We start from the raw sequence: 230,686 nt of genomic DNA on the forward strand, positions 1-230,686 counted from the left end.
GTCTGCCCTTAATCGTTTTATGATTATGTTTGATGACCGTATCAGTAAGCATTTAATCTAAATGGCAGTTACACAGAATTCGGGATGGTCTCGACACTACTTATATTTCTCAAAAAAAATTTATTAGTAATTGTTTTCGCGGCGCCAGTCATCTACTTCGCGCTCAGCGTGATCTTGAGCATGGCCATAACGCTCTTGTATACGGCCAACCAGCTTATCACGGCTACCTTCAACTTGATCTAAATCATCATCAGTCAGCTCGCCCCATTTTTGTTTTACTGAGCCTTTTAGCTGCTTCCATTCACCTTTTAGAGTATTCTCGTTCATAGTTGTATTCCTTTTTCTTTAATTAATATGTGTAATATAATTTTTAATTGCTTTTCATGGTAGTTCTGTTTACCAATTAACAAACCTATCTATTTATTGATTTTCTTATTTTAGTAGTTCACAAGTATCATTGGTTGCTACCAAATATCTTGTGATAATTAATATAGGGCTTTTCAATTCAGCTGTCTGTATACGCTATGTTTATAGTGTTACTTAATTATAGTGAGCGTGAATCGTGTGTTATCTGCTCACCGACTGTATTAATGATGCGTAAATTGCGTCTATTGTACGTAATGTACATCGAATTGAGACCGATATCTAGAGGTAAGTGTCACATGGGGAACTATGAATATACGGGCTAGGTAACTGCGCAATCTCGTAGCGTATGTCAACTGGGAAAGGGGGTGGGGTATTTATAGTAGACAAACATTCTGATCTTATGAAGCATTAATCTGTTTTGTGAAGCACGAGTCCTACTATATGTTTGGCTATAGACTTATGGTTTAAATAACTATAACCTTATAGTCGAAACATAATTAGTAAAAGTTATTGTGGGTTTAAAAATGACGAGTCTAAAAATAGTAATCAATATGTGACTATCATCACACTTTTTTAGCACAATAGCACTTCAGGTAAATTACTGGCGTGTTGACATAATCATTTATCGAGTAGGGATACCTCTATATTGAATGCATTAGCGCAAAATGAAGCAGCACCTATAGAGTCAAAACGTGAGCTGGCAAAAGCCAAGACGCGGCGTGCCTTATTAAAAAGCGCGTTACGGCTCTATAGTCTAGAAGGCGCTCAGGGCATGAGTATGAATAAAATTGCCAAAGGCGCTGGCATTGCGCAGCCCAGTTTTTATAATCATTTTGAGAGCTTGGATGCGCTACAGAACGAGCTCAGCGCTCAGTTAAAAGACCACTATCTATCGCCAATGCGGCTGGCATGGGTTAATATGCTCAAGGACTATGATGTACTGACTAAGGATGAGTTTAATCAGCAGTGTCAGCAATGTCTGATAATGATTTTTGATTCTGCCTTCCAGAATATTGCGCTATTTCAGCACTTACTCGAAGATCGTCCGAGATTTACTGCCGATATAGAGAACCAATCCTCACTCAATAATGGACTGGGTAATCTGGTCGCAGACATACAAGAGGAGTGGACGGAGATATTTATTCAAGGATTGCAGCTATCCAATCGTTCTTGTGAACGCAGTGCGGTGAGTCTCTGTGTGGATATGGCAGCCGCGCAAGTACATGAGCTGATACTAGGCTGTCATCAGCAGCGCTACTCGATGGAGCAAGCGATTGCGACATTGAATATCAGCTTTGACGCCTTATTTGCCAATTTTTTGCAAGGAAGCAACCATAGCGGCTCATGATATATCTCATGAAAGCTAGGATTTATAAAACATAAAAGGGAGTATGACTATGGGCACTACAGCGGCTAGCGCGGCGGACAACGAACAAATCCACTTTAGAACCTGTACTTTATGCGAGGCGATGTGCGGCGTCGAGATCAAGCACGATGGCGAAAAAGTCTTATCGATCAAAGGGGATAAAAACGATCCTTTTTCTCAAGGCTACATTTGCCCAAAAGCCACTGCTTTGCAGGATTTGTACGAAGATCCTGATCGTTTACGAGGGCCTGTTGAAAGAACGGCGGACGGTTGGAAATCGATCAGCTGGATTGAGGCGTTAGATAAAGTCGCTGCAGGTATTCAGTCTGTTCAGCAAAAATATGGTCAAAATGCATTTGGGGTGTATTTGGGTAACCCGAATGTCCATAACATGGGCGGGATGTTGACCATTAAGCAGCTATTGACCAGCCTAAAGACGCGTAGTCGCTTTTCTGCGACCTCAATTGACCAACTGCCACACCATATCGTCAGCATGCATCTGTTCGGCCATATGCTCCGCATCCCTGTTCCGGATGTGAATCGCACGCAGTATATGCTCATCATCGGCGGTAACCCGCTGGCCTCTAATGGCAGTATCATGACTGCGCCCAACATGCGTCAAAAGCTCAAAGACATCAAAGCACGTGATGGCAAAGTGGTGGTGATCGATCCAAGGCGTACCGAAACCGCAGACATCGCCAGTGAACATCACTTTATTCGTCCAGCGACAGACGTATTGTTGCTACTTGCCATGCTCAATGAGATCTACGCTCAGGGCTATGCCAAGGTAGATAGCCGAGTGGCAGCGCTGGCACCAGAGATTGATCGTATTGCATCATTTGCACAAGGGTTCACCCCTGAGTCAGTGGCAAATATTACAGGCATTACCGCCACTGAAATCAAACGTATCGTCAAAGGGTTTTGTGAAGCCGAAAGCTCAGTCTGTTATGGCCGTATGGGTATCTCGGTGCAAGAGTTTGGCTTGCTCAGCCAATATCTGTCCATGGTCATCAATATCGTCACAGGACGCTTAGATGAAGTGGGCGGACTCATGTTCCCGAACCCTGCGGTCGATGTGGTCAATAGCTCGGGTCCTGGCTATTTGGGCAAACGTCACAGCCGCGTGAGTAATCTACCTGATTTTAATGGCGAATATCCAGTGGTTGCGATGGCGGATGAGATGTTGGTCGCAGGAGAAGGGCAGTTAAAAGGCTTTATGAGTGTCGCGGGAAACCCTGTCCTTAGCACGCCAAATGGTGAAAAGCTAGATGAGGCCTTGTCAGGGCTAGAATTCATGGTGTCGCTTGATTACTTTGTGACGGAGACCAGCCGTCATGCCAACATTATCCTGCCGCCTGTCTCGCCACTCGAGCGTGACCATTACGACATTACGTTTAATGGTTTTGCTGTACACAATGTTGCCAAATACTCGCCTGCCTTATTTAGCAAAACAGAGAATGAGAAGCATGACTGGGAGATTTATCTAGAGCTTGCCGATCGCTTGGATAAAGACGCGCCAGAAGCGGTACAAAAAGAGCGTGCCGCGACAAAAGCGTTTGGACCGAAATTCTTGCTTGAGCAAGCTCTCAAGTACGGACCTTATAAAGACGTCACATTGGATGCGCTGATAGACAACCCACACGGTATTGATTTAGGACCATTGCATCGTATGTTGCCGGAGGCGATCAAGCATGCCGATAAGCAAATCAATCTCAATGTTGATTTTTATCAGGCAGATTTGGCACGGGTCAAAGAAATGATGCAGCAGTATGATAATCAGGAGATTTTGCTCATCGGACGTCGCCATGTACGTAGCAATAACTCATGGCTGCACAATAGTTATCGATTGGTGAAAGGTAAATCTCGTTGTACACTAATGCTGCATCCAGAAACGGCAGAGCAGCACGGTATTGAAGACGGACAAGACGTGAGAGTGACCTCTCGCGTAGGTAGTGTGGTCATCGCAGCAGAGGTGACTGATGAGCTTATGCCAGGCGTGGTCAGTATTCCGCATGGCTTTGGTCATGGTCGTAAAGGGGTGAAGCAGAAGATTGCGCAAGCGCATGCCGGTGTCAGTGTCAATGACTTAACAGACGATACTTTGATTGATCAGTTGAGTGGTAATGCCGCCGTCAATGGCGTGCCAGTGCAATTAGAGGCGTTGGGTGCTAACGCAGACAGTGTGGCTAATGCGGTATTAGAAAACTCAATAGATAGTGCAATCGCATAAGTTCAATTTTTTTAAAGTAAAAAGCAGGCGCTTACACGATGTAAGTGCCTGCTTTTTTATGGAGATAGTTTTTTTATAGTGTCTAGAGATTAAGTCAGCTGTTTGTACCCACAAAATCAAAATCAACGTTGGGCGTTTCACCTTGTATCAATAAGCTGATGGCTTTTGCAGAGCCGCAAGCATGCGTCCAGCCTAACGTGCCGTGCCCTGTATTTAGCCATAGATTGTCAAAAGTGGCTGATGCGTTATGGCTACCATGTTTGACTTGACCGCAATGCGCGCGCCCAATCAAAGGTACGTTTGACGGGGTCATGGGGCGCAGTCCTGTCCAATATTGAACCGAATTTGCGATGATACCTTTTGGAAATAATTGCTGCACGCGGCGCGTAATGGCCTCACAGCGCGTGGCATTTAGGTCCAAATTATAACCATTAAATTCTGCGGTGCCTGCCACTCGCAACTTATCACCCAAACGTGAAGTCACCAGCTTAAACTCATCATCAATCAAGCTGACAAAGGGCGCTAAATGCGGCGCTCGTGGATTGACCGTATAGGTGGCTGAATAGCCCTTTGCTGGAAAAATAGGCACGCGAATATCCAATGGTTTTAACAGAGGAACGCTATAGCTGCCTAGCGCGATCACATGACTATCAGCCGTGAAAGTCTGTACGTTTTCGCCTTTTGGGCGAATGGTAATACTATGCACATGCGGACGCGCAGAGTGAGCGTCAGTATTAAGCGCTAAGATCTCAGTATCATATAAAAACTGTACACCCGCATCAATGCAGCGCTGTGCGAGTCTTTGCGTAAATAGGTGCGCATTACCAGATTCGTCACGGCTGGTGTAGGTTGCACCAGTGAGTTTATGCGCAATCGGATAGAGGGCAGGTTCCAAGTTGACGGCATTATTGATATCAATCACATGGCGCTCACAACCAAGCGCTTGCATGCGCTCAGTGGGTTCGATAGCAGCATCAAACTCAGCTTGGCTGGTATAAAAATGCATAATACCGCGTGTTTGCTGCTCATAATTGATACCGATATCGGCGCGTAGCTGTTGTAAGGCGTCGCGAGAATATAACCCTAAGCGTACCATTTGCACCAGATTGGCATCGGCACGATCAGCGCGGCACTCTTGCAAAAACTGCATCGCCCATTTGAGCTGATCCTTATCCGCACGCAGACGGAATAACAGCGGTGCATCCTCTTTAAACAACCATTTGAGCGCTTTCATCGGGGTGGCAGGATTGGCCCACGGCGTCGCATGAGAGACCGATATTTGACCACCATTGGCAAAAGACGTCTGCATTCCTGCCGCCGATTCGCGCTCGATCACGGTCACATCATAGCCTGCTTGACGTAGATACCATGCGGTGGTCACGCCCACCACGCCTGCTCCGAGTACCGCAATATGTGTCATGGGATTCTCTATGCTCATGTTAATCATGACGGCAGCCGTATATTAGCTTGCCATCACTGTTGCTGCGCCGCCTATTTGTTTCAGCTTGCTTTTACTTTGGGCGCGCAACATCCACCTGCAGTGCGGCTGGCAAGTCCAATATATTCAAATCGCTTTCTGCCAAGTGTTCAGGACGAGCAACGATAAGGGCAATAAAGCCATTGTCATTTTCTATCGCATTCACCACTTGGATTTTATCGAGTTTGTCGCCTGCTGCGGGGAGCGCGCCTGTGCCTTTGACATAATGCAAAAACGCTTTGGGCGCTGATTTAAAATAAATACGGGCGATGACTTCTTGGCCCAAGTAGCAGCCTTTATCATAGTCCATACCGCCACGCTGATGCAGGCGCAGTTCTTGCGGCTGAAACTCACCTTGAGTCGCCGCGACAATCCAATAGTTACCAGTGGCGATACTGCACGCCATCCAATCCTGCGTGTCTTTAGCGGTATTGTGATCGTCCTTATGGCTAAAGGTTGGTTCGTCTGCTAACACACACGGATAAATCGCGATCGACTCACTGGTATCAAATTTAGAAAACGCGCCAAACTTTTTTAAATGAGCTTGTAAGCTATCTGCACAATCGCTGCTGATGACCACATCGTAGTGCTTCTCGGCTTGTTTTTTGATCCAAATGCCAAATTCAATACGGCCTTTTAGATTACAAATAGCGGCTGCCTGATAGCTAAGCCCAAGTTTGGTGACATCACAAGTCAATTGCCCTTGCAAGAATTTTTCGGCATCCTCGCCTTGAATGGTCAACTGCGAAAACTGCGGCAATGCTGAGGGGTTTGGAGACTGAGTCATTGTTATTATCCTTCTGCTTAATAATTAAAATATATAGATGAAATCGAAGCGATAAAAGTTATAGGTGCGCTTTCATATAGACGCTGTTGTTACTGACAGAACCTGTCAGAATAAATGTCAATAAGGTTAAGAAGAGTACCACAAAAAGGGTATCACAAAAACGTCACTACTAAGTGGGGCGCTTCAGTGTGGGTTAAGCATTAAATTGGGTGTAGTGCGCCATTTTCAACGGTACAAATTGGTTAAAAATGGCGAGTTACGGTACAATGTCCGCTCTACAATAAACCCAACGTCTGATGACTGCCGAGGATATGATGAGCTTACCAAATTGCCCAAAATGTGATGCTGAATATACGTATGAAGATGGTGCGTTACTGGTATGTCCGATGTGCGCTCACGAGTGGACGGCGGCTGAGACGGATGCGGCACAAGCGGAAGAGCAAGATGCCGTCATTCGTGATGCGGTTGGCAATGAGTTACAGGATGGCGATGCGGTGACCGTCATTAAAGACCTTAAGGTTAAAGGCTTTTCACTTGTCATTAAAGTTGGAACTAAAGCGAAAAGTATTCGCCTATTACCAGACGCAACCGATGGTCACGATATTGATTGTAAACTCGATGGCTATGGCCCAATGAAGCTCAAATCTTCTGTCGTCAAAAAAGCGTAAATTGTAAAAATGTCTTGAAAGATTCGATAATAAACAAATATAAGACTGACGACATTTAGAAAATACAGAACTGACAGAATATAAAACCTATAAATAGAGAATAGCTATGAGTACTAAAAACGAACAGCTTTTTGCGCAAGCCCGCAAACATATTCCAGGCGGCGTTAATTCACCCGTCCGTGCCTTTGCAGGGGTCGGCGGTACGCCAATTTTTATGCACCGCGCTGATGGCAGCAAGATTTATGACACCGAAGACAATGCCTATATTGATTATGTGGGTTCTTGGGGCCCAATGATTTTGGGTCACGCGCATCCAAAAGTCATCGACGCTGTCAAACAAGCCGCCGATGATGGTTTGAGCTTTGGGACACCAACGCCGTTTGAAACCACGGTCGCTGATAAAATCTGTGAGCTCGTGCCGAGCGTTGAGATGATTCGTATGACCAGCTCGGGGACTGAGGCGACCATGAGTGCGATTCGTTTGGCACGCGGTTATACTCAGCGTGACAAAATCGTCAAGTTCGAAGGCTGCTATCATGGCCATTCAGACAGTCTGCTTGTCAAAGCAGGCTCAGGCATGCTTGATATCGGTGAACCAACGTCTAAAGGCGTACCAGCCGATTTTGCGAAGCACACGATCACGATTCCTTATAATGATCCGCAAGCGATCAAAGACTGCTTTGAAAAATGGGGCGACGAGATTGCTTGCGTGATCTTGGAGCCGATCGCTGGCAACATGAATATGGTAATCCCAACACAAGAGTTTCATGATACGTTGCGTGCCCAGTGTACGGACAATGGCGCAGTATTGATTTTTGATGAAGTGATGACAGGATTCCGCGTGGGTCTGGGCGGTGCGCAGGCACACTTCGGTATCACGCCTGATTTGACCTGTTTTGGTAAAATCATCGGTGCAGGCCTGCCAGTTGGTGCGTTTGGCGGTAAAGAAGAAATCATGTCGTGCATCGCACCGCTTGGTGGCGTGTATCAAGCTGGTACGTTATCAGGCAACCCACTTGCGATGCGTGCCGGTATCGCGATGTTTGAAGACCTAACGGCAGAAGGTTTTTACGAAGACTTAGCTGCCAAAGTCGATCATCTGGTCGATGGTTTCCAAGCGGCGGCGGATAAGCATGGCATCAATCTGCGCACCAATAAATTGGGCGGTATGTTTGGTATGTTCTTTGTCAAAGACGCTGATACCAAAACCCCAAGTAACTTTGATGATGTGACAGAGTGCGATATGGAGATGTTCAATACCTTCTTCCACGGTATGTTAGATCGCGGTATTTACCTAGCGCCGTCTGCGTATGAAGCAGGCTTTATGTCAATCAAGCACAGCAATGAAGATATCGAGGCATCGATTACTGCTGCTGATGAGATATTTGCAGAGATAACAAAGGGTTAACCCACTCTAAATCTCTCAAATTTTAGACATTTGAAAGATAAACCAGCATTCATAATAAATTATGATGCTGGTTTTTTTGTACGTTTGTCATATTTGTGATCTTTTAGGCTTAAATTGCCACGCAGGACATCGCCATACATACGAAAATCACTAGCAAAACTTTTTAGCGGAAATTTAAGCGAGGCGGGTTTGTTTTTTTCAAAGAAAAAATGCCCGACCCAAGCGCAGGCATATCCTGCTGCGACACCTCTTGCGAGAGGCTTTACCGAGCCAGTTTTGATTGACTTTGCCAATCCTAACAAACCAAAACTGCTACCTGCAAAATGGAGACGGCGACAAGCCATGTTTTGATGCTCGTCTAAATAAAAATCATAAAACGCCTGTTTGGGTGACGCTTCAGTTTTTATCATATCCGTTCTGGTACTGTTATGGGTATTAGCGGTTTCGGTCGCATTTTTTTCGGTTGTTTGATTCATGCGGTTAGCGTCCTTGCTGGCGGGTTTATCGACTATCCATTGTCGGCAGTTTTTAGGTAAATAATTGATGGATTTCGATGTGATTTATACCGATGTAAAAGCAGTAAATAACGGTTTTTTATCACAATATTATGAGCTTTCAATGTAGCAAACCGTTATTGCTAACACAAGCGTTAGATGTAGGCTTGGTCATTAGCCTTTGATAGAGTGGTTTTACACTTTTGCTATGATTTTGCGGCGCTTGCGCGTATTTAGGATAAATGCTTTAATGGCAAAATGGCCCAGATTTGTGTGGCGGCTGCTTTTTCTATACCTATGATTTTATATCTATGTCGTACCTGATTTTGTTAAACTACACACTCTCTCTAATACGGTGACAACTTGCCTTATGCCTACTGACTATCTTACAAACCCGCCACTCGGCGATGATGAAATGATGGCAGCCATTGATATTGGTTCCAACAGTTTCCACTTAGCCATTGCCCGTCTTGATCATGGGGAAGTGCGCAAAGTAGTCTCTATGTCTGAAAAGGTACAGCTCGCTGCTGGACTGGATGAGCATAAAATCTTGAGCGAGACAGCTGCACAGCGTGGTCTGGATTGTTTGAGTCGGTTTGTGGCGCGTCTGGATTCTGTACCGCCAGAGCGTATTCGTGTGGTTGCGACCAACGCCTTGCGCCAAGCCAAAAATGCCAATGATTTTATTGCAAAAGCCAATAAGATTTTGCCCAAGCCCATTGAGATTATCGCTGGTCGCGAAGAGGCACGCTTGATTTATTTGGGCGTCTCGCATACCAATGAGAGTAGCGACAAGCGCTTGGTTATTGATATTGGTGGTGGCTCGACGGAATTTATTATCGGTCAAGAGTTTGATCCTTTATTGACTGAAAGCTTACAAATGGGCTGCGTCGCATTCACACAGAAGTACTTTGCTGATGGCCTCATTACCAAAGAGGCTTTTAACAATGCGATTTCAGGCGCGCGCAAGGAAGTACTGGCAATCAATGGTCGTTACCAAAAGACTGGTTGGAGCAGCGTGGTCGGCTCAAGTGGGACGATCAAAGCGGTGCGTAATGTCCTTGTGTCCAAAGGCTGGGCCGATGAGCAAGAACGCATTACTTATAAAGGCGTTAAAAAACTAGAGCGATTGCTGCTTAAGATTGGCAATATTGATGATATCGAGCTAGAAGGCGTCAAAGACCACCGTAAAGCGGTATTTCCGGCAGGTGTGGCAGTGTTGCGTGCGGTGATGAAGGTACTAGGCGTTGAGACCATTACCTACTCAGATGGGGCATTACGTGAAGGCGTGATGTATGACATGCTGGGGCGTTTTGCGAGCGAAGATGTGCGTGACCGCAGTGTGCTCGCGCTTATCAAGCGTTATTCAGGCGACAAAAAGCAAGCCAAGCAAGTGGTAAAAACCAGTCGTAACCTGTTCGAGCAAGTAAAAGATAAGCTTGCCCTAACAAGCGATGACTGTGACTTACTCAGACGTGCCGCGTTTTTGCATGAGATTGGCCTTGCAATCAGTCATAGCAGTTATCATAAGCACAGCGCCTATTTGCTTGAGTATTCTGATATTCCAGGGTTCTCACAAGTGGATCAAAAGCGTATGGCGCAGTTGATGCTCAACCATCGCCGTAAGCTCAAAGCCGATATGTTCGAGCAGACCTGTCAGATCGGGGGAAACCAGCTCGTTTATCTGTGCTTGCTATTGCGTCTTGCGGTACTCGCGCATCATAGCCGTAGTGATTATAAACTGCCAGAATTAGAATTAAAGGTCATCAGTGATAGCGACTGGCAAATCACGGTGGCTGATAGCAGCGAGCATTATGCGTTTTTGGTTGCTGATTTGCGCACAGAGATTGAGCAGTTTGCCAAATGGGGCGTACAGCTTAGTGTGGTAGAGGCGCAAGCAACTGAACCGTTACCATTGTCCGTATCGAGTTAAAGACTAACGTAACAAAAGCAGTGCTGTCGATAATGTCATGCTATATAAGATGTGCTACTATAGCTTCTACTCAGTTTACAACTGTACTTTCATTATCTGAACACCGATAACGATATTATTCTTAAACATAAATACATTAAGTATAATGATTAAAGGGAAGCGTCTATGAGCACTGTCTGGGATAGTGTGCAGCTTGCACGACATGCCAAGCGTCCATTATTTATGGACTATGTTAATCAGCTTTTTACTGAATTTGATGAGTTGCACGGCGATCGTGCTTTTGCCGATGACAAAGCCATTTTGGGCGGTCTGGCACGGTTCAATGATCAACCTGTAATGGTCATCGGTCAGCATCGTGGTCGCAGTACTCGTGAGCGTATCGAGCATAATTTTGGTATGGCCAACCCTGAAGGCTATCGCAAAGTGATTCGCTTGGTCAAAATGGCAGAGCGCTTCAATATTCCTGTGATGACCTTTGTCGATACTCAAGGTGCCTATCCTGGTGTTGGCGCAGAAGAGCGCGGTCAAGCGCAAGCGATTGCAGAGAGTATCGCGGTATTCTCTAGCCTAAAAGTGCCTATCATCGTGACCATTATCGGTGAAGGTGGTTCAGGTGGTGCATTGGCAATTGGCGTTGGCGACAAAGTCAACATGCTGCAAAACAGCATCTATTCGGTCATTTCTCCTGAAGGCTGTGCATCTATCTTATGGAAAACCGCTGAAAAAGCACCAGACGCTAGTGAAGCACTGAAATTAAATGCCATCAACCTTTACCAGCTAGGTTTGGTTGATGCCGTCATCGATGAAGGTGAGGGCGCACATGTGCAGCCACAACCCGTTATGGAAGCTCTAAAATCACTGATCACTGAGCAGCTTGATGAAATCAAAGATTTGGATCCTCAAGAGCGTTGTGAGCTCCGCTACGAAAAATTAAAGACGTTTAACTCAGAAGTGATGCTGCCTGCTTAATGCAAAGCATGTGCTAAGCTTTTCATATTCGAGACTGAGTCTTAATGCTAAAATAAAACGTGTCATTCAATGGCGCGTTTTTTTATGTCTATTAATTTGCTCATGAATTTATCTATCTAAAACTAAGGCTGATTATGACCAGCAGTGCCATCCTCACGCATCCTATTAGACCAATCAGTGATTTGCCGATTGATGAGACATTGGCAGATGCATTATTGGGCAGTATAAATGACTATAGGGAGCAGCTGCATGGTCGTCGGCTATGGCTGGCTTGTAGCGGTGGGCGTGATTCATTAGCGCTTGCAGCGTTATGTGTGCAGCTCTATCGGCAAGGCAGATTGCCATGTTTGCCGCAGCTGTTACATGTTGATCATGGTTTGCAAGCGCATAGTCGGCACTGGGCTAAGCACGTCGCTGATTGGGCGCAAGCACAGCAGATACCTTGTCATATCCTAAGAGCACAAGTGACAGGTCATGATGAGCAAGCCGCGCGGCAAGCCCGCTATAACGCCATGCGTGCGCATATCAACCAAGATGATGTACTGCTACTAGGACATCACGCCGACGACCAAGCCGAAACGGTACTGATGCGCTTGATCCAAGGCGCTGGGGTCAATGGTCTATCAGGTATGCAACCATGGCGAGTACAAACGCAGCATGGACGACGCCATGCATTGTGGCGACCTTGGCTCACGGTAAGGCGCGCCACGATTAGTAATTATGCCAAGCGCTTAGCGTTGCCTTATATCGATGACCCGACCAACGAGACGGGTGATAATGTCCGTAGCGGACTGCGCCGCGATATCATGCCTATACTGGCAACTTATAACCCCAATGTCATTGATAATATTGCTCGCAGTGCGCAGCTATTAGGCGATGCGCAAGCCACTGTCAATGTTCAGGCTGAGCAAGATATGCAGCAGACAGCTGATGAAAGCCTACAGCTACCAGCAGCACAGCGCATGCTCAATATCGATACATTGCAAGTATTGCCCATTTATCGCCAGCGGCAACTACTGCATCATTGGCTGGGTCAAGATGAGCCATTACCGCCTGCTAAGCAGCTGGTCGATGACGTATGGAATTTGACTCAGCGCAGCGACCATGATCACCAAACTGAGCTGTTTTGGCAAGCTCGTACGCGCTCCTATGTTGTTCGCCGCTATCGTCAGCAGCTCTATCGTCAAAGCAGTGAATGGTTGTCTTGGTTAAACGTGCCACTAATAGAGCAAGCGCAGCTTTTATCGCGTTTGGATTTGACAACAAATGACTCAGCAGACAGTGATTTTGCACTACTGACTGTTCGTCGCACTGAAGACTATATCTGGCAGTTGCAAGTGTATCCAGATGCGCTGGCAAGATTGATAGAAAGTCATATAGGCGCACTCAATGCAGTATTAAAGATAAAGCCATTAGATCGCAAACAGCGTGTGCAGACGGCATTGGCGACACGTTCACAATCAGGCAAAAAACTGTATCAAACGCTTGGTATTCCATTATGGCTGCGAGAAAGCTTGGTTGTGGTCAGTGTCGTACTCTTAGATAAAGAACACGCTAAAAATGAGATTCCTATCTTATTATTATCGCCTTTTGATAGGTGGATATTGAAAAATGACTTTTCGAGCAATACCAAAAGTCTAGGTAGTGATATCGACGATGTTTTTAAGAATGTTATAAGCGTAGTTGAGTAGATGAAACAAAACTATAGCGGCTATTATATCTTGCAATGAGGCTTTCATAAGTGTGCTGCCCATACCTTGAAGTCTTTTTGAACCGCCTTACGAATAAAAAACATATTTGACACCTCAAAATATTTTATAAAAATTATTTCTCAATCTAACAGCTAAACCATGTCATAGTCGACGTCAGTTGCGTGTTTTAACTAGGTTTAATGCGATTGTAGCTGACAGGAATTTATCAAACGGTTGTAGTGGCAGTATGCTAAACTGAGTGTCGTTTTATATATCAGTATGTTACGTTGAATACTTTTGAATTTTGTGACTAGGAGACAAGTATGTCGGTATTAGATAATAAGAAAATCAGTTTTATTGGTGGCGGAAATATGGCACAAGCGCTTATCAGCGGGCTTGTGGGCTGCGGCATCAAACCAAGTCTAATCACGGTCGCCGATCCTAGCAGCGATATCCGTGAGCAACTAGCCGCTAAAGGTCTAAACACCGTCGATCCAATGGCGGATGCCAAAGCAGCTGTGGTCGGTGCTGATATCGTGGTACTGGCAGTAAAACCACAAATGATGAAAGTGGTGGTTGGTGCTTTTGCTGAGGCATTGGACAATCAGTTGGTCATCTCGGTTGCTGCAGGTCTGTCAACTGACCTATTGTCTAGCATGCTGGGCGGCTATAGTAATATCGTGCGCGCCATGCCAAACACGCCTTCCATGATTCAGATGGGTGCAACCGGTCTCTATGGCACAGATAATATCTCAGCTGAACAAAAAGAGCTGGCAACCGCGGTGATGGAAGCCTCAGGACTGGTCATGTGGGTCGATGATGAAGAACATATGCATGCTGTGACTGCCGTGTCAGGCTCAGCGCCAGCGTATATGTTTTATTTCATCGAATCGATGGTCGATGGCGCAGTGGCATTAGGGCTTGATAAAGAACAAGCCTCAGTACTTGCCCTGCAAACCATGCTTGGTGCGGCAAAAATGGCGATGAATAGTGAAGATACGCCTGCTGAGCTGCGCCGTAAAGTGACGTCTCCAAACGGTACCACTCAAGCCGCTGTTGAATCCATGCAAGCCAATGAGATTGGCCGCCAAATCGGTGAAGCCATGCAAGCGTGCTATGATCGTAGCCAAGCGCTTAGTGAAGAGATGAGTAAATAGTTATTGATTAGCAATTAAGTAAGTAACGACCCAAAAAGTAGGTCAGGCTCAACAGCTGACCTGCATTGTATGATGATTCGCATCTGATAATGACAGTTGTCATCCTAAAATCTGTCAACAATGTCCCATTGAGTAGCCCTTCATGAACAACATGTTATTTCAAGTTTTTGATCTGGTCACCACATTCGCTATGATGCTGGTGTTTATTCGTTTTATGCTGCAATTTGCAGGGATGGATGCGCGCAACCCGATGATTGCACCTGCCTATAAAGCGACCCATATCGTCGATGTGTTTGGGCGTATCTTCCCAACGGTCGGACAGGGACGTATTAGCATTGCTGCTATTGTCCTGATGTTTTTGATTCGTCTGATTGATATCTCTGGAAAAGCGGCCTTGACGCATCAAGGGATTGCGCCTGTGCCGCTATTCTTCACGGGTACGATCAGCTTGGTATTAGACTTTTTACGCATGTGTCGTTACCTAGTGATTGGGTCTATTATCGTCAGCTGGATCGTGGTGTTTACCCAATCCCAGCATCCTATTATTGGTATCATCATTCAGCTAGCAGAACCGATTTTGGCACCGTTCCGTCGTATTACGCCAAACTTAGGCATGCTTGATTTATCACCGATGATTGCTTTTTTTGTATTCTATCTGCTTGAGATCTTCATCGGCGGCTTGTCGGCAAACTTTATGCCAATGCTAGGATAATTGGTGTCTCTAAATCACAGAGAATAAATAACGCATCGCATGCCAAAAGGCGCACTATAAAATATAGAGCGCCTTTTTTATGTCTGCTATTGATGAACGTTATTACTTTATGTTGTTACTTTATAAAGACATTAAGAGTGGATAAAGCGATTGGGTATTAATTGCGCCTGAGCATCATCAGGGTGAGGGTCGTCAGCCGCGCGCAATGTCTGGTTAATCCAATTATCTGCGGATTTTACCGCATCAATCAAATCATCTTCCATGGCCAAACGCCCAGCAATAAAGCTGGCAAGCGAACATCCTGAGCCATGAAATTCACCCTCTAAGCGCGGTAAGATGCTCTTATGTACCATCTCGCCCTCTATATATAAATACTGCTCGATATCACCGCTATCAAAATCATGAGAGGTTTTTACCAACACCGCATGAACGCCTTGCGCGCACAGTTTTTTCGCACCACTGTGCAAATCCTGCTCGCCGCTCAGCGCGCGCAGTTCATGCGTATTGGGTGTAATCAAGGTGGCATAGGGTAGCAGCTGCCTAAACGCGCGCACCAGCGTTTTCTCATCGCCCAAACTGCCACCGCTATTGGCGACTAATACAGGGTCTAATACAAACGGGGTATCAGGGCTTATTATTTGCTCAGCAAACAACTGGGTTAGCATGGCGATATTGTCAGTGGTACCAATCATACCAGATTTGATGGCTTTGACAGGTAAATCGTCAAGCACCGCAGTGGCCTGTGCTTGCACTAAGGAGGCAGCGCACGCCTCAAAGCCAAATACCTGCTGTGAGCTTTGAATCGTGACTGCCGTACAAGCAATAGCCGCATGCGCACCAGATTGACCGATGGCTTCAATGTCCGCTTGTAATCCAGCACCGCCTGAGGGATCCAGTCCAGAAAAACACAGTACGACAGGTCGCATAACCGCTCCTTTTAGGTATTTTATAATCAGTGATAAATACTATAGCCACCTACTGCCAAAAAATCTATCTCAGTCTAGTACCTATAGATTAAGTATAAAGTATCAAAACAAATGAGACTGTTCTGAATCATCAATTTAGCAGTGGTATTTTTTTGCAATATGGCGTAATTTTAAGTATTAAAAGGCGAGAAAAGCATTTATATCGATAATTATGAGAAAAGCCTCATTAAATCGGTAGACAAGGCTTGCAATTCGTTTTGGCTTTGTTATAATACTCGCCCACGACATAAGACGTATTGTTAGCATTAATACTATGTTTATTTTTATAAATGTCTTAAATCGTTAGGTGAAGTGGGTGAGTGGCTGAAACCAGTTCCCTGCTAAGGAACCATACGTGTAAGCGTATCGAGGGTTCGAATCCCTCCTTCACCGCCATTTATTCAGTTATTATTAGAGTAGTAACGCAGCATATTGCGTTAAACATTCTTAATAATTAAATCAAAAAATATTTTGTTTTTAATTAAAAAAGATGTTGACACAAGCGATATTATCTATATAATAGCCAACCTAATTTACTGAAATTGTTTTTAACAACTCGGTAAATGATTTGCAAAGTACGCGCTTGTAGCTCAGTTGGATAGAGCACTTGGCTACGAACTAAGGGGTCGGGAGTTCGAATCTCTCCAAGCGCACCATTTGCATAATCAACTAAATCAATCGCCTGTCTTATGACAATTGGCGATTTTTTTATGTCTATCATTTTTGTAATCTATCACGGGGCTTGATGGCTTCGTACTGGTGACTTGCTGTCAATCGCTTTGCAACTATAGTCAATATGATCAGACGGTCATCTAGGATAATGTACGATAGACCAGTCATTTACGGTACAATAGCGTTATTATTCACTGCTTGCTATGAGCTCGTACCATGCCAAAAAGTTCCTCTAAACGCCCGTCAAAATCTGTCAATAAATCAAAGCCGCAACCGAGCGCTTTTGCGCAGCAAGATCCTAATGAAGCGCCCGCCATTGCCAAACCCATGGTTCGTGTCGTAGCCATTCTGTATGATGGTATGTTGATTCTGGCATTGTTATTTTTGGTGGGTACGATATTGACCGTAGTTGGCACGCTGCTAACGATGGAGACGGGTACCGAGTCTTCACAGGCCCAGTCACTACCGCTTTGGTATCAAAACGCCATTATGACGCCATCATTTGTACTGACATTGGTGGCCTTCTACGGCATATTTTGGCGCCGTGGTGGTCAGACATTGGGGATGCAGACATGGCGGCTCAAAACCATTAATGACGCGGGTCAGTGGCTCACGTGGGGGCAGTCGTTTAAGCGTATCTTGGCTGCTTGTCTGATGCCGTTACTCTTTGGCATCATCGGTAGTCTTATTGATGGGTCACGCGCCGCCTTATTGGCCAGCGCGTTTCTTGGACTGGTATTCAACTATGTTTTTTGTCTGTTTAACCCTCGTGGTCTCGCAGTACAGGATATGCTATCCAACACCATTACCCTAAAAATGCCAAAAGTAGCACATGAAGGGTTATGGCGCGGTTTTAAAAATCGTAAGAAAAAATCTTAGGATTATAAAATAGCCAGCAAGGCTCAAAACATACAAAAGTGAAAGTTATATATTAACGCTTTGAATCAGCCATGCAGTATAACCGACAAAGAAAAGCACCAACGTAGCGCCCGACGTACGACCGAACTGGCGCTTTTTTGTAAAGGCAAACACACACAGAGCAACGAGTAATACCGTCAGTAGCCCCATTGCCATCACATCACGTGATAAAATCACTGGATCAGCAGAGATAGGGGCAATCACCGTAGCTAGGCCTACGACCGCCAATGTATTGAAGACATTTGAGCCAATGATATTGCCAAGTGCCATGTCGTGCTCGCCTTTACGCGCTGCTGACAAGCTTGATACCAGCTCAGGCAGTGATGTACCAACCGCAACAATCGTCAAGCCAATGATAAGCTCACTCAGCCCCCAGAGCGTTGCCAATTCGACCGCTCCCCAAACGATCGCCCGCGAGCTAAGTACCAGCATCAGCATACCGAGCAGTAAGCTACCAAGTCCACGCGCTACGCTTGGCTCTGTCGCATCTGAATCTGCATTATCAATGTCCTCTTCATGCTCATGATAGCCCTCACGAATGCTCAATACGATCTGTGACCCCAATACCGCAATCAACAATACAAGCAATATCAGACCATCCACTTGGCTCAATATGCCGTCACGTAGCTGCCATGCAGCGATGGCGGTGATTAGCAGTAGCAGCGGCAGGTCACGCTTTACGATACCTTTACGGATGATAATAGGGCTAATCAGTACGGTTGCACCCAGTACTAAGGCAATATTGATAATATTTGAGCCGTAAGCATTGCCTAAAGCCAGCTCAGGACTGCCTTCTAATGCAGCCAGTACTGACACGACCATCTCAGGTGCTGATGTGCCGATACCTAATATCAAAACACCGATTAGGAAACTCGGTACACTAAACTTTTTTGCCAGCGCTGTTGCTCCGTCAATAAAGACATCGGCACTCCAAACCAAAATTGCTAACCCAATCAGTATTGCAATCACCGCCAACCACATCGGTATGTTTCCTTATATATGATGAAAAATATGAGTTTAATAAATAAAAATCGCACAAAAAAAGCCGAATCTTGATTTAGATTCAGCTTTCCTCATAGCATCGAGATTTTTAGTAATAATAGCAGTTAACTCAAAGATGTAACTTTGTGTTTATCTTAAATTTACCAAAACCTCACCATCCTGTCATATTAAGCAACTTGTACAGGAATGATATTTGCTGTGTCTTTCACCGTGTTGTCTTCGTTGCAATAGACCAGTTTTGGCTGATACGTCGATGCTTCAACTTCATCGAAATGCGCGTAAGCACAAATAATGACGATGTCGCCTAGGTCTGCCATATGAGCCGCAGCACCATTTAATGAGATAATACCAGAGCCCGCCTCAGCACGGATAGCATAGGTGCGAAAGCGCTTGCCATTGGTCACATTATAGATATCGATAGATTCGTTTTCACGTAGACCAGCTAGGTCTAGTAGATCACCATCGATACCGCATGAGCCTTCATAGTGAAGCTCAGCATGGGTAACGCGAGCACGGTGTAATTTGCATTTAAGCATATTAAGTAGCATAGGTTGCTTCCTTAGCGTAACTGATATTAAATAACTAAATCAAAAGGTTAATGGGGACAAACGTACCAAAATAAAAGGCTATTACTATAGAAATAATATTTTATTCAGGCAATTTAAAGCCATTAATTTGTGAACGTGCTTTTTCGATATCACCATCTAGCAATAGTGGTAGCGCGTCAAAAGCCGCCGTCAATGCGCTGTCAATGGCGATTTGCTCATCGGGAGACGCTTTTGAGAGCACATGTCCACTGACTTTAGATTTGTGACCAGGATGACCGATACCCACACGCAGACGATGAAAGTCATTACCGATATGCGGCGTAATATCACGCAGGCCATTGTGACCACCGTGACCACCGTCGGTTTTGAGTTTGATGCTGCCAGCTGGAATATCGAGCTCATCATGAGCAATCAATAACTCGTCGTTTTTGATGCCATAAAAATTTACCATAGGCACGACTGACTGACCAGATTTATTCATAAACGTCAGAGGCATAAGTAAGCGCACATCAGATCCATGAATGTGCCCACGTCCTGTCACCCCGTGGAATTTTTTGTCAGGGGAGAGCGTGATGTTGAATTGTTGCGCCAAGTGATGGACAAACCAAAATCCGGCATTATGACGCGTAAACATATACTGCTGACCAGGATTACCAAGACCGACAATAAGCTTTATGGCCATAAAAACACCCTGCTTAAATTTGATAAATAAGGATAAGGTTTGAAATATTGATAGACAATATATTCTCAAACCTTAGGGCGTGTTGAACATTCGCAAATAGGCACTGCTGATCGCTAAAATTGTTCCAGACAAGGCACAAAGCGACGATAATGCAGATGCCTTAGCGAGATTTGTAACGCAGTATGGGGCAATTTTAGCATCAGCCCCAACGATAAAAGCAGGGGACAGGACTCTTTTTTGCCGCTTCATCGTTAAAAATAAGCGCTTAGAGTGACTAAGCTTATTATTTTTAACATCGAATCGCCTAAAAAATAGTCGCTGTCAGTGCCATGGTCGAATGTTCAACACGCCCTACTTACAAAAACAGCAGGAGATTTCAAATCGCCTGCTGTCTTCTTAACTAAACGAATCTGTTACTAAGTAGCACAAAATAAAATGCTACCTAGACATAGTATATTACTCGTCGTCGTTGCTTTCTTCAGCATCAGCGCCGTCGTTTTGCTCAGTTGCTGGTACTTCATCAGCATCAACGTCGTCAGCATCTTCGTCAACTTCTTCAACCGTTGGTGGCTGCATGTTAACGATAGTACGGTCATGGCCGTCTTCTAGCTCAAGCTCATGAATCACAACGCCTTCAGGAAGTTTGATGTCTGATAGACGGAACAAATCACCGATTTCCATACCAGATACATCTACTTCTAGATATTCAGGAAGTTGTGATGGTAGGCAGATCACTTCGATATCAGATACTAAAGTAGACAATACGCCACCAGCAGCAGTACCTGGCGCTTCTTCACGACCAACAAAATGCACAGGAACGTTCATGTGGATTTTTTGACCTTTTACAACGCGCTGGAAGTCAGCATGCATTGGGAAGCCTTTAGCAGGATGACGCTGCAAGTCTTTGATAACAGCTTGATGCTCGGTACCGTCAACATTGATGGTCAAGATGTGTGAAAAGAATGCTTCAAACTCAAGTGCTTTTACTAGCTCGTTGATTTTGATAGAGATCGCTGTTGGCTGCTCACCACCACCATAGATGATAGCAGGAACTAGGTTCTGCTTACGTAGGCGGCGGCTCGCACCTTTACCTTGTAGGTCAGCAGAACGATCAGTAGCGTTTAGTTCAAAATGATTATTGCTCATGGATATAATCCTATAAAAAGAATGATGAAGTGTCTGGTCATAAAAAAGTGGATTTGCGACCAATCCACTAATACGTGATGAGAGCTAATATCTATCGTTGCGTATAAATGACACAACTATCGATGTTAGCCATTTGCTTATAACAATGATTTTTATAGTAAAAATTACCAAAATAGCCATTATTATTCAGCATGATCAGCACTTTTGATAATGCTGGCCTGATTGAATAAAACAAACGGTCAGCACAGGCGCGCATTATACGGGATTTTGTAGTAATAATAAAGACCTACGCAAAGTACGTACATAAAAATAGCGTCAAGTACTGATACTTGACGCTATTATTTTTATGACTAAATTTTTATTGTCACTACAATGTTATTAAAATTTATAGCAATGACTGTCTCATATTAAGCATCAAACATCGCACTAATAGATTCTTCATTATTAATGCGGCGTAAGCTCTCAGCAAGCATTGGCGCGATACTGACCTGACGGATTTTGCTACAGGCTTTTGCTTCGGCAGATAATGGAATCGTATCAGTCACGACGACTTCGTCTAGCGCAGATTCGCTGATGTTTTTGAGTGCATTACCTGATAGGACAGGGTGAGTGATATAAGCTAAGACGCGGCGTGCACCATTCTCTTTTAGTGCTTCAGCGGCTTTACATAATGTACCAGCCGTATCGACCATATCATCAACGATGACGCAATCACGGTCACGAACATCACCGATGATGTGCATCACTTGTGACTCATTGGCACGAGCACGGCGCTTGTCGATAATCGCCATGTCGGTATCGCCTAACTGCTTGGCCATTGCACGGGCACGAACCACACCGCCAACATCAGGTGAAACCACCATGATGTTGTCATAATCTTGTTTTTGTAGGTCGTTTAGGAGTACTGGCGTACCATAGATATTGTCTACAGGAATGTCAAAGAAACCCTGAATCTGATCTGAGTGCAAATCAACTGTCATCACGCGATCGATACTAACGATGTTCAGCATGTCAGCGACGACTTTTGCTGAGATAGGTACACGCGCTGAGCGCGGGCGACGATCCTGACGCGCATAACCAAAATATGGCATGACAGCTGTGATACGACCAGCACTAGAGCGACGCAAAGCGTCAGCCATCATCATGATTTCCATCAAGTTGTCGTTGGTCGGTGCACAAGTCGGCTGCATGATAAACACATCTTTACCGCGTACGTGTTCTTTGATTTCCACGGCAATTTCGCCATCAGAAAAACGCGTGATGTCAGCTTTACCAAGAGGTATGTGAAGATGATCGGCTACGGTTTTTGCTAATTCTGGGTGGGCATTGCCCGTAAAAATCGCCAAATAAGGCATGACAGAAGTCCTATTGATTGACTCAAGCAGCGACCGCTAAGCAGTGACAAACTGCTCAAATTAAGAAAAGAGTGGTGAAAAAGATTGAAGACTACTATTACAGTAAAAAATGGCAGGGGTAGCTGGACTCGAACCAACGGATGTCAGGATCAAAACCTGATGCCTTACCAACTTGGCTATACCCCTGTAATGTCTAGGCTACGAACAACCGAAAGCTAATAGCGACTAATTCGTCATTCTTAGAATGGTGTCATGACCTGTCAGTTATGTTATAAACGATTGAGCCGCCTAAAACATAACCTTTCCCTAGCGGTGTTCATTGCGAACTATACCGAAACTGGGATAACGTTGTCAATGACAATAGCATAAGAGGTTATGTATAAACCGCTTATACTCAATGTATGTCTAACGCTTCGTACTAAAAAATGGCAGGGGTAGCTGGACTCGAACCAACGGATGTCAGGATCAAAACCTGATGCCTTACCAACTTGGCTATACCCCTATTGTGGCGACCTATTATAAGTAAATTTTCAGATTTTGCAAGTCATTTGCGCCTTTTTCTGGGATTTATTCGAAACTAAGTGAATTAGCCTGAGTTGCATCGCTACTATTGTAGTGAATAGGGGTCTTTTTATTAAGCCTGTCAATCGTAAGCTAATGCTGTGCGAGTTACTTTTGTACGAGAGGATTGACCACTCTACCACTCATAAATATTGCAGGTTCCGTCAAACAAGCTGTATTCTCTGGGTCTTCAATGACAATATCACCTTTTCGTAAATAGTAACTACCTATACGCTCTTTAATTATACCGCTAGTGACAACCTCCTCACCGAGCTTAACTTTGGTTCCATTTACAGAAATGGCTTGTTCATTCTCAAAAAGAATGGCTCTATCGGGATAAAAAATAGGACTAAGATACTTATCATCGTTCTGAACAAAGTATAAGCAGTTATCTTTTATAACGTATTTGCCTTTCAAAACAAAATTGATTTCGCGCATTGAAAGAGCCGGTGCGTAAGTAAATAGTTCAGCAGGTGAACTGGTTTTACGGTGCTGCTCAGAAGTAGATATATTCTGAGAGTTAGCTTGTAATTCAATTCCTAGCTGCGGTGGTAAAATTACATTATCAGACAAACGCTTGGAATTAGGTTCATCATAAGACTTAGGTAGCGATGTACACCCAGTTAGACTTAATGATAAGCAAACAAAAACCATACTTGTTATTGAGCATTTTTTTAGATATAAAGCATTCACGTTACAAACTCCCCACCACATACCCCGAACAAGGCGCACTTTCAATCCATGTTACCAACAGCGCTTTATCAGAGGCAATACTCGCATCTAACGGCAAGAATACCGCGCTACCAGAGCCAGTCATGCGTGCTGTACCCAGTGCTTGCGATTCTAACCCTTTTAAGTAATCTAAAGCCTCTGCAACAGCAGGAGCGAAGCTTGTCACTACTGGTGTAAAGACATTATGATAGGGCGTATTCAAATTTTGAACATAATCATTGGACTGGTTTTTGATGGTTTTAATCGATAGAGGGGTGATATCTCGATGTAGCTTAGGATGAGCAAATAGGGTAGCGGTATTGATATGCGCCTCAGGCGTTAAGACTAAATACTGCTGGTCAGGTAAATTGATGGCAGTTAATTGCTCGCCAATACCCATGGCAATGGCATCTTGACCAAAGATAAAGATTGGCACGTCTGCACCTACCTTTGCACCGATTTTTATCAGCGCATCACAAGTAACGTTAAGCTGCCAAAGCTCATTAAGTGCCAGCATAGTCGTTGCGGCATTGGATGAGCCACCACCCAATCCTGCGCCCATAGGCAAATGCTTGTCTAACCTGATAGTAATTGGTGCTAACTGCTCGGGCAGCGTGTTTGACTGTATGGCAAACGCGAGCAATGCGCGCGCCGCTTTGAAGATTAAGTTGTCTTCTATATTGGCAGTTATCGCCTCTGCACCAGCTAATACTAATAGCTGATGACAGAGCGTGTTGGCATCTGCTTTATTATCAGCCGTTTGTATCACAACATCATCCATGAGTGAAAAATGCAAATAATCGCCCCAATCGAGCAGGCGAAACACCGTTTGCAAATTATGATAACCATCAGCACGCTTGCCTGTAATATGCAAAAATAGATTGATTTTTGCAGGGGATAAACGCGTAACAGTAGAGTCAGATGCTTCGGCTATGTTTTCAATCATGTTTTTTCATCATAAAGTACGGACATAAACGACTATGGTAATGAGCAATAGGGGCTGATTTTTCAGTGGTGATACACTAGTAATGACGGACTAGTGATTAATCGTCATCACCACTTTATTGCCCTGTGGTTGTACAGCGCTGATTTTACTAGGGAGCTTGTCATTCCCTTTATAAGTAAAGCTGGCACTCCAGTCGCCATTGACTGAGCTGATCAATCGGTTTTGAGCATCTAGCTGCGGAGCGCTATCTGAGGGCGCGGGGCGACCAAAAATCCAGTAAGGCATTTGCGAGATAGGCGCTTGCCAGCCAGTGGCTTTTTGTAATAGTTCCTCAGGGTCATCAGCGGTCAATGTACCTGTCTTTTCACTGACTAGCGTCGCGGTTTGACCATTGTACTCGATGTTGGTTTTACCAATACCAAGCGCGCCGATGAGTTCAATAGCAAAACGATCGTTTTCTTGTCCCCATGCATAAAACGCACTACCACCTTGGGTACCTGAGGTGTCATTAGCAGGTATGGTCACCCCAATTTTACCCGTGATATTAAAGCTCTCTAGCTTTTTGGGCTGATCTGCGTTTTGAGCTTGCATCGTGGTTGGTTGATTGGTCGCGTTGGCTGTTTTTAGTGACTGACAGCCAGAGGTAATAACCATTGTAGTCGCTATCGCAGTAAGCAAAGCCAGTTTATTTGGTTTATAAGACATCGTTGATGCTGACATAATGTGCTCTCAAAATGGGAAAATGGACAGGTTAACAAAGATATTAGCTTAAGGGCTATTTGTTGCTCAGTTATGCACGGCTGTTAGCTTCTTATACGTCCCTTGTAATTGATAAGTGCTTTGTGACGTGTCAAGCCTAATGGCATCATGCCGCAACAGTTATTTTGAAAAACCACTATCAATATAGCTGTATGCTGTCATTGATATTGTGTTGTCCAAAGGAGAAGCGCTGTTGCAAATCTGCGAGTAGTGCTTCGACTTTTTCGTTATTGCCAAGACCTTGATAAGCACGCAGTAATAGAGTGCCTGAGCGCAGGGTTGGGAGCACATCGTAAGGCGTTTGCAGATAATCGATGACTTGCTTATAGTTTTCTTTGGCCAGTGCATTACCCGCCAGTACGTTTAGGGCCTGTAGATGAAGGTCATTATCGTAGCGCGGATCATCATAGCGAATCTGGATAATTGCTGTGGCGAGTGCCAGACCTTGCTCAGAGCTACGCTCGTTGGCCAATAGCAACTGTGCATAACTGAGCTGATAGGATAAATTGGTAGGATCGAGCGCCTGCAAATGATTAAGGAGTGTACGTTTGACGACATAGTCGCTTTTGTCATCTAACAGTTGGACACGGGCAAAGAGTAACATCTCATTATCAGGATATTTACGAGCGGCCCGCGTCAATAGACGTAAGGCTTCTTCTGATTCATTTTGCTGCCACAAAATATCGGCTTGCATCACAAAGGTGTCAGGGGCGAACACCGTAAAGTCTTTGCGTAGCTTTTCTAAAGTAGCAATGGCGGCGTCGACGTCGTCATTGAGCAATTCATATGCGACCACTTTTCGACGTGCTTCTAATACTAAGTCTTCTTGCATCACGGCATTGAGATAGTATTTGGCTTTATCAAACTGCTGCTGGCGCTCAGCACTGATACCGAGATAGTAATAAGCTTGGTCAAGGTAAGCGGGGTTTTTGGCAAGCATATTGAGTAGATCATCCGCACTCGCATATTCTTCGATATCCAAGCTCACTAGTGCTGCTAACAAGGTAATCTCAGCATCGTCGTTAAAGCGGCTGTGGGCTTCGAGCAATAGTTTCCAAGCTTGCTCGCTTTGTTTTAAGTCTAATAAGTAGCGAATCTCGTACAGGTACAAACTTTTGCTATCAGGATTGCGCAAGCGTGCTTGGCTTATATAGTTGACCACAGTTTCAGAGGTGACGATTTTGCGCAAGATGTCAGCCTTTAGGGTGATAAAAGGCACATAATCAGGCTGGCGCTCTAGCGCACGGTTGATATGCACGATAGCGATTTCGGGCTCATTAAATTGGTAAAGTAAACCAGCTTTTAATACGGACAGTGAAGCATTTTGCTCACTATCTAGTGGCTGCAAAGCGGCAAGCAGCTCGCGTTTGTCATCGTCATTATTGGGATAAATACCGATAAGGATTTCGCTCAAATCTGCACGCGGATCGTAACGCAAGATGCGGTTTAAGGTCTCGCCAGCTAAGATATAGTCGTGTGCCCGTAGTGCCAAATGCGCCACATAAAACCAAGCAGGTACATGATCAGGATTCTGGTCTTGCCATGATTTCGCAAAGGCTAATGAATCCTCAACCCTTTCATTACGCAATGATAGAGTTAGCGCCCTCTCAAATACCGCTGTGGCATCTTCTTTAAAAGATTGTTGCTTATAGATCGTCATCGCACGTTGTTTGTCATCACGATCCGCAGCAAACTCTGCATCTAATAGAGCATATAAACTGGGTTCGTTGAGTTCAGGCTGCCATAGGCTGGCTGGCGCTAGACCATCAATGTTGGTTACGCTATCTGTCATTTGGCTGTTTTTATGAACAGTCGTGCTGATAGAGGTGCTAGAAGTAGCATTATTATTTGCCCTGTTATCGCTAGTAATGACTGCTACTGGTGGCGTTTTTGCGGCCAATTCTGTATCAGCATGGCTGGCATGTGCAGGTACGGCAAGGCATAAACAGACGGCCAATGACAACGCTAGCTTATAACGCTGGCACAAACGATCAATAACGACTTGCAATAAAGCGCGGAGGCTAGATTGCTCGTTATAAAGAGGTTGTGATCTAGATAATGATCCAAAAAACATCATAGATAGTCGTGTTCGCCCATGGTTTACCTACATAGCTGAGGCAATTTTATTTTAATCATTTCAAATCAAATAGTGGTAATGAGTACCCATGACAAATATTATAAGAGCGGATGAACAGTATAAACAATAGCATCCGTGTTACTCATATCTGAGCAATCATCATTCTATTGATAGGCTATGACTGATACTTGTTTTAAGCATGAGTTATCTTGCTAAGACTTTTATACAAATAGGTATATTGATCAGAATACTGTGGAAATATAACAAGTTAGGCGACACTAAGCGAATGATTTATGATGATCTTAGCGACTATTTGCCAAAATACATCCATTGATTTTATCAATCATATCGGTAGTTGATTTGTTACATTTGCGACCAGATACAGAGATATCGCTATCATAGATGGGTGAGTGTTAATTAACGCCAGCAATAATGATATAATAAGCGGTTTTTAGGGTCTTCCTTTCAGCGCTGTCGTCAAAAACTGTCTTTTAAAAATAATAAGATAGCGTGAGTGGGCAGCTAGGCGTCATGTTTATGGTCTATCGATAATGAGATTAGTGGTCATTGGGGTCAATCACAAAACTGCACCAGTCGCTCTGCGAGAGCGCTTGGCGCTGGTGGGTGACGATGTGAATGTCGCGCTTGAGCAAATAGAATCCTTCACGGATGGCAGTGTGATTGTCTCTACTTGCAACCGTACTGAGATTTATGCGCTTGTGCCCCATACGTTGACCCCGCACCACTCACATTCATCAAGCTCGGCAGTCAATGAGCAGACAGATCACGCCATCTCCCACAATGATTTTAGTAGCAGTGCTCATGTCACATCAAGCATGATCAGCGCTCATATCCTCAAGATTAAGACGTGGCTTGCTGAATTCAAACAGCTGCCACTCGTAGATATCGATCCTTATCTCTATGTGCACCGCGACACGCACGCATTGACCCACTGGCTAAGAGTCGCAGCGGGGCTGGATTCTATGATACTGGGTGAGCCGCAAATACTTGGTCAAATCAAGCGCTCTGTGCATTTGGCACAAGAGCAAAAAGTATTGAGCAATCAGCTCGGTTGGATCGTTGATCAAGTATTTGCCGCTGCCAAACGAGTACGTAATGAGACGCAAGTGGGTGCACAAGCGGTATCGCTGAGTTTTGCGGCGGCCAAATTGGTCACGCAGATATTTGATGACTTGCCGAGTCGTACGCTATTGGTCGTCGCGGCAGGTGAGATGAATCGCTTGGTTGCCACCCATATCGCAGGACTTGGCGTTGGGCGAGTGATTATTTGTAATCGTAATCCTGAGCGTGCTGAGGCATTGGCGGCTGAACTGCGTAGTCCCAATCGCCGCATAGACGTCAGACCCTTGCAAGATTTGCCGCAAGTGCTGGCAGACGCCGATATTGTCAGCAGCTGTAGTGGTAGTATGGATTTATTGATTGATAAAACCATGACCATGCAAGCGCTTAAGCGTCGCCGTTATCAGCCAATGTTGATGATAGATTTGGCCGTACCACGTGATATTGACTCAACCATCAGTCGCATGGATGATGTCTATCTGTATTCTGTCGATGATTTGCAGCATGTGATTGCTGGCAATATTGAGCAGCGTCGGCAAGCGGCGGTCGATGCGGAACTTTTAGTCAGTCAATTGGTCGTTGAAATAGATCGTCGCTTCCAAGTTCGTCAAGTGGGTAAAGACATCCAGCAGTATCGTACCTGTACTCAAAATCAAGTAGATAAGCTACTGCATGAGTCCATTGCTAAGCTGCAACAAGAAGATAACAGTCCAGAAGACATTCTCATTGAGCTGTCACGGCGCCTGACTCAAACACTGACGCACGCACCATCCAAGCTCATGCGTAAAGCGGCCCGCGAAGGTGATAGCGATTTGCTAGATTTTGTGGTGTCTGGGCTACAGGATGCCCATCGCGGGCGCTAATGTTCTCACAGCGTCGATCAACGAACACTTACCAATAAAACTCTAATCACGCAAGCCATATCAGTGCCTGAGCGTATCGTTGTCAACCTCTAGTATCAGTGCTACTATCAAATCTTATGGATGATTTGGGTCAAGACAGTTTGGCTTGACATAGGGTGATGAGACTCGCTCATGTTGTGACTATAACGTGACTAGAAATAGTTTCGCCCCATGTTTATAGCCCTCATTAATGTGTATTAGAATCAGTGCGTTTGCATATCATGAATCTGAAGCATTGATATCAAAACAACACATGACCTCATCATCAAAGACAGTAGCGCTGGGTTAAAGGGTTATCTTGTCTATCCTATATCTTCTTCATTTTTGTTCGATATGAGTATTCGGTTGATACCAATCATCTATGGTACTTAACGATATTAGTATCTATATTATTTCCTATCCCCATATTATGGTATAAAAATAAGGTCCAAAAAATTAAGAAACAGTCATCATCTAATCATATACTAGGAGTGTTCCATGCCTGCATTACGTCAAGATATCGATCCAAACGGCTTATTAGAGTATTCGGTGGTCTACACTGATCGTGCGCTAAACCATATGTCAAAAGCCTTTCAGCAAGTGATGAATGACTTATCTAGTGATCTAAAATCTGTCTACAACGCGGATGCCGTGGTGATCGTACCGGGTTCTGGTACTTATGGTATGGAAGCGGTCGCGCGTCAACTGGCAAATGACGAAGATTGCCTCATCATTCGTAATGGTTGGTTTAGCTATCGTTGGACGCAGATTTTAGAAAAAGGCAAAATTGCCAAATCCTCTACCGTGCTCACAGCCAATCGTGCAGATGATAGCGAGTTACCAAAGCCGTTTGCACCAGTCGATATCGACACGGCGGTAGCTAAAATCAAAGAAGAGCAGCCAGCAGTGGTATTTGCGCCGCACGTCGAGACTTCGTCTGGCATGATTTTGTCAGATGATTATATCAAAGCGTTGAGCGCGGCTGTGCATAGTGTCGGTGGATTGTTGGTTATCGACTGTATCGCGTCAGGCTGTGTCTGGTTAGACATGAAAAACTTGGGTATCGATGTGCTGATTAGCGCGCCGCAAAAAGGTTGGAGCAGTACACCAGGCGCTGGTCTTGTCATGCTAAGCGAGGCGGCGGTCAAAAAAGTAGACAGCACAGAGTCTGATAGCTTTAGTATTGATCTAAAGCAATGGCTAAATATCATGCGCGCTTACGAAAACGGCGGTCATGCCTACCACGCGACGATGCCGACAGACAGCTTACGCCAGTTCCGTGATGCGGTGAATGAAGCCAAAGCGGTTGGTTTTGATAAGCTATGTGAGGCGCAGTGGTCGCTTGGCAAACGTATTCGTGAAGTACTAGAAGCCAAAGGCATCGAGAGCGTTGCGGCTGAAGGCTTTCAAGCGCCTGGCGTTGTCGTATCTTATACCGATCGTGATGATATGCATAAAGGCAGCGCTTTTGCGGCAGCGGGTGTGCAAATCGCCGCTGGCGTACCCTTAAAAGTAGGTGAGCCTGACAGCTTCAAGACGTTCCGTTTGGGTCTGTTTGGCTTGGATAAATTAACCGATATCGATGGTACGGTCACGCGTTTTGAGTCCGCACTGGATGAAGTACTAAGCCAGTAGTTATGATTGAGAAACCTTTTAAAATGATACCGCTAACTTTATAAGTACTTCTGAAGACGCTTTTATCATCATAAAATACTGAGCCGTTATTATCATCATACGTGCTCAGTATTTTTTTACCCTTTTATTATATTTTATAATATAATGTATTTATATAAATCGAACGTTAAGCAAATACTTAATAAACCTAAATGGGTAGTCCGTTATGAGTATACAAATAGACTGGCAAGCATTTACACCGATATCTCTAGTAGGTGGTCTGATGCTAGGGGTAGCGACAGTTATTTTGCTGCTCGGTATCGGCCGTATAGCGGGTATCAGTGGCATTTTTTCAAGCTTGCTAAAACCCAAGCGTGTAGAGATGTGGCAGATACTGTTTATACTGGGTTTGGTCATATCGCCCGTGCTGTACAGGCTGGCAAGACCGCTACCTAACGTAGAGATTAGCACTTCTTTGCCACTGTTAATTGCCGCAGGGCTATTGGTGGGCTTTGGCACGCGTCTTGGCTCAGGCTGTACCAGTGGGCATGGTATTTGTGGTAATGCACGTCTATCTCCACGCTCACTGGCCGCGACCGTCACCTTTATGCTGTTGGGTATTGTGACCGTGTATATCGGTCGTCATGTCCTAGGGCTACTATAAATGCTCAATGGCAGATTGCCATGAGATTGCTAGTAGGACTAAAGCACGCACGACATATGATAGTTAATAGAAGATAATAATAGCGAGATACGACGATGCTAAAAAATATAATCGGATTGCTGGCAGGGTTATTGTTTGGGTTTGGGCTGCTGGTGTCAGGTATGACGGATCCTGTAAAAGTACAAGGGTTCTTAGATGTGTTTGGCGCATGGGATATCTCCCTTGTACTGGTGATGGGTGGTGGTTTGTTCGTTGCATTTTTTGGTGTGCTGTTGGCCAAGCGTCAAGAGAGTAGCTGGATTGGCACGCCCATTGATATGCCAAGCAAAACCGTCATCACCAAACAATTGATTATCGGAGCCATGTTGTTTGGTATCGGCTGGGGGCTGGTCGGTATTTGTCCGGGGCCAGGCATCGTCTTGCTCGGGACGGGTCAGTGGCAAGCGTATGTGTTTATCCCTGCGATGATCATAGGGATGCTGGTCTATCAGTGGTTTGAGCCAAAAATTGGCTGATATAGTTAGTTCTCTATAAATTGGATACGGTGTCAGCCTCGCTTAGTCTACTATTTGTAGTACCTTTACTTGGCTTCCTTGTCTCCAAATTATATTGAACCAACTATAGTATAAATAGGCTAGCACTCGAAAAAAGGTCAGCCACGTATATGTGATTGACCTTTTTTATGAATGTTAGTTGATGACAGGATTTAATGTATTGTCAGATCACTTAGCACTCGCAGTGACTTTTGACGTTTCATGCGCCAACGATTTGGCTGCTTGGCGTAGCTCAAACTTTTGTACTTTACCCGTACTGGTCTTTGGAATTTCAGCAAAGACGATATATTTTGGTACTTTAAAACCTGCTAAGTGCTGACTACAATGCGCTATTACCGCATCGCGTTGCAAGGTGCTGCCCTCATGAATCTCGATAAAGGCGACGGGCACTTCGCCCCATTTATCATGTGGCGCGGCGACGACCGCACAGCTCTCAATCGCAGGGAGCTTGTATAGGACGTTTTCGACCTCGATACTAGAGATGTTCTCACCGCCTGAGATGATAATATCCTTGAGTCTGTCCATGATTTTGATATAGCCATCAGGGTATTTGACACCCAAATCCCCCGTGCGGAACCAACCATCAGTGAATGCTTCTTCAGTGGCTTTGCGGCTTTTTAGATAGCCTTTCATCACCATATTGCCACGTAGTGCCAGCTCACCCATCTCTTCGCCATCGGCGGCGACTGGCTCAGTCGTGCCTTGTTTAAATACCTCAAACCCTGTCATTAAGTGTGAGGTCACGCCTTGACGTGATTTTTTTTGGGCGCGGGTGGCGACATCAAGATCACTCCATTCTTCTTGCTCAGCGCAAACGGTCACTGGCCCATAGACCTCAGTGAGACCGTAGACGTGAGAGATATCAAAGCCCATCTCTTCCATTGCTGCCAGCATGGTTTCAGATGGCGGTGCCCCAGCGACCCAGCCTTTGACGGTATGCGTAATGGCTTCCTTATACTCAGGTTTGCCGCCAGCAATCATGTTATGGACGACGGGCGCAGAGCAGTAATGGGTCACTTGATGCTTGGCAATCAGCTGCAATATCAAATCCGCATCAATCTTACGCAAGCAGACATTGACCCCAGCGCGCTCAGCGATGCTCCACGGGAAGCACCAACCGTTACAATGGAACAGCGGCAACGTCCACAAGTAGGTCGGATGCTTTGGCATATCCCAATCCAAAATATTCGACACCGCATTGAGCGTAGCACCGCGATGATGATAAACGACGCCTTTTGGTTTGCCTGTTGTGCCAGAGGTGTAGTTCAGGGCAATGGCATCCCATTCATCCGCTGGCATCTCCCAATTATCCAAGCTGTCTGAACTGGCAATCAATGCTTCATAGTTCATCTGTCCAAACGGCTCGACATCGATAGCATGATCGGTCGCGTGAATGACAATGAGGTTTGGGAAGGTCTCATCGATGATCTCGGCGTGCTCCGCAAACTCGCTATCCAAGATAAGAACCTTGGCCTCTGAATGCTGCAAACAAAAAGTCAGGGCGTTGATATCAAGGCGCGTGTTCAATGTACAGAGTACGCCGCCTGACATGGGTACGCCAAAGGCGCATTCGACCATCGCTGGCGTGTTTGGCAGCATGACGGCGACCGTATCGTTTTTATCGATACCCAATTTGCGTAAGCCATCTGCCAGTTGGCGGCAGCGCGTATAAGTCTGTTGCCATGTCTGAGTGAGGTGATTGTGTGCAAGGTCATCATAAATGATCGCAGTCTTATCGGGATAAACCTGAGCGCTACGGATAATAAAATCAATAGGGGTGAGCGGTTGATAATTGGCAGCGTTTTTGCCGAGGCCGGTATGAAAATCTGTCATGATGATAATCCTTTATCGTATTTTTATAACGCGTCAATAGGGTAACGCAGCACCTTAATTTAACACAGAAAGAGGTTAGAATAGTCGATGTTTATCGATTAGTCTAATGGGCGGTGAGGAGGAAGTGATAAAATAGTTCTCTGATTATAAAAAAACATTGTCAACACTGGAGCGGGTTTTATCGTAACAACCTAACGATACGCCACCAGCCCGTGTGATAATTGGCACACTTCACGATCGTATTCTGATCGTCACCAAATAGTGCTCACTCATCAGTCGTTTGTCTGCATAGCTAGTGATAATAGCGGTGTGTTACGATACTGATAACGCTAAATCCCGTAGCACCACGATTTCTACAAAGCCATTTTTAAGAAGCCGTCTCAAAAAACATTCATAAGGAAAATGATATGACCGCCAGCCGTTCTGCTAATACGATCGATACCGCCAGCACCAATGAATACTATCCCCATTTATTTGAGCCATTAGATTTGGGTTTTACCACGCTAAAAAACCGCATGGTCATGGGCTCTATGCATACGGGGCTTGAAGACCGTTTTTATAACTACGGTAAGCTGGCGGCGTATTTTGCAGAACGTGCCAAAGGCGGCGTGGCAATGATGATCACTGGCGGCATCTCACCCAATCGCGAAGGTTGGTTGTTGCCTGCTGGCGGCACGATGAATACCAAAGCTGACGTCATCAATCACCAACGCCTCACTCGTGCTGTGCATAAGCATGACAGCAAAATCATCATGCAGATATTGCACAGTGGTCGCTATGGCTATCATCCTTTTGCGGTATCCTCCAGCCCAATCAAATCCCCAATCTCGCCGTTTAAACCGCGCAAGATGAGCATAAAAAATATCGAGCAGACAGTCAAAGACTATGCCCGCTCAGCGCGTCTTGCCAAGCAAGCGGGCTATGATGGTGTCGAAATCATGGGCTCTGAGGGCTACTTACTCAATCAGTTTTTATCGCGCCACGTCAATCAGCGTAGCGATCAATACGGCGGCGATATCAATGGCCGGATGAAGTTTGCCGTCGATGTGGTCAAAGCTGTTCGCGAAGCCGTGGGTGAAGATTTTATTATCCTATTCCGCTTGTCAGTGATTGATTTGGTCAAAGATGGTAACGTTATGGATGAAGTCATCACTGTCGCCAAAGCGCTAGAAGAAGCGGGCGTGACGATCATGAATACGGGCATCGGCTGGCATGAAGCGCGTGTCCCAACGATCGTCACCAGCGTACCACGCGCCGCTTTCGTTGATTTCACTGCTGAGATCAAAAAACACATCAATATCCCAATGATGGCGGCCAACCGCATCAACATGCCAGATACCGCAGAAAAAATCATCGCTGATGGTCAGGCAGATGTGATTCAAATGGCGCGTCCATTCTTGGCGGATGCAAACTGGGTCAACAAAGCCAAAAACGGTCAGACAGACCGCATCAATACCTGTATCGCCTGTAACCAAGCGTGTCTCGACCATACCTTTGAAAACAAACGCTCGACCTGTCTCGTCAATCCGCAAGCGTGCTATGAGACTGAGCTGGTCTACAAAAAAACCAAGAAACCGAAAAAAGTCGCCGTTATCGGTGGCGGGGTCGCTGGTATGTCAGCCGCTCATGTCGCCGCCTTACGTGGTCATGAAGTGACCTTGTTTGAAGCCAAAGATGTGTTGGGTGGACAGTTCAACTACGCCAAAGTCATCCCGGGTAAAGAAGAGTTCTTTGAGACTGTTCGCTACTATATCAACGAGCTTGAGCACTTAGGCGTCGAGATTAAACTCAATACTTTTGTAGATAAAGACATGCTGGAAAAAGCCAAGTTCCATCATGTTATCGTCGCCACTGGCGTTGTACCTAGAAGTCTCGCAGGTAAGCTTGAAGGGGCTGATCTGCCACAAGTCATCAGCTACGCTGAATTGCTCTCTGGTGAAAAAGCCGTGGGCAACACCGTGGCGGTCATCGGTGCTGGCGGTATTGGCTTTGATGTTAGTGAATATCTGACTGCCAATCACGGACAATCGCTGGATGAGATCGGCCCTGAAGGTCTAAAAGATCCAGATTATCGCCCTGAACCTCAGTCCATCAGCGAGTGGCGCGAGGAATGGGGCGTGACCAACGATACCGATTATCAAAGTGATGGCGGACTGGTCAGACCCAAAGCGATTAAGCCCATTCGTCAGGTCTATCTGATGCAGCGTAGCAAAGGCCGTCTGGGTAAAGGCCTCAACAAAACCTCTGGCTGGGTGCATCGTGCGCATATCAAATCGCATGGCGTCATCCAAGTCGCTGGCGTGCAGTACGACAAAATCACTAACGAGGGCATTTGGGTCACCAACGCCCAAGGTCAAAGCCAGCTACTCCGTGTCGATAGCGTCGTCGTCTGTGCTGGTCAAGAGTCAGTCGCCAGTCTGATGCCAAATGTCGGCGATGCGCCAGACGCGCAATACCATCTTATTGGCGGTGCCAAACTGGCAGCTGAGCTGGACGCCAAACGCGCCATTCGTGATGGCGCTGAGGTTGCGGCAGGGATTTAAGGATTATTTAGACTTTTCAAATAATCTATATTTGAAAAAATGAATGTTTTGACAAAGGCTGTTTTTCTTGAGAACAGCCTTTGCTTAAGTACATTAATTTGCTAAAGAAACTAATTCTTGAAATTATTAATGATTCTTTATCTAGCTTGATTAAGGGATATTAAGTATTTTTTTTACTATTTTGTCATATATTAATTCTTTATGTATGATATTGATATCACTTCGAAGTATGTCAGCATGTTTTTTCAATACTATTACTGCTTCCAGAGAGACTTCCTTTTTTATACTGAAAAACGATCCCAAAAGAAAATAAAGCCCTAAAAACAGTAATACATACTGATTGTCTACAGAGACATAGATTTTTGATAAGTACTCATATTCTAAGAAATAAGATAGAAAACCTACAATGAAAAAAACCGAGAGCATATAGTAAAAATAAGAATATATTTTATTTAGTGTTTTTAATATAGGGTATGAATATCTATAAATTAAGCAGATATTTTCATTTTCGTAAGTAATATAGTTATTTGCTTTTCTAAAAGTCGATAACTCAATATCGCAAGAATTGTTGGAGATATCAATAATTTTTCTACGATAATATTTACTTATATTTAATTTATAAATCTTGTGGAACACCTCTCTTTCATAGGTAGTAACTAACTGTTCTCTGAGTTTGTTATCAACTTTTTCTGTTTCAAAAGCTTCTTTGAGCTTATCCAAGCTATAGTATCTATTCTCTTGGTAAGATTTACATACCTTTCCTATCTCAAAAAGTATTTTCAATGTTGCCATGATAATTGCGATTGGCCATAAACTGTCTAAAGATTCAAGATTTAAACCTAACATTTCTGACTTCTATGTGATAAAAAATTAAACTATACACTTTTAATCATAAATTAGTAACCTTCCATCTCACTAGTCAGCCACTCAGATACATCGTCTATCTGTGCTGCCAATTCAGGATGTGCTTTGCCCAGCTCAGCAAGCTTGGCATTAATCTCATGCTTATTATATTTCACACCAGTCAATGTCTCTTTGAGCAAATCAATCAGCTCAATATTTAACGCATCAGAGAAGATAACAACCTCCGTAATCACAGCTTGCTTGATATCCAAATGCACATCCATCATGCCCCAATCAAAGCGCGTCTCGATATGATGGCTAAACTCAGGCGTCTTGCCAAAGCGCCAATCCCAGTCCGCCATCTGCTGATAGTAAGCGTTTAGCGCCGGCTGCTTGGCAAGGCTGGCTTCATCCAACTGCTCAACTGGCGCAGTTTCTCCATAATACTCACAAAACGCCTCGATAATCGCCTCAGACAAGGTCTCATGATTGATGGCATCATTGAACGCTACCAAGTTTGCCACGCGCGCACGTACCGATTTGATGCCTTTTGCTTTGAGCTTTAAGGGATGCGGATTGAGATAATCGCCAAGCTTTTGCATATTGGCATTGACTAGCAGTGTCCCGTGATGAAAACTGCGATCGGCGGCGTGTTTGAAGGCGCTGCCTGATATTTTTCGATCGCCCACTTGCATATCATTACGACCAGACTGCTCAGCATCGATACCCAGCTTTTTTAGCGCATTGATGATAATGGTAAAGTTGGCCGTTTGGTCGTACGCGTGTTTTGGGGATAAAAAAGTAAAATTGGTATTGCCCAAGTCATGAAATACCGCACCGCCGCCACTTTGACGCCGCGCCAAAAAGACATCGTCTGCTGCCATCTTATCCGTCTTGCATTCTACCCATGGGTTTTGTGAGCGACCAATGACCACGGTCTCAGAGTTGCGCCATAAGAAAAGCGTGTGCGAGTCGGGATTGAGCGTATTAAATATCCAATCCTCGGTGGCAAGATTGAACCAAGGATTGGTCACCGCAGACTTTAAGATGCGCAGTTTCATGATGGATCCTTTTTTAATCGTTTTTATAGGGAAGTGCTACAAATAGATACTGATATTCTTACTGATAAAAGATTGGGGTTCAATGATAGAGTGGTAGGGAGAGTAATTCGATGGAATATGTAAGCAATACTATAACGTAAAAAGTATTAAGTCTTGCTGCTAGTAGTGGAAAAGCTGAGCAATAAGCTCAGCTTTATGATGTATTAAATCTCAATAATATCTCACTCTATTCAGCACAAATCTCCCACTGCGACTTGGTACTAAGATAACACTGCATCACCGCTTTGCCAGACTGCGCATAGGCATCACTGACGATACGCTGATTGCTTGGCAAACGATATCTGATAATGGCTGGCTCATCATTGACGGTGGTCGTCCATCCAGTGATCTCATTACGGTCATTGTAGTTTGCTTGATTAGATGTGGCCATTTTGCCAAGTCCTGGCAGGTTATAAGAGACCTGCCTAAAGCTATAACTCATCGCTGCACCTTCAGCGCCCTCATACTGACAGTTTAGCTTTTTGTGTAATTTGTCATCTATTTTTGTATCGCCAGATACGAGCCAATACCTCTTAGATAGTAAATAGATAGTAAAAAATTAGCAAACAAATATCAATTATTATATTTTTAAGGAAACCTCCTACTGATTAGATGGCATTGCTTATACTTTGATATTATTAAGATTGTCTATCGATGAGTCTTATTGTTAGAAAGCTTCGATATCAAGATAGGTTCTATTCTTATACATACTGATGAGGGTAATGACTCAAGAGTGACTTTGGAGTTTGCCAGTATATAAATAATAAAGCGCTGAAATAGGCTAAAGTAGAAAAATTGTAGGGTAGCAGCGTCTACTGGCTTTTCGCTCGATAAAGTATTTTACCCAGTTATCTAAGATATAGAAAAGCTAGACATCGTGAAATGGCTTTAAATAAGACAGGTTAATCCATAAGAATGTGCGATGACACCTATAAAAAGCAATATACAAGGTGGTTATAGATTTACCATCATAGTGCCTTATTAGCACATTAACCTCCACCACATATCAGACGGTTATGACCGACACGAGTTGGCAAATGCAGTCTACGTGCTTAATAGGATTATCCGATGACCAACCGTGATCTCATCATCTTTGTGACCCTCTCTTTTATGTGGTCACTCTCTTTTGTGTTTTATCGGGTTGGCGTGCCTGAATTTGGTTCGTTGGCATTTGCCAGTTTGCGGGTGATTTTTGCAGGATTGGTCATGCTCGTATTTGTACTGCTAAAAAAGAAAAACAGAGTTGGTATCAAACAGCACTGGAAAATGCTGTCGCTGGTTGGCTTATTCTCTGCCGCATTGCCATTTGTGTTGTTTTCTTTTTCTGCGCAGTCAGTGAATGCAGGCGTACTCGCCGTACTAAACGCTTCCGTACCGATGATGAGCGGCTTTATCGCTCGCGTCTTCTTTAAAGACAGACTGTCCAAAAAACAAGCGCTTGGATTGGTGATTGGGGTAGTTGGGGTGATTATATTGATGAGCGAAAGCTTATTTGGTGGTGGCGATCAGGGTAAAGGCTTGGTCGAGGGATTATTACCGATGGGCTACGCGCTATTCGCTTGTGTGGGTTATGCGCTTGGCGCAAACATCACCAAAAACTACTTATACGATGTCTCGCCAGTTGCGATCACGGCAGGTTCACTCATCATCGGTAGCCTTATCATGCTGCCGGTGACTTTTACAGAGTTCCCTTATGGCAAAGCGATCAGCATAAAGGCATGGGTATCTGTAATATGTATCGGTGTGTTTTCAACCGCCATTGCCCTTATTTTTATGAATCAGTTGATCAAAAATATTGGGCCAACGCGTGCCACGAGTATCACGTTAGTCATTCCAATTTTTGCGATTATTTTGGGCTATCTATTGCTTGGCGAGGCGCTAAATATACAAGCCATCATTGGTTCGATTGTGATATTAATCGGCACATATCTGTCATTAGAGCTATCAATTAAGAAAATGCTAAAGCCAAAAGACAAGGCCCAGATGAACAGTATTTAAGGCTTAGTAAACAGTCTTCGTAGTAAACAAATACGAAGATTTGTATAGGTGAATATTGTTGTATCTGTTTGTAAATATTGCTTGGAATAATGAAATCTATCCCCTATAAATGTAGGCGCTAAACGTAGATTTACTAATGATATTATAAGTTTTTCTAAACAGCATTCGATAATAATCAGTATGAATGATGGTTGCTATAACTAAAGATCATAAATAGCGACAATAACCAATAGGACAGATTATGGCACACGATATTTTATTTGAGCCTGTAAAAATGGGCACACAAACGCTAAAAAACCGCATTATGATGGCTCCACTGACACGTCTGCGTGCCGTTGAGCCAGGCGATGTCCCTATCACATGGGCAGCAGAGTACTACTCGCAGCGTGCAGGGGCGGGCCTTGTCATCACTGAAGCGACGCAAGTATCGTTTCAAGCAAAAGGCTATGCAGGCGCACCAGGGCTACATACTCAAGATCAAGTCACTGCATGGAAAGCCATCGTTGACAATGTCCATGCCAAAGGTGGCAAGATTGTCGTCCAGCTATGGCACACAGGACTTGTCTCACATGAAAGCGTACAACCTGAGCGCCGTGCGCCAATTTCAGCCTCAGATGTCGATGTAGGTATCCGTACCTCATTGCGTGATAGTGACAACCAAGCCATTCGCGCGGATGCCACGCCGCCGCGCCCAGCCAGTCTTGATGAGATTCAGCAAGTGGTTACTGACTTTGCACATGCAACCAAGTGCGCGCAGGAAGCGGGGTTTGATGGTATTGAGATTCATGGCGCGCATGGTTATTTGCTGCATCAGTTTTGGGCCAAGCATACCAATCAGCGTGACGATGAGTACGGTGGCAGCCGCGAAAACCGCGCGCGTCTGACCTTGGACGTGATTGATGCTTGCGCAGAGGCATGGGATGCTGATCACGTGGGTATTCGTATTTCACCACTTGGCACGTTCAACAATGTTGAGGGAGGCTACGAAGAAGACGATAACATTTGGCTGATTGAGCAAATCAACAAGCGTGGTCTAATGTATTTGCATCTGTCAGAGCCAGACTGGGCAGGGGGTACGCCGTATAGCGATGAGTTCCGTCAGCGTGTCCGTGATGCGTTCGATCAGACCATCATCGCGGCGGGAGGCTATGATGCGGACAAAGCAGAAAAAAATATCAAGGCAGGTTATATCGACGCAGTAGCATTCGGTCGTGATTATCTTGCCAATCCTGATCTCGCTGAACGTATTCAAGAGGGTGCACCGCTCAACGAGCAGCATCCAGAGAGCTTCTATGGTGGCAGCACGGTTGGCTACACTGATTATCCGTTTATGGATCAGGCGCAATAGTTTATTTGTCGGTTCTGCTGACTAAATAGCTAAATTATGCTTCATAAAAGCCCTCTGACTATCGGTAGTCAGAGGGCTTTTTTGTGCTTCTATTTTCATTATGTACCAAAATTGCCTGTTTGATAATCACGGAACGTTTGTCGTAGCTCATCTTGGGTATTCATTACAAAGGGGCCGTGACCTGCGATAGGCTCACCGATAGGTTCACCACTTAACAACAGTAGTTTGGCAGGAGTGTGTTCATCGTTATCGGTAGAATAGGTGAGCTCAATAGTATCGGTAGCAGCATCAGATAAAGGTACAGGTTGAGAATCTACAGATGGTTCAATCGGCGCTGCAAACTGAATCAGATTGCCTGCACTGATAGATGTGCCATTGACCAGTACTCGGCCTTCTTGTACGAGAAGCAGGGTATTGTGCGTGCTAGGTACTTCGAGTATCGTTGTGCCTGCGGTATGCAGCGCGATATCCCATAGGTTAATGGGCGTAAAGGTTACCGCATTACCTGTGACGCCATGCCAGTCACCTGCAATGATGGCAACTTGACCGATGACCGTTTGTTTGTCAGCGCTTTGAGCAACAGCATCTTTAGTAAGATTATCTTGAGAGTCGGCATCGCGACTGTCCACCAATTCTATGATAGGCATCTCAGCACGTTTGATAAATTGATATTTAGGATCAGTCAGCTTGTGCGCGCTTGGCAGATTGACCCACATTTGCACCATACTAAACACACCACCGCGCTGCCCAAACGCCTCAGAATGGAACTCTTCGTGTAGAATGCCGCGACCAGCGGTCATCCATTGCACATCGCCTTCCAAAATATCCCCGCGTCCACCGATAGAGTCAGCATGACTGATTTCACCTGAGTACGCGAGGGTGACGGTCTCAAAACCTTTATGAGGGTGTTTGCCAATGCCATGTGGCTGCGTCTGATAATCAGGATTTGGTGCAAATGTCGTCGGCTCGCCATAATCAAATAGTAAAAATGGATCGGTATGACTGTAATTGAAGTCTGGTTGGTCATCGACATAATTGATCAATGTTTTCACAAAGAATCCGTCACCGACCCAATGTGGTGCTTTATCACCATGAATCTGTTTGATTGGACGCATGGATTACCTCATGATTTTATCTAGCATAAGTCATATTAGTTAATATTATACCGCAATTTCATAATAAAATGAACTTATGTCGTGTTTATTTTAAGCTATCAAATGCGACTGCTTCTTAAACGACCTCGCCACTCACAAAGCCACTGGCCCAAGCCCATTGGAAGTTATAACCACCAAGCCAGCCTGTTACATCGAGCACTTCGCCGATGAAATACAAGCCCTCTTGTAGATTGCTTTGCATGGTCTTTGAGGATACCTCATCGGTTTTTACGCCGCCGCGGGTGACCTCGGCCGTGCGATAGCCTTCAGTACCAGACGGCTTGAGCTGCCAGCCGTTGAGGGTAGCGCCAAGCTCACTCAGTCGCTCATCTTTGATATTGGCAAGCTCAGTATCTTTGATATCGTCCCAAAGCTGGGTCTGTAGTGCTGCCAATAGTTTTTTGGGTAGTGCGTTGTCTGTGTTTTCTGCCAATACAGTACGGATCAGTTGGCGTGGGTGTGACTTTTTGCGGGTGAGTAAAATATCGGTGACATCTACATCGGGCAGTAGGTTAATGCTGATCGTCTCACCACTGTGCCAATAGTTCGATAGCTGGAGCATGGCAGGGCCAGAGAGCCCGCGATGGGTAAACAGTACAGGCAGTTTAAAAGAGATACGCTCGTTACTGGCAATGACTGGTAGGCTGATGCCTGCTAAGCTACGAATCAGCTCGCCTGTTTTGTCCGTGAAGGTAAATGGTACGAGACTGGCATCGGTTGCTATCAAGGTATGCCCAAACTGCTGCGCTAGCTCGTAGCCAATGCCGCTTGCGCCCATCGTTGGAATAGACAAACCACCAGTGGCTACCACTAACGACTCACAACGATAGCGCGTCTGTGACGATTGACTCTCGCTTGCGACGTCTTTTTTGCCAAGCTTTTTGCTGGTTATTAGCTCAAACCGTTTTGCTTTATCATGGTCAGTCGTCTGTACATGATTGATTTGGGTATTGAGCTTGATTTGCACACCGACAGCCGTACATTCATCAAGGAGCATAGTGAGGATATCTTGGGCAGAATCATCACAAAATAGCTGCCCGTGTTCACGCTCATGGTAGGGAATCTGATGCGCCTCTACCATGCCGATAAACTCCCAGCTTGGATAGCGACTCAGTGCCGACTTACAAAAGTGAGGATTGGCACCGATAAAATGCTCAGGTTCGACGAAGTAATTGGTAAAGTTGCAGCGGCCACCACCTGACATCAAAATCTTTTTGCCTGCTTTATTGGCGTGATCTATGACCAAAACGCGACGACCACGGCGACCGGCGGTGAGCGCACAATACAATCCTGAAGCGCCAGCGCCGACGATGATGACGTCATAGTGAGTAGAGGGTTGTGCATTGCGGTGATTAGTCATTGTGGTCTCGTAAAACAATCATTTAAAAAAAGGTGATAACAAAACCAATTGTATGTGTTAATAATACAGATCGGCGGTGTTGTCTAAAGCAGTATCGGTAGGGTAGCTATTGTCCATATTTCATTTGAGGTTACAAGGATTAAATGTGATATCCGATGAGCTGTGACATGGCATCTGCATATCAAGCGCACTCTTGATTGCGATGTTGCAATAATCCTTACTAATAACTCTTCAATAACCGCTGCTATCAATCACCAAGTATACAGATGTACAGCGAAATTGTTATGATTGGCTGATGATGTCTTGCAACCGACACGCTTATTTGTCAAACTATCGCTGAGTGTCACGCATTATGGAAGATGACTCTTATTGCCTGCATGGTTAGTCGTTATATACGATTTTCTGTGTAAGTCATGATAATTAAAAAGGAACCATACTATGACCCAGAAATCATTTCCAATCTCAGCCGAGTTTATGGCTGCTGCCAATACCACCCCTGAAAAGTATCTCGAAGACTACAATCAATCTATCGAATCAACCGAAGCAAATGATGCGTTTTGGGCGAAGCGTGCTGAGCTGATCGACTGGATAAAAAAACCGACCAAAGTCAGCAATGTCAATTATGACTTAGACGATTTCAGTATTAAATGGTTTGAAGATGGTGAGCTGAATATCTCCGTCAACTGTCTTGATCGTCACCTCGAAAAAGATCCATACAAGCCAGCTATTATTTGGGAAGGGGATCACCCTTCACTACACAAGATTATTTCTTTTAAAGAATTACATGAAGCAGTCTGTCGTCTGGGCAACTCGCTACGCAAGCTTGGCGTTGGCAAAGGCGATCGGGTCACGTTGTATATGCCAATGATACCAGAAGCCATGGTCTCGATGCTGGCATGTGCGCGTATTGGTGCGGTGCATTCAGTGGTATTTGGTGGGTTTTCTGCTGAGAGTCTGGGCAATCGTTTGATAGACAGTCGCTCAAAAGTCGTTATTACGGCTGATGAAGGTTTACGTGGCGGCAAACATACACCGCTCAAAGCCAATGTCGATCATGCTCTTGAGATGGATGGCACAGACAGTGTCGAAAAAGTCATCGTCGTCCACCGCACAGGCAACTCTATACCGATGAGCGGTCGCCGCGATGTCTGGTATCACAATCTCGTTGATGGGCAATCAGAAATCTGTGAGCCTGAAGTGATGAATGCCGAAGATCCATTATTCCTATTGTATACCTCTGGCTCAACGGGTAAACCCAAAGGCGTTGTGCATACCACAGGGGGTTATATCACTTATGCCTTGTCTACCTTCCGTGATGTCTTTGATGTCAAAGAAGATGACGTTTATTGGTGTACCGCAGATGTGGGCTGGATCACAGGTCATACCTACTCAACATATGCACCGCTCGCCAATGGCACCACGACAGTCATTTTTGAAGGGGTGCCAGAGTATCCAACATGGGCACGTATCGGACACATCATCGACAAGCACGACGTGACCATTTTATACACCGCCCCAACGGCGATTCGAGCAATGATGAAAGAGGGTGATGCCTTTGTACGTGAGTCAGATCGCTCAAGCCTGCGTTTGCTAGGTTCAGTCGGTGAGCCAATCAACCCAGAAGCGTGGGATTGGTACTATCATGTCGTTGGTGACAGCAAGTGTCCCATTGTCGATACGTGGTGGCAAACGGAGACAGGCGGTATTTTGATGGCACCGATTCCGGGAGCGGTCGATCTTAAGCCGGGTGCCGCGATGACGCCACTATATGGTATTAAACCTGAAGTCGTCAATGCTGAAGGCGCAATCATGGAAGGCGCTGCTGAAGGTAATTTGGTCATCAGTACTGGTTGGCCTGGGCAAATGCGTACGATCTACAATGACCATCCGCGCTTTTTGAAAACCTATTTTAGCGATTATCCCGGCTATTACTTCACAGGTGATGGTGCGCAGCGTGATGAAGACGGACATTATTGGATCACAGGCCGCGTGGATGACGTGCTAAACGTCTCAGGGCATCGCTTGGGTACGGCAGAGATTGAGAGTGCATTGGTTGCTCATCCGGCTACTGCCGAGGCCGCGATTGTTGGTATGCCGCATGAGATTCGCGGGACAGGTATCTGTGCCTTTATCATTCTAAAGTCTGGCGAAGAAAAAACAGACGATCTAAAAGCGGAGCTAAAACGTCATGTGCGTGCCGAGATTGGGCCGATTGCGACCTTAGATGCTATTTATATGGTGGATGCGCTACCAAAGACTCGCTCAGGAAAGATTATGCGTCGTATCTTGCGTAAGCTGGCAGAAGGTCAGTATGTCGGATTGGGCGACTTATCTACGCTGGCGGACAGCTCAGTGATCAATGATTTGGTAGAAGAAGTCAAAGCGAGCCGCGGAGAGTAGTTGCGTTAGCCCGTCTATCGGGCACGCGAACGGTGCTATTTCAACTTTGATATCCGTTCAGCAACGTCAAATAAAAGCCATGTTATTGTGAATAGCATGGCTTTTTTACGCAGACGATATTGATATTGCGGCGTTTTGACGATTCAATATCAATGGTCAATGAACATTGCTACCCACTAGTTGCCCGCCATATAAGAGATCGTTTTGCCATTTATAGATGGTAGCGACTCATAAATACTCGATAAGGTTTCCTGTCATTATGACTGATCATACTTTGCTCTCAACGGATAAATCTTCACCAAAAATCGCGATCATTGGTGGTGGTCTGACAGGACTGCTAACCGCGACACTACTAGAACGCGCCTCAAATCAGACACACGATCTATCCAATACACCGAAAATCACGATATTTGAAAAGTCGCGTAGTGTTGGCCGGTTAGCGACGCGCTATCGTACCGACAGTGAGACGGGCCGCAACTGGCAATGGGCGTTTGGGGCACAGTTCTTTACGGCAAAGACTGATAGTTTTCAGCAGTTTATCGCCCCTTGGCTAGAGACAGGGCTGCTACAGCCATGGTGTGCCAACGTGGTCGAGCTGACACCCGCCGATGATAATGGCCAATCGCCCGATATCCAAAGTAAAGAGCAGTGGGATACCGTGCACGCGCGCTATATCAGCACGCCAAAAATGACCAGTTGGGGACGTGAATTGGCCGCTGGGCTCAAGCACACAAACATCCTGTTTAAGACGCGTGTGGCTCCGCTTGGTGGGCATACCACTCACTCAGATGATAAAAAAACTGAGCTATTTGATGAGACAGGGGAGAGCCTCGGTTGGTTTGACTGGGTCATTTGTACTGCACCAAACGGTCAGGCAGTAGAGCTGATGGCAGACAGTGGGTTTAGTCAGCAAGTTAACATCACCCAGCCGCAGATGCAGGCCTGCTATACGTTGATGCTCGGTTGGGACAATGCCCAAGAATTACCTGAAACATTGAACTCTCAAACAGCACCGCAGTGGGATGTTGCTTATTCAAATAGTGAGGTACTCGATAGAATATTTATTGAACATCATAAACCCGCTCGTGATGAGCTATTACCAAGCATCACCATTCATGCGCGTAATGACTGGTCACAAGTCCACGTCGATGATGATTTGGAGACAGTCAAAGCCACGTTATTAATGGCAGCGCAGCAAGCCTTAAACTGGGGCAAAGATAGTGCTCCAAGCCAAACAGATTGTCATCGCTGGCGCTATGCGGCTACTATAATAGATATAGATACTAAAGAGCTAGGTATCTTAGTCGATGAAACCAGACAGTGGATTGTCAGTGGTGACTGGTGCGCACGCGGCAATATCGAAAGCTGCTATCAGGTAGCTCGGCAGACAGTAGAGGCAGTCTGTAGGGCACGATCTATATGAGTTGATTGCTGGCTGGCTGAATCTATCGGCTGCCAGTCCCTAGAGAGGTTTTTACGTGTTTATAGCAATATGCATCGAGATTTGAGCCTGTTATAAATAGCGAGGCAAAAAAAAGCCCACAGAGGAGGTGCTGTGGGCTGAGGAAAACGGGCTGTGGAGATTGACGACAGACTCCGTGGTCATGATTTGTTGTCATTATTATCTTTCTATACCGTTATTTATTAGGGCAATAATGCTCAATACAATGGGTACATATATTTGCTTACATATTTAAGTGTACAAGTGTTTTGTGACAGTTGATATCATAACTCAGTTGCTTGCTATTTGGTTATTTTGGTTACAGTATATTACTTTGTAAAAATGCTCGGCTGCACGATCACAGCATAGACTCTGTCATTGGGAAGTAAGAAGAAAGACGCAGATAAGTAGATAGCCTGTGACCAACTATCGAGCCCTGTACATAATAGGACGTTACATTAGTTAGCAGATTGTTTTTAAGAATTTTATGATGCTTTTAATAAAAGATACAAATGATTTCAATGGGTTATATCGTTATGAAACGAATGACTCGATGTTGATGGTTTGAATCATTCAATCATTAAAGAGATGGCATGACGGCATGACGGAAAAATGCTAAGCTATCTGCCATTATTATGTCGATATTACACTGGGTTTGCCATGACTGAGAGCACGCATTTGCATACGCAGGAGCCGTCAAGTTCGCAAAATACTAAAAGTATTTTTAACTTGCCCAACAATCTTACGATTGCTCGTATCTTGATGATTCCGTTATTTGTTGCGATTGCGTACTGGCCACCTGCTATGGGCATCGGTATGCCTGCAATCTCAGACAACGTCATTGCGCGAGTGGGGATGAGTGAGTTTAGCGATAGCCTATTGCGCCATTTATTATTAACCAGCGTCTTTATTATTGCAGCAATTACCGATTGGCTAGATGGTTACTTTGCTCGTAAGCTGAATGTCATGTCAGCGTTTGGGCGCTTTTTGGACCCAGTTGCTGACAAGCTGATGGTGGCGGCGGCCTTGATCGTTTTGGTGCAATGGCATCCCAATATTATTATGGCAATCGCTGCGATCGTCATCATCTCACGTGAGATCGCTGTATCCGCATTGCGCGAGTGGATGGCAGAGCTTGGCAACCGAACCAGTGTCGCTGTGTCCTATGTGGGCAAATTAAAAACGACCTTTCAGATGATAGCGATTACAGTACTGTTATTAAACTGGGAGTCGCTTGAGACGGTCGGTTATGCGCTGATGGTCGCCGCTGTTATATTGACGCTTTGGTCAATGATGATTTATCTCAAAGCTGCGTGGCCTTATTTGAGGCAAAGCGGCTAATAGTAAGACAAACAATCGTAACCTGCATAAAAAACGCCAGTGGCTCATGCGACTGGCGTTTTTTATTTGTCTATTAGATCTCTTGCAAAAGTACCAGTTCATTGACTTCCACTGACGGAGTTACAAGGGCTGGCGATGACTTATGCAAGAAGTCTATTCTTACTGTTTTAAAGATTGAAACATTACAGCTCTATCGAAAAATTCTCACCCAAGCTTTTTTCAATGGCAGTGTCAGTGACTGCCGCCGCCGCCATTTTGACAGCACTAGTGATGGCATTACCATTTGCCCAGTACTCAGCGCCATGTGGGGTGACTTTGATTAGCTGAACGCGTGGGTCCTCTTTGCCTTTTTCAAAATACGCATTGTACATAGGCGACCACAGCTCATCTAACTTGTCTTTATCATCTACCAGCTCCGCTTTACCAGTGATAGACAGATATTGTTTGTTGTCTTGGCTGACATAGGCCAAATTGACTTGTGGATCGTTTTTGATGTTATCGATGGTCTCACAAGGGCTGTGACCGATAAACCAAATTTCTTTGGCACCAATACTGGTCTCGGTGGTATTCATGGGGCATGAGTGAAGATGGTTCTCACTGGTGCGCGTGGTCATCATCGTATATTTGATATCTTTTACCATTTCTTGGATGGTGTCCATTTGTTGTTGCTTGCTCATCGTAGTTATCCTTTACTATTTAAAATTTGGAGTAAAAATTATTATTCGGTAAGAGTGATCTAGAGTACTGATAAGGTGGTCAATGACGCCTATTAACAGTTATCAATATAGCGATATCACCTAATAGAACGATACAGCTGGTCTGTAATACCCTGTGAAAGTTTGTAATTATCTGCGTGATTTTATTCAGCAGATGATTAGATCTCTTGCAAAAGTACCAGTTCATTGACTTCCACTGACGGAGTTACAAGGGCTGGCGATGACTTATGCAAGAAGTCTATTTATCAATCAAAAAATACTGTCTAAAAATAACCTTACCAAAAATAAGGCAATAAAAAACGCCAATAAACCGAGGTATATTGACGTTTTGGGCGACTCAGTAACCGTAGGCTTATCTGAGCCAAATGAAGTTATATATGGCTTCTAAACTATAGCGATACTTCAAATTGCTCGCCGATATCTTCTGCCGTTTTGCCATCTTGTAGGGCTGCTGCTGCCATTTTGAACATATTGATAGTAGAGCTGCCACCTAACCAGCACTCAACGCCATGTGGAACGACCTTGATTAACTGTACGTTTGGATCTTCTTTACCATGTTCAAAAAACGCATTGTAGACTGGTGACCACAGTTCTTCTAATTTGTTTTTGTCCGTTGGTAACTCAGCATTGGCGCTGACAGAGACATAGTCTTTTTCATCTTTAGAAGCATAAGACAAACCAATTTTTTGATTGTTCTGAATGTCTTTGACCACATCTGAGGTTTTATCACCGATGAACCAAATCTCTTTACCACCGATACTCGCTTCGCTGGTCGTCATTGGCCAAGCATGTACATCACCTTTACTGTTGACGGTGCTTAACATCGCAAATTTTACATCTTTAATAACGTCTTGAATTTTGTCGATTTGTTCTTGCTTATTCATAGGAATTTCCTTTTTTTTATAGTGATTAGAAAGTTAATTGTTTGTAGTAATCATTTTTATTCAAGGTAGATGTAATTCATCTTTTAAAAACATCGCCTTAACAACTGGAACTAGAATACCGAGTTATGCCTTTGCATTTATATAGGTGCCCAGTAATGCGATGTGAGTGTTTGTAAGGAGTATGAGGGTTAGGTAAAAATTGCGACGCCGAGTGTCGTCACTGTATTTGAATGCTATCTAAACATTCATGGGCTAAACATTCATGGGCTAAACACTCATGATCGGATTATTGAATTGATTGATTGTGTTATTGAGCATGTAGTTAGCAGCGACACCGTATCAGTTATCAGCAATTTATCTTGGTTTAAACCTGCTTATTATAGGTCTTCTTGTTATAATACCCAGACCATTTACTTAGCATGGCAGAGATGCCTTGATCTTACGGATTATGCCTTTATGATGACCATCGCCGGACAACCGTTTCTTACCGATTTTCAGACGCAGCAACTCATCAGTCAGTTCCAGCAAAAAACCAAGCTAAATGTTAGTCAAATAAGTACTCAGCAAGTGTATGTACTCTCACGCGAATTGAGCGGTGAGGAGCACAAAAAATCCTTAGACTTGTTTGGGATCAAAGAAGCGATCGCGCTTACCACGCCACAAGACAACCAACTGCAAGTGATCGTTGCGCCGCGCTTTGGCACCATCTCACCATGGGCGAGTAAAGCCACCGATATATTCAATAACTGTGAAATCAAAATCAACCGTGTTGAGCGTGTCGTGGTTTATACGTTAACCCTCGATGAAAAAACAGACGGTGACGCAGGCGAAAAACTACCAGCAGACGCTGAGCAGTTATTGTTTGACCGTATGACCCAGAGCTTGGTCTATGACTTGAGCGATGTCAGCAAGTTGTTTGATGATCAAGCACCAGCATCACTGAATCATATCGATGTCATCGGACAAGGTCAGTCAGCACTAGAGTCGGCCAATACCGAGTTCGGCTTTGCGTTATCCAGTGAAGATATCGACTATCTGATGAATGCGTATGTCAATGAATTAGGTCGCAATCCAACCGACGTTGAGCTGATGATGTTTGCACAGGCGAACTCAGAGCATTGCCGTCATAAGATATTTAATGCCCAGTGGACCGTTGATGGTGAGGTGCAGCCAAAATCACTATTCCAAATGATCAAAAACACCTATCAGTCGAACCCACAAGGCATCTTATCAGCCTATAAAGATAACGCCGCTGTGATGGCTGGGTCTGATGGCATGCGTTTTTATCCTATCCCAACGGACGCGATGGATGCCAATTCAATCCATCCTTATGGATTTCATCAAGAAGACATCGATATCTTGATGAAAGTTGAGACGCACAATCACCCAACGGCAATTGCTCCGTATTCAGGTGCAGCAACGGGTTCTGGCGGTGAGATTCGTGACGAAGGTGCGACAGGTCGTGGCGGTAAGCCAAAAGCGGGTCTAGCCGGTTTCCACGTGTCGCATCTACATATCCCAGAGCTGTCCGAGAAATGGGAGCAGTCAGGCCAACTGAGCACGCAAGCCTATGGTACGCCAGATCGTATGGCAACCAGCCTTGAGATTATGCTTGATGCCCCATTAGGTAGCGCCAACTTCTCAAACGAGTTTGGTCGTCCAAACCTATGCGGTTACTTCCGCAGCTTTCAGTTAGATACCTCTGCGGCAAAAGACGGTAGCGAGATGCGCGGCTATCATAAGCCCATCATGCTGGCAGGTGGTTACGGCAATATCAAACGCAATCTGATTGAAAAAAATGCGATTAAAAAAGGTGATTTGCTTATCGTCTTGGGTGGCCCTGCGATGCAAATCGGTCTTGGCGGCGGGGCAGCATCGTCAGTCGATAGTGGCGAGCTTGATGAAGGCTTGGACTTTGCTTCAGTCCAGCGCGATAACGCTGAGATGGAGCGTCGCTGTCAGGAAGTCATCGATCGCTGCTGGGCGCTTGCCGGTAACGATGCTGATGTTAGTATTGCCAGTCAAGACGGCAACCCCATCGTCTCTATTCATGATGTCGGCGCAGGCGGTCTGTCTAACGCCATGCCGGAGCTGGTCAATGACCATGAAATGGGCGCGCATCTGAACTTGCGTAAGATCCCATCGTTAGAAGCGGGCATGTCGCCAATGGCCATCTGGTCTAATGAGGCGCAAGAGCGTTATGTGCTGGCGATTCGCCCAGAGAGCAAAGATCAGTTCGATGCGATCTGTGCTCGTGAGCGCTGTCCATATGCCATCTTGGGCGAGGCGACGGATATCCGTCAGCTAATCGTTGATGATGAGCTATTGGACGAGCAACCAGTCGATATGCCGATGCAAGTACTGCTCGGCGGTACACCAAAAATGCAGCGCAGCTTTGAGCGTACTGATAGCACGTTACCAGCATTAGAGCTTGGTGAAGTTAATCTAGCCGAGTCAATTACCTATGTATTGCGTCACCCAACCGTGGCGAGCAAATCATTCTTGATTAGCATTGGTGACCGCTCTATCACCGGTATGGTCGTGCGTGATCAGTATGTGGGTCGCTATCAAGTGCCTGTATCAGATTGTGCGGTGACGGCGTCAGGCTTAGTGGCGCTAGATGGTCAGCCGATGACTGGTGAAGCCATGAGTGTCGGCGAGCGTACGCCTGTTGCCCTTATCAATCCAAAAGCCTCTGCGCGTCTAGCGGTCGGCGAAGCGATTACTAACATCGCGGGCGCGCGTATCGCTCAGTTGTCTGATATCACCATGTCAGCGAACTGGATGGCAGCATGCGGTGATGATGCAGAAGATGCGGCACTATTCGATGCAGTACATGCAATCGGCGAAGAGCTGTGCCCAGCACTCGGTATCGCCATCCCTGTTGGTAAAGACTCGCTATCTATGCGTGCTAACTGGACTGATGAAGAGGGCGCTGACAAATCAGTCGTCTCGCCAATGAGTTTGGTTGTGACTGCGTTTGCCCCTGTCGTTGACGTCGCAAAAACGCTAACCCCTGAGCTAATCAATGGTGACAGCGCGTTCTACCGTATTGACCTATCTAAAGGTAAATTGCGTCTAGGCGGTTCGATCCTTGCGCAAACGCTTAGCCAACTCGGTAACGACTGCCCAGATCTAGCGCAGCCAAGTGATTTGATCGACTTCTTTAACTTTGTGCAAGCGGGCAACGCGCAAGGCGTCATCAGCGCTTATCACGATATCGGTGATGGCGGTCTGCTTGCGACCATCGCAGAGATGCAGTTCACCAGCCGTCAAGGTATCAAGCTGTCATTAGATGATGACAACTTACTCGGTCAACTGTTCAGTGAGGAGCTGGGCGCAGTCATCCAAGTATTGCCAGAAAACGTCGCAGCGCTCATGCAGTTGGCAGAAGAATTTAACGTCAGCGATATGCTTAGTCTCGTCGGACAAAGCACTGAGGAAGATAGCCTCATTATCCAAACGCCGTTACATCAAGGCGATAAAACGCTTAGATTTAGCCGCAGCGAGCTGCAACAGCAGTGGAGTCAAGTCAGCTATCAAATCGCCCGCCGCCGTGATAATCCAGCATGCGTACAGCAAGAGTATGACTTGATTAGCGACGCGAGCCATAAAGGCCTGATCGCGGCGCCAAACTTTGATCTGAATCAAAAAGTGGAAGCGCCTTATGTAAACAGCCGTGCTGATGCTAATAACAGCCAACCAAGAGTCGCAATCCTCCGCGAGCAAGGTGTCAACGGTCAGACGGAGATGGCAGCTGGCTTTACCCAAGCTGGCTTTGAAGCGGTCGATGTACATATGAGCGATCTACTGAGTGGTCGCATCAATCTACGTGATTTCGACGGTCTGGTCGCTTGTGGTGGCTTTAGTTATGGTGACGTACTGGGCGCTGGCTCTGGCTGGGCAAACTCTATCTTGTTCCATGATGAGCTACGCATGCAGTTCGTCCGCTTCTTCGCCCGTCCGAATACGTTCTCACTTGGCGTCTGTAATGGCTGTCAGATGATGGCGCAGCTTAAAGACCTCATTCCAGGTGCAGAAAACTTTCCACGCTTTATCGCAAATGAGTCGGCACGATTCGAAGCGCGTACGGTCAACGTCAAAGTTGAGCGCACCAAGTCCATCTTATTCAAAGGCATGCAAGACAGCATCTTGCCAATCGCTGTGGCGCATGGTGAGGGTCTTGCCACCCTAAACGCTACTGAGATCGATGGTATGGCGAAACATGGTCAGCTCGCCATGCGTTATGTCGATAGTCAAGGTCATCCGACCGAGACTTATCCATTAAATCCTAATGGCTCAGTCGGCGGCGTCACGGGTCTGTGTAGCACTGACGGCCGCGTCACTATCATGATGCCGCATCCTGAGCGTAACCTAAAAGCCTACAATCATAGCTGGAAACCTGAGCAGTGGGATGAAGATGGTGCATGGATGCGGATGTTCCGTAATGCACGGGCTTGGTTGCGTTAGGATAGTTTGAGTTAGTTTAGAATATTGTTTGAGGTAATAAAAAAAGGTGGGCGTAAAGCTCACCTTTTTTGTGTTTATGATATTTAGCTTAATTAGATCCAGAAAAAAACATATAGATAAGTACTTCAATGACGTATATAATAAGAGATAAAGATAAAGGATATTGAATGTTACATTTCATCGAAACGCCAATATTTACTAAGCAAGTACTGAAACTATTAGATGATGAAGCTTATAAAGAGCTACAGGAAAATCTAATCAATAATCCAGAACAAGGTGATTTGATTCAAGGTACAGGGGGCGTTCGAAAAACCAGATGGGCACTTAACCAAGGTAAGAGTGGCGGTATTCGGATTATCTATTATTTTGTGAATAGTCAAGGCATATTTTTTATGCTGCTCGCTTATCCTAAGAATAAACAAGCCTCTCTATCAAGCGAAGAGAAGTCTGGTTTATACAAACTGACTCAACAAATTAAAGAGGTGTATAGCCATGAGCAATGAATTTTACGATGATTTATCTACATCACTAAATCAAGCATTGGCGATTGCTAAAGGACAGGCTCAGCCTAGCCGCCAGTTTACCCATGACGTGCCTAGTATTAAGGAAATAAGAACTAAGACAGGGCTATCGCAACAGCAGTTTGCCGATAAACTTAATATCAGTTCGCGTACCTTACAAAATTGGGAGCAAGGTACTAGAAACCCAACAGGGGCTGCCGTCACATTAATGCGCTTATTGAATAAAAAGCCTGAGTTAATTACCGAAGCTTAATTGATCAAAAACAGTCAATCTTATCTTGGTCACGCACTCGGTGGGATTATGGATGTGTGTGAAAGCGATGACGCATGGATGCGTATGTTCCGTAACGCTTGTGCTTGGTTTAGATAGGCTAAGTTGGTTTAGAATATTATTGTAGATAACTGTTTTTTAGAATGAAAAGGTGGGCGTAATGCTCACCTTTTTTGTGTTTGGGTTTTGGTTCTATTGGGAGCTATTTCCCGCCTTCCGCTTGTATCTGCCAGTCTGGGCGTGGCGTTGGCTACGGTTTGGGTCGTCGCTTGCTTCGCGTCGACACCCCAAAACCTAGCCATCACAACTCGCCCAAACCAGCAGGTTACCGCTACAGTCGGGGCTAAAACGCGCTCCTGAATGACCGTTTTATGATAAATTAGTCTAAACTTTAATTTTAGTATTATTGGTGCGCTGGACGCACCCCACGAACTCATTGTTTTCTTTGGAGATTAGAATGGACAACCAATCTGAACCGAATAAAGTCGAAAACAAGCCACACGAAAAATCAGATGATAATTTACCGAAAAAATGTGGCATTGTAATGCCTATTGCAAGTATGGAAGGCTATCCTGAATCTCATTGGAAAGATGTCAAAAGGATAATAGAATCTGCTATTAAAGAAGCTAATTTTGAAGCTAGATTGGTGAGTGATGCGGATGATATAGGCGTTATTCACAAACGTATTGTTCAGAACTTATATGATAATCCGATGATAGTTTGCGATATAAGCGGTAGAAATCCAAATGTCATGTTTGAGCTAGGATTACGTCTAGCTTTCGACAAACCAGCAATCATTATAAAAGACGAAATAACACCTTATTCTTTTGATACATCAGCAGGATTAGGCTAATCTATAGAAGAGTTTGACCAGAGCTATTATAGATTACATGAAGATTTTTGAGAAATAAGTGATACTAAAGTAGCTCGAACAGATAGTTAGTCGTATAATTTATTAACTACAATGGGTTATTATGGGTATGAAGAAAAGTTGATTTATGTTGAATAAATATGCTTCAATCAGAGTTTTGATTCAAAGCATTATGTTATATGATTATCTATCTTCTGACAGCTCTCTACCCTTTCTCTGAGCCTCAGCAATCAACTCCTTTACCCGAGCACTCTCCCTAAGCACACAAGCCTCATATTCAGACAGCGATTCACTTTCTTGTTGTTGCTGATTTTCCTGCTCTTCTTTAGCCTTGGCTTCTAGATACGCTTCAAGTTTTTGTTGTTCATCTTGCTGTGAATGACTCATGACTGACTCCTTATACTATTTATTTGCTGACGATGCTATTTGATTAAACATAGTGGCAAGTCTGGCGTTATTTTCTTCGATATATTTATCGCCTAGCGCTAATATCTCATCCGGTGCTTGTACCGTTTCGGGATAGTCTTTCAGTCCACTTTGAATAGCCGCATTACCATTGGATACCATCTTCGGTAAGCTCTCTTTGGTGACTTCAAAGTGACATTGCCAAGCGAGTACCCAAGTGCCACGCGCTTTATGTTCTGGCGTTTGATAGATAAAGCCTTGATTTGCCCAAGCCTGTGTCTCAGCAATAATGCTTGCGCCTTTGGGACAGTCAAAACCTTCGCCGTGCCAGTGAAACACCGTAAAGTCTTTGGGTAGATCTTGTAATAATGGATGCGCTTGACCTGCTTCGGTCAATTGCATCGGTAACCAGCCAATCTCTTTGACTGCAGACGGTTTCACCTCAGCGCCCAAACAATGCGCGATGATTTGCGCGCCTAAGCAAATGCCAATGACTGTTTTACCGGCATCAACAGCTTGTTTTATCAGCCGCTTTTCTTTAATAAGCCAAGAATATTTATCCTCATCATGAACGCTCATTGGCCCACCCATCACGATGAGCCAATCAAAGCTATCCAGCGTTGGCAGGTTGTCGTTATCGTAGGAGCGACTAACGGTGATCGGATGGTTATGCGCGCGCGCCCACTGTTTGATAAAGCTTAGATCCGCATAATCGGTATGAAACAGCGCGTGAATACGTAAGCTCATAACGTACCTCTTTTATCAAAACGTTCTATCTACAAATCTGCAAATACTGACGCACGACGTTATCCATGCCTTGCTCTAGCGATTCAATAGTAAAGGCATGACCAATCGACACCTCCGCGATATCACCAAGGCTTAGCAAATCGGCTAAATTGTCTAAATTCAAATCATGACCAGCATTGACGCGAATGCCGTTATCACTGGCGAGGGTAATACAATCGCTAAAGCGTTGCTTGACCTCATCGAAATCAATATTGTCATCGTTCTTACCATTATTGTAGGCGCGCGCCCATTCTTCGGTATACATCTCTATCGTTTGCACATCGCTGTCGATGACGGCTTTTATTTGCTCGATATCAGGGTCGATAAATACGGCGCAGCGTGTGCCAAAGCCTTCAAGCTCATGGCTGAGTTTGGACAGCATGTCGCTATATTTGATAATATCAAAGCCATGATCGGAGGTCAGTTGGTCTTCGCTGTCGGGCACGAGGGTACATTGATGCGGTTTGACCTCGCGAATGAGTTTTAAAAATTGTTCATTCGGATTGCCTTCGATATTAAATTCGATATCTTGATAATCTTTGAGATACTCACTGATATCATAAACATCTTGATAGCGGATATGACGCTCATCGGGCCGTGGGTGCACGGTAAAGCCTTTAACTCCTAGATCAATCAGCTTTTTTACAAAGTACAATAGATTAGGGTAGTCGGTGCCACGCGAGTTGCGGATTAAGGCGAGTTTGTTTAAATTGACGCTAAATAGGGTGCTCATAAGATGTCCTTTTTCGTTATTGTTATGGTTTGAGTGTCCGTGATTAATAGTTGATCACTCAGGCTAGTAAAAATCGTCACGTCCCGCATACTTTTTATTGAGTGCTTTTAGGATAGCATAGGTCTCGATATCCATAATGCCTGTTGGCTTTAGCGGCCGGAAATGCAACTGAAAGGCATAGATGACATCGCGGCTCTCTTTATCCCACACATCTGTAGTATTCATCTGATAGCCATAATCACGAAAGGCCTGCTTGACCTCCCGTATCGTTGGGGTAGCTAGCTGAACTTGCTGCATAAAATATTGCTTATCGACTTCATCATACCAAGCGCCAATACCGTACTCGCTGTACAGTCGCTCCCACGGGAATTTTGCACCGGGGTCGATCTTGCGCGAGGGTGCCATATCTGCATGACCGATGATGTTTTTGGGTGAGATGTCATAACGTCTAGCGATATCTTGCACCAGTTGTGCGACCTTTTTAATCTGCAATTCATCAAACGCCACATAATGCTCATAAGGATGATAATCCATATCGCCATTCTTTAGCGCGTCTCGATATTCAGGCTTGATTCCTGCATTGACGATTTCGATGCCAATAGACGTATCATTGAGGATGGTTCGACCTGTAAAGCCACCTTCGCCTGCATGCCACGCGCGCTCAGACTCTGGCACGAGGTTATAGATTTTATCATCGTTCTTGTCCAAGATTAAGTAATGCGCGCTCACATTACCCGTGGTCAATGTTTTGATTGAGCGCTCATTATCTGAGACTGTGTAGTGTAGGACAATGGTTTTGATACGCTGGCTTTTGCCAGTCGATTGATAGGTATCGCTGTCGACGCTATAATTTTTGGTCGTTGCTACTTGCGGCGCTGTGGTCACGCAGCCAATTAAAGGCAGAGTTAAGCCAAGTGCTAAGAAGATGTTTTTTACCATGAAATGCTCTGTGTAGATAAAGGGTATATGTCGCTGTCCACTTATATTTTAAGCACCTATTATTATCAGATGATGTCTAGAGATTTTGCTGATTGTATTCAGCCTCTTTTAATTTTTTTTGCCAACACCTTTTTCCAACTCGCCTCCAAACACTCAATCGCGAGCCACGGCTCAATCACCTCAGCGTCAAACTTTTCTTTTGAATTAGCCAGTTGCCATAGCGCCTCTAACGTAGCAAACGGATAGGGACGCTCTACCAAATAGACAGGTAAGTCCGCGTCAATTGTGCCATCACGCACCACTTGAAAATACCAGCCTGAGATACCTTGCTTGCTGACCCATGCTGCAATATTGGGCACTTTGGTAAATTGGCCGATTTGGTCGTTGATTTTGTAGCACGGGCGGCGCGGCTGCACGATGCACAGTTGTACGCTATCTTCACCGTTTATTTTGTCGTCGCCATACTGCCCACCATACTGATAAACGTCGCCAATACAGACGTTAGACTCATCCATCTCAGGCAAGCCATCAACGGCTTCAGTGGTGAGGTTTTCTCCGAGCGTACCGACACGTACTTTTAGATCAAACTCAGTATTGATTTTTTCATAAGTGGCCGTTGGCAGTTGATGCACCGCTTTGAGTGGGCCGCCATGATGTTTGCGGTCGGCTTGCTCGTCAGTGGTCAATCCCATAAAATTGACGGCGACGGGTGCTGTAATGGGCGCTTTATCAATGGCGCTCATTTCTTCACGAGTGAACGGCATGGCTTTGCCCGCGCGGACACATACTAAGTTTGCCACATGCAAGGGTAGGTTAATCTCAGGGTTTGAGCGGTGAGTAGCAGACATGGGCAATCCTTAATAGTAGGCGAGCGCAGGACAAAATTTGCGCAGCAATAGTGGTAAGGATGATAGCAATCTATCCGACAATTATCCATTCTAATGGCTGTTTATCATGACAGATATGTCTAAATATCGGCACAAAAAAAGACCAGAATAACGATTCTGGTCTTTTGGTCTTATGCTTTTAGTATGACGCGATTATTGTACCCAATAATCTTATTTGTTCTTGTTGCGACGACCAGCGGTTTTCTTTTCACGCGGTGTGGCGACCAGCTCAGCCAACTGATCCGGTGATGACCATAGGCCTTCTAAGTCATAGAACTCACGCGCTTGCGGGGTCATGATATGAACGACAACCGCGCCCAAGTCAATCAGTGTCCAGTCAGAGTCGATACCGCCTTCGCGGCCAAGCGGCATAAAGCCCGCTTGTTTGGCTTCAGCGCCGACGCTATCCGCCATAGCGCGTACATGACGTTTTGAGGTACCATCAGCGATGACGATACGCTCGGTGACGTCAGTTAAGTCTTCTACATTCATTACAGTGATGTTCTTTGCTTTCATATCATCTAGCGCGCTTTGTATAAGGTTCAAGCACACGGTTAAGCGTTCTTCGGTCATGGTGTTGATCATAAATTTTAATCTCTTCAATCGTAACTATTAAAAATAAAGGGGTAAAACGTCAATTTGTCTGATTCGACTGATCATATGTCGTCAGTCACGTATAGAGACAGGATAGGCAAAATGACATAGATAAGGCGATTTTAACGGAATTGAGCAGCAGAATATAGCTGATGGGCGATAATATAGTGATAAACGGCAGGATTGAGCCATTTAGCTAATGAATTGGGGTGAGTATTGCTCATAATATCATTTATTGGTGCGATAGATGCGATTTGCCTGTCAGTGACGGGCATTTTATTTGTTTTAGTCGCCAATATGTGTAGTTGTTCGCGTATTTGCGTGCTTGATACGGCAGTGATCGGTCGCGTATCTATATAAATGTGTCCTTTCATAGCGCTTTTCAAGTCAGTGCTATCTGTTTCTAAGCTATCTACCAAGCATCGAGCAATTGGAGTGAATAGCTCAATCGGTGAGTCGGTTACATGTGATTGTAAAGGTAGCGGCAGTTGCGATTGCAAGGTTGCTAGATATTGCGAGGTCGATATAGGGTTTTCAAATGATGTCGCCCTGTCAGAAACTCTACCATTAATATGATCGCTATCCTCACGATTAAAGATCCACAGATTGACATAATCAGTGAGTCCTAACCCGTCTTTCCATTTATCCAAACTGCGCGCGCTGTCCATACCCATGATAAATATTAAACAGTCATAAGGGTACTGTTGTCTGAGTGCGCGTACAGTGTCGATTGTATAGACAGGCGGCGCTTGCCATAGCTCAAGCTCATTGACTTGTATCGGTGTGTCTTGTACTGCCAGCTTTAGCATGGCTAAGCGGTGTTTAGGGTCAGTGCTCTGCGTTTTAAATGGCGAGCGCGCATTGGGTAATAATGAAACGTGCAAGGGGCGGTTTTGCTGCTTTGCGATTGGCAACAAGTCCTGATAGGCGTGTAGAGCCACTTCTAGGTGACCATTATGTACCGGATCAAACGAGCCGCCAAGATAGGCACGGATGGCAGGGGCAGAGATCTTTTCGTGAGAGTTATTGCTCGTATTTGGCATAAATAAATGCAAATAAAAGAATGAGGTGCACGCTGTTTTTGGTACCTCTCATTCTTTTATTAGCTAACCTTTTTATATTAACTGAATCATAGCGCTATTGTAGAGGGCGGGCGAGTATCTGTCATCACTATCTATCACCACCTATAGTCAGTGAAAATTAATACCGCTACATTATGCACTGTTAAATCAATTTTTTTGCTTACTGTGCTTGCGCAGACAGAGGCTGCAAAAATTGATATTGGCAGTACCGTATCGTTTTTGAGATACTTTGACTATACCACCACAGCACCAATAAAAAACCGACCATCATGATGATAGTCGGTGGTATAACGGACTTTGATTGGCAAATCGTATAGCGATTAAATCAAATCGCTATACGCTTGGATAGCAGTTAGCGCGATGGTATAGACGATATCATCAACGAGTGCGCCACGCGATAAGTCATTGACTGGCTTATTCAAACCTTGCAGCATCGGTCCAACGCTGATGACATTGGCGCTACGCTGCACCGCTTTATACGTGGTGTTACCAGTATTGAGATCAGGGAAAATAAAGACGTTGGCTTGACCTGCGACAGGAGAGTCAGGCGCTTTTTGTTTGCCCACACTCATGACCGAGGCGGCATCATATTGTAGTGGGCCGTCGACTTTGAGGTTCGGCGCACGCTCACGGACGATTTGGGTGGCACGAGCGACTTTTTCGACATCCGCGCCTGCGCCTGATGAGCCCGTAGAATAGCTGATCATCGCGACTTTTGGATCGATACCAAAGGCAGCAGCAGACTGTGCCGATTGAATGGCAATTTCTGCCAACTCTTCAGCATTCGGATCAGGATTGATCGCACAGTCACCATAGACAACCACTTGCTCAGGCAACAGCATAAAGAACACGGACGATACGAGCGAGTACTGCGGCGCGGTTTTGATTAATTGAAATGCTGGGCGTACGGTATTGGCAGTGGTATGAATCGCACCTGAAACCAGACCGTCGACCTCATCTAGCTGTAGCATGATGGTGCCAAGATACACCGTATCTTTTAGATATTCAGCGGCGACGTCTGCGCCAGTCTTGCCTTTACGGCGCTCAACGACAGCAGCGATATATTTGCTCATATCAAGGGTATCAGGGTCGATGATTTCTAGACCTTCTGGCAACGTCAAATCGCGATTTTTGGCGACTTGTTCGACATCGCTGCGTTTTGCGAGCAGTACGCAATCAGCGATACCGCGGCTCTGACAGATACAGGCCGCTTCGACGGTACGTGGTTCAGAACCTTCTGGCAATACGATACGTTTTTTAGCGTGCTGTGATTTTTTGACCAACTGATGGCGAAACGCCGATGGGGACAAGCGCGGTTCATGATTACGGCTAAAGTATTCTTTAATCCAGCTCAAATCCAAATGCGCTGCTACGTAACGCGCCACTTCTTCAGCGCGATCGGTGTCATCACTTGGAATCTCTGAGCTCATATGGACAAGGCTCTGTACCGTTTGATAGCTGTCACTCTCGACGCTCATGATAGGGATGCCCGTTTTGAGCGCCGACTGCCACAGCTCCGTTACGGTCTCGCTTGGTAGGATACCACCTGTCAAGACCAATCCTGCCAGCGGAATGCCATTGATACAGGCCAATCCTGCGGCCAGTAGCAAGTCATCGCGGTCACCAGGGACCACCATCAACGTACCACGTTTGAACACTTGATTGACACGAGCGACTGAGCGCGCCGTTAGACTGATGCGATTGATACGACGTGTTTTTGCTTCACCAACGTTAAGCCAAGTGGCATCAAGCTCGGTGGCAATGTCCCAAGTGCGCGGTACAGACAACGAATCGCTAAAGGGAACGACACCGATGAGGCGAAACGCGTCGGTATTGAACGAAGGCGATAGACGCTGCACTTCTTGCAAAAAGGTTGGATCTAAGCTGACGACCGCCTCACCCGGAGCGACTGGTTGATTTTCAAAGGTATTAGGCACGTCTTGTACCCGCATCAATATCACGCCAAGCGTACGCGCATCCATGACACCGCCGAACTCGCGCGCATGCACATCAAGCTTGTCCGCCAACGCCGCTGGTTGACTGATATCAGCGGCACCAACAAATATGATCTTGGCATCTAAAGCATGGGCGAGGGCGCGGTTGATTTGTGAAGCGTAAGAGGTCTCAGTGGTCGGCACCAGACCTTCACAGATGATGACGTCAGGGCCATCATCTATTGTGTGATAATTGGCAATCACTTCTTCCATCAAATCATCAAGGTTGCCATCGCCCAACATCCGCTCGACGTGCTGACGACTGATCGATTTGGGCGGCTTTAGACCAAAGGCATGCATGGTCAATGCGCTTGAGCTGTCTAAGCTGTGCTGCTTATCTAGGGTATCGTCTTGCAAAAACGGCTTCATAAAGCCCGCTTTGATACCGTTATAATCAAAGGCGCGAATCAGTCCAAGCGCGGCTGATGTCACACCGATACCGCGGCTAATGGGAACAAGTAAAATGGTCTGCATAGTGTATCCTACGGTTTATTTTATTATTAAGTTCAATTCATCCTTGCCAGAATGAGCAATGTGCTGAGTATGTACGCCATAGCCTTATAGCAAATGTTAATTATATAGATATGGCGTATCAAACACGCTCACGCTTATATTAAATTCAATGCCTGACGAGTCTCTTGAGCAATACGGCACTCTTCATCAGTTGGGACGACCCATAACTCGATACTGCTGTCATCTGCGTGGAAGCTGCCTTCTTTACCACGAACCAAACTGGCATTTTTGTCAGCATCTATTTTGATACCGAAATGACGCATCACTGCCAGGATTTTGGTACGTGTAATGTCGGAGTTCTCACCGATACCGCCAGTAAAGACAATACCGGTAAACTCTGGTAGCGCACAGCTAAGGCTGGCCAGATATTTACCAGCACGATAGCAAAACATCTCGATAGCGAGCTTGGCATCTTCGTGACCTTCACTGGCTGCTTGCTCGATGGTACGCAAGTCGTTAGAAAGTCCTGAGATACCAAGTAGACCGCTGTCATTATTAAGCATTTTGTCGGTCTCTTCTAAGCTCATACCGAGCTGACGCTTCAGGTGCATGTGCAAGCTAGGATCCACATCGCCACTACGCGTACCCATCATAAGGCCCTCAAGTGGGGTCAGACCCATGCTGGTATCGAGACTTTTGCCATCGTATACTGCGGCGGCTGAGCAACCATTGCCTAGATGTGCTGTTAGCCAGCCATGTGGCCCTTTTATCTCAGTGATTTGGCTGGTGCGTTCTGAGACGTAAGCATGTGATGTGCCATGGAAGCCATAGCGACGGATTTTATGTTCTTCGTATAGATATTTTGGTAGCGCATAGCGAAAAGCAACGGGCGGCATGGTTTGGTGAAAAGCGGTGTCAAACACCACCACTTGCGGCATATCAGGATAGATCGCCTGAACCGCTTCGATACCCAGTGCATTTGCAGGGTTGTGTAGCGGAGCTAATATTTTGAGACGCTTCACTTCTTCTAACGCATGCTCATCAACGCGAACGGCTTTGGAGTATTCGCGGCCACCATGTACCACGCGGTGTCCAACGGCGATGAAGTGGTACTGCTCTAGTAGCTCAAGGATTTTTTGTAGCGCCAGCTTATGGCGACCACCAGGAATAGAGATTTCAAGTTTTTCACCGTTTAAGGTCGTGTGCTTAATACGGGCGGTATCGAGACCTAGGTTTTCGGCAAGACCGGTGATACGAGTAGAGTTGTCATCACTAATCAACGCGTATTTGATGGAAGACGAGCCGCAGTTTAAAACCAAGGTTGGGCTGGTCAGGGTTGATGTTTCAGAGTTCTTATCATCAAAAGTGGTGGTTAGGCTGGCGCTCATACTCTATCCTTAGATTGGTTTTTATAGGTGGGTTTTTGTAGGTCGAAAATCATCATATCGTCAGATTACTATGATAAAAACGACACTGACATCGCATCGTTCTCATATTAAGGTGATGATAGATTGATCGTATTTAACACAAAATTAGCCATATCCATGCTGATCTATCAAACAAGTATATGATCGATCTTAGTCATACTGAGGCTGATGGTTGTATCTTATTACTATATAGCAGTACCGCTGAATCGTAGGCCTGAGCCTCAGCATAGCCGTAAGGCCGCGGTATAATGTAACATATTTTCGTAGCGATAACGGTAAGGTTTAAAATTGGTGTCTATCAAGCGTTTAAAATATTGGTACATCTGTTATAGCCAGTGGCTCCTAGGTACTTTAGCCATTGATTATTGGCTGTTGTAGAGCTGCCTTATGAATATCAAAAATTGTAAGAAATATTGTCCAAATTCCTATCAGACATGTTTCTATGCGCAAATTATCAAGCGATACCGTCAGTAAATTATGATGAAAGCATCAAACCAATCCCCACTATGAGCCAAATTTATTGGCCAATGCTGTTCAGTATGCGTATAGCTTTGTGTCATAATGCTATGATTAAAACTTTGATATTGGCCATTTTTGGGCTGCCTTTTTCGCTCTTTATTTATTACGATTTTTAATCGCACTTACACCGCTACACGCTCACAGGTGATCCACTCTATGTCTACTATACTTCGCTCATCAGAAACTGGGCATATCGCCTTATGGAGACTTGCCAGTCGCCGCGCCATTATTACTTTAGTTATTGGCAATGCGATGATGGTAGGGTTGTCAGGCTGCGGGCAAAAAGGCGCTTTGTACTTGCCAGAGTCTACTAGCCAAACGGTAGAGGGTAGCCCATCTGTACTAAATAGTACGAGCCATCCACAAGATGCCGCTTTTGCTGGTATTAATGATGATACCTATCAAAAAAATGACTATCTAGATGAACAGCAAATACTGCCCGAGCCGAGTACAGATCCTAACGATTATTAATGTTTATTCTTACCCTTGATACCCTGATTATATTAGAGATGTTTATATGAGTCATTCTGAACTACCTGCTGACGTAACCGATGTTGCTACTGGCGAATCTGTCACTATTCAAACTGAGCACGGTCTATATGTTGATCCTAAAGCGTTGAGCGCTCATCTGCCCGCGCTAAGCTATCGCGACGACGCGCTACATATGGAGCAGGTTAGTGTTGATGAGTTGGCAAAACAATATGGTACGCCATGCTATGTCTACTCAAAGCAGGCGATACTGGATGTTTATCAAGCCTATACCGATAGCTTTACCAGTCTCGATCATCAGGTATGCTACGCGGTAAAAGCAAACTCGAATCTTGCGGTGCTTGGAATGCTTGCGCAGGCAGGTGCGGGGTTTGACATCGTCTCTCGTGGTGAGCTGGTGCGCGTACTGGCTGCAGGTGGCGCAGCGTCGCGCGTTGTCTTCTCAGGTGTTGGCAAAACTTACGGCGATATCGAATACGCACTGACCCAAGGTATTGGCTGCTTTAACGTCGAGTCGATCAGTGAGCTGACCTTGATCAACGAGGTAGCGGCAGCACTGAATAAACGTGCGCCAATCTCATTACGCGTCAATCCAAATGTCGATGCCAAGACGCATCCGTATATCTCAACAGGTCTTAAAGACAACAAGTTTGGTATTACCCACGAAGACGCCTTAGCGGTCTATCAGCAAGCGGCGGATTTATCGCATATTGATATCGTTGGTATTGATTGTCACATTGGCTCGCAGTTGACGGAAGTCGCGCCGTTTGTCGCCGCACTAGATAAAGTCATTGAGCTGATACATAGCCTGCGCGATCATGGTATTGAGCTGCGTCATATTGATTTGGGTGGCGGTCTAGGCGTGCGTTATATTGATGAGACGCCCGTGTCTATCGATGAGTTTGCCGAGGCTTTATTACCAAAGCTGAGCGAGCTTGGTTTGACCGTATTCTTTGAGCCGGGTCGTAGTATTGTTGCCAATGCTGGTGTGCTATTGACGCAAGTCGATGTACTTAAGCCGACTGAGCATAAGAACTTTGCGATTGTCGATGCTGCGATGAATGACTTGATTCGTCCTGCTTTATATCAAGCTGAAATGGCCGTGATTCCAAGTACCTTGCCGAGCGATGGTATTGATACAAATGGTACAAAGCCGTGGGACATCGTTGGCGCGATTTGTGAGACAGGGGATTTTTTAGCAAAAGATCGCTTACTGTCATTAGAGGCAGGAGCTGTCCTGGCAGTGACGGGCGCAGGGGCTTATGGCTTTACTATGAGTAGTAATTACAACTCGCGTCCGCGAGCCAGCGAAGTGATGGTATCAGGCAATAACCATCAGCTCATCCGCAAACGTGAAACGGTTGAAGCATTGTATGCTGACGAAATACTGTGGCAGGATAAATAAAGCCGCCAACCCGCCAACACTGACACTGTTTTTGCATCATAAATAAAACCCACTGTGATAATAACGGTGGGTTTTTTATGGCAAACTCGAATGGGGTATATCGAGTTTGAGGTATAACGATAAGTTAGTATTTGATAGCGGTGATAATTATGATTGTATCTGACAGCGTGCTAATATAAGCCATACATAAAAATAGGATAGGACATCAAAGATATGCTAATAGAATTTACTAAAATGCATGGGCTGGGCAATGATTTTATGGTTATCGATTTGGTGACCCAGCGCTTAGATTTGAGCAAGGAGTTGGTAGCGTTATTGGGAGATCGTCACCTAGGTATTGGCTTTGATCAACTGCTTGTGGTCGAGCCACCGATGCGCCCCGATGTTGATTTTAGTTACCGTATTTTTAACACCGATGGCACCGAGGTGGAGCAATGCGGCAATGGTGCGCGCTGTTTCGCCCGTTTTGTCCAAGCACGTAAACTGTCATTTAAGCAGCGGCTACGGGTTGAGACGGCGAGCGGCATTATCTCTTTGACCACTGATCGGTTTGGTTGGGTAGAGGTTGATATGGGTAAGCCCAAGTTTGAGCCAAATGAGATTCCCTTTAGCCCAAGAGCCACGACCAAAATCCAAAACACTTATCACCTCGATGTCAATGGCACACCTGTACAGCTATATGTCGCCAATATGGGCAACCCACATGCCGTTATCAAAGTTGATGACGTGCTTGACGCTGAGGTTGAGACGTTAGGCAAGGCCATTGAGTCCCATCCAGCGTTCCCAGATCGCGTCAACGTGGGCTTTATGCAAGTGATGAACCAGCGTCATATTCGTCTGCGTGTGTATGAGCGCGGCGTGGGCGAGACGCAAGCTTGCGGCACGGGCGCCTGTGCAGCAGTTGCAGTCGGTATAAGAGAGGGCTGGCTCGATGAAGGCGAAGAAGTGCGCGCGCAGCTCTATGGTGGCAGCTTGATCATCAAGTGGCAGCCTGGCTATTCAGTTATGATGACAGGTCCGACTGCTTTTGTTTATGAAGGAGTCTTTAGTCCAGATGGTTTGATGGCGCAAGCAGGTATTAAGCCAAGTTCTGAAGGCTGATATCTGTCGTTAGAAAAATGATATCAATAACATGGGTGCTTCTGATATGGTTATGTCCACTCATCAAGACGGTCAGACAACGCAAACGGCACCTTGGCTATCAGCTGAGCTGGCGGCGAATATAGAGTCAGATGCCGCGCTACGAGCGTTATTAGCACCTGTCCATCGTTGGCTCAATACGCTGTCTGTGCGTAATCACTCGCCGCATACGCTGACCGCTTATTTTGCTGGCTTAAACCAACTGGCACTGTTCTTACGCGGTAAGCGTCTGACGTGGACGCGTTGTGATAAGCGCCAACTGGCTCAGCATATTAGTCAGCGTCTCGATGAAGACAAGCTTGCGCTTGCTAGCGTTCAGCAAGAGCTGTCAGCGATTCGGCATTTTTATGGTTGGCTCATAGAGGAGGATTTGGCGCGTATCAATCCAACGACCGGCTATCAGCTCAAGCGTAGCCCTAGACCATTACCCTCTATCGCTGATGTGGATTTATTGACGCAGTTACTCGATCAACAAATCCCTGATACGCCAGAGCAGGCGCGCTTGTGGTTGCGTGATAAAGCCATGTTTGAGCTGCTCTATAGTAGTGGTCTACGTGTTGGCGAGTTGGTCGCACTCGATATGGCTGATGTGGACTTGTCTGATTTACGAGTGCGAGTCACTGGTAAGGGTAATAAAACCCGCTTAGTACCATTAGGTGCAAAGGCAGCAGAGGCGATAACACGCTATCTACCGCATCGCAATCTATGGGTCGAACAGATGGACAGCGCCTTGTTCATTAGCGAAAAACTCGGCACCAGACTATCGACGCGAGCAGTACAGCAGCGTCTAAAAGTTGCGGCGACTCGCGCAGGTATTGCGCAAAACATGTATCCACATCTACTGCGTCATTGCTTTGCCTCACACATGTTGTCAGGTAGTGGTGACTTGCGTGCCGTGCAGGAGATGTTAGGACATAGCGATATCAGTACCACGCAAATTTACACCCACGTTGATTTTGCCAAATTAACACAAGTCTATGATCGCGCCCATCCACGAGCCACCCACACTCAAAATGATGAAAATCCTACCTAATTGAGTAATCTACGGTTTAAGCAATCTACGGGACTTCTTAAGTTATGCCAAACGATGACAATCAAAGATAGGTAATTTCTGTCGACCTTGCACTTGAGCTTGCTTGTCTAATGATGCCATGACGATGGCGTATCCTTTATCTATGTCAGATGTCGTAGACAGATTTAGCTCACTGCTATCATGGCTCGCAATAACGCTGCCATCAAAAGCAGTAATGGTAGTATGTCCCCACGTCTGGCGAGTATTGCCATCTTTATATGCATGATCGCCGCCCTGTGCTGCACCGATCACCATGCACTGACTGTCCAAAGCACGTGCCTGTAACAATAGCGACCAATGCGCCTGTCCCGTTAGATAAGTAAAAGCAGACGGTGCACTTAATATATCAGCACCTGATTGACGTAAGCGCTGCGCTAGAGCAGGAAAGCGCAAATCAAAACAGACCATCATACCCAACTGATAGACAGCGCCTTCTGACTCAAGAGGCGCAACCACGGTCTGCGTGCCCGGCTCAAATGTCGCCGCTTCATTGTAGCTGCCTTGCTTGTCGGCCACGGTCGCGGTAAACAGATGAATCTTATCGTAGCGCGCCACTCGCGTACCATCAGGTGCAAACAATTGACTGACTTGGCGCAGCCGACCATCAGGAACGACCATGCCATCAGGCCGATAAGGGCAAGGCAGTGAGCCTGCCAGTAGATATATATTATGAGTGCGGGCATACTCTGCCATCGTCGCTGATAGCGCGTCAAAACGCTCTGCAGTCGCAAACTGCTGACCCATGCTACAGCAGTTTTCAGGTACGACAACGAGTTCAGCACCTTGCGATTTGGCATCAATGATCGCCGCTTTTATATTCGCTAAATTGCTATCGATGTCTTGCTGGCTGTTCATTTGAATGGCAGCTGTGCTAAATTGAGAGGGCATTGTTGTGTCAGTCATGACAATATTCTCCGTGACGGGTAAGTCTTGATGGCTGCTCATGACAATTTTTTATGACGTTTTTTATTATAAAATGTTGATGACGCTGAACAAACCATTCATAGTTATCGGTTGGTTATTAAGGCAAACATGCTAAATTTGTATCACAAACATACCAATCGTATCTGGATAGGATATAAATTAACGTAGCAAAATTGTGATAAAAAATGCTATCGTCATGTCCTGTTAAGGTGACATCATCGCCTTAATTGGCAAAATAAATACAATATGACCAAGACTGGAGTGTAATAAGCCGCCCATGAGTATGTCATTCGGATTGGCGAGCACGCTAAGCACCTCACAAAAACTGACACCGCAAATGCAGCAAGCCATTAAATTGCTGCAGCTCTCTAGTCTTGAGCTCGCACAAGAGGTTCAAGCCAAACTGGATAGTAATCCGCTGCTTGAACGTATCGAAGAGGATGATGACGAGTACGAGAATAACCGTGACGATAGAGCAGATGAGCTAAGCGAGTCATTAACACTTGATAGCTGGAACCAAAGCAGCAGTGACGCATCTAGCGCAGGATCTGATAACCATACAGACTATGGTGACGATAGCACTGACAGCTGGGAGAAACTGCAGCAATCTCGTATTGATGATGGAGCGATGGATAGTGATAGCAGTTTTGAGACGGATAGCTTCGATGCCAGCAGCTTTGATACAGGTAACTATGCTTCTGCCTCCACAGGTTCTGGTAGCAGTAGAGCGGATGAGGATTTTGATAGTTATCAGGGCGGTACTTCGTCGACTATCCAAGATCACGTACGTTGGCAGCTCAACTTTAAGCGCCTATCAGAAGCGGACACCCTGATTGCAGAGTATTTGATGGACTCTATGGATGACATGGGATTCATACGAATTGATATCGATGAGCTGCTACAGAGCTTTGATACCATGGCCAACTTTTATCAGTGGGATGAACGCGTTGAGTACGACGAGGTCATGGCCGTATTGCGTATGATCCAATCTTGCGATCCGATTGGCGTTGGCGCACGTCATTTGAGTGAGTGCCTAGCGATTCAGTTATCCAAGCTAGACGCCAATACTGCATATCTCAAAGAAGCAAAAGCGTTGCTAACAGCCGGCGAGCTTTTGGTGAGTAACAATATCAAAGCGCTTACTGAACGGACAGGCCTTGCCCCTGAGAACATCACCCCTGCGCTTAACTTACTGCGCACCTTAAACCCTTCACCCGGATTACTCTTTCAGATCAACCAGCCTGATTATACCCAGCAGCCCGACAGTTACGACATTCCAGATGTATTAGTCACACCCATTAGGAGTCGTAAAGCCACTGCCAATGCTGAGGCATTAGAAGACGGTTGGCATGTACGCCTCAATCCTGACACCTTGCCGAAGCTGCGAGTAAACCAAGAATATGCCAATTTAGTCAAACGCGGTGATGACAGTCCGGACAACCAATATCTGCGTGAAAACCTCACCGATGCGCGCCTCTTTATCCGCAGTATTGAGGAGCGCAATCAAAACCTATTAAAAGTAGCAACCAGTATTGTGCGTTATCAGCAGGAGTTTTTGCAGCACGGTGCAACGGCCATGCAACCACTTATTCTAAAGGCAATCGCAGAAGAAGTAAATCTACACGAGTCCACCGTTTCACGTCTCACGACCAGTAAGACGATTTTGACACCGCAAGGACTATTTTCACTAAAGCACTTTTTTTCTTCTCACGTCAGCAGTTCGGATGGCGATATCTCATCAACGGCCATCAGTGCCATGATTAAAAAGCTCATCGCTGATGAAGATCCCAAAAAACCGCTATCGGATAGCCGTATTCAAAAAGAATTATTGGCAGACGGTATCGATATTGCCAGAAGAACTGTTGCCAAATATCGTGAAGCCATGAATATTGGCTCATCTACTCAGCGCAAACAGAAGTATTAATCGTTTAAATACAGCCATCTGCAACAATTTTGAGTAATCATTGATATTTCTGTGGCAAGATATAAAAAATAAAATTTTTTGATTATATAGAAACATGATGGAAACAACAGCTATTGTTACACTTAATTACAATTTAACGTCTTGCTACTATCCCTCTTTCATGACAAATTAGAGTCATACCAACAACGAAATCTAAGTGCCAATCTATAGTATTTACTTGTAATGAATAGATCTCTTGCAAAAGTACCAGTTCATTGACTTCAACTGACGGAGTTACAAGGGCTGACGATGACTTATGCAAGAAGTCTAATAAAGGAGACGATAAAAGGATACGTCGAAATCTTACTAGAGGCATTAGATAGATTATTGGTAAGGCAGGATGATAAGAGCAGGAATGCGACTTCATCTGTTGAATGTAAGTTACAAATACAAGGACAATAATATGAATGTTTCTATCAGTGGTCACCATATCAGTGTTACCGAAGCTATGGACACAGCAGTTCGTGAAAAGCTTGAAAAAGTAGAGCGACACTTTGATCAGATACAGAGTATTAAAGTGATATTATCGTTAGACAATAGTGGCGCAAGTGATGGCGGTAAAAAAAGTCATAAAGCTGAAGCAATTATGCGCGTCTCAGGTCAAGAAATGTTTGTCCAAGCCTTAGAAGATGATATGTATAAAGCCATTAATGAGATGGCAGACAAACTTGATAGACAAGTACGTAAGTACAAGACCCGTCAAGAGCGCAAAAAGACTCAGGGTGCTGGGCGTGATGAGCGCTATCAAGACACCACGCCTGCTGAAGCAGTGCCAGCAGCTTAATCATAGGTTTGAATAACGTTGATTAAGTGGGCAATCAGATCATCAAGAGCGTCTGAACGAGCTAAAAAATAAGAAATTTGACAAACAGCTATTTCATTCATTGGTGATCTATAAAAGAAAAAAGACCTCGAACGTTTGACACGTTGAGGTCTTTTTTAGTACGTCTCTAATGATGCGGTTAAGAGTTCATAATTAATAAAAACTAATGACAGACTGAAATATAAAAATTAGCCTCCGCCCACAGCCTGTACGACTTCTATATTCATACCTTCTACAATACGCAATTGAGCCAGCTCACTCTTTGGTGTTAGCTCACCATCTACTTCAACGGCATAGCGTCCTTGACTGAGTCCAAGTTCATTGATGACTAATTGCACTGTCTGATGAGTGGTTTGTAAGTTTTTACCATTAACACTAATGGTGCTCATATAAAATCCTCCTTAATAATTTGAGATTCCTTGTAGTAACGGTCCTATAAGTATTAGTCGCAATATAGGTGCTTTGAATCTTATAGGCGACTATTTGTATCTATACTCATAATATCAATCAATCTTCGGCAGGTATGAGTAGAATGGATTAATCCATTGAGTTCTCAAGTCGAAATGCAGAGATAGCAAGCCATAACCAACCTGCAATCATAAGAACCCCGCCAATGGGCGTAATCGCGCCAAACCAGCGCGGTGCTCCAAGCGTCATGGCATATAGACTACCGGCAAATATAATAATACCGGTTTGCAATAACCAAGCCGTAGCTTGAGTGGTATATTTTAAGCGTATCAGTAAGCCCACAACTAATAGACCCAGCGCATGTATGAACAAATACAGCGTCGCAGTATGCCACCATTCAAGTTGTTGCACATTTACGACGCCCTTCAAACCATGCGCACCAAATGCACCCAAAGCGACAGCGATGGCCATATTAATCGCGGCAATACCGATCCAATTTAACATGACAACACTCGTCTTTTTTTGATGCTATTGAATATCATCAGGTAAAATCACGCTATCAATGGTCATGGCATCGCGGATTTTGTCCATCGCGTTTTTTTCGATCTGACGGACACGTTCAGCGGATATAGAGTAAACCGCGGCCAGCTCGTGCAAAGTGGATTTTTGCTCAGAGAGCCAGCGCTGCTCGACGATATCACGTGAGCGATCGTCTAATGTCCCCATAGCCGCGATGAGGGCAGACGAGTTATTTTCTTCCCAGTCTTCTTCTTCTAGCTGTTCAGCTGGGTCAATGCCATCTTCCAAAAACAGCTGCGGTGCATAGCGACCGTCATCATCGTCGCTGGATTGCGCTTCAAATGAGGCGTCATAAGAGGTCAGACGCGACTCCATCTCGAGCACTTGCTTGCGCGTGACATTCAAATCTTTGGCAATCGCGTCTGCTTCTTCTAGCGTGAGCTGATTATTGGTTTTCTTTAAACTACGTAAATTAAAGAATAACTTGCGATGTGCTTTGGTGGTCGCGACTTTTACGATACGCCAGTTACGGATGACAAATTCGTGAATTTCAGCTTTGATCCAATGTACGGCAAAAGACACCAAGCGCACGCCTTTATTCGGATCAAACCGTTTGACCGCCTTCATCAATCCAAGATTACCTTCTTGGATTAAATCAGCTTGTGGCAGTCCATAACCTGAGTAGCTACGTGCAATATGAATGACAAAACGCAGATGCGACATCACCAGCAGACGTGCTGCTTCGACATCACCTTCATCATAATAGCGATGGGCAAGTTCTTGCTCTTGTACAGGCGTTAAGATCGGAATTTGATGCACAGTATTGATGTAGGCGCCCAGATTAACCCCCGGCGCTGCCAAATGGGTTGGCATTGCTGGCACCAAATCGCGCGTACTGGTATTGCCTAATGTACTGGCATCATAAGGTGGGCGCTGTGCAGCTGCCTTTAGTGCCGCATCGCGCGCATCGTTTTTTATAGGAGCTGTGCTGTCTTTTTTATTCGCATTCGCAGCATCAGAAGTAGTAGTAGCCATATTCTTGACCTTGGTTAAATAGTTAAGCAAACAGTCAGATAAAAATCTCTATAGTTGTAATTGTAAAGGACAGCAGCGTTTAGTTGCTATCAGTTTTGGTAATGATGAAGTGATATATTGTAGCGAAACGCTGCAATGATGTGCTATTGCCTGACAAATCAGTAACTTCGTTGACGATTAACGCTAAGTAGTCGCTCGTTTGTGTTTGCTGACTCTGACGACAAAACGCTGTGATATCAGCTTGTGAGTTGGGATCCGTCGCGACCACATATAATGAGTCACCAGAGGCTACATCGCGTAACGCAACCTTGGTTTTCAGCAGTGGCATTGGGCATGCAAGCCCGCGACCGTCGACGAAACGCTTGACATTTAGTAAAGGTTGCTCTTCATCTATTTTCGTCTCAGTGCCAACATCTAGGCCATCATTCTCTACTGGCAACAAGTCTAACAGATGATTGATCTCTTGCTGTTCTGGATCGGATAAGCTCGCTGATAAGTAAATAGAGTGTGATGCACGTTTGATGGGTAATTGGCTATCAGCGGACATAATACAAACCTTACAAGTATCAGTATTTCGGTTTCTTTATCAAAAAAGGCTCAAACAATTCTTTTGATTATCGTCAATCTATTTACGGCAACCATGAGCTTACTATTATTGTGTTTAACCATTATACCAAATAGCCGATGTATAATTGCATTTGAATATAATCAACGCCATGTTCGGTTCATTAGAATCACACAGTCATGTTGCACAATCGTGACGGGTGGCTGTGTGATTGGTAGCTAAGCACATAGTAGAATTGACCTTATACAAACAAGCTCGTATAGTCGAAAAGACGTCGTCAACAATCTGATAGGATACGAATTTGTACCACGCTAATAGACCGCCACGACTTATTAAAGCCGCCAGCCATTCGTTAAATAAGCTGTCGGGAAGCTCGCTATCTAAACTATTTGGGCAAACAGATAGCCGCAACTCTGTGGTTTTATCTTTTTCAAATAATATCAAAATCGGACTGTCAGTGACACTGCTGGTAATTGCTACAAGTGCTCATAGCAAGGATGGTGATGATAGCCAAGCTATGGCATTTGCCAATCATTCATGGCAAACAGTAGAGTCACAATCGTTAGAGCTACCCAATTTGCGCGGGCAAGGACTGAGCTTTGCTGAGCAGTATCAAAACAAAATGCTGGGTGAGTGGTCATTACAGAACATCAATGGTCGGGTCAAAATGGAGCACGACCCTTGGGTGCAAGAAACGGTAAAAGACATGACGTGGCGATTGAACGCCCAAGCCCGTCAGCAAGCACCACTTGGCTTAGTTATTCTTGATAATCCCAGCATCAATGCTTTTGCGGCACCTGGTGGAGTCATCGGGATCAATACAGGGACGATATTGGCCGCCAAAAGTATGGATGAGCTGGCAAGTGTCATCGCCCATGAAGTCGCGCACATCAGTCAACGTCACTATGAGCACAGCGCAGACGAGCGCAAAAAAGCCTTACTGATGCAAGTAGGCGGTATGTTGGCTGCGATTGCCGCATCAGCAGTCGATGGTGATGCGGCGGCGGCTGTAATGGCGGGTAGCCAGACAGCCTCTATGAATAGCAGCATGGCTTTTAGCCGTAACAACGAGCGCGAGGCCGACCGAGTAGGGATGCAAATCATGACTCAGGCAAGCTATGACCCTCGGGCAATGCCACGGTTTTTTGCCACGATGAATCAACAAAGCCAGCTCAATCAGGTTGAAAATCGCTTTTTACCAAGCTTTGTGCGCTCGCACCCGCTCAGTGATGAGCGACTGAGTGAGTCGCAGAGCCGTGCTGGGCAGTATCCCACACTGTCATTGAGCCAGCAGCAGCGTCATCAAGCCTTGTTTGATTTGCTCTATTGGCGTGTACAAGTTACTGGCAAACATGCTTCTGAAGTGACGCTCACAACCGCTGCTAAAAATAGTCTGGGTGCCAAACTTGCCTTAGTGAGCTGGTACGGAGAACAGCAGCGCATCGAAGAGGCTAATGAGGTATTGGCACAGATTAATAAACTCCCAAATACGCAGCGTCAAAGCCTAGAACCTTTACTATCGATTACTCATAGCCAGCTTTTAAGCGAACAAGGCAAATGGCAACAAGCTGCAGATATTTTAGAGCGTCAGCAGCGTCTTTATCCTGAGCGCCGTGACTTGCGTCTGTATTTGGCGGAAGCACTGACCAATAGCAATCAGCCATTAAGGGCACAAGTACTGCTAAAACCACTCACAGAGCAACAACCAAGCGATCGCTATGCATGGCAAAGTTTGCAGCTTGCTAATGAAAAGCTCGCTAAAACCGCAACGTCACCACAACTGGCTAATATTGCAACGATCAACGCATTGCGTTATCGCAGTTATGATCAACTTTGGAATGGGCGCTATGAGAGTGCGTTGACATCACTGACGCAGGCCAAGCAATTGACTGAAAACCTGCAAGCCACAGCACAAAGCAATAGTGCGCGCCCATTGCTAGCCAATATCAATGCAGAAATCAAAGCAATAAAAACCGCCAAAGACTTTGAGCCTTAGGCGGTTTGTAAATAGTCAGTTTTTCGTACAACAACAGGTGCGCTTGACAACATCATTTTCAGTAGTAGCATCTCATATGCCGGCTTGCTACCCAAAATGAGAAATTAGCCTTGTAGCGCATCTTTAACCATTTTAGAGATCAACGCAGGATCAGCACGACCAGCGGTCTTGTTTTTCAATACACCCATCACGCTGCCCATATCACGCATAGAAGTGGCACCTTGCTCTGCGATTTCCGCGTTGACCAATGCCATGATTTCATCTTGATTCATTTGCTGCGGCATAAACTCATTGATAATATCAATCTCAAACTGCTCTTTGGCCGCCAAATCATCACGACCATTTTCAGTAAAAATAGAGAGCGACTCTTGACGTTGTTTGAGCTGCTTTTGTAGCACTTCTAATACTTGCGCGTCATCAAGCTCTGTCTGACGATCGATCTCAATTTGTTTGACCACTGATTGTACGTTGCGCAGTATTTTGACACGCTCAAGCTCACGAGCTTTCATAGAAGTTTTGATGTTGTCTGATAACGTCTGTTTAAGTTGGCTCACTGCTATTATCCTTATGTATTTGTTAAAGGCTGCTTGTTAGATATTATTCATTAGATCGTGAGATCTTTATGGTAAAACCTGCTGAGAGCGGGCTTTGATAAAAAATTGCGTCAGCAGTAACAACGAAAATTGTAGCATAAAAAACGCCACTGATATCGATGGATAACAGTGGCGTTAGTGTAGCACTTGTACTTAACTAATCAGATTATTGATTAGTACATACGAGTAGTACGAATAGTTTCGCGTTGTAACTTCTTCTTATAACGCTTTACGGCAGCAGCTTTTTTGCGCTTACGTACTTGCGTTGGTTTTTCATAAAACTCACGCTTACGTACGTCTGATAATACACCAGCTTTTTCACAAGCGCGCTTGAAACGACGGATAGCGATGTCAACTGGTTCGTTTTCTTTAACCTTAACTGCAGGCATGAAGACTCCTCGATTAGGATGAGATATAAGGGCATTAGTTTGGCTGTATAGTAGTATTTAGCCGTAATATCTCAAGATTACAGGCATCAGCTCAAACTAGGACAATTCTCACGCATTAGCGCAAGGGCAGGTATTTTAATAAAAAATATCAACAAAGTCAATGATTTTAACGGTTTATTGTCTATTTATACTTTGTTTAAAATGTATCGAGGCTGAGCTGTCAGGTTTTAGGTGAGTTAGAGCACAAAGTTTAGTGTCAATAAAAAATCCCTACGGTCTATAACGGTTTAGTGGGAGTTTATGCTATGATATTTCCCATATTGTAGGGTCTATCAACCGTTTTGTGCGTATTTTATTGAGGATGTTGGAATGAAAAAAACAGTATTGAACACGGTGTTAAGCACAGCTTTTATCGTAGCTTTGGGTGCGGGCGTGAGTGCTTGTAGCGGCGGCGAAGAGCACGAAGAAGTATTGGCGATCGATATGGTAGATGAAGCGGCTGAGCTAGCACGCGCAAACGCCCCTGAAGCAGAAGACATGGAGTTTCCAGAGACGGCACCGATGCCAGCGGAGGATGCAACAGCTGCAGATGGGACAGAAGCTGATGCCACTGTTGAAGCAGGTACAGCGGATACAAGCATGGCAGACGCGACAACCCCAGCCACAGAGAGTGCTGATACCGCGGCTGCGCCTGCTGCCACTGACAGCGCCGATATGGCAACACCTGCTGAATAAGCTTTTAATTAGACTCGTAATATAATATTGTGAGTCTATGAACTGCTACAAAAAATTTGGCCACAGACGCATCAAATAAAGGTAAGGTCATGATCGATATACAGCAGCATATAAAAAGACTGAGCTTATCTGTTATCAGTCTGAGTGTGTTATTAGTATTGAGCGCTTGTAGTGGTGATAACGCGACTACGGAAGCGTCTAGCGCAGCCAACGAACCTGCTGCTACGAGTGTTGAAGAAACAGTTGTAACAGAATCTGAAACTACGGTGCCTGAGCCTATGGCTGAATCTGAGACTACCGACATGGTGGTTGAAGAAAAGACTGCTGTTGTCGCTGAGCCTGAAGTGCTCGCTGCAAATGCTGGTGCTAAACTTTACGAGTCAAACTGTAAAGTCTGCCATACAGCGGGTTTATTGAATGCACCGAAATATGGTGACACAGCCGCTTGGGCGACTCGTCTGACCAAAGATAAAGAGACACTATACATGCACTCCGCTAAGGGCTTTAATAAAATGCCAGCACAAGCGGTAAATGGTGTCAGTGAGGCACAAGTCAAAGCCGCTGTTGATTATATGCTCGCGTCAGTAAGCTGATGTAGTATATATATAGAGTATACCAGTCATTGAAATTTGTTAAACTGACCGTCATTGTGACCGACAATGGCGGTTTTTTTATGCGCGTTTTCTATTACTATCGATTTTAAAAATATGACTGGCTGTGCGAAGCGGATTTGATTCGCTATTCAAAATTTTAAAGCGATATACAATAAAAACGCGGCAAAAAATAGTCCGAAAACAAAAGCATAAAGGCAAAAGTATGAAGGTATTGGGTTTAGAGACGTCTTGTGATGAAACTGGGCTGGCGATCTTTGATAGCGAGCAGATCAATAATGACAATCAAGGGTTGGTCGGGCAAGTACTGTACTCACAGATTGAGCTACATGCGCTCTATGGCGGCGTTGTACCTGAGCTTGCCAGTCGTGATCATATTCGTAAGCTCGTGCCCTTACTCAACGAGCTGCTTGAGCAGTGTGACATTAGTAAAAACGACATCGATGCGATTGCCTATACTAAAGGGCCAGGGCTGATCGGTGCGTTGATGACCGGCGCATTATTTGGCCGCAGTCTGGCGTATGGTTTGGATATTCCTGCCATTGGTATTCATCATATGGAAGGGCATTTGCTCGCGCCGCTTATGGGTGCCAATCCGCCCGCTTTTCCTTTTGTTTCGCTGTTGGTCTCTGGTGGTCACACTTTACTTATAGCCGCTCATGGTGTGGGACAGTATGAAATCTTGGGTGAGTCGATCGATGACGCGGCGGGTGAGTGCTTTGATAAAGTGGCTAAGATGCTAGGCTTACCTTATCCCGGTGGGCCTAATGTTGCCAAACTGGCAGAAGCTGGCAACCCTGATGCTTACGCACTGCCAAGACCGATGCTACATCGAGGTTTGGACTTTTCGTTTAGTGGTATGAAAACAGCGGTACATAACCTGATTAAAGACACTGCTGGCTCTGATAGTGATCCGCACATTCGCGCGGATATCGCCGCGAGCTTCCAATATGCAGTGGTCGATACGCTAGTAAAAAAATGCGTCAAAGCACTCAAGCAAGCAGGTATGAGCCGTCTGGTCATTGCAGGCGGCGTCAGTGCCAACATACATCTGCGCGAGATGCTAGAGGCAGAGCTGGCTAAGATCAATGCAACGGTCCACTATGCACCGCCCGCGCTGTGTACGGACAATGGTGCGATGATTGCTTATGCCGGATTTGAGCGCCTGCAAGCTGGGCAATCTGATGATCTGGCGGTTAGCTGTATTCCGCGCTGGCCAATGACAGAGTTGCCAGCCGTATAATTGAGCCTTTTGTCCACCAAACCTATTTGAACTAAGGACAGTCTATGCAGTGGCTTGCTATTGGTCTGGGAGCAGCATTCGGTGCTTGCCTGCGCGCGTGGCTATCGCGTTTCAATGCCTTGCACGGTTGGGTACCACTTGGGACTCTGAGCGCCAATATACTAGGAGGACTTCTGATAGGACTCGCGCTAGTATGGTTCGAGCGTATGGGAAGTAATCTATCTGATCATGTGCGTGTCTTTGTGATTACCGGATTTTTGGGCGGGTTAACTACCTTTAGTACGTTTAGTGCAGAAGTATTTGGTTTTATTCATGATGGGCGGCTGCTAGCAGGCTTAGCACTTATAGGCTTGCATGTTGGACTGACATTATTAGCAACCGCGCTTGGCTTTTATTTCTTTAAGGTCGTGCTTTGAGCTTGTATCGATATCACCTGCTTAATGAGTGGTCTGATTTAAGTGGTTATCGAAATACAGTCTGTTTTAAATGGTCTGTTAATGAGTCTAGAGGGCATAATGACTGGTTCCGCTGGGGTATACCGCAACATTACAAGATGACTAGGTAACTAGGTTATATCTCTAGTTTTGACGGCATAGTTTGTGTCAATATGACAGTGTCAGGTTTTTAACAGATAGCTATACGTCTCTAGATAGCTCTGCCAGTGATTATATATTAGGTTGCTCCTTCCTTTATCGCCACTTTCTTTAGTAGGCATATAACTGATAAACCCTACCATATCAGAAGGATAGCCAAAATCATCATAAACGCTGTTTACCTTATTAAAGTCAGCATCACTGTTAAGTCTGTTCTTAAATAACCAAAGTAAGATAATATATCGCAATCTATCATTTACACGTTCATCATCTATAGTTATGGTGCTATTCTCTCTACTTACACCACTGTCATCTATCTCTAAATATTGAACATGAGGGTTCAGATAGCTGCCGTTCAATAAAATATCAAGAGCAATTTCAAGTAAGTATTTACTGTCAGGGTAGTTAATTAGGGAAACGTCAACTATCTTTCCTAAGTCTTGTAAATCTATTATCTTGCGACTGATAGCAAAATCGACTTCCTTCTCAGATAAGACAATATCGTTTTCTTTTAAAAAAGAAAATGGAATACTAATATTTTTCACGTTTAGTTTCTCTATATCTTGAATGATACTGGTTACGGCTGCCAGTGCGATGCCTGTATAGCGCACCGAACTATAGGCTAATTCTTTATTAATTCTTTATTAATCCATCATTACCATCATTCTTTAATGCAGGAACACGTTCTTGTATTGCATGATAAAACCCATCTTTGTCTTTTGGTGATATCACTATGCTACCCCCTTTATATATTATCTCAATCCTATCTAAGGACAGTGCTGGAGCAGATAACGTACTGTTGGTAGGAGTGATTTGGGTAATATCTTTCAATGAAATGCTTCGAGTAGAAAAACCATAATTCACTAACAGTTCGTCATCTGACAAACTGTACTTTACGCTGAAAAATATTAATAAGAGTAATATTGCACCTGGCATGGTAAAAAGACTAATAAATATTGTTCTTTTAATTGAACTATTGTTGTATATCCATTCTCCTACAGGCACCAAAATGAGTAATAAGCTAAAACCTAATATTAAAAAAGCTAACCAGAGATCGATCTTTGATGCAAATACAGTATTTATCATAATTTATTAGCAGAAAGCCCTTAGTTGATTTTATATTCGAAAAGCTCAGTTCATGTACACCATGAAGTACATTGTGACTGTTTCAGCGAGATAAAACATTGATACCAGTAGCCTACAGCCTAGTGTTCAAGTCCTCACTAGGGAACCATTATTTACCATAACATTCATTACGATATGAAAAGGTGAATAATATTTCATCACTATAAAAAAGTAATTAGTAATGAAACTACAATGGCTTCACAATTCCATCAAGTAAACTCGCAAAACCCTGCATATACGCCGTATCTTGACTCGACGTGCGCGTTGCGGCATAAAGCTGACAATACACGCCATCACCTAATGGTCGCGAGACTACCCAGCCTTTTTTCTCATACTCCGCCACCACCCAATCAGGCAATGCCGCTACGCCACGTTCACTGGCGACCAACTGAATCAGCATTGCGGTCAGCTCCGTGGTGCGAATATCGGCAAAGCTTACATCGCTTGGCGTCATAAAATTGGCAATGATATCGAGGCGTTTGGCTTCTACCGGATAGGCAATCAATGTCTCGTTGGTCAAATCATCTGGTTCAATAAATTCTTGCGTCGCTAAATCATGCGTTGGTGACAGCACCAAGCGACTCTCATATTCAAACAATGGTTGATAGCTAATACCGTCGAGCGGTAAATCACTGGTGGTGATAAGCAAATCGATATCACCTTCCATCAAGAGATGATGCGGCTCAGGCTCAAAGCCCGTGGCAAAATCAAGCTCGACATCTGACCATTCACGGCGATAGTGATTGAGTATCGGCATGAGCCAATCAAAGCAGCTGTGACACTCTGATGCCAGTCGTAACCTGCCCGCTTGACCATGTGCCAAGCGCTTTAGATCGTTTTTGGTACGCGTGACTTGCGGCATGATATTATCCGCTAAGGCTAGCACGGCCTTGCCCGCTGGTGTAAAGCTAAGCGGGCGCGTGCGGCGATTGACGAGGCTGACGTCGTAGTAGTTTTCTAGCTCTTTGAGCTGATGCGAGACTGCAGACGCCGTGACATGTAGCTCATCGGCCGCTGCCGCAAGTGAACCATGCGCCCGTAGCGCAGTTAAGGTATTAAGATGACGAAGCTCAAGCATGATAAGACCTAACCGCTAAAGTGAGAAAAACTCATTATAGTGGATACTGTGTTGATTTTCACTCATAGATGTTGTCAATGAGTGATTGCTGCTAGCGCTTGCGTAACAACAACTGTGAGATGACCACCAATACTAGCGAGGCGACCAGCAATAACGTACCTATCGCATTGACTTCTGGTTTGAGGCCTACCCGCACCATCGAATAAATACGCAGCGGTAAAATCTCATAACTAGGCCCTGTGACAAAGGTCGATACCACCACGTCATCAAGCGACAAGGTAAAGGCGAGTAACCAACCTGCCATGACCGCAGGCAAAATAACAGGAATCAGCACCGTGCGTACCATCGTCGACTCAGATGCGCCCAAATCGCGCGCTGCCTCCATTAGCCGCTCATCTAAGCTGCTCAGACGCGCAAAAACAGTAATGACCACGAACGGTAGGCAAAAAGTGATATGCGCTATCAGTAAAGACACAAAGCCTAGCTGTAAACCTATCAATAAAAACAGTGCCAGTAGTGAGATAGCCAGTACAATCTCAGGCGACATCATCAGCACAAATAGCAGCCCGTTTAGCAAGCCTTTACCACGAAAGTTATAACGATGTAGTGCGAGCGCAGTGAGCGTACCAATCAAAGTCGAAACCGTAGCGGCGACCAAACCCAAGACAATAGAGTGCCAAAATGCATCGAGCATCGCTTGGTTATTAAATAATGACTCGTACCACTTTAGGCTAAAGCCGCCCCAGTTATAGCCAATTTTTGATTTGTTAAATGACATCACCACCAAAACAATGATGGGTAGATATAACAAAGTATAAATAAGACCGAGATAGCCTTTGGCAGCGATACTGCCAATCTTGAGCTTACGTGAATAAGACATTAGGCCACCTCGTTAAAGTCAGTCTTGCCAATGCGGCGACTACTGGCGCGATAAGCCAGTAATAATACCGCCATTGCCACTGTCAATAACACGCTAGCAGCAGCACCAAACGGCCAGTCACGGGCGTCTAAGAATTGGTTTTTGATGATATTACCGACGAGTAGGTTGCGAGAGCCGCCCAAAATATCCGCCACATAAAACATACCCATCGCAGGCAACAGCACGAGCAGTACGCCAGAGATAATCCCTGGCGTCGTCAGTGGTAGTACCACATGCCAAAAGGTCTGTGTTTTTGATGCACCCAAATCCTGAGAAGCCAATAGCATGTCATTGCGTAAATCGGTAAACACGGCATATAGCGGTAATACCATAAATGGGAATAATAAGTAAGTTAGACCAGCAATGACCGCGCCTTGCGTATATAAAATATCGATAGGAGCATCAATGGTACCGATTGCCAGCAGTGACTTATTAATCAAGCCATTATTCGCGAAGAGCAGCTTTAACGCATAGGTGCGTACCAGAGAGTTGGTCCAAAAGGGCAGGATCAACAGCAGCATGAGTAACGGCTGCCATCGCACTTTTACCTTGGACACGAGCCATGCAAAAGGATAGCCCAGCAGTAGACAGATAACCGTTGTGATACCTGCCATCCACAATGAATGAACGAACACCTCAAAATATAACGGATCAACCATGCGCACATAGCTGTCAATATTGATAGGTAAGCTAATAAAGGCGCTGCTATCTCGGGTTAAAAAACTGACCGCGATGACCAATATATTTGGTAATAGCGCAAATATCAGTAGCCAACCCCAGATCAGCCAGAGCGTTGCCGTACGAAACGGACTTTTGCTGCCTAAGTGGTTGCGGGCCATCAGCTACCATCCTTTTGTACAGTCGCCTTGTTTGTATGGTCAGCGTCTTCTGGCAATACCCACTCCCAGCCATCAACCCATGAGACCTTGACGCCTTCGTTGAGTTTGTAATCAAAGCTTGGGTCATCTTCATCAAAAAACTCAGAGGCCTTAATGATATGGCCATTTGCCAATTCAATAATCGAGTCTAACGTACTGCCTTTATAATTACTTTCGATGACGCGCCCCAGTAGTCCGCTATGCTCATTATCTTTTGGATCATATATGCGTAAGTCTTCGGGACGAAGTAGTAAATTGACGATATCGCCCACTTGTACATCATTGGCAAAATTGGGTCGACGCAAGTTACGTAGCGTTGTTGGCCCTTCTTGCGCTTGAGCCTCACAGACTTCAACTTCGATGCGTCCATTGGTCACGTTGCCATCACGATCTGGAAGGTCTGGATAGACACCCTTGACCTCAGCTCTAAACAGATTGGTCTCGCCGATAAACTTGGCAGTAAACAAGTTGGCAGGAGTCTCATAAATCTCAATAGGCGTGCCAATTTGCTGGAACATGCCGTCTTTCATCACGGCAATGCGGTCTGACATCGACAGCGCTTCTTCTTGATCATGCGTGACAAATACAAAGGTAATGCCCAGCTCACGTTGTAGACGCTTGAGCTCTGATTGCATTTGCAAACGTAGTTTGTGATCAAGCGCGGATAGTGGCTCATCGAGTAGTAATAGCTTGGGGCGATTGATCACCGCACGGGCGATCGCCACGCGCTGCTGCTGCCCACCAGATAAATCCTGCGGTTTGCGATTGGCCAAATGCTCCAACTGCACCATAGCCAGCATCTCGCTGACGCGAGCTTGAATCTCAGCTTTTGGCACTTTTTTTAGCTTTAATCCATACGCGACATTTTGGGCGACGCTCATATGTGGAAACAATGCGTACTGCTGAAATACCGTATTGACCGGACGTTTATCAGCGGATAAGCCTGCCATCTGTACGCCATCTAGATAGATTGTCCCCGCATTGGGCTGCTCAAAACCTGCAATCAAGCGCAGCAAGGTTGTCTTACCACAGCCTGAGGGCCCAAGCAGTGTCAAAAACTCGCCGTGCTTGATATCAAGGTTGATGTCTTTTAACACTTCAGTTTGATCGTAGGTTTTTTTGATACCATTTAATTGCAGCAACGTCTTGTCATTTTGAGGTGACGCAGAGGTTTTGTGCGTGCTTGGCGATGGGTCGGTCATAATATCTGTTCCTAAGCGTCAAATAGATCAGAGCAGTAAATCAATGCAGCCATCAAGGTATCTCGATGTCATCAAAAAACTGGCAAGAGCGTAAGCACGATTTGATTGCTGCCTGATAGCTGTCTGATTGCTGCGTATTATAACAAACCCGTGATATAAATCAGTGCAAGTTCGTTATAAGTTACGCGAGTCGTACCGTCATAGCAGCGATGGTTACGGCTATATTTTTACAGTTATAAGTTGGCGTATAACGACATTTAAACAAAATTTTTTACCGTTTTTTGGCCTCTATTCCTATACAATCACGGTATGGCTGACAAACGTAAGGCATCTGATGGGTGAGTGTGAATAGTCATCTGCCCATTTATGTTTGCATACAAGTATATAAAGCCGTTTATAACTCTCATATTATTGATAATAAAGGATCTCTCATGCCTACTGATATACGTCCAACAACAGGTCAAGAAGCCCTTGAGCTTTTAAAAGAAGGTAATGCCCGTTACGTGGATAGTCTCACCAGTACCGATGAATATATGCAGCGTCGCCCAGAATTGGTCAAGGATCAAAATCCATTGGCGATTATTTTGGGCTGCTCGGATGCACGAGTACCTGTTGAGATTGTTTTTGATCAAGGCTTGGGGGATTTGTTTGTCATACGTGTGGCCGGCAATGTGGTGGCGCCATCACAGATTGGCTCAATCGAATTTGCCGCCGAAGCCTTTGGCACAAAGTTGGTGGTAGTCCTTGGACATTCAAAATGCGGCGCGGTCACGGCCTGCGTTGAGACCTTGATCAATCCTGATCAGAACTATTCTCCTAATTTGCAATCGATCGTTGATCGCATTCGCCCAAGTGTCTATAACTTGCATGAGCTGGCGACCGCCAATGGTCAAGACGTCGATGCCGATGAGTTGGTTGATCGTTCTATCCGTGCCAATGTGCGTATGTCAGTGAGTCAGCTCAGACATGGTTCGCGGGCACTAGAGGACTTGACCAATAGTGGTCAGCTACTTGTTGTCGGTGCTGAGTATGACCTAGAGACAGGTAAGGTGAGGTTCTTAGACAGCTAATATATCTAAACATGAACATACTTTGTTCATATTCTTACAAAACCCTATCAATTATTTTGCCAATTTTTATTATGATGAGAGACAGCAGTGAATCATGACAGTCGTGATTCGCTTATTTATAACACTCTTTTTTGAATAACCTTAGGATAACTATGTCTACTAACAATAATAATAATGCGACCATCGCACAGCCTGCAAGCAGTATCAGTGCAGATGGTGTTCAGTCAATCTCTACGCAAACGACAGGATTTACTTTCAATCACACTATGCTACGCGTCAAAGATCCTGCCAAGTCATTGGCGTTTTATACTGGCGTGTTGGGAATGACGTTGCTGGCGGTCAAAAAATTCCCTGATATGGAATTTGATCTGTATTTCTTGGCAAAGCTAACTGAGAGCGAGCGTGAGAACCTGCCTACTGGTGATGATTTAGAAATTTTTGCGTTCCGTCAGCGCGGTATCTTAGAGCTGACCCATAATTATGGCACTGAGACAAAAGCTGACTTTAGCTATCATGATGGCAACCAAGACCCTCAAGGCTTTGGACACATTTGTTTTAGCGTACCGAACCTAGATGAAGCCATCGCTTGGTTTGATAAGAACGATGTTGAGTTCAAAAAACGTCCAGAAGACGGCAGCATGAAAAACATTGCCTTTATCAAGGATGTTGATGGCTACTGGATTGAAATCGTACAAGCTGATTTGATGTCATAACTGGCAAAACAGCAGTGAGATGTTCATTTATTTATCCCCTTAAACGCGCGCTAAAACAGCAATAGGAGCAACCCTTTATGCCCACCCCCGACGTGAGTCGCCTATCGAACACGCTAACCGATGGTGTGACCGTCTATCAACAAGTGGTCTATACCACGCAAGACTTGGCAAGTGGCTTTATCGAGCGCATTCCATATTTTATAGCGGCGCTCATTGTGTTGGGGATTTTTTGGCTGTTGTCGATTATTTTCAAAAAAGTCGTGCATAAAACCTTAGGCGCGCGCGTGCGTCATCAAAACTTGGTGAAGGTGTTTCAGCGCATAGGCGGGGCGCTTATTCTGTTTATTGGCTTTATGATCGCCATGGTTGTCGCTATTCCAGGATTTACACCAGCCAAATTAATCGGCGCGCTGGGTATTGGTTCGGTTGCGATTGGTTTTGCTTTTAAAGATATTTTTCAAAACTTGCTCTCTGGTATTTTGTTGCTGATTTCAGAACCGTTTCGTATCGGCGATCAAATCGTCTCAGGGGACTACGAAGGAACGGTAGAAGATATCAAAATCCGTGCAACGACCATCAAGACTTATGATGGCCGGCAAGTAGTGATTCCAAACTCGGAGCTGTATACCTCGGCATTAACCGTCAATACCGCCTACAAACAGCGCCGCTTGCAAGTGGCGGTCGGTATTGGTTATGAGGATGATATCGAAACAGCAAAAGCTGAGATTCTACAAGCTTTGGATAAAGTTGATAGCGTATCGAGAAAAGCGACGCCAAGCGTAATTGCGACAGGGTTTGGCGGCTCTTCTATGGATTTGACAGTACGTTGGTTTATTGATAACGGCACTCAGGCTAATAAAGTCGCTTCTATTCATCAAGTCATTGTAGAAGTCAAAAAAGCGCTGGATGCAGCCGGTATCAATATTCCTTTCCCTATACGTACAATAGATTTGAGCGATCCTTCAGTGAAATCTATTGTTAAGCAGATAAATAAGCAGCAAGATGACAATGTTAATGTTAATGTTAATGATGATGATAATGCCAAAAAAGCAGAGACAGAGTAATTTGCTTAGAGCGTTATTTCAAAGAGCTGTCTTCACGTGATGTTTTTTGAGCAATAAAAAACCGTCATATTCAATGATATGGCGGTTTTTTTGTCTTTCTACAAACTATAGTGAATTCAGTATAAAAACGATACAGTGGGACTGGGATAAATTTTTCGCAGCATCGAGCAGCGTAGGCACAGCACGTAAGGAAAATTTAGACCAGTTCCACCTTGATATATAATGTATCTGTTTTATTTAGGATTGATTATACTAGGCCAGTACAAAAAGTTAGTCATTCTTTGCTCTAAATTCGGTATGGCACGATTTACAACTTGCACCCACTTCACCAAAGGCAGCCTGGACGTCTTCGACACTAGTAGCCGACTGTGCAGCAGCATTTAGCTCAGCCGTCACTTTTTGAAAGTTGTCCGCTTCAGCACCGAAACCATCAGCATTTGACCATACGGCTTCAGTCGCGTTGCCCATGGCTTCTTGGTTTTCAAAGTGACTCCAAGGGTTTGCCGCATCTTCTGCCAAGAATGATGCCTGCTCTTTGAAAACCGCCGCATCAAAGGTATCAGGGGCTTTGACCATATCACCCATGACCCCCATCGCATCGCCCCAGCTTTTCATGCTGTCTTGGCGCGCTTTGATATCAGGATCGTCGCCTGCACCGCTACACGCTGTCAAACCCAGCGCCGCTGCCATTAAGGTGATGCTAAAAAAAGATTTCAAAGATTTTTTGGTATAAACCTGTGCCATATGACTTACTCCTTTAAACGTGGCTAATAGTAGGCATCGCTATCACGCTTGCCTTACCTCAAATATTATTATAAAAATATTTCTTAAGATTCTTTTGCGCACAGTGGCTGCGAAAGAGTCTCTACTATTGTAGCGTTTGTCGGCAGAATGGGAGCAATATAATGTTATATCCTCGTAATCATCGGATGATATAAGACCCCTTTAGCAAAACGTTTGTTAGATATAAAAAAGGCCAACGATAATCGCTGACCTACACTCTCAAACCTAACATTCTTGAGCTTTAAAAAAGCTTAGAGAGCCAACCAATCACGCGGCTTGAGATAATAATCAGTCAACTCAAACTCAGGTGTGCCCTCAGCCGGCTCAAACCGATAATGCCAGCTGGCAAGAGGTGGCATACTGACTAAGATCGACTCAATACGGCCGTTACTTTGTAAGCCAAATAAAGTGCCACGATCGTAGACCAGATTGTACTCTACATAACGGCCACGGCGATAGAGCTGAAACTCACGCTGTGCTTCGGTATAAGGCATATCTTTACGCTGCTCAAAAATCGGCATGATACCGTCAAGGTAACCATTGCCAACGGCCTTCATAAAGTTAAAGCAAGTCTCAAAATCCCAGCCGCGACTCTCTGTACTGACGTCGTCATAAAACAAACCACCGATACCACGCTGCTCATCGCGGTGACGCAGATGAAAATACTCATCGCACCACTGTTTGAAATCAGCATAAATATGGTCACCGAAAGGCGCGCATAGATCATGACAGACCTGATGCCAGTGTACACAATCGGCGAGTACGGGGTAGAAAGGCGTCAAATCAAAGCCGCCGCCAAACCACCAAATCGGCGCTTCGCCTTCTGCTTCTGCCACGAACAAACGTACGTTAGCGTGGCTGGTTGGGACATTTGGGTTTTTGGGATGTACCACTAAGGACACGCCCATGGCTTGCGCTTTGCGACCAGCGATATTAGGGTGGCGTGCAGTGGCAGAAGCAGGCAAATTGTGGACATGGATATGACTGAACATCACGCCTGCTTTTTCGATGACCGTGCCATCTGTCAATACGCACGAACGACCGCCGCCACCCTCTTTGCGCTCCCAATCGTCAGGGACGAAAGTTGCATTGCCGCCGCCATCGCGTTCTTGTGCCTCTAAGGCGTCGCAGATACGAGCCTGCAGGTCCACCAAAAACGCCCGTACGCGCAGGATGTCTTGATTGGTTGGCGTGGTCTCTGACGCTACGGTTGAGAGGTCTGCTTGGTTATCTATATTTGAAATACTCATAAGACATCTATTTATTTAGGTGTATGGCTGTATTAAAATCTTTATCGAGCATGTGCCCCATACGATCGCGTTTGGTTGCTAGATATTCAGCGTTCATATCGTTGACACCGACCAACAATGGCACCCGTTCGACAACGTCAATACCGTGCTCCGTCAAATAAGCAACTTTGTTTGGATTGTTGGTGATGAGTCTGACAGCGTTGACACCGATATGGGCAAGCATCGGACCACACATATCATAGATACGCGCATCAGCAGGCAAGCCTAACATGAGATTGGCATCCAGCGTGTCGTGTCCCTGATCTTGGAGGGCATAAGCGCGAATCTTGTTAGTCAGACCGATACCGCGACCTTCTTGACGCAAATACAAAATCGCACCGCAACCTGACTCTTGGATGGCTTGCATGGCAGTATTGAGCTGTGGTCCGCAGTCACACTTTAATGAGCTAAACGCATCGCCTGTTAGGCACTCAGAATGAATCCGAACCAGCGGAATTGGTCTTTGCGACGACGTGTCATCTGAGCTAGGTGCTGTCATTGTGCCTGTCGTTTGATCGACCACAGACAGACCGACGGTCAGCATGACATGCTCTTGGCCTTCGTCGTTTTCAAAGATATGAATATCAAACTCGCCATGACGAGTGGGTAGTTTGGCACTAGTGATAAATTGATATGACATTACTGTCCTGCATAAGCCTATAATCGTGGCGGTAAAGGGTTTGTGATAATGCTATTAAACCCGCGATAACATTCTAGCCTGAACGATAAGGCCAAGATGATAGCAGTATAACCCTTTCATAAAGAACGCGTGCTTATTGTATTTATTATAAAAACACACAAAGTTCACAGACGACGCACGATGATTAAAGCGACAATTAAAAAAAAATGCTATTATGCCATACTATTTTGGTGGATACAGTGACAAGTCTTTATCCTTACATTACTATGTCGTCACTAACATCCGATATTGATGCAAAATAATAGGGCATAATAATAGTCCTTGGTATTAAAGCACGTAGTTTTGAGGCACGATCTACTGTGGTAGCGTGTTCATATGATACGTAGCGCAGCTATATACACGTAAAGTTGCATGAATAATTATATGGTCGATTACATCAATAATGATGTAGATATTATTGACGTCTCTCAATTGTAGCTATTGCTATATTGGAGACACGTCTTGTCAGCAGATTGGTAGGTATCGTACGGTTTATGCAGCAGTCACTTCATTCCCCAAAGTCTCAGTCCTCATCTGCATCAGTATCTGATTCTGCCGCCCAGCTATCGAGCTTACAGCAGACTTATACTGTGATTCCTCGCGTGCGTCCGCATACGCCATTGCTTGATGCCATTAACACACCTTCTGATATGAATACGCTTTCAACCACTCAGCTGATTACGCTGGCTGATGAACTGCGTCTTTTTTTGTTGTATTCAGCAGGACAAAGCGGTGGGCATTTTGGCGCCAATTTGGGTGTGATTGAGCTGACGATTGTATTGCATTATCTACTTGATGCTCCGCAGGATCAGATAGTGTGGGATGTGGGTCATCAGGCCTATGCACACAAAGTCCTGACCGGTCGCCGTGAGCAGCTGGCAACGATCAGATCAAAAGATGGTCTGACTGCATTCCCAGAGCGTGCAGAGTCTATCTACGATACATTTGGCGTTGGGCATTCATCAACCTCTATCTCAGCCGGTTTGGGCATGAGCTTGGCGCTGCGCTATCAAGGCCTCGCGCAAACGGTTGCTTGTATCATTGGTGATGGTGCGATGACTGGTGGTATGGCTTTTGAGGCCATGAACGATGCAGTCCAACAAGATGCCGATCTACTAGTCATTTTGAACGACAACGATATGTCGATTTCTTGTTCTATCGGTGGTTTTTCGCGGCATTTAGCGATGCTTTGGGAGTCGGGCTACCAAGTCGATATCTCTGAGTCAGGTGAGCCTGTGCTTTGCCAGCGTCCTGATATGCAAGCATTTGATCGCCGCAAACGTCACAAAGAGATGCGTGATGTACCGCAATTAGAAGATAACTTATTTAAAGCGATTGGCTTTACCTATTTTGGTCCGTTTGATGGACACAATATCCCTGAGCTACTACGTGTGTTGTCAATTGCCAAGCAAGTCAAAGGGCCTGTTTTGGTACATATCTATACCACCAAAGGCAAAGGCTTTGCACCAGCAGAACTAGATCCGGTCGGCTATCACGCGATTAGTAAGCTACCAGCAGAGATTCATAATGAGTCTCAGAGCATATCTGCAGAAGCATTAAAGCAAAACACAAAACCTGCGCTAAAATACTCGCAAGTATTTGGTAATTTTTTATGCGATAAAGCGGCTGAAGACGATAAGTTGCTCGCGATTACCCCTGCTATGGAAGAAGGCTCGGGCATGATTGACTTTGCTCGTCATTTTCCAACACGCTTTTTTGATGTGGCTATTGCCGAACAACATGCGGTTACGCTAGCGGCCGGTATGGCAACGCAAGGTGTCAAACCTATTGTGGCGATTTACTCGACGTTCTTACAGCGCGGATACGATCAGCTGATTCATGACGTGGCGCTACAGAATCTCGATGTCATGTTTGCAATTGACCGTGCAGGCCTCGTTGGTGAAGATGGTGCCACGCATGCAGGCGTGTTTGATTTTAGCTTTTTACGTTGTATCCCGAATATAGTGATTGCTGCGCCAAAAGATGAAAACGAATGCTATCATCTGCTCAATACTTGCTATGAGTATCAAGGTTGTACGGCGGTGCGTTATCCACGTGGTACCGGTACAGGCGCCGTTATCGAGCAGCCAGCACAGACTTATAAAATCGGTGAAGCCGTTATTGAGTCAGTATTGGGCAGCAATGATGCGCCTTATAAGCTAGCACTATTGGCTTTTGGTACGATGGTTGCGACTGCTCAGCAAGCGGCCGAGAGCTTAACCAGTGATGATACAGCGTTAGAGTGTCAGGTACATGTGGTCAATATGCGCTGGGTAAAACCGTTAGATACAGCTATGCTTGAGAGTTTACTGGCGCAAGGGGTGACGCATATCGCAACCATAGAAGAGCATATGATTATGGGTGGCGCTGGTAGTGCAGTGAATGAATACTTGCTCAATGAATCGGCTGCTTTTAAACGTCAGCGTCCAGCTGTTAACAACATCGGTATTCCTGATCGCTTTATCGCGCATGGCTCACAGGCAGAGCAGTGGGCTGATTGTGGTTTAGATGTGATAGGTGTTATTAAGCAGCTTAAGCAACTGTTGTCGTAAATTTTACTTTTTAGATTTGCAGTATTATTTACAAATTATTGTTTTAAAAGCTATTACTGTAAACAGATACTCGCTCTTTAAACAGAGCAAACGCCTGCTAGCCGTAGGTGCCAACTTTTTTACAACTTGCGCAGTTTGTATGACCACCAAAATATTGGCTTGGTCAGCGTGACGGTTTTTTCGTTTTTATCGAACAATTTTAGTATAATGCGGGTGTCGTTTATAAGTTTTTATTTATAAAAGATACGTTTTTAATCGCATAGATGTGGTGTGATGCGGCGGCTGTTTGGCATGTTGTGGGCACAGAGTTGGTTTTATTTTTTATATTCATTCATCAAGCAAATAGGTTATTTATGGAACCCATGGTCGTCATCGCAGCGCGTACTGCTGAAAAAGTTGGTAAAGAGATTTTATATGCGCATCAAAACCGTCACAAAATCGAGTTAGATATCGAGTCTAAAGGACTTGATGGTCTGGTGACGCGCATCGATCGCTTTAGCGAAGAGCTCACGATTGAAACGCTAAAAGCCAGCTATCCGAATCATTCATTTTTGGGTGAAGAGTTTGGTATGCAAGAAGGTCGCGGCGAAGACGCCGACTGGTGCTGGATTATCGATCCGCTAGACGGTACTAAGAACTTCGTTCATGGTGTACCGCAGTTCTGCGTATCTATCGCTGTACAGCACAAAGGCGTGACGCAGCACGGTGTCATTTATGACCCAGTCCGTGATGAGATGTTCTCTGCTAGCCGTGGTAAAGGCGCACGTTTGAACCAACGCCGCATTAACGTCAGCGAACGCAAAACCATCGATGGTGGGTTTTTTACCACAGGTCATCCGCTTGAGCGTAAGCGTAATGGCGAAGTGATCTCTTATGCCAAGCAGCACTTTGAGAGCTTGCAAAAGATATCGGAAGCCGGTGGTCAAGTACGCCGTCTAGGATCAGCGGCGCTTGATTTGTGTTATGTTGCTGCTGGACGCTTTGATGGCTATTTTGAAATGTCGATTAAGCCTTGGGATATTGCAGCAGGTGAGCTTATCGTCACTGAAGCACGCGGCGTGGTGGTCGATCATACTGGCGCGCACAACTCTATGACCTCAGGCTCTATCTTTGCTTGTAACGTCAAACTGCTCAAGCCATTGATGCAAACCGTCGTGCCAATTTGGGGCGATGTGCTCTAATTATAAAATAAGCAGGCTTAAACGCTGAGCGAGTCAAACATAAAAAAGCTGGTTCCGTTAAGAAGCCAGCTTTTTTGCTTTTTTAGCGCGTTTGTCTTCGACCGTAATACCTTGAAACGCCAACTCTTGACTGACAGTTTCTAACAACTGTAGCTCTTCTTCTATCAGCATGAGCATGTCTTGGACACGCGGTAATGCTTTACTGCAAGCAGTGATGCCAAACTCAATTCTATCTAAATAACTGGTCAAAGTAATATTCATGGCTTGACCGTTGAATACGATAGAAGCGGGATACAGTGATTGTAAGCGCGCGCCATTCCAATATAGCGGCTTCTCAGAACCAGGAACGTGAGAGATGATAAGGTTGAAGGCTTGTTTTTTGGGAAAGATACCAGTCGCCAAGTTGATACCTTGCCATGCATAGGCGATGACGCTGTAATTAATGACTTGCGCTTGATTCATACGGCGAAAGCGACGTTTGCCATTATTCATACTACGATGGATCAGCTCCAATCTGCGTAATGGGTTGTCCAAATGTGTGCCCAAATTCGCTAGTACAAATGACAGCTGATTGCCCGATATACTATCATCAGTACGCAGTGACATCGGTACAAACGCAATCAGCGGCTTGCTGGGTAGAGCATCCATTGAGATCAAATAACGACGAATAGCGCCAGCACAGACGGCTAATACCACATCGTTTCTACTGATTTTTAATCTTTCGGCAATTTTATTAAAGCGCTGTATGTCATAAGACTGCGCCGAGATACGACGTGATGCGGAAATGCGCCTGTTCAAAATGCTCATCGGCGCGTCAAACGTACCGACATAGCCTTCATCACCATAGTTTTTCAGATTGTCTATCAGTTCTGTAAATACCGGTTTGATGGTAGATATCTGCTCTTTCATGATGCGCCTGATAGATCTTTCGGCAGGCAAAATAGCATTCATTTGATTACGGTGACGCGCCATCAGTGACCATACTGGTAGCGAGACGGGTTCGGTAGGGGATTGTGATAAGGATTTTTTTACCAAACGCATGGCAGCGATACCATCAACGAGCGAGTGATGAATCTTAAAATACCAAGCAAAACGTTCAGGCCCACCTTCTACTTCTGGCTCAATTCCTTCTATGACATGGCATTCCCAGAGAGGCATCGCACGATCCAGCAGTCGCCCATGCTCTCTTGAGACATACATCAACAGCTCACGAATACGCCCAGGACTCGGTAGCGCCACATGATGTAAATGATGCTCTACATCAAAATCTTTGTCTTTTTTCCAAAACACCAAATGCTCTAGCACCTGATTGAACGGAAAGCTCGGCGGTACATCAGATTCTTGCATTTGTTTTACCAGCTGATAAACAAAGTCGCTATCAGCGCCCTCGGGTAATTCAAATAAAAACAATCCGCCAACGTGCATTGGTTGTTTACGCGACTCAAGAAGTAAGAACAACTGGTCGACTGCTGTGAGAAGTCGCATAATAAATCCTTTTATGACGATAATGAATAAAAATGATAACTGACGGCGTGCTGACCCAATCAGATTTCCGTCTTATTATTTTATAATCGGTTTTTTGTTAGGGGTGACCCGAGCAAGCGCTTACTGGAAAAAATAGCCCGTCTGCGGTGAGCTGGCAGTTGCCATCTTACGCATTGGCATACGACCTGCCAAAAATGCGGCGCGGCCTGCCCATACGGCATGTTTCATGGCATGTGCCATCATCACAGGGTTTTGTGCATGGGCAATTGCTGAATTCATCAGAACGCCATCACAGCCAAGCTCCATGGCAATTGCAGCATCAGAGGCAGTACCGACACCTGCATCGACCAACACAGGTACTTTGGCGTTTTCGATGATGAGGCTGAGGGTATGGCGATTAAGCAAACCAAGCCCCGAGCCAATCAAGCTACCAAGTGGCATAATAGCGACGCAGCCCATGCTCTCTAACTCTTGGGCGACGATAGGATCATCTGAGCTATAGACCATGACTTCAAAGCCATCATCGACCAGTACTTGCGCCGCTTTTAAGGTCTCAGTGATATTAGGATAAAGGGTTTTTTCATCGCCCAATACCTCAAGCTTGACCAGATTGTGCCCGTCCAATAACTCGCGCGCAAGTTTGCACGTACGAATGGCAGTTTCGGCATCGAAGCAGCCAGCCGTGTTCGGCAAAATCGTGTATTTGTCAGGGGAGATGACATCGAGCAAGTTTGGCTCGTCGCTGTTTTGTCCGATATTGGTACGGCGAATAGCGACGGTCACGATTTCTGCTGCCGAAGCGGCAATGGCTTCTCCAGTCTCGCTCAGGTCTTTATATTTGCCTGTACCGACCAGCAGGCGAGAGGAAAAGGTACGACTACCAACAGTAAAGGTATCTTGCAAAAGTGGTGTCGGGTGAGTAGCAGTGCTAACGGTCTCTGACATAACTAAAAATCCTAATGGCGAGCGGGCAAGGTGGACAGAAAAAATATAACGAGATTTCTAAGTAATATTAAAAAAGTGCAGTAGACAATAATAGCGCACTGTTAGCAAAATAAAAAATCGCATGATAAGTTGGCTATATATACCGTAAAAATAGGCGAGTGGCGATACATAAAAAACGCCGACCACATAAAATAATACGCGTCTAAAACAAAATGTTATTATAACAAACTCATGCAATCTTACTTGCAATCTTTTTGGGCTTGGTCAGTCAAGCTCAGTGTATTTACAGTGCTTTGGTGTGATTGTCTATTTGACACTATCTCTATTTATTAGGTTGTCTTTATGATGCAGTTGCCGTACAGCTTTGCGAAACGCCATCAGATTTTGGCCATACTCGCCATTGACCCTGAGTTGCCACCAACTTTGGTATTGACGAAAGCCACCCCATTATCCGCAATCAATGAAGCGGTGCGGTTTTTGCAGCAGCAAGGCAGTCGCGGCGTACCAACTTACGAAAGTGTCAGCTCGGATGATTTTGAAAAACGTATGAACGCGGCTTACGCTGGGAATACCGGAGAGTCGCAGCATATCGCTGCTGGGCTTGAGGATCATCCGGATCTTGATAGTTTAGCAGATAGCGTCCCTGAGACTGAAGACTTGATGGATCAGCAAGATGATGCGCCGATTATTCGTCTGATTAATGCGCTGTTGTCAGAAGCCATTCGCCTAAATGCCTCGGACATTCATATCGAAACTTTTGAAAAACGCTTGGTGGTTCGCTTTCGAGTCGATGGCGAGCTTAAAGAAATTATCACGCCAAAACGCCAACTGGCTCCGTTATTAGTCTCGCGTATCAAAGTCATGGCCAAGCTGGATATCGCTGAAAAGCGTGTACCGCAAGATGGGCGTATTAGCTTACGACTGGCAGGGCGAGAAGTTGATGTGCGTGTATCGACACTGCCGTCGAGCTTTGGCGAGCGCGTGGTGATGCGTCTACTAGACAAGCAAGCGGGACGTCTTAACATGACGTATTTGGGACTATCTGATAATGACTATACCGAGCTGAAGCGCTTGATTCATCGTCCGCATGGCATTATTTTGGTCACAGGGCCGACGGGGTCAGGTAAGACCACCACGCTATATTCGGCATTGACTGATTTGAATGACCAAACGCGCAATATCTTGACCGCCGAAGATCCCATTGAGTTCCAGCTCGACGGTATCGGACAGACACAGGTTAATAATAAGGTGGATATGACCTTTGCCAAAAGTCTGCGTGCGATGTTGCGTCAAGATCCAGATGTGGTGATGGTGGGTGAGATTCGCGATTTAGAGACGGCAGAGATCGCTGTACAGGCGTCTTTGACAGGGCATTTGGTTTTATCAACGCTGCATACCAATACCGCGATTGGCGCGGTCACTCGCTTGCAAGATATGGGTGTTGAGCCATTTTTATTATCGTCGTCACTGATCGGCGTGGTGGCACAGCGCTTGGTGCGTACTTTATGCTCACATTGTCATGGCTGGCAGGCAGCGGACACCGAACAAGCCAAACTTTTTACCGAAATTGGTATTGAGAAAGTATTGGACAGCGATATTGAAAATGCAACAAGTAAGGCGATTCGTCTACCCAAGCCAGTAGGCTGCGATAAATGCAATCAGTCAGGGTTTAAAGGACGTACGGCGATATATGAAGTCGTACCAGTTGATGATACGCTGCGCCGTATGATTCATAGTAATACCGCTGAGTATGAGTTAGAAGCGTATGCTCGCCAGCAGACACCATCGATTCGCGCGGATGGTCTACGTAAAGTGATAGAAGGGCGCACGACATTAGAAGAGGTGCTGAGAGTGACGAAAGAAAGCGCCCTAACGGATGACACGATACTGGTATAAATGCTTAGCTATAAATAATGAGAAACAGTATTTGGAGAACAGTGTCTAGAGAGTAATGTCTGAAAAGCAGAAAAAGATAACTGAGCGAAATAGCCAGTTATCTGATCTTTTTTTTCGAAATTAACAGGGTAACGTTTTCAACTGCTATTACTTGGCAGCGATGCACTCAATCTCAACGCTCGCTCCTGCGGCCAACTCCGATACGCCGAACGCTGAGCGTGCAGGATAAGGTTTGGACAGTTCCATCTTGTAGGCTTTATTAAAGTCATCGAAGTCATCCATATCTGCCAGCATGGCTGTGCATTTGATCAGGTCGGATTTTTGATAACCGTATTTGGATAGCGTGTTCTGGATATTATCTAGTGTTTGTTTGGTTTCAGCGTCGATACCGCCTTTGACCAACTTGCCGTCTTTAATACCAATTTGTCCCGACATATATAATGTATTGCCAACACGTACGGCTTCTGAGAAAGGGTAGGGACCGCCATCACCCAAAAAAGTTGGGCTAGATTTAATATTAGCGGCAGGAGCTGTCGCTGGATTGGCGTTAGCACCAACAGCCAAGCCTAATGAGCACATAGCAACCAGGGGTACGATAGGTAAATAGGTGCTAAGTTTGGACATCCTTGTCTCCTTATTAAGTTGATTGATCATAAACATGCTAGATGCGCCACAAAATGCAGATAGCAAATGTTATGTCGGTTTAATCGATTATTTGTTATTAATAGTCTCGTCATCTGCAGAGAGTGTGTCGTCTTGCTCGTTATCTACTGTAGTATCCGTATTATTTTCTGAGGCATTTTCATGTGCTTTGCCTTGGCGGCGTGCCTCTAGTTCAGATTTTGGAATCCAAGCCCAAGTCATCTCCACTACAATCGGGTCGCGGTCACTATCAGATTCACGGTCATCAATGACGCAAGGGATAACCATTTCACCTTTTGGCGTATTTAAAATCTGCAAGCGCTGCTCATCAGATAGGCTGGCTACGGCTGCAATTTGACCTTTTTTGATCGGGCGATAAAAATTAACGGAATAAGATTTAATCAGTAGTACGCGATCAGAGGGTAAGTTTAACCCCAAGATAAATCCCGTTGCCGTTTCAGCCAGTAACGTGATGGCTACTGCATGGATTGAGCCAATGTGGTTCTGTACTGCTTTGACATTGTTTAGACTGACGATGACTTGATTGGGCTCAACCATTTCATAGTACACGCCTGTTGTCCCTACGTAGGGTACAACTTTGCCAAAGGCTTTTGAGAGAATACTTGAGCGTGCACTGGCAGGTAGATATTTGGTCACAGACAACAGTTTGGTAAATTGATTACTAATTGGTTTTAGCGTGCTGCTAGGTTTTTCGATGGATGATCTTGTGCTATCAGAGACTTTGGCTGGTTTTTTATTGGTCAGCTTGACGGGCAGTTTTTTTAATAATCCTGACATACAAATTTCCTTAACGTAGATAAATCGAATGTTGTTTTTGATAGTGGCAAACAGTCACTGTTAGCAAAGCCATTACAAACACTATGGTACATTAACCGCTGCTTTCCTACTATTATTAGCATGAACTGCTGCGCTTATAAAACAGCAGTCATCTATATTGTGTTGCTAGGATATAGTTTTAAATAATTAAAATGGCTCAATGGTGATGCACGGATCTGCTTAGTAGACAATCTCTTACGAGACCACCGCGCTATAATAGCGTGATGTTGGTACGTCTTATTTCATAAATTTTCAATACTGGATGATGCTATGTCTGATATGTCTACTCACGAGCCGACCAATATTATTTATACTGGCGTCGCGGGTACTGGCAAAACCTATCGATTGCTCCAAATCGCGAAGCAATATACCGATTACCTGCCTGAGACAAATAATGAAGCGCTACTTGGGCAGCTGTTGCAAAGCCTAAGCTGGCGTGATGTTGTATGCTTGATATTCTTAGATCTTCAGTCAAAAAAGCAAGATTTGGTAAAAGTACCTGAATTGGTTAATCATATTTTCTTTGCTACAAAAGCACTGCAAAACGATCGAGAGAAAAACCTAAGCAATACCGCTTGGTCTGTATTGCAAATGCACAGTCCTACGACGTCAGACACAGTGAGTTATAAAAACCGTGCCAGCCAAGCATATTTTGATAAAGATAACAGCGGCGCATGGTATTTACTGCCTGAGAGTATGGTGTTGCTAACAGAGTTGTCACAGCAATTGGCGGAGTTTCAGCAGGCACAGCATGATAACCAGTCCAATCAAAACCAAAACTCTGGTCAGCAGCGTTTTAGTATGGTGAGCTTTCATCAGGCTTACGGTTATGAAGAGTTTGTCGAAGGTATTCGTCCTATTGTAAGTAACTCTTCTCAGGCAAATGACAGTCACTCGAGTAATACCCAGATGAGCTACGCCGTTCAAGATGGAGCGTTTTTAAAGCTATGCCAGCGTGCCGCGCGTGACCCTCAGCATCGTTACGCGATGTTGATTGATGAGATCAATCGCGCCAATGTGTCACGAGTCTTTGGCGAGCTGCTCAGTTTGATTGAGCCAGACAAGCGCGCTGGCAAACCAAATGCGATGACGATTCATTTGGCGTATTCTGGGCGTGCGTTTAGTGTGCCTGCCAATATTGATATCTACGCCACCATGAACACACAAGATCACTCCCTTGCGCCCCTTGATATGGCACTGCGTCGACGTTTCCGCTTCATTGATTGTCCACCGCAGCCTGAATTATTACCGATAATTGGTGATATCGCTAGCGCGACTGATCGTGCACAAGCAGACACGGTAGATTTAAGCAAATTGCTAACAGGCTTAAACATGCGTATCACACAGACGCTAGGAGCCGAGGCGCAGTTGGGCCATGCTTTTTTATTTTCAGTCGATGATTTAGCTCAATTACAAATGGTGTTGGTCGAACAGATCATTCCGCAGTTGGCGCAAGCTGCGGGCGGTCAAGTGGCTATATTGCAGTATATTTTTAGAGATGAGCAGCAGCCGTTAAGCACCCAGTTTATCCACGATAGCCAAACAATGATAAATAATGATTTGCATGATCCGATGAGTAAGAACCATGCAACGACGCAACATCAAATGTTTGCAGAACAAGGCGCCTTTCTTGGTCAATCGATGAACGTAGGTGGTTATATGATGAATCCTGACCTTATTGCTAAGACTGGTGAGTTTGGCAAGCCCGCTATCTATCAGCGTTTGTACGAGTAAGGTGGCTGTTTAGTGAGAACTCATAATCAATACTATGCGCAAAGAAACTATATTAATGCAGACAGTTTTTATGCTCGTATACCTAACAGTCAGGCTCTCGTAGCAAATGTTATCACGGTATTTGAACATCAACGCCTCACAGCCCACGATTTCGCGCATGTCTCTGACTTTCATTGGCTAATGGCGCAAGAATTTGCCGTGTTTACCATCAAGCGTAAACAAGGACAGTGGCAACTCAAGGTTGGGCATCATATAGGAATTATCCTTTTGCCTAGTGGTATGACACTTGAGCTATTGCCAAAACTGAATCAATCCACTGGATATAATAATATTGCTCAGACTCGTCACTGGGTACAAGGCATGTTATCTGACTTAACTCGTCTTGATGCGCGTCAAAGTCGTAAGCTGCCTAGCATGAAAAACCTAGGTCAATTTAGTGATCAGTCAATGCCATTATCTGTAGAGGCTCAGCCATTGTCAGACTGGTTATTAGAGCAGTTTTTGCAGCGCTTGGCTCACTATCAGCCAACCCAGCACTATCAGGCGCAGATCAATAACCAATCATCGCTACAAGGGCGCCTGCTCATCAAAGAGCAGCTTCGCTACAATAGTATGCAGCCGCATAAGTTTGTCTGTGAGCGTAGTGTGCTCAGTCAAGACATGTTGGCCAATCGCTTGATTAAGAGCGCATTGATATTGCTGATGCCGTTACTGCCTAGATCTATATGTACACCGCTCTTACGGCCATGGCAGCCGTTATTTGGGCTAAACCAGCGTGAACGACAGCGGCTAGCGTCAATATATACTCAAGCAAAACAGCAGTTAAGCGTCCTGCCATTACAAAAACAGCAGTTGCAAGCCGCACAGCAGTTGGTAGACCTAGCTTATTGGCTGTTACAGCAGTCAAATGCATCGACAGGTTATGGTATTGACCCCACTCGACCAAACCTACCTCAGCCAAGATTGTGTCTATTGATCGATATGAATCAGGCGTTTGAACAGTGGGCGAGTCAGCGTATCGCGTCGATGTTTCAGCAAGTGAGTAGCCATTATCGTGCTTTTTATCAAACCCAAAGTGTCTGGCTCAATGATAGCGAGGGTCAAGCATGCGTATCGATACGACCAGATTTGCTGATATATAAAACGGCTGATAATGATAATAACCAAAATCAGAGTGACACCGCGGTTAGTAAAGAGACAGTAAACGATTGCTATAGCCACGTCATCGATATCAAATGGAAATATCTGCCTCATGCTGGTGCTATTACTGCCAGTGATGCCTATCAGTTGACCAGTTATGCACAGGCCTATCAAGCAGGGCAAGGTTGGATGGTATATCCTGTATTAGGAGACAAGAGACGACCAGTGGCGCTTAAGCAGCAGATTTATCGTGACAATGGCGATAATAAAAGTAACATTAGCAGTGACATTAGCGATGGTACTAACAGTAACCACTCAAACCATGCGGATTTATGGCTAATACCGTTTGATGTGCTGACAGGTATGGTCAACGGTGATTTACCTGCGAATTTGAATGAAAAATAATGATTCCATCAATCATAAGAATCATAATTAACGAAGGTTTTTAAAGAGACTATTTTTATAAGAATGCCTTTTTTGAAAGAATTTAGAGATTATTTAAAATTAATCGAAAATAGGTGTTGACACAATCGCCTTTACCCCTTAATATGTGCACCTCGATAGCGAGGAACATTAACAAGTTAGCGGCATTGCCAACAACGAGTTAATTAACAAACTATCGTGATAATAGAGAATTTCGGAGTGTGGCGCAGTTTGGTAGCGCATCTGGTTTGGGACCAGAGGGTCGTAGGTTCGAATCCTATCACTCCGACCATCTATTTTAAGAGCCTTACAGGCTTTTTTTTTATGTATAATGATTTAGTTTCTGATATAGTAAAAGTTATATTATAGACTGAATGATATATATAAAAGTCCTCTAAGAGCGCCTGTAGCTCAGCTGGATAGAGCATCTCCCTTCTAAGGAGGTGGTCGCAGGTTCGAATCCTGCCAGGCGCGCCATTTAGCCTGCAAATCTTGCCTATTCTTTTGGCAATAGTTATGGCGGTTGTAGCTCAGTTGGTAGAGCCCCGGGTTGTGATCTCGGTTGTCGTGGGTTCGAGTCCCATCAGTCGCCCCATTTTATTTTGCATTGTCTGCATATAAATCCTATCTTTATACTAAACCTTATCGAATAAATAGCACTCGCCACTGTTGGCGTTTTTTTGTGCCTGCTTGATTTCTATTTCTCTGTATTATCCTATAATATTAAACGGTTAAAGCTTTCTGAACTTTTGATTGTTTAACAATTCACTGACTTCTTATTCATATCAATTTTGCGATAGGTTTTTCTTCAAAAACCTAAACCGACTGTGTCTACTCTACAATTTATTAGTACTGCTTATGAGTAAATAGACATCATGTTTTAAATCGGGCATTATGCTTAGGTCTTGATGCATCCTGCTGATTGAGACATCGTATTGGCTAGATCGAAAAAATTTAAAGCATTTTGGATACACACCCGCCTTTTTAAGATTTGTTGTTATTGACCCTGTATTATTGAGGAACTGATTGATGGACGCATTGAGCGTATTGCTACAGAATGTGCACCTATTTGAGACCAAGTATTATCGTTTGAATGGTGCTGGCAATTGGTCTTATTCTATGAGTAGAAAAGACACCATTTTATTTTACTTGGTGATGTCTGGTGGTTTTTGTATAGACGTTGGCAATGTCTTACGCGAAGCTCGTGCTGGTGATATGATTATGATCCCGAACGCGCATAAGCACGTAAGCTATGCACTCAATCATCATGGTGACGTGGCTGAACCCCTCGATGAATTACTGACCAATTGTCAAGATCGCACGCTTGAGATTGATGGCAATGGCGATCCTAATTCCTCATTGATTTTGATTGAATGTAAATACGATAAAGAGATGATTAGCCCTCTACTATCTGTGTTACCACCGATATTGCCTGAGCTCAATGATGCGGCTGATGGTCGGTTTGAGGTAATTGATGTGGAGATCAAGCTTTTGACCTTGGAGTCTGAGCGCGAACGCATGGGCAAAACAGCTGTGATCAATCATTGGGCAAGCATCATGATGATTGAATGTTTGCGCGTTTATATTGAAAGCTTACCTGAGGCGACTGAGAATTGGCTAAAGGCCATGAAAGATCCGTTTTTGACCAAGGCGCTTGCAGCGATGCATGAGGCGCCAAGTCAAAGCTGGACCATTCATAAGCTTGCAGAGGTGGCAGGTATGTCGCGCTCGAGCTTTGCTCAGCGCTTCAAAGACACGGTAGGGATGCCGCCGCTCACTTATTTGATTGATTACCGCTTGCGTTTGGCAGCACGCTATTTGCGCTTACAGCAAAATAGTATCAGCCGTATCAGCGATATGGTGGGCTATGCGTCAGATTCAACTTTTAGTCAGGCGTTCAAACGCGTTTATGGTGTCTCACCAAAAGCGTACCGTAAACAGTATCAACAACAAAAGATTGCATAAGTTATTATTTTAACGTCCTCAGTGTTCATTTATTAAAAGCGTTAAGGCGACCAAGGTATCCTTAACGCTTTTTTTGATTGATATATATCTAGCATTTGCCTAGGTAAAATACTTGGCAGTCAACTGGCGCTATTTTGGCTAGGCAAGGCTGACAATACGCTTGTGTTCAGGTACTATGGAATAATGAGTCGTCGAGGTGTGAGCGTTCATATTTGACGCATAATATGTGACTGTATATCCGTTGCATAAAAGGATCGAGACGATGTTTATTTTTGCTGCTGATGGTATGTTATGACTGAACCGACCGCAAAGCCAAGTACAGAAGCCAATAGCCACCAAGGTACTACTGCAACTGCTAAAAAAGAACAGAAATCTGATAAAGCTAATGCGCAAGATAACGTGCATGCTAGCAAAACGATGTTAGCTAATACGGCTGAGATGCCTGATAAAGCGGCATTATTAACGCTATTTACTTTGTCAGATACCCAGGAGAGCATTGATGAAGTAGGCGCTAGCGAACAGCCTGACACCGATACATCAACCATACAGCCTACTGCCAATGAGTCAAACGTGGCTGCGCAGCGTGTGGCTCTTTATCATACCCAGCACGAGCGCACTCGACTGCTATATATGGCATCCGCCAATACGCGCCCCACGTATTTAGTACAAACCCTCAAATCACAATTTGCAGAATATCAGCAGTATTTGCTTGCTCAGCAGCTTGATAAGCGTGGTTTGATGGATACAGAAATGCTTGAACGACTTTGGCAGCAGCTGCACGTGGTCGATGATATTATTGCAGATATCGTGCATCATATGCCCGCTCAGCAGCCAGCAGGTTGGCAGCTTACCACGCAGGATGGGCGCAACCCGCTGTGTTTTGCCACTGTCGGTAAGCTAAAACATGGCAAGCCAATCCGCGATCAAGGCAGTCTCAATAGCTACGTGCTTGGTCACTTTGGCGTGAGCAGCTTTACCTATGATCGGGGGTATTATATCGGTCACGTGGTTGGGTATTTATTCAGCTGTTATTTCTGCGCGCACTTATCTATCAGTTATGGTGTGGCAGCGCTCGGTCAGCAAGTCGTTGCTGATTATGACTATGCTAGTCTTGAGACGCCGCACATGGTCAGGCTGTTACAAGGTCTGGATGGGTATTGTAAAAAACGTGTCTATCAATTGGCAGTGATTTGTGCACGCTTGAGTGTGTTTGCAAGTGATAAACGCATTGAGAGAATGCTGATCGCTGAGGTCAATGACTTTGATAAAAAGTTACAGCAGCAGCATTTGGATGTTTTATTATTACAAGGCTTGATGCCTGACAGTAATGACTCAACGCCGCTTTGATATAGTCAATCCTAAATAAAACAGATACATTATATATCAAGGTGGAACTGGTCTAAATTTTCCTTGCGCGCTTTGCCTATGCATACAGAGGCTGCGAAAAATTTATCCCAGTCCCACTGTATCGTTTTTATACTGAATTCACTATAGATAGTTTTTATAGACATTACCCTTTTTGTTAAGCCATACATCCAAACCCCTACCTGTGACTTTTTTAGGATATCTGCCGCTATGCCCGCTTATCATTTTAAAGCGCTTGACGACCAAGGTAGTGTCCAAAAAGGCTTACTAGAAGGGGATTCTGCTCGGCAAGTTCGGCAGCAGCTGCGTGATAAGCAGTGGACACCAGTCGAAGTCAGTGCGGTCAATGACAGACAAAGCCAAAACAAAAGCCGCTATAAAAAACCATCTGCTTATGAGCTTGCATTACTCACACGCCAGTTAGCTGTGTTACTAGCGGCCGGTATTCCACTTGAAGAAACTTTGGCTGCTGTCGCTAAACAATCGCCAAAGACGCATATCAAATCTCTGATGCTGGCGGTACGCTCACATGTCCTCGAAGGCTTAAGCTTAGCACGAGCATTACAACAAGCCGCAAGTTTCCCGCCTCTATACATTGCCACGATTGCCGCAGGCGAAAAATCTGGTCACTTGGATTTAATCCTTAATCAGCTAGCCGACTACACCGAAAACCGCTTTGCCCTTCAAAAGAAAATCCAAGGGGCGATGGTCTATCCGATTGTACTGATGGTTATGGCAATTGGCGTGATCATGGGGCTGATGAGTTTTGTGGTGCCCAAAATTGTCAAAGTCTTTGAGCAGTCCGAACAGGCCTTGCCATTGATTACTCAAGTCGTTCTGACGTTATCAAATATCATTACGCAGTGGTGGTGGTTAATGCTGCTGGTATTGGCAGGTACTGCGTTTTTGTTTTATCGTTTTGCCCAAACGCAGGCTGGGAAATTGGCAATAGATAGTATGGTACTCAGGCTACCGATATTAGCCAGATTGTCTAAGGGATTGAATGCGGCACGTTTTGCTAGTACGCTTGCGATTTTGGTGCGTTCAGGGGTGCCGTTGATTGAGGCGCTACATATTGGTGCGGCAGTGACGACCAATCTGCACATCAAGCAAACGATCATGAGCGCTGCTGATAGGGTCACAGAAGGCTCAAGTTTATCCAGCCAACTCGAAAAATCCACTTACTTTCCGCCCATGATGGTACAAATGATCAAAAGTGGGGAGAACTCAGGCGAGCTTGAAAGTATGCTCAGTCGTGCCGCCACAATGCAGGAGGCGGAGGCCACCAATTTTATCAGTACCTTGCTATCATTACTTGAGCCTTTGATGCTGGTCTTGATGGGTGTGGTGGTGATGATTATCGTGATGGCAGTGATGCTACCAATCGTTAATATGAATGACTTGGCAGGCTAGTCAATAGTTAACTGACTAGCTGAAAAACAGCCGATATGCTCTTCTCAAATTATCAACTATCTGCATTTTTATCCTCTATTAATTACCTATCTTACTAAACCCTACGTTAGCTTTCTTAAGATTTGCTTACTGTTGTATATTGTTGACCAAGCAAGATTTTTGCTATGGTAAACCTAAGCACCACGTTATAGTGAAAGCGGGTCAAAACGATAGTGATAAATGTCGATGATTATTTGGTGACGGCTACTTGCTGCTGATTACTTGTTGCTGATGGTTACTTGGTATTGACTGTAATGACAATCTGAGCACAGCGCTGGATAAAAATAAAACCATGGTTTATAGTGACAATGATTTAGGGTTTTATTGATAAGCCCATAGACGCATGAGTGCTACTAGAACGCCACTTTTACTATTTACATAACTGTGATGACCAAAGCAATGACTATGACTGACACCCTTCAAGTAAATATTAGCCCAAAAAGTGCCAATACCAAAGATGACAATAATAATACTCAAGCCCATGGTGGCATTGTAAATGACCATCAGAGAGTCCATTCAATGACACATCGCAGCTTGATAGGTAAGTCTAGACAATCGGGATTTACGCTTATTGAGATTATGGTGGTTATCGTTATCTTGGCTATTCTTGCAGGCTTGGTCGTCCCAAAAGTAGTCGGGCAAAGTGACAAAGCGCGTGTCAAAACCACTGAAACCGCGCTCGCTACCGTCTCCAACGCGTTAGATATGTATAAAGTCGACAATTCACGCTATCCAACGACAGCGCAAGGGTTAGAGGCGCTTACCACACCGCCAAGTGACGCCAAAAACTATCCTGAAGGCGGCTATATAAAAGGTGGCTATCCAACAGATGGTTGGGAGAATGAATTGCAATATGTGTCGCCAGGTAGTGAAGGGCGAGCTTATGACTTGTTTTCTTTAGGTGCAGATGGACAGCAAGGTGGTGAAGGTCAGGATGCGGATCTTTATGCTCAGCTATAGAATTTAGCTTTGTCTGCATCTAAAAAATCTATACCAATAAAATATCGTTAAACGCACTTGCTATCGTGTAATTAACGACCTATCAATATCAACCAATATCTTTTTATTGGTTGATATTTTTTATCGATACGTAAAATAAATACCATCTGATATGACCCTTGTATTGAGGGTCAGTAGTTTTATCAGTAGGTGTATGTCCGTACTGCCAGTCACTGGAAGCTAACATCAAAGGTAATAACTTATGTCAATAAAAATACCAACACTACAATCAGTCGCTATCAATAAACGCGCTACTAAGCTCCATGTGCTTGCGTTTACTGTTGCAACCACCTCGTTGATGACAGCTTTATCAATGACATCAATCAGCGCACAGGCGGCAGGCTTGAACGACTTATTTAATAGTAGTAGCGCATCCCAATCAAAATTTTTACCAGTGGATAAAGCTTTCCAAGTGACTAGCAGCACCAAAGCGACCTCTAAGGGCACGCGTTTATCCATCACGTTTGATATCACGCCAGGACATTATGTCTATAAAGAGCAGCTCGCGTTAAGCTTTCCCAAAGGAATAAATGCGACACCATTTACCTTTAATCAGGCACCAGTGTCCATTGATGATCCAACCTTTGGTAAAGTTCCTGTATTTACGCAAAGGAGTGTTGTTGCCACCACGATGCTGACGACCAATAATGGTAAAGGTGCAAAAAATGCCCCGATTATCATTGGTTGGCAAGGCTGTGCAAAAGCTGGGCTATGCTACCCACCCGAAAAGATCAAAACTAAGGTAAATATTGCTGCGACACGTAGATAAGTATTGAGAAGTTTGATTCAAATATTGGTAATAACAGGTAGCTATTCATGCTCATGAAGATATCACAACAATCGGCATCATTGACTGCAAATACACATGCAAAAAAAGCGTATATCTTAGCATGTGTGATTGCTAGCGGCTCGCTATTGACAGGGTTGTTAGCGACGTCAACGACAGCGCAAGCGGCAGGATTGGGTGATCTATTCGGCAGCAGTCAAAATACAGCGCAATCGAAATTTTTGCCAGTAGATGAAGCCTTTCAGGTCAGTAGCAGTAGTGCCTCTACCAAATCAGGTACGCGTCTATCTATTAATTTTGATATCACGCCTGAGCATTATGTCTATAAAAATCAAATCAAACTGACGCTACCTGCGGGCGTGACGGCGGCACCTTTTACCTTTAACCAAAAGCCATATTCAATCGACGATCCGACATTTGGTAAAGTATTGGTGTTTGATCAAGCCAATATGGTCGCAACTACCACATTGACCAGTAACAATGGCAAAAACATCGATGAAGCAGCAGTTGTCATTGGTTGGCAAGGTTGCGCCAAAGCGGGATTGTGCTATCCCCCTGAAAAAATCAAAACCACTGTCAATATCGCAGCAGCATCGTCACAGAGCGCGACAAGTAATGCCAACACTGAAGCAGAACGTGCGTCTGTTGGCGAGACGGCCGCGAGCGACAATCTGACTGATGCGACGATATCTGCTGGGAATGCTGAAACGACATTTGCAACGACTGGTACTAGTAGCACCACGGCGCAAGCAGAACAAGCGCTGATGGATGAGGATGTTATTGATTATGATCTAATCGATGACAGTACTTTGGAGTACGACTCTTTAGATGGTAGCACTGCAACGACCACGATTTCTGGAGCAAACGCCAATGTATCAAGTGACGCGACCAATAGCGAGAATGTAAATGCTAGCAACCTTGTTGATGGTGATCCCTTTGGTTTGGCGTCTCATCCTTGGCTCGCATTGGTATTGCTATTTTTAGCAGGTCTAGGTTTGGCCTTGACGCCGTGTGTCCTACCGATGCTGCCCATCGTTGCCAATATTGTCGCCCGCGAGCAAAACCCAACGGTCAAACGCGGCGTCATCCTAACCACCAGTTACGCGATTGGTGTGGCGACTGCCTATGGTATTTTGGGCGCTGTAATTGCGGTATTTGGTGAGTCATTAGGTATTATTGGCTGGTTGCAAAATCCTATTATTTTGATTGGCTTTGCGATTGTTTTTGTCTTGTTAGCGCTATACATGCTGGATGCTTTTACTGTACGTTTACCGCAAGCACTCAGCCGAAAAATGCAAGGGCTTAGCCAAGCAGGCGACAGCAAGCTTGGTAGCACAGGCGGTAGTTTGATTGCTGGATTTTTATCTGCATTAGTCGTATCTCCTTGCGTCTCTGCGCCATTATTCGGTGCGCTACTGGCAGTCTCTACCATTGGTAGTCCGCTCTTGGGTTTCGCCGCCTTATTTATGCTGGGTTTTGGTTTGTCAGCACCGCTTATTTTAATTGGTGCTACTCAGGGCAAAATCATGCCGAAGGCAGGAGAGTGGATGAACTGGGTCAAGCAAGGTTTTGCCTTATTGCTCTTTGCCGTTGCTTTATTATTAATTGAGCGTGTCTTTATCTCACCCGTGATGCTAATGGTATGGGCATTATGGTTTATGGTTGTAGCGATGTGGGCGTGGAGCTGGATTGGCAGGAGACGCATGTTGACCCAAGCCATGAGTCTGATTGCTGGTATCTGGGCCGCTTGTCTGATCGTGGGTGCGGCATTAGGGAATGATGATAGCCTGCATCCATTAGCCTCGCTAAGCGCTGCGCCGACGATGATACCATTCGCGGCTGGTCAGCCGATGGGCAACGATAGTACGGCGACAGATGAGACTATTACCACACTTGCAGAGCTAGATACGATTGTTGCGGCAAATCCTAATGTCCTTGTCGATTTGACAGCAGATTGGTGTGTTGAGTGCCGTATCATGGATAAAAATTTATTTTATAATCGCCCAGCACAGATGCAAGACTGGCAGCTGGTGAGACTTGATATCACGGATACTACAGAAGACTCCAAAGCCGTTTTGTCACGCTACAAGCTGTTTGGCCCGCCAGCATTACTCTATTATCAAGATGGTCAATTGGTTAATCAGCAAGTGGGCGAAATCGGTCGCGTGGAGTTCGAACAAACCTTAACGACGCTAAATAACTGATGGCTCACAACCCGTACTTAATAACCTGAGTAATTCTTTTGCTAAAGCTTAATAATGAAAAAAAGCCAGCGTACGCCAATAATGGTACGCTGACTTTTTTCATCCCATAAAATTATTTTAATAATATCTTCTAAACGTTTGGTTTTACACACAATATGTCTTTTTAAGCAGATTTAATATATCGATAACGCTAGTATAGTGATTATATTTTCATTACAATAAAGTAACAATACTGAAGGGGTATATCAGTTTGTCATAACTGCTTCTGATGTTCTCATTTTTTCTAGTTTTTTAGCGGCGACGCTAACAGTTATATTAATTAACTCACATACTCTGCTGGCGATAATGCTGGTTAGATAAAGGACATTTATGTTTGCCCACATCACCACTCAGCGTCAATTACAACGTACTCATGTAATCAGTCGTAACGCCAGTAGTCGCACGATACATACTCATTTGAGTATTGCGGTTGCTATCGCGTTGAGTTGTACGGCGGTACAAGTACAAGCAGCTGACAATAGTCAAACTTATAACGAACTGCCAGTACCAGAAGCGGCGCTTGAATATGAAACCGTTGAGATGCCGCAGAGCGTAACCACACAGAGCGGTAAAGTAATCAGCAAAGAATTTATTGCGCAACAAGCGAAGCTGTTTTCTGAATGTACGCAAGTGCAGAGCAGTGCCGCTCGTTTGGCTTGTTTTGATAAGGTAGCTGAACAAGGTAAAACACCAAGCTACACCACGTCCAAACAACCAGTTGATTTGGCAAAAACATTCAAGACGACTATTTCGGGTAATCCACAAGTTGTTTTTGTGGAAGAGAACTCGACCAATACTTTCAGTGATGAGAGCGCGACTGCTAATCAACAGTCTGCTACTAATAGTTTGGATACGGTCACAGACAATCAGCAAGAGGCTCAAGTTCTAGAAAGTGTGGGTGTCACTCAAGCAGATATTGAAAAATACACACCACTCAGTTTGGCATATGATCTCGATCAAAACAGTGAGCGCGGTACTTGGACGGTAAGACCATACCGTCCGACTTATCTGCTGCCATTGTTTTACACTTTTGATCCTAATTTAAGCCCAAGCACCCCTTCTCAAGAAATTGAACCTTTTGACTCTAATGACATACGTGAGACGGAGCTAAAATTTCAGTTGTCTCTAAAGAGTAAAGTCGCAGAGGATTTATTCGATACCAGCGCTGATCTGTGGTTTGGTTATACCCAAGAGTCACATTGGCAGGTGTATAACGAAGACAATTCACGACCATTTCGTGCTACCGACTATCAACCTGAAATATTTTTGACTCAGCCTGTGACGGCAGATCTACCTTTCGGTGGACGTTTACGCATGTTAGGTGCGGGCGCTGTGCACCATTCTAATGGACAGGATGATCCATTATCACGTTCGTGGAACCGTGCTTATTTAATGGCAGGGGCCGAGTGGGGTAAGCTGTCAGTCATACCGCGTCTATGGGCTCGAGTAAATGGTAATAGCAGTAGCGACGATGACAACCCAGATATCGAAGATTACATGGGTTATGGCGATATCAAGTTCTTATATGATTTGCCTGCTGAGCAGAGCATTAGCGGTACCTTGCGCTACAATCCAAGCACCAATAAAGGCGCTGCCCAAATCGACTATATCTATCCATTGTCAGAAAACGTCAATGGTATGGTGCAGCTATTCCAAGGTTATGGCGAGTCCATTGTTGATTATAATCATGAGAATACCTCTATTGGTTTCGGTATCGTGCTGAATGACTGGAAAGGCCTCTAATATAAGCGAGTCTTACCATATTTATGATAATCAATAGTCTATGCACCGCTTAGTGCCTTATCAAACCGGACTGTGGCTGGCAGAGTATTTAAATGTACGCTGCCAGCTGTGTCGTATGTATAGAAGTACATCACAATCTCAGCTATTGATGCAGCATTCACAGGCTAATAGTAATGACGCATCGAGCGAACATTCTGAATTTTCCCTTTCAAGCAATCGATCCTCGTTCGCTCATATTTATCATCAAATCAATCACCGCTTAAATAGAGGTCTACTCTGCACTTATTGTCACAATAGTATCGCATGGCTGCCACAGCCTTTTGATGTTGACATTGCTGCTGGCAGGTCCTTATCTATCCAAGTATCTACCTATTATGAATATCCAATCCGTCAAGCGATTCGGGCGTTTAAGCATCATGAAGACATGACAAAATTGCCATTGTTGTTACATGCATTACGCCAGCTACCACGGCCACATGGCTGTCATCGTAATAATAGCGTGATTGTTGCCATGCCAACGACCAATCAGCGGCTAGTAAAACGAGGGTTTGATCCTGTCAGTATTTTATCAGCACAACTGTCAAAGCATTGGCAAATTCCTCTATGGCACGGTGTGGAGCGCATTGATGATACGGTCAGTCAGCAAGGGCTCACACGCGCTGAACGTCTAAGCAACCTAGATAACGCTTTTGCACTGACCGAAAAGCCTCCGGTAAAACGCTTACTATTGTTCGATGATGTCTCTACGACAGGCGCAAGCTTGCAAGCATTGGCACGTGCATTCATCTCATCTGAGCAAACAGTGACCATAAATGCTCAAAGCCATAACAATTATCATATTTCTGCCTATGCGTTAGCTCATGGCAGTCAGTCCTAAAAATCATCTATCTAATTGAAATTGTTAATATATTGCTAATATATCATCGTAACGCTATATTATTAAATACATATATATTTACTGGTCTATCAAGTATGTATTATTGTTCATCCGTATATAACATGAACAGAATGTTGTGGAACAAAAATTGCATATTATTAGTTAAGCTAACTATAAAACTATTAGCAAAACTGACACCAGATTTTAGTTATTTTAAAACAAAAACTGATCAGAGACAGACATTAGCAGTGCTAAATAGGGATTTGATGTGAACGCATCTATGAATAGTCTACCGACCTCGCTAAGAACAGCCAGTTTAGGGTTTACCTTGATTGAGCTCATGGTAACGATTGCTGTGCTAGCTATTATTGTGAGTATTGCTGCACCCAGTATCAGCACACAGCTTGCTAATCAGCGTGTTAAGTCGACGGCTGCGACGCTTGAGAATGCGTTAAAAGAGGCAAAAGTCGAAAGTGTTATTCGCCGTCAAGATATTCGAGTCGTATATAATAATAGTGCCAAAACCATTGTCTTGCAGAACACTAGTGGCACTGTGTTGGCGACTTATAATGTTAATTCTACAAGCACAGTATCTATCAATCCTAATACAGTAACTGCGGTGACTTTTCAACCAAATAAAGTGACATCTAACGTTGGCAAAGTTACTTATACTATTTGTGATAGCAGTGCAGTAGTAACACCACGACAAATTGAAGTTAACACAGTAGCAAGCATTAGTAACAAGAAGTTAGGAGGTACTTGCTAATGAAAAACATCAATAACCAGTATGGAGTGGGCTTAGTAGAGGTGCTAGTGGCACTGTTACTATTAGCAGTTGCAGTGCTTGGGTTTTCAGCTATGCAAATGACTGCTGTAAAAGCTACTGATGAAAGCCTCATGCGTACGCGAGCATTAACTATTATGAGAGGAGGCGCGGAAACAATACGTGCGAACTCAGGTGGAATAAGCGCTTTCAAAACTGCTGTAAATGGCAGTACTGATTCTATAACGATAGATGGTGTCACAATCACAAAAGATAGTTGTGTAAAAAATACAGCTGGAGCACCTGCTGCCACAGATAGCTGTACTATTGAGCAGCTAGGGGCACGTGATGGCTTGTTGATGAAATCATATGCGGTGCAAAATGATATTAAGTTGGGCTTAGTACCTAACGGCTGTCCTGGTACATCAGGTAATCAAGAGCGCCAATGCTTTGTAGCTAGCTGGGGTGATACTACTGTAACTCTAAGCGATAGTGATGCGAATGCCTGTGCCAATGCAAATGGCACTTATAAAAATGGTGCAGAGTGCTTTATTATGGAGGCCTACTGATGCCAAACCTTAACAGTTATGAGCGTAGTAATTGCGATCAGTCTGGTTTTACCTTAATAGAGTTGATGATTTCATTAGTCATAGGTTTGATTGTCTCAGCCGCTGTTATACAGATATACGTAATTAGTGTTAAGACGAGTAGCGTGCAATCTAGTGGTAGCGAGTTGCAAGACGCTAGTGTGTTTGGGCTACAGCAATTAGAAAAAAAAGTTCGCTTGGCTAATTTAGGAAACCCTATTAATAGAATAGATGGAACGACTGCAAAAGGTGGTATCGTCTTAACAGGTGCCAACCTTGGGGTTGCTACCACACCTTATACCGATACTGGTTATTTGACAAGGCGCGCAGGTGATCCTACTAGCGGTACAAATGGATGGACAGGCATCTCAAATACTACTGTTCCTAGTGATCAACTGACAATCCAATATACTAACATAACAGGTAGCCCGTTCAGTGATTGTGAGGGCTCGGCAGTTGAGGTAAATGATATCGCTATCGAGCGTTACTTTTTGCGACCTGCTACGAATGATAGCAGTAGTGGCGCTATTAAAAACCTAGTACTAGCGTGCGATGCTGGAAGGGTAGATTTTGCAGCAGGCAAGATTAGAACGATAAGTGGTACAGATCCGCGTAATTTTGGTCAAGCTGGTCAAGAATTTATTACTAATGTGGATCAGTTCAAGATCTTGTTAGGTGCCCAGTATGATTCGGGTAGTAATGCAGGTCAAATCATGTATTTACCAAGTAGTGCCTATTTGATAGATGCTAATAAACCAGCAATAACAGCAGTAAAAATAGGTTTAATCGTTCATGGTAGTACTCCTATATTAGGTAGTGATGATCAAACATCTTTCATGCTGTTAGGTCAAAATAATGTACTGAAGACAGACACTGCGCGCCAGAAGCAAGTACGTACGACTTATGAGACAACAACCTTCTTACGCAATGCTCGTGTAGTCAACGTAAAAACCAGCCTTTAAACTCTGGTAAGGAGAGTAAGAATGACGATCCATCGCTATTCACCAAATTCAACCATAAAAGACGTCAAAATGACTATTGGATATCGGAGTGCTGAGCGAGGCGCAACGTTGATAGTAGTGCTACTATTCTTAGTGTTGATTATGCTAGCTGGTGCTATAGCGGTGAGACAGAGTAATACTGATCTTAAGATTGCTACGAGCGATCAGATCAACACAGTATTATTGCAGTCTTCAGATAGCGCCAATCAAAAGCTCGAAATGATGCTGAATGGTAGCTCAACATCCACTGAATACCTTGATGTAACGAGTGCGGCAGGCGTGTTTGGTCATTTCTTACTAAATCCTGAAAATTCGACTAATGAATTTATTTACTGCTTTAATCCGCGCACCAAAAAGTATTTGGCATCTAATGCTACCATCATGGTGAAGGGCACGACCGCCAATCCAACAGCTTATTGGAGTGGTTTGAATAATGGTATATGTGATTACAATAGCGCTGATGGCTATACCAGTGCTAGACAAACGGTGGTTACTCAAATGAGCGTGACTGTTGCACCTGTCGACCCAAATGCGGAAAGATTTGGACATATGGTCATCGGTAAAGAGATTGAGGATAGGACCAGTAAAAAATTTACGTTCGATATCAGATCTGCTTCAGCGTTACCGTCCTACAGCGAACCTAAAGCTAATGGTGACAATTGTTTTGCACAGACCAGTATTAAAGCCAATGTGATTGGTAGCAAGAAATCGTTAAGCGACTGTATGCTCGCCGCCAACACTCCAAGTAAAATGCTATATGAGCAAGCGGATGTCGAAAACATCTCTTCTTCTACGAAATGTATTCCTTTCGGTAGAGGTACATTGAATGCAGAGTGCGTTCTCAAAACTACGCCGTAACCAGTTTACTCATTATATAAAGGATATAAGCCATGAAACGACTAAATACTGTATCGCCAATGAGTGGCAAAGTTGCGTTACCTTTGAAGTATCTTGTTGTTGCCATGGCTGCTATGGTTGCTTTGCCAGTTGCACAAGCTGATGTAGCTGGTAAAAAAATAGGTGATTTAGAGATATATAAGGCAGCCGAAGGTGGCAAGACGACCATCACAATGATGTTAGATACATCCGGTAGTATGACTCTAAATCAGGTAAATAGTGCTGTTACGTGTGATATTCCTGTGGGTACAAACTATACCAAAGGTTTTGAGAATTCGAATACAGTACCTATATACAGAAAAGACTATTGTGAGACTACGAAGTTTTATTATCGTAAAAGAGGTAATACATGGTATAGCTGCGGTGCAAGCGATGGCTCAGGTAGTTTTACTTATGGCGTTGCGGAATGTGATACTGAAATAGTTAATCCAACAACCAATGGTTTTATTTCTGGAACTGCTAATGGTAACACCTATTACTATAAAAATAATGTACGCATTTATGATCGACTTACTCGTTTAAAAGACGCAATTTTTACATTAATGGATAATACCCAGCTAGACCCCAATAAAGTCGCTATTGGCATTGGTCAGTTTTCTTCCCAAAGTAATAGTGATAATGTGGTGGAGTTTAATACTAATGGTACAGCTAAGAATGCTGATGGTAGTAGTGGCAAGATACTGGTACCCGCAGAATTACTAAATGATGTTCAACGTTTAAAGATTAAAGTTGCTGTTGCCGCTGCTGGAGGGGGTAACGGAACACCAACAGCTAATGCTTATGCAGAAGCAGGTGCTTATATGCTGGGCAAAAATACTTCCGCTTCATATTCTTCCGCTAGGGAAGAATACATTAGAATAGACAATAATAATAGATACTATGAATGCTCAAGATGGGGCAGTAGTGGTTTAGACTGTACACAATATTTCACTAATTCATTTATTACTAGTACTGCTGGCTTTACGACTGCGCAGTGCCAAAATGCTAGCTCGTTAACTTGTCTATTAAAAACGACTGTAAAAACTGCAGCAGAGCTAGGATACAGTGGTTTTGCTAAATCTGTTACAGCATCGAAATCTGGATCTAACTATATCAGTCCACTTTCTTCACCTTCTAGCTGTGATGGACGCGGTATCTACTTCTTAACTGATGGTGAACCAAACAGCTCCCCTAATCCTCTGCCTCTCATGAGATCGGCTTTGGGATCCTCATCATTTAACCTATCCTCAGTCACGCTGCCGAATGGGAGTCAGAATGGAAATGGTATGGCTGAAGTTGGCGCATTTGCCAAAGCGTTGCGCGACCCTACGATTAATCCGTTAGGTACAGATAGAGAAATATTTACAGCAGTGGTTGGGTTTGGTTCAGTATTCGATGTTGATAGAGAGGCGGATAAGAAAAAAGATCCAGAAGATCGCATTATTCGTAAACTCCCTTATACCAATCCAAAAACAGGTAAAACTGGCAGTCGAGATTTCTATAATTGTGAAAAGATTGCCAATACCGATGCAAAAAACGCCTGTAACTGGGGAGAGAAGTCAACTGCTGCATTGCCAGGCGTTGGCGGCTTCGGTGAGGGCGGCTTCTACTCAGCACAGTCTACCGAGGATATTGTCAATAGCATCATAACCTTCGTCAGTGATTTGAATCAAACTCTACCTTCTACGCCATCAGGGACTATTATTATCCCAGACGATCCGTATCGTGCCGATAGTCAGCTCGCTGTCGCCTACTATCCCACTATACAACCCAAAGTTGCTGAAAACTCAGTGATTTGGGAAGGTAACCTAAAGAAATATAGTTTAAACGAAGGCACGCTATATGGTAAGAGTAATACTAAGCTCTTCAAAAATATAGCAGGGGAGTTGAACCCAGCAGCACAGGATTTATGGTCAGATCAAAACTATGCTGGCGCCAATGATAAAGTAGAGTCTGGTGGATTTTACTCACAACTGAGCACACCAGCGACGGGTATTGCCTCTGTTAGAACTTTATATGTAGAAGATTGGGAAAACAATTCTAGTAAAAAGCCAGTATTAAAAAAAGTGAGTGTCAATGCTGCAGGTAAAGTGTTGGTAAATAATGCTGCTTTAACAAATACATCTTTTGTGGATACAGCAACCTATAATGAAGCGACGTTGAGAAAATTACTAAATTTTTTAGGTTTTGCCAATCTTCCAGCGACAACAGTCAATGTGAAGGATATGACGTTGACGAGCGCCAATGCAACTCAGCCTATCAAGGTACTAGGAGCGACGATACACTCGACTCCTGCTTCAGTATCATACTCAGCAAACTTAGATGAAGATGGTAGAGTTAACACTACTCGTGATGATTATGTACTATTTGGTTCATCGGAAGGTGGTCTGCATTTGGTTAATGCTGACAATGCCAGTACGAGTGGGAATGGTGGTAAAGAAAAATTTGTCATTATTCCAAGAGAGATGCTGATAGATCCCGAAAAATCAGCAGCATTAGTGAAAGATGCTACTAAGACTAGTACGGGTTCACCTAATTTTGGTATTGATGCACCTTGGCTGGTCAGTGCGGACTATAAGTATGATTTTGAAGCTCGCCGCGTCAACATTGACACGACAGATAATAAAGGCATCTATGCTTATGGTGGCCTACGTATGGGTGGTGAGGCCTTATATGGCCTGAACCTTATTAATAACGAAAGTCCAAGTATGATGTTTGCGATTACGCCAGCGACTTCAGGTTTTAGTCGTATGGGCCAAATTTGGGAAAAGCCTACTAAAGCTAAGATAAAAATGAGCACAGCTGCTAGTGATAAAGGAACAGATGTTCTGGTATTCGGTGGTGGTTATGATATGTGTTATGAATATGAAGGCTTTCAGCTAGGAGTGACTAACTCAGAACTAAAAGAATGCTCAGGTAAAACTTCTGTCAAAGGTAACGCAGTATATATCATTAATGCCAAAACAGGCGCACTCATCTGGTCAGCTTCTAGTGACTCAGGGGCAACAACGTCAGTACCTACTATGAAAAATAGTATCGTTGCTGGCGTGACCACGCTAGATCGTGACAATGATGGCTTTATGGATCATATCTATTTTGCAGATTTAGGTGGTCAAGTCTTCCGTGCTGACTTTACCAATGCAGGATTTGTAAAGCCTTCTACGACAGCCACAGCATCATCGCCTGAGACCTCTTTTACTAACACTCGAGTTACTCGAGTTCTTCAAAGTGCTTATACTGGCTCTGATACCAAGTACAATCATCGTTTCTATGAGCGCCCAGTCGTCAGTTTTTACCGAAACCCCGTTAGCAGCAGTTTATTTGCACTCGTAAATGTCATATCGGGTGATCGTAGCTCACCTTTATCTAAGATACGTGATCTTAGTAAGTCTGATAGACTCTATGGCATAATGGATACCGATGTCACAAAGGCGGACAATATTTTTTATGCGAGCAACTTTACGACAGCAAGCAATGCTAACGGTCAAAAAATAGCTGATTTGACAGCCAATAATTCAGCAAGTAGTAATTTAGTCGAGTTGCCTAGTGCTATCGGCACTTTGAGCGCTACGGGCTATACAGTAGCGCAAAAAAATACTGCTATCTCAGTGTTACAAGGTACAACAAAGAATGGCTGGTATATTCCGTTAACGAACTTTGACGGTTATGGCAATGTTAGATATACCAAAGGTGTCGGTAAGTCTGAAGTGATCGATAGCTTCTTATATACGACTGCCTATAATCCAGATATGAATTATGGAACGGTAGATTCTTGTTCTGCTAAGATTACTGGTGGTTCAGAGAGACAACTATATTGTTTGCCTTATGGTATTTGCACTGATGATGCCTCCAAAAATGGCTTAGGCGGATTTGTCAGAGCAGGTAAGGGTATTCAAGAGCTTACTTTAGGGCCGCGAAGCTCGACGCTTTCTAACCAACGCTTGCTTATCGGAACCAGAACTCTGGCAGAACGTGCAAATGATCGAGTAAATTTCGGCTCTGATACAGGTAAGGGTATTTTTGACGTAATATCAAAGCCGTATGGTTTAAATCAAAACCTGTCAGCTACTGATCTTGTTGCAGGAAGTGGTACTGCTCCTGACTTGATATTCAATGATCGATTTACTCTTCAGCCAAAAACATGGTATGAAGTAGACTGATGAGACAGCAATATGAAGAAAGAAGTGTTTAGGCAACAGACAGGCTTTACGCTCATTGAGCTAATGGTTGTGGTCTTTATCATCGCTATTCTGGCTGCGATAGCTATTCCGTCGTACAGACAGTATGTTGTTCGCAATTCAGAGCACCAAGCACAAGCACGTCTGCAGCAGCTTGAGATAGAACTTAATCGTTGGCGTGCCACTGCTCTTACTTACAAAGGATTTCAGCCTAGAAAGACAGCCAGTGATGGTACAGTCAGTAACGGTTATGATGACGCACCTACTAATCAAACTATATATGTGCCAGCGGGTAGCAATAATGGTAATTACAGTTATAGGATTAGTCTAGTTGATGCTAGTACGAACGGTACTCTAGCGCCTGCCACTACTAGCTTTTCTACCGCGGGAAACTCATGGCGTATGCTTGCTGAGCCTAGTCCTAGCCTCACAAGCTTTGACGCGCACCTCTTTATGCTAAGTAGTAAGGGGTTACGGTGCCAGAGCAAAGATAGAACGGTGCAAATAGCTTCTACTGACTGCGGTGCGGGAAAGGAGAGTTGGTAATGTCTACAATTAATAAAGCGTTTAAACAGCAACACGGTTTCACTCTAATTGAAATGATGATCGTCGTCGCCATTATTGGCGTACTCGCTGCGATTGCCTACCCGAGCTACCAACAATATGTCATCAAAACCAAGCGTACTGATATGATGAGTGAGATGCACAATATTGCGTCAGAGATTGAGAGTCGAAAGTTAGCACAAGGTAGTTATAGCAATATCAGTGCAAAAGTAAAAACAGATTTTGCTATCGCTTATCCAAGGCAGGGCACTCAGCTATATGATGTAACTATTAACCCAGAACCTTTAACACCGCCTGATAATACATTGACTGCTAAATGGAAAATCACTGCTAGCCCAAAAATAGGCACACAGATGGCAGGAGACGGCAACCTCACACTAAATTATCAAGGTGTCAAATGTCGTGACAGCGTTTGCGGCAGTAGCGATGAGTGGAGTGATTGATAAAAAACTCATGCATATCGCTGACAAAAATTGTCATAGTCAGTTACTTTTTGTTGTTAAAGACAAACATGATTGACAATTTTCAGTAGACTAGAGGTAACATTGACTGTTATCAACGATGAAAAAAAGACATTAAATGGTTTCAAAAACGAATTACAGCGTTTGTAGGGTATTTTTCAAATAAAACAATGCTGATTTTATTGTTGGCACAGTATCTGCAACAACTATAACAAGAGAAACATTATATTTATAGCTGGCAGTTAGATAATAATTCTATTGCCATATTATCCAAAAAGGACAAGTCTATGAACGCTCAAAAAGGTTTTACCCTAATCGAACTAATGATCGTTGTTGCGATCATTGGTATCCTAGCAGCGATCGCTGTTCCTCAATATCGTGAATATGTTTCAACTACTTATGGCGCAGCTGCTCAAACTGGCGTCAATAATTTTATGCCAAAACTACAAGCATGTATACAAACAGGTATTGGATGTGACACACTAAAAACAGAGCTAAATGCTGCGAATACTGCTGGTGATACAAAAGTTGGTGCTGCAGCCACTGGTGCTAGTTTGGCAGAACAAACTGCATTCACAATTAAAGCATCTAATAAAGGTTGTATTATAGCCGGAACTGTGACAAACAATGGTGCTTTGTCGTGGAGCTTTAAAGAGAATACGGCTGCTACAAAGAGTCAATGTGCTAAAGGTGCTAAGTTAGATGAGGCAGCAACTAGTGCTGGTGGTAACTATGATTCAACTCTAACTGCAGGAGTTGTTGCAGTAAGTTAAGATGTAATTGAAATAATACATATATTAAAAAAGCCAAACACTTTGTTTGGCTTTTTTAATACTAACTATAGGTTAAAATATCGAATATTATAGTTATAAATATAACAAGCCCATCCAATTGAACTAATTTCCATAATTCATTTTTTACTTATAAAAGTTATTTCAATCAGTATCTTTTTTATTCAGCTAGCGAAAAACTTACTTCTCTAAATACTGAATCTTACCCTCAACGCCGTCCCATTTGGTGGCTTCTGGCATCTGCTCTTTCATCTCTGTGATGTTTGGCCATTTTTGTGCCAGCTCCTCATTGAGCTGAGTGAACATCTCTTGCCCCTTTGGCACTTCATCTTCTGAGAAGATCGCATTGGCAGGGCATTCAGGCTCACATAGCGCGCAGTCGATGCACTCATCAGGGTCGATGACCAAAAAGTTTGGTCCTTCATAAAAGCAGTCCACAGGACAGACTTCTACACAGTCGGTGTATTTGCAAAGAATGCAGTTATCTGTAACGACAAAGGTCATAGTAATGTCTACCTGTTATTGATTTGGCTTTTGGCTAAATAGAATAGTCGAAAATAAAGCGTATTTTAGCGCCTTTACTACGATTTGACAATTCCCTTTAGTGACCAATGATTTTTTTCAAATGATAGATCAAATCGTGCGCTTGTTTGGGTGTCAGACTATCAGGATCAATGGCGCTTAGTTCGTCTTCTATGCTAAATAACTGATTTTGCTTTAGATTATCCTCTATATTTGGTGATTTTACCGTGTAACTACTTTGTGGTTCTAGAACAGCGTTATTGTCAGATTCCGGCTGTTTATCCGTTACTGAATTAGCTAAGTCATTTTTATCATCAATAGTTTTTTCATTTTCTGCTTTTAGATTATCTATCAAGTAACGTTTGGCATCATTTAATACTTGAGTGGGGATACCCGCCATTTTGGCAACATGCAATCCAAAGCTAGAGCTTGCAGCGCCTTCACAGATCTGATGAAGGAGAAGTAACTGACCATCGACTTCACTGGCGGCGACGTGGACGTTACGAATATCGTCACTTGTCTGTCCCAATTGCGTCAGCTCAAAATAATGAGTGGCAAATAACGTCAGGCAGCCAATATCGACTAGACGGTTGACACAGGCATGTGCGATGGCTAGACCATCAGTAGTGGCGGTACCGCGTCCAACTTCATCCATCAATACCAGTGATTTATGGGTCGCTTGATTTAATATATTGGCCGTCTCTATCATCTCCACCATAAAGGTAGATTTACCACCAGCCAGATCGTCCGCTGAGCCGATACGGGTAAATATTCGGTCAATATCACCAATATGTGCATGCTCGGCGGGCACAAAGCTGCCGCAATGAGCAAGCAAAACAATCAGCGCCGTTTGACGCATATAGGTAGACTTACCACCCATGTTAGGGCCAGTGATGAGAAGTAATCTTTCAGGATGTCCTTCACCAGCATTGGCGCTACCCAGCACGCAGTCGTTCGCGACAAAATAATTTGTACTTGATGCAGCACCGTTCCGATTGTTCGCGTTCGCTTGATTTAACGCCGCTTCGACCACGACATGACGACCTTGGCGGATATCAATATGGGTCTGATTTTTGGCTATAGATTTATTTTGATTTTCTGAAACTCCTCCCATAACTGGGCGTTGCCAATGGTAAGTCGTCGCAAGCTGCGCCCAATTGCTCAGGACATCTATTTGGGCAATAGCTGCACTCAGCTGTTGTAACTCAGCCAAGTTCTCGTTTAGTTGGTTTAGCAGCGCTTGGTACAGCGTTTTCTCACGAGCCAATGCCAGAGACTGGGCGCTTAAATACTCCGTCTCAACCTCTTTTAATTCATCAGTAATAAAACGCTCACTGCTTTTGAGCGTTTGCCGACGAATAAAGTGGGCAGGGGCATTTTTCGCTTGCATCTTGGGCAATTCAAAGTAAAAGCCACTGACTTTATTAAAGCCAACTTTTAGACTGGGCAGTTGATTTTCCTGACGCGCTCGCTCTACCATCTCATCCAATGTCACTTGAATATTGTCATGCAAATGGGTCAAACGATCAAACTCTTCATCATAACCGGCTGCCAACATACCACCATCACGGATATGTGCAGGTGGTTCAATGACAATAGCGCGCTCGATTAACTCAGCCACCGCTTGAACGGCTGGCAGCCTGGCAGGCAATTGCTGCATCAACATCGGCAATAGACCAGCGTCTTCATGGTTGATACCTGACGCTGTCAGTAGAGTGGTAATCTGGGCGCTGCTAGCGATACCATCGGCAAGCTTGCGTAAATCACGAGGTTTGGCACTCATCAGCCCGATGCGACTGCTGATTCGCTCTATATCGCCAATGGTATTCAGTGTTTCTCGTAAACGTGTCACCAGTGAGCTATTGTCTGAATGCTGATGTGAATGACCGTCTACATTCAATAGAGACGTTATCGCGTCTAGACGCATATTGATACGCGCATGCTGACGCAGTGGACGCTTCATTTGCTGTACGAGCAGTCGCTTGCCCATTGGCGTTTGACAATGGTTAAGGACGGATATTAGGGAAGTACCGCTACTACTGACAGGACTAAATAACTCAAGGTTTTGCTGACTGTTGGCATCAATAATCAAATAATCGTCACTGTATTCAACGATCAGCTGATTGACTTGTGGCACATGGCGCTGCTGAGTTTGCCGCGCATAATGAATAAGCGCAGCACAGCTAGTTTGCGCCAGTACGTTATCTGCGATACCCAAACCATCGAGACGCTGTACTTCAAACTGCTGACAAAGCGTGTCGCTCGCGTGCGTACGGTGAAAGTCATTGGCCGCGACTTCTATAATAGGGCAGTCCAGATGTTGCCGTAACCACAGCATCCACTCTGCATCAGTGCCATCAGTGCCCCCAATGCTATCGCTGAGTGCTTCACTAATGATACATTCACTAGGCGCAAAACGAGCAAGTACCGTCAGCATTTGAGTTTGCAATCCATCTATATCGTTTTTATCTGCTATTAGCGTCTGGGTAGTCAATGTACCTGCAGCTAGATCCATTTGGCTGACAGCTGCTTGTAACGTCTGGCTATTATCTTGCGTTTTTAAATGAGCAATATCGATGGCGACGACAGTCGGTGTATGGTTTGGTGCAATGAGTGCATCATCAGTAATAGTACCTGCTGTCAGCGTTTTGACTACTTCACGGCGCATGATGCTACCAGCCGCCGATTTACTTTTGTCTTTTTTTTGCTTGTCGCCCATCGCAGGGACATTGGCTTTATTGTTACCACTGCCAGCATTGGTCGTTGTCGACTCGTCAATTTGTTCACACACGACGACCGTTTGCCCAGCCGCGATGAGGCGTGCCATATAGCTATCGGCTGCATGAAAAGGAACGCCCGCCATCGCTATCGGGTTGCCCGCTTTATCCGTACCACGACGCGTTAGAGTGATGTCTAATATTTGCGCCGCCCGCTTAGCATCATCAAAGAACAGCTCATAAAAATCCCCCATCCGGTATAGCAGCAATGCTTGTGGATAGTTGGCTTTCATGGTTAGATATTGCACCATCATTGGCGTATGATCTGCTAAGTTATAGACGGTATCGCCGATGCTTAAACAGTCAGATGTATTTGGTTTTGATAAGGCATTACCTGATTGAGTAGAAATAGATGAATGATTTTGGACGGACGGCTTTACGGTCATGCAGAGTCTCTTATTGTGTTTCGATAGGTGTTATTAAATAATATTGGCGATATGAGCGTCAGGTTAGTGACAGTATTATAAATTGACAAAGTTATAAGCTTTTTGATACGACAGAAGTGATGTAATTAATCTATAGAATGACCATGAATGGATAATTCAAATGTCCGTTTTAGGCTAGGTAGTATTGACGATGCTACACGGAAGCCAAGTGGTCGCCGTCACTTACAATCGCTAAAAAACCTAAGAAATTTAATAAAGTAAGCGCTATTTTAACACGTCCTGCTCGGTTTTTGCCTTGGCAAATATCTACTCACCGCCCTTGTATCCATCAGCGCCATAACCATATATAATGACGGCACACTTAATTGGGCGATACTAAATTAGGTAGTACTTAGTCGGGTAATGACAAGGCCACGAGCTAAGCTTTGGCTAATGCGCACTAATTATCGAATATTCCATAGGTCAAAAAATTATGTTATCAAAGATTGTAGGCAGTGTGGTTGGCACCAAAAACGACCGCGAACTAAAACGCATGCGTAAAGTGGTCAGCAAGATCAACGCACAAGAGGCTGAGATACAAGCCCTGTCTGATGAGCAACTACAACAAAAAACCGAAGAGTTCAAAGCACGTCATCAAAAAGGCGAAAGCTTAGATGCACTATTGCCAGAGGCGTTTGCCGTCTGCCGCGAAGCCTCATTGCGTGTCAATGGTATGCGCCACTATGACGTACAGCTGATCGGCGGTATCACTTTGCACGAAGGCAAAATTGCTGAAATGAAAACGGGCGAAGGTAAAACCCTAATGGGCACCTTGGCGATGTATCTCAATGCCATCAGTGGTAAAGGCGTTCATTTGGTCACGGTCAACGACTATCTTGCGGCGCGTGATGCGGAGCTCAACCGTCCGCTCTTTAACTTTTTGGGCATGACGGTTGGCGTGATTTACTCACAGCAGCCGCCACAAGAAAAAATCGACGCCTATCAAGCCGATATCACATACGGTACCAACAATGAGTACGGTTTTGATTATCTGCGTGACAACATGGTCTTTAGTCTAAAAGAGAAAAAACAGCGTCCGCTAAACTTTTGTATTATCGATGAGATTGACTCAATCTTAATCGATGAGGCACGTACGCCGTTGATTATCTCAGGGCAAGCCGAAGACTCTTCACGCATGTATGCGCTGATTAACACCATCATTCCACGGCTTAAGCGTTCAAAAGACGAAGAAGCCAATAAAAACAACGAAGATGAAGATTTTTGGATTGATGAAAAAAACCGTCAGATTGAGATTAGCGAAAAAGGCTATGAAAAAATTGAGCGCTTCTTAGTTGAAGTGGGCGAGCTGGGTGAAAACGAGAGCTTATATAGCCCAAGCCGCTTGCCGTTGTTGGCTCACGTTCAAGCTGCCATCCGTGCGCATCATGTATTTGTCAAAAACGTCCACTATATCGTCGATGAAGGCGAGGTGGTCATCGTTGATGAAAACACAGGCCGTACTATGCCTGGTCGCCGCTGGTCAGAAGGTCTGCATCAAGCAGTAGAAGCCAAAGAAAATGTTGAAATCCAAGCAGAAAACCAAACGCTTGCGACCACGACATTCCAGAATTACTTCCGTCTATATGACAAGCTGTCTGGTATGACGGGTACCGCTGATACTGAAGCGGCAGAATTTAAATCTACTTACGATCTCGATGTCATCGTCATTCCAACGCATGAGCCGATTGCTCGTATCGATATGGATGATCAGATTTTCTTAACCAAGTTAGGCAAATACAAGGGCATTATCCGCGAGATTAAAGACATTCAAGCCAAAGGTGCACCTGTGCTGGTCGGTACAGCGACCATTGAAGCCAGTGAAGAACTGTCTTATTTGCTCGATCAAGAAGGCGTGAAGCATAACGTCTTAAACGCCAAGCAGCATGAGCGTGAAGCTGAGATTATCGCACAGGCTGGTAGCCCAAAATCAGTGACGATCGCCACCAACATGGCAGGTCGTGGTACGGATATTATCCTTGGTGGTAATTGGCAGTCGTTTATCGAAGATGTCGATTCGGTCAGTCCAGAGGAGATGCAGCGCCTAAAGTCTCAGTGGCAAGTGAAGCATGACCAAGTGGTAGCGGCGGGCGGTCTACATATCATTGGCTCTGAGCGTCATGAATCACGCCGTATCGATAACCAGTTACGTGGTCGTGCTGGTCGTCAGGGGGATCCTGGGATGTCGCGCTTTTTCTTATCGCTTGAAGATGATTTGATGCGTATCTTCGCAGGCGATCGCGTGGTCAATATGATGCGTGCCATGGGTCTAAAAGAAGATGAAGCCATCGAGCACAAGATGGTGTCAAAATCGATCGAAAACGCGCAAGGTAAAGTTGAGAGCCGCGATTTTGATGCACGTAAGAATCTGTTGAAATATGATGATGTTGCCAACGAGCAGCGTAAAGTTATCTATGGTCAGCGTGATGATTTGCTCGCCGAAATGGACTTATTAGAAGCCATTGAAGTGATGCATCATGAAGTCTATAACGCCATGATCAACCAATTCATCCCGCCTGGCTCTATCGACGATCAGTGGAACATTGACGGATTAGAAGATGAGCTTGAGGACGAGTTTAAAGTCACGATGCCGATCAATGATTGGCTAGATGAAGACCGCCGTCTAGATGAAGAAGGACTGCGTGCCAAGATTATCCAAACAGCCATAGACCGTTATCACAGCCGCCGTGAGCAAATGGGTGAGCAAGACGCCGCCCAGCTTGAGCGTCATTTTATGCTACAGAGTCTAGACAAGCACTGGAAAGAGCATTTGACACAGATGGATCAGCTGCGTAAAGGTATCCATCTACGCGGTTATGCGCAGAAAAACCCTGAGCAGGAATACAAGCGTGAATCATTTGAATTGTTCCAAATGATGCTTGGGGCGATTAAGTCTGAAACGGTACAAGATTTATCACGTGTTCATATCCCAACCAAAGAAGAGCTAGAGGCGTTGGAAGCTCAGCAACGTGAGAATGCTGCGCATATGCAAATGCAGTTTGAACATGATGACGTAGATAATTTAGATAGCAACGTAAACAGTGCAGCCGCTCAGCCGCAACCACAAAACCGCAGCCTTAGTGGTACGGCAGCAGCTGGCGCTGCTATGGCAGCCAGTGGTAGCAACGCCAATGAGCCAAACCCGTATGCTGGTATGAATATTAGTCGTAATGCCCCTTGTCCTTGTGGTTCAGGGCTCAAGTACAAACAGTGCCACGGCAAAATCTAATCACTATGGTCTTTTAATCATTAGTAATTATGATTAAAGTCTGTAGACTGCTAAATAGTAAGCCTTTATCTCAACCAGATAGGGGCTTTTTTATATCTTATAAAGGCTGCTTGTTCTATAATTTACCGTTCTATAGCAGATGAACACTTTGTATTGATTGCTTACAAATTCAGCATAGGCGTGAATTTATGGACACGCTATAGTGTTTAGCATATTTATTTGGGAGAGCGTTATGAGTTTAGAATTATTAAAAAAATTGCGTACCTCAGTCGCATTGACGGGGTTGCTCGCTGGTGCATTGACGATCAGTGCCTGTCAGCAGCAATCAGAGCCAGAGTCAAGTATGGAAGATGGTGTCAATGCTGAAGAATCTGTACCAATGTCAGCTGAGCCTGCTGAGCCAAGTGATGTCGTTGTAAATACTGAAGATGCCTCACTTAATGAAGTAGAAGGTGATACGGTCGCATCGGTAAACAGCAGTGTGACGCAGGTATCGTATCTGTGCTCACCTGAGCTAAAAGTTGAAGCGACTTATAAAGAAGATGCCAATCAAGTGGTCGTTGCCACTGATATGGGAACAGTAACACTGAATCAGACCAATGAAGGCAGTAATCCAGAAGTGTTTGAAGTTGCCACAGGGTTAGATGGCGGTCAAGGGTTTACTCAGTGGCGTGTGGCGCATGAAGAACGCGAAACTGGTGTCATGCGTACAGCTGGAGAAGATGAGTCAACCGTAAATACGTTTGAATGTAATAAAGTATAAAATTTTGATTACTACGTACCACACAAAAAAAGCAACGCAAGATTAGCGTTGCTTTTTTTTGTCAGTGATTTATCTATGCTGATGATTAAATCACCAGTATCTCATTTATTTTGGTCGAGTAGCATTGGCTTCATGTGCCAAAAACCCTTCTTCAGTCACATCGAGCTCTTCATGTTTCAACTCTACTTGAATACTATCGGTATGAATATGGGTGCTCTTATTGACTTCAATTTCTTGAATGGCGTAGGTATCTTTAGTAATAGTTGCTACTTGGCGTGATAAAACGATTTCAATCGGATCATCGCCAACCTCTATTTGTTTACCATTGACGGTCACCACGGCTTTACTATCTAGTGAGGGTTCAACATGACGCAATATATCTCTGTCATCATAGTTACCTGACAGTAATTCTTGACTCTCTGCATCATGATACTCAGTGCGAATGGTAATGTATTCTTCTATAAGCTCAATAGGCACTTCAATGGTCTTGGTGCGGGCATGCTTGGTGACAGTCACTTTACCAACGTCTAGGCGCTCTTTATTGATGACAGGACGCTCTTCTAATAGCTCCAAATGCCCAACATTGGAGGTTTCATCAGCTAGTGTGCTTTTTTGGCTTTCCAAATCGTCTTGGTATAAGTTTTTTGTATGGTCAGTAGTCATTTTTATTTCCTTATAATTATAAAATGATGAATCGGGCAAAATGCAATGTTAACGAATGATATTGAATTTATTACTATCATTAATCATTACTATAATAACTCACGTCCCCATATTATCGATACAAAAAAGACCAGAGACATGCTCTGGCCTTAATCTGCTAAGTCAAAATGCTTAGCTACCTATTATTATCACATCTCATAATGAAATCACAATGTCATTAAAAGACGCAAAGTATCAGGGTATTACATACCACGAGCGCGGCGTACATCATCTGCTGTGATGTCATCACGGTCAACTAAGTTGCCTTCACGGTCGACCACATTACCGTCATTATTAACGTCTAGCTCTTCGCGCTGGATAGTCTCAACGATAGTTTCAGTATGACGCTCTGTTGTTTTACCAACATTAACTTCTTCAGACACATAAGTATCTTTACCGACACGAGCACGTTCTGCTTCTAGCTCAACTTCAACGGTATCATTAACGTCCATATCACCGATGCGGCGGTCTGTTGGGCGATCAACACTAGTGCGCTGAATATCAGCATGTTCTTCTTCTAGCTCAACCTCGACATTACGCTCTTCAGTCACAACATGTTTGCCAACTTTTACAAGACCTGCAACGATACGGTCTTTATTGACAGTTAAACGCTCTTCTAAAAGCTCTAGTGTGTTTGGTGCATCATAAGAATGGTCTGCGATGTCTACGCGCTCTTCAGCTGGAACGGTATCAGCAGTAAACGCTTGACGATCTTTTTCATATTGCTCTTTATAGCTGTACTGATAGTCGTGGTCATATACTTCCATGGCTTCTACCTGTGACTTGGTCAAGCTATCGAAGAAAACATCATCACCAACAATACGAGCAAGACCCGCTGGTACTAATACCTCTTTTGAGCTAAACCAGCCACCTGCATCAACGATTAGGTAACGAATACGGCCAGTAGTGTCTTCTACTAACGCACCTTCAATTTTACCGATTTTTTCTTCATTAACGCCGTAAGCAGTTTTGTCTGTTGGATCATAATAGTCATCACCGATTAGGTCACGATGAGTGGCTTGAATATCTTTTAAACGGATTAGTTGGCTCATTATTGTCTTCCTTTTTTATGAGTTAGTATTTGTAAAAATTATTTTATAAATGGATATTCTTAAAATTGCTGATGAATACTTATTTTAAATTCTAGGCAAAAATTACTTCAATAATCGAACTTCAATAAGTAAGTTAAGAGATAGGTCACAACATCTCTGCATCAACTTGTAGCCATCCTAACACTATGATTTTGGATGAAATACATGAGCAAGGTAGCAAAATGTGCGCTTGGGGTAATTACATGTAATAGGCTGTAAGTGGTATAACATAGGTGGGGTACAACTTAACGAGTCTTAACACAAAGAAATGTTTGAAGTTAACGTTGAATTAATAGACACAAAAAAACCGCAAAGCAATGAGCAATGCGGTTCTTGAACAAAAGATAAATACCAATAAATGCGTGAAGTTAAATGTTACGTATTATCTGAGCAACGACACGCTAGTATTATTTTTACTTAAGGAAGCTCAATAGCAACGGCAACTGCTTCGCCGCCACCAATACAAAGTGTCGCAACGCCTTTTTTGCCGCCGGTACGCTTGAGAGAATTGATGAGCGTCACTAGGATTCGTGCACCTGAACAGCCTACTGGATGACCAAGCGCACAAGCGCCGCCTTCAACGTTAACTTTGGCGTGGTCGATGTTTAGCTCGTCCATAGCCGCCATAGTGACCATCGCAAAAGCTTCGTTAATTTCCCATAGATCCACATCAGCGACTGACCAGCCAGCGTTTGCGAGTACTTTTTCGATGGCACCGATCGGAGCGATGGTGAATTCGCTTGGGTGACGAGAGTTTGAAGCAGTGGCAACGATGCGAGCTTGATAATCCAGACCTTCAGCCTTTGCTTGTGACTCTTTCATTACGACGACAGCAGCAGCACCGTCTGAGATTGAGCTGGCATTGGCTGCAGTGATCGTACCGTCTTTTGCAAATGCTGGGCGTAAGCTTGGGATACGATCAGCATTCGCTAGGCCTGGTTGCTCATCAGTATCGACTGTTTGCTCGCCTTTACGAGTTTCAAACGTCACAGGCTCAATTTCATCTTTGAAGTGATTGTCTTTGATAGCGGTTAGCGCGCGACTGAGTGATTCGATGGCAAACTCATCCATCTTTTCACGTGTATAGCCTTTTTTATCCGCCATTTCTTGAGCGAACATACCCATGAGCTTACCAGTCTCAGCATCTTCTAGGCCGTCTAAGAACATATGATCTTTGACTTCTTTGTGACCCATGCGGTAGCCACCACGCGACCCTGGCATCAGATACGGTGCATTGGTCATTGACTCCATACCACCAGCTACAGCAACATTGAAGCTACCAGCTTTGATGCCATCATGTGCTTGCATGACGGCTTTTAGACCTGAGCCGCATAGCTTGTTGATGGTGACCGCGCCAGTCGCGTCAGACAATCCAGCTTTGCGCATGGCTTGACGGGCAGGGCCTTGACCCAAACCTGCAGTCAAGATACAACCCATGATTACTTCATCAATATCATCGACACTAACGCCTGAGCGTTCGACAGCGGCTTTGATTGCAGCAGCGCCCAAATCGCTAGCACTCATGTCTTTTAGTACACCTTGGAAGCCGCCCATTGGTGTACGTGCGCCGTTTAAGATTACAATTGCATCATTTGACATCGTTATTATTCCTTATTTAAGTATTTTAAATGAAAGTGCCTCATAGAGAGGTAAGGGCTGGTTCGCTGTTACTCTTTATCAGTTAGCACTTGCCTGGTTCACTGATAAAGGGGGTGATAAGCGTGGCTTGCTAAAATTATGTTTTAAGCCAGCTCATCTAAGCGAATGCGTACTACTTTATCAGTAATGGTCTCTAATTTTTCAATTTTTTCGATAGCGAGATTCATCTGACTCTCGACCACAGGTAGGGTTAAGATAATGACAGGTACTTGACCCACTTTATGCGCAGGTTTCTGTAGAATGGCATCGATATTGATACCTGCATCGCTTAGGATGCGAGTGATGTCCGCTAAAACACCTGGGCTATCATAAGCATGTACACGTAAGTAGTAACCAGTAATCATCTGCTCAGCACGTAATATTGGTGTGTCTGAGAGTTGCTCAGGGATAAATGCTAAGTGCGGTACATGGTGTCCACGATTGTTTTGCTCGCTGCTGTTTTGCTCGTCGCCACTTTTGCTACCTAATACACGGACGAGATCCATGACGTCGGCCATCACTGCCGAAGCAGTAGCACCAGCACCAGCGCCATCACCGCAGTAGAGTGTTTGGCCAAGTGGATGTGAGTTGACCAATACCGCGTTTTTTACGCCGTTGACATTGGCAAGCAGTGCATCTTGTGGAATAAGCGTTGGATGGACACGCAACTCAACGCCAGCATCATCACTGTTGCCTTGACCATCACGGCGTACTGCAAATCCTAAATGTTTGATACGATAGCCAAGCTCTTCGGCGTAGTTGACATCTTGTAGTGTGATACCAGTGATGCCTTCACAGTAGACTTTGTCAAACTGTAGCGGGATACCAAAGGCAATCGAGGCAAGCAAGGCTAGTTTGTGCGCCGCATCGATGCCTTCCACATCAAAAGTTGGATCTGCTTCTGCATAACCCAGCTCTTGCGCCTCCTCTAGTACGTCGGCAAATGGGCGACCTTTGTCACGCATTTCGGTCATGATAAAGTTGCCAGTACCGTTAATGATACCTGCGAGCCAATCAATTTTATTGGCAGCAAGCGCTTCGCGCATCACTTTGATAATTGGAATGCCGCCTGCCACCGCTGCTTCATAAGCAACATGGACATTATTCTCTTCAGCAAAGGCAAAAATCTCATTACCGTGTTCAGCCAATAGCGCTTTATTTGCAGTTACGACATGCTTACCGTTTTTAATAGCTTGCATGATGACGTCTTTAGCCAAGGTCGTACCACCAATCACTTCGATAACGATATCGACATTGTCGCTTGCCGCAATTGCCATCAAGTCACTGTTTTGCATGATGCTGGTATCAATATCATCACGCTGACGGCGCGTACCCACTTCGGTAACAATAATATCGCGTCCACTACGGCGTTTTAGCTCATCTAAATTGTCATTGATTAGGTTGATCACACCTGTTCCGACGGTGCCTAAACCAAGTATCGCTAGTTTGATGGAATTGCTCACAGTATCCTCAAGAGGTTAAATATAATGAAGCGGGCATAACGCTGGGGCAATAGCAAATGAGTCTACGGCATGACACCGGCAGTCTATAGGCATTTTCTAGTGCTACTTTGCATACATACTTCATTATAGTTGAATAAAAAATGCTCAGATAAAAGGGTATTGCTAATTTTGCATCGCGCTTTATCGTATCATACCGACAAGCAGTTGTGACGTCTACACAATGTCGATAAGGTTATATAGGGTATAGATTATAGAATAACTATTGTGCTCATCTGTACTTGGCATACTCAGGTATTGCTCAAGCGGTGCTGTCTTATATTTAAATCCATTCATATAAACGGTAGATATTAGAATATATTAAAAATATCACATGTTAGGATTAAGTATTAGTTTGCACCGACAGCTTGCGCCAGTTGTGCTGCAGGTAAATAGCCACCTACTTGCTCGCCTGCTTCAGTAAAGATAGCAGGAGTACCGCGCACACCCAGTCTGGACCCTAGAGCCATATGCGCTTGCACAGGGGTAGCACAGCTAGGCGCTTGAACATTGGCACCCATTTTTGCTTGATTCATCGCTGCGTTACGATCCTGACTACACCAGATAGCTTCCATCTTTGGCACAGACTCTTGACTGCGTGGCCATGCGAGATATCGCACTTCGATACCGCGCGCATTGATATCATCCATTTCTGAATGTAGTTTACGGCAGTAGCCACAGTCGGCATCGGTAAAGGCATAGACGACCGCTTTGGTCTCACCTTTGGCTGGATAAATGATCATCTCTTTTTTATCCACGGCTTGTAACGCTTCTTGTGCAGTATTAGCTGCTAACGCTGCACTGATATCCACTGGCGTATCACCACCAACGGCGACGATCTGTCCTTGGATAATATGCTTACCCGACTTATCGGTAAAGAAAGAGGGTAGCCCTTCAGCAGTCACCCAATAAATACCATCCATATCTGTTGGTACCGCTGAGACGATCGTTTCTTCGATACCAGAGGCCTTTAGGTTTGCTTGTAATGCACTAACTACTGCAGAATCATTATCAGCTGACGCTTTGGCTGGTGCATCCTTGGTCTGCGCCGCGTTGACAACACTGGTATTACCGGTTGCATCCGCTGCATTGTTTGAGCAGCCAGCAGCAATACCTACTAGCAAGGCACTCATCACAAAACGAGATAGGGTAGTACGAGAGAAAAAATTATTCGTCGTGGTATTTTTGCTAATGGATGACGGCATATGGATTTCCTATAGGCATCGCGCCTAGACATGAGTTCGTTATATACAAAGCGTTGTGGATTACAATATATAGTAAGGTGTCTGTATAGTGTTTTAAAGATTTAATTTTACAGAAGTTTTTATAAATGATTGATAGTGAAGATAAGCGGTAAAATCGCTATATTAGCATATTTATGGATAATGACAGCTCAAATGCATCGTCTAATAAATGCAAATAATCCCAACTTTTAAGAATAGCTGACAACACAAATTCAAAAAATAAGATACATTTGTACTATGTAATATATGGCCGTGCCCTTGTAGTCTACTGCTAACAGCATTGTTATTATAAGAATTGTTTTTATAAGAACTCTAATAAAAAACTTTGTTTTAATGATTTCAGTAGTACTTACTTCAACAAATTTGCTTTAAGGAGCACACATGGCAGGTGCCAGTTTATTAACCTTACTTGATGATATCAGTGTGATATTGGATGACGTCTCCGTCATGACCAAAGTCGCTGCCAAAAAAACCGCTGGGGTATTGGGCGATGATTTGGCCTTGAATGCTGAGCAAGTTACTGGTGTCAAAGCCAACCGCGAGCTTCCCGTTGTCTGGGCAGTCGCTAAGGGCTCGTTCATCAATAAGCTCATTTTGGTACCAGCAGCGTTATTGATTAGTGCGATTTATCCACCGCTTGTCACGTTTTTATTGATGTGTGGTGGTCTATTTCTAGTTTATGAGGGGGCTGAAAAAGTTATACATCGGTTTTGGCCACATGCATTGCCACATGATGAAGAACAAAATGCTCGCCGAAAAGCCAATGCCGATGAAACAGTCGATTTAGTGGCATTTGAAAAAGAAAAAATCAAAGGGGCCATACGTACAGATTTTATCTTATCCGCTGAGATTATCGTGATTGCATTAGGCGCAACGGCAAGTGTTACTTTGCTAGAACGCAGTTTAGTACTATCTATTTTAGCAATTGGTATTACGATTGGTATTTATGGTTTGGTTGCTGGTATCGTCAAAATAGATGATGCAGGCCTACATCTGATGGAGCAAGAAAGCACGTTTAAGCAAAAAGTAGGTAAGGTGATGTTTGCCGCCGCGCCAAAGCTCATGAAGTTTTTATCCATTGCAGGGACGTTGGCTATGTTCTTAGTGGGTGGTGGTATCTTAGTACATGGTATTGGCTTTTTGCATCATGGTGTAGAGGATATCGCACATCTCACGGGTATTTTTGAAGGAGTAACAACCACCGTATTAAATGGTGTTATTGGTTTTATTATTGGTGCGGCAGTTGTGGCATTGCTTACTGTGATTGATAAAATTCGCGGCAAAGATGATAAGGCTTCTTCTACTCATTAAGCTGGTTTGTGGTTTTATCTTATGTCCAATTTTATTCTAAATAGATAATTAAACAAAAACCTATTAAAACAAAAGCCCCAAAGCTATTAGTAGCTTTGGGGCTTTTATATTTCTGCTTCTATATATTAGCTTTCGCTATCGGTATCATCAGACGCAAGCTTCTCAGCTTGGGTCGGTTTTTTATGATCCGTTTTGGGCTTGCGACTGCGTGCCTTTGGCACCTTCGGCGTCGTCAGGTTAAACATGCCGGTCTGTGGCAGCAATTGCTCAGCCACATTTTCGATCATGTTTTTATAGCTGGCGATGGTGGTCTTAGATTTAGCTGCCTGACTGTCATCTTTGCCCGTTTCTTTAGCAGATTCTTCTACTTTAGATTCGGTTGTTTGCTCAGCCTCTTCTGCATCAGACTTTTCTACATCTGCCTGTGTTGCATCAGCTTCCGTCATATTGGTTTCTTGTCCTTCAACGGCTTGATTTTCTACACGGTTAGCAGCTGATTGCGCTTGCTCGACTTCTAGCAATTTCTCACTATCAGCGCTGACATTATCTGCCTGTGCTTGATTCGCCAGTGCTGTCGCTTCAACGTTATGTGCATCCACTTCGCTATTGTTTTGCTTAGTATTTACTAGCGATGCTTCATTGCTCGAAGTCTGCTTTGTAGGAACACTCAACACAGCTGGCTCTTGGTAGTCAGGATGCTGACCGCGTGGATCATTGCTGGCACGCTTGCCAATGGCACGTGGTTCAACGGCGGTTTTGCCTTGAGCTACTGCAAATTGACTGACTGCTTGAGTCATCGCTGCGAAGCGTGCCAAGTAATCGGCTGCTAATGGCTGGTAGCCATAGTTGCTAAAGTCAAAGCGCTGACTGGCCACATTGTTGCTATGGTTGTCATCGACAGCATTCTCAACGTTGGTGCTATTATCTGCAGATTGCGCTTGCTCGTTATACAAGGCAATTGTCTCGATAAAGCAGCTGATAACACCGTTTTCTGTTAAGCGAGTTTGCGCGTCTGGCAGCGTCGCACGAATAAACTCACCAACGGTGCCACGTATCGCTGCTGCACTTACAGTAGTAGCTTCGACCTGAGGTGTTGCTTTTGCTTGCTGAGCACGTACCACACGTGGGTCGTTGCTAGCTTGACCAAACTTCTCAGCAGTCACGTAACGTTCACCAAACAGTGATTCGTGTGTTAACTCAAGTGCTGAGTTACTCATGCCTTTATCATTGGCACCACTGTCATTAGCTGGAACTTTTTTAGCTTCTTCAGCTTCGCTGACATTATCAGTGGTCTCAGCTTTCTGATGCTCGGGTTTGGCTTTGGCCTGATCTGAATCAGCCGTTTTTGTACTAACTGACTGACTGTCTACGTCGCCAGCAGAGGCTGGTTGGTCGCTAGAAGAGGTTGGTTGCGCTTGTTCTGACTGATTTTTATTATCAGTGCTCTGCTTACGATCAGGTGCATTGTTTTGCACCTTAGCGTTAGTAGTCGCCTCTTGGTTGTTTTGAGTCTGATTCTCAGACGTCTCTACCGTACCCTTTTTATTGTCACCTTTTTGGTCAGTATTTTTCTCACTGTTACTAGGCTTTTTGGCAGCTTGCTGAGTAGCGTAATCTTTTGTGCTCTCGTTCTTTGCCGTGCCGTTTGTTGAGCGTTGTTTATCGCTAGATTGAGGCTTAGCAGGCGTGGACTTGCTATCATCTAAAGATAAGTGCACAACTTCTGACGCCTTTAGCTTGGTCGGTGCTTCATTGACTTGTAGCACGACTTCATTAGGGTCCTGACTACGACGTGTGCCAGATTGGTTTTTACCATTGGCATCGTCGCTATTTTTATCATTTTGCTGCTTGTTTTGCTTAACATCGTCAGCCGTTAGCGTCTCACCGCGCTCTAGCTTTCCGCGTGAGCCACGTTGGCTATGCGATTTACGCTTAGCACGAACTTGTTCATCGGCTTTTTGGCCAGTTACGTTGTCTGCGTCATGACGATCGTTTGCTTTTTGGTTATTGTCTTGACGATTGCTGTTGTCTTGACGGTTATTACGATTGCGATCGTTCGTACGTCTGTTTTCCTGTTGACGCTTGTCTTGCTGTTGTTGGCCTTGCGTGTCAGACGATTTCTCATCAGCGCCGCTATTGGTATGGTTAGTCGTCTCGTCAGTCGCTTCTTTTCTTTGACGCGGCTTTGAGTTTCTTGACTTACGCGGCTTACGTCTTCTTCTGTCTTCGTTATTGCTGTCATCAGTATCGCTGTCGTTAGTACGGCGTGTTTGTTGACGATTAGCGTTGCTATCTGATGGTTGGTTGTCGTTTTTCTGATGATTGTTTTGTTGAGTTGGCTGCTCACTATTTGAAGCGGCACTATTCAATGCATTGCTATCAACTTGGCCAAATGAGCCTAAGCTTTGTGCGCCAGTATTTACCAAGGCCTCGATCGCTTCAGCGGCATCGCGACTACTGACACTAGGCGTGGTGGTGGCTTGCGGTGCTTGCGCAAACAGATTTGATAACCAAGCGACTGCTTTTGGTTGAGCAGTGGCTTCCACATTTTGAGTCTGCGCTGCGACTGGCGCTGCAACGTTTTTAGGTTGACTGGCTTGTGGTGCGCGCGCTGGCGCAGCGTCATTAGCATTTTTATGATTACGGCGATCATTGCTATGATTGACGGTATCGTTCTGCGTAGCTGTGCTCTGCTTGTTGTTATCATTTGATGGTTTACGAGGCTGGCGAGTAGGCTGCTGCTCAGGGCGCTCTTTTTCAGCCGTTTGCCAGTCGACATTGTAGCCAAGGTCACTGTGCTCTTGTTGCTGAGTATCAGTGATACGCTCGTAGCTCGATGGGGCAAAGCCGTCGCGGTTAAAGTGCAGCTTAAAGTTTGGTGACTCTAAATGGGCGTGCGGCAAAATCGTGATACGCGTGCCACTGTCTTGCTCAAGATAAACCAAGCTGTCACGCTTTTCATTTAGCAAAAATGCTGCGATGTCGGTTGGAACTTCCGCCTGTACTTCACCTTGGCGTTCTTTGAGCGCAATTTGTTCAATTTGACGCATAATAGAGAGCGACAATGAACGCAGGTCACGAATCATACCGTTACCATGGCAACGTGGGCAGATATAACCAGTTGATTCTTCTAATGATGGACGTAGACGCTGACGGCTCATTTCCATCAGACCAAATTTAGAGATATCACCAAACTGGACGCGAGCACGATCGTATTTGGTCGCATCAATTAGACGCTTTTCTACTTCCTTTTGATGCTTATTGTCATTCATGTCAATAAAGTCAATAACGATCAAACCACCCATATCACGCAAACGCAGCTGACGGGCAATCTCGTCGGCCGCTTCTAGGTTGGTATGATAAGCAGTCTCAGCAACGTCTGAACCTTTAGTCGACTTAGCTGAGTTGATGTCGATAGAGACCAATGCTTCTGTTTGGTCGATGACGATTGAGCCACCTGATGGTAGACGCACCTCACGCTGATAGGCCGTTTCGATTTGTTTTTCGATATTAAAGCGCGAAAACATTGGTTCATAATCGGTATATTTGCGTAGCTTTTCGGCTTGTTTTGGCATCACTGCATCAATAAAGCCTGCTGCTTCAATATAAGCGTTTTCGTTATCAATCCAAATCTCAGCGATATCATCACGCAAATAGTCGCGGACAGCACGGGTAACGACACCTGCTTCTTGATGGACGAGGCGTGGTGAAGGGTACTTTTGGTTTTGTTCTTGGATGGCCTGCCAGATATTAAGCAAATGGTTAAGGTCATGTTGCAAGTCTTCTTGCGTCTTGCCGATACCCGCGGTACGAATGATAACGCTCATGCCTTTTGGCAAATCAAGATTGCTCAGCATACGTTTCATGTCTTCGCGCAGCTTGCCTGAGATTTGACGTGAGATACCGCCGCCACGAGGGTTGTTTGGCATAAGTACCAGATAGCGACCAGCCAAAGAGACATAAGTCGATAGGGCAGCGCCTTTGTTACCGCGCTCTTCTTTTTCGACTTGGACGATGAGCTCATCGCCTTCTTTAATCAGTTTTTTGATGTTTTCATCACGTGGGTTACCGCTTAGGTATTCGGCAGAGATTTCACGAATCGGCAAAAAACCTTGGCGCTGAGAGCCGTATTCGACAAATACCGCTTCGAGCGATGGCTCAACACGGGTTACATGGCCTTTATAAATGTTAGATTTTTTTTGCTCGCGGGTACGATTTTCTAGGTCGAAATCGTATAGATGATTGCCTGTACATAAGGCGACACGAATCTCTTCGTTTTGAGTTGCGTTGATCAAAATGCGTTTCATATTTATATCCTATGAGTACGCATAACAACGATGAGACAGTCTTTAAAAGATAGTGGCAAGTGTGGCTAATATGACATTAGCATTTGTAGATATCAGTGAACGGTCGAACGTAAATCGTGGGTTTCGTAAAGCACGTGGGCTTTTTCAATGGCTCTTTTACCTGAACTTATGAGCGGTGCTCACATTAATATAAATAAAATAGGGCGTAAGGCTATGATACTTATATTCTATTATCAATAAACTTGGTACATATATGAATATGTCAGCGAATAAAAACTCTCTTAATGTCAGTACGTTCTATTGGTAGTGATGTTGGCGCACGTTGTAAGCGTGGGCGACGGTCAGTTACGGGTCTAAAAAATACTGATATTAAAAAGGCATATTGCGGTAGCCATTCATCCTTCAAAGTCTAACAATAATATCGCGGTCGTGATTGCTACTATATATCGTAGCGTCATCAGTCAGCGGTTATCTATTCAGGCAAAGCGATTGGTTACTCTTTATTTATCGTTCTTTATATATCGTCAATAATATCTTGGGTGTCTCAAGGTTAGGTATCACAGCTTTGGTTATCAGCGGGGCGTACTTGGCAAACAGAGTAATGGACCAGCTTGTCAGCATGGTATCGTATTTACCTCTTTATCGTCATCTGTTTGACCACCAATACTCAGGCAGCTATCGAACTATTTTTCGATCCTAACGCTAACCGACCCATACTTGCTCAACTATGCTGTCATAAAGGACCATCAGATAAGTAATCATTAAATAATAAATAGTTATCAAAAAAAGTCGTTGTCATGCAGTTAGTGAGTCAATGTGGTGTTGTCATCCGTTAATAAATAGACTGATCGTCAAAGTTATTAACGCGATGGTATTTAGTGTCACTATTTGTTTTATGGTACCGAGTAAAATTCGATACAGTGTTTTAATTTATAGGGCTGTGTTTGGTAACGAATACCTTTAAATGCTAATGCCTCTAAACGACTGGCCCTACAATTAGATGAAACGTTTCATAGCAGCAGGGTAAATAGCATTGACCTCTTTACTAGCAATCAGTAAATACTGGAAAGTAATAAAACGGTGACCAGCTATCTGAAACAACAATGATTATTGCTGTCGCCTCTGCTTAATTGTCGCTCAACATGCTAAACTATAACAAATCTTTGTGTAAATACCTAACTAAAAATGACAAACTCAAAAATGACTGACGACGCTCCTACCCATGAAGCCCCTGCTATTTTCAATAGTAAAACCCGCCCACAAAGCGCTGACGATGAGATTAGCAACTTCGGCAAGGTAAACTACCTTGAAGTGACGCGACATCAACATGACCAGCGTTTGGATAACTTTTTGCTCAATCGTTTGAAGGGTTTGCCAAAATCGCACATCTATAAAATGATTCGCTCAGATGAAGTGCGCGTCAACAATAAACGCTGTAAGGCACATGATAGATTGCAGCGTGAAGACGTCGTGCGTATCGCACCTGTGGAGCTAGCAACGCGCGAAAAACCCATCATCAGTGCTGAGTTTGCTAAAAGCTTGCTCGCCCGCGTGGTCTATGAAGATGAAGGCTTGATCGTACTAAACAAGCCTTTTGGTATTGCAGTGCATGGCGGTAGTGGTTTGGACTTTGGGGTCATCGAAGCCATGCGTGAAGTGACGGGTAAAAAGTATCTAGAGCTGATTCACCGCATCGACAAAGATACCTCAGGGCTGTTGATGATTTCCAAAAAACGCTCAACACTCAAAGTATTGCAGCAGCACTTAGTAGATAAAACCATTCAAAAGCACTATCTATGCCTTGCCAAAGGACAGCCTGCACTGAATGAGCAACGTATCAATGCACCATTATTGCGTTATACACTTGCTAGCGGCGAACGCCGTGTCAAAGTAGACGCACAAGACCTACAAGCGAAAGAAAGCCAAACAGACATCATCGTTCATGAGCGTTTTATGATTAATGGTCAGCCAGTAAGCCTCATCGAAGCCAAGCCATTAACCGGACGCACGCATCAAATCCGTGTGCATTTGGCTCATATTGGTCATGCTATCTTGGGTGATGATAAGTATAACGTGCATGATAAATCAGGCGTTCATCGTCTGTGTCTCCACGCGTGGCGCTTAGATATTCCGGGTTATGACGCTATTACTGCACCATTGCCAGACGACATGGCGGATTGGCTACCAGAGACAGCCAAGTTGCCTGAATAAGTCTAAATATGATCATTTTGGTCTAAAAATGTAGACCTTTATAGAAACATGAAAACGTCACGATACCTTATTTAATCAATAAGCCGCCGTGACGTTTTCGTATCTGCTACTTACTATTATTATTCGTTAAGGTGAATCCATGACTGCATTGTTTACCACTGATACGCCAAAACTTACTCAACACTCTCAGCCAGCAGATGAGCATCGTCTATCTGATAAGACACTAATTATTTTTGACTGGGACGGCACGCTGATGGATTCTATCGGCTTAATTGTGGATTCTATGCATGTGGCTGGAGAGGCACATGGATTTAAGACGACTGATAAAGCGGTGAAAGACATCATTGGTCTGAGTTTAATGAATGGTATCGAGATTTTATATCCTTATGCAGATGAGTCGCAGACGCTCGCCATTCAGCAGACTTATGCAGAGTACTATATTGCTAATAGCCACTGCACGCCACTCTTTGAGCCGATAGAGGATATGTTGCAGACTCTGCAGGAGCAGGGCAAAAAGCTTGCTGTTGCAACTGGTAAAAAAAGAAAAGGGCTAGATCGTGTATTGGATGCCTCTGACAGTCACGATTATTTTGTCATGACACGCTGTGCTGATGAGTCAGGCTCAAAGCCTGATCCGCAGATGTTGACTGATATCTTGGATTACACGCAGCAGCAAATATCTGATGCCGTGTTCATCGGTGACAGTATCTATGATATTCAAATGGCAACCAAGCTTGGCATGACCAGTATCGCGGTCAACTATGGCACGGCAACAAGTGCAGAGCTTGCAGAGCAAAATCCGACATACCAGGTTGACACGCCGCAAGCATTGGCTAAGCTATTGTGTGCTTAAATAAAAGCCTTTTTAGCCTATATAAAAAAGGGTTCATCGATATTAACGATAAACCCCTTTTTTTATTTGAGACTATAATTTCTATTTACTTTCTTCTTGACTGCTTTCTTTTTCAATGGCGTCTTCTAACTCATCGCCTTCTAATAACGCAAAAGACGATTCAATGATTTTGTCATTATCCAGTTGATAATCGTACCATCTACCCATGACACCAGCCAGCTCATCCAGACCTTCTTTTCTCAAGGCTGAAAATAACTGGATAGTACAGTTTAAGCCGAGTTTTTTGAGTCTTTTGCGGGTATTGAGTAGGGCGTTTTTAGAGGCACCATACTTAAGCTTATCCGCTTTAGTCAGCAAGATGTGTACGGGTAGGTCACCATCTTTTGCCCAATGCAGCATCTGCTCGTCAAAAAACTTGAGTGGGTGACGAATGTCCGTCATCAGCACTAGGCCAGCAAGGCTTGAGCGCGATACTAGATACTCTTCTAGCTCGACCTGCCATTCTTTTTTCATCTCAAGTGGTACAGCGGCATAGCCGTAACCTGGCAAATCAACCAATCGTCTATCAGGGTTACCGATACTAAAAAAGTTAATCATTTGCGTGCGTCCAGGCGTTTTGGACGAGCGTGCAAGCTGGCGCTGATTGGTCAAAGCGTTGATGGCTGAGGATTTACCAGCGTTCGAGCGTCCTGCAAAGGCAACTTCTAATCCCATATCAGGTGGGCAAAGCTTAAAGGTGGGCGCTGAGGTCATAAATTCAGTCTGCTGAATTTTCTGACGGGATTTGGTGTTGAACAGCGCATGTTCGGCAGCAACATCGGTAAACGGGGTATTCATAAATGGCTCATTAATCTTAAAAAATTAGATACGGGTATAAAATTCTGGTTAGCTGGTGGGTTGGCTTAAGCCATGACTTCAATTTAGCAAATATGCAAAAAGTGGTAAGAGGCTCTGCTTCATCAGCGCTTACACCTTGTAAAGTTAGCGATTTGATATTATCCGCTATTTTATACTATTGCCTGTCTTACTTATTGAAATAACTGCGATTAGCATCATATAAATAGTAGGATAACATTAAAGTTAATTGTTGATTAGAATAAGTTTTTAGTGTTAACAAAGCTGAATATAATTTATCTATGTTCGCATGACATATATTGTTACAATGTTTAATAAAAGACATTTAACAGAACGATTGATGTGACACGTGAAATCTCACGAGGAGGTGCTCTATGTTTTCAATCAATAGACTTCTTAGTAAGGGCTATCATGCTCTAACAGTTGGCAGTGCTGCCTTATTGCTAAGTGGCATCATGATCAGTAGCGCAGGTGCGGCTGATATTTCTACTACTTATGATAACTCATGTGCAGCCTGTCATGATAGTGGCGCACTAAATGCTATCAAAAAAGGCGATAGTGCCAAATGGCAGAAACTTATTGAGCAAAAGGGCATGCCGGCACTCATTAAATCTGTCAAAAGTGGCATGATTCAAATGCCTGCAGGCGGTCTTTGTAATACCTGTAGCGATGATGACTACCGCAAGCTTATTGAGTATATGAGCAAGTAGTCCATTTAGACATGAAGCTTGAAGCGATAAGTAAGATAGAGCGCTGGGTTTACAACCTGAATGCGCTTTTTATTTTTGCCCTATACTTTAGGCTATGCTCATCAGAAAACTGATGAATACTACGATTAAGTAGGCAAATGATACAAAGTCTTGCTATAATAATCGAAAATAAACCCTGATGTTAGTAAGTACTTTCAGACTGCTTGTGTCCAAGACCTCAAAATATATGCCACGCCTATGATTAAAGAGGCGACTATATTAGGTATCTTATCCGTGCAATCACTCTAAATAATGCTTACGCCGAGCTAGTAGGATTTGTATCAATGAAAAAGTTAATCGCTGCTGCCAGCTTATGCGTTGCAAGTTTCAGCGTACAAGCTGCTATTATTGTTCCTGAGTATGACGTCGATGCAGGTCAGAAAATTGCAGAAACCGTTTGTGCTGCTTGTCATGGTCTTAATGGGGTCAGTATTGTTCCTGCGCAGCCAAACCTTGGCGGCCAAAATGTAAAATATCTTTATAAACAGTTAGTTAACTTTAAAGCAGGCTATCGCAAAAACGGTGTCATGCAGTCACAGGTTGCTAACTTGTCTCAGCAAGATCTAGCCAACGTGGCAGGTTACTACTCTAGCCAAGCGCCTTGGGGTGTTGGATACGGCAACCCTGCAACGAACCAAGAAGCCACCAAATTATTCTTGGGTGGCGATAAGTCACGCGGTGTGATTGGTTGTGCTGGTTGTCATGGTCCGGATGCTGCAGGTAACCCTTGGGCAGCGTTTCCAAAATTAGGCGGACAGCATGCCCAATACATTGCCACTCAGCTAAAACTATTCCGTGCCGCTGGACGTGCTGATGATATCGATAGCGATGATCAAAAACGTGTCAATGATGCTGCGAAAGAAGGTGAGATGGGTATGATGCAAACCGTTGCATCGAAATTATCAGATCGTGACATTCGTATCTTGTCAGACTATGTGAGTGCTATTCACTAATTAAACGGCACTGATGATCACTATCTGATACGCACGTTGTAGATAGAATTATTGAGCACCTTGCACATATTGATCATGTCTGAACTACTAAACCCCGATTTCGGGGTTTTTTTATAACTGTTTGTCCCTTATATTGAAAAGACAGTGTACAGCTGAATTGCTTTACAGAGGTAACTCATTGCTCTGTATAATTATAAATTACCGTTATTCACTTTATACCATACTCAAAAATGCGATTAGCTGTATCGAACTCGTTTTGCTTGCTACTGTCGTTTTTGTGAATGGTATTAGATCGTTTGGATTGAGATTATGATGATCCGTTATGCTTCTTATTTTATCGCGGTATTGTTACCGTTGTTATTATTTCGCTGGTTTGCCCCTGCTTCAATCGGTGAGATCGATTTTTGGTTATTATGGCTGCTAGCAATGGTGTTGGTCGCGTTGCCAGTTGTTTATGCTGAGATAGCTTTGGCTTATCGTAGTGTCGAGGGACCTTTGGCCGGTATGCAAAAGCTCACTCGCGAATCAGATGCAAGCCCAATATGGCGAAGCTTTGGTTGGCTGGCTGCATTGGTTTCTATTGTGATTGCAGCATTGATCATATCAGGTGCCAGTACAGGGATATTAACCGCTTTGACTGAGCTTAATAGTACCCCTGATGTACCAAGTTTTGCGGTTGCCGCAGGGTTGATGGTTATTACTGTGCTATTAAGTCTGCTTGGCGTTGCGCCTTTGCCTATTGGCCTCGGATTGATGGTCGTTGGATTAATATTGGGCATCGCAAATGGTGTGCCTAATATTAGTTTTGCTATGACCGATATCAGCTTGGTTGAATGGGCGCGGGCAGTGGCGCTAGCATTGGTCAGTGTTGGTGCGGGTACAGGGTTGTACTGGTTCGGGCAAAACTTGGTCAGTAGGCAGACGGTCACTGCCGTGGAAGCAAGCAGCCAACAAGCACAAAGTAGGGCTGCTCGTGATTATCGTGCCACTAAATTGGTATTACCAATTTGGATTTTGCAGGTATTGGTAGGGGTTGTCGCGTTATTTATTAGTGGTATGTCGTTACCACCGATTGGACAACTACTCTATTGGGCTGGCGTACTATTCGTCGTTAGCTATTTGCTGCATTACAGTACTCAGCAGTTAGCGCATAAGTTTGGGCTGTTAGTCAGCTTGATAATAACTTTTGTTTTAGCATTGCTACTGGTGGTTGCGATTCCGACGACTTGGCTGGTAGGCATTCTAGTTATAGTGAGTAGCATAGCGGTACTACTATTATCGGTATTTGCAGGATGGCAGATGAAGATCAGTCATTTACGCAAATCATTGAACTTTAGCAGCGAAGCATTCTATAACTTATGGCGAGTCGCGATACGTCTTGTCGTACCGCTGGCATTGCTATTGGCGTTAATAGGTTGGGTGATACAGTGGTTGAGCTAATAGGTGATGTCAGTAAGCATAGTAATAGTAATGCGCTGCAATCGGAGTTAATGACAGTCTATCTGGCGTATGCGGAAGATGAGCAGCGCCAGCATTATCTGGTGTTAGAGGTTAGCCAAGGTACGAGTCTGTATGAGGCACTAGGCAAAGCTGGCTGGCTTGAAAGGTTTGCAGCGCTGGCAAAATGGTGTGAGCAAGCAGTAAACGTTACAACGCCAACCGCTAAACGTTGGCATGTGGGCATCTATGCACAAAAACAGCCGCTGAATTATCTATTGCAGCCTTTTGACCGTATCGAGGTATATCGCAGTTTAAGCGCTGATCCAATGTCTCAGCGCAAAAATAAATCTCGCGGTTAAGTTATTATTAATTTTAACTGTTAGTCATTCGAGCTGATAAATCGTACGGATTACGATGCTGGCAAGCTCTCGATACCTTCGATGCGAGTGACCAAACCATTATCATCAAAGTAAACAACTAAGTGTTGGCTTGCATTTTTGACATCAGCAATGCCTTTACGGCGGCCTTCGGTACCTGCTTGGTAATCGTAAATGTAATCCCAGCGCTTAGGCTCAAGGGTATCTCTAATCGCAGGACTGCCAAGGATATAAAGTACTTGGTTCTGATTCATCCCTACTTTTAGTTTTTGTGCTTGGGTTTGAGTAATCGCTGTGCCTTGAGGCAAATCAATCTTATAAACGCTCAATAGTGAGCAGCCAGACATAGCGACAGTAGCGCTCAGCATACTGGTGATAACAATGTTACGTAGTACGCTGGCATGGCTTAACGGACGAAAATTTAATGTCTTTATCATGGTAAGATGACTCATAAGAAATGAATTAGGCGCGGCCAAAGTTAGATGGTGCGAGTCTGACCGACAATCTTGGACAAATGATACGTCATTTACTTGCAATTGCCTACCACTTACGACATTATTTACCAAACACCACCTGAATGGTTTTATTATTTATATTTTAAATTCATAGGCTTGCACTGCGGTTATTCAGGGAATTATAAAGCAGTCCGTCACCTCATCAGCACTGTTTTGAGGGTGTTAAAACCACTTATATTTAATAAAGAATAATCAGCAACGATTATTTATCTCATATTTTTTAGTTTTTCATTTGCTAAGACTGTCACAGTCAGAAGGGATATTATGGCTTCTTTTACCAATTTTTACCAATCAAGATTTACGTAGAGCAGGATTGAAAGTTACGTTGCCTCGTATTAAGATTTTAGAGCTGCTAGAAAGCGCCGAGTTACACCACATGAGTGCAGAAGAAATATACAAGGCGCTCATCGAACAAGGTGAAGATGTTGGTCTTGCCACGGTCTATCGTGTACTCACCCAATTTGAGCAGGCGGGCATTGTAGAGCGTCATAACTTTGAAAATAACTTGTCAGTGTTTGAAATTACCCAAGAAGAGCATCACGACCATCTGGTCTGTGATGTTTGTGGCAAAATCATTGAATTCCATAATGAGATGATCGAGGAAGAGCAGCTGAAAGTCGCAGAAAAGCACGGCTTTAAACTATCGGGTCACTCGTTAGTCTTATATGGTATCTGTGCTGACCAAGCTTGCAGAGACAGTGCTAAGTAAAGACCTTGGTTATCAATTAAAGCTTTATTTTTATACATGACTCTAAGATCTCTTATATTAAAAAGCCCTCATTATTGATAATGAGGGCTTTTTTGAGTTTAATTTTTCAGTATGTACTGATGTCGCTCCCAATAACTTAACTGATGTCTAACGATAAACTATCGGCACCCTCATCTAAATTAGCCTTACCGTTTTTGCTACTGAGCTTAATTTTCAGACGTAAGTCGTTAGGGGAGTCGGCATGCAAAATCGCCTCTTTATAAGTGATCTCTCCTTGTTCATACAAGTCAAAAAGCGCTTGATCAAAGGTTTGCATACCGCTGTCTCGAGAGCGTGTCATGACGTCTTTGATTTCATGCACCTCACCTTTACGGATATAGTCGCTAATTAGCTGTGAGTTTAATAAAATCTCAATAGCAGCACGGCGTCCTTTGCCATCAGGGGTTGGAATGAGCTGCTGAGCGATAATGGCCTGCAAGTTCAGTGACAAATCCATAAATAGCTGATTATGACGACTGGTTTCAAAGAAATGAATAATACGGTCAATCGCTTGGTTGGCATTATTGGCATGCAAGGTTGCAAATACCAGATGCCCTGTCTCAGCGTACTGAATAGCGTAGCTCATGACCTCACGGTTACGAATCTCACCAATCAAAATGACATCTGGTGCTTGGCGCAGCGTATTTTTTAGTCCTGCTTCAAATGAATGAGTGTCGATACCGACTTCACGCTGAGTGATGATACAACCACGATGTTTATGGACAAACTCGATAGGGTCTTCTATGGTAATGATATGCCCATGAGAGTTTTGGTTACGATGTCCAATCATAGCCGCGAGCGTAGAGGATTTACCTGTGCCGGTCGCGCCGACCAGCAAGATAATGCCGCGCTTTTTCATGGCCAGTTCTTTGAGCGCTGGCGGCAAGCGTAGTTCCTCAACAGTTGGGATCTTATTCTCAATTTTCCGTAAAATCATTCCTGCCATATCGCGCTGTATGAATGCACTGACCCGAAAACGTGCTTGCTGTGCTTCATCAGATATAGCAAATTGACACTCGTTCGTCTCTTTAAATTCTTTTTGCTGGCTAGGGGTCATCACTCCTTTGACTAACATCATGGTTTGATCAGCGGTCAAAGGGGTTTTACCGACAGGTAAAATTTTTCCATTTACTTTCATGGAAGGCGCTACATCAGCAGTAATAAAAAGGTCAGAGCCATTTTTATTAATCATCAACTGCAATAATTTATCAATGTCCATATCGTACCTGCATTCGATGTAAGTCGATTAAAAGTTATTTAGAGTAGTGTATTAAAGGTCATTCATAGAGACCAATAACAATCTAGCACCATTCACGCTTTTTTGTGATTTGGCTGAGACTATAAAAATGCCTCAGGTTGCTTGGCATAAGGACGAGCCACATCTTTACTGATGGTGCCTTTGCCAACCAAGTTCTTTAAGGTTTGATCAAGCGTAATCATGCCTTCGCCTGCACCCGTTTGGATGGCAGAATACATCTGAGCAATTTTGTTTTCACGTATTAAGTTACGGATAGCGGGTGTGCCTAGCATGATTTCATGAGCTGCCACACGTCCACCAGCTTGACGACGCAATAGGGTTTGTGAAATAACGGCTTGTAGTGACTCCGATAGCATGGCACGAATCATATCTTTTTCGGCGGCAGGGAATACGTCGATGACACGGTCAATCGTCTTAGCGGCTGAGCTAGTATGCAGAGTGCCGAATACTAAATGTCCTGTTTCGGCCGCAGTCAGTGCCAAACGAATGGTCTCAAGGTCACGTAACTCACCAACCAAGATGACATCTGGATCTTCTCGCAATGCCGAACGTAATGCAGGCTCAAAACCTAAGGTATCGCGGTGCACTTCACGCTGGTTAATCAGGCTTTTTTTCGATTCATGGACAAATTCAATCGGATCTTCAATCGTTAAAATATGCTCTTTACGACTTTCGTTAATATAATTAATCATGGCCGCTAGCGTCGTCGATTTACCCGAACCAGTTGGGCCGGTAACTAACACCACGCCACGTTTGAAGTCTGAGACACGTTTGAACACGTCGCCCATCCCTAAGTCTTCCATGGTCAATACTTTAGAAGGGATGGTACGAAATACCGCGCCTGCGCCGCGATTTTGATTGAATGCATTGACTCGAAAACGTGCCAAATTTGGAATCTCAAAAGAAAAATCTGTCTCAAAAAATTCTTCAAAATCAGCGCGCTGCTTGTCGTTCATAATGTCATAAATGAGCTGATGAACCACTTGGTGCGTCATCGCAGGCATATTGATGCGTGTCATCTCACCATCGGTACGAATCATCGCAGGCATGCCAGCTGAAATATGTAAATCCGATGCTTTATGTTTGACCGTAAAACGTAGCAAGTCTTCGATACTTAAGGTGTTTTTTTCAGCCATAATCCGATATTCCTATCAATTAGTCAGGGTAAGACAAAAGAGCATAAAGGCACGTGGTAAACTATCCATCAATCGCTTTGTTCAAGCGTAAAATATTGAAGAGTGAACCAGCATGCCGTCTTTACCACCGCTATCATATTCAGTAGCATATGTTAAAGCATGTAACAATATCATAACAAGACTGTGAGTATTTAACCATCTACTCCTTTAAGAAAATATGAAATTAGTCATTTTTCAGCTAATTTTATATATGGGCGATAAATAATTTTTATTAAAAATATTTAAATTAAGCAGTCTCAGCCATAAACTATTTATAAAACCTATTAAAAATTAAGTAAATTTTGAGAGCCTTATATATGACTGATATGAAAGAGACAAATCAAAGTGTTGATAATCAGACGCTTCTCGCTAATTGGCAGCAAGTCAAAGAGCAAATGACCCAAGCCTATGAACAGGCATCTGAGCGAGATAGTAGATCTGCCAACACTACCATTTTGCTAGCCGTGTCAAAAACCAAGCCTGCCAATATGATTGCTACTTTGGCGAATGAGGGACAGCAGCACTTTGGCGAGAACTATCTACAAGAAGCCATTGAAAAAATAAATACGCTAAAATCGAATCCTGCATGCGCGGATATCGTCTGGCATTATATCGGCAGTATTCAGCGTAATAAAACACGCGATATTGCCGAGCATTTTGATTGGGTGCAAACCCTTGAGCGCGATATCATTGCCAAACGTTTAAACGATCAACGCCCAGATGAGCTCCCAGCATTGAACGTATTAATTCAGGTAAATATTGATAACGAAGACAGCAAGTCAGGTTGCCTACCAGCAGAACTGCCAGCATTAATCATAGCGATTAAAGGCTATGAGCGCTTGCAACTGCGCGGGTTAATGATTATCCCTGCCAAAGCAGATACAAACGCTTTTGCACGAACCAAGGCATTGTTTGACGATATAAAAGCCAGCCACCCAGAGTTGGATGCTTGGGATACACTTAGCATGGGGATGAGTGGCGATATGACAGAGGCGATAGGCAATGGGTCTACCATGGTACGTGTTGGTACAGCTATCTTTGGTGCGCGAGATTAGTTTTGTGCGCGAGACTAGAATGCTGCGTACTAGGCCAATTGAATAAATGATTAATTGGCCAATCAATCAAACCGTATCTTCTCGTTTGGTCACTAGCATTTGCGTGATTTTTAGATTGTCCGTTGCAATGATTTCAAACCGATAATTGGCGTACTCGATGGTGTCGGTCTTCTTAGGAATTTTGCGCAGCATATACATCATAAAGCCGCTGATGGTCTCATAGTTCTCACTGCGTGGTAAGTCGACGATATCTAATGCACGAATGACATCTTCAATAGGGGTCATTCCATCGATCAGCCACGAGTTGTCTGTGCGCTGAACAATAGGCTGCTCCTCAAGCGTCACCAGCTCGCCCATCACAATGCTCATCACGTCTTTGAGTGTGATAACACCAACCACAAGCCCATATTCATTCACGATGACAGCGAAGTCTGCGCCAGTCGATTTGAACATCTCTAATACTTCAAACAAAGACAAGGTGTCCGGTACAAATAGTGCCGGTTTTAATAGAGATTTGTCTGTCAGATTGACCTCTTGCTGATTTAAAACCAAGGCCAGAAAGCTACGAGACTCTACATAACCCACGATATGTTCTAGGTCGTCATCATGGCAGACCAAAAACTTATTGTGCGGCTGCTCAATCATGATATTTACGACTTCTTCGGTACTGGTTTTGGTATCAAAATAAACGATATTTTCGCGTGGGTTCATCACTGAGGTGACGGTACGCTCCTGCATATCAAAGATATTTTCTATCAGATGATGCTCTTGTTTTTTTAGCACGCCTGCTTCAGCGCCTGCATCCATGACGGCATAGATATCTTCTGGGGTCATATCATCTTGGCGAATGGTTGAGATACCAAAGGATTTAAAAAGGATATTTGCAGCGCCATCGAACACCCAGATAATGGGTTTTAATACAAAAATCAAGAGAATCATTGGGCGTACCAGTCGCACCGCTATCGCCTCAGCACTCGACATTGCCAAGCGTCTGGGCATCAGATCTGCAAGTAATGAAAACAGACTGGTGATGAGTGCAAACGATATCACTGAAGCCACCGCTTCACTATTAAACATCTGCTCCAGATAAGGACTGATGGCTGACTCGCCCACAGCACCCGCCGAGATAGCAACCGCATTGAGTACTATCTGTACGACCGTGATAAAGCTCCCAGGATGATCCTGCATATTGAGGACGTCAAGTGCGCGAACATCGCCTTCTTTTGCCATGATTTGCAGTTTGATTTTGCGTCCTGCGGCAATCGCAATTTCAGCAGCAGAGACAAAGGTACTCAAGGCAAGTAGAAGGAGAAGAAAAACACTGGCAGTTAGCAAGCTCATGACATACTCGAAAAGAAGTAAAGAGGAATTGGGTCAAAAATAGTCAGTAGGTAAAGGGAGAAGATCAGAAGGTGGACGGTAAATTTGTTCATGTATAAAAACCAAAAAAGCTGGGCAAGCACCCAGCTAATAGGAAAAATTCGACGTTTTGTCAAACGATCTGACTTGCACCTTTCAACTCATAAATTCGTAAATCATATAGGGCGTGTTGAACATTCGCAAATAGGCACTGCTGATCGCTAAAATGGTTCCAGACAAGGCACAAAGCGACGATAATGCAGATGCCTTAGCGAGATTTGTAACGCAGTATGGGGCAATTTTAGCATCAGCCCCAACGATAAAAGCAGGGGACAGGACTCTTTTTTGCCGCTTCATCGTTAAAAATAAGCGCTTAGAGTGACTAAACTTATTATTTTTAACATCGAATCGCCTAAAAAATAGTCGCTGTCAGTGCCATGGTCGAATGTTCAACACGCCCTAAGCTGAAAGGCAAGTGCGATTTAGCCTTTAATTGACCACTTATTGACCAACGGATAGCGGCGTTCACGTCCAAAAGCTTTGTGGCTGATCTTTGTACCGATGGGCGATTGCAAGCGTTTATACTCGCTATTGTCTACCATCTTGATGACTTTTGCGACCATCTCAGCATCAAAGCCTTTATCGATAATTTCCTGATAGCCCATATCTTCATCGATATAAGACATCAAGATACCGTCCAATACATCATAATCAGGCAAGCTATCCTGATCTTTTTGATCTGGACGTAGCTCAGCAGATGGCGGACGAGTAATAACGCGCTCAGGGATGACAGGTGTGTCTTCTAGGCGATTGCGGTAGCTTGCTAACTTATACACTTGTGATTTATACACATCTTTTAGTACGTCAAAGCCGCCAGCCATATCGCCATACAATGTTGAGTAACCAACCGCTAATTCTGATTTGTTACCTGTCGTGATGACCAAATGACCAAACTTGTTGGACAGTGCCATCAAGACAACACCGCGAGCACGGGCTTGGATGTTCTCTTCGGTTGTATCCGCTGGTGACTTATTAAATAGAGGCGCTAACGTATGACGGATACCTTCGACGGCGTCGAAAATAGGACACACGGTATAAGAGACATTTAAGCGACGTGCCTGAGCCTGTGCATCTTCTAGACTGATTTGAGAGGTATATTCATAAGGCATCATGACGGCATAGACCTTGTCAGCGCCCAACGCATCGACCGCGATACAGAGCGTCAGTGCTGAATCAATACCACCTGATAGTCCAACAATAATGCCAGAGAATCCTGAGTGATTGACATAGTCGCGTAGACCGACGACCAATGCCTGATACATCTCAGACTCACGGCTTAGAGACAACGGCGCTTTGGCTTGATTGTTGAATTTAGCCGTTTTGACATCTAAAGTGGCCAATAATAACTGATTCATGAAGCGCGGTGCTTCATGGGCCACGCTGCCATCGGCTTGCACAGCCATAGAGCCGCCATCAAATACAAGATCGTCTTGACCGCCAACTGCATTGACATAGACGATAGGCAAGTTGTTTTCACGGCTGCGCTTGGCAAGCATGGCTTTGCGGTTGTTTTGTTTTTCAATCTCAAAAGGTGAGGCGTTTAAGCTAACAATGAGGTCAGCACCTTGTTTTTTGAGTTCAGCAATCGGGTTTTTGTCCCACAAATCTTCACAAATGAGCAGGCCAATCGTAATGCCTTTATAGTCAAATAAGACTTGATTGCGACCTTTATCAAAATAACGGCGCTCATCAAATACACCATAGTTTGGCAACATCTGCTTGTGATAGAAGCCCTTTTGATGACCATTATGTAAGATAGCAGCGGAGTTAAAAGTACCGTGATGATCGACATGCGGATAGCCGACAATCATGACGATATCGTCGATATCACTCAAGGTAGATAAGGCGCTTTTGACACGGCCTGATAGGCTTGGGCGTAGCAATAAATCTTGCGGAGGATAGCCTAGTAGCGCCAGCTCTGGAAATACGATAACGTCAGCACCTTGTTCGCGTGCTTGTAATGCAAGCGTGCGCATTTTTTCAACGTTGGTTGCGATATCGCCTACCAAAAAATGTGACTGCGCTAAAGCAAAAGTGACCGTATCTTGTGGTTTGTTGGTCTTGCTGGCTTCATGTGAGGGGTTAAGATTGGGATTATCAGTGTCTTTTGACATTGTTATTGTTCCTATCGATATATTATTAAAATTTGGTGAGTCTGTATTGATTTAAAATAAAATCAAAGTAAGTCCGAAATTCATTCAAAACTGCGTGCTTGCTTATCAAGCTCGAATGTTGAGTTGATATGACAAGCCTAAATCCTACATAATTGCTTAGACAATGCTTAAAAGCATAATTGCTTATGCCTCCTATCCCAAATGATCGTGCCATCCTAAAATGAGATCTTATGATAGTCTAGAAGAAGACGATACAAGAGGGTCTGGAATCTGCTTTGATAGATGCGATGTTTATGCAACGACAAAAATAAAAGCGTACAAATGCACTTAACTATATTGAAAAGCTTAAAATAATTGCTTTAGTATAACATCAATTGTCGTGACAAATAGAACGCACCAGTGAATTCCCTGATAAGATTGCAGTTTAATAGCTGAATATAAAAGCAGCTGCGATGGCACTGTTTTTCACAGTAAATCCATGCATTATGCGCTAGTCATTCCGGTCATCATCTAGTAAGCTTGCATAGACAAAGTTGTAAGTAAAGATTACAACATAGCGTTATATAATTATCATAATCTATTGCATAATGGAGCGTAATAGCTGCGTTTTTCGCGATGTTATTTATCAGAGTGATAGTTTGTAAATACGCAGTATTGCCATGTGATTTAATGGGTTTGACACCGTTTTTTCTTTATATACTTATAATCTACCATCCTCGCTAATGGATACAGTTTATGGACAGCGTCTATAAGCTGATGTTTATCACACATTTATAAACTTGCCAGCAAAGTTATCGTTTGCTGTCCGCTCTTGGTTTATACGCTATGATTGAAAATTGGACAAAAGAATTTATTATCCAGCGCTTGCTTGCGATTACTTTGCTGGTTGCGCTGTTCGTATTATGCTTTAAAGTGGTGCAGTTTTTTATTGTACCGGCATTGTGGGCGGCAATTTTGGCGTATGTGACGTTCCCTGTTTATGAGTTTTTTCACGAAAAAGTTAAACTGAGTCCAGATTTTAGCGCTGCCATTATGACCGTGAGCATCTCCTTGATAATAGGTGTGCCATTGGTTATTGGTGTGTTTATTTTGCAGCAAGAAGCGTTGAGCTTAATCAGTAATTTGGTCTATCGTATTAAAGTGGGCTATTTGGATGTGCCTGACTCATTTAAAGACTTGCCGATTATCGGTCAGCAAATCAAAGACGTACTGTGGCGAATCAATAAAAACCCAGAAGGCACGCTAGAAGCCTTCCGTCTTTGGGTTCAGTCGCACTTGTATTATGGCAAGGTAGCATTTGACGTGGTGTTCAGTGGTCTGGCTAAGCTGGGTATGGCGCTGATGACACTATTCTTTTTTTATCGTGATGGCACCAGTCTGGTTCGTCAGATTCGCCAAGCGCTGCGTAACATCATCGGCAATCGCATCGACGGTTATATTGACTCTGTAGGTACAACCACGCGTGCGGTGGTATACGGCATCGGGCTGACGGCATTGGCTCAGGCGCTATTGGCTGGTATCGGCTATTACTTCGCTGGTGCGCCAAGCCCTATTTTATTGACCATTGTTACATTTATTATTGCGTTGATTCCCTTTGGTACGCCATTTGTTTGGGGCGGTGTATCTGTCTGGCTCTTGAGCCAAGGACATACTGCAGAAGGGATTGGTTTGGCACTATGGGGCGTGTTTGTTATTAGCTGGGTGGATAATCTCATTCGACCTATTGTTATTAGCGGCGCGACCAAAATCCCATTTATTATTATTTTTATCGGTGTGTTGGGCGGTCTAACCGCATTTGGGTTTGTTGGATTGTTCATCGGCCCTGTGGTACTGGCTATCGGTCTTGCCGTATGGCGCGAGTGGATATCGCAGCACAAAAATGAGATATTTGCGCCGCAAGACGTCACGCTCTCTGACTCAAATGCCATAGCGCCAGTACATAATCCAGCACAAGACACAGTCAGTGGAAATGAGTCTACATAGAAAACCCTTATCGATAGAGAAAATTGCCAATGACAAACAATGATATTGCAGATGCTATGGACAATAAGATAAACCAGATGGCCAAAGGTATCACGATCGTTGCTGATAGCAATATCGCTAGCCTGAATGATTTTTTTAATCACGCTACATTAGGTCAGTTGTCTGGGCAAACAGTCAAAATTATACCGGTCGCTGGTCGTGATATTGACGCAAAGCTGCTGTCTGAAGTACAGCCAGATATTTTGTTAATACGCTCGGTCACGCAAGTCAATGAGGCGCTGTTGGCTGAAAATCACAGTGTGCAATTTGTTGGCTCAGCGACTATCGGTACAGATCATGTCGACCAAGACTATTTAGCAACGCGCGATATTACTTTTGCCAATGCCGCTGGTTGTAGCAAGCACTCGGTGGCTCAGTATGTACTGACGGCTATCTTGACTCTGCGTCCAAACTACTGGCAGCAGCCTGTGACACTTGGTATTATCGGCCTTGGAAATATTGGCAGTACGCTTGCTCAATATGCCAATGACTTGGGCTGGCAGGTGCTTGGATACGATCCATTATTACCAAGCTCTACTATTAATAATGCCAGCCTTGAGCAGGTGCTTTCTCAAAGTAACGCGGTGAGTTTGCATGTGCCTTTGACAAGTGAGAAAGTTGACAGTGATGCTAAAGGCAGTGACTATCCAACGCGTCATCTCATCAATGCAGAGACATTGGCCATGATGCCTGCTGATAACATATTGATTAATAGCGCGCGCGGCCCTGTGGTCAATGAAAATGATCTCAAGAACGATATTGCTCATACTGGGCGGCAAGTGGTTTTGGATGTGTTTGAGCATGAGCCAACGGTTGCTGACAGCCTACTAGCTAAGCTCACAATCGCCACACCGCATATCGCTGGCTATACATTAGAGGGCAAGCTACGTGGTACACAAATCATCTATGATGCCTTATGTGAGAAGCTAGCGATCATACCTGCCCAGTCTATGTCCAACCTGCTACCGCTTAACCTGTTTTTGTGGTCTGAGTTAAAAGCAAACCCAGACAGATTGTCAAAGTTTTATGACATTATGCAAGATGATGCCTTGTTGCGAAGCAAAATATCTGGTGAAAATCCTGACAAACAAGTGAATGGCGCTGACTTTGATGGTTTGAGGCGTGATTACCACTTGCGCCGTGAGTGGCAATCCTAATCTAGCAATTTAAAAATACTATTCTTAAAAACATAAATAATCTACGTCATTGAAGCATTATTATTTGTGAATCACGGTAGACAGTCATGAGCCAATCAAGCAGTACCTTTAGTCATCAACCTAACTACGTCCCAACCATGACACTGGCAATGGCACAGCAGCGTGCCAAGTTTATCGGTGATATTCGCCAGTTTTTTACCAGTCGTCAGGTACTGGAAGTACAGACGCCGCTTTTATCGCAAGCAGGGAACACCGACACTTTTTTGCAATCAGTGGCAGCGCACGTAACCTATCAAGATCGTCCTCGTACCTATTATTTGCATACGTCTCCTGAGTTTGCGATGAAGCGTTTACTGGCGAGCTGGCAAGTGCCTATTTATCAAATTTGTCCTGTGTTTCGAGATAATGAAATAGGCGTGCGTCATAATATCGAATTTACAATGTTAGAGTGGTATCAGCCCAATTACAGCCTCGATGATATGGCAGGTGAGCTTAATGAGTTGCTTACGGCGCTGTATGGTCATCCAATGGTGATGAGCCACTATCGCTATGTCGATGCTTTTATGGATTTTGTTGGTATACACCCACTGACAGCGAGCCTATCTGCGCTCCAAGCGGTAGCAGAAGATAGAGGGTTGATAGGATTTGATTTTAATGATGCTGATGATAGCGAAGCAAATCGTCGCCAGAACTGGTTAGATTTGCTATTTAGTCATGCAGTAGAGCCAAATTTGGGACACGACTTGCCGACACTGATCATAGAATATCCACCTGCGACAGCTGCATTGGCAAAGACAGCGCTAGATAAAGAAGGCAATACAATAGCGAAACGCTTTGAGCTGTATATCAATGGGATTGAGATTGCCAACGCTTATGATGAGCTGGCAGATGGTCCAGCATTACGAGCACGTTTTGAGCAAGACAATCAATTACGTCATCGTCATGGGTTGCCAAAAATGCCCATTGATGAGCACTTAATTGCTGCATCTGATGATTTGATTCCTTGTAGTGGTATTGCGGTCGGTGTTGATCGATTGCTCATGGTGATAACGGGCGCAAAAACTTTAGAGGAAGTGATTGCTTTTCCGAGCGGTCAAGCATAACCAACAGATAGTTTTTATTCATAGCAGCAAGAAAAAAGGTCGTTACCGATTTACCAATTAAATATTGGCGAATCGATAACGACCTTTTTTATAATCTGATTCAGTGATTTGACTTACGTAGTTATAGCTTGGCAGTCAGATCTATCTAAACAGTGATGGTTTATACTGTAGAAATGGCTTCATTGATGTCGATATCACCATTGTGCAAGTTGAATACTTTTCCAATAGTATTATCGGCGGTTAGGACAGCCGCCAGCGTCGTTGCGACATCTTCAATAGCATTTTCACCAGAGCTGGTATCATTGATAGTGATTTTGCCTGTACCGTCACGTTCTTTCAGTGCACCCGGCTGTACGATTGTATAGTCGAGTGAGCTATTATTCACGAGCCAATGATCAGCGTAATGCTTAGAGATATAGTAGTCTTTTAGATCTGCAATGTTAGGGTTGTTATCCCATTTCTCAGTCTCTAGCGAGAATACAGAGCTAAGCATAATATAGCGTTTGATACCTTTGTCTTGCGCGGCTTGCATGGTCTTTACTGCACCGTGTAAGTCGACTTCTAGTACATTTTTACCACCAGATCCTGCGACAAAATAGACAGCATCGATATCTTGATCCAGTTGTTTTTCGATAGACTCTTTGCTAGCAGTAATATCCAAATCTAGCTGAGTATAGTTGTCATTGTCAAACAGCTTTTTTTCTTGGCGAGTCGTACCAATTACTTGGTGTTCGTCAGCTAATAATTGCTTAACCAATTCACCACCGACACGGCCACTGGCACCAACGACTAAAATTTTCATAATCATTCCTATTGTTATTTACATTCTGTTATTTAAGCGATTCAGTGAATATTTTTATCTCAAAAACTGACTGTATCGTAACAAAAATAATCCGCACGCTTCGTTATAAAGCGTGCGCATTGGATAGGAGTTGGTTATAGAGTGTATACGGTTCGCAAGAAAGCAATATTTGCCAAGCAAGATTCGCTAACTAGAGGATAGTACTTGAATGAGATTGGAAGGGTAACAGCGCTAACGTACTAAGCGATTCAGACCATCGGCAAAAGCTTTTTTATCGCGGTCGCCGTAGGGTTTTTGACCGCTCATTTCTTGCAGCTCTAGGACACCAGTGCCGCGCATGGTGTCCATAAAATCGCGCATATTAAGCTTTTGCTTGATGTTATTTTTGTCATAGACCACGCCGCGTGTGGTTAGCACCAAGCCGCCTTTGTCCAAAATATCATTGGCTAAAGGTATGTCGCTCGTAATCGCCAAGTCGCCTGCCTGTATTTGCTCGACGATATAATCATCAGCCTTGTCAAACCCTGATGGCACAACCGTCATGACGAGCAGAGGAGATTTGCGTAGTTTGATTGGCTGGTTGGCGACGAATATCGCCATCGTTTTGGTACGTTCAGCCGTTTTGATAATCAAATCTTTGGCGATTAATGGTACGGAGTCGGCATCCACCCAAATTTGCATTATTTCTTCGCCTTTTCTGTTTTTGGCGACAATTCTGCCAGACTGTCTGCTTCACCACTGTTATCTTCTAAGACGTCGTTTTTAGTTTTGGCATCTGCGGTATTAGAGTGAGTATCGATATTTCCATACTCTTTGTCCAAACCTACTTTATTTGGCAATACGGCAATCAGCTTTGCCATAGCGGATTCTAAGTCAGTCACGTCATTGGGCATCAAGGTAATATGAGCAATCTTGCGATCGTCACGCTCAGCTTTATGATAACTATGATAGTGAGCGCCATCGATATTTAGCACGGCACTGATATCAGGATATTGGCCGAGTACGTTGACCATAATCGCTGGATGGACGTTGTCCGTATCACCGAGTGGTAAGTTGACCACAGCACGGATATGGTTTTCAAACTGGCTAGTAACCGCGCCTTCGATGCTCCAGTGGCCAGAATTGTGTACACGTGGTGCGATTTCATTGGCCAGTATCGTGGTATGACCGCGAGCATCTTTGGTGACAAACAATTCAAGTGCCATGACGCCCACATAGTCTAGATGGTTCATGATCTTTGTGATGGCGTCTGTTGCCTGCTGGAGCAGGTGGCTGGTACCGACCGCAGGAGCTTGAGTTTTTGCCAAAATACCGTGATGATGATGGTTTTCGACCAAATCATAACAGCGTACCTGACCATTTTGCGCTCTTGCTGCAATGATAGACACTTCACGATTAAAGTTAATGAAACCTTCAGCAATCAGTGGCGCAGGCGTTGGCGTGAGTGACCCTTTGCCACTAACGGCGTCTTTTAGCGCAAGCCAAGCAGTTTTAATGTCATTGTCTTGTTTGATCACGAACTGACCTTTGCCATCGTAGCCACCGCGGCTGGTTTTCAAAACGATAGGCAGGCCTAACGCTTCACAAGCTTGCTTTAACTCAGCTTCAGAATTAACTTCCATAAATGGCACGGTGGCAATATCGAGCGCATTGAACATCTGCTTTTCTTTTAGACGGTCTTGGGCGATATCAAGCGCAATCAGTGGTGGGAACATACCTTGCTTGCTGCCAGATTTTGACACGCTCGTTAATTGCTCGACCGTAGACGTTGGTGTGTTCTCGAACTCTAAGGTAAATACATCAGCGGCTGCGATAAAGTCGGCTAATTGATCGCTATGAAATACGCGACCGTATAGGCTGGCAGGGCATTCTGGATTGTCTTCTAAAAACACGCATTGGTAACCGAGTGGCATCGCGGCTTCGGCAAGCATCATACCAAGCTGACCACCGCCTAAAATACCGATGGTACGAATGGTTTGGGTAACAGGATAAGCGTTTGCTGTAGTCATGAAAGGCTCTTTGAATAAAAGTGAATAAGATCTATGGGCTATTAAAATTTAAAACGCAATGGGTGAAAATAGGAAAAGGTGCACTATAGGCACCTTATATCTAGTATGACGTACTGAAAAATAAAATGTGGTAGCTCTTGTTTTTAGGCGATCAATACAAAATACCATGCTAAAAAAGCTAGTCACTCTATATTTATTTAAGAATTAATAATACCGGGTGTTGGGCTAGCGAGAATGGTCTCGGTTTGCGTCTGACGCATCTCATCCAGCTTAGTAGCAATCGTTTCATCATGCAAGGCCAAGACTTGAATCGCAAGTAGGGCCGCGTTATAAGCGCCAGCGGTACCAATTGCCAATGTCCCAACAGCAATGCCTTTGGGCATTTGCACGATAGACAACAGACTGTCCCAACCACTTAGCATAGAGGATTTTACAGGGACGCCAAATACAGGTAGTGGTGTTTGGCTGGCACACATACCAGGCAGATGAGCGGCGCCGCCTGCACCCGCGATAATCACTTGTAGACCATTGTCTTTTGCGCTTTTGGCGTAATCAAATAGCCTGTCAGGTGTACGGTGAGCAGAAACCACTTCACACTCAAAGGCAACATCAAAGTCTGCTAGCAATTGTGCTGCGGCACTCATAGTCGCCCAATCAGATTGCGAACCCATAATAATGCCGACTTTTGGTTGACCAGCAGGGGAGGTGATTGGACCGTTCTGGTTAGCCGCAGTATTGGTGGTGCTCATGATTGGATATCCTCAAAAAGACCATCATACAAAAATTTTGCTACACTCGTAAAGCCAAGTTTGACTTTTAATAATGATATGGTGTTAATAGCATTTATATCATGGGTTTATCTCTATTCTTTTGTCGTGATAATGCTGCACAAAGCGAGAAGCTGTCAGTGGTAATGGCTGTTCGGTATCCAGCTGATAGCAAGTCAAGTAGCCACTATCTACCGCTGCCGAATAATCAGTACAGGCGACTTGTGGACTGAGTGGCTCAGGTGTACCAGTGAGCCAATAGTGACCGACAAATACAGGTTTATGTGTTTGTAGCGCAAAGTCAATATTTTCAGCCAGTGCATCAGGCGGTATTTGTGCCAATGCGGAGGACGGTGCACGAGCGACCTCACGAAGCGTGCGCTGATTCAACGCATCAAGCCACCAACGCACCCGTACTCGTCTGCGTTCAGTGCCTTCTTTATCTACCATCACAATACCATCAGGCAAGCCCGTCTCTACCCCTTTTAGTACACGCTCTAAGGCATCAAAAGCGATAGTATCTTCTTTAGCGGTTGCGATTAGACCTTCAGAGGTTAGGCAGTTATTATCCGTCAGCAGGGGCTCTAGAACCGCCATGCTATCTACATCCCAGCAAGCATGGACGAAACAGGCATAATCTGTCTCAATCCACAGAGGTATCTCGTACAAGCGCTGCAACCAGTATTCGTGCTGCTCTGAGCCGAACGGTATCTCTGCCAAGAATGCTTCATGTTGGCGTTGATGTACCGCATTATGTGAGCGCAGATACTGGCTAGAATCCTCAGGATCGAGCGTGGCATAAGCCAAGGCATTATATTCATGATTGCCCATCACCGCATCGGCCACGTCCGCGTCTAACATTGCAAAGACAATCTCTAATGTGGCCAGTTGCTGCGACCCACGGTCAATCAAATCGCCAATGAATAATGCCCTGTGACCTGCCGGTGGCACAAAATGCTGACCGTTATGCTCGTATCCTAATTGGTTTAACAAACCAACGAGCTTGTCTGCATAACCATGAATATCACCGATAATATCTATAATCATAATGAAATATTAAATCTCAAACGTAAAAGTAAGCAACTTGCTTAATTGACCTGATTCAAAGAATTTCTATTTGAGAAAACAGTTTAAAAACCAGGCGACAATAAAGCATTTATAAAATGGGGTAGTACTTTAGGCTCTAAAATAATCGTAGCAATGACGCCAAATGCGCCGCCCCACATATGTGCCATATGATTGATTTTTGAGCCACCGCGTTTGTCCGCGTAAATACTATAAAATACATAAGCGACGGCAAACAGTATCGCAGGAATAGGAACAATGGCAAATAAGTAAATTCGCTCCCACGGTGCTAGCAAAATAAAGGCAAATAAGACTGCCGATACACCGCCTGATGCCCCAAGACTTAAGTAACTGGCATTGTCTTTATTTTTAAGGTAGCTTGGAATCATGGCAACAACAATAGCCAACACATAAAAAACCACAAAACCATAGCCGAACAAAAATGAACGATATAGCCCTTCAATAGCTCGGCCAAAAAAGTATAACGTAAACATGTTGAATAGCAGATGCATACTGTCGGCATGAATAAAGCCATGCGTGACAAAACGATCCCATTGTCCGTTATTTACAGCGGGTGGATAAAAGATAAGACGGTTGAGTAATTTCTTGTTTTGCCATGCTAATAAGCTGACAATAACAGTAATGATGATAATAAGGGTCGTATGGTTTAACAAAGGAAAATCCTTAGGTCGCGCCTGATAGGTGACAATGCAATAAATGGCAATGCGATAAATGACAATGTTCAAAGCCTAAGCGTTAGGGCTGAGTAAAAACAAATATGACCATTAATTAATATATTCATACTAAGTTAATATATTGATACTAAGTTCAAGTTACTCGTAACGTAATTAGTTAATACTAACAGCAGTTATGCTGATACAAATATCTATTATGTGACAAAACGATGCATTTTTATGCTTTTATAGTGAGTAATGTAGCAGTGTATCATGTGAGATAAGTGAAACCGCTATATAGACGTCGATGCTGCTAAAGAACGCTTGACAGTTTCAGGGCAAGTAGCCGTATATACAACGAACAATAAGTGCTTAATTTTTGCGGATTCAAAAAGTCGAGAGAGGCAGTGATCCATGAGTATTATCGATCAATTAGAACAGACCGTCACCCCCGCTATATTGGGCGAGCATAATCGCAGTGATAGCGTGGCTTATATCAGCTTGCTTGAGCAGTTTTATGCCATTTTAGCCACGCGCTTAGCGGTGCCACAGGTCTACTCGCAGCTACTTCGTAACGATCAGGTGATGGCTAATGACAGTATTGCCGAGCGGCCTTTATTTGAGCAGCTATGGCAAGACCAAGTACTACAAAAAACGATTATCCAAGAGCTGTCAGCCGCGCATCATATTGATGAGTCGATCACTGCTCAATTGCTAATTAATGCAGCATCCTTAGCCTATCGTGAGCTAAAGGTTTTGGCCAATGGACAGTTTTTGCCAGCATTCTTGCAAGGAGAGCAGTCGACGCTGCGCCCATATTTACCTATATGGTCAGCGTCCGTTATCACTGCTACTCAAGGCGCTGGACACGAATCAATGTCAAACTTTGTCGCAGATGTCGCAGATAATGGTATCGCGCCATCAAGTGATACCTTACCGAATAAACTTAGTGAGCCTGATCTAAGTACTGACGCAGTCGCTGCAACGACAGCTACTACAGCCGCTTATGTGGAAAACGCTAATATAAGCGCTACTGACGCATTAAATGACGATGAGCATTTTGGTGACAGTAATGACGCTATCCATGCCAGTCCAGCAGCTCATCACTTGGCAGAAAATAGCAACGTCAAGCGAGAGCGCGTGCGCACTCGCAATCAGCGAAACGACCTACTGATGCGAGTATTTTTATTGATAGTAGCACTGGCTGCGATGGCACTGGCTGCTTGGGCATTATTAATAAAACCCAAAAGCGACCTACCAGTAGAACCGGTTGCTGTCGCGCCTGTGGTTACTCCAGCACCGCCACCAGCACCAACGATGACTCCCATCGAGTTCATCGTTGGCGTAGATGATAGTGGCAACATCTATACTTGTAGCGCGACGGTCGGTGATGCAGCGCTACAAAGCTCTTTACAACAGGCACTCAATACGAGCTTTGGCGAGCAGGCGAGTATATGTGAATTTACCATACAGAATGGAATAGCAACTACTATCGCAAACATGCCTGCGGAAATATTGCCCAATGTTCTGACCATGCTCAGATCGACACCGTTCGCCCGTCTACACTTACAAAACGATCGTCTGACAGTAGAGGCGCCGGATGACATGCTACTACAACAATTGGTCACAAACGTACGTAGTTTAGCACCAACCATGGCAGTCGATAGTACTGCGCCATTGCCACTGCCTAACAACAGTAATGGTGATACGACATATGGTATGGCTGGCACTAATGGCGTAAACAATCAACTCGGCGATGGAACGGGCACTAATAACCAATACAGTAATGACGGCATGAGCAATGGTACTGGAGAATATCAAGCCGCTGATGATGACACAGGTGATCGCGTGATACCTGCGCCACTACCTAACAATAATGATGGATTTAATAATAATTCCAACAACGTACCTGCCAATGTTCCAAGTAATATTCCTAGCAGCGTCCCTTCTGGTAATAGACCGAGCAGACCGTCAGGCCCTATTTCTGAGTCAGAAGTAGATGACATGGCGAGCAGTGTCATCGTTGCTGAACCAGCACAAGTCAGGTAGTGAATCGTATAAAGTACATTTAAATCGACTCAGTTCGAATGTACTTTCAGAACTTTTAGAAATAGTTCAAAAGTTAAGCAAGGGAGCGGTATGAATTTGTCATACCGCTTTTTGATTTTAACTGTTGCTTAGCGTACGTATTTAAGATCTGAGCATCAAAAATGGTGCTACTTCACCAAAAAAGCAGATTCGCGGAGCTGAGTATCGCATTCTCTTAATTTGTACTCAAATGCCTGTTGGGTTATGAATGTATAGTTACGCGCACCAATTAAAACATTACTTAACGTATCATTTGCACAACAACGTATCGACTGTGAAAACACCTTTAACAATTCTATAATATCTAAAATCAATCATAGTGGCCTGATAAATCTGACTTGACAGAGTAAACAGCCGCCACGTTATTAGATGATTTTATGCTTTAGAGAATCGAACAATATAAATAAAAATTAAGGGGAGAGTTGTATTATGGATATTATCAGTCATTTGACACGCACAGTCAGCCCAGCCGTATTAGCAGACGATCATAGTCCTGCTAAGCAAAATCTACTTGAGCAATTTTATGCAATTTTTGCTGCTCGCCTCGCGAATAATGATACCTATAGCCGTTTTGCTAATGAGAATATCGCTCGTGATGATAGCTCTTTTTATGATCGTGTATGGACAGAAGGGGCCCACCGTGACCAAATTTCTCGTGAGCTCGCTAATGCACATGGCGTCGATGAGACAGCTTCTCGTGGTCTGATTGCTATGGCAGCGCCGCTTGCTTTTCACGAAATCAAAAGCTTGGCTGGTACTACCCCTGTACCGCAATTTCTCAATGACAATCTCAACAGTTATCAGCATCATATCCCTGCATGGGCGGGGGCTGTCTTACCTGCGAGTGCCATTGCAGCCACTCCTGCTGCGGCGCCTATATCCGATACGGTCAGTACCGCGCCACTACAGAAAGAAAAAGAGCCACAAGGCAGCTTTATGAAAGCCCTATTACCGATTATCGGTTTGATTATTTTGGGTGCATTGGCTTGGGCTTTATTAAGAGGCTGTCAGGAGAACCCTGAGCCTGTTGCTACGCCGATGGCTACCGCGCAGCAAGACGAGCAAGGTAATGAGCAAGCAGTAGTAGCAACTGACATCGAGCCTGCCTCACTCCGTATCGCCACTGGCGAAAATGGTGAGCTATACGCTTGCCGCATGAGCGTAGGCAACGAGACGCTACAGACCAATGTAATGAATGCACTAACTGGCGCATTCGGCGATGAAGCCAATAAGTGCCGCGCTGATGTCGATGATAATTTTGCCATAGATATGCCAGCCGCTGCACAGCTTACTACGATATTGCCAATCGTTAAAAATGTACCGAATGCTAGCATGGTGATTAAAGGAGATACCATCACGGTCAATGCACCTGATGATGCGGTATTGGCCCAATTGGTGTCTGATCTACAAGCCGCTGCACCAGCGATGATGGTAGAGGCTGAAGGTCCATTAGATCTGCAAGGTGAGATTGACGAGAGTGTGGCTGCTGCAGATGCTGCAATGACCAATCTCGGTGACGATCCAGACCCACGTGATGTTGCACGTGCTTTGAGTATTCAGGTGATCAATTTCCAAGTGGATGAAGCTGTCATCCCTGATGTCAATAAAACCATTCTTGATCGTGCTGCAAAAATCATCAATGAAGTGCCTGATATGAACCTGATGATTATCGGTCATACAGATAGCCAAGCGTCTGATTCTTACAACATGGAGTTGTCTCGTGAGCGTGCTGAGTCGGTAAAAGAGTATCTGGTGGCTCAAGGTGTTGATGCGAGCAAACTCAGCACCAAAGGTATGGGTGAAACAGATCCTATCGCGGATAACTCAACCGAGCAAGGTCGTTTCCGCAATCGCCGAATTGAGTTTGTGGTTAATGATGAGATGGTCGATTTAAATGATGGCATGATCATCAACAGCGACTCGCTTGACCCAGATTTGAACCCTTTAGATAGTAATAATGATGATCTGCTACCTGATGGTGATGATGCGACGCAAGGTACTGCGGTAGATCCAACGAATTAATCAAAAATCATCTAATTTGGTAGTAGTTAAGTCTAAAAAACCGCACCTTAACGTGAACCGACCCCCGTAAGTTGTGTCCAACTTATGGGGGTCGGTTCATAACGATGCGGTTTTTTATTTGCCAAATTTTTCAACGGTTTCGTATGAATACAAGGCTACTTATAATCAGTAGGGTCTTTTGATTCATTGGCAGGTTTATCAACTTGTGTATCAGACTCAACGTTGAAAAAGATCTGAGTAACATTGTTCTTTGCTTGTTGCCAATAATCAAACTGCTGGCAAGTAGACTCAAGATCACCTTGCCACTTTGGTATATTGCCGCACATGGTTTTGATACGCCTCTGGTTAGGATAGGGTAGTTCTTGCGCTGCCGCCGCCGCTTCATGAGCGGCAACACGATCGTTACACACCAGTGCAATATCGCAACCAGCTTCAATGGCAGCCTTTACGCGCGCGCTGACATCGCCAGCGGCCTTTGCCCCTGCCATTGATAAATCATCAGAAAAAAGCACACCATCGAACGCTAGCTGATCACGAATGATATCTTTTAGCCAAATTTTAGAAAATCCAGCGGGCCGATTATCTACTTGCGAAAAAATCACATGGGCTGGCATCAAAGCATCAAGCAGTGACAGCGTTTGCGCAAAAGGTTGCATGTCACTATTGATGATCTCGTCCAAGCTACGTGTATCGATGGCCTCTGATACATGAGAGTCAGGAGCGATAGCGCCATGACCAGGGAAATGCTTGCCAGTGGTGGCCATGCCAGCCGCTTTCATGCCGCGCATAAACTGCGTGGCTAGGGCAACGATTGCTTGTGGCTCCTGATGAAAGCTACGGTCACCGATAACTTGGCTGATACCATCTCTATCCAGCACGGGCGCAAAGCTCAAATCAATACCTACTGCCATCACTTCGGCTGCCATCAGATAGCCACAGTCGTATGCGCAGCTGAGCGCACGGCTTGGATCGTGATTGAATAACTCACCAAGCCTACCCATAGCAGGTAGCGGTGTGAACCCTTCACGCAGCCGTGCGACTCGTCCGCCTTCTTGATCGACACCGATTAATATATCGGGGTTGTGGTACCGGATATCGTCACATAATGCGCGTACTTGGGCCGCATCAGCGACGTTGCGTCCAAACAATATGACCCCGCCAATCTGTGCTTGTTTGATCAAGCTGACGTCTTCTGCGGTCAGTGCGGTATTATCGATATCAATCATTAAAACGCCGTACATTGCGTCATCCTTATTTTTTTGTATATTGTTATATTATGGGGTTGACCGATCATCGATGTCCAATCGCTTAGCAGTCATTACTCATGCACTTTATTATGACAGTTATTATCAATTGAGCCTAATGTGGCAGATTATTGGCATCAAATCAATTTGTGGGTAGTCGGCGACTTAATGCTAATAGCCTTAAGTCGCTATGTGTGATAAAAGTGAGAGAAAGTTTGGTATGTGCAGGCGTTGCGTGTAAGATTGCTTATACAGTTTGAGACAGTTCAGTATTTATGCACATGATAATATTGATTTTTGACTATATATCAGGATTCGATAATAAGCGTCAGAATCTGTATTCAGAATCTATATATTATTTAGAATCTATATATAAAGGCGGCGGAATAATAAAGCTATAGCGTTGTAAGCTCATAGTAATAAGTAAGCTAAGGCAAAGTAAGACAGACATTGAGCAAAAACAGACGACAGTCATGGGCAATAATACATTCAGCAGTTTTTAATTTTTATAACACAAATAATATCACTAACTTCAAATAACTAGGTACATATGATGAAAAAACAACCAGCACAATGGTTACTCAGTGCAGCGTCAGTGGGCATCGCCGGTATTATCCTGACACAAAGCTACGGTACTGCCGTAGCAGAAACCAATACGGGAAGTTTTGTTCAGACACCTGAGCAAAAGGTCACTACTCGCCAAGTTGCCGCTTTGCTGGATCGCAGTCATTACCTTAATCAGCCATTAGATAGTAAAACCGGTAGCGAAATCTTATCAATGTATATTGATAGTCTCGATCCAAACCATACGTTGTTTTTGCAATCTGATGTCGATGAGCTGAAGAAAAAGCACGCTGATGATTTTGGCACGCGCCTCAAGCAAGGCGACCTATCCGCAGGGGTAGAAGTCTTTGATCGTTATCGCAAACGCTCAAACGAATACTTTGCCATGGCAACCAAGATGCTCAAGAAAGATATTGATTTGACCGGTGATGACACCATCATTCTTGATCGTGAAAAGCTCGGACATTTCAAAACCAAAAAAGAGCAGCGTGACTATTGGGAACGTCAGCTAAAGTTTCAGCTGATGAGTATTACGCTGGGACAAGAAGACGAAAAAGCCAAAGAAAAAGTGTTTTTAAGCAATCCAGATATCACTCGTGGACAGGACTTGGTACGCAACGATGAACGTACGCCAAATGAGATTTTGCAAAATCGTTTGTCGCGTCAGCAAGAGCAGTTTAAGCGTCTCAAAGATGATGAAATCATGGAGACGATTCTAAACACCGCCATGCTGACCTATGATCCGCACAGTAACTACTATGCGCCGATTCAGGCAACTGAACTACAGATTCAGTCTAGTTTGCAGTTAGAAGGCATCGGTGTTTCTATCCGTCCTGATCGTAAAAACCCAGATTACACCCGTATCGTGACCTTAGTCGATGGTGGTCCAGCGGCCAAATCTGGTCAAATCAAGCCCAATGACTTGATCGTGGGTATCGCAAAAGATGGCGAAACCATGACGGACGTGGTTGGCTGGTCAACGCGTGAGATCGTCAGCTTGATTCGCGGTAAGCGCGGTACGTCTGTCACGCTCAAGCTGCGTCAGCCTAATACGCCAGATGCCAGTGCCCGTACAGTCACCGTTGTGCGTGATATTATCCAGCAAGAAGAATCAGGCGTGACGCAGCGCGTGGTCGAGGTGCAGCGTCCTAATATCGACAAAACTCCAAAACGCATTGGTGTTCTTGAGATACCGAGCTTTTATCTGAACTATCGTGCCCGCCGTAATGGCGAGGACTACCGTAGTGTCAGTATCGATACTGAAAAAGCGTTAAAAGAATTGAACGAAGAAAATATCGATGGGCTCGTGGTGGATTTGCGCAACAACCCTGGTGGCTCGTTAGATGAAGTTGCCAAAATGCTAGGATTCTTTATTAAAAGCGGTCCATTGGTACAGATTCGTGATAACCGCGGTAATGTCCAAGTGTACCGCGATAATGATGGCGGCGAGCAGCTCTATGACGGCAAAATGGTCGTCCTAACCAACCTAGCATCGGCCTCAGCCAGTGAAATTTTTGCCGCTGCTATTCAGGATTATGGTCGTGGATTGGTGGTTGGTAGCACAACGACAGGTAAAGGCTCTGCGCAGATTCAACTGGATAGCTTGGCGTTAGGCTCTGCAACTTTAACTCAGCGTAAGTTCTACCGTATCACAGGTGGTAGTACGCAGAATAAAGGCGTGGTACCTGATGTTGAATTGGTCAATATCTATGATGATGCGACCTTTGGCGAACGCGCGCAGAAAAAAGCCTTGCCTTGGGATACCATCAGAACAGCGCCTTATAAGCCTGAAGGGAAGTTTACCAATGACACTTTAGCGACGCTCAATCAGCAGTCTAAAATTCGCCAAGAGAAAAACCCGCAGTTTATTTATCTGTCGACGCTCAATGATATTCGTAATATGGATGATGAGAAAAAACCAGTTCGTTTAGATATTAACAGCCGCCGAGTCAAAATGCAGCTGATTGAAAAGCGTTCGCTAGAAGCCGAAAACAGACGTCTGATCGCTACTGGTGAACGCCCCTATTCTAATTGGAATACGTATCAGGCCGCGATGGATGCAAAGTTTGAAGAGCGTAGCCGTATGAAAGCTGCTGAGCGTCCAGAGCTGCCAGAAGATGAAGCCTTTATTAACGAAGCCGCTTATCTGATGCTAAGTGCTGAACCCAAGACCTTACTCAGTCCTGAAGAGAAACTATAAGGGGTTATACGATAGCTAGTATTACCATGTAAGCATATGCTTACATGGATTGACGTTTAGACCACTTACTAGTGCTAGGACAATCTGCGATTATAACTGTACGGCACGATTCATTGATACTAGGGATTGGTATCTTAAGGTCGCATCAGGGATAAGTGGTTTGCTGATTAGGGATGATAAGGCTGGATGCCTGTCAGTTATGAGATACCCCGGGATTAGGTATCACATAACGCTAACATGGATGGTTGATGATAAAAGCCGCATGACGCTTGTCGTTATGCGGCTTTGTTATGTCTGGAGCTAAGAGTTATTTCTGGCGCTAGCTTACGCTTCTTTGATAGCTTTGTGAGAATGGCTATTGAGCTTAAGGATGCTCACAGAAGCGTAATGAATGCTTCATTGTTAGAACGCTCTTTTTATCTACATCTAATCAATCAGCACTTATGACAGACATAAAAAAAGGCCAGTAGACAGTGCTACTGGCCTTTTTGATGAGAGGATAAGCTCAAATATAACCTATTCTCTAACCGTCTCACGATACTCTAGAAGAGATTAGTGCTCAACGCCACCTGCGCCATGTATATGGCCGTGGTTTAGTTCGTCTTCAGTTGCTGCACGTACTTCTTGAATTTCAACGTCAAACGTCAAACGCTTACCAGCCAATGGATGGTTGGCATCAACAGTCACTTCTTGATCGTTTACGTCAGTGACTGTCACTAGCATCACTTGACCACCAGCTTCTGACTGGAACTGCATACCAGGCTGGATATCATCAACGCCTTGGAAGTTGTCACGTGGTACGCGCTGTACCGCTTGCTCTTGATACTCGCCATAGCCATCAGCAGGCTCAACCACTGCGTTGATTTTTTCGCCAGCAGATTTGCCTTCTAATTGTGATTCTAGGCCTGGGATGATGTTGCTGTGACCGTGTAGATAAGCAAGTGGCTGACCTTCTGGAGACTGGTCAAGGATATTGCCTTCGTCGTCTTTTAATGTGTAATTGAATTTGACGGCAGTGTCTTTTGCGATAGTAGTCATAAAATATCCTAAGTATATCTATGTAAAAAATTAAATACGGTTGCAATAAACCTAAAAAAGCCAATCAGCAAGCCAAATAGCCACAGTATTAGTCAATTATCATCAGTTTATTAAAGTAACTTTAGCAGTTAGCATCTTTAATTGAGATGGCCTATATAAGTTTCAAGGCAAAAAACATAAAAAATGCCAATTAATGCCACAATTTATCATAATAACTGCTATTTTCTATAGTTAATCGATAACTACTGGCCACTCAGGGTTTGGGAGTTGCGTTTTTTGGGAAGGACTCCTAACATAACAATAAAATAAGGATGAGAGATACTATGACTGCATTTGCCGATAATACTAATAACCAGCTAACGAGCGACGTTTCAATCAGCCATGATGATATCAATAATACGGCTGATATCAGCTACCAATTCGATTTTGCCCGTTTTTCTGAGCATTTGGTGGATGTGTCACTGTCTTTTACGGCAACAGTTAATACTCCTCAGCTTTGGCTACCGGCATGGATACCGGGCAGTTATCTGATGCGTGAGTTTGCTCGCAACATCACCGCTGTGCATTATCGAGTAACAGACAGCCAAATAAAAGAAGGTGACGGGCTTTCTGAAACTTATCGTGCACAAAAGGTAGATAAACATACGTGGCAACTCCCCACTATCACAGCAGGACAAAGGGTAGTCGTCGAATACGAAGTCTACTGCTACGACCTATCGGTACGTACTGCCTATGTCGATCAGCAGCGTCTGTATGGTAATTTTACCTCACTTGCACTCGCGGTCGACGGGCAAGAGCAGATTCCAGTACAAGTCAGCTTGATTGTTCCGGAGTCGTTTTTGTTAGATAAAGAAGAAAGTCATGTAATCTTGGCATGTGGTTTGGCATCTACGCATCTGCGTGTTGATGGTCAGAGCGAAGATAAACGGCACTGTTATCAATTACGGGCAGATAATTATCATGAGCTGATTGATTATCCTTTTGAGATTGCAGCACAGAATAAATTTGATTTTATTATTCATGACAGTCAGCATCAGACGCTTCATCACAGTTTTTATCTCTCAGGCAAGCATAGTGCCAATATGGGCAGGCTACAGCAAGACGTCACTCAGATTTGTCAGACTTATCTGGACTGGCTGGGGGATGCACCCTTTCATGATTACATCTTTATGACGTTTGCTAGTGGTCAGGATTACGGCGGACTTGAGCATATCAACTCTACGAGTCTGATTACCCCGCGCCGTGACTTACCAAATGCTGATGAGCCAAAAATACCAAGCACGGATTATCAGCGGTTTTTGGGCTTGTGCAGTCATGAGTACTTTCACTCGTGGTGGGTCAAAACCGTGCGTCCTGATGTCATGGTTGATGTTGATCTACGCCGTGAAGCGTTCACACCGATGCTTTGGGTATTTGAAGGATTTACGTCTTATATCGATGATTTTATGCTGCAAGCATCTGGCGTGATCGATAAGTCAAACTATCTCAGGTTATTAGCGGAACAAATCAATCGCTATTATCAAACGCCTGGACGCGATAACCAAAGTGTCGCAGAGTCAAGCTTTGATGCTTGGATTAAATTGTACCGAACGGATGAAAATACGGGTAATGCAGGTATCAGTTACTACAATAAAGGCGCATTGGTGGCATTGTGTCTGGATTTGATATTGCTAAAAAATACCAATAATCGCTATCGTCTATTCGATGTGGTCAAAGCGTTCTATACCCAAGCAAAGCAAAATGACAGCAAGCGTATCGGCATCAATAGCGCGGATATGGGCGACGTGATTGGGCAGTTTATGCCGATAGCGGAATGGGAGGATTTTGAACGCCGTTACGTCAACGGCGTAGAGGAATTGCCAATTGAGGCGCTGCTGCTCGCAAACGGTATCAAAATGCAGGTCAATACCAAAGAGACCGCGGATAAGCATGTTCCTTGGGGTATGCGCTGCAATGAGACACCTGCTGGACTCAAAATCAATCGGGTGAACCGCGGTAGTGTTGCCGCCAAAGCAGGTATCTCAGCCCATGACGTTATTATCGCGATTGATGGCATCAAGGCGGATAGTAAGCAGCTAGCATCGCTGAGTAATGCAGAGCATCCCGTTGAGTGTCATCTGTTTCGCCGCGATGAGCTGATGTGTGTGCAAGTGCAACCTGATGCACTGCCACAAGCTGACGGGAATGACAGTGATATGCCTGAAAAAGAATTTCCTCATAAGGTCAGTCTGCGCTTAGTAAAAGGCGATAAAGCGCTAGAGGATAATGGTGATAAAGCGCAAGGAGAGGCAAACTGGGAGCCATGGCTGGATGTGATGAAGCGTCAGTCAGCATAGTGACATCGAGAGATATAAGTAAGCAAAGCAAAACCCCCTAATAAGCAAATATGGTTATTAGGGGGCTTAGGGCGTGTCATCAATTAACCCATTCAATCATTTAGCGGTCTTAAAATGGCTAAATCTTGTCAAATATCGTCAAAAATCTTGTGAATATACCTATATTCTCTACAATTTTTTCCTCATTTGACTACTATTTATCTCATTTTAAGCCTCGCTATCTAAATGATGACACGCCCTAAATCATAGTTGATAGGTTTTTTAATGTTCTCAATCAATATTTAGCAAAAAATAGTCTATTTCACATTTTTACACTGAGTTGATTACTACTTCTCTTTGGTTTTATTATCTGGGTCCTCACTGGCAGACTTCTCGTTTGCAGTAGTGTCGCCGTTAGGCTCGTCAACCTCAGCATTATCGTTTTCAACATCGCTCGTCGCTTTAAGCGCGACAATCCAGTTTTGCATGAGCTCAATCTCTACTTGCTGAGTATCGATGATATGCTGTGCCAATTGACGCATTTCTTCATCAGTACCGTATTCGAGCTCGATTTTTGCCATATCTACGGCGCCAATATGGTGTGGTAGCATGCCACGTGCAAATGCCATATCCGGCATAGGATCAGCAATACCCAATGTCATCTCACCATGCATGCTTTCCATGCCCTTAGCGTAGGCCTGTTGCATAGCAGCGGTATTGGGCTTAGGTTTGGCTGCGTCAGGATGGCTGGCAAGCCATTTGTTTAGGATATCAATCTCAGCTTGCTGCGCCGTGATGCTATCTTGAGCAAGCTGGCGCATGGCATCATCTGTACCGTACTTTAGCTGAATTTTTGCCATATCTATCGCGCCGCGATGATGCCCAAGCATGCCTTTGGCAAACGCGGTATCAGGATCGTTATAACCCATACCGATCATCATTTCATCGTGCATGCTCGTCATCGCTTTGGTGTAGTCTTTGAGCATATCCGTCATCTGAGTGTCATCTGTGACGTTTTCGCTATCTACCGATGTATCGTGGCTCATATTCTCATGCTCAGCATGAGTCATGTCAGTCATTGGCGGGGTGGCTTCTTCTACAGGCGCTGATTGACTATCTGCTGCTGGCTGACACGCACCTAATAGCAGTGCAGTAGAAATGCTGGTGGCCAACAGAACAAAACGATGAGAAGCAATCATGATATATCCCTACTATAAGAAGACCAAATGATAAATAAATGAGGTCTATTTTACATAAATAATGACGTGCTGAATCTTAACAGATAAACCTTACCCATTCGAGGCGCTATGTTTAACAAGAAGTAATATATTTACTTTAAATGAAAATATGTGTCGGTATAGTCGAACCACTATTAAAGTGTTACAGCGTTAGACTCGTTTAGCCTACTACTGTAGTACTTGCACTCGTCTGCCTTGTACCACTTTTAATATTGATTGACTATAGCTAAGCGTTTAGACGGGACAAATTAATAGCTGATACCCAATTGCTGATAGTGCTCACTAGTTAAGTGAATGCGCACAAACTCGCCAACTGCTATGTCACCTAATTCAAACCCTGCCACCGACCAACGTATCAAACGTAGGCAGGGCAGACCAACATGCGCGGTCATTCGTCTGACTTGACGGTTTTTACCTTCATAAATTGTCAGCATCAACCATGAGTCCGGTACGCTTTTACGCTCACGTATCGGCGGATGACGTTGCCAGAGCGCCATCGGTAGTTCATCTTCACTGACGTGTTTAACCTTAGCAGGCAGAGTTTTGCCATCTTTGAGCGTCACGCCACGTTTGAGCTGATTGAGTTGCTCAGCAGTAGGAATGCCCTCAACCTGTACCAAATAAGTCTTACCTTGCTTACATCCAGCATTGGCTTTTGGCGGATGGGTAATTGCTTTATTGACTCGGCCATCATCGGTCAGAATAAGTAATCCTTCGGACGTTGCATCAAGCCTACCAGCAACTCGCAAAGACTTATCAGTAAAGTACTGCGATAGGGTGGCGTGGTCATTGTTGCTATCGTCTCTGAACTGACTTTGCACTCCATAAGGCTTATTGAACAAGATGAGACTAGAAGTCGGCATGAAGTGATATTTCCTGAAGGTAAATGAGTGATTAGCAGTCTTTACGTATCTTTAATCAAGCAAAGTCAGTACTAAAAAATAAGAACAGAGGTATTGTGTTTGATATACGCTGTGCGATGTATTTTGCTACAAAAGTAGGACAGCAACCACACAAATTTACTGCTACTCTAAATCCATATTTTTATAGGGGTATTTATATTTTTGATAGTAATAAACCTATCATCTACAAGATAGAATGATTGTCCAGCCCTTTGTTCTATTACTATCAACAAGATAATATATTATAACCCTTCAAAGATTATAAAGTTATAGATGCTGCATTTTATTAATAATTTATAAATTGTATATGTAATATTTCTTATTAATTAGCCAATAACACTGAATTTAATAATAAGCAGTTTCTATGCACAGTTTTAGTTTGTATTTACATCAATGCATATATGTTTAATTTGAAGCTATTTTTTAGTATCGTTCAATCCAATGCCGCAAGTATCTCATACATCAGACTTTGTTTAGCTAATAAGCGTCTAGAGCGCAACCATTATAATAGAAAAGCCAGCATAACAACGTGTTCAGTTCGCTTGCGATGTATAACTTACCACTAAGGAGTTTTATCCATGTCATATGATAAGGTCATCGTACCAAGAGACGGCGAAAAAGTAACCGTGAATGCTGATTTGTCGCTAAATGTGCCCAATCATCCGATTATTCCGTTCATTGAAGGTGACGGTATTGGGGTGGATATCACACCTGTCATGATAAAGGTGGTCAATGCAGCGGTCGATAAAGCCTACCACGGTAAAAAATCAATTATCTGGATGGAAGCTTACTTGGGCGAAAAAGCGGCCAAAATATATGACGGTGAATATTTACCCAGTGAGACATTAGAGATTTTAAAAGACTACGTCATCAGTATCAAGGGACCGTTGACCACGCCGGTGGGTGGTGGCTTTAGTTCGTTGAATGTGGCTGTACGTCAAAATCTTGATCTGTATGTCTGTCAGCGACCAGTACGCTGGTTTAAAGGCGTGCCAAGCCCAGTACAGCATCCTGAGCTGACCAATATGGTGATCTTTCGTGAAAATACAGAAGATATCTATACAGGTATCGAGTGGAAGGCAGGCAGTGATGATGCCAAAAAAGTCATCAATTTCTTAAGAGAAGAGATGGGTGTGACCAGCATTCGCTTCCCTGAAGACTGCGGCATCGGTATCAAGCCTGTCTCAAAAGAAGGCTCGCAGCGCCTAGTACGTAAAGCCATTCAGCATGCTATCGATAATGACTTGCCAAACGTGACCCTCGTGCATAAAGGCAATATCATGAAATTTACGGAAGGCGCGTTTAAAGATTGGGGGTATGAGCTGGCAGCAGAGCGTTTTGATGCTAAGCCATTAGATGGTGGTCCATGGATGACGATGAAAAATCCCAAAACGGGTAATGACATCATCATCAAAGATGTGATCGCTGATGCATTCTTGCAGCAGATTTTGATGCGTCCGGCAGATTACTCCGTAGTGGCAACACTCAACCTGAACGGTGACTATATCTCTGACGCGCTAGCGGCGGAAGTAGGCGGTATCGGTATTGCCCCAGGTGCCAACAAAGGCGGCGCAATCGCTGTCTATGAAGCGACGCACGGTACTGCGCCTAAGTATGCTGGTCAGAATAAAGTAAACCCAGGCTCATTGATATTGTCTGCGGAAATGATGCTGCGTGATATGGGTTGGTGTGAGGCGGCGGATCTCATCATCAGTGGTATCCAAGGCGCGATCGCCAATAAGACGGTTACTTATGACTTTGAGCGTTTGATGCCAGATGCTATCTTGCTCAGTACTTCTGAGTTTGGCAAAGCCATTATCAAGCACATGGATGCGTAATCGCATTAATGCCTAGAGCGTTAAACTCTATTATATTTATTCAAGGCCACTTACTGATGTAGGTGGTTTTTTTATGTGTTTGAAATGGATAGACATAGGCAAGTTGTTTATTATCATTTTGAGATAGGCACAAAAAAACACCTCAACGTTCTAAGACGGCTGAGGTGTTTTGTTTGCTAATACTTAAACTTACCTAATCGATCTGTGTATAAAAACCAGAGCGATTAGGATTAATGTTTCAAGATCAATTGCTTATTACTTATAGCGATGCCAAGGCTTCGTTAAACAAAGCGCTTGGACGCATGGCTTTTTTCGCAAGCTCCTCATCAGCATAGTAGTAGCCTTTGATATCGACTGGCTTACCTTGAACGTCGTTAAGTTCTTTGACAATCGCGTCTTCGTTTTCTGCCAGCTTTTGCGCCAATGGCGTGAACTGTGCTTTTAACTCGCTATCTTGATCCTGCGCCGCCAGCTCTTCAGCCCAATATAGCGCTAGATAGAAGTGACTACCACGGTTATCAAGCTCACCAGTTTTACGTGATGGTGATTTGTCATTCAGCAGCAGTTTTTCGGTCGCGGTATCGAGCGTGTCCGCCAAGACTTGAGCTTTAGCATTGTTGTCGTTGCTTGCCAAATGCTCCAAAGAGACATTCAAGGCCAAGAACTCACCAAGTGAATCCCAACGTAGATGGTTTTCTTCGGTGAGCTGCTCGACATGCTTTGGTGCAGAACCGCCAGCACCTGTCTCGAACAAGCCGCCGCCTTTCATGAGTGGCACAACCGATAGCATCTTAGCACTGGTACCAAGCTCTAGGATTGGGAATAAGTCAGTTAAGTAATCACGTAAGATGTTACCAGTCGCAGAGATCGTATCGAGGCCACGAGCGACACGCTCTAGGGTATAACGCATGGCGCGAACCTGAGACATGATTTCGATGTGTAAACCGTCAGTATCATGATCTTTTAGATACATTTTAACTTTTTTGATGAGCTCGTTCTCATGTGGACGGTATGGGTCGAGCCAGAAGATAACAGGCGTATTTGATTCACGGGCACGGCGTACAGCAAGCTTGACCCAATCTTGGATCGGGGCATCTTTGGTCTGACACATGCGCCAGATATCGCCTTTTTCAACGCGTTTTTCGAGCAAGACTTCATCGGTTTCCACGTCGACGATACGCGCAATACCAGCATCGCTAGATTCAAAGGTCTTGTCATGAGAGCCGTATTCTTCTGCTTTTTGTGCCATTAGGCCAACATTTGGTACGGTACCCATGGTCGTTGGATCAAAGTTGCCATGCCATTTGCAGAAGTTAATCATTTCTTGATAAATACGAGCAAAGGTAGACTCTGGCATGACGGCTTTACAGTCATACATTTTGCCATCAGCGCCCCACATTTTACCGCCTGAACGAATCATCGCAGGCATTGAGGCATCCACGATCACATCACTTGGTGAATGGAAGTTGGTGATACCTTTGGCCGAATCAACCATGGCCAGACGTGGACGATGCTCCTGACAAGCATGTAGGTCGCGCTCAATTTCTTCACGCGTTGAGGTTGGCAAAGTAGCAATCTTATCGTATAAATCTGCCATACCGTTGTTGACGTTGATGCCAAGCTCATCAAAGAGTTCGCCGTGTTTTTCAAACGCATCTTTGTAGTAAATGCGGACCGCATGACCAAACACGATGGGGTGTGAGACTTTCATCATGGTGGCTTTGACGTGTAGTGAGAACAAGATACCCGCTTCGCGGCAATCTTCCATTTCACGCTCATAGAATTCAAGCAAGGCTTTTTTGCTCATGACCATCAAATCGATAACTTCTTTGTCTAGTAGGTCGATTTTAGGTTTCAATACTTTTTTGGTGCCGTCGTCTAGCAATAGCTCCATGCGAACCGTGCGCGCCTTATCTAGGGTCATAGATTGCTCGCCATCATAGAAGTCGCCGCCATGCATGTGCGATACATGTGTGCTTGACCATTGTTTCCATTCACCCATTGAATGTGGATGCTTGCGTGCATAGTTTTTGACGGCTTTTGGTGCGCGGCGGTCTGAGTTACCTTCACGTAGTACAGGGTTTACGGCACTGCCTAAGCTCTTACCATAGCGCTTACGTAGCTCTTTTTCTTCATCCGTTTGTGGATCATCTGGAAAGTCAGGGATGGCATAGCCTTTACCTTGCAGCTCTTTGATGGCTGCTTTGAGCTGCTGTACAGAGGCACTGATATTTGGCAGTTTGATGATGTTGGTGTTGGGGTCTTGAGTCAGGCGACCAAGCTCAGCTAGGTTGTCAGGAACACGTTGCTCTTCGGTCAAGTATTCAGGGAATTCAGCCAATATACGTGCCGCAACAGAGATGTCACTAGTTTCAACTTCGACACCTGCGGTCTTAGTGAACGCTTCTACAATAGGTAAAAAAGATAGTGTCGCAAGCGCTGGGGCTTCGTCAGTTTTTGTATAAATAATTTTTGACATTTTATTTGAATCTTCCTTTAGTTGTCGTTAATAATAAAGCTCGAATATAATGTTGAATATGGGTCAATGATACTATGCAATGCTCAATAATATCGTTCGAACAAGTACGTCGTATGTAGCTGCTTAGCAATATTTAAGTTAGAGATATTCAAGTTTGATAAAACATTTTCTTTTACTGATGTTCACTACAAGGGCGTTCTCAGATGGCACGTTGACTGCCCCGTAAAACTGCCAGACAGCAAGTCGCTGACGGTATATTATAATAAACCCACTATAAATTCGAGAGGATGTCAATCACATACCATGAACTAAGTATACTGTTTTCGCTCATATCTTAGGGTTTCAAATTATACTAAGCTGGTAGTAACCTTATTCTAACAGTCATTTGTTGCGATATCATCTTTTCAATAATATGGACGGTGTTTTATTGACCTTTATATTATTCTTGAGAGGACATAAGGATAATCCTAAAAACCACCAATGTCACGATTGGTGGTTTTTTATTGCGTCTCAAAAAAACTTTGCAAATTGTGACAGCAAAACCGCAAAAATTTGCTAGGCTAGGTCATCAACAGATTGGTTATCTATAAATATATAGCGATTATAAGAGTGACGGTGAGTATGAGTTTAGAGTATGCGCTGATGAATGATACTAGCTGGCAGAGCCAGACCGATTGGCAAACGCCAGACACGCCTTTTATGTCATTTGCTTTTTGGCAGGCGCTTGCTGAGACAGGCGCGATTGGCGAGCGGGCAGGGTGGCTACCGATATTTATTTTGGTGCATCGTGTCAATGATGATACTAAGGATGCCGCTCTGCAACCAGTCGCGGTGCTGCCAGTCTTTATAAAAAGCCATCATCGCGGTGAGTTCGTGTTCGATCATTCATGGGCAGAGGCGTATGCGCGCTATGGTCTCGACTATTATCCAAGATTGGTCACTAGTGTGCCGTATACGCCGATTACGGGTCAGCGGCTTTGGCTGGCAAAAGGGGAAAGGCTCAATGAAGAGATAATCAAAACAGCCATCGCAGGTGTCGATGATATCGCTCAGCAAGTCGGCGCCTCAAGCTGGCATGGGCTATTTGTGACGCCTAATCTAGCCTCTATTGCGACCACGTCTATGCCGACCGAAATTGATATAGAGCGTGCGCTAGCAGCACAAGAGCGTGGCGTAGAGTCCGCGCCGATTGCGATGCCGATATTCGAGCGCCAAGGTTGTCAGTTCTTATGGCAAAACAAAGATTTGCTCAATGACAGTCAGCCCTTTGCAGACTTTGATGCGTTTTTGATGACGCTAAAAGCTAAAAAGCGCAAAACCATCCGTGCGGAGCGTCGTAAAGTGGCTGAGCAAGGTATCATCTGCCAGCGAAAAATCGGCGATGCTATCAGCGATGCAGATTGGAAGGCTTTTTATCACTGTTACGTGATGACTTATGCGGTACGCGGACAGCAGCCTTATCTGACGATAGACTTTTTTATGGCATTGGCAGCGAGTATGTCTGAACATATTATGCTCGCGCAAGCACTCGATGCCAGTGGTGAGATTATCGCCAGTAGCCTATTCTTATATGACACACCTGATAGTAATAGCAACAACGACGACAGTGTTGATGGCGATGTTAATAATGATGTTGATAATAATGCAACCTTGTACGGTCGATACTGGGGTGCGCTTGGTGAGTATGACAGTTTGCATTTTGAGCTGTGTTATTACCAAGGTATTGAGTTTGCCATCGAGCAAGGGCTAGCGTCTTTTGATCCGGGTACGCAAGGGGAGCATAAGCTGGTTCGTGGATTTATCCCAACGACCACGCACTCGCTTCACCGCATTTATGACCCGCGTTTTGTCCCTGCGATTGGCGATTTTTGTGCCAGAGATCGGATGCATATGGCACAATATCGCAAGCAAGCCCATGAGGCACTACCATTTAATGCGGACAATATGCCAGCCTTTGATACGCTTCATTGATATACACCATTCATGCCAACCATTAATAATAGCCTGCAGGCATTTACTTTACACATTTCATGATTAGCCGTTAACTATGTCCACAAACTCTATTGCTAGTATTGCTACCTCTCTGCCTCCTATTGAACTCGTATCGTGGCTCAATGCTGAAGGTTCGCTCACAGCCATGCTAGAAGAGAAGGCAGGGCAGCCGTTACGAGTGGAGCGTAGCTTTGAGGGTTATCGGCTGTTGACGCTGCAACAAAAGCGACAATTGGGTCTACAAGGCTCAGCGCTAAATCGTCCACTGCTGGCGTGGATACGTGAAGTACAGCTATACGGCAATGACGAGCGGCCATGGGTCGGTGCGCAAAGTATCTTTCCGCTATCAAGCCTAAAAGGTAAGGCGCGACGCTTGCAGCAGCTAAAAGGTACGCCCATCGGTTATGTGTTATTTAAACGTCGGCGCACAGTGCCAAACCAGCGATTTGTGCGACAGACGAGCGAGGGCTGGCAACGGCAAACGCGCTATGACTGGTATGGCCGCTTACTACTTATCAGCGAAACCTTTTTGCCGGCATTTTTGTCCAGTGATACTTAAAAACGTTTTATTCTTATATACACAAAGAAAAGACTAGGGTCAAAAATTTGCATTGAGTAAAACCTTTATTTAATTGGCTATTTATCTGTGTTATATCGCCATTTAATTTGCTCATCTTCAGGCAGGCTTTTTTGCGCTCATCGCACAATTTTTCATGTTACACTTACGCTTTCGCAATGCTATCGATGCCACTGCATATCGATTTTATTGACGGATCGGTCAAGTTAATGCAGGCCAACTGCCTGTGTTTATTCTTATGTTAATTTTTACTGATAGTCGCCATTCACAATCATGGTCGTACCATAAAACAGCTGGCAAAAGAGCAGCGTGCACAAGTACCTAGCATGCTTTGAGCAACGTCGATGCAGTGTTCGTTTGATTGTGGGCAAGCTATCAGCTTCTTTTCAATGATACTTTTTTAATGACAGTCACTACTTAGGACATTATTATGTTTAAAGACATTTCTATCAAAGAGTTTGATCCGACCCTTGCTGAAGCGATGGCCGCAGAAAGCGTTCGTCAAGAAAATCACATCGAGTTGATTGCCTCTGAAAACTACTGCTCACAAGCAGTGATGGAAGCACAAGGCACTGATTTGACCAACAAATACGCTGAAGGCTATCCTGGTAAGCGTTATTATGGTGGCTGTGAGCATGTCGATGTCATTGAACAATTGGCCATTGACCGTGCAAAAGAGCTGTTCGGTGCTGAGTACGTCAACGTCCAGCCACATTCAGGCAGCCAAGCAAACGCTGCCGTATTTTTAGCGTTGCTAGAAGCCAATGACACGGTACTTGGCATGAGCCTAGACGCTGGTGGTCACTTGACGCATGGCGCGCACATCAACTTCTCAGGTCTGAACTACAATGCCGTACAGTACGGATTGGTCGATGGCACTGGCCTTATTGACTATGATCAAGTAGAGAGCTTGGCACGTGAGCACAAGCCAAAAATGATCATCGCAGGTTTCTCAGCGTATTCACAAGTCGTTGATTGGCAACGTTTCCGTGACATCGCTGACGAGGTAGGCGCGTATCTATTGGTAGACATGGCACACGTTGCTGGTCTTGTTGCGGGCGGCGTCTATCCAAGCCCAATACCTTTTGCTGATGTGGCCACTACCACCACACACAAAACCCTACGTGGCCCGCGTTCAGGTATGATCTTGTCGCGTGATGAGAAACTTGCTAAAAAGCTAAACTCTGCCGTATTCCCAGGCAACCAAGGTGGCCCGCTCATGCACGTCATCGCGGCAAAAGCGGTTTGCTTTAAAGAAGCGCTGGAAGACAACTTCAAAACCTATCAGCAGCAAGTTGTGAAAAACGCACAAGCCATGGCAAAAGTCATTCAAGAGCGTGGCTATGAGATCATCTCTGGTGGTACTGAAAACCATCTCATGCTGATTAGCCTAGTGAAGCAAGAAATGACCGGTAAAGAAGCCGACAAATGGCTTGGTGATGCACATATCACGGTCAACAAAAACGCCGTACCAAATGATCCAAAATCACCATTTGTCACCTCTGGTATCCGTATCGGTACCCCAGCCATTACTACTCGCGGCTTCAACGAAGCGCAAGCGGGTGATTTGGCAGGCTGGATCTGTGACGTGCTAGACAGCCGCGGTGATGAAGCGGTTGCAGCTGAAGTACGCGGTAAAGTAGAAGCCATCTGCAAAGAGCTACCAGTGTACGAAAAAAACCAGTAAGTATTAACTGACTCTATTTGAGAGTTGTATAACAAAAAACCGCTTAGCGTTTGCTAGGCGGTTTTATTTTTAATCACAGTTAAGGAAGATACGATGTCTATTTCAACAACTATGTCATTTTGCTTTTGTAGTGTTCGCGAGGAAAATTTAACCAGCATACTTGTTGGTGATATGACACTGGATGAGCTAAGAGAAAATCGCGACAACCAATACTTAGATGTGAGACAAGCGTCTCTTGAACATTATACGGAAGAACTGGTTGAGTTATTGGGAGAGGGGCATTATGCCTTGTGCGATTTGTTGTTTTTGGCAAACAATAGCACCCCGCTGCATGAGCAGCATGACGGTTTATTATACAATGTGGCCGTCGTACCTGAGATCGTCAAAGCGTTTGCCGCGACAGACTTAAAAAAATTGGTACACGATATCGGCTACCACGAAGCAGAGAGTCAAGAAGGTTTGAATACGTTTCGTGAGAATTTAAATCACGTTCACGAGTTATTTAAGTTTGCAGAAGAGAACAAGCTCAATGTGATTGGGTTTACGCTTTAGTGAGTCGATCATGTTGCTGCATGACGCCGCACCTAGACATATTTGAACCGAATGTCAGATAAATAAAAACCGCCCAACATTATTGCTGGGCGGTTTTATTCATTCAAATAATTGTGCGATAAGAGCATGCTCATGCAATAAGGGGCAAATTTAAACCCTACGAATATTTATAATCTCAGCCACCGAGTTGATTGAGTCCTAATGCCAGCACCAAACCAATAGCAGTGCTGATACCCGCCCAATGGTTGCCATCTTTAAATGCAGAAGGAAAAACTTCTGTCGCTAATGAAGCAATCACCGCCCCTGCGGCAAAACAGTCAATTGCACTAATTACTGCATCATCGACATCTTTGAGAAGCATTTTGCCAATAATAGCTGCTAATGATAATAAAATAGCTGCACCAATCCATAGCATGAGTATTTTTTTGTGACTGCTACCACCATCGCGCATTTGTTTGGCACCGCCTGCGGCTTCTGGGAGGTTTGATAATAAAATAGACCCTGCTAGTGCCGCGACTTGTAAAGCGTTACCACCAATCAGCGCGACGCCAAGCGCTAAGTTTTCTGGGATACCATCAAGCGTAATAGCAGCAAGCAAACCTGCCCCGCCTTTGTTTTGCATTTTTTCATCAATCAGATAGTCAATAGCCGTAAAGACCACTGCGCCTAACACGGTAAAGGCGACAGTCGTCCACAAACCACTCTCGCCAATCGCAGGTTGAATCATCTCAAGTACCACTGAGCTCATGAGCGCACCACCTGCCAGCGCAAGCAGATTGCCTTGTATCCAGTCAGGCATGTAACCGTATAGACCCCACAATGCACCAATAACGAGTGCGCCTGAAACCACAAGAATAATGGCAAATACCAACATAAAATGCCTCGATACTTTTAATAAGTTTTAATAATTCTGAGTAATGTATGTTGATACGATGAATGGCGGTGAGATCACATCGTATTTGATAATAATGCTATCACACGATGTGACCCATGCAATCTCCTCAAGATTAATCACGGCTTAAATACGCTCAGACGTAGTATTACATAAACGGCAACTTGGTGAATATTTGCAATATCGTGGCATTGACGATATCGACAAAGAACGCACCAACCATTGGGACGATTAAGAAGGCTTTTGGCGAGGGGAGATAGCGATCCGTGACAGCTTGCATATTGGCAATCGCTGTCGGGGTAGCTCCCATACCAAAACCGCAATGTCCTGCTGAGAGTACTGCCGCGTCATAGTCTTTGCCCATGACTTTAAAGGTAATGAGATAGACGTAGATAATCATGATGATGGTCTGTACGATCAATATGACCAATACAGGCCCTGCCAAATCCGTCAACTGCCACAGCTTCAATGACAGTAACGCCATTGCCAAAAACAGACTCAAAGACGCATTACCAAGTACATCAATCGAGCGATCAAACATCTCAAAATTGAAGACCATCGTTAACACATTGCGAATGATAACGCCTCCTGCCAGTGCCCAGACAAACGTCGGTAGCTCAAACCATGTGCCCTCAGCCACGAGCGTCATCCCATCGGCAAAAGCCAATGCCCCTGCAAATAGCGCTAATGTCTCGATAGTAGAGGATGCCGTGATAAAGCGCATGCTATCGGGTCTCTCAAAGATGTCTTTATTACTCCCTGCAGTCTCCTCGTCATTTTTTTACCGTTAAGTGTCATTCTTAAAGGGCACAATAATCCACAGTTGCGGCTTACCAAAGTCGCTATAAGCATCTTCGATAATGCTTTTAAAAATAGTGAAGTCTTCGGTGTTTATCTTTTTTATTACCGTCAAATCAAGCACTAAGTGCTGCACATCGCTGTCTGTCAGACAGTCCCATGCACTGTCCCAATTGTGTGAAAAATAGCTGGGGAAGTGGCAGGCACGCGCCAGACTCGTCAATAGCGTGGTTTTGTCCAGTGTGTCACACGCAGGTATGGTAACAGCCTGAGTAGGAATGACGGCAGATAGCGCTGTACCGTTTTGGTTAATGGGGTCTTGACTGACATAGTGGATGGCTTGGCTCGTATCTTTCTGATTCATGGCTTTTTGACTAATATCCTTTGGTTTCATATTAGGGTACCTCAAGCTTTTGAAAACTGTCATAATGATCGACGGTTAAGTAATAAACAGTGGGCGGGCGACCACCTGTGACGATACGCCTTGCACCGCGATGGGAGACGCCAGGGGTGGGTACGGTGTATTCACGGTAATAGCCTTGCGATTGTGCTGGCAGTCTGCCTTCACGGTTATAAAACGTCGTGCCGTCCTTATTGGGATAAGGGTATGGCCCGCCTTGTTGAATCAGCGCAATCGTCTTATCGACTTGTGCATCGCCTGTGATGCTAGTGGTCGCTGTGTCAGTTGTGGCGACTTGACTGGTATTGTCAGACGTATACTGAGATAACGTCGAGCCTAAATCGCCAAAGAAGTAGACAGCGACAGCGATAATGGCAATGAGGCTAAATAGGGTACTGCCTAGGCTTCTCTTGTTGCGAGAGCTATTTTGACGAGTGTTTTGATGGTTGCGATTTGAGGGCCGGCTGTGATTATCTCGTTTGCTATTATTGGGCATCTGCCTTGGTGTATTTGGTGCAGTATCTGGTTCAATGCTGAGTACGGCTGACGTCACTTTGGTGGCACGCAATTGGTTTTTATCATTACGACTACTCGTGAAATAGACACGTCGACCAACCGCTATCGGCTCCGCCAAACTTACTTTGCTAATATGAAAAAACACGTCTTCATCTTGATCATCGACATCGATAAAGCCATAGCCTTTTTCGTGATTCCAATGTTTAATCTTGCCGCTTTGCATGGTGGCACCGCTCCTTATTGTTTAGATGTCCGTAATATAGATAGCTATGATTATCATAAAAAAACGCCAGCACAATGGCCGACGTTCTCAAACGCTCGATTCAATCATGAATACAGATTTAGTTATGCACGTACTTCACCATGACCATAGACGATCCATTTTTGCGAGGTCAGTCCTTCAAGACCCACTGGGCCACGCGCATGGATTTTGTCCGTTGAAATACCAATCTCAGCACCAAGACCATATTCAAAGCCATCAGCAAAACGGCTAGAAGCGTTAATCATCACGCTTGCTGAGTCCACTTCACGAATGAAGCGTTGCGACTTGGTATAGTTGTCCGTGATGATGACATCGGTATGATGGCTGCCATGTGTATTGATATGTTCAATCGCCTCATCGATACCGTCGACGACTTTTACCGCAAGAATAGGGGCAAGATATTCTGTATCCCAGTCCTCAGAGGTAGCAGCAGACAAGTGACCGTTTAAGGTGATCACATCGGCCAAGATACTCTCAGCACTTTCGTCAACACGCAGTTGCATGGCATCATCGGCCTCGATAATGGCAGTGGCAATCTTTGGTAATAAATCTTTGGCGATAGAGGCATCAATCAGCAGCGTCTCCATCGTGTTGCACGTACCATAACGATGGGTTTTGGCATTGACACTGACTTTGATGGCAATCTCAGGATCCGCATCGCTATCGATAAAGGTATGGCAGTTACCATCTAGATGCTTGATCACAGGGACGCGGGCGTCGTTGCTAATACGCTCAATCAGACCTTTGCCGCCACGCGGTACGATGACGTCCACATATTCAGTCATGGTGATCAGCTCACCAACGGCAGCTCGATCGGTCGTTTGCAATACTTGAACGCTGTGCTCAGAGAGATCCGTCTGACTGAGACCTTTTATGATGCATTTGGCAATCGCTTGATTGGATTCAAACGCTTCAGAGCCACCGCGTAAGATGATGGCGTTGCCTGATTTTAGTGCCAGTGAAGCAGCTTCTAAGGTTACGTTAGGACGCGATTCATAAATCATGCCAACGACGCCCAGTGGCACACGCATTTTGCCCAAATGAATCCCTGATGGCTGATAAGTCATATCCGTCACTTCGCCGATTGGATCAGGCAGGCTCGCCACGTCTTTTAGGCCTTGGAGCATAGCGTTGAATCGTGCTTCGTTTAATTCCAAGCGATCGAGCAGAGCGCTATCAAGCTCGTTTTTGTGACCGTTGTCCATATCGATTTTATTGGCTGCCAAAATATCTGGCTTGGCATTGACTAGCTCATCATGAATGGCCATGAGTGCTGAGTTTTTGTCGCCTGTGTTGGCTGCCGCGAGCGCACGAGAAGCGGCTCTGGCTTGCTTGCCAACAGACTGCATGTAGGTGGTAATATCCGTCGTATTTGCTTGACTCATCAATTATTCTCCTTATGTGATATCAGTTTTATATAAATAAAAGCGCCTAAAAAGGCGAAAATTTAGCAAAAAATCAGTTTTGAATGCCTATTTAGCGGTCCATAGGTCATTATGCTATTTAACATAGAGGAGATTGCGGCGATAGTAAAGATGATTTTGTGAACAGAACCCGCTTTACAAAGCATCAAAGTGACTTTACAAAGGGTTGCTTCAAATATTTTGTGAGCTGTGTTTACGTGCCTTTAACAGAACTGCGCTGTAAATACTAAGGTAGCTGCGATGTATCATCAGTATAGTAGGCACTAAGAAAACGGCACTATCAATAAATGACGCTGAATCATATGACAAGTAATGGAGAATAACGATGACGATTAAAAACACGACATACAAAAACTGGATGACGGTTGGCTTGGTTGCAGGGGTGCTTGCGCTCAGTGCTTGTAGCAAAGACGAGACACCAATGGAGACGCAAGCGGATACAAGCGTTGACGCTCAAACCAGCGTTGAAGAGAATGCAACCGCAACTGCGAGTAGCTCTGATGACATCGCCGTTGCTAGCGCCGATGACGGTATGGCTGTCAGTACAGGGGATGATGTGGCTGTGGCAACCGCAGATGATGCAGAAGTACTGGATGGCACCGAAGATTCAGAGCATGTATCGACGTACTAAGTTTTATGGCGCGCCAAACGCTATGATAGTGTGTTGGTCAATATAGCATTATCAGATAAAACAACGCCTGGCACGCGAAAGTGATAAAATAAAGCCCAGAGCGATAAATATGGTCTGGGCTTTTTTGTGCCAGTCAGTTATCCAGTACTGATTAACTGACTGGTTAAACACAAGATTTGCCTTTTTACTGTGTAATAAGAGACAATATGGCATTTTTCTCTTGGCCTGCTCAGGCGTAGCATTAGCATAATAATGCTATAGATACTTATACTATATATACGGCTCTTATTTATTTTTATTCGTGTTTTCACTCATATTTATTGGAAGTCTGCTGAACCATGCTTGATACTGCAAAAAAACCAACTCGGCCTATCGCCCTAGACTTACAAGACATCCATAAAAGTTATGGCTCATTAGAGGTGCTCAAGGGAGTGTCTTTGACGGCCTATGATGGTGATGTCATCTCTATTTTGGGCTCATCTGGCTCAGGTAAATCAACCTTGCTGCGCTGCATTAACTTGCTTGAAAATCCCAATCAAGGTCGTATCCTGATCGGCAATGAAGAGCTGATGCTAAAACCTGCTAGATCAGGTGAGCTGCAAGCGGCGGATGTTAAGCAGTTAGAGAGCTTGCGTGCTCGCGTTGGGTTCGTCTTCCAAAACTTTAATTTGTGGCCACATAAGACGATTTTGCAAAATATTATTGAGGGTCCAACGCAGGTTCTCAAGATCAAAAAAGCCCAAGCGATCAGTGATGCCGAAAAACTGCTCGACAAAGTCGGTTTGCTCGATAAAAAAGACGCTTATCCAGCGAACTTATCTGGTGGTCAGCGTCAGCGGGTTGCCATTGCGCGCGCGCTTGCCATGCAGCCGCAAGTGCTATTATTTGATGAGCCAACCTCGGCGCTAGACCCTGAGTTGGTCAATGAAGTACTTGCTGTCATGCGAGAGCTGGCAGAAGAGGGTCGCACTATGCTGATCGTCACTCATGAGATGCGCTTTGCCCGTGAAGTATCAAGCAAAGTGGTCTTCTTGCACCAAGGGGTGGTTGAAGAGATCGGCACACCTGAGCAAATCTTTGACAATCCTACCTCCGAGCGCGTCAAAGATTTTATGGCCTCGCATCGTCCGCACTAATCCTGTCCAAGCTATAAATCAGATGGTGGTAGCGCCCTACCGACTTTACCGCCATCGAATCCTATCAAATATAAAAATCACTATACCGTAACTATTGTTTATCCTTTATTGCCCAATAGTCACGGTGAGTATGCAAAACGTTTGTTTTTGATTTTTTACTCAGGTATTATCAAAAGGTTTATAGTCGGCCAATTTTAACGGCTGTCCATTATTCTGCTATCTATATTGCTTGTCTGTCAGGGACGTCAGAGAACAAAGTATCAGAACCCCATATCCATACCCATCAGAATTTAAGGAACATATGATGTCGAACGCTCGTCTATTGTGGTCATCGATGACCATCTCTGCTGCGCTCATGCTAAGCGCTTGTAGCCAACCTGCCGATGAAACTACCGAAGCCAGTGCCGATGCACCTGCCGCAGAAACGACTGGCAAAACCATCCGCATTGCAACCGAAGGCGCTTATCCTCCGTTTAACTATACCAATGCTGATGGCAGCTTGAGCGGTTTTGATGTCGATGTTGCCAATGCTTTGTGTGAGCAGATGCAAGCCAACTGTGAAATCGTAGCGCAGGATTGGGACGGTATTATCCCAGGTCTATTGGCACAAAAATATGATGCCGTTATCGCCGGTATGTCAATCACGGCTGAGCGCCAAGAAAAAGTCGATTTCAGCGAGCCGTATTTTGCCAATACGATGGTATGGCTCACCAACACTGATGGCAGCTTTGATCCAATGGCGATCCAAAACGTCACGCTTGGCGGTCAGCGTTCTACCACGCCAGGCGCTTATCTACAAGATAACTACGAAGGCAAAGATGGCAATACCGTTCAGCTATATGACAACTACGACAATGCCTACTTGGATCTAAAGTCTGGTCGTAGCGATGCAGTATTGGCCGAAAAAGTCTCTGCCAAATCATGGCTCGCTGACAATAAAGAAGGTTTCGGTATCGTTGGTGATGAGATTGATAACGATGACAATATTGCTATTGCCGTGCGTAAAGGTGATGGACTCAAAGCGGAGTTTGATAAAGCATTGAGCGAAATCCGTAGCAACGGTGAGCTTGCCCGTCTTGAGCAGCAACACTTTGGTCAATAATGACTCACTAAAGATTGCTGCGAATACGCGCGCCACTGACAAGTACTGAGTAAGTGGCGCTCAATAAGGCATCAAGCAGCACGTAATAAGTGACGATATGGCTGGTAACTATATTAAGGAATAATAGGTATGACACTTTCAATAACATCACTAATGACCTCATCAATGAGCAAAAAAGCATTGTGGATTGCGCCATTCAGCGCCGCGATGCTAATGCTAGCAGGTTGTAACAACAGCTCAGCACCAGCAGAAAGCGCTGAAGCTGATACCGCGACTGAAGCACCTATGAACATCAAAATCGCGACAGAATCAAGCTACAAGCCTTTTAGCTACACAGATGCTGATGGCAAACTGATCGGCTACGAGATTGAGTTGGTTGACGCATTATGTGCACAAATGAAAGCAGAATGTGAAGTCATCTCTCAAGATTGGGATGGTTTGATTCCAGGGCTTAACGCACAGAAATTTGATGCCGCCATCGCTGGTATGTCAATCACCCCTGAACGTAAAGAAGTGGTCGACTTCAGTGACCCTTACTTCCATAGTGGTATCATCCTCATTGGTAAAAAAGGCGACGATATCAGCATCGATTCGCTCAAAGGTCAACCAATCGCTTCACAGCGCTCTACCGTGGCCTCACAGTATCTACAGGACGAGCACGCGGATGCTGATATCAAGCTATATGATACTCAAGACAATGCCTATTTAGATCTAACCTCAGGTCGTGTGCGCGGTATGATGTCTGATAAAGTCACTGGTATTGACTGGCTAAAAACAGACGCCGGCAAAGACTATGAAGTAAAAGGTGATGAGATCAGCAGCGACGATGATGCAATGGGTATTGCATTCCGTAAAGGCGATCCATTGGTTGCTAAATTTAATGCGGCATTGGCTGAGCTAAAAGACAACGGCACTTATGATCAAATCACTGGCAGTTACTTTGGTACCAGCTCGACCGCTGCGGCACAAAAAGCAGTCGTGACAGATGGCGTCGATGAAGTCATAGTCGTTGAAGAAGACGCACCAGCTGAAGCGGCAACGAACTAAGACGACGTCTTCTGCATAGACCGTTATTTTGAAAAGTGTTGTTTACCCAAGAAAACCCAAGGATGATCATGAGCAATCACTGTGTTCCAGTCCGTGCTACGACTGGCAAATCTATTATTAGCGCTATGACGAGCAGTCGTCTATCTGTGCCATTGCTCGCACTGGCGACTATTTTTACCATCGCTGGCTGTAGCAATAGCCAAGAGAATGCGGCCGATACCAGTTCTGATACGACCGAAATAAAGGCAACTAAGGATGACGTACTTCGTATTGGTACGGAAGGGGCGTATGCACCTTTTAACTATACCAATGCGGATGGGACACTGGGTGGTTTTGACGTTGAGATAGCCAATGCCATCTGTGCCGATATGCAGGTGACTTGTGAGATTATGGCGCAAGACTGGGACGGTATTATTCCTGGTCTAAAAGCCGGTAAGTATGATGCGATTGTCGCGGCGATGTCCGTTACGCCAGAGCGTGCAGAGCAGGTTAGCTTCACTGATCCATACTTTAGCAATACCCTGGTTTTTTTGGCCAAAAAAGACAGCAGTTTTGACCCTAGTAACCAAAGCGACATCGACGCTCACTCGATTGCCGCACAGCGCTCGACCATCTCATCACAGTGGCTTGAAGACACATATCCAAACGCTGACATGAAGCTTTATGATACGTTGAGCAATGCGTTTTTGGATCTAGGATCAAACCGCGTCGATGCGATGATCTCTGATAAGTTGCCTGCGATAGAGTGGCTGAGCTCTCCTGCTGGTAGTAAATATGCACTAAAAGGTGACGAGATTGATATCAATGATAACTTTGCGATAGCAGTACGCCCAGGCGATCCGCTACAAGCAAAGATCAATCAATCTTTAGCCAATATAAAGGCCAATGGTACGTATGACAAAATCAATCAACAGTATTTTGCTATACCAGAATCTGCGATGCAGACCTCAGATGCAGACACGCCTGAGCAGCCAGTCGCAGAGACCGCCGGTCAGTAATTTTACCAGCTGCACGCTACGGCTTTCATAAGAAAGGTTTATAGCCAATAACAGTTGATTGTTTCTTAATAAAAGGATATTACCATGATGGTGATGTCCTTTTTTATTATTCCATAAACGTATCGTATGGTCGTGGCATAGTCATCGTTATTCACTATTCGCTTTACTCAAATTTAGTCAGTTCGTTTCAAGCGTATTTGCCCAAGTATCTGTTTAAGTACGGTTTAGGCACAGCTTTTACGCGTCAGGATTAACATCACGGCGAGCGAATATGATAAAATCAGCGCTCATTTCTACTGTGTCAATTATCGCAGCGCCAACCGTATTGCTCTGACGTCATTTTTTTTGACGACGACCATCTGTATTAAGGTGGTATAAAATACGGTGATGGACTGCGTTCAGCTATTGATGCTGATTCTTTTAACTCATATTTTGCAAATTGCTAATATAAAGAGACTGAGTGGATAATCGTGTTTGACTTACAAGGATTTGGCGCGCTTTTATTAAGCGGCGCTACCGTCACCATACAGCTTGCCGTGACCAGTTTAATCATTGGTCTGGCCTTAGGCTTGCTCGGCGCAACCGCAAATATGTCCAATATCTGGTTGCTGCGTAAGCTTGCGACTGTCTATACTGCGACGATGCGCGGTATTCCTGAGTTGCTATTGGTGCTCTTTATTTATTATGGCGGCTCAATCTTATTGATGAGCATCCTCAAAAAGTTCGGCTACAACGACTATGTCGAGATTAGCGCTTTTTGGGGCGGTGTTATGGCGCTGTCGATCGCGTTTGGGGCGTATGCGACTGAGATTTTTCGCATGTCGATTCAAGAGATTCCGATAGGGCAACGAGAAGCGTCGCAAGCGATTGGTATGCGTCCTTTTCAGACCTTTTATCGCATTACGTTGCCGCAAGTATGGCAGATTGCATTGCCAGGTTTGGGCAATTTATTTTTAGTACTGCTCAAAGACACGGCGCTGGTGTCTGTGGTGGGTCTCAAAGACATCATGTATCAGTCGTCGCGTGCTGCGCAGTCAACACAGCAGCCGTTTACCTTTTATATGGCAGCCGCGATTATTTATTTGGGTCTGACCATGTTGATTACTGGCTTTATGATGTGGCTTGAGTGGCGCGCCAATCCAGCGGCACGCTATGCCAAAAAGATAAGCCGTCAATCCACTCACAGTCAATCGACCATAGGATAGAGGAGAGATACTATGGATTGGAATTGGCAGGTCATTTTTGATCATATACCTGATTTACTGGGCGGTGCGGTACTGACTATACAGCTGGTCGTGATCTCAGGTATTGTCGGATTGTTTTTTGGTTTGATTCTAGCGCTGCTGCGCTTGTCGAAGAGCTGGTTAGTACAGATATTGCCATTTCTTTATATTTTCTTTTTCCGCGGTACGCCGCTGCTGGTGCAGATATTCCTGATTTACTATGGTCTTGGTCAGTTCGGGGCGGTGCGTGAGTCGTTTTTATGGGAGCCGGTGCTCAGTCAAGCATACTGGTGTGCCATCATCGCCTTTACCCTAAATACCAGTGCATATCTGGCAGAGATTATACGCGGTGCGATTCAGACGATACCTGTCGGTGAGCTTGAGGCGGCCGATGCGCTTGGTATGTCAAAATGGCAGAAGCTGACACGTGTAACGTTGCCGCGTGCGTTTGGTATTGTGATCCCAGCCTACAGTAATGAAGTTATCTTTATGCTAAAGGGCAGTGCGCTCGCATCGACCATCGCGTTGATGGATATTACGGGGGTGGCTCGTACGATCAGTGCGCGTACCTATACGCTGATGGAGCTGTTCTTTGCCGCGGGTATCGTTTATCTTGTGCTGTCATGGGTTATCTTGTTTAGCTTTAGACTGTTTGAAAAACGTATGAACCGACACGCCAGCTATGTGCCACCAGATGTGATGACCAACACGATTCCATAGAGAGTCACTAGTCATGAATGGTCGCCAAGATGACAATAAAGGTGACGGTAGACAATATAGTAGGGATTGCTGAAAAATATTTATCATTTATAGGGAGAGTCTCGTATGAGCCAATCGCCACATATGTCATTAGCAAATGCCATCACCGCTGGGGTCAGTGAAGAACAAAGCATTGATAACCACAATGAGCGTCTGCGTAGCTCTATTGGCAAAGTCGTCTGCGTGGGGCGTAACTATGCGGCGCATGCAGAAGAGCTTGGCAATGAGGTGCCATCATCACCCATATTGTTTATGAAGCCCGCCTCTTCTGTGGTATCTACTCGCCATGATGTGATCCGTCCCAATCCAGAGATATTTGGCGGGACGCATTACGAGGCTGAGCTATGTATTCAGCTGTCAGCTGACCTGTCGATGGCAACGATTGAAGAGGCACAGCAGGCGATTGGCGGGGTGACCTTGGGGCTGGATTTGACCTTGCGCGATTTGCAAAGCACCCTTAAAGAAAAAGGTCATCCATGGGAGCGTGCCAAGTGTTTTGATGGGGCATGCGTGCTTGCTGACTGGATCGACCCGCAAGCGTTTGGCAATCTTCAGAATGTCCATTATCAGCTCACCATCAATGATAAGCTGGCGCAAGACGGTGATAGTGCTTTGATGCTGTTCCCTGTCTATGAGCTGCTGGTCAACATCAGCCATGCTTTTAGCTTACAGGCAGGTGATGTGATTATGACTGGCACACCAAGCGGCGTGGGTGTACTACAAGCAGGCGATAAGCTCAAACTAACATTGGGTGCTCATGAATGGGTAACACAAGTGCAGTAAGCTTGCTAAATGAACCAGTACTAGTCGTCATAAATATCAAAAAGCTCTGAGCCATTGCTTGGGGCTTTTATTTTTTAGACTTTATATATTTTTTCAAAATTTTTTAATACCTATATCTCTCAATAATTGTTTGTACAGTTATTTGTCATGAGTTTGTCATCTATCGTTCAGCGTGCTGTCATAAAGAGTCAGTAGACTTAAGCGGAATTCGTATTTTTGTGGTTGTAATGTGACGCCGCGACCCACTCTCCGCCAATCTAGCCCAATAGCAAGGTGACTGATAATGACATTATTGAATAAAGAACTAGAGCTCGCTCACGAAATCGTTGAAGATTCAAACCCTACTAATAATACTGATTTTCAGACAGTTATTAATCGCCGTCTGAATCGCCGTAGTATTCTAAAAGGTGGTACAGGGTTGACGGCAGCAGCGTTTTTTGGCGCGCTACCTTTGGTTGGTTGTAGTGATGACGATGACAATATCAGCAGTCCTATTGTCGAAGATGGCAATGATGCTGCTATTCCTGCGCAGGGTGATTTGAAGCGTCCTGAAACCTTAAAGTTTAAGGCCGTAGCGCACTCAACTGCTGAGACGATGACGGTGGCAGAAGGTTACAAGGCAGAGATGATACTGCCGCTTGGCACACCGCTGATGCCTGGCCTTGACGACTGGAAAGACAATCGTGAGCAGTCGGCAGAATCATTTGAATGGCGCATGGGCGATAACCATGATGGCATGTGGTTCTTTGGCAAAAACAGCAATGCCTACGATGCCAAAGCCTCAGAGAATGGCCTACTGGTTATGAATCACGAATACGTCAATAGTGAGGAGCTAAGCCCGTTTGGCTATTATGTCATCGAAGATAAAGATGCTGCGCCTTTATTCCAACGCCGCCGCCTTGCCAGCGATGTGCGCCGTGAAGTCAACTGCCATGGTGTGGCCGTGGTTGAGATGAAGCGCCGCGCAAATGGCATGGGCTATGAGATGGTGCCAAACTCCAAATACAATCGACGTATCACTAGTAGTACGACTGCACAGTTGGCAGGCCCTGTGGCAGGTTCTGATTTGGTCAAAACCAAGTTTGACCCCACAGGTTTTCAGACGCGCGGCATTAATAATAACTGCGGTGCAGGCTTGTCACCTTGGGGCACTTACCTGACCACAGAAGAGAACTTCTTGGGTGTGTTTGCGCGCGGACAAGATGCCAGTCAGTTAAGCGCCAGTGATAACTATGGTCGCGAGCGTTACGGTGCACCAGAAAACTCTCCAGGCTCTCGATATCTATGGCACACGCCTGACGCCAAAGACGCCATCATCACAGACGAGTTTTCACGTTGGGATATGACCGCTGTTGGTGCTAGTGCTGCTGATGATTATCGTAATGGTTTCAATACCTTTGGCTATATCACTGAGATTGATCCGTTTGACCAAAACTCTACACCGCAAAAACGTACCGCCATGGGTCGATTTGCCCATGAAAACTGTGCCTATGCACCCGTTAAGCAAGGCAAACCTGTGGTATTTTATATGGGTGATGACGCTCGAGGCGAGTATATTTATAAGTTCGTCTCCAAAGCGATGTGGTCAAATGCGGATATCGGTGGCGGGCTCAAAGCTGGTGACAAATACCTGAATGATGGTACGCTATATGTTGCCATATTTAATGAAGATGGCAGCGGTGAGTGGAAAGCACTTGTTCAAGGTCAAAATGGACTAGATGCCTTCAATAGTGCGTTACCATTTAATAGCCAAGATGAAGTGCTGGTCTATGCTCGCGCTGCTGGCGATGCCGCTGGCGCCACCAAGATGGATCGACCAGAATGGGTATCGGTCAGTCCTATGACGGGCGATGTCTATGTGACATTGACCAACAATAAATATCGAGGTGTGCGTGAGGACCAACCTTTATCAGCTGCTAACCCGCGTAGCTATCAAATCAATGGCAAACCAAGTGGTAATGACAACGGTCATATCATTCGCTGGGCAGAGACGGGCGGCGATCATGCCGCAACCAGTTTTGAGTGGGATATCTATCTGTTTGGTGCACCAAGTAACTTGTCCGCAGAGAATTTATCGCAGTTAAGTGCTAGCAATGATCTGTCTTCTCCTGATGGTTTGTATTTTGATCCACGCGGTGTGTTATGGATTCAAACGGATGATGGTGCGTATACCGACACTACCAGCTGTATGCTGCTTGCGGCATTACCGGGCAAAGTCAGCGATGGTACTACCATCACGACGTCAGCAGGACAGCAAACACGCATTGGCATGCCGGCTAGTAACGACAATATCAAACGCTTCTTTGTCGGCCCTGAAGGCTGCGAAGTCACCGGTATTACCATGACACCAGATTTCAAAACACTGTTTATCAACATTCAGCATCCAGGTAATACATGGGGTGCGGTCGCTGGCGGTAGTACTCCGCGCTCAGCAACAGTCATGATTACCAAAGAAGACGGCGATGTCATATTGGCGGAATCATTTGAGTCGGCAGCCAGTCCGGCATAGCTTGGTAAGCGCTAGATGACAAAATAGTAGAAAGGCATATTCACTAAATAAAAATCCCAAGTTTCGGCTTGGGATTTTTTCTTTTGATGCATGTATTAGTTAATGCTTTAACAATAATAAAGATACCGTTTATCATCCATACATCTCTTTTGGTCACAAACGAACGCTAAAACTAAATTATTCGCTTCTATTTGCGACTGTTAAAGGATAGTATAGAAAAACCCCCTTTTTCGCTAAACGTGCCAATACTATGAGCAGTCAAAATTTGTTTTATAACAACCGTGTTAGTGACAGTAGCGCTCAGAATGATAGCAGTTATACGCGTAATCGCCATGAGCTTGATGCGCATTTTTTCTCAGCTGATAGCGTGCCACGGCATGGTGATTTGTATGAGCAGATAGATCAACTCGAAGCCATCGATATGGATGAGCTGGTCAAATTATTGGCAGACGCAGAAGACAATGAGGAAACGACCAAAACCCCTGTCTCTTTGGCGGATTTTTTTGAAGGGTTGGCGCAGCTTGCGACCATGGGAGTGATTGAGGTGACTGAGATTGTGGAGTCCATTCATCGTGAAGTCATCTTGCGTCCCTTAGGCCGGTTCAATGATAAGCACCTAAATAAATGGCAGCGCGGTTTCACTGGGCGCACCTATGGTACGATACGCCATATCATGCTCATGGTCGGTAACAATCTGGCCTCGGTACTACGAATATACAAAAACTTCATCGTGCAAAAAACAGCTCAGCCACTACCTGACTCACTAAAAAAGCTGGTCAACGTCATCAATGGTGTCATGGGCGATCATCTGGTCAACAATCAAAATGCCCTCGCAATTCCGATGATGTTATACACCAAAGATGGTAAGCCCCAAAATGAGCGGCTATCAGGGCGGATTGTCATTTTGTGCCATGGCTTGTGTATGAGTCACTTAAGCTGGCAGTCGCAAGAAGGCAATGATCTGGGCGAGGCGATTCATATCAGTCAGCCTGACACCACCGTTCTGTACTTAGATTACAATACAGGTCGACGTATCTCTCGCAGCGGTCGTAAATTCTCTCAATTACTACAGGACGTGATCGATAATAACCCTAATATTACTCAGATAGATTTGGTGGGTCATAGCATGGGCGGCTTGGTGGCGCGCAGTGCGCTGTTTTATGGTGAGCAAGAGCGCCTAGATTGGATAAAGCGCGTGGGCAATCTCATCACCTTAGGTTCACCGCATCATGGGGCAGTGCTTGAGCGCATCGGTAATTACGTGCAAGACATCATCGCCAAGTTGCCATTTGCAGGCTCGCTTGCCAAACTTGGTGACATGAGGAGTGCGGGTATCATTGATCTGCGTCATGGCAGTATTCGTGACGCTGACTGGAAAGCCTTAGAGGGACGCAGCGTATTACCACAAGACTTTCGTCATCCTGCGCGCCTGCCAAGTGGTATCAAAACTTACTTCGTCGCCAGTGCATTGATTGAGACACATTACGAATCTAAGATGACGGATTTGCTAGGAGACAGCTTGGTATCGGTCGCATCCGCGTTAGGTGAAGATGATGCTGAGCATGCGTTGTTTGTACCAGATGGTCATAAAGCGGTGTTTTATGGCGTCAATCATCTTAACTTAATCTATAGCAGGCGAGTGCGTGAGCAGGTCGTTGAATGGCTGCTCGATAATGGTCTAAGCGACTATGCTGGACGTCCGCGCATACATTCTTACCCTAGAAGTTTGGCTGTGGCGATGTAAGCTGATGTTATTTAGCATTAAATGTATTAGTAGTTTTAAAGGTAAGTATGGTTGATTTTCTTATTAAGCTTTAAGGAGTCACTTTTTATTTGCTCTAAAACCTCATTTAACTGGTCTATATTCTTTAGAAGCAAGTTACCTTGAATATTTTGCAGCCTTGTCTTTTCTTTATATGAATTTTTCTCACTTTCTGCAAGAAGATTTTTGATTTGCCCATTATTGTTGGTAGCTTGCAATAAAAAGGCTTCTCCCATAATATTGAGAGTTTTGTCTAAATTTTCTTTATTAGACTTCTTGCATAAGTCATCGTCAGCCCTTGTAACTCCGTCAATGGAAGTCAATGAACTGGTACTTTTGCAAGAGATCTATTATATAAATCAAATTCTGTTCTGTAATGTACAAGCCAAATTAGAAATTTTTCGGAAAGGTCTGGGCTTATGACCGTAATATTTTTTTAAATGCTTTTATCTATAGCCAAATATGTTGTTGATAACTCAGTATAAAGCCCTGACATTAAAAACCAATGACCTATCTTACTTTCTGTAGTCATTTCATTCCAGTTAGGAAATTTTGAGTGAGTTAGCTTTTCAAATGTAATAGTTAAGCTTAATAGTTCATCATAAACTGCTATTTTTCGATCAAATAACTTTTGATATGTTTGCTGTGATATTTGATGAAAATGCTCATTTTTAGTGAGTAGTTTTTCATGATCTTGTTCAAGTCGTTTTAAACGCTCATCAATAGCTGCTTGCTCTTTTCGTCCAATTCTTTCAAGGTAAATTTTACCGAGGTAGATTATAAGCCCACCTAAAACAGCATTGCCACCCAAGTTGATAATCAATTCTTGCCAAAAATTACTCATAGCAAATACCCATACTTTAAAGACTTAGTATAGAACAAAAACCCCTCAAGCATCACACTTGAGGGGTTTTTGACACAGATGCTTAGTGATAAAAAACTTACTCAGCAAATACCGCTGCTACGTCGTCTTTGTTGAATTTATAGACTTCACCGCAGAATCCGCAGTCCATCTCAAACGTACCGCCTTGCTCTTCGACGATATCTAACGCTTCTGCTTCGCCGATTTGCTCGATGGCCATCTCACATTTCTCGCGTGAGCACGTGCAACCAAACGTTAGGGGAACAGGCTCAGGGGCGACAACGTTTTCTTCGTGATACAAGCGATACAGAATCTCATTGGCATCCAATGTCGTCAGCTCTTCTGCCTTGACCGTGCGCGTCAACACGCTTAGACGTGTCCATAGATCATCGTCGATACCTGCATCTTGGTTTTGCTCAACTTCAGACGTTTCTTCTGCAGTACGTGGTAACATCTGTACCAAGATTCCACCCGCTTGCAAGCCATCAGATGCTAGGTTAATGAGCGTTGGAATCTGTGCTGATTGCTTTTGATAATGCGCCAAGCAATCTGCCAGATTGTCATGGCTACGCTCAACGATACCTTGGTACGCTTCGCCACCTTCAGGGTGAATATTAATGAACAATACCCCTTGTCCCATAGCACCCAGCTCAGCAAAGGCATCTTTGGCATGGATCATATTGTCCCAAGCCTGCAATTGCTCATCCGTCTCGCCTTTCCAGCTGGCAAGCGCACGGATGATACCGTCTTGATCGCATTCTGCCATCGCCCAATTCAGCAAGCTATCGCTGTCTGATGACTGCAATTGGATAGAGAGACGACCGTTAATTTTGACGGTACTGATAAGTAAACTCGCTGCCGTCAGCATCTCGCCCAATAAGCGTTTGATGGCTTCAGGGTAGGGCTTTTGCGCAATCGTACTGGCGTAACTGCGTGATAGGCGCACCACATCGCCGCGCACGGGCGAGTCTTCAATAAAAAAACGTTGGCGTATGTCGTTGTCGCTATGAGTGCCAGCAGTTTGGCTGTCCGTGTTAGGGACTTGAGTATCTTGTGTCATAAGTCATTTGTAGTATTAAGAAGTTGTTAGCTTTATGGGGACTATGGCCAATTTATCAATCGTAGCAACCACAATATTATGATCACAATGTTTTCTTGATTACATGTATCAATGAGGGACAAATCTAGGTATGAATGAGTCAGCTATCTGTCTATTTCTATAGTGATGCAGTAATCAGGAACCAGCGGCTTTTAGGTAAAAAATAAATGTATTCCAAAATATCACCTCCTTCAAAAAAAACTTACCATCTAACACAAATTTGTTGTACAGTAACATTGAGTTGCATTGTGACAAACAACAGCAACAACCGTACGGATGCGGGGCAATGAGATCGGTCAATCAGACTCGTGTCTTCAAAGCACTCATTCAATCTTGTGATAAAAGCTTGTGATAAAAGGATGTATTCCATGACCCACTTATTTTCTAAACCGTTGACTTTGGCGGCCTTTATGGCATTGGGCTTAGCTGGCTGTAACAACAGTAGCCAGACCACAGCCGAAGCGCCAGCTGCAGATGATGCCACCACGACAGAAGCTGCTGCCACGGATACCAACGGCACGCTACAAAAAATCAAAGACTCTGGCACCATCGTCGTCGGTCACCGTGACTCCTCTATTCCATTTTCTTATATTGCTGATGATCCTAATCAGCCTATCGGCTATGCCCACGATTTAGAAATGAAAGTCGTTGAAGCCGTTAAGCAAAAGCTAAACATGCCAGATCTCAACGTCCGTTATAACTTAATCACCTCACAAACGCGTATCCCATTGGTACAAAACGGCACGGTGGATTTTGAGTGTGGCTCAACCACCAACAACGAAGAGCGCCAAAAACAAGTGGCATTCTCTAATGGTTTCTTTGAGATTGGTACGCGTCTGTTGACCAACAAAGACTCTGGTATTCAGAATTTTGAAGACCTAAAAGGTAAAACCCTTGTCACCACGGCAGGTACGACCTCAGAGCGTTATATCCGTCAGTACAATGATGACAACAAAATGGATATGAACATCATCTCAGCAAAAGACCACGGCGAAGCCTTTTTGATGTTAGAAAACGGTCGTGCTGATGCCTTTATGATGGATGATGTGTTGCTCGCAGGCGAAAAAGCCAAAGCAAAAAATCCTGATGAATGGGTTATCGTTGGTGAGCCACAATCGTTTGAGATTTATGGCTGTATGATGCGTAAAGACGATCCTGAATTCAAAGCTGTGGTCAATGAAGCGTTAAATAATGTCTTTAGCTCAGGCGAAATCAATAGCATTTATGACAAATGGTTCTTGAACCCAGTCCCACCGAAAAACGTCAATCTAAACTTTGAGATGTCTGACAACTTAAAAGCGTTGATTGCCGATCCGCATGACGGTGCTCAGCCAAAAGCGGCGACCGCTCAATAAGCTCTTTGTCCCTCAATATGGCTTGTCTATAGGTCAGATATTATGTTTCTGACCTATAGGCTTATGAATCGCTGCTCGGAGAGACAACCATGAATTATAGCTGGAACTGGGGTGTGCTCTTTGAGCAAACTGGTATCGGTAACGAGCTTTATATCCATTGGATGATTACAGGTCTTGGCTGGCTGCTATTGATCGGCAGTATCGCATGGGCCATCGCCATGGTCGTCGGTACCATCTTAGGCATCATGCGCACGCTGCCGAGCAAGACGGCGCGAGCGATTGGTACGGCTTATGTGACATTCTTTCGCAATATTCCACTGCTAGTACAATTGTTTTTTTGGTTTTACATCGCACCCGGCTGGCTGACGCCAGCAATACAGGAGTGGTGGTATAAGGACTTGTCGCCGAATACCTCAGCAATGCTATCGGCAAGTATCGGTCTTGGCTTATTTACTGCTGCTCGTATCGTTGAGCAAGTTCGTACAGGGATTGAATCCCTACCTGATGGGCAGACCAATGCCGCATATGCACTGGGTTTTAGTATTCCGCAAGTCTACAAAGAAGTGCTGCTACCACAAGCCTTTCGTATTATCTTGCCGCCGCTTAGCTCGGAGCTGACCAACTGTTTTAAAAACGCCTCTGTGGCTTCCTTGGTCGGGGTGATGGAACTGATCAGTCAAACCAAAACTATCAGTGAATACACGCAGAACAGTATTGAGATTTATACCTACGCGACGATTATTTACCTCGTTTTCAATTTATCATTGATTGCTCTGATGGGGCTTATCGAGCGTAAATTGCGTGTGCCTGGGCTTATTGCGGGAGGTCAGAAATGAGTATGATGACCGAATTGGCAACAGCCTATCCTGGTTTGATGGGCGGTATGATCACCACCTTAAAAGTGCTGTTCTTGGCAATTATTGGTGGTATCAGCCTAGGCACGATACTAGCATTGATGCGCTTGTCTGGTATCAAAGCGCTTGAGGTACCTTCTAGGCTATACGTCAACTATTTCCGCTCAGTGCCGCTGCTCTTGGTACTACTGTGGTTTTATTTTGCTGTACCGATGATTTATTTTTGGATAGCAGGTAAGTATCTACAAATCAATGCCGCTTTTGCCTCTTGTGTGGTGGCCTTCATGATGTTTGAGGCCGCTTACTTCTCAGAAGTGGTGCGTGCAGGTATTCAATCGATCGGTAGCGGTCAGGTCAATGCTGCCAAAGCGCTTGGCATGACTTACGGGCAGACCATGCGTCTGGTCATCTTGCCGCAAGCCTTTCGCAAAATGCTACCGCTAATTTTGCAGCAGTGTATTATTTTATTCCAAGATACGACGTTGGTGTTTGCTATTGGTTTGACGGATTTTTTCCGCGCCGCCTACGTCCGCGGTGAGCTCATGGGCTTACTTACCCCTTATATCTTAGGGGCGGGTGCTATCTACTTTGTGATTAGCTTAAGTGCGTCTATGGGCGTGCAGCAGCTACAAAAACGCTTGCGGTTTTAATAGATGTCTCGCTTAGGATTTTGAGCGTTAAGATTGTGGTTTGGTATTTTAATTTAATTTTTAAACGACGGTTATCGATAATAATGTGGTTAGGAGCCAGTGATGAGCAATGCTGATACATACATAAATTCCTTTGGTGGACTGGTGACTAACAATGGCCATGCGACGGATGAAATGGTCATTCAAATGTCCAATGTCAGCAAATGGTACGGCGACTTTCAAGTACTAACTGATTGTACTGCCCACGTGCATAAAGGGGATGTGGTCGTCGTTTGTGGCCCTTCAGGTAGTGGTAAATCGACGCTGATTAAGACCGTTAATGGGCTTGAGCCTTTTCAAAAAGGTGAGATCATGGTCAACGGCATCTCTGTCGGTGATTCAAAGACAAATCTGCCTAAACTACGTAGCCGTGTTGGCATGGTGTTTCAGCATTTTGAATTATTTCCGCATTTGACCATTATTGATAATTTAACGGTTGCCCAAATCAAAGTATTGGGGCGTAAAGAAAGTGAGGCGAAGCAAAAGGCCATGGCGTATCTAGACCGCGTTGGTCTGACGGTACAAGCGGCAAAATACCCAGCCGAGCTCTCTGGCGGTCAGCAGCAGCGTGTGGCGATTGCACGCGCGCTTGCCATGGATCCTGTGGCAATGCTGTTTGATGAGCCAACCTCAGCGCTCGATCCTGAGATGATTCAAGAGGTGCTTGACGTCATGGTCGAGCTGGCGCGTGAGGGCATGACCATGATGTGCGTGACCCATGAGATGGGTTTTGCCAGTCAGGTTGCCAATCGCATTATCTTTATGGATGAAGGGCATATCGTTGAGAACTGTAGTAAAGACGAATTCTTTGAAGGGGCAAAAAGCGATCGTGCGCAGATGTTCTTATCGAAGATTTTGAATCATTAACCATCTTGGCTGTATTTACGCTAGTGCTTAAAATATAAATGAAATCATCAATAAAGAGCGTCTATTAATAGGCGCTTTTTTATGGGCGTTAATCTAGCAATTTGGTTTATAGTCAATCAATATTAAAAGTGGTACAAGGCAGACGAGTGCAAGCACTACAGTAGTAGGCTAAACGAGTCTAACGCTGTAACGCTTTAATAGTGGTTCGACTATAGATGAATATGTGATTGGTTATACGGTTAGATAGGTGAGTGCATGTCTGTTTACTGATACAATGGCGCTCATACTTGTTGATAATTAGAATAATTCATAAACCATATTGGAGTTTTTATGAGCGTAGACAATCTATCTGTAGCATCGGCAACCTCATCAAAAAACGGCGTTGTCATCATTGGCGCAGGCTTGGCAGGCTGGCATGTGATTGATGCGATTCGTGCAAAAGATGCAGATATTCCGATTACCTTGATCACCTCCGATAGTGGCGATCGTTATCACAAGCCGATGCTGACCATGGCGATCAGCCAAAACAAGCGCGCATCAGACTTGGTACGAGCAACAGGTAGCGACGCGGCAAAAGCCGCAGGCGTGACCTTGCTTGCCAATACACAAGTCACAGATATCGATACAGCCACCCAGCAGTTACAGCTTATCTCTGCTAATAGGCCAAATCCCGCCCACACGGATTATGCGACGATCAGCTATGGTAAGTTGGTGCTGGCGATGGGTGCGCATCCTATTTTCCCCAAAAGCTTGCCAGAGGATTTGGTCTGGCATGTCAATCATATCAAGCAGTTCGGTCAGCTACAAGAAAAGCTGGCAACTGGTAGCCAGCATGTCGCCATCGTTGGCGCTGGTATGGTCGGGACAGAAATCGCGGAAGACTTGCTAAAAGCAGGTCATCAAGTGACCTTGATTGATTTGAACGATGCGCCATTATCACAAATGCTACCAGCCAAAGCGACGGCACGTATTGCCAAAGCAATTGAGTCACAAGGTATTCAGTTTTTGGGCGGCTCTCAAGTCTCTGCTGTTACCCGCGTGAGTGGCAATGAAGACGGCAGCGATAGCGAAAAGCTAAGAGTAGACTACGCAGCGCTCGCCTCAACTGAAGATAATGCAGATGTAGAGCAACCTGAGCCGTTGATCGTAGACCATGTGATTGCCAGTACAGGTCTGACCGTCGATGGGCAGCTGCCAGCAGCGGCGGGCGTTACGTTTGACCGTCGTACGGGTATTGTGGTTGATGAATCGACATTGCGCACCGACACTGCACACATCTATGCCATTGGTGATTGTATGTCTATCAATGGGGTTGCTTGTCGTTATGTGGCGCCATTACGCGCACAGGCTGCGACCATCGCTGATGATATCTTAGGGCACGAGCACAGCGGTTATGATCATAAACCACCGATGATTCGTCTAAAGAACAAAGCGATTTCGGTGATGGTAACGGGTGTGCCAAACGCGGCTGGTAATTGGCAAGTGAAGACGGAAAGCGATGATGAACTCATCATGGACTTGCTAGATGACACTGATGCAGTGAGCGCGACCGTGACAATCAAAGCGCCTGCCACTCCCAAAGCCTCCTGATAGACTTGTTTAAAAAGCAAGTTTAAAAGATCACGTTACTGGTTGAGCCAGCCCATTCCTTATGATGGGGCTGGCTTTTTTATGTCAAAAACCTGCCATGATTTTATGTTACTTTTTACTAAGCATGAATATCGAATATCCAATTAAATGATACATACCGTATTGATATTGTTGACATGCTTTCATTTATAGCGTTATAGTAGTTGAATGCTATATCAAACCGAATCAAGGAAGAAGGTTTGCTCGCCAGCGATTAATCAGCACTATCTATAAATACTATAAAAAGTAAAACGAAAGGACTCGTTATGACTCAAAACTCTAATTTCGATGAGACTCACGTTGATTTTGACGCTATTTTGGATAATATCCCTAGTATCAATATGGGCGCACGCTCAGCAAATGCGCCGCTCACCCAAAGCTATGATAAAGGTCCTGATGTACCGCTGATTGAAGCGACCATCGGTGACTTTTTTGATGCTATTGTGTCCAAATATCCTGAGCGCGAAGCGCTGGTCGTCTGTCATCAAAATATTCGCTGGACATATCGTGAGCTACAGCAGCAGGTCAATCAGCTATCCAGTAGCATGATTGAGATGGGGCTTGAGATTGGTGATCGCATCGGGATTTGGTCACACAACAATGCTGAATGGTTGCTGATGCAACTCGCCACCGCAAAAGTCGGCGTTATTCTTGTCAATATCAATCCTGCCTACCGTACCTTTGAGCTGCAATATGCCCTGAACAAACTCGGCTGCTCAGCACTGGTGCTTATGCGCCATTTTAAAACCAGTGACTATGCCAGCTTGATTCGTGAGCTCTGTCCTGAGATTTACCATAAAGATTATACCCAGCTTGATTTGGTTGAGATTCCAACGATTGAACGTATCATTTGGATTGATGAGCCAGACTCTGATGAGGTCTTTGGTTTTATGCAAAAGTTCTCTGCATGGATGGCGGAAGGCGACGCCAACGATCCACGCGTGGCCGAGCGTCAAGCCCAGCTCAAAAATACTGATGCCATCAACGTGCAGTTCACCAGTGGCACGACAGGCACACCAAAAGGCGCAACCTTAAGCCATCGCAATATTCTTAATAACGGCTACTTCATTGGTGAGGCCATGAATCTCACGGAAGCCGACAGACTGTGCATTCCAGTACCGTTGTATCATTGCTTTGGCATGGTGCTTGGTAACCTCGCGATTCTCACGCACGGTGGTTGTATTGTCTATCCAAACGATGGCTTTGAGCCGTTGACGGTATTAAAAGCGGTTGAAGAAGAGAAATGTACGGGTCTACATGGCGTACCGACGATGTTTATCGCGGAGCTTGATCATCCTGAGTTTGAAAACTTTGATTTATCCACTTTGCGTACAGGTATCATGGCAGGCTCTAGTTGTCCGATTGAGGTCATGCGCCGCGTCATCGACAAGATGCACATGAGTGAAGTCACCATTGCCTATGGTATGACAGAGACCAGTCCAGTCTCTTGCCAGACCAATGAGTACACCCCTCTTGAGAAGCAAGTCTCGACCGTAGGATTGGTACAGCCTGCACTTGAGGTAAAAGTGATCGACACCGAGACGGGCGAGATTGTGCCTATCGGAGAGACTGGCGAGCTACTCACGCGTGGTTATTCCGTGATGAAGGGCTATTGGGGTAGCCGTTTTAAAACGCGAGAAGCCATTCAAGATGGTTGGATGCACACGGGTGATTTGGCAACGATGGATGAAGACGGCTATGTGAAAATCGTCGGCCGGAGTAAAGACATGGTGATTCGCGGTGGTGAAAACATCTATCCGGTTGAGATCGAAAACTACCTTTATCGTCATCCCAAGATTCGCGATGTGCAAATCGTTGGCATACCCGACGAGCGTTATGGTGAAGTGCTCGCAGCATGGATTATTCCTAAAGAGCCGGGCTGCTTGACGGAAGAGGAAGTCCGTGAATTCTGCAGCGAGCACATCGCTCATTATAAAGTGCCTGCTTACTATCGCTTTGTCACTGAGTATCCAATGACCATCACGGGCAAGATTCAAAAGTATAAAATTATTGAGCAAATGAAAGAAGAGTTGGGTTTGTCGTAAGCTTATTTATCAGCTCTAAAACACTAAAGATGAACTATGTGGGTCATACTTAAAAAATAGCAGTTGGATCATTCATATAAAAGCTACTCGCATTTACGTATCTATGTATCAAAGAAAAGGGACATCATGAGCGCTATCATAACCAGTAAACTGAGTCCAAACTCAAGCGACTTTCAGCAAAACAGTGCGGCGATGCAAGCGATCGTCGATGATTTGTATGTACACTTGCGTAAAGTCGCCCAAGGTGGCTCAGAGCGCGCCCGTGCCAAGCATCTAGCACGTGGCAAGCTACTACCACGCGAGCGAGTCGAGCGTTTGCTTGATGTGGGTACGCCGTTTTTGGAAGTGGCACCGATGGCAGCGCATGACATGTATGGCGAAGAGATTCCAGCGGCTGGCGTGATTGCCGGTATTGGTCGTATTAATGGTATTGAGTGTATGATTGTCTGTAATGATGCCACGGTAAAAGGTGGCACCTACTACCCAATGACAGTCAAAAAGCATTTGCGCGCGCAAGAGATTGCGCAAGAAAATCATTTGCCGTGTGTTTATTTGGTTGATTCAGGTGGTGCTAATTTACCCAACCAAGATGATGTGTTCCCTGATAAAGAGCATTTTGGCCGTATCTTTTTTAACCAAGCCAACCTCAGTGCGGCAGGTATTCCGCAAATCGCGGTGGTCATGGGTAGCTGTACGGCTGGTGGTGCTTATGTGCCTGCCATGAGCGATGAATCTATTATTGTCAAAGAGCAAGGCACTATCTTTTTGGGTGGGCCTCCACTGGTCAAAGCAGCAACTGGCGAAGAGGTGAGTGCAGAGGATTTGGGCGGCGGTGATGTCCATACGCGGCTCTCAGGCGTGGTCGATCACTTAGCGCAAAACGACACGCATGCGTTATCCATCGCCCGTAATATCGTCAGTCATTTGAATCGCCCTGCCAAACACATTCCTAATCAAATTACGCCCAAGCCGCCACGTTATGACGCCAAAGAGCTGTACGGTGTCATTCCAACGGACAAGCGCAAGCCATTTGATATCAAAGAAATCATCGCCCGTATCGTTGATGACAGTGCATTTGATGAGTTCAAAGCACGTTTTGGCACGACATTAGTGTGTGGATTTGCGCATATCGAAGGGATGCCTGTGGGTATCATTGCTAATAACGGCATTCTATTCAGTGAGTCGGCGCAAAAAGGCACGCATTTCATCGAGCTGTGCTGTAAGCGCAAAATTCCATTGGTATTTTTGCAGAATATCACAGGCTTTATGGTTGGGCGTAAATACGAAAACGAAGGCATTGCCCGCCACGGTGCCAAGATGGTGATGGCAGTTGCCAATGCCAAAGTACCGAAATTCACCGTTATCGTTGGTGGCTCGTTTGGCGCGGGTAACTACGGTATGTGTGGCCGTGCTTACAGTCCGCGCTTTTTGTGGATGTGGCCAAATGCCCGTATCTCTGTCATGGGCGGTGAGCAAGCAGCGTCAGTACTGGCAACGGTCAAGCGTGATAACTTTGATCGCAAGGGTGAGGCGTGGAGTGAGGAAGATGAAGCGGCATTTAAAGCGCCAATTCGTGAAATGTATGAAGCGCAAGGTCATCCGTATTATGCCACCGCGCGCCTGTGGGACGATGGCGTGATTGATCCTGCTGATACCCGTCATATATTGGCATTGGGGCTGAGCGCTGCCTATAACGCACCGATTGAAGAGACGACGTTTGGTGTCTTTAGAATGTAAGCGCCAAGGTCTGCTCGTGATGAGAGAGTGGTGCGACAATCTTTTTAAATACGATTCTACCGCGACATCGGGTTTTGACATCTTACTTTCTTATATGAGCATTATGATGGATGACCCAAACGTTGGGCTAAGTATTTACATAGACATATAAATAGGAACATAGAGAAAGTTATGAAAGAAGCAAAATCAAAAAATAGTAATAATTATAAAAGTCTATTAGTCGATATAAAACAACACGTCGCTACCGTGACGTTGAATCGTCCCAAGATACGCAATGCCTTTAATGACGAGATGATCGCCGAGTTGACAGAGGCTTTTACCACCCTTGGTGTGGATGACGAGGTGCGTGTCATTGTACTCGCGGCAGCTGGCAAAGCGTTCTGTGCAGGCGCTGATCTTAATTGGATGCGCGCCATGGCAGATTATAGCTATGAAGAGAATCTAGCGGATGCGGATAAATTGGCGCAAATGCTCAAGACGATTTATGAATGTTCCAAGCCGACGATTGCGGCAATCCAAGGCGATGTCTATGCAGGCGGTATGGGTCTCGTTGCCGTCTGTGATGTGGCCATCGCCGTGAAAATTGCCAACTTTTGCCTGAGCGAAGTGCGTTTGGGCTTGGCACCTGCGACCATCAGTCCTTATGTCATCCGAGCGATGGGCGCTAGAGCTGCGCAGCGTTACTTCTTAAGTGCTGAGGTGTTTGATGCCAAAAAAGCACGTCAGCTTGGCTTTATTCACGAGCGCGTGAGCGAAGAATGGTTAGATGATGAGGTCACGACACTTTGTGCCAAAATGGTTAAAAACAGCCCCGATGCGGTCAAAACCTGCAAACAGCTATTACACGATGTTGCTGGCGCGCCCATCACTGATGAGCTGATTGCTGATACGGTAAAAGGTATCGCGGATATTCGCGCATCAACACAAGGAAAGGAGGGCGTGCAAGCATTTTTGCAAAAGCGTAAGCCTGACTGGCTGACAGCAGACTAACGATAAACGAATAGATAAACGGACAAATAGACAAGACGTCAAATAATAACGACAAGATACAGGGATAGTTATGTTTTCTAAAATTCTAATTGCCAACCGTGGTGAAATTGCTTGCCGAGTGGCCGCAACTGCCAAGCGTCTTGGCGTCAGTACCGTCGCTGTTTATTCTGATGCTGATCGCGAAGCCAAGCACGTGCCGGTTTGTGATGAAGCGATCTATCTAGGCGGTTCGGCACCGAAAGACAGCTATCTCAAAGGTGATGCCATTATTGCCATCGCCAAGCAAACAGGTGCTGAGGCCATCCACCCAGGCTATGGGTTTTTGAGTGAAAACGCCGATTTTGCACAGGCCTGCCAAGATGCTGGTTTGGTGTTTATCGGACCCTCTGCTGAGGCGATTCGCGCCATGGGCGGCAAATCTGAGTCCAAGCGCTTGATGGAGGCCGCTGGCGTGCCGCTGATACCCGGCTATCATGGTGACAATCAAGACGCCCAGTTTTTGCAGCAGCAAGCAGATGATATTGGTTATCCTGTCTTAATCAAAGCGAGTGCAGGCGGTGGCGGCAAAGGCATGCGTATCGTTGAGCAAAGCAGCGATTTTGTCGATCTATTAGACTCGTGCCGCCGTGAAGCAATTACCAGTTTTGGCAATGATCAAGTGTTGATCGAAAAATATGCGCTCAAACCACGCCATATCGAAATCCAAGTATTTGGCGATACGCATGGCAATTATGTGCATCTGTTTGAGCGTGATTGCTCCGTGCAGCGTCGCCATCAAAAAGTATTAGAAGAAGCGCCAGCACCGGGTGTCGATAGGGCCATGCGTGAAGCGATGGGTACGGCTGCAATTGAGGCGGCGCGTGCGGTTAATTATGTCGGCGCTGGCACGGTTGAGTTTATTGTGGAGCAGCGCGAAGGCACGATGAATTTTTATTTCATGGAGATGAACACGCGCTTGCAAGTTGAGCATCCAGTCAGCGAAGCCATTACTGGTGTGGATTTGGTCGAGTGGCAACTGTTGGTCGCTGCAGGTCAGCCATTGCCAAAATCGCAAGACGATTTGACGATCAATGGTCATGCGATCGAAGCGCGTATCTGTGCTGAAAACCCTGACAATAATTTTTTACCAGCGACAGGAACGTTGTTTACCTATCAGAAGCCTGAGCACAGCACCTTTGTCATTGATAAAAACGGCGCTGATGTGCGTATCGATGATGGCGTACGCGAGGGTGATGTCATCAGTCCCTTCTACGATTCTATGATTGCCAAGCTTATCGTCCATGCGCCCACACGCGAGCAAGCGTTGGCGAGACTAGATCGTGCATTGGCGCAGACGCGTATCGTCGGTTTACCAAATAATGTGGCATTTTTGCGTTATATCTTAAATACCGATTCATTTAGCACAGCCAATCTTGATACGGCATTGATAGAGCGCGAGCAGGACAAGCTGTTTGATCAGCATCCGCTTGGATTATCAACGCTTGTGGTGACGGCTATTACGCAGCAGCTTGCGAGCGAAGCCGTATTACAAAAGATCGACAACGACCCCTTTAGCAAGCCGACAGGGTTCCGTGCTTATAGCGATTACACTCGCTCATTTAGCCTCATTTATAATGAGCAGTCATATATTGCTTGTATCAGCAATTGGCACAATGCGAGTTGCTTTGATAATAAAAAAGGTAGCGAGAATCTCAGTAGCTTTGCGCTTGTCATTGGCAAAGAAATCGCGAATACGCAGGATGATAGCAATATCAATGTCGCCGCTCAGACTGAAACGGTTTATGAAGGGCAAGTCAGTTATGATAGCAGTGATGCGCACAATCATACCTTATGGTTAGAGGGTGCACGTATCAGTGCGCAGAGCTGGGTTAATAATGAGACAGTTTATGTGTTCACAGATAGCGGACGCGATGAGATTACCTTAATTGATGTGATGGCGCATGTGGGTGAAGACACAGCAGCAGTCGGCAGCTTAAAATCACCGATGCCAGGGCAAGTCGTTGCATTCAAAGTAGCTATTGGCGATACTGTGAAAAAAGGCGAACCACTTGCGGTCATTGAGGCCATGAAGATCGAACATACCATTACCGCACCAACTGATGGTGTGGTAGCAGAACTATTATTTGCAGCAGGTGATTTGGTCGCTGATGGTGATGAGCTACTGCGTATCGATAGTGAAAGCGAATAGAAAAGGACAATAAGCATGAGCCACTCGTATCCAAGCCATGTCACCATCGTCGATGTCAGTCCGCGTGATGGATTGCAAAACGAATCCATGACGGTACCGACCGCGGTTAAACAAGCCTTAATCAATGATTTAATTGACGCAGGGATTAAAAAACTGGAAGCGACCAGTTTTGTCTCGCCAAAGTGGGTGCCACAAATGGGCGATAACAGCGCATTGCTGGATGCGCTTGCGCCAACGCGGCAGAAGGACGTTTGTTACTCAGTACTCGTGCCCAATATGCGCGGCTTTGACAATGCGATTGCCTACCGTCCTGATGAAATTGTTATTTTTGGCTCAGCCAGCGAAACCTTTAGCCAAAAAAATATCAACTGCAGTATCGATGAGAGTATTGAGCGTTTCGCGCCCGTTGCCGCTGCGGCAAAAGCGCAAGGTATCAAAGTACGCGGCGTTATCTCTTGTACCGTTGGTTGTCCTTATGAAGGCGAGATTGACCCTAGCCAAGTCGCTTATGTCACCAAGCGGTTGATTGAGATTGGTTCAGAGCAGATTGGCATTGCTGATACCATTGGTGTGGGTACACCCCTCAAAGTGCAGCGCGCCCTACAAGCAGCCCTTGAGTATGCTGATATTGCCATGTTATCAGGTCACTTTCATGATACTTACGGTCAAGCACTCAGCAATACCCTAGCGGCATTACAAATGGGTGTCAGCGAATTTGATACCTCAGTCGCAGGCCTCGGTGGCTGTCCGTATGCCAAAGGCGCAACGGGCAATGTCGCGACCGAAGATGTGGTATATATGCTGCATGGCATGGGTATCAGCACGGGTATCGATTTGGAAAAATTGGTCGTGGCAGGCGAGCGTATTAGTGGGTTTTTAAAGCGTCCAAATGGCTCAAATGTGGCACGGGCTTTGATTAATAAACGTCAGTCTTAAAAAATTATCGTAAAAATGAAATATAGTCGAACCACTATTAAAGTGTTACAGCGTTAGACTCGTTTAGCCTACTACTGTAGTACTTGCACTCGTCTGCCTTGTACCACTTTTAATATTGATTGACTATACTAAAAAACAAGGAATGGTTATGAGTTTACCTGGATTGAACTTTCAGCTTGGCGAAGATATTGACGCGCTACGTGATGTCGTACAGCAGTTTGCGGCCAATGAGATTGCCCCGCGTGCAAGCGAGATCGACAGCAGTGATGAGTTCCCTATGGATCTGTGGCAAAAGATGGGCGATCTGGGTCTACATGGCATTACCGTCCCTGAAGAGTATGGTGGCTCCAACATGGGCTATGTCGCTCATATGGTGGCGATGGAAGAGATTAGCCGAGCGTCGGCATCGGTGGCGCTTAGCTATGGTGCGCATTCTAACTTGTGCATTAACCAAATCAAACGCAACGGCTCTGAAGCACAAAAACAAAAATATTTGCCAAAACTCATCAGCGGCGAGTTCATCGGTGCATTAGCAATGAGTGAGACCGGTGCTGGTTCAGATGTCGTCAGCATGAAGCTCAAAGCCGAAGAAAAAGACGGCAATTACATCTTGAACGGTAGCAAAATGTGGATCACCAATGGGCCTGATGCGGATGTGATGGTGGTCTATGCCAAGACCAATCCTGAGATGGGTGCCAAAGGTATGACTGCCTTTATCGTAGAAAAAGGTATGGAAGGGTTTGGTACCGCGCAAAAGCTCGATAAGCTTGGCATGCGCGGCAGCCACACGGGTGAGATGATTTTTAACAATGTGACAGTACCAAGCGACAATATCTTGGGCGGTCTCAATGAAGGCGTAAAAGTGCTGATGAGTGGCCTAGATTATGAGCGCGCTGTCTTGGCGGCAGGGCCTATCGGTATCATGCAAGCAGTGATTGACAATGTCGTCCCTTATATCCATGAGCGCAAGCAGTTTGGTCAAGCAATTGGTGAGTTTCAATTAATCCAAGGCAAAGTGGCTGATATGTATACTATTTTGCAGGCAGGACGCAGCTTCTTATATACCGTGGGTAAAAACCTCGATATGCTAGACGCGCACGGCGCAGGACACAGCCGAGAAGTGCGAAAAGACTGTGCTAGTGTGATTTTATGGTGCGCCGAAAAAGCCACATGGATGGCAGGTGAAGGTATCCAGATATTTGGCGGTAATGGGTATACCAACGAGTATCCACTCGGTCGCTACTGGCGCGATGCTAAGCTGTATGAGATTGGCGCAGGTACTAGCGAGATTCGTCGTATGCTGGTCGGTCGTGAGCTGTTTAACGAGACCAAGTAAAAAAGGGTTAGGGCAGTAGCTAGCAAAGCTTTGACCTTATAAAAGAGAAAAGTATCTAATAAAAAAGCAGCACGCTTTAAACGTGCTGCTTTTTTTGTCAGTGTGACAGTATGATGTTGAGTTATCTATGACGGATTATGACTTATTACGATAATCAAAATACCGTGCCAGACCATTTAATAATAAATCATCGCGCAAGCGTACGGGGCGATTGACATGCTGCGAGATAGTGGCCGCATCGCCGCCTGTCATGATCACCTCAAAGTTTGGGTGACGACGACTAATCTCATTGATTGCACCAACGATAGAGAGCAAGATACCGCGGTGCACCGCGTCTTGGGTGGTCATGCCTTGGCTGACACTATCAAACGTGCCGTTAGAGATGGTGATTTGTTTGGTTCCAGAAAACAGAGACTCGCGTTGTAGGTAAATACTGGGGAAGATATAACCACCCAAATGCTCAGCGTGATCAATCAAGTCAATGGTCACTGCCGTACCGCAGCCGATCACGCATTGGCGTTTTTTCTTATCGACGGCTCCTAGCATCTGTAGCCAGCGATCACAGCCGAGCTGCTGGTCATTATAAGCACTTTTCATAAGCGCATGCGCGGCATCAACATGGACAAACTCAAATGGAATGTTCAAACGACTGAGCGTCTCTGATACTTGGGCATTGAGCGCATCGCCCAGTACGGATGAGATACCAATAAAATCGGGCGCATAACGCTCAAAGCGGTCAGTCAGACCCATGAGTAATTCAGCGGGTGCTTGCAGATGCTGCTTGGCATCATGTGAGACTATCTGCCCGATATCGTCGGTCAGCCAGTATTTTAGGCGGGTATTGCCAAGATCAAGCCAGAGCATAAAAATCCCTTTATATAGCGCTCGTTAATGATGGTGCTCGTCAGTGTTATGATTAAGCCTAGGGCGTGTCCCTAATAAATAACGTCAATACGTCCAGTAAAAAGCGTAGAAATCTTACCGTTATCTTGCTGTAATTGCAAACACCCATGAGTGTCGACACCGCAAGCGACTCCCGTCATGACTTTTTTCTCATTATTATAGTCTTGGGTAACACGTAAACGCAGACCGGCTAGCGCATCCATCGCTGCAAACTGCTGTAAGAATCCATCTAAATAATAGGTATGCCCCGTTGGTTTTTCGATGGCCAAATGCTCAAAGCGGGTCATCGCTGCCATCAGTGCCGTCGTCATTTGCTGATACAATGTTTGTAAGTCTGGCAGGCGAGTGGCTTGTGTTGCTGGCTGCAGCACTGCATAGATATCTTGGAGGCTGATGGCCTGATAACTCATCCCCTCAGACGTTTGCGCGGTGAGTGTTGGCGCAGCTTTTACATTTAACCCAATGCCTAGCACCACACCAACCAGCTTACCTGATTTGGTCACGGGTTCTATCAAGATGCCAGCGAGCTTTTGAAAGGGCAATGTGCGATGAAGTGAGATGGCGCTGTCTAAAGCTGAACCGTCGGGTGCAGAGTGCGCCAATTCAGAATGATGACTGGCTTGACTCTGATAAAACCCCAAATCATTTGCCCATTTCACCCCAATTGGCGTCAGACCTTGCGCTTGTAGTTGCCCATTTACGGTTTGGATAACAGGCATTTTTGCCAGCTCAAGACCAATAATCAAAGACAGTAGCCCACTAACTGGCATATGTACGGGGTGATATAGCGACAGGTAGACATTACCGCGTGGTGACTGCCACGAGCGCCCATGTTGACCACGTCCCGCGCTCTGCGTCTCTGCGGTCAAGACGTGTACGGTAGCAGCATCTAGCGTGCCATCTTGCAGCGCTGCGATCAGCTCGCTATTGGTCGAGGCGCTACTGGCAACGTGACGGTGGTTAAGCTCGGATAAAGAGGGAGAGAAATTGGTGAGTGGTGGCATAAGTTTAATCGATGTGGTTAAAGGAAACTTTGATATACTAAGCGGTTACCAAAGACAGCATACCAAAGACAGAATACCAAAGACAGAATACCAAAGACAGAATACCAAAGACAGAATAAAGGTCACGTTGAGATTTGGCAAATACAGTTAAGTGCGCTAAGAAACCAGTAAGTAGGCGATAAAATTAATACTAGGGCGTGTTGAACATTCGCAAATAGGCACTGCTGATCGCTAAAATTGTTCCAGACAAGGCACAAAGCGACGATAATGCAAATGCCTTAACGAGATTTGT

The 230,686-nt window shown here is 44.7% G+C and carries 189 protein-coding genes, 7 tRNA genes and 1 pseudogene; 109 read left to right on the forward strand and 88 right to left on the reverse strand.

Annotated features, from left to right (window positions below):
* Positions 1 to 123 precede the first annotated feature (123 nt).
* The gene (locus BLR43_RS00005) at positions 124 to 327 is read right to left on the reverse strand and encodes a CsbD family protein (protein ID WP_071002519.1); all 204 of its coding nucleotides are present in this window, start codon (positions 325 to 327) and stop codon (positions 124 to 126) included.
* A gap of 685 nt (positions 328 to 1,012) precedes the next feature.
* On the opposite strand from BLR43_RS00005, the gene BLR43_RS00010 reads away from it, so the two are divergent.
* Together BLR43_RS00010 and BLR43_RS00015 are read left to right on the forward strand one after the other, a co-directional pair.
* Positions 1,013 to 1,714 (forward strand): TetR/AcrR family transcriptional regulator, encoded by a 702-nt coding sequence (locus BLR43_RS00010; protein ID WP_167669363.1) that lies wholly within the window; start codon positions 1,013 to 1,015, stop codon positions 1,712 to 1,714.
* 49 nt (positions 1,715 to 1,763) lie between these two features.
* Entirely contained in the window at positions 1,764 to 3,962 is a 2,199-nt protein-coding gene (locus tag BLR43_RS00015) for a molybdopterin oxidoreductase family protein (protein WP_227674189.1), read from the forward strand.
* A 94-nt stretch (positions 3,963 to 4,056) separates the two neighbouring features.
* Here the strand turns inward: BLR43_RS00015 and BLR43_RS00020 are convergent, their stop codons facing one another.
* Together BLR43_RS00020 and ygfZ are read right to left on the reverse strand one after the other, a co-directional pair.
* A complete protein-coding gene (locus tag BLR43_RS00020; protein WP_093067238.1) occupies positions 4,057 to 5,382 on the reverse strand; it encodes a D-amino acid dehydrogenase in 1,326 nt (441 codons plus the stop codon).
* A 91-nt stretch (positions 5,383 to 5,473) separates the two neighbouring features.
* Positions 5,474 to 6,226: a CAF17-like 4Fe-4S cluster assembly/insertion protein YgfZ gene (ygfZ, locus tag BLR43_RS00025; RefSeq protein WP_093067241.1), complete on the reverse strand. Its 753-nt coding sequence runs from the start codon at positions 6,224 to 6,226 to the stop codon at positions 5,474 to 5,476.
* Between the two features lie 314 nt (positions 6,227 to 6,540).
* On the opposite strand from ygfZ, the gene BLR43_RS00030 reads away from it, so the two are divergent.
* Complete coding sequence (locus BLR43_RS00030) at positions 6,541 to 6,894, forward strand: zinc ribbon domain-containing protein YjdM (protein WP_093067244.1); 354 nt, start codon at positions 6,541 to 6,543, stop codon at positions 6,892 to 6,894.
* A 106-nt stretch (positions 6,895 to 7,000) separates the two neighbouring features.
* On the forward strand, positions 7,001 to 8,302 hold the full coding sequence (gene hemL / locus BLR43_RS00035) for a glutamate-1-semialdehyde 2,1-aminomutase (RefSeq protein WP_093067249.1): 1,302 nt from the start codon (positions 7,001 to 7,003) through the stop codon (positions 8,300 to 8,302).
* A gap of 59 nt (positions 8,303 to 8,361) precedes the next feature.
* Here hemL and BLR43_RS00040 read toward each other — a convergent pair whose 3' ends face one another.
* Positions 8,362 to 8,712 (reverse strand): Mpo1-like protein, encoded by a 351-nt coding sequence (locus BLR43_RS00040; protein ID WP_212564567.1) that lies wholly within the window; start codon positions 8,710 to 8,712, stop codon positions 8,362 to 8,364.
* A gap of 454 nt (positions 8,713 to 9,166) precedes the next feature.
* Between BLR43_RS00040 and ppx the strand changes: the two genes are divergently transcribed.
* From ppx to BLR43_RS00065, 5 genes are all read left to right on the forward strand, one after another.
* On the forward strand, positions 9,167 to 10,729 hold the full coding sequence (gene ppx, locus BLR43_RS00045; RefSeq protein WP_093067257.1) for an exopolyphosphatase: 1,563 nt from the start codon (positions 9,167 to 9,169) through the stop codon (positions 10,727 to 10,729).
* Between the two features lie 165 nt (positions 10,730 to 10,894).
* Positions 10,895 to 11,698: an acetyl-CoA carboxylase carboxyltransferase subunit alpha gene (locus BLR43_RS00050; protein ID WP_093067260.1), complete on the forward strand. Its 804-nt coding sequence runs from the start codon at positions 10,895 to 10,897 to the stop codon at positions 11,696 to 11,698.
* A gap of 134 nt (positions 11,699 to 11,832) precedes the next feature.
* The gene (tilS, locus tag BLR43_RS00055) at positions 11,833 to 13,389 is read left to right on the forward strand and encodes a tRNA lysidine(34) synthetase TilS (protein WP_093067263.1); all 1,557 of its coding nucleotides are present in this window, start codon (positions 11,833 to 11,835) and stop codon (positions 13,387 to 13,389) included.
* Positions 13,390 to 13,712: 323 nt separating this feature from the next.
* The gene (gene proC / locus BLR43_RS00060) at positions 13,713 to 14,546 is read left to right on the forward strand and encodes a pyrroline-5-carboxylate reductase (RefSeq protein ID WP_093067267.1); all 834 of its coding nucleotides are present in this window, start codon (positions 13,713 to 13,715) and stop codon (positions 14,544 to 14,546) included.
* Positions 14,547 to 14,688: 142 nt separating this feature from the next.
* On the forward strand, positions 14,689 to 15,258 hold the full coding sequence (locus BLR43_RS00065; RefSeq protein WP_093067270.1) for a YggT family protein: 570 nt from the start codon (positions 14,689 to 14,691) through the stop codon (positions 15,256 to 15,258).
* A 131-nt stretch (positions 15,259 to 15,389) separates the two neighbouring features.
* Here the strand turns inward: BLR43_RS00065 and BLR43_RS00070 are convergent, their stop codons facing one another.
* Positions 15,390 to 16,184 (reverse strand): hydroxymethylpyrimidine/phosphomethylpyrimidine kinase, encoded by a 795-nt coding sequence (locus BLR43_RS00070; protein WP_093067273.1) that lies wholly within the window; start codon positions 16,182 to 16,184, stop codon positions 15,390 to 15,392.
* 345 nt (positions 16,185 to 16,529) lie between these two features.
* On the opposite strand from BLR43_RS00070, the gene BLR43_RS00075 reads away from it, so the two are divergent.
* The 3 genes from BLR43_RS00075 (at position 16,530) to BLR43_RS00085 (ending at position 17,774) form a co-directional block, all read left to right on the forward strand.
* Positions 16,530 to 16,619 (forward strand) — tRNA-Ser (locus BLR43_RS00075).
* A gap of 183 nt (positions 16,620 to 16,802) precedes the next feature.
* Positions 16,803 to 16,879: transfer RNA gene (locus BLR43_RS00080), tRNA-Arg, on the forward strand.
* Positions 16,880 to 17,111: 232 nt separating this feature from the next.
* Positions 17,112 to 17,774, forward strand: coding sequence for an RDD family protein (locus tag BLR43_RS00085; RefSeq protein WP_093067276.1), 663 nt, complete (start codon positions 17,112 to 17,114; stop codon positions 17,772 to 17,774).
* A 45-nt stretch (positions 17,775 to 17,819) separates the two neighbouring features.
* On the opposite strand, the gene BLR43_RS00090 is transcribed toward BLR43_RS00085, so the two are convergent.
* The 11 genes from BLR43_RS00090 to BLR43_RS00140 form a co-directional block, all read right to left on the reverse strand.
* Positions 17,820 to 18,794: a calcium/sodium antiporter gene (locus tag BLR43_RS00090; protein WP_093067280.1), complete on the reverse strand. Its 975-nt coding sequence runs from the start codon at positions 18,792 to 18,794 to the stop codon at positions 17,820 to 17,822.
* A 188-nt stretch (positions 18,795 to 18,982) separates the two neighbouring features.
* On the reverse strand, positions 18,983 to 19,363 hold the full coding sequence (gene panD, locus BLR43_RS00095; RefSeq protein ID WP_010196068.1) for an aspartate 1-decarboxylase: 381 nt from the start codon (positions 19,361 to 19,363) through the stop codon (positions 18,983 to 18,985).
* Positions 19,364 to 19,463: 100 nt separating this feature from the next.
* Positions 19,464 to 20,045, reverse strand: coding sequence for an aminoacyl-tRNA hydrolase (pth, locus tag BLR43_RS00100; RefSeq protein WP_093067285.1), 582 nt, complete (start codon positions 20,043 to 20,045; stop codon positions 19,464 to 19,466).
* Between the two features lie 456 nt (positions 20,046 to 20,501).
* Positions 20,502 to 21,191: a 50S ribosomal protein L25/general stress protein Ctc gene (locus BLR43_RS00105; RefSeq protein WP_071002496.1), complete on the reverse strand. Its 690-nt coding sequence runs from the start codon at positions 21,189 to 21,191 to the stop codon at positions 20,502 to 20,504.
* Between the two features lie 407 nt (positions 21,192 to 21,598).
* Positions 21,599 to 22,546 carry a ribose-phosphate pyrophosphokinase gene (locus BLR43_RS00110; RefSeq protein WP_057758042.1) on the reverse strand — a complete coding sequence of 316 codons (948 nt, stop codon included), beginning with the start codon at positions 22,544 to 22,546 and terminating at the stop codon, positions 21,599 to 21,601.
* Positions 22,547 to 22,656: 110 nt separating this feature from the next.
* Positions 22,657 to 22,732: transfer RNA gene (locus BLR43_RS00115), tRNA-Gln, on the reverse strand.
* 240 nt (positions 22,733 to 22,972) lie between these two features.
* Positions 22,973 to 23,048: transfer RNA gene (locus BLR43_RS00120), tRNA-Gln, on the reverse strand.
* Between the two features lie 167 nt (positions 23,049 to 23,215).
* Positions 23,216 to 23,800: a hypothetical protein gene (locus tag BLR43_RS00125; protein WP_143007399.1), complete on the reverse strand. Its 585-nt coding sequence runs from the start codon at positions 23,798 to 23,800 to the stop codon at positions 23,216 to 23,218.
* 1 nt (position 23,801) lies between these two features.
* Positions 23,802 to 24,764: a 4-(cytidine 5'-diphospho)-2-C-methyl-D-erythritol kinase gene (gene ispE, locus BLR43_RS00130; RefSeq protein ID WP_071002493.1), complete on the reverse strand. Its 963-nt coding sequence runs from the start codon at positions 24,762 to 24,764 to the stop codon at positions 23,802 to 23,804.
* A 90-nt stretch (positions 24,765 to 24,854) separates the two neighbouring features.
* Positions 24,855 to 25,484: a lipoprotein insertase outer membrane protein LolB gene (lolB, locus tag BLR43_RS00135; protein ID WP_071002491.1), complete on the reverse strand. Its 630-nt coding sequence runs from the start codon at positions 25,482 to 25,484 to the stop codon at positions 24,855 to 24,857.
* 178 nt (positions 25,485 to 25,662) lie between these two features.
* Entirely contained in the window at positions 25,663 to 27,600 is a 1,938-nt protein-coding gene (locus tag BLR43_RS00140) for a tetratricopeptide repeat protein (RefSeq protein ID WP_071002489.1), read from the reverse strand.
* A 551-nt stretch (positions 27,601 to 28,151) separates the two neighbouring features.
* On the opposite strand from BLR43_RS00140, the gene hemA reads away from it, so the two are divergent.
* The 4 genes from hemA to BLR43_RS00160 all read left to right on the forward strand — a co-directional run bounded on the left by hemA (position 28,152) and on the right by BLR43_RS00160 (position 32,354).
* Entirely contained in the window at positions 28,152 to 29,543 is a 1,392-nt protein-coding gene (gene hemA / locus BLR43_RS00145; protein WP_093067289.1) for a glutamyl-tRNA reductase, read from the forward strand.
* Positions 29,544 to 30,059: 516 nt separating this feature from the next.
* Complete coding sequence (locus BLR43_RS00150; RefSeq protein WP_093067292.1) at positions 30,060 to 31,196, forward strand: aminotransferase class V-fold PLP-dependent enzyme; 1,137 nt, start codon at positions 30,060 to 30,062, stop codon at positions 31,194 to 31,196.
* Between the two features lie 205 nt (positions 31,197 to 31,401).
* Entirely contained in the window at positions 31,402 to 31,839 is a 438-nt protein-coding gene (locus BLR43_RS00155) for a YeeE/YedE family protein (RefSeq protein WP_071002485.1), read from the forward strand.
* Between the two features lie 95 nt (positions 31,840 to 31,934).
* Entirely contained in the window at positions 31,935 to 32,354 is a 420-nt protein-coding gene (locus BLR43_RS00160; protein ID WP_093067296.1) for a DUF6691 family protein, read from the forward strand.
* A gap of 207 nt (positions 32,355 to 32,561) precedes the next feature.
* Here the strand turns inward: BLR43_RS00160 and BLR43_RS00165 are convergent, their stop codons facing one another.
* Positions 32,562 to 34,226: an AMP-binding protein gene (locus BLR43_RS00165; protein ID WP_093067300.1), complete on the reverse strand. Its 1,665-nt coding sequence runs from the start codon at positions 34,224 to 34,226 to the stop codon at positions 32,562 to 32,564.
* Positions 34,227 to 34,633: 407 nt separating this feature from the next.
* Here BLR43_RS00165 and BLR43_RS00170 point away from each other — a divergent pair, with 407 nt between their 5' ends.
* Complete coding sequence (locus BLR43_RS00170; protein ID WP_093067305.1) at positions 34,634 to 36,769, forward strand: NADPH-dependent 2,4-dienoyl-CoA reductase; 2,136 nt, start codon at positions 34,634 to 34,636, stop codon at positions 36,767 to 36,769.
* Between the two features lie 150 nt (positions 36,770 to 36,919).
* Here BLR43_RS00170 and BLR43_RS00175 read toward each other — a convergent pair whose 3' ends face one another.
* The 3 genes from BLR43_RS00175 to BLR43_RS00185 all read right to left on the reverse strand — a co-directional run bounded on the left by BLR43_RS00175 (position 36,920) and on the right by BLR43_RS00185 (position 39,154).
* Positions 36,920 to 37,615 carry a hypothetical protein gene (locus tag BLR43_RS00175; protein WP_093067308.1) on the reverse strand — a complete coding sequence of 232 codons (696 nt, stop codon included), beginning with the start codon at positions 37,613 to 37,615 and terminating at the stop codon, positions 36,920 to 36,922.
* A 50-nt stretch (positions 37,616 to 37,665) separates the two neighbouring features.
* A complete protein-coding gene (gene lplA / locus BLR43_RS00180) occupies positions 37,666 to 38,673 on the reverse strand; it encodes a lipoate--protein ligase (RefSeq protein WP_093067311.1) in 1,008 nt (335 codons plus the stop codon).
* A gap of 226 nt (positions 38,674 to 38,899) precedes the next feature.
* Positions 38,900 to 39,154, reverse strand: coding sequence for a hypothetical protein (locus BLR43_RS00185; RefSeq protein ID WP_071002476.1), 255 nt, complete (start codon positions 39,152 to 39,154; stop codon positions 38,900 to 38,902).
* Positions 39,155 to 39,780: 626 nt separating this feature from the next.
* Between BLR43_RS00185 and BLR43_RS00190 the strand changes: the two genes are divergently transcribed.
* Positions 39,781 to 40,710 (forward strand): DMT family transporter, encoded by a 930-nt coding sequence (locus BLR43_RS00190; protein WP_071002474.1) that lies wholly within the window; start codon positions 39,781 to 39,783, stop codon positions 40,708 to 40,710.
* A gap of 241 nt (positions 40,711 to 40,951) precedes the next feature.
* Entirely contained in the window at positions 40,952 to 42,058 is a 1,107-nt protein-coding gene (gene nemA / locus BLR43_RS00195) for an alkene reductase (protein ID WP_071002472.1), read from the forward strand.
* Between the two features lie 98 nt (positions 42,059 to 42,156).
* Here the strand turns inward: nemA and BLR43_RS00200 are convergent, their stop codons facing one another.
* Positions 42,157 to 43,173 (reverse strand): pirin family protein, encoded by a 1,017-nt coding sequence (locus tag BLR43_RS00200; protein WP_093067314.1) that lies wholly within the window; start codon positions 43,171 to 43,173, stop codon positions 42,157 to 42,159.
* Positions 43,174 to 43,288: 115 nt separating this feature from the next.
* A complete protein-coding gene (locus tag BLR43_RS00205) occupies positions 43,289 to 44,572 on the reverse strand; it encodes a BaiN/RdsA family NAD(P)/FAD-dependent oxidoreductase (RefSeq protein ID WP_093067317.1) in 1,284 nt (427 codons plus the stop codon).
* Between the two features lie 438 nt (positions 44,573 to 45,010).
* Here BLR43_RS00205 and acs point away from each other — a divergent pair, with 438 nt between their 5' ends.
* From acs to pgsA, 3 genes are all read left to right on the forward strand, one after another.
* Complete coding sequence (gene acs / locus BLR43_RS00210; protein ID WP_071002467.1) at positions 45,011 to 46,972, forward strand: acetate--CoA ligase; 1,962 nt, start codon at positions 45,011 to 45,013, stop codon at positions 46,970 to 46,972.
* A gap of 259 nt (positions 46,973 to 47,231) precedes the next feature.
* On the forward strand, positions 47,232 to 48,395 hold the full coding sequence (locus BLR43_RS00215) for an NAD(P)/FAD-dependent oxidoreductase (protein WP_093067320.1): 1,164 nt from the start codon (positions 47,232 to 47,234) through the stop codon (positions 48,393 to 48,395).
* 678 nt (positions 48,396 to 49,073) lie between these two features.
* Positions 49,074 to 49,754 (forward strand): CDP-diacylglycerol--glycerol-3-phosphate 3-phosphatidyltransferase, encoded by a 681-nt coding sequence (gene pgsA / locus BLR43_RS00220; protein ID WP_093067905.1) that lies wholly within the window; start codon positions 49,074 to 49,076, stop codon positions 49,752 to 49,754.
* Between the two features lie 182 nt (positions 49,755 to 49,936).
* Here pgsA and BLR43_RS00225 read toward each other — a convergent pair whose 3' ends face one another.
* Positions 49,937 to 50,431: a pyridoxamine 5'-phosphate oxidase family protein gene (locus BLR43_RS00225; RefSeq protein WP_093067323.1), complete on the reverse strand. Its 495-nt coding sequence runs from the start codon at positions 50,429 to 50,431 to the stop codon at positions 49,937 to 49,939.
* Positions 50,432 to 50,859: 428 nt separating this feature from the next.
* Entirely contained in the window at positions 50,860 to 51,354 is a 495-nt protein-coding gene (locus BLR43_RS00230; protein WP_058024383.1) for a pyridoxamine 5'-phosphate oxidase family protein, read from the reverse strand.
* A gap of 456 nt (positions 51,355 to 51,810) precedes the next feature.
* Between BLR43_RS00230 and purL the strand changes: the two genes are divergently transcribed.
* From purL to BLR43_RS00255, 5 genes are all read left to right on the forward strand, one after another.
* Complete coding sequence (purL, locus tag BLR43_RS00235; RefSeq protein WP_093067326.1) at positions 51,811 to 55,824, forward strand: phosphoribosylformylglycinamidine synthase; 4,014 nt, start codon at positions 51,811 to 51,813, stop codon at positions 55,822 to 55,824.
* A gap of 167 nt (positions 55,825 to 55,991) precedes the next feature.
* On the forward strand, positions 55,992 to 56,327 hold the full coding sequence (locus BLR43_RS00240; RefSeq protein ID WP_025643795.1) for a type II toxin-antitoxin system RelE/ParE family toxin: 336 nt from the start codon (positions 55,992 to 55,994) through the stop codon (positions 56,325 to 56,327).
* Positions 56,317 to 56,598: a NadS family protein gene (gene nadS / locus BLR43_RS00245; RefSeq protein WP_058024381.1), complete on the forward strand. Its 282-nt coding sequence runs from the start codon at positions 56,317 to 56,319 to the stop codon at positions 56,596 to 56,598. The genes BLR43_RS00240 and nadS overlap by 11 nt, the downstream gene beginning before the upstream one ends.
* A 178-nt stretch (positions 56,599 to 56,776) precedes the next feature.
* Positions 56,777 to 56,914: a hypothetical protein gene (locus tag BLR43_RS13550; RefSeq protein WP_156770982.1), complete on the forward strand. Its 138-nt coding sequence runs from the start codon at positions 56,777 to 56,779 to the stop codon at positions 56,912 to 56,914.
* Positions 56,915 to 57,073: 159 nt separating this feature from the next.
* A complete protein-coding gene (locus BLR43_RS00255; protein ID WP_071002456.1) occupies positions 57,074 to 57,469 on the forward strand; it encodes a hypothetical protein in 396 nt (131 codons plus the stop codon).
* A 201-nt stretch (positions 57,470 to 57,670) separates the two neighbouring features.
* Here the strand turns inward: BLR43_RS00255 and BLR43_RS00260 are convergent, their stop codons facing one another.
* From BLR43_RS00260 to BLR43_RS00300, 9 genes are all read right to left on the reverse strand, one after another.
* Positions 57,671 to 57,874 carry a hypothetical protein gene (locus BLR43_RS00260; RefSeq protein ID WP_093067330.1) on the reverse strand — a complete coding sequence of 68 codons (204 nt, stop codon included), beginning with the start codon at positions 57,872 to 57,874 and terminating at the stop codon, positions 57,671 to 57,673.
* A gap of 15 nt (positions 57,875 to 57,889) precedes the next feature.
* Positions 57,890 to 58,639: a type 1 glutamine amidotransferase gene (locus BLR43_RS00265; protein ID WP_093067334.1), complete on the reverse strand. Its 750-nt coding sequence runs from the start codon at positions 58,637 to 58,639 to the stop codon at positions 57,890 to 57,892.
* A 25-nt stretch (positions 58,640 to 58,664) separates the two neighbouring features.
* Complete coding sequence (locus tag BLR43_RS00270) at positions 58,665 to 59,411, reverse strand: pyridoxine 5'-phosphate synthase (protein ID WP_093067338.1); 747 nt, start codon at positions 59,409 to 59,411, stop codon at positions 58,665 to 58,667.
* A 63-nt stretch (positions 59,412 to 59,474) separates the two neighbouring features.
* Positions 59,475 to 60,350: an N-acetylmuramoyl-L-alanine amidase gene (locus tag BLR43_RS00275; protein ID WP_093067341.1), complete on the reverse strand. Its 876-nt coding sequence runs from the start codon at positions 60,348 to 60,350 to the stop codon at positions 59,475 to 59,477.
* Positions 60,351 to 60,448: 98 nt separating this feature from the next.
* The gene (locus BLR43_RS00280; RefSeq protein ID WP_093067344.1) at positions 60,449 to 61,198 is read right to left on the reverse strand and encodes an MOSC domain-containing protein; all 750 of its coding nucleotides are present in this window, start codon (positions 61,196 to 61,198) and stop codon (positions 60,449 to 60,451) included.
* Positions 61,199 to 61,408: 210 nt separating this feature from the next.
* Positions 61,409 to 61,822 carry a ribosome silencing factor gene (rsfS, locus tag BLR43_RS00285; protein WP_093067348.1) on the reverse strand — a complete coding sequence of 138 codons (414 nt, stop codon included), beginning with the start codon at positions 61,820 to 61,822 and terminating at the stop codon, positions 61,409 to 61,411.
* A 131-nt stretch (positions 61,823 to 61,953) separates the two neighbouring features.
* Positions 61,954 to 62,874, reverse strand: coding sequence for a nicotinate-nicotinamide nucleotide adenylyltransferase (locus BLR43_RS00290; RefSeq protein ID WP_093067351.1), 921 nt, complete (start codon positions 62,872 to 62,874; stop codon positions 61,954 to 61,956).
* A gap of 359 nt (positions 62,875 to 63,233) precedes the next feature.
* The gene (gene pta / locus BLR43_RS00295) at positions 63,234 to 65,381 is read right to left on the reverse strand and encodes a phosphate acetyltransferase (protein WP_071002438.1); all 2,148 of its coding nucleotides are present in this window, start codon (positions 65,379 to 65,381) and stop codon (positions 63,234 to 63,236) included.
* Between the two features lie 134 nt (positions 65,382 to 65,515).
* Positions 65,516 to 66,748: an acetate/propionate family kinase gene (locus BLR43_RS00300; protein WP_093067355.1), complete on the reverse strand. Its 1,233-nt coding sequence runs from the start codon at positions 66,746 to 66,748 to the stop codon at positions 65,516 to 65,518.
* A 714-nt stretch (positions 66,749 to 67,462) separates the two neighbouring features.
* On the opposite strand from BLR43_RS00300, the gene lptM reads away from it, so the two are divergent.
* From lptM to BLR43_RS00325, 4 genes are all read left to right on the forward strand, one after another.
* Entirely contained in the window at positions 67,463 to 67,777 is a 315-nt protein-coding gene (gene lptM, locus BLR43_RS00310; protein WP_093067363.1) for an LPS translocon maturation chaperone LptM, read from the forward strand.
* Between the two features lie 46 nt (positions 67,778 to 67,823).
* Complete coding sequence (gene lysA / locus BLR43_RS00315) at positions 67,824 to 69,200, forward strand: diaminopimelate decarboxylase (protein ID WP_093067366.1); 1,377 nt, start codon at positions 67,824 to 67,826, stop codon at positions 69,198 to 69,200.
* A 213-nt stretch (positions 69,201 to 69,413) separates the two neighbouring features.
* The gene (gene dapF, locus BLR43_RS00320; protein WP_093067369.1) at positions 69,414 to 70,301 is read left to right on the forward strand and encodes a diaminopimelate epimerase; all 888 of its coding nucleotides are present in this window, start codon (positions 69,414 to 69,416) and stop codon (positions 70,299 to 70,301) included.
* A gap of 46 nt (positions 70,302 to 70,347) precedes the next feature.
* Positions 70,348 to 71,373, forward strand: a complete 1,026-nt coding sequence (locus BLR43_RS00325; RefSeq protein WP_093067908.1) for a tyrosine recombinase XerC — start codon at positions 70,348 to 70,350, stop codon at positions 71,371 to 71,373.
* 42 nt (positions 71,374 to 71,415) lie between these two features.
* Here BLR43_RS00325 and BLR43_RS00330 read toward each other — a convergent pair whose 3' ends face one another.
* Complete coding sequence (locus BLR43_RS00330) at positions 71,416 to 72,315, reverse strand: nitrilase-related carbon-nitrogen hydrolase (RefSeq protein WP_093067373.1); 900 nt, start codon at positions 72,313 to 72,315, stop codon at positions 71,416 to 71,418.
* A 298-nt stretch (positions 72,316 to 72,613) separates the two neighbouring features.
* Between BLR43_RS00330 and rpoN the strand changes: the two genes are divergently transcribed.
* On the forward strand, positions 72,614 to 74,260 hold the full coding sequence (gene rpoN / locus BLR43_RS00335; RefSeq protein ID WP_093067378.1) for an RNA polymerase factor sigma-54: 1,647 nt from the start codon (positions 72,614 to 72,616) through the stop codon (positions 74,258 to 74,260).
* Positions 74,261 to 74,702: 442 nt separating this feature from the next.
* Entirely contained in the window at positions 74,703 to 75,083 is a 381-nt protein-coding gene (gene hpf / locus BLR43_RS00340; protein WP_071002423.1) for a ribosome hibernation-promoting factor, HPF/YfiA family, read from the forward strand.
* Between the two features lie 227 nt (positions 75,084 to 75,310).
* On the opposite strand, the gene thiS is transcribed toward hpf, so the two are convergent.
* The 4 genes from thiS to BLR43_RS00360 all read right to left on the reverse strand — a co-directional run bounded on the left by thiS (position 75,311) and on the right by BLR43_RS00360 (position 77,631).
* Positions 75,311 to 75,511, reverse strand: coding sequence for a sulfur carrier protein ThiS (thiS, locus tag BLR43_RS00345; protein WP_058025626.1), 201 nt, complete (start codon positions 75,509 to 75,511; stop codon positions 75,311 to 75,313).
* A gap of 148 nt (positions 75,512 to 75,659) precedes the next feature.
* On the reverse strand, positions 75,660 to 76,034 hold the full coding sequence (locus BLR43_RS00350; protein ID WP_071002422.1) for a DUF423 domain-containing protein: 375 nt from the start codon (positions 76,032 to 76,034) through the stop codon (positions 75,660 to 75,662).
* A gap of 24 nt (positions 76,035 to 76,058) precedes the next feature.
* The gene (gene rpoH / locus BLR43_RS00355; protein WP_201587611.1) at positions 76,059 to 76,922 is read right to left on the reverse strand and encodes an RNA polymerase sigma factor RpoH; all 864 of its coding nucleotides are present in this window, start codon (positions 76,920 to 76,922) and stop codon (positions 76,059 to 76,061) included.
* Positions 76,923 to 77,163: 241 nt separating this feature from the next.
* A complete protein-coding gene (locus BLR43_RS00360) occupies positions 77,164 to 77,631 on the reverse strand; it encodes a sulfurtransferase TusA family protein (RefSeq protein ID WP_093067385.1) in 468 nt (155 codons plus the stop codon).
* 319 nt (positions 77,632 to 77,950) lie between these two features.
* On the opposite strand from BLR43_RS00360, the gene BLR43_RS00365 reads away from it, so the two are divergent.
* Positions 77,951 to 79,645, forward strand: a complete 1,695-nt coding sequence (locus tag BLR43_RS00365; protein WP_227674187.1) for a M48 family metalloprotease — start codon at positions 77,951 to 77,953, stop codon at positions 79,643 to 79,645.
* A 104-nt stretch (positions 79,646 to 79,749) separates the two neighbouring features.
* On the opposite strand, the gene BLR43_RS00370 is transcribed toward BLR43_RS00365, so the two are convergent.
* Positions 79,750 to 80,199: a GatB/YqeY domain-containing protein gene (locus tag BLR43_RS00370; RefSeq protein WP_093067389.1), complete on the reverse strand. Its 450-nt coding sequence runs from the start codon at positions 80,197 to 80,199 to the stop codon at positions 79,750 to 79,752.
* A 212-nt stretch (positions 80,200 to 80,411) separates the two neighbouring features.
* A complete protein-coding gene (rpsU, locus tag BLR43_RS00375) occupies positions 80,412 to 80,627 on the reverse strand; it encodes a 30S ribosomal protein S21 (protein WP_010195908.1) in 216 nt (71 codons plus the stop codon).
* A gap of 369 nt (positions 80,628 to 80,996) precedes the next feature.
* Between rpsU and BLR43_RS00380 the strand changes: the two genes are divergently transcribed.
* The 4 genes from BLR43_RS00380 to crcB all read left to right on the forward strand — a co-directional run bounded on the left by BLR43_RS00380 (position 80,997) and on the right by crcB (position 83,632).
* Complete coding sequence (locus BLR43_RS00380) at positions 80,997 to 81,362, forward strand: hypothetical protein (protein WP_093067393.1); 366 nt, start codon at positions 80,997 to 80,999, stop codon at positions 81,360 to 81,362.
* Between the two features lie 89 nt (positions 81,363 to 81,451).
* A complete protein-coding gene (locus BLR43_RS00385; RefSeq protein WP_093067398.1) occupies positions 81,452 to 81,955 on the forward strand; it encodes a c-type cytochrome in 504 nt (167 codons plus the stop codon).
* A 223-nt stretch (positions 81,956 to 82,178) separates the two neighbouring features.
* Positions 82,179 to 83,216 (forward strand): tRNA (adenosine(37)-N6)-threonylcarbamoyltransferase complex transferase subunit TsaD, encoded by a 1,038-nt coding sequence (tsaD, locus tag BLR43_RS00390; RefSeq protein WP_093067401.1) that lies wholly within the window; start codon positions 82,179 to 82,181, stop codon positions 83,214 to 83,216.
* A 44-nt stretch (positions 83,217 to 83,260) separates the two neighbouring features.
* Positions 83,261 to 83,632, forward strand: a complete 372-nt coding sequence (crcB, locus tag BLR43_RS00395) for a fluoride efflux transporter CrcB (RefSeq protein ID WP_093067408.1) — start codon at positions 83,261 to 83,263, stop codon at positions 83,630 to 83,632.
* Positions 83,633 to 83,832: 200 nt separating this feature from the next.
* Here the strand turns inward: crcB and BLR43_RS00400 are convergent, their stop codons facing one another.
* The 6 genes from BLR43_RS00400 to potA form a co-directional block, all read right to left on the reverse strand.
* Complete coding sequence (locus BLR43_RS00400) at positions 83,833 to 84,354, reverse strand: DUF2247 family protein (RefSeq protein ID WP_167669364.1); 522 nt, start codon at positions 84,352 to 84,354, stop codon at positions 83,833 to 83,835.
* Between the two features lie 88 nt (positions 84,355 to 84,442).
* A complete protein-coding gene (locus BLR43_RS00405; protein ID WP_093067414.1) occupies positions 84,443 to 84,895 on the reverse strand; it encodes a PH domain-containing protein in 453 nt (150 codons plus the stop codon).
* Between the two features lie 226 nt (positions 84,896 to 85,121).
* Complete coding sequence (locus tag BLR43_RS00410; RefSeq protein ID WP_093067420.1) at positions 85,122 to 86,012, reverse strand: LysR family transcriptional regulator; 891 nt, start codon at positions 86,010 to 86,012, stop codon at positions 85,122 to 85,124.
* Positions 86,013 to 86,103: 91 nt separating this feature from the next.
* The gene (potC, locus tag BLR43_RS00415; protein ID WP_093067423.1) at positions 86,104 to 86,892 is read right to left on the reverse strand and encodes a spermidine/putrescine ABC transporter permease PotC; all 789 of its coding nucleotides are present in this window, start codon (positions 86,890 to 86,892) and stop codon (positions 86,104 to 86,106) included.
* Positions 86,892 to 87,770: a spermidine/putrescine ABC transporter permease PotB gene (gene potB / locus BLR43_RS00420; protein WP_093067426.1), complete on the reverse strand. Its 879-nt coding sequence runs from the start codon at positions 87,768 to 87,770 to the stop codon at positions 86,892 to 86,894. Before potB ends, potC begins: the two co-directional genes overlap by 1 nt.
* A complete protein-coding gene (potA, locus tag BLR43_RS00425) occupies positions 87,770 to 89,011 on the reverse strand; it encodes a spermidine/putrescine ABC transporter ATP-binding protein PotA (RefSeq protein ID WP_093067429.1) in 1,242 nt (413 codons plus the stop codon). Before potA ends, potB begins: the two co-directional genes overlap by 1 nt.
* Before the next feature lie 431 nt (positions 89,012 to 89,442).
* Here potA and BLR43_RS00430 point away from each other — a divergent pair, with 431 nt between their 5' ends.
* The 3 genes from BLR43_RS00430 (at position 89,443) to BLR43_RS00440 (ending at position 91,858) form a co-directional block, all read left to right on the forward strand.
* Entirely contained in the window at positions 89,443 to 90,081 is a 639-nt protein-coding gene (locus BLR43_RS00430) for a carbonic anhydrase (RefSeq protein WP_093067434.1), read from the forward strand.
* 152 nt (positions 90,082 to 90,233) lie between these two features.
* Complete coding sequence (gloA, locus tag BLR43_RS00435; protein ID WP_201587571.1) at positions 90,234 to 90,794, forward strand: lactoylglutathione lyase; 561 nt, start codon at positions 90,234 to 90,236, stop codon at positions 90,792 to 90,794.
* 77 nt (positions 90,795 to 90,871) lie between these two features.
* Positions 90,872 to 91,858, forward strand: a complete 987-nt coding sequence (locus BLR43_RS00440) for a mechanosensitive ion channel family protein (RefSeq protein ID WP_093067437.1) — start codon at positions 90,872 to 90,874, stop codon at positions 91,856 to 91,858.
* Between the two features lie 270 nt (positions 91,859 to 92,128).
* On the opposite strand, the gene BLR43_RS00445 is transcribed toward BLR43_RS00440, so the two are convergent.
* The 3 genes from BLR43_RS00445 to ribA all read right to left on the reverse strand — a co-directional run bounded on the left by BLR43_RS00445 (position 92,129) and on the right by ribA (position 94,570).
* Positions 92,129 to 92,602: a c-type cytochrome gene (locus BLR43_RS00445; protein WP_093067440.1), complete on the reverse strand. Its 474-nt coding sequence runs from the start codon at positions 92,600 to 92,602 to the stop codon at positions 92,129 to 92,131.
* A gap of 290 nt (positions 92,603 to 92,892) precedes the next feature.
* Positions 92,893 to 93,891: an oxygen-dependent coproporphyrinogen oxidase gene (gene hemF, locus BLR43_RS00450; RefSeq protein ID WP_093067444.1), complete on the reverse strand. Its 999-nt coding sequence runs from the start codon at positions 93,889 to 93,891 to the stop codon at positions 92,893 to 92,895.
* A gap of 7 nt (positions 93,892 to 93,898) precedes the next feature.
* Positions 93,899 to 94,570, reverse strand: coding sequence for a GTP cyclohydrolase II (gene ribA / locus BLR43_RS00455; protein WP_093067447.1), 672 nt, complete (start codon positions 94,568 to 94,570; stop codon positions 93,899 to 93,901).
* Between the two features lie 533 nt (positions 94,571 to 95,103).
* Between ribA and dxs the strand changes: the two genes are divergently transcribed.
* Together dxs and BLR43_RS00465 are read left to right on the forward strand one after the other, a co-directional pair.
* On the forward strand, positions 95,104 to 97,161 hold the full coding sequence (gene dxs / locus BLR43_RS00460; RefSeq protein WP_093067452.1) for a 1-deoxy-D-xylulose-5-phosphate synthase: 2,058 nt from the start codon (positions 95,104 to 95,106) through the stop codon (positions 97,159 to 97,161).
* A 353-nt stretch (positions 97,162 to 97,514) separates the two neighbouring features.
* Complete coding sequence (locus BLR43_RS00465) at positions 97,515 to 98,342, forward strand: inositol monophosphatase family protein (protein ID WP_071003709.1); 828 nt, start codon at positions 97,515 to 97,517, stop codon at positions 98,340 to 98,342.
* Between the two features lie 57 nt (positions 98,343 to 98,399).
* Here the strand turns inward: BLR43_RS00465 and BLR43_RS00470 are convergent, their stop codons facing one another.
* Entirely contained in the window at positions 98,400 to 99,827 is a 1,428-nt protein-coding gene (locus BLR43_RS00470) for a WS/DGAT/MGAT family O-acyltransferase (protein WP_093067455.1), read from the reverse strand.
* A 120-nt stretch (positions 99,828 to 99,947) separates the two neighbouring features.
* Entirely contained in the window at positions 99,948 to 100,730 is a 783-nt protein-coding gene (locus tag BLR43_RS00475; RefSeq protein ID WP_201587609.1) for a thiazole synthase, read from the reverse strand.
* 384 nt (positions 100,731 to 101,114) lie between these two features.
* Between BLR43_RS00475 and gspE the strand changes: the two genes are divergently transcribed.
* Positions 101,115 to 102,668 carry a type II secretion system ATPase GspE gene (gene gspE / locus BLR43_RS00480; protein ID WP_093067463.1) on the forward strand — a complete coding sequence of 518 codons (1,554 nt, stop codon included), beginning with the start codon at positions 101,115 to 101,117 and terminating at the stop codon, positions 102,666 to 102,668.
* A 147-nt stretch (positions 102,669 to 102,815) separates the two neighbouring features.
* Here gspE and BLR43_RS00485 read toward each other — a convergent pair whose 3' ends face one another.
* Together BLR43_RS00485 and BLR43_RS00490 are read right to left on the reverse strand one after the other, a co-directional pair.
* The gene (locus tag BLR43_RS00485) at positions 102,816 to 103,292 is read right to left on the reverse strand and encodes a RidA family protein (RefSeq protein ID WP_227674185.1); all 477 of its coding nucleotides are present in this window, start codon (positions 103,290 to 103,292) and stop codon (positions 102,816 to 102,818) included.
* A gap of 87 nt (positions 103,293 to 103,379) precedes the next feature.
* Entirely contained in the window at positions 103,380 to 104,108 is a 729-nt protein-coding gene (locus BLR43_RS00490; protein ID WP_093067466.1) for a DUF4442 domain-containing protein, read from the reverse strand.
* Between the two features lie 309 nt (positions 104,109 to 104,417).
* Here BLR43_RS00490 and BLR43_RS00495 point away from each other — a divergent pair, with 309 nt between their 5' ends.
* The 21 genes from BLR43_RS00495 (at position 104,418) to BLR43_RS00605 (ending at position 128,078) form a co-directional block, all read left to right on the forward strand.
* On the forward strand, positions 104,418 to 105,881 hold the full coding sequence (locus BLR43_RS00495; RefSeq protein ID WP_093067469.1) for an McrB family protein: 1,464 nt from the start codon (positions 104,418 to 104,420) through the stop codon (positions 105,879 to 105,881).
* 12 nt (positions 105,882 to 105,893) lie between these two features.
* The gene (locus tag BLR43_RS00500) at positions 105,894 to 107,426 is read left to right on the forward strand and encodes an McrC family protein (protein ID WP_227674184.1); all 1,533 of its coding nucleotides are present in this window, start codon (positions 105,894 to 105,896) and stop codon (positions 107,424 to 107,426) included.
* Positions 107,427 to 107,659: 233 nt separating this feature from the next.
* Positions 107,660 to 107,736, forward strand: a tRNA-Pro gene (locus tag BLR43_RS00505).
* Between the two features lie 108 nt (positions 107,737 to 107,844).
* A tRNA-Arg gene (locus BLR43_RS00510) sits at positions 107,845 to 107,921 on the forward strand.
* A gap of 42 nt (positions 107,922 to 107,963) precedes the next feature.
* Positions 107,964 to 108,039, forward strand: a tRNA-His gene (locus BLR43_RS00515).
* 434 nt (positions 108,040 to 108,473) lie between these two features.
* Positions 108,474 to 109,409 (forward strand): AraC family transcriptional regulator, encoded by a 936-nt coding sequence (locus tag BLR43_RS00520; RefSeq protein WP_093067474.1) that lies wholly within the window; start codon positions 108,474 to 108,476, stop codon positions 109,407 to 109,409.
* Positions 109,410 to 109,700: 291 nt separating this feature from the next.
* Positions 109,701 to 110,756, forward strand: coding sequence for a hypothetical protein (locus BLR43_RS00525; RefSeq protein WP_093067479.1), 1,056 nt, complete (start codon positions 109,701 to 109,703; stop codon positions 110,754 to 110,756).
* 228 nt (positions 110,757 to 110,984) lie between these two features.
* Complete coding sequence (gspF, locus tag BLR43_RS00530) at positions 110,985 to 112,187, forward strand: type II secretion system inner membrane protein GspF (RefSeq protein WP_093067484.1); 1,203 nt, start codon at positions 110,985 to 110,987, stop codon at positions 112,185 to 112,187.
* Positions 112,188 to 112,745: 558 nt separating this feature from the next.
* Positions 112,746 to 113,186, forward strand: a complete 441-nt coding sequence (gspG, locus tag BLR43_RS00540; protein WP_058025683.1) for a type II secretion system major pseudopilin GspG — start codon at positions 112,746 to 112,748, stop codon at positions 113,184 to 113,186.
* Between the two features lie 241 nt (positions 113,187 to 113,427).
* The gene (locus BLR43_RS00545; RefSeq protein ID WP_093067492.1) at positions 113,428 to 113,994 is read left to right on the forward strand and encodes a protein-disulfide reductase DsbD domain-containing protein; all 567 of its coding nucleotides are present in this window, start codon (positions 113,428 to 113,430) and stop codon (positions 113,992 to 113,994) included.
* Positions 113,995 to 114,041: 47 nt separating this feature from the next.
* Positions 114,042 to 116,216: a cytochrome c biogenesis protein CcdA gene (locus BLR43_RS00550; RefSeq protein ID WP_093067496.1), complete on the forward strand. Its 2,175-nt coding sequence runs from the start codon at positions 114,042 to 114,044 to the stop codon at positions 116,214 to 116,216.
* 369 nt (positions 116,217 to 116,585) lie between these two features.
* Positions 116,586 to 117,998, forward strand: coding sequence for a phospholipase A (locus tag BLR43_RS00555; protein WP_071002392.1), 1,413 nt, complete (start codon positions 116,586 to 116,588; stop codon positions 117,996 to 117,998).
* 40 nt (positions 117,999 to 118,038) lie between these two features.
* Positions 118,039 to 118,875, forward strand: a complete 837-nt coding sequence (locus BLR43_RS00560; RefSeq protein ID WP_227674182.1) for a ComF family protein — start codon at positions 118,039 to 118,041, stop codon at positions 118,873 to 118,875.
* 280 nt (positions 118,876 to 119,155) lie between these two features.
* Complete coding sequence (locus BLR43_RS00565) at positions 119,156 to 119,641, forward strand: GspH/FimT family pseudopilin (RefSeq protein WP_093067499.1); 486 nt, start codon at positions 119,156 to 119,158, stop codon at positions 119,639 to 119,641.
* Positions 119,641 to 120,207: a type IV pilus modification protein PilV gene (gene pilV, locus BLR43_RS00570; RefSeq protein WP_075105693.1), complete on the forward strand. Its 567-nt coding sequence runs from the start codon at positions 119,641 to 119,643 to the stop codon at positions 120,205 to 120,207. The genes BLR43_RS00565 and pilV overlap by 1 nt, the downstream gene beginning before the upstream one ends.
* A complete protein-coding gene (locus tag BLR43_RS00575) occupies positions 120,207 to 121,187 on the forward strand; it encodes a prepilin-type N-terminal cleavage/methylation domain-containing protein (RefSeq protein ID WP_093067503.1) in 981 nt (326 codons plus the stop codon). Before pilV ends, BLR43_RS00575 begins: the two co-directional genes overlap by 1 nt.
* 21 nt (positions 121,188 to 121,208) lie before the next feature.
* The gene (locus BLR43_RS00580; protein ID WP_244265471.1) at positions 121,209 to 122,084 is read left to right on the forward strand and encodes a pilus assembly protein PilX; all 876 of its coding nucleotides are present in this window, start codon (positions 121,209 to 121,211) and stop codon (positions 122,082 to 122,084) included.
* Between the two features lie 32 nt (positions 122,085 to 122,116).
* Positions 122,117 to 126,262, forward strand: coding sequence for a pilus assembly protein (locus BLR43_RS00590; protein WP_227674179.1), 4,146 nt, complete (start codon positions 122,117 to 122,119; stop codon positions 126,260 to 126,262).
* A 12-nt stretch (positions 126,263 to 126,274) separates the two neighbouring features.
* Positions 126,275 to 126,826 carry a type IV pilin protein gene (locus BLR43_RS00595; RefSeq protein ID WP_093067507.1) on the forward strand — a complete coding sequence of 184 codons (552 nt, stop codon included), beginning with the start codon at positions 126,275 to 126,277 and terminating at the stop codon, positions 126,824 to 126,826.
* Entirely contained in the window at positions 126,826 to 127,287 is a 462-nt protein-coding gene (locus tag BLR43_RS00600; RefSeq protein WP_075105688.1) for a type IV pilin protein, read from the forward strand. Before BLR43_RS00595 ends, BLR43_RS00600 begins: the two co-directional genes overlap by 1 nt.
* Before the next feature lie 305 nt (positions 127,288 to 127,592).
* Positions 127,593 to 128,078, forward strand: coding sequence for a prepilin-type N-terminal cleavage/methylation domain-containing protein (locus BLR43_RS00605; protein ID WP_093067510.1), 486 nt, complete (start codon positions 127,593 to 127,595; stop codon positions 128,076 to 128,078).
* A 198-nt stretch (positions 128,079 to 128,276) separates the two neighbouring features.
* Here BLR43_RS00605 and fdxA read toward each other — a convergent pair whose 3' ends face one another.
* Both fdxA and mutS read right to left on the reverse strand, forming a co-directional pair.
* On the reverse strand, positions 128,277 to 128,600 hold the full coding sequence (gene fdxA, locus BLR43_RS00610; RefSeq protein WP_093067515.1) for a ferredoxin FdxA: 324 nt from the start codon (positions 128,598 to 128,600) through the stop codon (positions 128,277 to 128,279).
* A gap of 97 nt (positions 128,601 to 128,697) precedes the next feature.
* A complete protein-coding gene (mutS, locus tag BLR43_RS00615) occupies positions 128,698 to 131,781 on the reverse strand; it encodes a DNA mismatch repair protein MutS (protein ID WP_093067519.1) in 3,084 nt (1,027 codons plus the stop codon).
* Between the two features lie 472 nt (positions 131,782 to 132,253).
* On the opposite strand from mutS, the gene secA reads away from it, so the two are divergent.
* Entirely contained in the window at positions 132,254 to 135,046 is a 2,793-nt protein-coding gene (gene secA / locus BLR43_RS00620; protein WP_093067523.1) for a preprotein translocase subunit SecA, read from the forward strand.
* Positions 135,047 to 135,278: 232 nt separating this feature from the next.
* Complete coding sequence (locus tag BLR43_RS00625; protein ID WP_058025673.1) at positions 135,279 to 135,809, forward strand: hypothetical protein; 531 nt, start codon at positions 135,279 to 135,281, stop codon at positions 135,807 to 135,809.
* A gap of 105 nt (positions 135,810 to 135,914) precedes the next feature.
* On the opposite strand, the gene BLR43_RS00630 is transcribed toward BLR43_RS00625, so the two are convergent.
* From BLR43_RS00630 to BLR43_RS00650, 5 genes are all read right to left on the reverse strand, one after another.
* A complete protein-coding gene (locus BLR43_RS00630; protein ID WP_093067527.1) occupies positions 135,915 to 136,472 on the reverse strand; it encodes a YsnF/AvaK domain-containing protein in 558 nt (185 codons plus the stop codon).
* A 242-nt stretch (positions 136,473 to 136,714) separates the two neighbouring features.
* A complete protein-coding gene (locus BLR43_RS00635; protein WP_093067530.1) occupies positions 136,715 to 137,563 on the reverse strand; it encodes a DUF2382 domain-containing protein in 849 nt (282 codons plus the stop codon).
* 456 nt (positions 137,564 to 138,019) lie between these two features.
* Positions 138,020 to 139,201, reverse strand: coding sequence for a thiolase family protein (locus BLR43_RS00640; RefSeq protein WP_071002379.1), 1,182 nt, complete (start codon positions 139,199 to 139,201; stop codon positions 138,020 to 138,022).
* Between the two features lie 143 nt (positions 139,202 to 139,344).
* A complete protein-coding gene (locus tag BLR43_RS00645) occupies positions 139,345 to 140,703 on the reverse strand; it encodes a homoserine dehydrogenase (RefSeq protein ID WP_093067533.1) in 1,359 nt (452 codons plus the stop codon).
* 386 nt (positions 140,704 to 141,089) lie between these two features.
* Complete coding sequence (locus BLR43_RS00650; RefSeq protein WP_093067537.1) at positions 141,090 to 141,944, reverse strand: DsbC family protein; 855 nt, start codon at positions 141,942 to 141,944, stop codon at positions 141,090 to 141,092.
* Positions 141,945 to 142,364: 420 nt separating this feature from the next.
* On the opposite strand from BLR43_RS00650, the gene BLR43_RS00655 reads away from it, so the two are divergent.
* Positions 142,365 to 143,294 (forward strand): DUF808 domain-containing protein, encoded by a 930-nt coding sequence (locus BLR43_RS00655; RefSeq protein WP_093067542.1) that lies wholly within the window; start codon positions 142,365 to 142,367, stop codon positions 143,292 to 143,294.
* A gap of 125 nt (positions 143,295 to 143,419) precedes the next feature.
* Here BLR43_RS00655 and BLR43_RS00660 read toward each other — a convergent pair whose 3' ends face one another.
* Entirely contained in the window at positions 143,420 to 147,601 is a 4,182-nt protein-coding gene (locus tag BLR43_RS00660; RefSeq protein ID WP_093067546.1) for an Rne/Rng family ribonuclease, read from the reverse strand.
* 1,200 nt (positions 147,602 to 148,801) lie between these two features.
* Here BLR43_RS00660 and BLR43_RS00665 point away from each other — a divergent pair.
* Both BLR43_RS00665 and BLR43_RS00670 read left to right on the forward strand, forming a co-directional pair.
* Positions 148,802 to 149,812, forward strand: a complete 1,011-nt coding sequence (locus BLR43_RS00665) for an RluA family pseudouridine synthase (RefSeq protein ID WP_093067550.1) — start codon at positions 148,802 to 148,804, stop codon at positions 149,810 to 149,812.
* A gap of 139 nt (positions 149,813 to 149,951) precedes the next feature.
* Positions 149,952 to 150,665: an HAD family hydrolase gene (locus BLR43_RS00670; protein WP_093067554.1), complete on the forward strand. Its 714-nt coding sequence runs from the start codon at positions 149,952 to 149,954 to the stop codon at positions 150,663 to 150,665.
* Between the two features lie 81 nt (positions 150,666 to 150,746).
* Here the strand turns inward: BLR43_RS00670 and yihA are convergent, their stop codons facing one another.
* Entirely contained in the window at positions 150,747 to 151,502 is a 756-nt protein-coding gene (gene yihA, locus BLR43_RS00675; protein ID WP_058024225.1) for a ribosome biogenesis GTP-binding protein YihA/YsxC, read from the reverse strand.
* 392 nt (positions 151,503 to 151,894) lie between these two features.
* Between yihA and BLR43_RS00680 the strand changes: the two genes are divergently transcribed.
* From BLR43_RS00680 to BLR43_RS00695, 4 genes are all read left to right on the forward strand, one after another.
* Positions 151,895 to 152,230 carry a c-type cytochrome gene (locus tag BLR43_RS00680; RefSeq protein ID WP_093067558.1) on the forward strand — a complete coding sequence of 112 codons (336 nt, stop codon included), beginning with the start codon at positions 151,895 to 151,897 and terminating at the stop codon, positions 152,228 to 152,230.
* Positions 152,231 to 152,553: 323 nt separating this feature from the next.
* Complete coding sequence (locus tag BLR43_RS00685; protein ID WP_093067562.1) at positions 152,554 to 153,222, forward strand: c-type cytochrome; 669 nt, start codon at positions 152,554 to 152,556, stop codon at positions 153,220 to 153,222.
* Positions 153,223 to 153,531: 309 nt separating this feature from the next.
* Positions 153,532 to 154,662 carry a hypothetical protein gene (locus tag BLR43_RS00690; protein ID WP_093067566.1) on the forward strand — a complete coding sequence of 377 codons (1,131 nt, stop codon included), beginning with the start codon at positions 153,532 to 153,534 and terminating at the stop codon, positions 154,660 to 154,662.
* On the forward strand, positions 154,650 to 155,021 hold the full coding sequence (locus tag BLR43_RS00695) for an RnfH family protein (RefSeq protein WP_227674178.1): 372 nt from the start codon (positions 154,650 to 154,652) through the stop codon (positions 155,019 to 155,021). The genes BLR43_RS00690 and BLR43_RS00695 overlap by 13 nt, the downstream gene beginning before the upstream one ends.
* A 50-nt stretch (positions 155,022 to 155,071) precedes the next feature.
* On the opposite strand, the gene BLR43_RS00700 is transcribed toward BLR43_RS00695, so the two are convergent.
* Positions 155,072 to 155,491, reverse strand: a complete 420-nt coding sequence (locus BLR43_RS00700; protein ID WP_058024230.1) for an outer membrane protein assembly factor BamE — start codon at positions 155,489 to 155,491, stop codon at positions 155,072 to 155,074.
* 322 nt (positions 155,492 to 155,813) lie between these two features.
* Between BLR43_RS00700 and fur the strand changes: the two genes are divergently transcribed.
* On the forward strand, positions 155,814 to 156,263 hold the full coding sequence (gene fur, locus BLR43_RS00705) for a ferric iron uptake transcriptional regulator (protein ID WP_093067937.1): 450 nt from the start codon (positions 155,814 to 155,816) through the stop codon (positions 156,261 to 156,263).
* Positions 156,264 to 156,399: 136 nt separating this feature from the next.
* Here the strand turns inward: fur and BLR43_RS00710 are convergent, their stop codons facing one another.
* Together BLR43_RS00710 and BLR43_RS00715 are read right to left on the reverse strand one after the other, a co-directional pair.
* The gene (locus BLR43_RS00710) at positions 156,400 to 157,521 is read right to left on the reverse strand and encodes a PilT/PilU family type 4a pilus ATPase (protein WP_071002369.1); all 1,122 of its coding nucleotides are present in this window, start codon (positions 157,519 to 157,521) and stop codon (positions 156,400 to 156,402) included.
* A gap of 119 nt (positions 157,522 to 157,640) precedes the next feature.
* Positions 157,641 to 158,696 carry a type IV pilus twitching motility protein PilT gene (locus tag BLR43_RS00715; protein WP_093067571.1) on the reverse strand — a complete coding sequence of 352 codons (1,056 nt, stop codon included), beginning with the start codon at positions 158,694 to 158,696 and terminating at the stop codon, positions 157,641 to 157,643.
* 365 nt (positions 158,697 to 159,061) lie between these two features.
* Here BLR43_RS00715 and BLR43_RS00720 point away from each other — a divergent pair, with 365 nt between their 5' ends.
* Complete coding sequence (locus BLR43_RS00720; RefSeq protein ID WP_093067942.1) at positions 159,062 to 159,790, forward strand: YggS family pyridoxal phosphate-dependent enzyme; 729 nt, start codon at positions 159,062 to 159,064, stop codon at positions 159,788 to 159,790.
* Positions 159,791 to 159,856: 66 nt separating this feature from the next.
* On the opposite strand, the gene paeA is transcribed toward BLR43_RS00720, so the two are convergent.
* Together paeA and BLR43_RS00730 are read right to left on the reverse strand one after the other, a co-directional pair.
* The gene (gene paeA / locus BLR43_RS00725; RefSeq protein ID WP_093067574.1) at positions 159,857 to 161,131 is read right to left on the reverse strand and encodes a polyamine export protein PaeA; all 1,275 of its coding nucleotides are present in this window, start codon (positions 161,129 to 161,131) and stop codon (positions 159,857 to 159,859) included.
* 500 nt (positions 161,132 to 161,631) lie between these two features.
* On the reverse strand, positions 161,632 to 163,323 hold the full coding sequence (locus BLR43_RS00730; protein WP_071002366.1) for an NAD+ synthase: 1,692 nt from the start codon (positions 163,321 to 163,323) through the stop codon (positions 161,632 to 161,634).
* 825 nt (positions 163,324 to 164,148) lie between these two features.
* Between BLR43_RS00730 and BLR43_RS00735 the strand changes: the two genes are divergently transcribed.
* The 3 genes from BLR43_RS00735 to epmA all read left to right on the forward strand — a co-directional run bounded on the left by BLR43_RS00735 (position 164,149) and on the right by epmA (position 167,605).
* Positions 164,149 to 165,306, forward strand: coding sequence for an AI-2E family transporter (locus BLR43_RS00735; protein ID WP_071002365.1), 1,158 nt, complete (start codon positions 164,149 to 164,151; stop codon positions 165,304 to 165,306).
* Positions 165,307 to 165,383: 77 nt separating this feature from the next.
* The gene (locus BLR43_RS00740) at positions 165,384 to 166,502 is read left to right on the forward strand and encodes a 4-phosphoerythronate dehydrogenase (RefSeq protein WP_227674217.1); all 1,119 of its coding nucleotides are present in this window, start codon (positions 165,384 to 165,386) and stop codon (positions 166,500 to 166,502) included.
* Positions 166,503 to 166,588: 86 nt separating this feature from the next.
* Positions 166,589 to 167,605, forward strand: coding sequence for an EF-P lysine aminoacylase EpmA (epmA, locus tag BLR43_RS00745; protein ID WP_093067578.1), 1,017 nt, complete (start codon positions 166,589 to 166,591; stop codon positions 167,603 to 167,605).
* 160 nt (positions 167,606 to 167,765) lie between these two features.
* On the opposite strand, the gene BLR43_RS00750 is transcribed toward epmA, so the two are convergent.
* The 6 genes from BLR43_RS00750 to BLR43_RS00775 all read right to left on the reverse strand — a co-directional run bounded on the left by BLR43_RS00750 (position 167,766) and on the right by BLR43_RS00775 (position 172,922).
* Complete coding sequence (locus BLR43_RS00750; RefSeq protein WP_093067580.1) at positions 167,766 to 168,407, reverse strand: SDR family oxidoreductase; 642 nt, start codon at positions 168,405 to 168,407, stop codon at positions 167,766 to 167,768.
* A 231-nt stretch (positions 168,408 to 168,638) separates the two neighbouring features.
* Positions 168,639 to 169,088 (reverse strand): YaiI/YqxD family protein, encoded by a 450-nt coding sequence (locus BLR43_RS00755; RefSeq protein WP_093067583.1) that lies wholly within the window; start codon positions 169,086 to 169,088, stop codon positions 168,639 to 168,641.
* Positions 169,088 to 170,416, reverse strand: coding sequence for a 5-(carboxyamino)imidazole ribonucleotide synthase (locus BLR43_RS00760; RefSeq protein WP_093067586.1), 1,329 nt, complete (start codon positions 170,414 to 170,416; stop codon positions 169,088 to 169,090). The genes BLR43_RS00755 and BLR43_RS00760 overlap by 1 nt, the downstream gene beginning before the upstream one ends.
* A 197-nt stretch (positions 170,417 to 170,613) precedes the next feature.
* Positions 170,614 to 171,165 carry a 5-(carboxyamino)imidazole ribonucleotide mutase gene (purE, locus tag BLR43_RS00765; RefSeq protein WP_093067590.1) on the reverse strand — a complete coding sequence of 184 codons (552 nt, stop codon included), beginning with the start codon at positions 171,163 to 171,165 and terminating at the stop codon, positions 170,614 to 170,616.
* Positions 171,166 to 171,264: 99 nt separating this feature from the next.
* Entirely contained in the window at positions 171,265 to 172,230 is a 966-nt protein-coding gene (locus tag BLR43_RS00770) for a metallophosphoesterase (protein WP_093067594.1), read from the reverse strand.
* An 83-nt stretch (positions 172,231 to 172,313) separates the two neighbouring features.
* A complete protein-coding gene (locus BLR43_RS00775; RefSeq protein ID WP_071002359.1) occupies positions 172,314 to 172,922 on the reverse strand; it encodes a rhomboid family intramembrane serine protease in 609 nt (202 codons plus the stop codon).
* 414 nt (positions 172,923 to 173,336) lie between these two features.
* Between BLR43_RS00775 and BLR43_RS00780 the strand changes: the two genes are divergently transcribed.
* Both BLR43_RS00780 and BLR43_RS00785 read left to right on the forward strand, forming a co-directional pair.
* Positions 173,337 to 174,971, forward strand: coding sequence for a hypothetical protein (locus BLR43_RS00780; RefSeq protein ID WP_093067597.1), 1,635 nt, complete (start codon positions 173,337 to 173,339; stop codon positions 174,969 to 174,971).
* 468 nt (positions 174,972 to 175,439) lie between these two features.
* Positions 175,440 to 177,032, forward strand: coding sequence for an OmpA family protein (locus tag BLR43_RS00785; RefSeq protein WP_093067600.1), 1,593 nt, complete (start codon positions 175,440 to 175,442; stop codon positions 177,030 to 177,032).
* A 155-nt stretch (positions 177,033 to 177,187) separates the two neighbouring features.
* Here the strand turns inward: BLR43_RS00785 and nagZ are convergent, their stop codons facing one another.
* Positions 177,188 to 178,273, reverse strand: a complete 1,086-nt coding sequence (gene nagZ, locus BLR43_RS00790) for a beta-N-acetylhexosaminidase (protein ID WP_093067604.1) — start codon at positions 178,271 to 178,273, stop codon at positions 177,188 to 177,190.
* A gap of 556 nt (positions 178,274 to 178,829) precedes the next feature.
* On the opposite strand from nagZ, the gene BLR43_RS00795 reads away from it, so the two are divergent.
* Complete coding sequence (locus BLR43_RS00795; RefSeq protein ID WP_093067609.1) at positions 178,830 to 181,040, forward strand: carboxy terminal-processing peptidase; 2,211 nt, start codon at positions 178,830 to 178,832, stop codon at positions 181,038 to 181,040.
* A gap of 552 nt (positions 181,041 to 181,592) precedes the next feature.
* On the opposite strand, the gene BLR43_RS00800 is transcribed toward BLR43_RS00795, so the two are convergent.
* Positions 181,593 to 182,078 (reverse strand): FKBP-type peptidyl-prolyl cis-trans isomerase, encoded by a 486-nt coding sequence (locus tag BLR43_RS00800; protein WP_093067614.1) that lies wholly within the window; start codon positions 182,076 to 182,078, stop codon positions 181,593 to 181,595.
* 323 nt (positions 182,079 to 182,401) lie between these two features.
* Here BLR43_RS00800 and BLR43_RS00805 point away from each other — a divergent pair, with 323 nt between their 5' ends.
* A complete protein-coding gene (locus tag BLR43_RS00805) occupies positions 182,402 to 184,414 on the forward strand; it encodes a M61 family metallopeptidase (RefSeq protein ID WP_093067618.1) in 2,013 nt (670 codons plus the stop codon).
* Between the two features lie 326 nt (positions 184,415 to 184,740).
* Here the strand turns inward: BLR43_RS00805 and copM are convergent, their stop codons facing one another.
* Both copM and BLR43_RS00815 read right to left on the reverse strand, forming a co-directional pair.
* Positions 184,741 to 185,592 carry a CopM family metallochaperone gene (gene copM, locus BLR43_RS00810; RefSeq protein ID WP_093067621.1) on the reverse strand — a complete coding sequence of 284 codons (852 nt, stop codon included), beginning with the start codon at positions 185,590 to 185,592 and terminating at the stop codon, positions 184,741 to 184,743.
* Positions 185,593 to 185,879: 287 nt separating this feature from the next.
* Positions 185,880 to 186,494, reverse strand: a complete 615-nt coding sequence (locus tag BLR43_RS00815) for a pseudouridine synthase (RefSeq protein ID WP_093067624.1) — start codon at positions 186,492 to 186,494, stop codon at positions 185,880 to 185,882.
* Positions 186,495 to 187,111: 617 nt separating this feature from the next.
* Here BLR43_RS00815 and icd point away from each other — a divergent pair.
* Positions 187,112 to 188,371: an NADP-dependent isocitrate dehydrogenase gene (gene icd / locus BLR43_RS00820; RefSeq protein ID WP_071002349.1), complete on the forward strand. Its 1,260-nt coding sequence runs from the start codon at positions 187,112 to 187,114 to the stop codon at positions 188,369 to 188,371.
* 259 nt (positions 188,372 to 188,630) lie between these two features.
* On the opposite strand, the gene BLR43_RS00825 is transcribed toward icd, so the two are convergent.
* The gene (locus tag BLR43_RS00825; RefSeq protein WP_071002348.1) at positions 188,631 to 190,850 is read right to left on the reverse strand and encodes an NADP-dependent isocitrate dehydrogenase; all 2,220 of its coding nucleotides are present in this window, start codon (positions 190,848 to 190,850) and stop codon (positions 188,631 to 188,633) included.
* Between the two features lie 621 nt (positions 190,851 to 191,471).
* On the opposite strand from BLR43_RS00825, the gene BLR43_RS00830 reads away from it, so the two are divergent.
* The 4 genes from BLR43_RS00830 (at position 191,472) to BLR43_RS00845 (ending at position 195,658) form a co-directional block, all read left to right on the forward strand.
* Positions 191,472 to 192,821, forward strand: a complete 1,350-nt coding sequence (locus tag BLR43_RS00830) for a GNAT family N-acetyltransferase (RefSeq protein WP_071002347.1) — start codon at positions 191,472 to 191,474, stop codon at positions 192,819 to 192,821.
* 76 nt (positions 192,822 to 192,897) lie between these two features.
* The gene (locus tag BLR43_RS00835) at positions 192,898 to 193,401 is read left to right on the forward strand and encodes a chorismate--pyruvate lyase family protein (RefSeq protein WP_093067628.1); all 504 of its coding nucleotides are present in this window, start codon (positions 192,898 to 192,900) and stop codon (positions 193,399 to 193,401) included.
* 448 nt (positions 193,402 to 193,849) lie between these two features.
* Positions 193,850 to 195,106 (forward strand): serine hydroxymethyltransferase, encoded by a 1,257-nt coding sequence (glyA, locus tag BLR43_RS00840; RefSeq protein ID WP_093067631.1) that lies wholly within the window; start codon positions 193,850 to 193,852, stop codon positions 195,104 to 195,106.
* A gap of 93 nt (positions 195,107 to 195,199) precedes the next feature.
* The gene (locus BLR43_RS00845) at positions 195,200 to 195,658 is read left to right on the forward strand and encodes a hypothetical protein (protein ID WP_071002344.1); all 459 of its coding nucleotides are present in this window, start codon (positions 195,200 to 195,202) and stop codon (positions 195,656 to 195,658) included.
* Between the two features lie 175 nt (positions 195,659 to 195,833).
* On the opposite strand, the gene BLR43_RS00850 is transcribed toward BLR43_RS00845, so the two are convergent.
* The 5 genes and pseudogenes from BLR43_RS00850 to BLR43_RS00870 all read right to left on the reverse strand — a co-directional run bounded on the left by BLR43_RS00850 (position 195,834) and on the right by BLR43_RS00870 (position 199,911).
* On the reverse strand, positions 195,834 to 196,532 hold the full coding sequence (locus BLR43_RS00850) for a ZIP family metal transporter (protein ID WP_093067636.1): 699 nt from the start codon (positions 196,530 to 196,532) through the stop codon (positions 195,834 to 195,836).
* Positions 196,533 to 196,698: 166 nt separating this feature from the next.
* Positions 196,699 to 197,304 (reverse strand): annotated as a pseudogene (locus BLR43_RS00855) (sodium/glutamate symporter); the annotation flags it as partial.
* 33 nt (positions 197,305 to 197,337) lie between these two features.
* Positions 197,338 to 197,742, reverse strand: coding sequence for a barstar family protein (locus BLR43_RS00860; RefSeq protein WP_227517113.1), 405 nt, complete (start codon positions 197,740 to 197,742; stop codon positions 197,338 to 197,340).
* Position 197,743: 1 nt separating this feature from the next.
* Positions 197,744 to 198,487: a ribonuclease domain-containing protein gene (locus tag BLR43_RS00865; RefSeq protein ID WP_071002342.1), complete on the reverse strand. Its 744-nt coding sequence runs from the start codon at positions 198,485 to 198,487 to the stop codon at positions 197,744 to 197,746.
* A 122-nt stretch (positions 198,488 to 198,609) separates the two neighbouring features.
* Positions 198,610 to 199,911: a glutamate-5-semialdehyde dehydrogenase gene (locus tag BLR43_RS00870; RefSeq protein WP_071002341.1), complete on the reverse strand. Its 1,302-nt coding sequence runs from the start codon at positions 199,909 to 199,911 to the stop codon at positions 198,610 to 198,612.
* Positions 199,912 to 200,275: 364 nt separating this feature from the next.
* On the opposite strand from BLR43_RS00870, the gene BLR43_RS00875 reads away from it, so the two are divergent.
* From BLR43_RS00875 to BLR43_RS00920, 10 genes are all read left to right on the forward strand, one after another.
* A complete protein-coding gene (locus tag BLR43_RS00875; RefSeq protein ID WP_071002340.1) occupies positions 200,276 to 200,581 on the forward strand; it encodes a hypothetical protein in 306 nt (101 codons plus the stop codon).
* Positions 200,582 to 200,919: 338 nt separating this feature from the next.
* Positions 200,920 to 201,717 (forward strand): ABC transporter ATP-binding protein, encoded by a 798-nt coding sequence (locus tag BLR43_RS00880; protein WP_093067639.1) that lies wholly within the window; start codon positions 200,920 to 200,922, stop codon positions 201,715 to 201,717.
* A 301-nt stretch (positions 201,718 to 202,018) separates the two neighbouring features.
* Positions 202,019 to 202,819, forward strand: a complete 801-nt coding sequence (locus tag BLR43_RS00885) for a transporter substrate-binding domain-containing protein (protein ID WP_227674173.1) — start codon at positions 202,019 to 202,021, stop codon at positions 202,817 to 202,819.
* A gap of 153 nt (positions 202,820 to 202,972) precedes the next feature.
* Positions 202,973 to 203,866 carry a transporter substrate-binding domain-containing protein gene (locus BLR43_RS00890; protein ID WP_379542920.1) on the forward strand — a complete coding sequence of 298 codons (894 nt, stop codon included), beginning with the start codon at positions 202,973 to 202,975 and terminating at the stop codon, positions 203,864 to 203,866.
* Positions 203,867 to 203,934: 68 nt separating this feature from the next.
* Positions 203,935 to 204,864, forward strand: a complete 930-nt coding sequence (locus tag BLR43_RS00895; RefSeq protein ID WP_227674171.1) for an ABC transporter substrate-binding protein — start codon at positions 203,935 to 203,937, stop codon at positions 204,862 to 204,864.
* Positions 204,865 to 205,334: 470 nt separating this feature from the next.
* A complete protein-coding gene (locus BLR43_RS00900) occupies positions 205,335 to 206,069 on the forward strand; it encodes an ABC transporter permease (protein ID WP_093067648.1) in 735 nt (244 codons plus the stop codon).
* 12 nt (positions 206,070 to 206,081) lie between these two features.
* Positions 206,082 to 206,807, forward strand: a complete 726-nt coding sequence (locus BLR43_RS00905; RefSeq protein WP_093067651.1) for an ABC transporter permease — start codon at positions 206,082 to 206,084, stop codon at positions 206,805 to 206,807.
* Between the two features lie 192 nt (positions 206,808 to 206,999).
* Entirely contained in the window at positions 207,000 to 207,629 is a 630-nt protein-coding gene (locus BLR43_RS00910) for a fumarylacetoacetate hydrolase family protein (RefSeq protein ID WP_379542919.1), read from the forward strand.
* Positions 207,630 to 207,912: 283 nt separating this feature from the next.
* On the forward strand, positions 207,913 to 210,138 hold the full coding sequence (locus BLR43_RS00915) for a PhoX family protein (protein WP_093067658.1): 2,226 nt from the start codon (positions 207,913 to 207,915) through the stop codon (positions 210,136 to 210,138).
* A 250-nt stretch (positions 210,139 to 210,388) separates the two neighbouring features.
* On the forward strand, positions 210,389 to 211,882 hold the full coding sequence (locus BLR43_RS00920; protein ID WP_093067661.1) for an alpha/beta fold hydrolase: 1,494 nt from the start codon (positions 210,389 to 210,391) through the stop codon (positions 211,880 to 211,882).
* A 35-nt stretch (positions 211,883 to 211,917) separates the two neighbouring features.
* Here BLR43_RS00920 and BLR43_RS00925 read toward each other — a convergent pair whose 3' ends face one another.
* From BLR43_RS00925 to hslO, 3 genes are all read right to left on the reverse strand, one after another.
* Positions 211,918 to 212,223, reverse strand: coding sequence for a hypothetical protein (locus tag BLR43_RS00925; RefSeq protein WP_093067664.1), 306 nt, complete (start codon positions 212,221 to 212,223; stop codon positions 211,918 to 211,920).
* A 113-nt stretch (positions 212,224 to 212,336) separates the two neighbouring features.
* The gene (locus tag BLR43_RS00930; protein ID WP_093067668.1) at positions 212,337 to 212,744 is read right to left on the reverse strand and encodes a hypothetical protein; all 408 of its coding nucleotides are present in this window, start codon (positions 212,742 to 212,744) and stop codon (positions 212,337 to 212,339) included.
* Positions 212,745 to 212,841: 97 nt separating this feature from the next.
* Positions 212,842 to 213,822, reverse strand: a complete 981-nt coding sequence (gene hslO, locus BLR43_RS00935; protein ID WP_093067671.1) for an Hsp33 family molecular chaperone HslO — start codon at positions 213,820 to 213,822, stop codon at positions 212,842 to 212,844.
* Between the two features lie 407 nt (positions 213,823 to 214,229).
* Between hslO and BLR43_RS00940 the strand changes: the two genes are divergently transcribed.
* From BLR43_RS00940 to BLR43_RS00990, 11 genes are all read left to right on the forward strand, one after another.
* Complete coding sequence (locus BLR43_RS00940; RefSeq protein WP_093067674.1) at positions 214,230 to 215,216, forward strand: glutamate/aspartate ABC transporter substrate-binding protein; 987 nt, start codon at positions 214,230 to 214,232, stop codon at positions 215,214 to 215,216.
* A gap of 89 nt (positions 215,217 to 215,305) precedes the next feature.
* Entirely contained in the window at positions 215,306 to 216,052 is a 747-nt protein-coding gene (locus BLR43_RS00945) for an amino acid ABC transporter permease (protein ID WP_071002328.1), read from the forward strand.
* Complete coding sequence (locus BLR43_RS00950; RefSeq protein ID WP_071002327.1) at positions 216,049 to 216,720, forward strand: ABC transporter permease subunit; 672 nt, start codon at positions 216,049 to 216,051, stop codon at positions 216,718 to 216,720. Before BLR43_RS00945 ends, BLR43_RS00950 begins: the two co-directional genes overlap by 4 nt.
* A 174-nt stretch (positions 216,721 to 216,894) precedes the next feature.
* Positions 216,895 to 217,626 (forward strand): amino acid ABC transporter ATP-binding protein, encoded by a 732-nt coding sequence (locus BLR43_RS00955; protein ID WP_071003697.1) that lies wholly within the window; start codon positions 216,895 to 216,897, stop codon positions 217,624 to 217,626.
* 330 nt (positions 217,627 to 217,956) lie between these two features.
* The gene (locus BLR43_RS00960; protein WP_071002326.1) at positions 217,957 to 219,216 is read left to right on the forward strand and encodes an FAD-dependent oxidoreductase; all 1,260 of its coding nucleotides are present in this window, start codon (positions 217,957 to 217,959) and stop codon (positions 219,214 to 219,216) included.
* A 305-nt stretch (positions 219,217 to 219,521) separates the two neighbouring features.
* A complete protein-coding gene (locus BLR43_RS00965; protein ID WP_071002325.1) occupies positions 219,522 to 221,300 on the forward strand; it encodes an AMP-binding protein in 1,779 nt (592 codons plus the stop codon).
* Positions 221,301 to 221,426: 126 nt separating this feature from the next.
* Positions 221,427 to 223,037 (forward strand): carboxyl transferase domain-containing protein, encoded by a 1,611-nt coding sequence (locus BLR43_RS00970; protein WP_093067677.1) that lies wholly within the window; start codon positions 221,427 to 221,429, stop codon positions 223,035 to 223,037.
* Between the two features lie 171 nt (positions 223,038 to 223,208).
* On the forward strand, positions 223,209 to 224,027 hold the full coding sequence (locus tag BLR43_RS00975; RefSeq protein WP_093067680.1) for an enoyl-CoA hydratase/isomerase family protein: 819 nt from the start codon (positions 223,209 to 223,211) through the stop codon (positions 224,025 to 224,027).
* 70 nt (positions 224,028 to 224,097) lie between these two features.
* Positions 224,098 to 226,215 (forward strand): acetyl/propionyl/methylcrotonyl-CoA carboxylase subunit alpha, encoded by a 2,118-nt coding sequence (locus tag BLR43_RS00980; protein ID WP_093067683.1) that lies wholly within the window; start codon positions 224,098 to 224,100, stop codon positions 226,213 to 226,215.
* A 15-nt stretch (positions 226,216 to 226,230) separates the two neighbouring features.
* Entirely contained in the window at positions 226,231 to 227,151 is a 921-nt protein-coding gene (locus BLR43_RS00985; protein ID WP_093067686.1) for a hydroxymethylglutaryl-CoA lyase, read from the forward strand.
* A 148-nt stretch (positions 227,152 to 227,299) separates the two neighbouring features.
* Complete coding sequence (locus BLR43_RS00990) at positions 227,300 to 228,487, forward strand: isovaleryl-CoA dehydrogenase (protein WP_093067690.1); 1,188 nt, start codon at positions 227,300 to 227,302, stop codon at positions 228,485 to 228,487.
* A gap of 135 nt (positions 228,488 to 228,622) precedes the next feature.
* On the opposite strand, the gene BLR43_RS00995 is transcribed toward BLR43_RS00990, so the two are convergent.
* Positions 228,623 to 229,351, reverse strand: a complete 729-nt coding sequence (locus tag BLR43_RS00995) for a pantothenate kinase (protein ID WP_071002319.1) — start codon at positions 229,349 to 229,351, stop codon at positions 228,623 to 228,625.
* Between the two features lie 71 nt (positions 229,352 to 229,422).
* Complete coding sequence (locus BLR43_RS01000) at positions 229,423 to 230,394, reverse strand: biotin--[acetyl-CoA-carboxylase] ligase (protein ID WP_093067694.1); 972 nt, start codon at positions 230,392 to 230,394, stop codon at positions 229,423 to 229,425.
* Between the last annotated feature and the right edge of the window lie 292 nt (positions 230,395 to 230,686).

This window comes from Psychrobacter pacificensis (assembly GCF_900101915.1).
GTDB classification, from domain to species: Bacteria; Pseudomonadota; Gammaproteobacteria; order Pseudomonadales; family Moraxellaceae; genus Psychrobacter; species Psychrobacter pacificensis.

Coding starts and splice junctions, on each gene's coding strand:
- BLR43_RS00005 (WP_071002519.1), bottom strand. CDS start 327: ATGAACGAGAATACTCTAAAAGGTGAATGGAAGCAGCTAAAAGGCTCA.
- BLR43_RS00015 (WP_227674189.1), top strand. CDS start 1,764: ATGGGCACTACAGCGGCTAGCGCGGCGGACAACGAACAAATCCACTTT.
- BLR43_RS00020 (WP_093067238.1), bottom strand. CDS start 5,382: ATGACACATATTGCGGTACTCGGAGCAGGCGTGGTGGGCGTGACCACC.
- ygfZ (WP_093067241.1), bottom strand. CDS start 6,226: ATGACTCAGTCTCCAAACCCCTCAGCATTGCCGCAGTTTTCGCAGTTG.
- BLR43_RS00030 (WP_093067244.1), top strand. CDS start 6,541: ATGAGCTTACCAAATTGCCCAAAATGTGATGCTGAATATACGTATGAA.
- hemL (WP_093067249.1), top strand. CDS start 7,001: ATGAGTACTAAAAACGAACAGCTTTTTGCGCAAGCCCGCAAACATATT.
- BLR43_RS00040 (WP_212564567.1), bottom strand. CDS start 8,712: ATGATAAAAACTGAAGCGTCACCCAAACAGGCGTTTTATGATTTTTAT.
- ppx (WP_093067257.1), top strand. CDS start 9,167: ATGCCTACTGACTATCTTACAAACCCGCCACTCGGCGATGATGAAATG.
- BLR43_RS00050 (WP_093067260.1), top strand. CDS start 10,895: ATGAGCACTGTCTGGGATAGTGTGCAGCTTGCACGACATGCCAAGCGT.
- tilS (WP_093067263.1), top strand. CDS start 11,833: ATGACCAGCAGTGCCATCCTCACGCATCCTATTAGACCAATCAGTGAT.
- proC (WP_093067267.1), top strand. CDS start 13,713: ATGTCGGTATTAGATAATAAGAAAATCAGTTTTATTGGTGGCGGAAAT.
- BLR43_RS00065 (WP_093067270.1), top strand. CDS start 14,689: ATGAACAACATGTTATTTCAAGTTTTTGATCTGGTCACCACATTCGCT.
- BLR43_RS00070 (WP_093067273.1), bottom strand. CDS start 16,184: ATGCGACCTGTCGTACTGTGTTTTTCTGGACTGGATCCCTCAGGCGGT.
- BLR43_RS00085 (WP_093067276.1), top strand. CDS start 17,112: ATGCCAAAAAGTTCCTCTAAACGCCCGTCAAAATCTGTCAATAAATCA.
- BLR43_RS00090 (WP_093067280.1), bottom strand. CDS start 18,794: ATGTGGTTGGCGGTGATTGCAATACTGATTGGGTTAGCAATTTTGGTT.
- panD (WP_010196068.1), bottom strand. CDS start 19,363: ATGCTACTTAATATGCTTAAATGCAAATTACACCGTGCTCGCGTTACC.
- pth (WP_093067285.1), bottom strand. CDS start 20,045: ATGGCCATAAAGCTTATTGTCGGTCTTGGTAATCCTGGTCAGCAGTAT.
- BLR43_RS00105 (WP_071002496.1), bottom strand. CDS start 21,191: ATGAGCAATAATCATTTTGAACTAAACGCTACTGATCGTTCTGCTGAC.
- BLR43_RS00110 (WP_057758042.1), bottom strand. CDS start 22,546: ATGCCTTATTTGGCGATTTTTACGGGCAATGCCCACCCAGAATTAGCA.
- ispE (WP_071002493.1), bottom strand. CDS start 24,764: ATGATTGAAAACATAGCCGAAGCATCTGACTCTACTGTTACGCGTTTA.
- lolB (WP_071002491.1), bottom strand. CDS start 25,484: ATGTCAGCATCAACGATGTCTTATAAACCAAATAAACTGGCTTTGCTT.
- BLR43_RS00140 (WP_071002489.1), bottom strand. CDS start 27,600: ATGATGTTTTTTGGATCATTATCTAGATCACAACCTCTTTATAACGAG.
- hemA (WP_093067289.1), top strand. CDS start 28,152: ATGAGATTAGTGGTCATTGGGGTCAATCACAAAACTGCACCAGTCGCT.
- BLR43_RS00150 (WP_093067292.1), top strand. CDS start 30,060: ATGCCTGCATTACGTCAAGATATCGATCCAAACGGCTTATTAGAGTAT.
- BLR43_RS00155 (WP_071002485.1), top strand. CDS start 31,402: ATGAGTATACAAATAGACTGGCAAGCATTTACACCGATATCTCTAGTA.
- BLR43_RS00160 (WP_093067296.1), top strand. CDS start 31,935: ATGCTAAAAAATATAATCGGATTGCTGGCAGGGTTATTGTTTGGGTTT.
- BLR43_RS00165 (WP_093067300.1), bottom strand. CDS start 34,226: ATGACAGATTTTCATACCGGCCTCGGCAAAAACGCTGCCAATTATCAA.
- BLR43_RS00170 (WP_093067305.1), top strand. CDS start 34,634: ATGACCGCCAGCCGTTCTGCTAATACGATCGATACCGCCAGCACCAAT.
- BLR43_RS00175 (WP_093067308.1), bottom strand. CDS start 37,615: ATGTTAGGTTTAAATCTTGAATCTTTAGACAGTTTATGGCCAATCGCA.
- lplA (WP_093067311.1), bottom strand. CDS start 38,673: ATGAAACTGCGCATCTTAAAGTCTGCGGTGACCAATCCTTGGTTCAAT.
- BLR43_RS00185 (WP_071002476.1), bottom strand. CDS start 39,154: ATGAGTTATAGCTTTAGGCAGGTCTCTTATAACCTGCCAGGACTTGGC.
- BLR43_RS00190 (WP_071002474.1), top strand. CDS start 39,781: ATGACCAACCGTGATCTCATCATCTTTGTGACCCTCTCTTTTATGTGG.
- nemA (WP_071002472.1), top strand. CDS start 40,952: ATGGCACACGATATTTTATTTGAGCCTGTAAAAATGGGCACACAAACG.
- BLR43_RS00200 (WP_093067314.1), bottom strand. CDS start 43,173: ATGCGTCCAATCAAACAGATTCATGGTGATAAAGCACCACATTGGGTC.
- BLR43_RS00205 (WP_093067317.1), bottom strand. CDS start 44,572: ATGACTAATCACCGCAATGCACAACCCTCTACTCACTATGACGTCATC.
- acs (WP_071002467.1), top strand. CDS start 45,011: ATGACCCAGAAATCATTTCCAATCTCAGCCGAGTTTATGGCTGCTGCC.
- BLR43_RS00215 (WP_093067320.1), top strand. CDS start 47,232: ATGACTGATCATACTTTGCTCTCAACGGATAAATCTTCACCAAAAATC.
- pgsA (WP_093067905.1), top strand. CDS start 49,074: ATGACTGAGAGCACGCATTTGCATACGCAGGAGCCGTCAAGTTCGCAA.
- BLR43_RS00225 (WP_093067323.1), bottom strand. CDS start 50,431: ATGAGCAAGCAACAACAAATGGACACCATCCAAGAAATGGTAAAAGAT.
- BLR43_RS00230 (WP_058024383.1), bottom strand. CDS start 51,354: ATGAATAAGCAAGAACAAATCGACAAAATTCAAGACGTTATTAAAGAT.
- purL (WP_093067326.1), top strand. CDS start 51,811: ATGATGACCATCGCCGGACAACCGTTTCTTACCGATTTTCAGACGCAG.
- BLR43_RS00240 (WP_025643795.1), top strand. CDS start 55,992: ATGTTACATTTCATCGAAACGCCAATATTTACTAAGCAAGTACTGAAA.
- nadS (WP_058024381.1), top strand. CDS start 56,317: ATGAGCAATGAATTTTACGATGATTTATCTACATCACTAAATCAAGCA.
- BLR43_RS13550 (WP_156770982.1), top strand. CDS start 56,777: ATGCTCACCTTTTTTGTGTTTGGGTTTTGGTTCTATTGGGAGCTATTT.
- BLR43_RS00255 (WP_071002456.1), top strand. CDS start 57,074: ATGGACAACCAATCTGAACCGAATAAAGTCGAAAACAAGCCACACGAA.
- BLR43_RS00260 (WP_093067330.1), bottom strand. CDS start 57,874: ATGAGTCATTCACAGCAAGATGAACAACAAAAACTTGAAGCGTATCTA.
- BLR43_RS00265 (WP_093067334.1), bottom strand. CDS start 58,639: ATGAGCTTACGTATTCACGCGCTGTTTCATACCGATTATGCGGATCTA.
- BLR43_RS00270 (WP_093067338.1), bottom strand. CDS start 59,411: ATGAGCACCCTATTTAGCGTCAATTTAAACAAACTCGCCTTAATCCGC.
- BLR43_RS00275 (WP_093067341.1), bottom strand. CDS start 60,350: ATGGTAAAAAACATCTTCTTAGCACTTGGCTTAACTCTGCCTTTAATT.
- BLR43_RS00280 (WP_093067344.1), bottom strand. CDS start 61,198: ATGTCTGCTACTCACCGCTCAAACCCTGAGATTAACCTACCCTTGCAT.
- rsfS (WP_093067348.1), bottom strand. CDS start 61,822: ATGATCAACACCATGACCGAAGAACGCTTAACCGTGTGCTTGAACCTT.
- BLR43_RS00290 (WP_093067351.1), bottom strand. CDS start 62,874: ATGCCAAATACGAGCAATAACTCTCACGAAAAGATCTCTGCCCCTGCC.
- pta (WP_071002438.1), bottom strand. CDS start 65,381: ATGCAGACCATTTTACTTGTTCCCATTAGCCGCGGTATCGGTGTGACA.
- BLR43_RS00300 (WP_093067355.1), bottom strand. CDS start 66,748: ATGAGCGCCAGCCTAACCACCACTTTTGATGATAAGAACTCTGAAACA.
- lptM (WP_093067363.1), top strand. CDS start 67,463: ATGTCTACTATACTTCGCTCATCAGAAACTGGGCATATCGCCTTATGG.
- lysA (WP_093067366.1), top strand. CDS start 67,824: ATGAGTCATTCTGAACTACCTGCTGACGTAACCGATGTTGCTACTGGC.
- dapF (WP_093067369.1), top strand. CDS start 69,414: ATGCTAATAGAATTTACTAAAATGCATGGGCTGGGCAATGATTTTATG.
- BLR43_RS00325 (WP_093067908.1), top strand. CDS start 70,348: ATGGTTATGTCCACTCATCAAGACGGTCAGACAACGCAAACGGCACCT.
- BLR43_RS00330 (WP_093067373.1), bottom strand. CDS start 72,315: ATGACTGACACAACAATGCCCTCTCAATTTAGCACAGCTGCCATTCAA.
- rpoN (WP_093067378.1), top strand. CDS start 72,614: ATGAGTATGTCATTCGGATTGGCGAGCACGCTAAGCACCTCACAAAAA.
- hpf (WP_071002423.1), top strand. CDS start 74,703: ATGAATGTTTCTATCAGTGGTCACCATATCAGTGTTACCGAAGCTATG.
- thiS (WP_058025626.1), bottom strand. CDS start 75,511: ATGAGCACCATTAGTGTTAATGGTAAAAACTTACAAACCACTCATCAG.
- BLR43_RS00350 (WP_071002422.1), bottom strand. CDS start 76,034: ATGTTAAATTGGATCGGTATTGCCGCGATTAATATGGCCATCGCTGTC.
- rpoH (WP_201587611.1), bottom strand. CDS start 76,922: ATGCCAACCCATTTGGCAGCGCCGGGGGTTAATCTGGGCGCCTACATC.
- BLR43_RS00360 (WP_093067385.1), bottom strand. CDS start 77,631: ATGTCCGCTGATAGCCAATTACCCATCAAACGTGCATCACACTCTATT.
- rpsU (WP_010195908.1), bottom strand. CDS start 80,627: ATGCCTGCAGTTAAGGTTAAAGAAAACGAACCAGTTGACATCGCTATC.
- BLR43_RS00380 (WP_093067393.1), top strand. CDS start 80,997: ATGAAAAAAACAGTATTGAACACGGTGTTAAGCACAGCTTTTATCGTA.
- BLR43_RS00385 (WP_093067398.1), top strand. CDS start 81,452: ATGATCGATATACAGCAGCATATAAAAAGACTGAGCTTATCTGTTATC.
- tsaD (WP_093067401.1), top strand. CDS start 82,179: ATGAAGGTATTGGGTTTAGAGACGTCTTGTGATGAAACTGGGCTGGCG.
- crcB (WP_093067408.1), top strand. CDS start 83,261: ATGCAGTGGCTTGCTATTGGTCTGGGAGCAGCATTCGGTGCTTGCCTG.
- BLR43_RS00405 (WP_093067414.1), bottom strand. CDS start 84,895: ATGATAAATACTGTATTTGCATCAAAGATCGATCTCTGGTTAGCTTTT.
- BLR43_RS00410 (WP_093067420.1), bottom strand. CDS start 86,012: ATGCTTGAGCTTCGTCATCTTAATACCTTAACTGCGCTACGGGCGCAT.
- potC (WP_093067423.1), bottom strand. CDS start 86,892: ATGTCTTATTCACGTAAGCTCAAGATTGGCAGTATCGCTGCCAAAGGC.
- potB (WP_093067426.1), bottom strand. CDS start 87,770: ATGGCCCGCAACCACTTAGGCAGCAAAAGTCCGTTTCGTACGGCAACG.
- potA (WP_093067429.1), bottom strand. CDS start 89,011: ATGACCGACCCATCGCCAAGCACGCACAAAACCTCTGCGTCACCTCAA.
- BLR43_RS00430 (WP_093067434.1), top strand. CDS start 89,443: ATGCCTACTGATATACGTCCAACAACAGGTCAAGAAGCCCTTGAGCTT.
- gloA (WP_201587571.1), top strand. CDS start 90,234: ATGTCTACTAACAATAATAATAATGCGACCATCGCACAGCCTGCAAGC.
- BLR43_RS00440 (WP_093067437.1), top strand. CDS start 90,872: ATGCCCACCCCCGACGTGAGTCGCCTATCGAACACGCTAACCGATGGT.
- BLR43_RS00445 (WP_093067440.1), bottom strand. CDS start 92,602: ATGGCACAGGTTTATACCAAAAAATCTTTGAAATCTTTTTTTAGCATC.
- hemF (WP_093067444.1), bottom strand. CDS start 93,891: ATGAGTATTTCAAATATAGATAACCAAGCAGACCTCTCAACCGTAGCG.
- ribA (WP_093067447.1), bottom strand. CDS start 94,570: ATGTCATATCAATTTATCACTAGTGCCAAACTACCCACTCGTCATGGC.
- dxs (WP_093067452.1), top strand. CDS start 95,104: ATGCAGCAGTCACTTCATTCCCCAAAGTCTCAGTCCTCATCTGCATCA.
- BLR43_RS00465 (WP_071003709.1), top strand. CDS start 97,515: ATGGAACCCATGGTCGTCATCGCAGCGCGTACTGCTGAAAAAGTTGGT.
- BLR43_RS00470 (WP_093067455.1), bottom strand. CDS start 99,827: ATGCGACTTCTCACAGCAGTCGACCAGTTGTTCTTACTTCTTGAGTCG.
- gspE (WP_093067463.1), top strand. CDS start 101,115: ATGATGCAGTTGCCGTACAGCTTTGCGAAACGCCATCAGATTTTGGCC.
- BLR43_RS00485 (WP_227674185.1), bottom strand. CDS start 103,292: ATGTCCAAACTTAGCACCTATTTACCTATCGTACCCCTGGTTGCTATG.
- BLR43_RS00490 (WP_093067466.1), bottom strand. CDS start 104,108: ATGTCAGGATTATTAAAAAAACTGCCCGTCAAGCTGACCAATAAAAAA.
- BLR43_RS00495 (WP_093067469.1), top strand. CDS start 104,418: ATGTCTGATATGTCTACTCACGAGCCGACCAATATTATTTATACTGGC.
- BLR43_RS00520 (WP_093067474.1), top strand. CDS start 108,474: ATGGACGCATTGAGCGTATTGCTACAGAATGTGCACCTATTTGAGACC.
- BLR43_RS00525 (WP_093067479.1), top strand. CDS start 109,701: ATGACTGAACCGACCGCAAAGCCAAGTACAGAAGCCAATAGCCACCAA.
- gspF (WP_093067484.1), top strand. CDS start 110,985: ATGCCCGCTTATCATTTTAAAGCGCTTGACGACCAAGGTAGTGTCCAA.
- gspG (WP_058025683.1), top strand. CDS start 112,746: ATGACACATCGCAGCTTGATAGGTAAGTCTAGACAATCGGGATTTACG.
- BLR43_RS00545 (WP_093067492.1), top strand. CDS start 113,428: ATGTCAATAAAAATACCAACACTACAATCAGTCGCTATCAATAAACGC.
- BLR43_RS00550 (WP_093067496.1), top strand. CDS start 114,042: ATGCTCATGAAGATATCACAACAATCGGCATCATTGACTGCAAATACA.
- BLR43_RS00555 (WP_071002392.1), top strand. CDS start 116,586: ATGTTTGCCCACATCACCACTCAGCGTCAATTACAACGTACTCATGTA.
- BLR43_RS00560 (WP_227674182.1), top strand. CDS start 118,039: ATGCACCGCTTAGTGCCTTATCAAACCGGACTGTGGCTGGCAGAGTAT.
- BLR43_RS00565 (WP_093067499.1), top strand. CDS start 119,156: ATGAATAGTCTACCGACCTCGCTAAGAACAGCCAGTTTAGGGTTTACC.
- pilV (WP_075105693.1), top strand. CDS start 119,641: ATGAAAAACATCAATAACCAGTATGGAGTGGGCTTAGTAGAGGTGCTA.
- BLR43_RS00575 (WP_093067503.1), top strand. CDS start 120,207: ATGCCAAACCTTAACAGTTATGAGCGTAGTAATTGCGATCAGTCTGGT.
- BLR43_RS00580 (WP_244265471.1), top strand. CDS start 121,209: ATGACGATCCATCGCTATTCACCAAATTCAACCATAAAAGACGTCAAA.
- BLR43_RS00590 (WP_227674179.1), top strand. CDS start 122,117: ATGAAACGACTAAATACTGTATCGCCAATGAGTGGCAAAGTTGCGTTA.
- BLR43_RS00595 (WP_093067507.1), top strand. CDS start 126,275: ATGAAGAAAGAAGTGTTTAGGCAACAGACAGGCTTTACGCTCATTGAG.
- BLR43_RS00600 (WP_075105688.1), top strand. CDS start 126,826: ATGTCTACAATTAATAAAGCGTTTAAACAGCAACACGGTTTCACTCTA.
- BLR43_RS00605 (WP_093067510.1), top strand. CDS start 127,593: ATGAACGCTCAAAAAGGTTTTACCCTAATCGAACTAATGATCGTTGTT.
- fdxA (WP_093067515.1), bottom strand. CDS start 128,600: ATGACCTTTGTCGTTACAGATAACTGCATTCTTTGCAAATACACCGAC.
- mutS (WP_093067519.1), bottom strand. CDS start 131,781: ATGACCGTAAAGCCGTCCGTCCAAAATCATTCATCTATTTCTACTCAA.
- secA (WP_093067523.1), top strand. CDS start 132,254: ATGTTATCAAAGATTGTAGGCAGTGTGGTTGGCACCAAAAACGACCGC.
- BLR43_RS00625 (WP_058025673.1), top strand. CDS start 135,279: ATGAGTTTAGAATTATTAAAAAAATTGCGTACCTCAGTCGCATTGACG.
- BLR43_RS00630 (WP_093067527.1), bottom strand. CDS start 136,472: ATGACTACTGACCATACAAAAAACTTATACCAAGACGATTTGGAAAGC.
- BLR43_RS00635 (WP_093067530.1), bottom strand. CDS start 137,563: ATGAGCCAACTAATCCGTTTAAAAGATATTCAAGCCACTCATCGTGAC.
- BLR43_RS00640 (WP_071002379.1), bottom strand. CDS start 139,201: ATGTCAAATGATGCAATTGTAATCTTAAACGGCGCACGTACACCAATG.
- BLR43_RS00650 (WP_093067537.1), bottom strand. CDS start 141,944: ATGCCGTCATCCATTAGCAAAAATACCACGACGAATAATTTTTTCTCT.
- BLR43_RS00655 (WP_093067542.1), top strand. CDS start 142,365: ATGGCAGGTGCCAGTTTATTAACCTTACTTGATGATATCAGTGTGATA.
- BLR43_RS00660 (WP_093067546.1), bottom strand. CDS start 147,601: ATGAAACGCATTTTGATCAACGCAACTCAAAACGAAGAGATTCGTGTC.
- BLR43_RS00665 (WP_093067550.1), top strand. CDS start 148,802: ATGACTGACGACGCTCCTACCCATGAAGCCCCTGCTATTTTCAATAGT.
- BLR43_RS00670 (WP_093067554.1), top strand. CDS start 149,952: ATGACTGCATTGTTTACCACTGATACGCCAAAACTTACTCAACACTCT.
- yihA (WP_058024225.1), bottom strand. CDS start 151,502: ATGAATACCCCGTTTACCGATGTTGCTGCCGAACATGCGCTGTTCAAC.
- BLR43_RS00680 (WP_093067558.1), top strand. CDS start 151,895: ATGTTTTCAATCAATAGACTTCTTAGTAAGGGCTATCATGCTCTAACA.
- BLR43_RS00685 (WP_093067562.1), top strand. CDS start 152,554: ATGAAAAAGTTAATCGCTGCTGCCAGCTTATGCGTTGCAAGTTTCAGC.
- BLR43_RS00690 (WP_093067566.1), top strand. CDS start 153,532: ATGATGATCCGTTATGCTTCTTATTTTATCGCGGTATTGTTACCGTTG.
- BLR43_RS00700 (WP_058024230.1), bottom strand. CDS start 155,491: ATGAGTCATCTTACCATGATAAAGACATTAAATTTTCGTCCGTTAAGC.
- BLR43_RS00710 (WP_071002369.1), bottom strand. CDS start 157,521: ATGGACATTGATAAATTATTGCAGTTGATGATTAATAAAAATGGCTCT.
- BLR43_RS00715 (WP_093067571.1), bottom strand. CDS start 158,696: ATGGCTGAAAAAAACACCTTAAGTATCGAAGACTTGCTACGTTTTACG.
- BLR43_RS00720 (WP_093067942.1), top strand. CDS start 159,062: ATGAAAGAGACAAATCAAAGTGTTGATAATCAGACGCTTCTCGCTAAT.
- paeA (WP_093067574.1), bottom strand. CDS start 161,131: ATGAGCTTGCTAACTGCCAGTGTTTTTCTTCTCCTTCTACTTGCCTTG.
- BLR43_RS00730 (WP_071002366.1), bottom strand. CDS start 163,323: ATGTCAAAAGACACTGATAATCCCAATCTTAACCCCTCACATGAAGCC.
- BLR43_RS00735 (WP_071002365.1), top strand. CDS start 164,149: ATGATTGAAAATTGGACAAAAGAATTTATTATCCAGCGCTTGCTTGCG.
- BLR43_RS00740 (WP_227674217.1), top strand. CDS start 165,384: ATGGCCAAAGGTATCACGATCGTTGCTGATAGCAATATCGCTAGCCTG.
- epmA (WP_093067578.1), top strand. CDS start 166,589: ATGAGCCAATCAAGCAGTACCTTTAGTCATCAACCTAACTACGTCCCA.
- BLR43_RS00750 (WP_093067580.1), bottom strand. CDS start 168,407: ATGAAAATTTTAGTCGTTGGTGCCAGTGGCCGTGTCGGTGGTGAATTG.
- BLR43_RS00755 (WP_093067583.1), bottom strand. CDS start 169,088: ATGCAAATTTGGGTGGATGCCGACTCCGTACCATTAATCGCCAAAGAT.
- BLR43_RS00760 (WP_093067586.1), bottom strand. CDS start 170,416: ATGACTACAGCAAACGCTTATCCTGTTACCCAAACCATTCGTACCATC.
- purE (WP_093067590.1), bottom strand. CDS start 171,165: ATGAGCACCACCAATACTGCGGCTAACCAGAACGGTCCAATCACCTCC.
- BLR43_RS00770 (WP_093067594.1), bottom strand. CDS start 172,230: ATGATTATAGATATTATCGGTGATATTCATGGTTATGCAGACAAGCTC.
- BLR43_RS00780 (WP_093067597.1), top strand. CDS start 173,337: ATGAGTATTATCGATCAATTAGAACAGACCGTCACCCCCGCTATATTG.
- BLR43_RS00785 (WP_093067600.1), top strand. CDS start 175,440: ATGGATATTATCAGTCATTTGACACGCACAGTCAGCCCAGCCGTATTA.
- nagZ (WP_093067604.1), bottom strand. CDS start 178,273: ATGTACGGCGTTTTAATGATTGATATCGATAATACCGCACTGACCGCA.
- BLR43_RS00795 (WP_093067609.1), top strand. CDS start 178,830: ATGAAAAAACAACCAGCACAATGGTTACTCAGTGCAGCGTCAGTGGGC.
- BLR43_RS00800 (WP_093067614.1), bottom strand. CDS start 182,078: ATGACTACTATCGCAAAAGACACTGCCGTCAAATTCAATTACACATTA.
- BLR43_RS00805 (WP_093067618.1), top strand. CDS start 182,402: ATGACTGCATTTGCCGATAATACTAATAACCAGCTAACGAGCGACGTT.
- copM (WP_093067621.1), bottom strand. CDS start 185,592: ATGATTGCTTCTCATCGTTTTGTTCTGTTGGCCACCAGCATTTCTACT.
- BLR43_RS00815 (WP_093067624.1), bottom strand. CDS start 186,494: ATGCCGACTTCTAGTCTCATCTTGTTCAATAAGCCTTATGGAGTGCAA.
- icd (WP_071002349.1), top strand. CDS start 187,112: ATGTCATATGATAAGGTCATCGTACCAAGAGACGGCGAAAAAGTAACC.
- BLR43_RS00825 (WP_071002348.1), bottom strand. CDS start 190,850: ATGTCAAAAATTATTTATACAAAAACTGACGAAGCCCCAGCGCTTGCG.
- BLR43_RS00830 (WP_071002347.1), top strand. CDS start 191,472: ATGAGTTTAGAGTATGCGCTGATGAATGATACTAGCTGGCAGAGCCAG.
- BLR43_RS00835 (WP_093067628.1), top strand. CDS start 192,898: ATGTCCACAAACTCTATTGCTAGTATTGCTACCTCTCTGCCTCCTATT.
- glyA (WP_093067631.1), top strand. CDS start 193,850: ATGTTTAAAGACATTTCTATCAAAGAGTTTGATCCGACCCTTGCTGAA.
- BLR43_RS00845 (WP_071002344.1), top strand. CDS start 195,200: ATGTCTATTTCAACAACTATGTCATTTTGCTTTTGTAGTGTTCGCGAG.
- BLR43_RS00850 (WP_093067636.1), bottom strand. CDS start 196,532: ATGTTGGTATTTGCCATTATTCTTGTGGTTTCAGGCGCACTCGTTATT.
- BLR43_RS00860 (WP_227517113.1), bottom strand. CDS start 197,742: ATGAAACCAAAGGATATTAGTCAAAAAGCCATGAATCAGAAAGATACG.
- BLR43_RS00865 (WP_071002342.1), bottom strand. CDS start 198,487: ATGCAAAGCGGCAAGATTAAACATTGGAATCACGAAAAAGGCTATGGC.
- BLR43_RS00870 (WP_071002341.1), bottom strand. CDS start 199,911: ATGAGTCAAGCAAATACGACGGATATTACCACCTACATGCAGTCTGTT.
- BLR43_RS00875 (WP_071002340.1), top strand. CDS start 200,276: ATGACGATTAAAAACACGACATACAAAAACTGGATGACGGTTGGCTTG.
- BLR43_RS00880 (WP_093067639.1), top strand. CDS start 200,920: ATGCTTGATACTGCAAAAAAACCAACTCGGCCTATCGCCCTAGACTTA.
- BLR43_RS00885 (WP_227674173.1), top strand. CDS start 202,019: ATGATGTCGAACGCTCGTCTATTGTGGTCATCGATGACCATCTCTGCT.
- BLR43_RS00890 (WP_379542920.1), top strand. CDS start 202,973: ATGACCTCATCAATGAGCAAAAAAGCATTGTGGATTGCGCCATTCAGC.
- BLR43_RS00895 (WP_227674171.1), top strand. CDS start 203,935: ATGAGCAATCACTGTGTTCCAGTCCGTGCTACGACTGGCAAATCTATT.
- BLR43_RS00905 (WP_093067651.1), top strand. CDS start 206,082: ATGGATTGGAATTGGCAGGTCATTTTTGATCATATACCTGATTTACTG.
- BLR43_RS00915 (WP_093067658.1), top strand. CDS start 207,913: ATGACATTATTGAATAAAGAACTAGAGCTCGCTCACGAAATCGTTGAA.
- BLR43_RS00920 (WP_093067661.1), top strand. CDS start 210,389: ATGAGCAGTCAAAATTTGTTTTATAACAACCGTGTTAGTGACAGTAGC.
- BLR43_RS00930 (WP_093067668.1), bottom strand. CDS start 212,744: ATGAGTAATTTTTGGCAAGAATTGATTATCAACTTGGGTGGCAATGCT.
- hslO (WP_093067671.1), bottom strand. CDS start 213,822: ATGACACAAGATACTCAAGTCCCTAACACGGACAGCCAAACTGCTGGC.
- BLR43_RS00940 (WP_093067674.1), top strand. CDS start 214,230: ATGACCCACTTATTTTCTAAACCGTTGACTTTGGCGGCCTTTATGGCA.
- BLR43_RS00945 (WP_071002328.1), top strand. CDS start 215,306: ATGAATTATAGCTGGAACTGGGGTGTGCTCTTTGAGCAAACTGGTATC.
- BLR43_RS00950 (WP_071002327.1), top strand. CDS start 216,049: ATGAGTATGATGACCGAATTGGCAACAGCCTATCCTGGTTTGATGGGC.
- BLR43_RS00955 (WP_071003697.1), top strand. CDS start 216,895: ATGGTCATTCAAATGTCCAATGTCAGCAAATGGTACGGCGACTTTCAA.
- BLR43_RS00960 (WP_071002326.1), top strand. CDS start 217,957: ATGAGCGTAGACAATCTATCTGTAGCATCGGCAACCTCATCAAAAAAC.
- BLR43_RS00965 (WP_071002325.1), top strand. CDS start 219,522: ATGACTCAAAACTCTAATTTCGATGAGACTCACGTTGATTTTGACGCT.
- BLR43_RS00970 (WP_093067677.1), top strand. CDS start 221,427: ATGAGCGCTATCATAACCAGTAAACTGAGTCCAAACTCAAGCGACTTT.
- BLR43_RS00975 (WP_093067680.1), top strand. CDS start 223,209: ATGAAAGAAGCAAAATCAAAAAATAGTAATAATTATAAAAGTCTATTA.
- BLR43_RS00980 (WP_093067683.1), top strand. CDS start 224,098: ATGTTTTCTAAAATTCTAATTGCCAACCGTGGTGAAATTGCTTGCCGA.
- BLR43_RS00985 (WP_093067686.1), top strand. CDS start 226,231: ATGAGCCACTCGTATCCAAGCCATGTCACCATCGTCGATGTCAGTCCG.
- BLR43_RS00990 (WP_093067690.1), top strand. CDS start 227,300: ATGAGTTTACCTGGATTGAACTTTCAGCTTGGCGAAGATATTGACGCG.
- BLR43_RS00995 (WP_071002319.1), bottom strand. CDS start 229,351: ATGCTCTGGCTTGATCTTGGCAATACCCGCCTAAAATACTGGCTGACC.
- BLR43_RS01000 (WP_093067694.1), bottom strand. CDS start 230,394: ATGCCACCACTCACCAATTTCTCTCCCTCTTTATCCGAGCTTAACCAC.